We start from the raw sequence: 228,864 nt of genomic DNA, 5'->3' as shown, positions 1-228,864 counted from the left end.
AAAATGAGCTGGCTAGATAGCCTATTCCGACGCTGATCATCAAGATCAAAAAACGGATTTTAACCGCATTTTCAGCACTTACTTTTAAAAACTTTTCCCATTGAACCAGGTTCAACAATAGGTAATAGGCAAAAAAGATAAACAATAGATGGCTTGAAAGATTAAAAATCATTTGAATCATACAGCTATTATACCATATTTGGTCCGTACTTTCTTCTTTTGATTCTCTCCCAACAAAAATAAGGTGAGGACAAAACCTCCACCTTATTTTGAATATCTTATAAACGATTTCCGACATTAATCCGGTTAATGGCGCGTTGAAGAGCAATTTTAGCACGACGTTCCATATCAACCGAATGCTGATCTTTGGCTTCTTCAATCGCTTTTTCAGCTCGCAGTTTGGCACGTTCTGCACGACTAATGTCGATATCTCGAGCACGTTCGGCAGAATCGGCAACAATGGTAATGACATTATCAGCTACTTCGATAATCCCACCATTGACTGCAATCCAATCAATATGTTTGTCATCGTCGACACGACGAACCTTTACTTGGTCTACAGCCAAAACCGCAATGGTATTGATATGATGAGGTAAAATCCCTAATTCACCATCAATTGTCTTGACAGATACAAATGCGGCATGATGATCATAAACCAGTCCATCCGGTGTAACGATTTGGACGTTCATTTGACTCATCTTTCACCTCTTCTTAGAATCCCATTTTTTCAGCTTTGGCGATCACATCTTCGATCGATCCAACACCACGGAAGGCATCTTCAGGAAGATGGTCATATTTCCCATCCAAAATTTCTTTAAAGCCACGAACAGTTTCTCCAACTGGTACATAAGAACCAGGTTGACCTGTAAATTGTTCCGCAACGTTGAAGTTTTGTGACAAGAAGAATTGGATCCGGCGAGCACGAGCAACCAAGGTCTTTTCTTCGTCAGACAATTCATCCATCCCCAAGATAGCAATGATATCTTGCAATTCATGGTAACGTTGAAGGACGCGTTTGACTTCAGAAGCTACTGCATAGTGTTCTTCTCCTACGATTTCTGGAGAAAGGGCACGTGAGCTTGATGCCAATGGATCCACCGCAGGGTAGATCCCCAATTGTACCAATTTACGTTCCAAGTTGGTGGTTGAATCCAAGTGAGCAAAAGCGGTTGCTGGCGCTGGGTCTGTATAGTCATCGGCTGGCACATAGATGGCTTGGATCGATGTAACAGAACCTTTCTTCGTTGACGTAATCCGTTCTTGCAATTGACCCATTTCAGTTGCCAAAGTAGGTTGGTAACCAACGGCTGATGGCATCCGTCCCAAAAGGGCTGATACTTCAGATCCGGCTTGGGTGAAACGGAAGATATTGTCGATAAACAAGAGAACGTCCTGACCTTCGACATCACGGAAGTATTCCGCAATGGTCAAACCAGTCAAGGCAACACGCATCCGTGCTCCAGGTGGCTCATTCATTTGTCCAAAGACCATGGCTGTTTTTTCAATAACGCCAGATTCTTTCATTTCCCAGTAAAGGTCATTCCCTTCACGTGTCCGTTCCCCAACACCGGTAAATACAGAAATCCCACCGTGTTCTTGGGCAATATTATGGATTAATTCTTGAATCAAGACGGTTTTCCCAACTCCGGCACCACCGAAGAGTCCGACCTTCCCACCTTTCAAATAAGGGGCTAAGAGGTCAATAACCTTGATCCCTGTTTCAAGAATTTCTTCTGAAGTAGAGAGCTCGTCAAAGGATGGAGCTTTTTTGTGGATGGAGTCACGAGGAGCATCCTCAGGAAAAGGTTGATCCAAGTCAATGGTATCTCCAAGAACATTGAAGACACGTCCCAAGGTTTCTTTTCCGACAGGAACAGAGATTGGACGACCTGTGTCCAAGACTTCCATTCCACGTGTTAAACCATCAGTTGATTCCATGGCGATGGTCCGTACGACCCCATCACCAAGTTCCAAAGCTACTTCAAGAACGACTTTTGATTTTTGTTGGTCATTTTTATAGACTACAAGCGCATTATTGATCTCAGGAAGTTTATCTCCAACGGAAAAGGCAACGTCTACGACGGGACCTACGACCTGAGAAATTTTGCCTAAACTCATGTCATTCTCCTATTCTAAGTAATTTCTACTGCTCAAAAGTTCTCTTTCGAGCATCTGTTTTTGTATATAAAATTGTATCCGACAACTATTCAAGGGCGCTAGCACCAGCAACGATTTCAGTAATTTCTTGTGTAATCGCTGCTTGACGAGCACGGTTGTATTGAATCGTTAATTCATCAATGACTTTCTTGGCATTGTCTGTTGCAGTTTGCATGGCCATCATCCCAGCAGCATTTTCAGCTGTTTTAGCATCAATAATGGCACCATAGATCATGCTTTCAGCAAATTGAGGAAGCAATTGATCCAAAATGGCATCTCGACTAGATTCCAATTCTAGATTCAATACATAGTCCTCATCCGCTTCATTTGGGTCCAAATCAATAATTGGAAGCATTTGTTCCACCCGCATTTGACTCGTCAAACTGTTGACGTGGTGGTTGTAACAGACGTACAACTCATCAAACAAGCCTTCCTGATACATTTGGACTGTTTTCGAAATGATCTTGCGAACTTCCTTAAAGCTAGGATGATCAGGCAAACCACGCAATTCATAAACCGGCTGAATCCCACGGGCACGGAAGAAATCCGCACCGACGCTTCCAATACAGATCACTTCAAAGTCATCTCCAGTTGGATGGTATTCTGCCTTCATTTCCATCATGGTTTTAAGGATGGAGGCATTGTAACCTCCAACCAAACCACGATCGGATGTAATCACGATATAAGCTGTCTTTTTTACCGGGCGACTCACCAACATCGGATGGGACTTGGTATTTTCTGTTTCATGTCCATGGAGCAAGTCTGTTAAGAGCTTACGAACCTTAGCAGCATAAACCTGAAAATCCTTGGCTGCCTGCTCAGATTTACCAAGTTTGGCAGCGGACACCATCTGCATGGCATTGGTGATTTGACTGGTGTTTTTTGTGGATGCAATTTTATTTTTAATATCATTTAATGAAACTGCCATCTTCCACTCCTATTTCTATTTGAAATTTGACTGGTTGACAAATTCAGTAAGGGCTGCATCCAGTTCTTCTTCTGCTGGAAGATCATGTGTCGAACGAATCGTCTCAAAGATTTGATGATAATGTGCTTCAAAGTAATCAAACAACTCTTCTTGGAAACGAAGAATGTCGTCTACTGGAACACTATCTAAGAAACCATGAGTCAAGGCATACAAGATCACGACTTGTTTTTCAACTGTCAATGGTTCATGAACGGGTTGTTTCAAGACTTCAACTGTTCGGCGACCACGGTTCAATTTCGCTTGAGTCGCAGCATCCAAGTCACTACCAAATTTCGTGAAAGCTTCCAATTCACGGTAGGAAGCGAGGTCGATACGAAGGGTACCCGCAACTTTCTTCATAGCCTTGATTTGGGCAGATCCCCCTACACGGGATACAGAAGAACCTGCATCAATGGCTGGACGAATACCAGCATTGAACAAACTATCTTGCAAGAAGATTTGTCCGTCTGTGATCGAAATCACGTTGGTTGCGATATAAGCAGAAATATCTCCTGCTTGGGTTTCAATAATTGGAAGGGCAGTAATAGAGCCACCACCCAATTCATCTGAAACTTTAGCTGAACGTTCCAACAAACGGCTGTGGAGATAGAAGACATCCCCTGGGAAGGCTTCACGTCCTGGTGGACGACGAAGAAGAAGGGACAATTCACGGTAAGCTACGGCTTGTTTTGACAAATCATCATAGACGATCAAAACGTGTTTACCGTTATACATGAACTCTTCAGCCATAGCAACCCCGGCATAAGGTGCCAAGTAAAGCAATGGAGACGGTTGAGAAGCCGAAGCGGTTACCACAATCGTATAATCCATGGCTCCGTATTTACGAAGAGTTTCTACTTGCGTACGAACTGTTGATTCTTTTTGACCAATCGCCACATAGATACAGATCATGTCTTGACCCTTTTGGTTCAAGATGGTATCGATAGCAATCGAGGTTTTTCCTGTTTGACGGTCCCCGATAATCAATTCCCGTTGACCACGTCCGATTGGAACAAGGGCATCAATGGCTTTCAAACCAGTTTGTAGGGGTTCTGAGACAGATTTCCGTTGCATAACGCCAGGAGCTGGTGTTTCAACTGGACGGAATTTATCTGTCACAATCTCACCCAAACCATCTACTGGTTGGCCCAGTGGGTTGACAACCCGACCAATCAAGGCATCCCCTGCAGGGACCTCCATGATTTTACCTGTACGACGGACAGAGTCTCCTTCACGAATATCCGTGAAATCACCCAAAATGATGATCCCGACATCCGTTGTTTCTAAGTTTTGGGCCATCCCGTATGAGCCATTTTCAAAGATCAACAACTCACCACTCATGGCATTTTCAAGACCATGAGCACGGGCAATCCCGTCACCAATGTAGGTTACAACACCTGTCTCAGTGACGTCAAAGTTTGGCTTGAAATTTTCAATTTGTTGCTTAATTAAAGCGCTGATTTCTTGTGCGTTAATCGCCAAAATTCACACCACTTTCTATTTCAATTTAGATTTTATAACTTTCAATTGGTGTTTGAGACTGGTATCCAACGTTTTATGATTGGCTGTCACGACAAAGCCACCAATTAAATCTGGATCGATCTTTTGTTGGATCGAGCGAACTTGAATCCCAAATTTTCTTTCGATAATGGGGATTAGCTTTTGCTCTTGAACAGGATCCAAACCAGCAACCGTCGTAACAGTGACGACAAAAGCGTTGCTCAACAGTTGAATCTGATCCAAACAAATCGTTACAATGTCATAAAATAAGGCTTCACGATGATTGAGAATAACAACTTCAATCAAATGGTCGAGTAATTGTGAATCAGAGGGTTGAAAAAGTCTGAGACTTTTTGCTTTCTCTTCATCCTCTACACCGATATGAGCTAAGAAGTTAGCAAGTCCAGTCTCCTCAAAAATAGCCTTGATTTGGGTCAATTTTTCAAAGACTAGGTCTTGTTCTCCTTTTTCAAAGACCAATTGAACAAAAGGCTGGGTATATTTCTCAATCACCATCAGTTGCTTTTTGTCCATTAGGCTTCTCCTAATTCATCAAGATAGCGATCGATCAGTCGGCGTTGACCTTCAGCATCCAGCTGTTGGCTCAACAATTTGCTGGCAAGATTGACAGTGAGATCTGCCACATCGCCTTTGATACTGTTCAATGCTTCTTCTTTGTTATGCGCAATTTCTTGTTGCGCTTTTTCTTTCAAACGTACTGCTTCTTGAGTGGCTTCTGAAAGGATCTGAGATTTGTTCTTTTCTGCAGTTTCCTTTGCATTTTCGACGATAGACGCAGCTTCTTTGCGGCTACCAGCCAACTCTTCTTCACGTTTACTTGCTAGTTCCTCAGCTTTTTGACGAGCTGATTCTGCTCCATCAATATCATCTGTAATTTTTTTGGCACGCGCCTCTAAAATATCATTGATATTGTTCCAAGCAAATTTCTTTACTAAAAAGATTAATAATAGGAAGGAACCAGCAATGAGAATAAAGTTACCAATAATTTCACTCATTGATACATGCATTCTTTTACTCCTCCTCTACTTACTCTTCGCCATTAATTTTCTTACCAATGTAGAGAGATGACAACATGGTAAATACATAGGCTTGGATACATGAAATGAAAATTGAAAATGCAGTCCATGCCATGCTTCCAATAAAGGCAACTGGATACCAATAGAAAGCTTGATGTGATAGACTCACGAGCAAGCTTGCTAATACTTCACCGGCAAAGATATTCCCGAAGATCCGAAGGGCCAAGGAGGCAAAATTCGTGAATTCTTCCAAAATATTCATGGGTGTCATAAACCCTGGTGTTACAAAGGCCTTCAAATATTCCTTCACACCACGACGACGAATCCCTTCTACATGGGCGATCAAGGTGATCAAAAATGAGAAGGCAAAGTCATAACCGAGGTTAGCAGTCGGTGAAGTCCACAAATTGTAACCGTTGGTTGTTTCTAGTTTTGCCATCAATCCAATGTTATTGGCAACTAAAAGAAAGAGGAAAAGAACAAACAAGAACAAGGAGTAATCCTTCATGTAATGTTCACCAATATTTCCTTTTGTGAAGCCTACGACAAAATCATATGCATATTCCAGCACATTTTGTTTGCCTTTTGGTCGGATCGACATTTTTCGACTGGCCCAATAAATGAAGCCAAAAACGGCGAAAACAGAAATCAGGGTCATAGCAAGTAGGGTCAAATTAAAAGATACAGGTCCAAGAGTAATCGTTGGATTGATACTTTCTTCCAAGGTTTGACACCTCCTTTTCTAAAATAGAAGCGTCTATTTGATAATAAAGGCCATAACCAAGGTTACGAAGAAAGTACCTTCGACAAAGGCAACACCAAGGATCAAAAGACTACGTAATTGACCGATAATTTCTGGTTGGCGAGATGCAGATTTGAACAGGTTGCTCATCATCAAACCTTCCGCAAGTGACACACCAAAACAGGCTAAACAAAGACCTAAAAATGTTAAATTCATGATGAATTCTCCTTTTATAAATTTTACTACCTTAGTTTACTCCTAAAAGATATAATAGTCAAATATTTCCTAGAAAAGAAAGCGTTTTTGTTAAATTACGTTATTTTTTTAATATGATAATTTTTCCTATCTACGATTGATTTCTTTTAATTTTTAGACGCTTTGTCCACCTCTATTCATTTTTTCTTCTAAAAAACTCTCACCTGCTCAGCAGATGAGAGAATTCGATTATTTAAAGATAGACGTTTTGAAACTGTCTGTTTGTTGCAGTAATTTCTTAAAGATTTTTTCTTTCAAGGCAAGGGTATTGTCAAATTTGACAACACCATTCTTCAAGCTGGCCTGATCTTTTTCAACCGCAGTTGCAAAGGCTTGTTTTAAGTCATCATAAGTGCTATAAGTAGTCCCATCAACTTCAATAGCCTGAAGTCCATTTTTAGCACTGGTCACCACTTCGTTGAAGTATGCTTTCTTCCAGTCTTCAAGGGTACTGAATGTTCCATCAGAAATCTTTTGAATGATGTAATCATCCCCTAAAGTCGCATGACCTGCTTGTTTGGATTCTTGTTTATACTTGTTTGAAGCATAGCCTAAGAAGCCTTTTTCATAACCATAGTAGCCCCAGAGTCTAAAGGTATTGTGTTTGAAGGACATGGCTCCAGGAGCCCCTTCACTGGTGTTTCCACCATAGATCCCTGTCATCATCGGTACCGTCACATAGGCTGAACCAAAGTCCGATGGATTATAGACTCCATTTCCAGGACCACGATTGGTCATGAAGTTATTGGTGATGAGATCATCTACTGTATGTAAGGTAATGGCTTTTTCCTCATCACTCAAAGGACGCACCTTATCAAATTGATTTTTGGTATTAGCCCCTCGGTATTGCTTGTCAACCTTCTTGAACCAAGCATTGTTTAAGTCTTGACTGCCTTTATTGAGGACAGCTTCCCCTTCTAGGTAATCCAGAAGCATGAGCGTATCGTTATAACCTTTCATGTAACGATCAATTTCATCGCGTGATTGAAGATTGTTTGGATTGGTATTGTACCATTGGTTGCCATCGTTAGGACGTTCATAGGCCATATTGAGACCTAGGGCCTTGTATTCCCCATTTGGATTGGATACTGATGGTGTTTGGAGCATTCCTTGGGCAAAGGCTTCAATATCTGTCCCTTCGCGATGTCTCCAACCACCTAAGTAAACCATGCGGTCATTGACGTGCGTCGTTTCGTGGGTAAAGGCAGACACCCCAAAGTCACTGACCATATCGGTCACCATGAAGAAGACAGAGTCGTCTTTATATGGATTTCCGTAAATTCGAGCTACAGCCCCCATGCGCCAATCTGTCGCATGGTAACGATCGGTAGGTCCGTACAATTCACGGATTGGAGCGACATCTTTGCCACTATCTGTATGTCCATAACGATCTGTGCTAATACCTTTATAGTTTTGGTTATCGAGAACAGGGGTCGGCACCATATTGTTGCTCTTCAGGAGCTGATTACGAACCTTATCCGTTGCTAGACGTGACCAGAAATCTAGGTAATTTTGTTGCCCTTTAGCGACCTTATCAATTTCCGCCTTGAAGGCATTTCGTTCCGCTTCCGTGTTCTTACCATATTTCTCGAAGGAACTATAAGCCATTGTATTGTAGGTTGAAATCAAGAACATATGGGCATCTTTTAAGTTCAAGAGTGGCAAGATCATTTTACCATGCACATCGTTATTTAATCCTTCGTATGCTCGATGTTTCTTATCGACAAACTCAGGAGTTGTTGTTTTTGGCTCTACAATATAGACATTGTCTTTGGTTGCTTTGATAAACCAATCATTCAAGTCTGTATCACTTGTAAAGAGCTCCATATTGTACTTAAGGAAGTCATTAAGATTTCCAGAAAGAGTCGATTTAGCCACGACTTCACGGAAGGCATCGTGGGTCCGAGTCCCTTTGATATAGTCTTCTTTTGAACCAATTTCAATCAAGCGGTCTAAGACATCGACATTCTTACCATAGAAGTCTGGCTTGAACAACATGAGCTGTTTGAGATGGACATCATCAAACTTCACTCCGTAATAACGGTTGAGGTAAGAGAGACCCAAAAGAACTGCCGCCTTGTTGTCTTCAATTTTCTTGATGAGTGCCCGTTTGGCAGCCTCATCCGTGTTCAATTGATGGTCTTGGTTTTCAACCAACTGTTTCACAAAGTGAGTCAGATTGTCCTTGACTTCTTGGAAACTTTCTTCGAGGTAAAGGTTCTTAATAGCATTGACTTTGTTTGGTCCTGTTCTACCAAGATGTGTGTAGATTGGATCTGATTGTAATTCGACAGGACTTAATTTCCCTACGATGGCACTAATAAGATCGCTCCGGTCTTTGTCCACCATATTCGGCGTGTAGACTACTTCACCGAGCTCCGCCACACTGTACTCTTTCACTTGTTTGACTTTAGACTCTTTCGGCGTAATGCTAAAGATATCTTTGGTCTTATCACCATAATGAACCATAATATGGTCGGCATCAGCCAATTCTGTTACAAAATCATTGCCCTTCATGGCTGTCACAGACAAGACTTCCTTGGTCAAGAGAGGACTACCCGTAGCCAATTTATTTCCTTGATCCACAATCCACTCTTTATTGTAGAATGGTTGCAGTTTAGCAATATTGCGGTAAGCAAGTTCGCGAGCTGCGTCGTAGCCATCAATTGCCTTGTATTGATCGTCTTTGTTAACAAGGTTATTGAGTTTATCTTCAACAGGTTTCGTGCTTTCAAATTTATCAGCAGTAATCCCCATTGCTTCAATTTTCTGCTCAGCTTCTGCCAGCGAGATGCTAGGGATTTTACGAGAGTTGTTATAGGTTTTCTTACCTTCACTCACGTCCTCCACACTGTAATTGCGCTTGGTTCTTGAATAGGTAAAGTAGTCATCCGCATCAATATCCGAGTGACCAAAGACCATCTCACCTGTTTTGACTTTCATCATGGTGATGTTGTCTTCAATAGCCCCCAAGGCCCAGTTGGTTCCTAGTAATCCACCAGATTGGACCGCTTCTTTCAGTTCGATCGAACCTTTAGCAACGGAGTTTCTGAGAACCCCTTCTTTACCTAGCGTATTGTTATTCCCACCGTTTTGAGAAGAATAAACTAAACCTGCAGCTTTGGCTTTGTTACCAGTGATTTCAGCATCAACGTAAGCCTTTTCTACAATACCTTTCCAGTTCTCGCCAACAACACCTGCTAGATAGCCACCTTTATTGCCAGCAGCGTGCAGTTTCCCTATGAAGGCAACATTACTTACCTTCCCACTACCATCAATTTTATTGATAATACCAGCTACATCGTTGTTTCCAACAACGCTTCCTGTTACTTTAACATTTTCGACAGTCGCATTATTTTTGATGACACCTGCGATTGGTGCTACTCGATCAAATCCAGGCATGTCAATGTTAACATTTTCAAGCAAGAGATTCTTAACAGTACCACCTTCGATGTTACCAAATAACGGTCTCGTAATGTTATGGATAGCAAATTTATTGCCTTCTGTACTTTCCAATATTCCCTTGAAGGCATTGGTTACATAGGATTTTCCTGCAGCTTGTACGTTCGCCGCATTCATGTTGCTACCCAGCTTAAAGGTCGCAGTCGGATTGGCTTGCATAGCTTTTACAAGTTCGTTGAAATCGTAGTAGACATCTCCTTCATGAGCTTTTGGCTTCGCAATGTAGTGGACATAGTCCTCACTGAACTGGTTGTCTGCAGTCCGTTGGATGAGATCAGGTGCTTTAGCAGTCACCTTGTATAATGCTTTTCCATCAATTGTGACTTCTTCGATTTTATCAACGGCTAGTTTTGTGACTTTATTATCATGGGTGGTAACCTTTAAGTAGTAAGGTTTCACATCTGAAGGTGTTTCGGACAAGAGGCTACGATCGGTCTCAAGGCCTTGGTCATCCACACTAATCAGACTAGTTTCCTTGATGTTTTTGACTTCAACTTTTTTAAGATCAATTCTCAGTGGTTCTTCCTTGAGAACTTCTTCTTCATCCCCATTTCCACGGTCATAGACCATGGTCGTTGCGAGCGTATAATCCTTGTAGTAGTCCAAATCTGCTAAGGCTGCTGCTAAATCAGACTCTGAAAGGGCAAAAGTTTTCACCACTTGATTGCCCTTCTTCAACACCGCCTGGATGGACTTGATGGTCACACCCTCGGGTTTGTCTAAATGATAGAAAGCCCTAGCACTGCGCTTCAATTCTTCCTTATCGACCTGGGTCAAGGTCAAAGTTGGCTTGTCTAGTTCTTTGGTCCCTTTTTGAATGATCCGATTTTGGGCTTGTTCAACGACTTCCTCCGAAACCGTTGGAGCATCCGCAGTTTTTACACCTTTAATGGTCTTATAGACCTTGGTGATTTTCTTCTTCCCATTTCTTCCTGCTTGAGAAACCGTTTCTCTTCCTTTTAGCAAGGTAGCATCTTGTTCGGTAACCGTCTTAAATGGAATTTCCTCAAAAGCAACTTCCTCTGTTTGGCCTTCAATCGCCTTGGTCCCACGACTAATTTTTCCTGTCACAGGAGCTTTTACCGTTTCAGTTGTCGTGCTGAGAGGCTCTCCAACTTTCTCGCCATTGACCGTTTTATAGACACGACGAATTTCCTGGCTCCCTGCCTCTCCTTTTTGAAGGATACTTTCTTCATCAGTATAGCGGTCCGCATCTGGTACATATTCAGTTTCATACGGAAGGAGCACCGTTTCTGTTTCTGTAACTGTTCCTTCCGTTATTTGATAAACTGGGTTCTCTGGCTGAATTGGGGCTTCACCAACATGACCTTCCTCTTGCGTGCCCTTGGCTTCGATGACACCAGTATAGGCTGGGTTCTCTGGCTGAATTGGGGCTTCGCCTACATGGCCTTCTTCCTGCGTTCCCTTGGCTTCGATGACACCGGTATAGGCTGGATTCTCTGGCTGTATAGGAGCTTCGCCTACATGGCCTTCCTCTTGCGTGCCCTTGGCTTCAACGACACCGGTATAAGCTGGGTTCTCTGGCTGTACAAGAGCTCCACCCACATGACCTTCTTCCTGCGTCCCCTTAGCTTCCACCACGCCGGTATAGGCTGGAGCCTCTGCTTGAATCGGTGCCTCACCGACATGGCCTTCTTCCTGTGTTCCCTTGGCCGTTACAACTGGAGAAGGGCTGGGTTGAGGGGTTGGTTGGGCATCTTCTTTTGTCCCGATGGCAAGAACTTGTGAAACTGGTTCTTTAGTGACTTTGCTCTCAACTACTCTGCGAACTTCTTGTCCATCTACTATACTCACTTCTGTCAAAATGGTCCGCTCCCCATTTTGGCCAGCTGTCAGCACCTTGGTTTGCCCTTTGGCTAATGTAGGATCAGCTTGGTTGACGATTTCAAATGGTACAGGTTCAGTTGAGACTTCAAGCCTTGGTTTTTCAACTATTGGAAAGGCTGGAGCGACTTCTGGTGTCACACGCGCCTGAGGATTTACCTGTTGAATCCCTTTACGCGTTTCAGAACTTGTAACTACGGGAGATTGACTTTCCTGAATAGCTTTTGCTTTTTGAGAGCCAGTCTTTTGCACTGACGAATAGCGCAAATAGCCAACATAGTCATAACCGTCAATTTGAATCACACCATCTACAAGATCTTTGCTGGATGCGATCGAAAGATTCTGATTATAAGCACGTAAAATTTGGTTTTGCAAAGCTGCAACTTCAATTGGTAGAAGAAGACTTTGTCCCATAGCTCCAATTAAAAGGACAGCCATGACTTTCTTTCTGTGCTTTTTAGAAAGCAAGAGTACCGCAAACGAAGCAGTGGCTAAACTTAGACCTAACAGTGCCACTTCCTGACTTCCAGTTTGGGGAAGAACTGGCTGGGTAGACTCTTTCTTCTTATAGACTAGATAGAAAGTATCTTCATTTTGATATTCTTCAGGGATTGCATGAATCACCTGTGACTTTTCTTCAGCAGTTAACTCTTCTTCTGTCACATATCCTAAGTGCACATTAGCAGATAGAGTTACCTGATCGGCTTGGACAGGACGAGCTCCTAAGAGAGTTCCCCCTAATAAAAAGGCTCCAATGGCAACAGGACCAACACCGACAGATAATTTCCGAATCGAATATTTGGTCATTTTTTCAAAAGTTTGTTTCGCTTTTTTCATCCTAAAATTCCTATATAGTAATATTTGAACCTCATGTAGGGTCCTTATTGTTTGAAGAGGATGAGACCATCTCCAAAAACAAAGACCTTCCCGGGATTTTTTACCTTTACCTATCTTATCTTTTTTCTTCTATTTTAGCAAGCTCTATATCTCAAAAAATTAAAACGTTTTCTTTATAGGAAGAAAGCAACACAAAAAAACGCCTCGAAAGGCGTTTTTACAATAGATTCAGTTATAAGTATTGGTACAAATCGTTGTATCGTTGGCTAGCTGTATCCCAAGAGAAGTCACGCGTCATAGCTTGCTCTTGCAGACCATACCAAGCCTGTTTGTCATTGTAGTAGACAGCCAGGGCTTGATCAACTGCCCAGTTAAGCCAATAGCCAGATAAATTATTGAAGCTAAAGCCTGTTCCACTTCCATCCACAACATTAAATGGCTGAACCGTATCACGAAGTCCACCAACCTCATGTACCAGAGGAAGAGTTCCATAACGCATGGCCATCATTTGAGAAAGACCACATGGCTCAAAGCGGCTTGGCATCAAGAAGACATCTGACGCTGCATAAATTTCTTGAGCCAATTGGACATCAAAGGTGATATTAGCCGACAGTTTATCCGGAAAAGCATGACCAAACCAAGCAAAGGCATTTTCAAATGCAGGATCTCCTGTCCCCAGCAAGACAATCTGAATATCTTTTTGCAGAAGCTGATGCAACTCTTCTACCACAACATCAAAACCTTTTTGGCGTGTCAAACGAGAGACAATCCCAAACAAAGGCACATCATCGCGAACGGGTAGACCGACACGTTCTTGAAGAGCTCGTTTACTAGCTGCTTTACCTGAAAGATCTGAGAGACTGAAATGATGCGTCAAGAGGGGATCCGTTTCAGGATTATATAGATCTGCATCAATTCCGTTGACTATTCCGGTCACCTTGCCAGATTCCATCCGAAGGATCTGATCCAAGCCACAACCATACTCAGGAGTCATAATCTCATGCGCATAACTAGGAGATACGGTTGTCACACGGTCAGCATATAGAATGCCGGCTTTCATCCAATTCAGGCAATCATTCCAACGAAGTGTTCCGTCTGCATAGCGTTCAAATCCCACTCCGAATAAATCCCACAACATTCCTGGGTCAAACTGACCTTGGAATTCCAAATTATGGATGGTCAATACGGTTTTAATCCCATGGTAAGCTTGAATCCAACGGTATTTTTCCTTCAGCAAGAAAGGAATCATAGCCGTATGGTAATCATGGGCATGAAGAACATCTGGAATGAAGTCCACCCGTTCCATCGTTTCTAAGGCTGCGAGCTGGAAAAAGGCAAACCGTTCGCCATCATCAAAGTCACCATACACATGGCCTCTAAAGAAATAGTGTTGGTTATCAATAAAGTAAAAGGTGACCCCATCTCGCACAATCCGTTTCACACCCACATATTGACTTCTCCAGCCAACCTTGGTTTCAAAATGCAAGACATCTTCGATTTGATCTCCAAACTTTGCTTCTACCATATCATAGTATGGAAGTATCACGCGCACATCATGGCCACTTTTAGCTAAGGACTTAGGAAGAGCACCAATAACGTCTCCCAAACCACCAGTCTTTGAAAATGGAGCACCTTCTGCGGCAACAAATAATAGTTTCATTAGACAATATCCTCTGTAACAGTCGTTCCTTTTTTAATCACTACCGGTGTTCCTTCACTTCCACGAATCGTCACACCAGCAGTCACTTCGACACCTTTATCCAGAATCGCGTTTTCAACGATTGCATTTTCATGAACCACAACACCTGGGAAGAGAAGACTATTTCGAACCACTGATCCTTCATGCAGATGAACCCTACGAGAAACAACAGAACCTTCTACCGTTCCTTCTACAATACTACCCGAAGCAAATTGAGACGCTTTAATGTTTGAAGTCTTGGAATAATACGTTGGCTCTTCATTCTTCACTTTCGTATACACTTTTTGATTTGGTGAGAAGAGTTTCATGAATTTTTGATTTTCCAACATATCCAGGTTTGCTTGATAGTAGGATTCAACTGAGTGAATATTTGCTAGATAGCCTGTATACTCAAAGGCAAATGCATTGTATTCTACAGCCAATTCACGCAAGATATAGCGAAGTTTTTGTGGATATTCTTTCTTGGCTTCTTCTTCTAATTTTTCAATCAACCAAGGAGTATCCACAATAAAGACATCTGTTGACATGTTGTAAGCTTCATCAGGTGACTTGCTGTCAAACAGTTTTTGTTCCGTAATATGGTCTGTCTCATCAATCTGTAGAATAGCATTCACTTCAGAGATATTTTGAGGATGCAACTTTTTATAAACAACTGTAATCGGACGGTCAATGGTATTATGCAGGTGGAAAACTTGATTGAGGTCGATATTCATCAAAATATCACAGTTCAAAGCAACCGTTTGGTTTGAGCCAGACCGTTTCAAATAAGTCAATAATTGTTGGTAGTATTCTGGTCCTACGTTTGTATTTTCCACTGGAGTATTATAGATTCCAAGGTAATAGTGGCTCAATAAAGTAGACAAGCCCCACTCACGACCTGAACGAATATGGTCAAAAACCGAACTAATATTTTCTTGTTGGAAAATACCAAATACACTACGAATACCAGCATTCGCAAGACTAGACAATGGGAAGTCAATCAAGCGGTATTTCCCATCAAACGGTAGGGATGCTACCGGACGATGGCTAGTCAAAGTGGACATATCATGATACCCAACTGTATTTCCTAAAATGGCTGAATATTTATCAATCTTCATCTGTTGCTACCCCCACTTTTTCATTGTAACCGACAACTTGTACTTCCTCTGTTCCATCAATCACGACACCTTCTGCAATAACTGCGCCTTCTCCGATAATGGCGCGTTTCACAACAGCTCCTTTACCGATAATGGCATTGCTCATCACGACAGCATCTTCGACAACTGCTCCTTCACGAACTTGAGCTTCTGTTGATAAGATGGAGTGTTTGACTGTACCGTCTACCGAACAACCGTCGACGACAAGAGAATCTTCGATGTGGCCATGTTCCCCAAAGAAGTTCGGTGGAGAAATGAGGTTGCGTGAATAGATTTTCCAGTGACGATCGCGACTATCCAAAGCATTATTGGGATCGATATATTCCATATTGGCTTCCCAAAGAGACTCTATCGTACCAACGTCTTTCCAATAACCATTGAATTCATAAGCATAAACACTTTCGCCTGATTCTAGATAAGTTGGAATGACATTTTTACCGAAGTCTGACATATCGATATCACTCTTTTCAGCAGCAACCAACATATTGCGCAGACGAGCCCAGTCAAAGATGTAAATCCCCATGGAAGCCTTAGTTGATTTTGGTTCAGCTGGTTTTTCTTCAAATTCAACAATCCGATTATTAGCATCGGTATTCATGATTCCAAAACGACTCGCTTCCTTCAAAGGTACATCTAGGACGGCAACGGTCAAGCTCGCATTATTATCCTTATGAGATTGAAGCATATCATCATAGTCCATCTTGTAGATATGGTCACCAGAAAGAATCAAGACATATTCAGGATTGATGCTGTCGATATAGTCGATATTTTGGAGAATGGCATGGCTAGTTCCTTCAAACCAACGATTTCCTTCACTAGCTGAATAAGGTTGCAAAATGGAAACCCCTGTGTTGATTCCATCCAAGCCCCAGCTAGAACCATTACCAATATGACTATTGAGGGCCAGTGGTTGGTACTGTGTAATCACGCCAACATTGTGAATTCCTGAGTTGGCACAGTTTGATAGGGCAAAATCGATAATCCGATAGCGCCCACCAAATTGAACCGCAGGTTTTGCGATGTTTTTGGTTAATTTTCCAAGACGAGTTCCTTGCCCACCAGCAAGGATTAAAGCGAGCATTTCATTCTTCATTGACTACTTCCTCTTTTCAAAGCCTGGACTCCCATAGAGTCAACCGATCATCATTTTTTATCTACTGTTTTAGATTTTGTTTTGCGCACCTTACGCTTCACCTTCCAAATGCTAGCTCCTAAAGCCGGCAAGGTAAAGGTCAAGGTTTGTTCATAATCCTTCCACAGTCCATCTTGAGACTGAACTGTCGGATTATGCTCTTTCCAGACACCTCCCCATTCTTCTAATTCTGTATTCCAAATTTCTTCATAGACTGCTGATACAGGTACACCGATCGTAAAGTCCTTGCGTTCCACTGGTGCCATATTGAAGATACACACCAGAAGATCGCCTTTACGATTTTTCCGAACCATGGACAAGACGCTCTGATCCCGGTTATCTGCATCAATAATCTCTAAGCCATCAAAGCTATCATCAATCTCCCACAATTCCTTGTGTTCCTTGTAGAAATGATTGAGCTGAGAAGTGAAACGACTCATCTTAGCATTCATTTCATCCTCTAGATTGCCCCATTCCAGTTGCTCCTCTGACTTCCATTCCAAAAATTGACCAAATTCCGAACCCATAAAGAGTAATTTTTTTCCTGGATGGCAAATCTGATAGGTTAAGAGATTCCGAAGCCCAGCAAATTGATTGTAACGATCTCCCCACATCTTGTGCATCAAACTCTTCTTGCCATGCACTACTTCATCATGTGAAAACGGAAGAAGGAAATTTTCAGAAAATGCATACATATAACTAAAGGTTACCAGATTAAAGTCAAATTTCCTGTAGACCGGGTCTTCCTCATAAAATCGGAGAATATCATTCATCCAACCCATATTCCATTTATAGTCAAAACCAAGACCACCTTCTTCTTCAGGGCCTGTGATCTTTTGACCAGCAGAACTTTCTTCTGCAATCATCATAACATCTGGGTGTTCGTTCTTGATAATCGCATTCAAACGTCTGAGGAAATGAACGCCCTCATAATTGAGGTTTCCTCCATCAATATTCGGAGTCCATGGACCACTATCATAATCGAGATAGAGCATATTGCTCACAGCATCGACCCGAATTCCATCTAAATGATAGGTTTCAATCCAAAACTTCAAACTAGAAATCAAGAAAGACTGTACTTGATTCTTTCCTAAATCAAAGTTCAGAGCCCCCCAACCATAGTTATGAGCCCGATGTTCATCCTGGTATTCAAAGGTTGGTGTTCCATCATAATATGCCAAAGCATCATCATTGATAATGAAATGTCCAGGTACCCAATCCACAATCACTCCGATATTGTTAAGGTGACATTCTTCTACAAAGTCTTGAAATTCTTCTGGGCTACCATAAGTCTGCTCGAGGGCAAAATAGCCCATGAGCTGATACCCCCAACTCAATCCCAATGGATGGGCCATCACTGGCATAAATTCTACGTGGGTGTAGTTCATCTCTACCAGATATGGAATGAGTTCATCTTTTAGTTGTTTAAAGGTATAGGAACTGTGATCGTCATTTCGTTTCCAAGATCCTGCGTGAACCTCATAGATATTAACAGGTCGTTCCTTAAAACCAAGTTTTTTACGGCGTGCTCTCCAAAGACCGTCTTTCCAGTTCTTTTCCGGAATGGTCTTAATGATAGACCCTGTATTAGGTCGTTTTTCCATCCATAACGCTAGAGGATCAATTTTTTGAACCTGATGACCATTATTTCGTGTCACCAAATATTTGTATATATCTCCCTCTTTTGCATCTGAACAGAAGACTTCCCAGACGCCTCCTTCATTACGAACCATTGGAATTTTCCGTGCTTCCCAATCAGTAAAGTCACCAATCAGATCGACCGCCTGGGCATTGGGAGCCCAAACACGGAAGGCATACCCTTCTTGTTCTCCCCTTGTTTCCTTGTGAGCACCTAAATACTCTTGAAGCTGGAAATTATCCCCTCTTCCAAATGTCCATAAGTCTGTGCTTCTATCCATATACTCACCTCTTTTATTTTTTGAAAGCGTTTTCTAATTGTTTTTATTTTACTATAAAATCACTTAATTTTCAAGTTGATTCCAGGAAAATCATGTAAATTTATCAAGAAAAGTTCTTTCATTTTCTTTTCCGAACCTTTTACTTCATTCCTTCGCTTTCCTCCTACTCTTACTTACGATTATACTACATATCCAAGGAATAATAAACAAAAAACCGAACATTTAAGTTAATATTTTTATTACTAACTAGTTTATTACGAATAAAATGCACATTTTTATAAACAAAGTAAAAAAATCATAAAAAAAGACTAAGACAGATATGTCTTAGTCTTGATTTATTCTTAGCCGACGTTCACGTATTCTTTAGAAAGTTCAAGCACTTCTTCCATGGTTGAACATTCTGTAAGAGCACGGTTAGCGTATTCTTGCATTTTAGCTGTGTCCAATTTCTTCATTAAGCTACGTGTACGAAGTACAGATGTAGCTGACATAGAGAACTCATCCAAGCCCATTCCGACAAGAAGTGGAACAGCTGTTTGGTCACCAGCCATCTCACCACACATACCAGCCCATTTACCTTCAGCGTGAGCTGCTTTGATAACGTTGTTAATCAAGCGAAGGATTGATGGGTTATATGGTTGGTAAAGGTATGAAACTTGTTCATTCATACGGTCAGCAGCCATTGTGTATTGGATCAAGTCGTTTGTACCGATTGAGAAGAAATCAACTTCTTTGGCAAATTGATCAGCCAACATTGCTGCAGCAGGGATTTCAATCATGATACCAACTTGGATATCGTCTGCAACGGCAACACCTTCAGCAATCAATTTCGCTTTTTCTTCTTCCAGAATACCTTTAGCGGTACGGAACTCCGTCAACAAAGCAACCATTGGGAACATGATCCGCAATTTACCGTGAACAGATGCACGAAGCAAAGCACGCAATTGTGTACGGAACATTTGGTTCCCCGTTTCAGAGATTGAAATACGCAAAGCACGGTAACCTAAGAATGGGTTCATTTCTTTAGGAAGATCGAAGTAAGGAAGTTCTTTATCCCCACCGATATCCATTGTACGAACGACAACAGGTTTACCGTTCATACCTTCAAGAACTGCTTTGTATGCTTCGTATTGATCATCTTCAGTTGGGAAGTCTTGAGAATCCATGTACAAGAATTCTGTACGATAGAGACCAACAGCTTCTGCACCGTTATCATTCACCCCTTCAACGTCTTTAGGGGTACCGATATTAGCCGCCAATTCGAAGTGTTTGCCATCTGCAGTCACTGTTTTGGCATCTTTAAGGAGAGCCCATTCAGCTTTTTGTTTGGCATAAGCTTCACCAGCTGATTTGAAAGCTGCAATTTGTTCTTCACTTGGATTGATGACTACTTCACCAGTGATTCCAGATACAGCCAACACATCACCATCTTTTACAAGATCTGTAATGTTATTTGTACCAAGGACCGCTGCGATTTCAAGTGTACGCGCCATGATGGCTGAGTGACTTGTACGTCCACCAATGTTTGTAACAAAAGCTTTAACAAACTGTTTGTTCAATTGTGCTGTATCTGATGGAGTCAAATCATGCGCAACCACGATTGCTTCTTCGTTAATGGTTGCCGGGTTTGGTAATTTCTTACCAAGTAAGTTTGCAAGTACACGTTTGGTCACGTCACGGATGTCTGCTGCACGTTCTTGCATGTAAGGATTGTCTTCCATTCCTTCAAAGATCGCAATAAACATGTCCGTGACTTCTTTCAAGCCAGCTTCTGCATTGATTTTTTTCGTACGAATCGTTTCTTTGATCTGACCAACCATTTCTGGGTCAGAAAGCACCATCATGTGAGCATCAAATACTTGTGCTGCTTCTTCACCAAGGCTCGCTACTGCATTCTCCCGAATAAGAGAAAGCTCGTTTTGTGAAGCTTCAAGAGCTGCATCCAAACGAGCTTCTTCTGCATTTGTATCTTCAACTGAGATTGTTTCAAATGACAAGTCGGGTTGAACAAGTAGATATGCCTTAGCAACGGCAACACCATCAGATGCTGCAATTCCTTTAAGCATTTCTGTCATGTTTAAGCCAATCCTTCTTTTTCCATTGTTTCAGCAATTGCTGCAAGAGCGTCATCAGCGTCAGCACCTTCAGCTGAGATTACAACGTCAGCTCCTTGACCAACACCAAGGCTCATAACACCCATGATTGATTTCAAGTTAACGGATTTACCTTTGTATTCAAGAGTAATATCTGAAGCAAATTTGCTAGCAGTTTGAACCAACAAAGTTGCTGGACGCGCGTGGATACCTGTTTCTGCCACGATGTGGAAATCTTTAGAAGCCATAGTTTGACTCTCCTTTTAAAATTAGTTTTGAGTTATCTGTGATAACCCTTACAATTTGGTATTATATCATCTTTTGAAATTTTTTTCAAGATTTTTATTACTGCCTTACAGAAAAAAAACTGCGAGAAATCCCTATCTAGATACATTTTAAAGAGCGATCCAGAAAGAAATAACAGGTTTCTTTCAATTTTTCTACTATATTATAAGTAAAATTTTCTTCCGCTTTCAATGAAAAGATGCAGCTAAAACCACAGGATATTGATTCACCCAAAAATTATAACTAATTAAAGATGCTTAAAAGCCTATCCCTATCCCATTTCTTAGAATGTCATACTTTCCACCTACCACAATATATTGTGCTTTAAAAACCCCATTTCATATCTTTGCACAATATTTAGTTTTATTTTGTTGACAAGTTGGTGGATTTTGTTTATACTGTTTACAGATTTATATTTCGATAGGAGAACGAAAAAGAAATGGTAACCATTTATTCAAAAAATAATTGTGTTCAGTGTAAAATGACCAAGCGATTCCTCGATAGCAATCACGTGGAATACCGCGAAATTAACTTAGATGAACAGCCAGAATTTGTAGATCACGTTAAGAATCTCGGATTCAATGCTGCTCCAGTTATTCAAACACCAGATGAAGTATTTTCTGGTTTTCAACCAGCTAAGTTGAAGAAACTTTCTTAATAAACACAGTATTTTGCTTAAATAGGGTCTAGCGTTAGCAACCTAACACTAGACTTTTTACTTGTAAAGAGAGGACTTCTTCTCTTCATTTTTTGAACTAGAAAAGGATTATTATGGGATTAAAATCTCTTGAAGACGTAACCTACTTCCGTCTTAATAATGAAATCAACCGTCCAGTTAACGGTCAAATCATGCTTCATAAAGATAAAGAAGCCTTGGATGCTTTCTTCAAAGAAAATGTTGGACCAAATACCATGGCCTTTGATTCAATAACGGATAAAATCAACTACCTTATTGAACACAACTATATCGAAACAGCCTTCATTCAGAAGTATCGTCCTGAATTTTTGGAAGAATTGGCCCAATTCATCAAAGATCAAAACTTCCAATTCAAGTCCTTTATGGCTGCCTATAAATTCTATAACCAATATGCTCTGAAAACAAATGATGGAGAATACTATCTCGAAAGCATGGAAGACCGCGTCTTCTTCAATGCTCTCTATTTTGCGGATGGAAATGAAGACATTGCCAAAGACATCGCAAATGAAATCATCCACCAACGCTACCAACCAGCTACTCCTTCTTTCTTGAATGCTGGACGTGCCCGCCGTGGGGAATTGGTCTCCTGTTTCTTGATCCAAGTAACCGATGACATGAATGCGATCGGACGCTCTATCAACTCTGCCCTTCAACTTTCACGTATTGGTGGTGGGGTTGGGATCTCCCTCAGCAACCTTCGTGAAGCTGGAGCACCGATCAAGGGCTATGAAGGAGCTGCCTCTGGGGTCGTTCCTGTTATGAAACTCTTTGAAGATAGCTTCTCTTACTCAAACCAATTGGGTCAACGCCAAGGAGCTGGGGTGGTTTACCTCAACGTCTTCCACCCAGACATCATCGCCTTCCTTTCTACTAAGAAAGAAAATGCCGATGAAAAAGTCCGGGTCAAAACCCTCTCACTTGGTGTCGTCGTACCTGACAAGTTCTATGAGTTGGCTCGTAAGAATGAAGAAATGTATCTCTTCAGCCCATACTCTGTAGAACGTGAATACGGAGTGCCATTTAACTACATCGACATCACTGAAAAATACGATGAGTTGGTCGCTAATCCAAACATCCGCAAGACAAAAATCAAGGCGCGTGATTTGGAAACTGAAATTTCTAAATTGCAACAGGAATCTGGTTACCCTTATGTAGTCAACATCGATACTGCTAACCGCGCAAACCCTGTCGATGGAAAGATCATCATGAGTAACTTGTGTTCAGAGATCCTCCAGGTTCAAGAGCCAAGCTTGATCAACGATGCCCAAGAATTCATTAAAATGGGGACTGACGTCTCCTGTAACCTTGGTTCAACCAACGTGGTTAATATGATGACTTCCCCTGACTTTGGTCGTTCGATTAGAGCTATGGTTCGTGCCTTGACCTTCGTCACAGATAGTTCTCATATCGTCGCTGTTCCTACTATCGACCACGGAAATAGCCAAGCGCATACCTTTGGTCTTGGTGCTATGGGACTTCACAGCTATCTTGCCCAACAATTGATTGAATACGGATCACCTGAGTCTGTTGAGTTTACGAGCATCTACTTCATGCTCATGAACTACTGGACTCTCGTGGAATCAAACAACATCGCGCGTGAACGTGGCGTTACCTTCCACAACTTTGAAAAATCAGACTATGCCAACGGTAGCTACTTTGAAAAGTACACGACCGGAGAGTTTGTTCCAAAATCTGATCGCGTCAAAGAACTCTTTAAAGATATCTTCATCCCTAGTGCAGAGGATTGGGCAGAACTGCGTGCTAAAGTTCAAGCAGATGGTCTTTACCACCAAAACCGCTTGGCTGTCGCACCAAATGGTTCTATCAGCTACATCAATGACGTATCTGCTTCTATCCACCCAATCACACAACGGATTGAAGAACGCCAAGAGAAGAAAATCGGGAAGATCTACTACCCTGCTGCTGGTTTGTCAACAGAAACCATTCCTTACTACACTTCTGCCTACGACATGGATATGCGCAAAGTCATCGATGTCTATGCTGCCGCAACTGAGCACGTAGACCAAGGACTTTCACTCACTCTCTTCATGCGCAGTGACATTCCAAAAGGGCTTTACGAATGGAAAACTGAAAACAAACAAACCACTCGTGACTTGTCTATCCTTCGCAACTACGCCTTTAACAAGGGAATCAAGTCTATCTACTACGTCCGTACCTTTACAGATGATGGTGGGGAAGTCGGTGCTAACCAATGTGAAAGCTGTGTCATCTAAGACGGCCCCAAGGTTCGCCCTTAAAAGTCGGTTCGCCGACTTTTTGTGCGTATTCTATCCATTTATGGTAGAATAGTAACGATTGAATGAATAGAAAAAGAAAGTGATGAAAATGGAAACTTACTACAAAGCCATTAACTGGAATGCTATCGAAGATGTCATCGATAAATCGACCTGGGAAAAACTGACCGAGCAATTCTGGTTGGATACACGTATCCCTTTGTCAAACGACCTAGATGACTGGAGAAAGTTGTCTAATAAAGAAAAAGACCTCGTTGGTAAAGTCTTTGGTGGATTGACCCTGTTAGATACCATGCAGTCTGAAACTGGTGTGCAAGCTCTTCGTGCAGATATCCGTACTCCCCACGAAGAAGCTGTCTTTAACAACATCCAATTTATGGAATCTGTCCATGCTAAATCCTACTCTTCCATCTTTTCTACCTTGAATACCAAGTCAGAAATCGAAGAGATTTTCGAATGGACCAATACCAATCCTTATCTTCAAAAGAAGGCAGAGATCATCAATGAAATCTACCTCAATGGAACCCCTCTTGAAAAGAAAGTCGCCAGCGTCTTCCTTGAAACCTTCCTCTTCTACTCTGGTTTCTTCACACCACTCTACTATCTTGGAAACAACAAGTTGGCTAATGTGGCCGAAATCATTAAGTTGATCATTCGGGACGAATCTGTTCACGGAACCTATATCGGCTACAAGTTCCAACTTGGATTTAACGAATTACCAGAAGACGAGCAGGAAAAACTCAAAGAATGGATGTATGACCTGCTCTACACCCTCTATGAAAACGAAGAAGGCTACACAGAGAGCCTCTATGATGGTGTGGGCTGGACAGATGAAGTTAAGACCTTCCTTCGTTACAACGCCAATAAAGCCCTCATGAACTTGGGACAAGATCCCCTTTTCCCAGACTCAGCGGATGACGTCAACCCAATCGTTATGAACGGAATCTCAACCGGTACATCCAACCACGACTTCTTCTCTCAAGTCGGAAATGGTTATCTTCTCGGTGAAGTAGAAGCCATGCAAGATGACGATTATAATTATGGTCTATAAGACAAAAACCTTTCCAGACGGAAAGGTTTTTTTGTTGCAATCTTTTTCTGATTGGAGCTACTTCTTTTTTGAAAAAAGAGGTCGGACAACCATCCAACCTCTTCTCTTTATTACAATTTACCTGATACGGCATCCAACAATTCTTGGATTTTCGCTTGGTTGCTTCCTCCTGCCATGGCCATGTCTGGTTTACCACCACCACGTCCATCAACGATTGGAGCCAATTCTTTAATCACATTACCTGCGTGTACATCTTTTGTCTTGCTGGCTACAAGGACATTCACTTTGTCACCGATGGCTGCGACAAGCACAAGGACATCAGAGTAATCTTTTTGTTTCCAATTATCCGCAAAGGTACGAAGAGCACCTGCATCTGATACTGAAACTTGGCTGGCAATGTAACGGTATCCGTTTGCTTCTTGAACATGTTTGAAGACATCACCTGCTGCCGCTGCTGCTGCTTTTTCCTTCAATTCTGCATTTTCTTTTTGTAACTGACGGAGTTGTTCCTGAAGTCCTTCCACCTTGTGAGGGACTTCTTTGAGTTGAGGAGCTTTCAAGGTTGCTGCGACTGCTTTCAGAGCATCTTCTTGTTCACGATAAGCTTCAAAGGCTTCCTTACCAGTCACTGCCAAGATACGACGAGTTCCTGATCCGATACCTTCTTCTTTGACAATCTTGAAGAGACCAATTTCAGAAGTGTTGCCTACGTGGGTACCACCACAGAGTTCCACTGAGTAGTCCCCGATGGTCACAACGCGGACTTCCTTACCATATTTCTCACCAAAGAGGGCCATAGCTCCCATTTCTTTAGCGGTGTCAATGTCTGTCTCAACAGTCTTGACTGCAATAGCTTCCCAAATCTTCTCATTGACTTCTTGCTCAATAGCGCGTAATTCTTCAGGAGTGACAGCTTGGAAGTGAGTGAAGTCAAAGCGAAGGAATTCTACTTCATTAAGTGAACCTGCTTGAGTTGCATGGTGGCCAAGGATATTATGAAGAGCTGCATGGAGCAAGTGAGTAGCTGTGTGGTTTTTCATGACACGGTGACGACGATTGCTATCAATCGCCAAAGTGTATTCTTGGTTCAAAGCAAGCGGTGCAAGAACTTCAACTGTGTGCAATGCTTGTCCGATTGGTGCTTTTTGAACGTCTGTCACAGTCGCTACCACGTTTCCTGCAGCATCTAAGATTTGACCGTGGTCCGCAACTTGTCCACCCATTTCAGCGTAGAAAGGTGTTTCTGCAAAGATCAGTGATGCAGTCCCTTCAGATACGCCTTCTACTTCTGCATTATCCGCTACGATAGCCACCAACTTAGAAGGCAATTGGCTAGCATTGTAGTTGAAGACACTTTCTACAGTGATGTTTTGAAGGGTTTCATTTTGCATCCCCATGGATCCACCTTTGACAGCAGATGCACGCGCACGTTCTTGTTGCTCTTTCATGGCTGCTTCAAAACCTTCACGGTCAACCGTCATTCCAGCTTCTTCAGCAATCTCTTCTGTCAATTCCACTGGGAATCCATAAGTATCGTAGAGTTTGAAGACATCTTGACCAGCGATAACCGTTTGGCCTTTTTCTTTCAAGTCTGCTACGATGCCTTGGGCAAAGTGTTGACCTGAGTGAAGAGTGCGGGCAAATGACTCTTCTTCGCTCTTAACGATTTTCTCAATAAAGTCACGTTTTTCAAGCACTTCTGGGTAGTAGCTTTCCATGATTTTTCCAACAGTTGGAACGAGTTTGTAGAGGAAAGGCTCATTGATACCCAATTTTTGACCATGCATAGAGGCACGGCGGAGAAGACGACGGAGGACATAACCACGACCTTCATTTCCAGGAAGGGCACCATCACCGATCGCAAATGAAAGCGAACGGATGTGGTCTGCAATCACCTTGAAGCTCATGTTGTCGCCATCTTGGTCGTAGACCTTACCAGACAATTTCTCTACTTCACGAATAATCGGCATAAAAAGGTCTGTTTCAAAGTTTGTCTTAGCCCCTTGGATCACTGCTACCAAACGCTCTAGACCAGCGCCCGTATCAATGTTCTTGTGAGGCAATTCCTTGTATTCGCTACGAGGAACAGCAGGGTCTGCGTTAAATTGTGACAAGACGATGTTCCAGATTTCGATGTAACGGTCGTTTTCGATATCTTCTGCAAGCAAGCGAATTCCAATATTTTCTGGGTCAAAGGCTTCTCCACGGTCAAAGAAGATTTCTGTATCTGGTCCAGAGGGTCCCGCACCGATTTCCCAGAAGTTGTCTTCGATTGGGATCAAATGACTTGGATCCACGCCCACTTCGATCCAGCGATTGTATGAATCTGTGTCATCTGGATAGTAAGTCATGTAAAGTTTGTCTTTCGGGAAGTCAAACCATTCAGGACTTGTCAAGAGTTCATAAGCCCAAGTAATGGCTTCATCACGGAAGTAATCCCCGATGGAGAAGTTCCCCAACATTTCAAACATGGTGTGGTGACGAGCCGTCTTCCCTACGTTTTCGATATCGTTGGTACGGATAGCCTTTTGCGCATTGGTAATCCGTGGGTTTTCAGGGATGATGGTTCCGTCAAAGTATTTCTTAAGGGTTGCAACCCCTGAGTTAATCCACAATAGGGTTGGATCGTTTACTGGAACCAAACTTACTGATGGTTCTACTGAGTGGCCTTTTGTAGCCCAGAAATCAAGCCACATTTGGCGGACTTGTGCACTAGATAATTGTTTCATATTTTCTCCTAATTCTTATTTAATTAATTGGCGCCAGTTTCCAACATTTCGACGTAATCGATGGCGACACAAAGCGAGATGACTAAATCCGCATACTCATCCTCATAGACCGATACTTGATAGGTCGAGGTGAGATGAAAGAGTTCTTTGCTAATCTCAGCGACGATTTGATCCCGATCATCGAATAGTTTAAAATCTAGATCCCAGATATTTCCTTGTACCCGAAGGCCCAAATCTTCAATATCATATTTGTCTCTAAAGACCGTCAACTTTTTATGGATAAAAAAGCGATCTCCTTTTTTCAACTCAACCACAAACTTTGGAAGAAGACTGACTGGTTTTTTAGTGATCTGACTGACTACTTCTCCATTTTTATCATAAATGGTAAAAGTCTTAGGAATTTTAAGAAAGGATCCCTCGACCTGGTAATCGACATTTCCTAACTCATCCTTAATATCGAACCGTTCACCGCCCAATCGAAATTTTTGTTTTACTTGATAGGTTCTCATCCTTCAATCTCCTTTGAAAAGCTCCAGGTAACTGCCCATAAACAAAAGACAAGCCACTAAACGAAGGGCGAAAAACCGCGGTACCACCTTCATTCAATGAACTTGTCATTCTTCATTTTGTATGCAATTGTCTCAGCCGAGTAGCAAAAATCATTTCTCTTCCATGGCTCGCACCCCCGCCACTTCTCTGACTCCGATATACAATGATTTATTCTCAACTATTTCATTATACAAGTTCCATAGGGAACCGTCAACTATTTTTTAGATGATGAGCTACTACCACTTGTTTCAACACCAATATTTTGTAAATATTGGTTAAAGGTTGATTTAAATGCATCATCTTTAACCTTGATATTGGCATTGGTCATCGCTTTGGCAATGATACTTCGGATGTAGTTGGTATCTTGCTTACGACCTTCGACAATGATCTCTTTCAGACGTTTTTCGTAGGTCTTCCAATCAGAAGCTTTTTCTGTCTTCTTATTTAACTTGACAATATAGTAGCTAGCAGAATAGTTTTGACCTGCTGAAACTGTAATCACGTCTGAAATCCCATTTTCATCCAACTTAAAGGCAGCTTCTTTGACTTGAGATGGAATATCTGCTGTTCCTGAATCGAACTTGACTTCGCCACCTTTGTCTTTTGTAGCAGTATCTGTCGAATTATCTTTAGCGATTTGGGCAAAGTCTGCTCCTTCAGCTTTAGCAGCTTCCAACACTTCTTTTGCTTTATCTTCAGAATCCAACTTAATAATTTGTGCTGTTACTTCTGGTGTGTAAGATTCAAAAGCCGCCTTGTAGTCTGACTCTTTGATATCTTTCTTAGCAGCTTGATTAACTGCATATTCCAACAACATATTGCTACGGATTTGTTTCTTCGCTGTTTCTTCCGTCAAGCCTTGTTGCGCCAAGTAAGCATCGAATTGGTTCCCCAATTGTTTCTTTTGTTTAGCCAATTCTTTATCGACTTCTTTATCAGAAACTTTTGATCCATATTCTTTTTCAAAGACTTTATTGATGGTCATTTGGAAAAGAACTTGTTGAGCACCTTGGTTTGTTTTGATTTCATCATAGAAATCAGAAACTGTAATCGTGTCCCCTTTCATGGTCACGACGTCTTTGTTTGTGCCATTGGCACATGCTGCTAGCGTTACGACTGATAGCAAGGTCACAGCACCTGCTACAAGTTTTTTCTTCATGAAAATTATTCTCCGTTCCTTTTTAAACTTCTTCTATTTTACCACAAATTAGAGAGAATACCTTAAAATTGCCTAAAATGAGCTAGGATCTGGCAAGGTTACCGTCTCTGCATTTTTACGAATCATCAAAATACCATCTCCAAGTGGCACCAAACTAGCGGTCAAATCTGGATGATTGAGAGTCGCATTAAAGAGATTTTGAAGCCCCCGGTAAATGGTTCGTTGCCCACGACGCACTTCCATGATGTCTTTGGCAACATCTCCCCCTTGGAAAATATCATCCAGTACCACAATTCCTCCAACTTCTAAGAGTTCGAGGATCCGTGGCAAAAAGACAATGTATTTAGACTTGGCTGAGTCCATAAAGACAAAGTCATAGGTCTCTGTTAAATCCTGTAAGACATCTACAGCATCTCCTTCAAGCAAGGTGATTTGCTTTCTCTGATCGTATTTAGCCAGATTTTCCTTAGCAAAACCAATCATTTCTTCATTTCGATCAATAGTGGTAATTTGTGCATTGGGAGCATGTTCAGCCATTAAGAGAGCTGAAAAACCAATTGCTGTCCCAATTTCAAGGATTTTCTTTGGTTGTAAAGCTTGCAAGAGTAGTCTAAAGTATGCTACCGTTTCATGCGGGATGATGGGAATATTTTCCTTGCGGGCGAATGCTTCTAATTCCTTCAGGGCACCAGCTACCGGCTTTTGACGGGTCCGCATAAAGTCAACGATCTCGTCTTTAACGACTGGCCGACGCATATTGTGGTTGGCATTTTTACTATAAGACTCTACCATTTTATGCGAGTCCTAATTTTTCTACTAGGGCTTCAAATTCATTCAAACGACGTTCAAAGACTGCAAAGGCTGCGTCCAAATAGTCTTCTTTTTCCATATCCACACCTGCTTTGCGGATGACATTTAGTGGATAATCAGAGTTTCCAGCCTTCAAGTAGTCGATATATTTGTCACGATCTTCTTGGGTTCCATGAACGATTTTTTCAGCTAGAGCTGAAGCTGCTGCAAAACCTGTTGAATATTGGAAAACGTAGTAGTTATAGTAGAAGTGAGGAATACGAGCCCATTCATATTGGATTTCAGGGTTGTCTTCTTTTGAAAGACCGTAGTATTTCTCATTGAGTTCTGCATAGAGGTTGTTCAAGAATTCACTAGTCAAAACGGTACCTTCTTGGTCTGCTTTATGGATAGCATGCTCAAATTCGGCAAACTGAGTTTGACGGAAGACGGTTCCACGGAAGCCATCCAAGAAGTGATTCAAAATAGCAAAACGAGTTGCATCGTCTTCTACTTCTTCTAGGAGACGTTCTGTCAAGATATTTTCATTGGTTGTAGAGGCAATTTCAGCAAGGAAAATAGAGTAGTCTCCATAGACATACGGCTGGGTTTCACGGGTGTAGCTAGAATGCATACTGTGACCAGTTTCATGTACCAAGGTGAAGAGGTTATCCAATGTATCTTGCCAGTTCAACAACATAAAGGCATTGGTATCATAAGAACCACCTGAATAGGCACCTGAGCGTTTTCCTTGGTTGACATGCACGTCGATCCACCGTTCGCTAAAGGCACGTTTCACACGAGAAAGATAATCCTCACCCAAAACAGCCAAGACTTCTTCTGCTTTGGCCAATGATTCTTCATAAGTAAACTTGTAGTCTGTATCGGATAATGGCGTATACATATCGTACATCTTCAAGTCTGAGATTCCTAGAATTTTTGAGCGCAATTGCACATAACGTTGCAAGAGTGGCAAGTGTTTGTTCACAGCTGCTACCAAGCTATCATAAACACTTTCTGGTACAAAGTTATCAGAAAGGGCTGCTTCACGGGCAGATGAGAATTTGCGAACTTTGGCATTGAAGTTGTGAACTTTTACATTGGTCTGCAAGGTTTTTGCATAGGTATGTTGGTACTGTTCATAGACCTTGTAGAGACCTTCATAAGCTTCTTTACGAACGGCACGATCTTTTGACTCTACCAAAGAAATATAGTTCCCATGTGTTAATTGAACTTCTTCACCCTTGTCATCATGCACAGTTGGAAAGACAATATCTGCATTGTCCAAAATTTCAAATGTTTCCCCACCAGCAGCAAAGATCTCACCAGCTCCTGCAAGTAATTCTTCCTCTTTTTGGGACAAGACATGTTCTTTTTTCTCTAGCAAACGATCAAAATAATGACCATATTGTTCCAAGGCTGGAACCTCACTCACAAAAGCCTTGTACTGCTCATCTGTAATGGCCATGAATTCAGGCTCATAGAAGGCAAAGGTTTCACCCAACAAGCTATAAAGCGACATCCCTTTTGATTGGTACTCTTGGTATTTAGCCACTCGTGTGTCTTGGTCATTTTTCATATGAGCATAGACGTAGACCTTTTCTAAACGACGGCTCAATTCCAAATATGCATTGGTTGTCTCCAAAAGCGTTTGCGCTGAATCCAACAAATGGCCAGCATAGTGGCTAGCTGCTTTAATATCTGCAGCTAAGCTAGCTGCTTCTTCTTCCCAAGCTTGATCTGTCGCAAAAATTGTCGACAAATCCCATTGGTATTTTTCATCAATTTCATTACGTTGTTTTACCATTTCGATTAATCCTCCAATGGTACTATTTTAGCATATTTCAAAAACTGTTTCCATTATTGCGCCATACGTTCTCAAACGTTTAAAAAACGCGTATTTTAGAAAATTATCGTTTTCGTCATTTTTCAATAATTGAAAAAAGTCGTATTCAAAATCGTATTCATTGCCCGCACAATCTAGAGAACGAGCCCGAGGGCTTTTTTTATTTTGTCCGTTATAATAGACAATCTAAAAAAATTGCCGTTATAACAGACAAAATGGAAAATTTATTTTATTTCTAATTCTTCCGCAAAATCATATAATTTTTCAGCTGTAAGCAAGGCCATTTTATCCATACTAGTTTTTCCTTTTCTAAGGTCAGATACTGTAGACCAAGGGACGTCTGCACCTTTAGCAATTGCGGTTGTACTTATTTCGCTATTTAATAACTTTTCTATTTGTTCTCTCATTTAACCACTCTCTTTACTTCCGTCTGCCTTTTAAAATCATAAGAAATACAAAAAATACGATTATGAAAATTGGTAAATATTTCATTCTTTTGCTCGATATGATATAATCATGGTAGGTCTAAGGGGCTTTCGCCCCAGCCTACCAGAGCCTTACTTGAACCGCTTTGCTTTGCGTGGCTTGCGTTCTTTTGGCTCTTTTTTTATTGCTATGATAACACTTGCGATCCCTGTTAATAAGGTTCCAGTTGCTACCATTAGTTCAGCAATCTCTGATAAAAATGAACATTTCGGGAGGATTTCTATCTTAGAAAGTTAGCTTTTCTGCTGAGCATAAAAACGTGGGGGATAAAGGATCTGAACAGGTTGGATCCCTTGCGACTGATAATAGGTCATAAACTGCTGGTAGTAATCTTCTACATCCTCTTCAATTTGAAGCAAGTTCTGTGAAAGGATAGGACGACAAAGAGGATAAAAGAAATCCAGCCCCAATTCCATTAGATGGTGTCCCTGCAAATAGAGTTCTTCTTGAAGTCTCATCCACTTTGGGTGACGGTAAAAGAGCTGCTGCTGCACATAGGTTAAAAATGTGCGATCCAGCACGACCGCCATTTGCTGCATGGGTTGCGAAAGATAAGGGGTACGCAAAACTTCAAGTAAGGACTTTTGACCAAAAGGGAAAATTTCTGTTTGATAATGCAATCGCCCTCGTAAATCCTCATGGATGAGGTATTGCAAACGTAGCTCTTTCTTTGAAAGATCCAATTCCCAAAGATGAAACCCACGATTCTGACTAAAATATAGAAAACCAGCCTGTAGTTTAGTCAGTCTTTCCTTGAGCCATAACTTTTTACCAAGTAACCAATAGACCTGATAACCATGGGATCGATAAGCATCACTTCTCTCCTTCAAACGCTCCAAAGATAAAGAGCTACACTGTACTTCCAAAGCTAACTTCTTATCTACTACTAAGAGATCTGCAATTTGTTGAAAATCTGCTAAATAACTTTCGACTTCTGTTCTAGATTCCTTAGAGGCCCAGTTATAAAGACTAGCTTTTAATTCCAGGTGTTCCAAACTCTCCGCTTCGTGATGGTAGGGACAATGCTGTAACTCTACATGGGCAAAATGAGCCCGTAGCACCGTGCCATTTTTAAGACGCACTGGACTGTTACAAGCTAAGCAATAGAAGGGTCCTTTACTGACGTCTGGGATCTCCTCCAGACAATTCCACCGCTTTTGATTCTTATCCATGGCAATAAACATAGCCCCACCTCCTCATCTATATCATTCGAAAAAAAAATAAGAAAAAGGCTGGAAATTTCCAACCTTTTCTTGCTATTATTCGTCAGAATCTGAATCATCACTGTCATCATCTGCAACAGGAGATTTACTCAATTCTTTCTGCATATCTTTCATTTCTTTACGAGTACTTTCCAACTCTTCTCGAGCATCTTTCAAGCTTTCGATCAAAGCTTCACGATCTTCTTTAGGAACAACAGTGCTATCTGAACCGATGCTTTCCAATCCTTCATTAAAGATATCTTTTTGGTTTTCCAATCCTTGCTTCAAGGCACTAATCGTTGCATCGTATTGCTCTTTTGCAGAACCCGTCACAGAAGCACCTGCTTCTTCAGTAATAGATACAGATTGATCCATTAATTTTGCAAACAACTTTTTGAAGTCTCCAACTGTTTTTGCTTTACTGATTTCAGCATCTGTTAAGAGACTAGAAGATGAAGTATCTTCTGAATCTGTTGAAGTATCCTTACTTTTTGAAGTGTTGGCAGATTTGCTCGTCACTTTAGTAGTTGATTGACTATTTGAAGTTTCCTTCTTTGTTTCTTGCTTATTTGAACAAGCAGCTAGGGAAACAATCGTCAAAAGAGCAGCTGTCGATAAGATCATTTTTTTCATAAAATGGTCTCCTTTATTTTTATTTTACCTCATTCTATCATCGAATACTTTGATTGTCAAATTAATTACTAGTTCTTGATAATATCAAAAAAATTGGACAGAACACGATGAAATCAGTATTTCTGTCCAATTCCTCTGTAGCTAGTCGTACAATTCTAGCAAATAAATTATTCTACATTGCCACCAAAAAGGCTGTGAGATCTTCCTTGGGGCATTTTTAAAGCAAAGGTCATTACAAAAACGATTCCTACTACTCCTGCTAAAAAGAGGCTCATAAGTTGATAGCCGCCGTATTCAATAAAGTGTGCAGCCAGTGGTTGTAATAGAATCGTACCTAGGTAGCGTGCCCCCTGTACAATAGCCATAGCAAGAACCAAGTCTTTCCCCTTCACCTGTTGGGCAATAAACCGTAAGGAAACCATAACCAAAACCATGCCTGTCGTATGCTTGGCTAAGAGTGTCAGGAGCACTTTTAAGAAGACAGAACTTGGAAGAGCATAGACGGCATATTGAGCGAAAATAATCCCGATTGGAAGAGCGATCAAAACCCGTAAAGGCCAGTGGTCCATGAATCGATCGGAGAAAAAGATCAAAGGAGCTTCTACTACAACTGAGATAGCCACAACCGTTGAGGCAATATGAACCGGTAGACCACTATCCATCAGCAACTCAGGAATATAGGTGTGACCGATATTACCAACCCCTGAAGCCAAGCCAATCAGAATAATAAAGAAGAGATAAGGACCGTTGTGAAGAAGAGGGCAAATAGAAACGGTCTCTTTTTCCTTCTCTATAACTGTCTCTTTTTCCTTCATTCGAACGGCACTCAGACAGAAAATACTTAGGACAATCGTGATTAAGACCGTATAATAGACTGCTTGGGGACTAAACTGATGATAGACCCAGCCGGCTATTTGTACTCCAACTGAGTAGCCAATCGTTCCCCAAACGCGAATCTTCCCAAAAGCGTAAGGACTTTGCGTTGCAAAAACTTCCATCATGGGAGCTGTTCCATTCAAACAGACTAGAACGATTCCATAAAAAACTGTCAGCCAAAAGAGATTGGGAGCCCAAAGAAAACCTAAGACTCCACCTATGATAATGCTCAGACTGAGGGTTGTCATTTTTACGATTCCAAATCGTTCATTGATATACCCAAAGAAGGGTTGGGCTACCATGGATAAGAAAAAGGCAACAGATACCAGGGTCGATACTTGGGTGGCACTATAGTGTTTCCCCATCAAATAGACAGAAATTAAGGTCGTAAAGAGGGAGGTAGACATAAAATAAAAACTATAGAGTAGCATATAAGCTGCATAAGAATTACGGAATTTTTTCATTTACATCCTTTCTAAAAGTATCCTAATGGAACAATGACAAAACCCAACCGACAATCAGTTAGGTTTTATTCTTAATCTTTATAATAGCGCTTTTGGGCGTCTCTTTTGCGTCGATCTCGACTTTGTTTTTCAATCGAGAGAATGATGACAAGAATGAGAATCGGAATCAAAATCAGGAAGTGATCTAGCGAAAGCCATTTACTTTGCTTGGCAGTCGTCTTTTTTCCACTTTCTGTTTCTTTGACAAGCTCTGGCTTGGCCCCTTCTTCCACCTTCATATCATCTCGGATTCCTTCAGACAGAGTATAGAGACCATTATCCACTGTCAAATACCCATCTTTTACTGCAAGTGTGGGCTCTTTAGCTCCCTTTTTCACCGTTGCATAGAATGGTTTTTCGAGTGTATAGGTCTTGCCATCAATCTGCTGGACACCAGAATCCAATAATTTCTTATAGCCAAAATCTTTATAGGCTTTTTCGATCAAGGCATTCCCAAATGGGTGACGGTAATATTCCCCATCTTGGTCTGCCCAATCTCCAACCCCCATGATCACAGCAATTAAGCGCTGATTGCCCCGTTTGATGGTCGCGATATAGTTGAAAGCTCCACGAGGACTTGATCCAGTTTTTAAACCATCCACACCTTTCAAAGCATACTTGGCTCCTGGCAATGAATAATTGTAGGTATCAAAGGTTTCCTCATACGGAGTTCCTTTTTTGACCGTGACTTGAGCTTGATTGGTATAGTTTAAAATATCTGGGTATTGATTGATAAAATGATAGACCAAAATCCCTAAATCACGCGCAGTTGTCTGGTTGGCCGCATCATTTGGATAATTGTTTACCTGATAATAGCCTTGCAAGGTGGAGATGGCCGCCCCACTCGGGTTATTCCAGACCGTATTGGTCATCCCCAATTCCTTAGCCTTGGCATTCATGCGCTCAACAAAAGCATCTGGATCATTGTTGGACATGAGATTGGCCAACATAAGGGTCGATACATTTGAGGATGGAACCACTGTCATGGTAATCAACTCAGGAATGGTATAGTCTACTCCAGCAACAATATTATTATTTGAGATCTCATAGATCTTACCGATCGCTTGATCTGAAGCGGTCGCCTTGATCACTGTATCTTTACTGATCTTGCCATTTGCCATATCTTCAAACAAGAGATAGAGCGTCATGAGCTTACTCATGCTGGCCGGATCTCTGACTTCATCGATATTGTCTTTCCAAAGAACATTTCCCGTATTGCCGTCAATAATGAGCGAAGAATGTGGACGGTTAATGGCTTGGACATTGTCATTTGGATACATCTTTTGCGCCATATCCACCAACTCATCCGCACTAGCTAGAATTGGCTGGCATAAGAGACTCAGAAGGAGGCAAATAGACATCAAATATTTTTTTATCATAAACTTTTCCTTTATAACAGACTAATCAGCTGGAGGTTGAAACAAGCTTCTAGCCCTCATGCTCTTTTCTCTTGTCTCCCAGTAGATGAAAAGAGCTAATCCCAGCAGATAATTACTTGTATTGTACCATACTTTGAAGCAGAAAAAAACCTATCTGGCCCGAATAAATCGGCGATAGGTCCTGTTTTTTATCGACTTAACAAGCTCAAAGCTTCCTTATCCGCAATAATGGTCACATTTGGATGGCCTTGAAGGGCACTAGCTGGCACTTTTTCTGTCCTTTCACCCTCTACCGTACCTTTGATCGCTTGGGCTTTCGATTCCCCATAGGCAAACAAGACAATTGATTTCGCAGCTAAGATATTGGCAATCCCCATCGAAATGGCTTGAGTTGGTACATCTTCGATCTTATCAAAGAAACGAGAATTGGCCTCAATGGTAGAGTCATCCAACTGAACTAAGTGGGTCTGACTATCAAAGGATGTTCCTGGCTCATTAAAACCGATATGCCCATTTCGTCCGATTCCCAATATTTGAAGGTCTACTGGATGGTCTTCGAGTATTTTGTTATAACGGATCACTTCTTGATCGGCAGATTCTTCTACACCAGATGGGAGATAGCTTTCTTTGAATGGTTTGGCATCAAAGAGATGTTTCTCCATGAAATACCGATAAGATTGAGGATCATCTCCTGTCAAGCCTACGTATTCATCTAAGTTCACACTGATTAGATTAGAAAGATCCAAATTACTTTCACGAATTTGTTTATAAAACTCAAGGGGACTGCTTCCAGTCGCAAGACCTAAGGTTTGCGCACCTTCCTGTAAAGTTTCTTTCAATATATCAAAGGCAACTTTTCCACCCTCAATTTGGTCCTTTACTTCAATAATTTTCATTGGATAGACCTCCTATTTCTCTATGCTTTTATTATATGGTATAGACCAATTTTTGTCAAGTGACACCGCTATCTTTTTCTGGCATTTTTTTCATTTTCAAGTCGATTCGTGATATAATGAAAGGTATGATTGTATCAATATTATTCATCATTTTTTTGATCGGACTCCTTGTCTTTCTCTTATCTTTCTTGATTCACCAAAGAAAGATTCTCAAGGTCCTGATCTTTTTGATGGGAACTGTCCTGATGCTTTTAGCTATCGGGACAACCATCTATCTACTCACAAATTTATTATAAAAGGAGCGCAAATGAATACCAACGACTTTGACTTTGATTTGCCTGAAGAACTGATTGCCCAAACCCCTCTTGAAAAACGAGATGCCTCTAAACTCTTGATCCTGGATCGAAAAACAGGGCAATTCCAAGATCGTCATTTTGATGCAATTTTGGATGAATTGGAGCCAGGAGATGCTCTTGTCATGAACAATACGCGCGTACTGCCTGCCCGTCTTCACGGCGTCAAGCCAGAAACCGGAGGTCACGTCGAATTCCTTCTCCTCAAAAATACGCAAGATGACTGTTGGGAAGTCTTAGCAAAGCCTGCTAAACGATTAAAAGTAGGCGCTTCCGTAAGCTTCGGAGATGGTCGATTGACTGCCACCGTCGAGGAAGAATTGGAACACGGAGGCCGTATCGTTCGCTTCCACTATCAAGGCATCTTTTTAGAGGTCTTGGAAAGTCTTGGTGAAATGCCACTTCCTCCCTATATCCATGAAAAGCTGGCTGACCGCGAACGCTACCAAACCGTTTATGCTAAAGAAAACGGTTCTGCTGCAGCCCCAACGGCAGGTCTTCATTTCACCCAAGAATTACTCCAAAAGATCGAAGCCAAAGGGGTTCACCTGGTCTATTTGACCCTTCATGTGGGCCTAGGAACCTTCCGTCCAGTATCTGTGGACAATCTTGAAGACCATGAGATGCACTCTGAATTTTACCAACTTTCTGAAGAGGCTGCTGCGACCCTTCGTCAGGTAAAAGCTGCAGGGAAACGCATCATAGCTGTTGGAACGACTTCTATTCGAACCCTTGAAACGATTGGCAATAAATTTGCAGGTGATATCCAAGCCGATTCCGGCTGGACCAATATTTTCATTAAACCAGGTTATGAATGGAAAATTGTCGATGCCTTTTCGACCAACTTCCACCTTCCAAAATCAACTTTGGTCATGTTGGTTTCTGCCTTTGCTGGCCGTGAATTAACCCTTGAGGCATACCACCATGCTATTCAAGAACGCTACCGCTTCTTCAGTTTTGGGGATGCTATGTTCATCAAGTAAAGGAGGCCCTCATGAATAAAATCGAAAGTCGCCACCGCTTGATCCGTTCCATCATTTCTGAGCGTCGCATTCACACTCAGCAGGAACTCCAAGAGGCCCTAGAGGCCAATGGAGTTCTTGTAACCCAGTCGACTCTCTCAAGGGATGTCAAATCCTTGAACCTAGTAAAGATAAACGAAGGAGATAGTTCTTACTATGCTATGAACACTATCGCTCCTTCCCGCTGGGAAAAGCGCCTGCGGATGTATATGGAAGATGCCTTAGTCATGTTGCGGCCCGTTCAAAACCAGGTCGTCGTAAAAACTCTTCCAGGACTCGCTCAATCCTTTGGAGCTATCTTAGATGCACTGGAACTGGATCAAATCGTAGCCACCATCTGTGGGGATGATGTCTGTTTGGTCATCTGCGAAGACAACCAAGGAGCTTTGGATTGCTTTGAAAAATTAAAAGAATTCACCCCACCCTTCTTCTTTAGTAAATAAAAAGTTTGGAAAGCAAGTTTCCAAACTTTTTTATCTTGTCGCTAAGCGCTGAATCGCTTCTCGATAGATTTCCATTGCAGCATAGAGATCTTCAATCTTTGCTCGTTCATTGGCCTGGTGCTCGGTCTGTTCTGCACCTGGGAAAAGAGCGCCAAAAGCGACACAGTTTTCCATGGTCCGCGCAAATGTCGCACCACCCGAAGACATGGCTGGCGTCCTGTCCCCAGTTTCTTCCTGATATACAGCCATCAAAGAGCTGACTAAAGGACTATCTAACGGCACATATAACGGAGCCAAATAGTCAAATTCTTCATACTCCAACTGATAGCTAGCCGCAATTTCTTGCAGACGAGCCACTAAAGCTTCCTTGTCTGCTAAAACTGGAATTCGAATATCAATCCCGATTTCGGATTGCTCTTGATCGATCACAAGGGTCGCAAGGTTGAAGGATAGAGCCCCACTTGGTTCATCTTTGATTTCACCGAAGAGAGCTGCTCCTGTCGCGTCTTCTCCAACGGCATCTGCGATGAAAAGCAAGGCTGGATGAGGCTGAATCAGAGAAAGACTTTCCGCTAAGCCGACAATGGCATTGACTCCTTCAGCTGCATCTTTAGAATGCTTGGACACACCCATAACCGTTACAGAATTTTCTGTTTGGCTATACTGAACCCCACTTTGATCCAAAACAGGGAGCAATTCTTCCAAACGATGACCAGCATAAGTTGCTTTATCTGGAACTACGTTGAGAGCTTGACCAGCCTGTAAGGGAAGATCATCCCAACCTGGACCATGCAATTTCACTTGTAACAAACCTTTTTCAGCATAAGTTAAAGGGAAAGAGGAATCCGGTGCAAAGCCAAGTTCTGCTTGTTCTTCCATTTGATTGTAGCGGTTCATGCAGCGCCACAAGGTTTCCTCATCTGTTCCAAAGATAAAACGAATCCGTTTGGTAAACTGGATGCCGTCATCCAACAAACTCTTGACAGCATAGAGGGCAGCAAGGGATGGCCCCTTATCATCCTGTATCCCTCGGCCTACTAAATAATCACCGACAATGGTCGCTTCAAAAGGTGGCGTTTGCCAATCTTCTAAATCACCGGCTGGAACAACATCCAAGTGACAAAGAACGGCCAGGAGTTCTTCCCCCTGACCGATCTCTGCATATCCATAGTATCCTTCAGGATCTATATAGGTTTGAAAACCTAATTCTCGAGCAAGCTCTAAGGTTTTTTCTAGGACATCTTGGATAGCTTGTCCAAACGGTGTTCCATTTTCCCCTTCATTTAATACAGAAGGATAAGAAATGATGGTTTGAAGCGAGTTTAAAAACTGCTCTTTTACATCGTCATTTATTCTATTTTTCATGAAACACCTACATTATTCTATTGCAAGAATGGAACCACAGTTCCGAGTAGAAGAAGGGCAATGGTGATCACAACAATCGCTACGACCAATTTACCCATGAATTTCCACCATGCACTCAAGTCAACACGTCCAAGAGCAAGAGCTCCCATTACGATACCTGAAGTTGGTGCGATCAAGTTCAAGACACCAGATGCAGATTGGTAAGCTGTAACAATCAAGCTACCTGGTACATTGACGAATTTACCAAGAGGTGCCATGATACCCATTGTCGCGCTGGCAAGACCAGATGATGATGGGATCAAGAATGACATTGGCAAGTAGAAAATGTAAGTCAAAACAATAAACAATTGAGATGAAAGACCTTTCAGTCCTTCTTCACCCCAGTGAAGAATTGTCGCAGTGATCATACCGTCATTCATGATGACTTGGATACCACGTGCTACTGCTACGATAAGCGCAACACTCAAGAGGTCAGCTGCACCATTCATAAAGGATGAAATAATTTTATCTTCTTTCAAGCCATAAATGATACCAACAAGGATTCCCATGAAGGCAAAGAGCATAGCTGTTTGAGGGAAGTACCAAGTACCAAGAGCATCTGTATTACCGATCAATTGACCAAGGTAAGGAACTTTATGGAGAGATTCGTTAAAGCTGTCAAAGAATGTAATACCCAAATCTTTGAATGGGATAAATCCTGCAACCATGATGACGAACGTTGAAATGAAGACGATCAAGACACGTTTTTGTTTCTTGTTCATTTGTGAAGGAATTTCTTCGCCACTATCAACGTTGAAGTGTTTCAAATCTTCTTCACGAGTTGCATAGGTGAGAGATTTGGTTGGGTCTTTTTGAACCTTATCTGCATAACGGTACACGTAATATGTGCTAAGTCCTGTCAAAACGATCCAGAAGATCACACGAAGTAAGAGACCAGAGGCACTTGAGATACCTGCAGTATCAGAAGCGATAACTGTCGCAAATGGGTTCAAGGTTGAGGCCAAACATCCGATTTGTGATCCTAAGAGGATAATAGCTACCCCTGTCAAACTGTCAAAACCAACGGACATCATAACAGGTACAAGAAGTGGATAGAAGGCCATGGTTTCTTCACCCATACCATAAGTTGTCCCACCAAGGGCAAACAATGGCATCAAGATCAAGATCAACATTTTTTCGCGGCCTTTGTATTTACGAACGATAGAAGCAATCCCTACATCAAGGGTACCTGTTTCGTTCACAACACCAAGGAAACCACCGACCATCAAGATAAAGAAGGCTACGTCAATCGCTGCACTGGTTGGTGCTTTACCAAGCATGGCATTGATTGGGGCCATCAAGACGTCCCAAATCCCTTGAGGATTTTGTTTCACAGCTTCATAACTACCTGCGATGATGGCACCACCATCGTCAACCTTGTATTGACCAGCTGGAATAATCCAAGTTAACACTGCCATAATGGCAATGATGATTAACAACACGGAAAAAGATGAAGGCATCTTAAATGCTTTTTTCTTTTTTTCACTCATTTGTCTTCCTCCTAACGCAACAAAGTGTGAGTGATATCTTACAAGGTTTCCCTTGTAAAACGCTTACCTATAGGTTTATTCTATCACAATAAGCTTTAAAATACTAGTTTTTTCCTAATCTTTCATTAGTCTTTTTGGATGATTGTTCCACTTTCAGACTCAATCAAAGCGCCAAGGTTTTCAAGTGAAGTGATGACTGCTTTTCCTTCTGGACGACCATTTACAAAGGCGATCGCAGCTTCTACTTTAGGAAGCATGCTTCCTGGTGCAAATTGATCTTGTTTGATGTACTCTTCCAATTGAGCGACATTGACATGTTCCAATTTTTCTTGGTCTGGTTTGTTGTAGTTTACAAAGACATAGTCCACTCCTGTCAAAACGATGAAGAGGTCTGCTTCTACCAATTCAGCCAAACGTTGAGATGCAAAGTCTTTATCGATAACGGCTTCAACACCAGTCAAGCTACCATTTGCTTCTTTCACAACTGGGATACCGCCACCTCCAGCAGCGACAACGACTTGACCGTCGTTCAACAAGGTACGGATAGTATTAATTTCTTTGATATCCACTGGTTTTGGTGAAGCCACAACTTTACGCCAGCCACGACCAGCATCTTCTTTGAAGGTTGCTCCAGATTTTTCAGCTTCTGCTTTCGCTTCTTCTTCTGAGTAGAATGGACCGATTGGTTTGCTGAGGTTAACGAAGGCTGGGTCGTTCTTATCCACAACGACTTGTGTTACAACTGAAGCCACGTCTTTTTCAATTCCTTCTTCAAGAAGAGCATTTTGAAGAGCATTTTGAAGCCAGTAGCCAATGCTTCCTTCGGTCATAGCAACTAATGAATCCAATGGGAAAGCTGGGTTCTTTTCAGAGTTTGCTGCCAAGTGTTGGAGCAAGAGGTTTCCTACTTGAGGACCATTTCCGTGAGTGATGATCAAGTCATCCCCATTTTTGATTAATTTTACTAAGTGTTTTGCTGTTTCTACAAGTGCTTCTTGTTGAGCTTTTGCAGAAGGATCAGATGAAAGGATGGCGTTTCCTCCCAAAGCAACGACGATTTTTCTTGACATAGGTTTTCCCTTTCTATAAAAAATAGGGGCAGGACTAAAGCTAGCAGTCCAGCCCCTATAGCTGTTGGTATACGGTTATAAAAGTCTTAAACTTTTGGAATGTACAAGTTACCAAGAGTAGCTGCCATCACCGCTTTGATGGTGTGCATACGGTTTTCAGCTTGGTCAAAGTGGCGAGCATATTTGCTACGGAACACTTCGTCAGTAACTTCCATTTCTTTTACGCCGAATTTTTCAGCAACATCTTTACCATAAACAGTGTTTGTGTCGTGGAAAGCTGGCAAGCAGTGCAAGAAGATCAAGTCTTCGTTATCAGCTTTCTTAACCAATTCCATGTTTACTTGGTAAGGTTTCAAAAGGGCAACGCGTTCTGCAAATTTGTCTTCTTCACCCATAGATACCCAAACGTCAGTGTAAAGTACATCTGCACCTTTCACAGCTTCGTCAGCATCTTCAGTGATCAAGATATGAGCACCACTTTCTTTTGCGAATCCTTCTGCCAATTTAACAATTTCTTGTTCTGGGAAGAGTTCTTTTGGTGAGAAGATATGTACGTTCACACCAAGGATAGCACCTGTTACAAGAAGGCTGTTTGCAACGTTGTTACGTCCGTCACCACAGTATACAAGTGTCAAACCTTCCAAACGTCCAAAGTTTTCTTGAACAGTCAAGTAGTCAGCAAGCATTTGTGTTGGGTGCCATTCGTCAGTCAAACCATTCCATACTGGAACACCTGAGAATTCAGCCAATTCTTCAACCATACGTTGGCTGAATCCACGGAATTCAATACCGTCAAACATACGTCCAAGAACTTTTGCAGTATCTTCTGTAGATTCTTTTTTACCAAGTTGGATGTCGTTTGCACCAAGGTATTCTGGGTGAGCACCAAGGTCGATGGCTGCAGTAGTGAAGGCAGCACGAGTACGAGTTGAAGTTTTTTCAAACAAAAGCGCAATGTTTTTACCAGCTAGGTAGTGGTGTTGGATGTTGCGTTTTTTAAGGTCTTTCAAGTGAGCTGAAAGTCCGATAAGGTATTCTAACTCAGCACGTGTAAAGTCTTTTTCTGCCAAGAAGCTACGTCCTTGGAACACTGAATTTGTCATTCTAATTGTCTCCTATTTTCTTTCTAGTATTGATGAGTAAGAAGGCTGAGCTGATACACTAAGACCAGCTCGCGATCTCCTACATTAGATTTCTTCACGTTCAAACGGCATTGACATACAACGAGGTCCACCACGACCGCGAACCAATTCACTTCCGCGGATCTTGATTAAACGAAGTCCGTATTCTTCTAATTTCTTGTTGGTAACAGTGTTACGGTCGTATACGACTACCACACCTGGTGCGATTGTAAGAGTATTTGATCCGTCGTTCCATTGTTCACGCGCAGCAGCAACGATGTTGCCATCTCCACATGGAATTAATGTAACTTTTTCAACACCAAGGTTTTCAGCAAGCAATTCAGCCAAATCACCTTTTTCTTCAACGATCTTCAATTGTTCGTTTTCATAAGTTACAGAGAAGACGCGAAGGTTACCTTGGATTTCTGGGTGGATTGTGAATTTATCGTAGTCCACCATTGTAAATACTGTATCCAAGTGCATGAATTTACGGTTGTTAGCAAATTCGAAGGCCAATACTTTCTTGAAGCCAACGTTCTTCTTGAAGATGTTTACCAACAATTTTTCGATTGATGCAGCATCAGTACGTTGTGAGATACCAACTGCCAATACATCTTTAGAAAGGACCAACTCATCTCCACCTTCGATACGAGTATCTTCTTCACGGTTGTAGACAAGTTCAACTTTTCCACCGTAAACTGGGTGGTATTTGAAGATGTATTTACCATACAAAGTTTCACGGTTACGTGTATCTGCGTACATGTGGTTCAATGATACTGCATTACCAATTGTCGCAAATGGGTCACGTGTGAAGTACAAGTTTGGCATTGGGTCGATTGCAAATGGATAGTCAGATTCAACAAGGTCTGTCAATCCTTTTGCTTCTTCAGGAATTTCTGGAAGTTCAGCTTTTTGAACCCCTGCCATTGTTTTTTCAACCAATTCTTGGTTGTCTTCAATGCTGTGAAGCAATTCACGAATCGCAACTTTTGTTTGGCGTCCACGAATGTTCGCTTCTTCAAGGTATTCTTCGATGAACTGATCGCGAATTTCTGGAGAAGTCAATGACTCAGCAGCTAACTGTTCAAGATAAAGTACTTCGATACCTTCGTTACGAAGTGCTTCAGCAAATGCATCGTGTTCTTTTTGAGCATCTTCCAAGAATGGAATATCATCAAAAAGAAGACGTTCAAGATAGTCAGGCATCAAGTTTTCCAACTCTTTACCTGGACGGTGCAAACAAACTTTTTTCAGTTTTCCAATTTCTGAGAAAACATGAATTGGGTGTGTAGACATCTATAGTCCTCCTTTTTCTTGCGGTTTAGTGTTACCTAATCCCGTTTACAGGTTTTATTTTATCACCAGTTGGTACCGTTTTCACAAAGGATTCTACTTTCCAAAAGCTAAGAATTTGGCATTTTTTTGAATGATTCTTATATTTTAGTTAATATGAAGCGTTTTCTTTGCATATTTTATCCTTAATATTATTTTTATGAATATATATTTTTTTGTAAAATTAAAAAAAGATCAACTATTAGTCGATCTCTTCAAAACTCTTTAAAAAGTAGCTGCTGTCTATAAATCTTAATTGCTTTCTCTCATACTGTATCTTTTGAGAATCCATTAATTTCTTTAAAACTTGATTAACCGTTTCTCGTGTTGTTGCGGCCAACTTGGCCATTTCCTTCATGCTGATTGGAAATGGGAGCTGATTCCCAAGGGCTTCATAATCCTTGCAAAGAATCGCTAACGATTGAATGACACGCTCACTGGCACTGGCTGTTACAACATTGCGCAGCCGTAACTCCTGAAATTTTAAAATAGAGGAGAGCTTTCTCGTAATAAAGAGCAACTGCTCCTTGCTCTCTTGGGCATACAATTCATAGAGATTAACAGGGATGACGAAACAACGCAAGTCTGTTACTGCACTGGCTGTATAGTGATAGCGCTCATCCTGGAACATCCCACCATAAGGGAACATGGCCCCCTTCTTTATATAATCCATATAGGAGAATTGATCCGCTGAATCGAATTGCTCAATGCGAGCAAAGCCTTTTTCAAGAAGAAAAATACGATCTCGCTTATCTCCTGCAAAAAATAGAATTTGTCCTTTTGGGATATCCCTGGCATGAATTTCAACAGCTAATTTATCAAATAGCTCCACTGGTATCGCAGAAAAAGCTGGATGCGAGCGAAGCAACTGGTAATCATCCTTTGTAATCATGTCTATACTCCCTCTTATTTCTAATATTAGTATAACATACTTTTTGATAGATAGGTAGAAGAAGCCCACTGTTATCAGAAAACTAGTAAGAAATACCAAGTTAATTTACTCTTTTTTATATAAACTAAAAGAGGCTGGGACAAAAGTCCTAGCCTCTCAATTATTTTTGGATTGTCGAGCAAGACGCAGTGGTTGAGTGGGCTCTATTACACTGATTTCATCAGCTTTTACAGCCCTACTCAACTGTGCGGAGGTGGGACGACGAAATCGAATTCTAACGAATTACCGATTTCTGTCCCACTCTCTCTCAATGATTTTATTCATTCATATTGACACGATGCCATTCATTGATGACATAGGCCAATTGACCTAGTTGATAGAGACCGTAACCACTGATCTCAGAACTTTCCGGAGTTGTTCCTCCGAGACCTGCAGTATAGATGGCAATCAAATAAGGAGTCGACTCATGGACAATAGCATCCACATTTAAAGCTTCAGCGACATAACCTGGTTTTTGCTGAATAACCAAATCCGGTAAGAACTTCTTATAGTACTCATCTGGGAAAGACTCCCCAATCAATTCTAGCAAATCTGCATATCTTTCTTGATGGTTCCATAGATATTCCAATACATGAATATAGTAGTCCGTTGTTGTTTTGTTATTTTCACTAAAAGTCTTCACTTCCGGTGAACGGGATTGACCATAGCGACTGAATAACTTACGTACTTGCTCCATACCACCCAAACGATCAGCTAAGGCATAAGCTGGGGTATTTTCTGAATAAACCAATGAATACCGCTGCATATCAGGGATAGACATAGCACCATCAAAGGCGGCTACATAATTGTCATGTTCCCCTACATATTCATAGTAGGTATTGGTGATGTCAAACCGATCCGTTAAATTAAGCTTGCCTTTTGCAACCTCATCTACCACTAGCATATTTAATGGTAACTTATAGGTACTCCCTGCCGTCATCGGTTGGAGATCATTCATGGCAAACTGCTCTCCTGTAATGGCATTGCGATAGGTGAAAGCGATTTGTGACGGGTCAATTCCGCTTTCTGCTAGGAAATCTTGAACAACCTCTACCAAACCTTTATTGGCATAATCATAAACCAGTCCAAATGCAGTCATCGTTTCCATATCTGCATCCACTACCGCTTGCTTAGCTTCTGGAGATTTGACACGCGGTTTCTTGGTCTGAGGAGTTGACTTTTCTATATCTGTTTTTTTTGTTTTCTTTGCTTTTTTTTCAATAGCTGATGCTGTTGGTTGCGTAAGATGCAAGTAGCCTAGTGCACTGGTTCCCCCTATACACAAAAGGATACCGATCGCAATCATGATCGAGCGTAGATTAAAATATTTTTTCATACGAAATTAATTATAAAAGATTCTATTGAAAATAACAAGAATTATCAGAAGGAGAAAACGGTTTCTTCTTGAAAAGTTTTTTTCTTCTGATAAAAGGGGTTATTTCCTTTTAAAGGAGCCCATAATCAGTTTGGCAATCTCACGCGCAATTGTCCGGAATAAAGAACTCAGGAAGGAATCCTTTGCTTTTTCAAGACTCGATTTTCGTGGACGACCTGGACTACTTTTTTGAGCTGCCTTCTCCGCCGCAGCCTGTTCTTTTGCGGCTTCTTTTCTTTCTTCTTCTTGAGTTTCCTTGTTTTCTTTCTCTGCTAATTTTTCATAAGCGGATTCTCGATCAATCGGTGTTGCATATTTCTGATGGAAAGGCGACGTTGTAATCAAGGCCAACTGCTCACTTTCATTCAAGAGATCAAAACTCGATTGAGGAGAGAGTATATAGGACCGTTCCACAACACTTGGTTGCCCCTTTTCATTTAAGAAAGAAACTAAAGCTTCCCCTGTCCCTAATTCTGTAATCACCGTTTCCGTATCAAAGTTTGGATTGGGACGAAAACTTTGAGCAGCTACTTTAATGGCCTTCATTTCTTTCGGAGTATAGGCCCGAAGAGCATGCTGAACCCGATTCCCTAGTTGTGCTAAAACAGACTCTGGCAGGTCTTGAGGATTTTGGGTAATGAAGTAGATTCCTACCCCTTTTGAACGAATCAAGCGAACCACTTGCTCAACCTTCTCAAGAAAAAGCTTGCTAGCATCCTTAAAGAGAAGATGTGCCTCGTCAAAGAAGAAAACCAATTTAGGTTTTTCTGGATCACCGACCTCAGGAAGGGTTTCAAAGAGGCGTGATAGCATCCAAATTAAAAAGGTCGAATACAATTTTGGTGAGTGAAAGAGCTTGGTAGCTGATAAAATATTGATATAACCACGCCCAGAAGTATCTAGTTGCATGAAGTCACTTAAATCTAGAGCCGGCTCACCGAAAAACTGATCTGCTCCTTCTTCTTCCAGTACCAACAAACTTCTTTGAATGGCTCCAACAGACTGTTTGGTAATATTGCCGTACTGGGCAGAGTATTCCGAGCTGTGTTCATAGACTTCCTTTAACAGGCTCTGTAGATCTTTCAAATCAATCAAGGGCCAATTTTTCTCTTGAGCCAATTTAAAGACAATGGCTAGAATTCCTGTCTGGGTTTCATTCAAATCAAGTAGGCGAGAAAGCAACAAGGAACCCATCCCCTCAACTGTCGCACGAACTGGGTGACCTGCTTGACCAAAGACATCCCACAATCGAACAGGGAAAGCTTGTGGATCAAAAGGATCTGTCATTCCTAAAAGTTTGTAGCGTTCTTCCAGCTTGGGAGTCCATTGACCTGCTTTTGCTAAGCCAGATAAATCTCCCTTGATATCTGCAAGAAAGACCGGAATGCCTTCCTTGCTTAATTTTTCCGTTAAGACTTTAAGGGTAACTGTTTTTCCTGTCCCTGTCGCTCCTGCAATCAAACCATGGCGATTCAACATCCGTAAATAGATGGGGGTATCAACTGCTCCTTTGGTAATGGTGATACTAGTCATTTCACTTCTCCCTGAACTTTCAATTTCTTATTCCTTTTGTTTGCCTTGTCTCACCTATTTCTAACAAGCCTCAGACAAGCAAAACACACTCCCTCTAGTGTATCATTTTCCTGTTCAAACGCAAGAAATTATACTTCAATTTTCGGATGAGATCACAAAAAAATCTATAAGAGCCATTGCGCGCTCTTATAGATTCCATCGTTCTATTATTTTGCTGCTGCAAACAATTCATCTACCTTGTTCCAGTTGATGACTGAGAAGAAAGCTTTGATGTAGTCAGGACGTACGTTACGGTATTTTACATAATATGCATGTTCCCAAACGTCCAAGCCCAAGATTGGTTTTTTGCCTTCTGAAATTGGGTTATCTTGGTTTGCAGTTGAAGTCACTTCAAGTTTCCCTTCTTTGTTGACAACCAACCATGCCCAGCCTGAACCAAAGCGTGTCGTTGCAGCTGCAGTGAAAGCTGATTTAAAGTCATCGAATGAACCAAAGGCTGCATCAATCGCTGCAGCAAGTTCTGCTGAAGGAGCTGTTTGTTCTGGAGTCATCAATTCCCAGAATAGAGCGTGGTTCAAGTGACCACCACCATTGTTGATCACCGCTTGACGGATATCAGCTGGGATGGATTCAACATTTGTCAACAAAGCTTCCAAATCTTCTCCAATTTCAGGGTGTTTTTCAAGAGCCGCATTGACGTTGTTCACATATGTTTGATGGTGTTTATCATGGTGCAAATGCATGGTTTCTTCATCGATATATGGTTCCAATGCATCGTAAGCATATGGTAATTCTGGTAAAATGATTGCCATTTTATGGTCCTCTTTTCTTTATTACTGACTTGATAATAACGCAAACAGCTAAATTATTCAACTAATCTGCTTACTCTATTATACGTTTTTAGACAGCATTGGCTACTTTCAAAAGTGCCAAATCGAATAAGTAGTCCTTATCATAAGACCCATTTTTAATAGCATAATCAGTCTCAATGAGGATCATCATAGCTTGCTTCAGGAAGGCCAGGGAAATCCTACGGCTATCCCGCAAGGCAAACTTCACCTGGTAAGGATTGATCTTGCGCCCTGACAACTCTGATAAGCTCGTCACAATTTGGCTTTCGGATTGGCCTTCTTCTGAAAAAATTTTTACCTGGCTAAACATCCGGAATTGGCTCAATAGAATAGCGATCAATTTTATTTCATCTTCTCCTTGCAAGCGGAGGTCTTTGACGAGGGCCCGCGCTTGATCAATACGACGCTGAAGAATCATTTGGGTCAGATCAAAAATATTATCTTGCAGGGTCTTGGGGACAGCCTCCTCAATATCTTCCAGACGAATCTGCCCATCCTCTTTATAGGCCTTTAAAAAGGCGAGATTCTTCTGTAAATCACCAAAGTCATAGCCTGATTTTAAGAGTAATTGATCGAGTGCATCGCCGACAAACTGCAAGCCCATTTCTTGGGCCTGACTTGAAAAATAGCGCTTTAAGTCTTGTTCCTTAGGAGTTGCTGCCTCAATGATTTGAGCATCCCGTTTTAGTAGTTTAACTAGTCGTCGCTTACTATCTAACTTTCCTTCCGCAAAAATCACCAATCGGGTCGATTCAGAAGGCCTTTCCAGATAACTTTCAAATTGCTTTAGTTCTTCATCGGTTAAATAGCGTTTTTTAGCAGTCGTCAGATCCAACAAGTGATCCAAGATCACGATTTTTTCATCCGCAAAAAAAGGGAGACTAACCAAATCCAGCTCTACATCAACGTAGGAGGCTTCCTTCATGTCAAAATAAGAATAATTCAAGTCTGAGGGATCATAGCCTATATTTTTTGAAATTTCTTTTTTTAGCCATTCAAATTGACCAACATCCTCACCTGTTAAGACAAGAATAGGAGGTAGAGATTGAACCGTCAGATTTTTGATATCGGTAATTGTTTGCATGAAACTCTCTTCTCTTTATCAGCTTAGCGCACTTGGTGTTCAGTAGCCATTTTTTGTTCCAATGGAGGTTTATTATCAGACAAGTCTGGGGCTGCTACAAAACTAGGAATTCTCTCAAATGGGTCAGCAACGAAGCTATCCACTGCCTCTATTACAGTTGGACTTGCAGTTCCTTCCATTGAATTTCCTTCTGATTGCAGGGTAGCCGATTTCCCTGGAAGCATCATGAGAAGCAATAGGGAAACAACTGCAATCAGCCAGACAAATAGAAAAATATCCAATCCCGTCAATAAATAGAGCAGGACGGGCCCAAGGTTTAAAAAGATCCAAGCCCAATGGATTCCTGCATCTCGCAAACGACGCACACAGATGGCTTGACTGGGTACTAAAATGAGAAAATAAAAGAAGGCTAACAAAGTGATCGCCCATAAAACTGGTACAGAATGAAGATTTGAAAAATTGAGTGGTTCCTTAGGATTTTGTTGGTCTAAGGAGATAACGATGTAAAAGACCCAGAGGGGCAAAGAAAGGAGAAAATTCCAGAAAAAAGCTAGCCAAAAATGGGCCCGACTGGTCTTACTTGAAAAATCTGCATAGTGTGTCCAAAATTGCTTAAATGCGTTCATACGATTCTACCTTTACATTGATTTCAACTTCTATCATAGCAATTTTCAGCATAGAAAGCAAACCTCTCCTCGTCTCTAGCGGACCGTTTCCACCCTCCAATAGTCCCATCCGATCAAGCGAATCGCTCCCCTTTCATCGGTACGAAGGTAAGCAATGGACCGTTTCTCTAAACGATCGAGCAATTCTTTATGAGGATGGCGGTAGCGATTATTTTTTCCAACGGAGATCAAGGCCAATTGGGGATGCAACTGATCTAAAAATAGGTCACTAGAGGAACCTTTAGATCCATGGTGACCTACTTTTAAGACGTCCACTTGCAGTTGCGGATAGTGGCTTAAGAGTTTTTTCTCCCCAGCTTCTTCTAAATCACCTGTAAACAAAAACCGTTTCTGATAGAACTGCCCATAAAGAACAATAGAGTCATCATTTTTACCATCTCCAATACCATCAGGGGCCAAGACCTCTAGGTTGCTGTCAAAAATGGGAAGCCGTTCCCCTCTCTTGACTACTTGAATCGGACTATGAAGCTGTTTTAACTGTTCCCGAAATTTAGCTTGGGTGAGACTTCCTGAGCTAACATAGACTTTTTTAGCAGGGATCTGTCGAGTGACCTCTACCATATCTCCCATATGATCCTGATCGGTATGGGTCAAAACCAAAGCATCCAGTTTTCCAACACCTCGACTCTTGAGATAGGGAATCAGAGTTTTTTCTGCATTAACAGACCTACTTCGCTCCTGCCACTTGTTCTCCTTTTCAAAGTCGACGTGTCCTCCGACATCAATCAAAATGGTCCTTCCCCTCCAATCACGTAAAAAGATGCTGTCCCCTTGGCCAATGTCCACCACGGTGATTTCATTTTCTAAAGGGTGTTTGGTCCAACAAAAGAGGAACAGAATCAAACCGGACAACAAAATATGAAGGCCTTTTTGTTTCCGAGTATCGTAGAAGATTCCCAAAAGAAGCAAGAGCACAACTAAAGCTAGTCCTGACGGCTGACCAAATACCAAAGGTAAAGATGTAATCTTTGCAATCCAGCGAATACACTCTTCAATGAGAAGAAAGAAATTGTTAAAGATCGTTAAAGGCTTCAGGATGGACAAAAGAAACAGGAGCGTTAATCCAGGAAGCAAGACAAGGTCAAAAAGGAAAGAGAAAAGAAAGGTTAAAAGGATTGACCAAGGTTGGAAAACACTAAAATAATAGGTTAAAAGTGGTAAAATCCCTAAACTAATCCAGAAACTTTCTACCAACACCTTTTTGATCCCTGAAGAGGAACTGGAATCTACCAAAGTTAAAATAAAGGCGTATGCGCAACTTAAAACGCCGCCAGCTGTCAGAAGAAACTTGGGCATGAAAATCATTAAGAGGATCAGGGTCACAGCCAGATTGTCCATTCCTCGGATGCTCTTTTGAGAAAGTAACTTTTGCACGAGACTACGAACAACTGAAATAGAAAAACCTGTTAAGCCGGCATACACCAAGGAAATCGGAAGCATCAGGAAATCGACGGTCTCTTGCAAGATTCCTAGACGTAAGAGCATTTTTCGAATGCCATTGATAAAAAAGCCAACCTGCATTCCTGATAGGGCAAACAAATGGATAATCCCTAAACTCGAGTAAAGCTGATCCATCTCTTCAAAATCCGTATCCAAATAACCGAAAAGAAGGCCAGTCATATACTGATTCATCGGAAGAGGAAAATGCTCTTTGCTCCAAACAATAGCTTGTCGCCTCCACTGGGATAACCAATCAAAAAGATTCCAAGTCTTGACTGGGATGGCAGATTGAATTGCCTCCATCTTCATTTGGTAATAAATCCCCTGTGTTTTCAAATAAGCCTGATAGTCAAATCCTCTAAAATTCCGCTGTCCTTCTGGCTCTTCTATGCCCCCCTTATAAGTCAGCTCTATCACCTGAGTTTGTCCTTGCCATTGCTTCTTTTCTTTTTCTGATTTCAAGGTGTAAAAGACTTGGTAGGTCTTTCCCTGATTTTTAGCGCGAAAAGATAGGGCATCCCCATTGATCTTGATAGTATCTGGGATCAGACGTAAGTGGGCTGGGGCTTGCCTTTCCACTTGTATTGAACGATCCTGTACTCTCTGAAAGACAAAGAAGGCAAAAAAACAAAAGGTTGCTAAACCAAGACCTAGCAAACTTGAGCGATCCTCTTTATAGTGATGAAGAACTAAAACTACCACCACCACTAGACCACCGATAGAAAGCCAAGATGGTTGATACACACTAAAATACAACCAAAGAAGTAAAAAAGCGAGGTGGGCAAGTGAAAAAGGAGGGTCTTTAATCCACCGTAAAAGCATCTTTAAGTTTCTCCAGTGTTTTTTCACCAATCCCTGAAACATTTTTGAGATCCTCTACCGATCGGAAAGGGCCATTTGCTTCCCGATAGGCAATAATGTCCTGGGCACGTTTTTGTCCAATTCCAGAGACCGTCTGGAGCTCTGCTTCGGTCGCTCGATTTAAATGGACCTTGCCCGTTTTTTCTGCTGGCGCTGACGAAGTTGCAGGACTTTCTGAACTCCCAAGTGCTGGAACATCCTCTCCTTCTTTAGCAACATAGATCACGGCTTCATCGGAGAGTTTTTGCGCCAAGTTGACCGATTGGCTATTGGCATCTGCTGTCATCCCGCCCGCCTTATGAATGGCATCGTGGACTCTGCTATTGGAACGCAACTCATAGACACCTGGTTGTTTGACGGCTCCTTTGACATCGACCGTAATGATCTCGGGTGTATCAGACACAGAAGGAGCCGGCTTTTCTTCTTTTGAACTAGAAGCTGGCACTTTTTCCGAACTCGCAGTTGAAGTGGAAGCCGGGTAAAGATCCGGTACGGTCGATGCACTTAAGTTGGAACGATGAAAAAGAAAATACCCTCCCAGTAAGAGTCCAATCGCTGCAATCGCAAAAAATAGCTTATATTCTTTGATTTTTTCAATCATATCTTCCATAAGAAGCCTCCTCTCACTTTTAATATTCGTAAAAATAAAAAAAAACTGAGAAATTTCTCAGTTTTTTATTTATTTTTCCGATGTTTGTCCGGATCCCATACAAAGCTTGCTAGGTAACTAAAGAACAAGGTCAAGATGCCAACGACTAAAACGGCAGGAAGCAAAAGGATTTTTAACAAACGAATCAAGATAAACGGTTTCGTTGGGGTATTGATCGCTTGTGCTTCCGCATCCAAGCGATCAAACTCCTCTTGGATCCGGTGAGCAACTTCTGCCACGCCTTCGTCATTCATCTTTTTGATATCCGAAATATCAATCGGGTGTCCAAAGTTCATATCAATTCGCTCACCTGTTGCCAACCCTTTCAAGTCTCTTGGCCCAGTATACGTCACAGGCATGATACGGACCTTGGCCATTTTGGCAATAATGGCAACACCGCCCTTGACATCTTGCGAATGCCGGCTTCCACTTGGAAACATAATCAAGGATCGGTTGCTCTTCTTCAACATATTGATGGGATACTTAATGGCTTCGGCTCCCGGATTTTCACGGTCGATCGGAAATGCCCCACACATACGAATCCACCAGCCAAAAATACGATTGGTGAAGAGTTCTTTTTTTGCCATAAAGATAAATTGCTTTGGCTTGGTCGCAAAGGCCATATAGACTGGGTCCCACCATGTCCTATGTGGGGACACCAAGATGTAATTTTCTTCTTGATCTGGAATATTGTCCGTATGATGGTAATGGGCATTGCCATTTAAAACCCAAAGAATAAAGGCAACAAGGCCCCGTAAGTAGGTGTAAAACATAGTTGTTCCTCAAATCCATTTCATAAGTCTCTCAACATGATAGCAAATCATATTGAACCTTCTTTTTCATTATACCGTAACCTTTTTTTGACCGCAAACTTTTTCTGTATAAAAAATGTCTCAGCGGGCCGATTCTATATAGTCTTTTTCTCAAAAAAATGATATCATATTGTCTATGGAAACGAATGAATTAAAGGGGTTATCCCTCAGTGAAGTCCGCAAGAAAATGGATCGTGGACAAACCAATGATTTTACAACGAATACTAGTACCAGTACCTGGCAAATTATCAAGCGCAACGTCTTCACCTTGTTTAATACCTTAAACTTTGTGATTGCGGTAGCCTTGGCTGCTGTACAGGCCTGGAGCAATATGATCTTTTTCGCGGTCATTTGCTTCAATGCCATTACAGGTATTATGACTGAAATGCGCGCCAAGCGGATGATTGATAAGCTCAATCTCATGAGTCGTGAGCTAGTGACTGTTATTCGAGACGGGGAAAAAGATGCGATTCCACCAGAAAAACTTGTTCTGGGTGATCTAATGCTCCTGTCTTCGGGTGAGCAGATTCCAAGTGATGCAGAAGTCATGTCTGGAATTGCTGAAGCCAATGAAGCCATGCTAACAGGTGAGAGTGATCTTGTCTTAAAAGAAGTCGGAGATGAGCTCCTGTCTGGAAGTTATATCGCCAGTGGTCAGGTGTATGCGCGGATTAAGCGCGTTGGAGCAAACAACTATGCCAACAAGCTAATGATGGAAGCTAAAACCTTGAAGCCCATCAATTCACGCATTCTCTATAACTTAGCGAAAATTTCTAACTTCACTGGGAAAATTATCATCCCATTTGGTCTTGCCCTTTTCTTTGAAGCACTGTTGATCAAGATGCTACCGATCAAGGATTCTGTCGTGAATTCTTCCACAGCTCTCTTGGGAATGTTGCCAAAAGGAATTGCCCTACTGACGGTTACGTCTCTTTTGACGGCGGTTATTAAGCTCGGCATGCGCAAGGTACTTGTTCAAGAAATGTATTCCGTGGAAACTCTCGCACGTGTGGATACTTTGTGTCTAGATAAGACAGGTACCATCACTCAAGGGAAGATGACAGTTGAAGCTCTCCATAGCTTATCCGATCATTTTTCTGAGGAAACGATCAAGGTCATCCTTTCTGCCTATATGCAATATAGTGAGGATACCAATCCTACTGCTCAAGCCATTCGTAAGGCTTATGGGGAGTTGGAGCATGCTTATACTGCAGAAAACATCATACCTTTCTCAAGCGATCGGAAATGGGGAGCCATGCACCTCTCCAACCTTGGCACCGTCTTTCTCGGTGCTCCTGAAATGCTCCTTCAAGAAAATCCAGCAGCTGTCCTTGAAGCACAAGGCCGTGGATCGCGCGTTCTCGTCTTAGCCCACAGTTCAGAACGGATCAGCATGCAGGAATTGAAACTACCTGAAAATCTTGAAGGGATTGCCGTTATTGAGATTACGGACCCCATTCGTGAAGGGGCTTCTGATACTCTTGAGTATTTGCGCTCTGAAGGCGTGGATCTTAAGATCATCTCTGGTGACAACCCTGTAACAGTCTCTTATATTGCTCAACAAGCGGGCTTCAAAAACTACGAAAACTACATCGATTGTTCTACTATCTCGGATGATCGATTAGTCGATCAAGCAGAGGAAACCGCTATCTTTGGACGCGTATCCCCTCACCAAAAGAAACTGCTCATTCAAACCTTGAAAGCGGCTGGTCGTACAACGGCTATGACTGGAGACGGGGTCAATGATATCCTCGCTCTTCGTGAAGCTGACTGCTCCATCGTAATGGCTGAAGGAGATCCTGCAACCCGTCAAATTGCAAATATTGTTCTTTTGAACTCTGACTTTAATGATGTTCCAGAAATTCTATTCGAAGGTCGTCGTGTGGTCAATAACATTGGACGAATCGCTCCGATCTTCTTCATCAAAACAATTTATTCCTTCCTCTTGGCTATTATCTGTATCGCCAGTGCCCTTTTCTTCAACGCCAATTATTTGCTGATTTTTCCATTCATCCCTATTCAAATCACCTTGATTGACCAATTCGTCGAAGGATTCCCACCATTTGTGTTGACTTTTGAACGCAATATCAAACCGGTTGAAAAACACTTCTTAAGACGTTCTCTTCTGTTAGCCTTACCAAGCGCCTTGATGGTCGTCTTTAGCGTCTTGTTCATTCGCCTTTGGGGAGTAAGCCATGGTTGGTCTGCAGCCGATATGTCTACTGTATCCTATTACTTACTTGGATCCATCGGTTTCCTATCCGTTATCCGGGCCTGCCTACCACTAAACATCTGGCGCGCCCTTCTCATTCTCTTTTCTGTTGTAGGATTTTATGCATCTGCGGTCGTATTGAAAAACTTGATCGAGATTTCACTCCTTACAGCCACTACTTTCCCAGTTTATCTAGCATTGATGGCTGTCTTTACAGGAGTCTTTATCCTCAGCACGATTCTACAAAAATATGAATTTGACTAAAAAAGAGGCTGGGACAAAAGTCCTAGCCTCTCAATTGTCTTTGGATTGTCGAGCAAGACACAGTGGTTGAGTGGGCTCTACTACGCTGATTTCATCAGCTTTTACAGCCCTACTCAACTGTGCGGAGGTGGGACGACGAAATCGAATTCTAACGAATTAACGATTTCTATCCCACTCTCTTTTTCTGTTCTGCCCACCTTTTCCCAAGACTCTTTTCATGCTATAATAGAGCCATGACAGATATCGAATTAAAAGATGGCGAGCGCGTCAATCAACTTTTTTCAAGTGATGTGAAAATCATACAAAATCGAGAAGTTTTTAGTTACTCCGTGGATAGCGTCCTGCTCTCGCGCTTTCCAAAATTACCTAAGCGAGGTTTGATTGTTGATCTCTGCGCTGGAAATGGAGCTGTGGGACTATTTGCAAGTACCCGAACAGAGGCTCAGATCATTGGTGTCGAAATTCAGGAACGTTTAGCAGATATGGCTACCCGTTCAATTACACTCAATGGCTTGGACCAGCAAATGTCCATGATCACTGATGACCTCAAGCATCTCCCCCAACATATCAAGGGGAGTAAGGTGGATATTATCCTTTGCAATCCCCCTTATTTCAAGGTTGATGAGCATTCCAATCTCAATGAGAGTGAACACTACCTCTTAGCCCGGCATGAAATTACCACCAATTTAGATGAGATTTGCCATGTGGCCCAGCGGGTTCTCAAATCAAATGGTCGCTTAGCGATGGTCCATCGTCCAGATCGCTTTTTAGATATCATCGAAACCATGAAGCGTTACAATCTTGCACCTAAGCGGATCCAGTTTGTCTATCCAAAAGTGACCAAAGAGGCGAATATGGTATTGATTGAGGCGATCAAGGATGGCTCACTGGACGGTTTAAAAATTCTGCCTCCCCTCTTTATTCACAATGAAGACGGCAGCTATACAGACGAGATTCATGAGATCTACTATGGAAACTAAGGCCTACATGTATGTTCTAGAGTGTGCAGATGGCTCCCTCTACACTGGCTATACCACGGATATCGAAAAACGCCTGAAGACCCACAATGCTGGAAAAGGCGCCAAATACACACGGGCTCGTCTCCCCGTTACACTTCTTTACCAAGAATCCTATCCAGATAAGCCTTCTGCTATGTCTGCCGAGGCTCTCTTTAAGAAGAAATCTCGCCAAGCAAAGCTCAACTATATCAAAAAGAACCGTCGGACTCCATAGTCCAACGGTTTTTCATTTACAAAATGGTGATACGGTATTGGTGACTCCGTGTCTCTTGAGGGGCCAACTGGATCACACCTTTTTTATCTTCAAAAAAGTCGCCCTCTTCTGCAGATGTGGAAATACCTGTCCAAGGCTCTAAGGCAATGAAGGGGCCCTTGTTATTAGTAGACCAAAGGACCAGATTTTCAAAATCTGCAAAGTCAAATTTCAAACCATTACCTGATTTTGTCGAGATCAGCTTCACAGATTTAGAGGCTAACTGATCTAAAATAATGGCGTCTTTCTCGAAAAGATCGTGTTTCAACTGTAAGCTAGATATATGATCTAAAAATGGCGTCCGCTGCAGGCGATCGACCAAACCGGTTTCTGTAAACAAGAGAGGGACGCTACAAGTTTCTTCTTTTTCAAAAATCAACTCGTAGTCTTCATAGACTTCATCTGCTAAAAGGGGGCAATGAAAGGCTGGATGCCCTCCAATGAAATAAGGCATGACTTGATCTAACTCTAGATTTTGCACGCGATAGGTGATGGTGATCTCTTTCCCTTTCAATTCATAAGCGATTTCCACTCGAAAATGGTAGGGGTAATTTTGCAAGCTCTCGTCATTTGATGTGATTTCAAAGACAAGACGATTATCTGTTTGTTCTTTGAGTTCAAACTCTCTCTTGCGAATGAGACCGTGTCTTGGAAGCTGACCTGTCTTCACACCATCTTTTAGATGATACTGTACTTGGCCATTACGGACACTTCCACAAATCGGAAACAGAACGGGTGCTTGTCCTGACCAATACTCTGGATCCCCTTGCCAGAGATATTCAATACCTTCCTTGCTTCGAATAGAACTCAATTCTCCTCCAAAGGTCTTAAAGTGCACTTCTAGATCATTATTTTTTAATGCAATCACCACGGATGATACCTCTTTATAGTTGTTATAGTTACTATATCCATTATAACCTTTTAGCAAAGATTGTCAATTTTAATTTTTGGTGAAATTTTTTTAAAAATAAGAAAAAATTCTTGACAAAACTTAGAAATAATTGTAGACTTAATATGTTAACAGAAATATCTTTTTAAATACTTCCTTATTTCTGTTGTCTGACTTTTTTAGAAGGCTCCTTATCCTGAAATATTTTTCTAGAAGAGTCAGTCATCATTTTGGTCTCCTTATAAATATACAAGGGTTAACAGCTAGTTAACCCTTGTATTTTTGATTTTCATTAAAAAGACGGCCTATTGCTAGACCGTCTTTAGAATTTATTTATCCCCTTTATTGCGGATGACAAAGCCATTTTTCTTTTCGTTGGATGTACGATGAGGACGTTTGTTGCCTTTACCTTCGAAGTCTCGGCTGTTTTTATTGGACTTGCGTTTGAAATCACGGCGACCACCTTCACGGTCATCTCTGCGATTCCGATCTCGGCGTTGGTCTCCACGACGGCTATTTCCACGACCACCTTTGGACTTACCACCAAAGCCACCACCAGATGGTTTAAATGGTAATGGTTTTTCACGCGCAATTTCGACTTCTGGAAGACTGTCTGGATCTTGAACAGTCAAGCTCAAAATGTACATTGCCAATTCTTCAGGAGTAAATTCTGCTGCTAATTTACGAGCATCTTTGCCAAACTTCTCAAAGTTGATCCGGATGGTTTCATCCTCAAAGTCTCTCTCAATTTTCTTCAGCGCCACTTGTTTTTTCGCTTGGAAGGCTTCTGCAGCTGTTGCAGGTTTCATTCCCTTCATCCGCTTTTTAGTCAAGTTCTCAATGATTTGCAGGTAACCCATTTCATTTGGCGATACAAAGGTAATAGATTGCCCTGTTTTCCCAGCACGACCTGTCCGTCCGATCCGGTGAACATAGCTTTCTGGATCTTGTGGAATATCGTAGTTGTAGACATGGGTCACACCTGAAATGTCCAACCCACGTGCCGCAACGTCCGTTGCCACCAAGACGTCCAAGTTCCCATTTTTGAAATCACGAAGGACACGAAGACGTTTGTTTTGATCCAAATCTCCGTGAATCCCTTCTGCTCGGAAACCACGAATCTTCAGGCCACGAGTCAATTCATCGACCCGACGTTTAGTCCGACCAAAGACAATGGCAAGTTCAGGCTGCTCAACATCCATCAATCGGGTCATAGTATCAAATTTTTCGCCTTCTTTGACACGAATATAGTATTGATCGACCAAATCGGTTGTCAATTCTTTGGCCGCAATCTTAACGTGTTCTGGCTCCTTCATAAACTGAACACCGATGCGTTTGATGGCTTCTGGCATCGTTGCTGAAAAGAGCAAGGTTTGGCGTGTTTCCGGAACACGGCTAATGATGGCTTCGATATCTTCCAAGAAGCCCATATTGAGCATTTCATCTGCTTCATCCAGGATCAAGGTTTCAATATGATCGAGTTTCAAGGCCTTGCGCTTGATCAAATCTAGCAAACGTCCAGGTGTTCCCACAACGATGTGAGCGCCTGACTTCAAAGCTTTAATTTGCTTTTCAATGCTTGATCCACCATAGACAGAGCGAACTTTGACACCCTTACTGCGTCCAAAGCGGAAGAGTTCTTCCTGACTTTGAACCGCCAATTCACGCGTTGGGGCAATGACAAGTGCTTGAATCACTGTGTTATCGACATCGATCTTCTCCAACGTTGGAAGACCGAAAGCGGCTGTTTTACCAGTCCCTGTTTGCGCCTGACCGATAACATCTTTTCCTTCAAGAGCCAACGGAATGGTTTGTTCTTGGATGGGGCTTGCTTCTACAAAGCCAGCTTTTTCAATTTCTGCTAATAATTCAGCAGATAAGTTAAATTCGTTGAATTTCAATTCTTTCTTCTTTCTAAAAAGTGGTGCGAAGCCACTTTATCAAACTTCTTTCAATGCGAAAACGCACTGATTGCATAGGAAGTCTCCTTCCCGGTTACCTGTCGCAAGACTCATCTAAAGAAAAACTCAGTCCGTCTGTTATGGACTACATTTTCTTTAGAGAAAAATGTTTTGCGTCCTAACGGATGTTGCTGACTGGAATTGTTTTTCAAACAAACAGGCAACAAGATCCTTTTTGCGGGAGTCTTCTTTCGAACAGAATCCTTCCATCTGCTCCGTCTCCCCAGCATTTCTCTCATACAAGTTTGCAACTTATCTAGTATAACACAATGAAGAGGCAAATGATAGTCAAAGGAGAATAATTTTATTTTTTAGGAAAACATCCTTGGTAGCTTGAAATCTTAAAAGTGATGTAAAACCAAGCCAGGACTGCTTTTCTTCTTGCGACCATCTCATATACTTCATCATAGGAGTATAAAAACTTCGGAAAAACTTTTATTTTTTGGTAACTCTTATCTTGCGTTTTTACAAATAAATATGTATAATACAGGTAGTATCTAAAATATTTCTGTATAAAGAAATAGGATCATTTTATCTGATTCAACGATTTATTCTAAGTTCTGATTTATTTAGAACCACTCAGTACTATTAAATCTACTCCTACTATTTCCAAGAAGATTTTGTACAGTCGATGAACTATTCACACTGCCCCTTCTTTGGAGAGGAGGGCAGGTGTCTAGATGGTTCCTATTTCTCAGATTATTCTAGATACGAAGAGGCTCGGATTTCTCCAAGCCTCTTTTTTTATCTTTTTTTCACAATCCAACGCATGACCTTTGCCAAAAGGAGCCATAATATAAAGCTACATACGGATACATAAATCCAAGCATTAGGATCCTCTGTCATCGGAAGAGGGATATTCATTCCAAAGAAACCGGTGATAACGGCTAAAACAGCCAACAAGGCTTCAAAGATGGTTAGGGTGGTCAAGTTGTCATTCAAGTTGTTGTTTAGGATATTGTTGTATGATCCAGACAACTGCTGCAAGACATTCGAAATCAACTCGGTCATTGAAACCAACTGACGCGCTTCGATCATGGCATCATCAAACTGCTCTTTTTCAACATCATTCATCCTGCGATAAATGGCATGCGCTTTGATATGTTCTAGCAACATCCGATTTTGCTTTGCTGCCGCGACCAGATACACCATACCGGTCTCAAGGTCAGAGAGGGCATAAAGATTCTTGGTCGTCGTTGTCTTTCGAAGCAAGCGATTGAGTTCATCCTTGTGCTTATCCAGGCGATCAATAATCGGATAATAAGCATTACTGATCATTTCAAGACCTGCAAAAAGCAACTTATAGATCGACAGCTCCTCATGGCTTTCCAAATAGCGAACCATTTGTTCAATGATATAGGCATTGACCTGGTTACTGATGGTCACGAGTCGCGTATCTTGAACGATAAAGGTCATAGGAATGGTTTCGTAGTATTCCTTGTCCTTTTCTAAATCCAATACATTGTAGATAAAGGTGATCGTACCGTTTTCTCGATTGTAATCCATATGGGCACGTTCGTTCTTATCCATCGCGTACTCAATGGTTTCTTTGTCAATCTCGTATTTTTTATAAAGATATGAGTTTTCAGCAATCATATCCGAGTCGATATTGATCCATTTCCGATCTTGACCCAATTGTTTATCGATAAACATTCCGTCTCCTTTCTCAACTGTTCTCTATCAAATTGATTTTTTATTTAAAGACCGCACTGGCTAATGCTTGCTGAATTTCAATAACACTGTTGTCACTCTTAAATTGTAAAACTTCTGAAGGTTCCACTGCTGAAGATACCCAGATTTTTAATTCGGCATCCAAATCAAAATGACCGGAAGTTTCAACTGAAAATCGAGAGATAGAGCGATAAGGAAGGGATTTGTAGGAAGTTTTCTTCCCTGTTACTCCTTGTTTATCTACCAAGATCAAACGAAACTCAGTAAAGACGATTAAATCACGAATCAAGCTAAAAGCAAGCGTCACTTGCTCTCCCGGCACCAAGATATCTTCCAGATCTCTTTCTACCTTATCGACATTTTTTTGAGAGGCATTGCCCATCAAACCACTTAATAATCCCATAGTTTCTCCTTTATAAGCGAAAACGGATAGGTTTCCATTTTCGTCTTTCTATTTTCTAAGATAGATTTAGAATTGTTTCTTAACCCATTTTTTCTTCCAGCTCAACCTCTGGATACTTATCTGCAAACCAACGGAGGGCAAAGTCGTTTTCAAAGAGGAAAACAGGCTGGTCAAAGCGATCTTTGGCCAGGATGTTTCGGCTTGAAGACATACGCTCATCCAGATCTTCAGGTTTGATCCAGCGAACCGTCTTTTTGCCCATTGGGCTCATCACCACTTCGGCATTGTACTCATTTTCCATCCGGTGCTTAAAGACTTCAAACTGCAATTGACCAACGGCACCCAACATGTATTCACCTGTTTGGTAGTTGGTATAGAGCTGGATGGCTCCTTCTTGCACCAATTGCTCGATTCCCTTATGGAAGGACTTTTGCTTCATGACATTCTTGGCAGATACCTTCATGAAGATTTCAGGTGTAAAGGTTGGCAGTGGTTCAAATTCAAACTTGTTTTTGCCCACTGTCAAAGTATCTCCAACCTGATAAGTTCCGGTATCGTAAACCCCGATAATATCTCCTGCTACAGCATTGCTAACATTCTCACGGCTCTCCGCCATAAACTGGGTGACATTAGATAACTTAGCCCCCTTACCGGTACGAGGCAGATTGACACTCATCCCACGTTCAAATTCACCAGATACGATCCGCACAAAGGCAATCCTGTCACGATGACGAGGATCCATGTTGGCCTGAATCTTAAAGACAAATCCTGAGAAATCCTTGTCATAAGGATCGACCAGTTCTCCATCTGTCTTCTTGTGACCATGTGGCTCCGGAGCAAACTTGAGGAAGGTTTCCAAGAAAGTCTGTACTCCAAAGTTCGTCAAAGCTGATCCGAAGAAAACTGGTGTCAATTCACCTGCAAGGATGGCTTCTTCTGAGAATTCATTTCCAGCCTCTTGCAAGAGTTCGATATCGTCTTTGACTTGCTCGTAGAAAGGGTTGTTGGCAAAAAGCTTGTCTCCGTCTTCTAGACTAGCAAAACGCTCGTCTCCTTTATAGAGTTCCAAACGTTGGTTATAAAGGTCATAGAGTCCCTCAAAGGCTTTCCCCATCCCAATCGGCCAGTTCATTGGGTAACTGGCGATTCCCAAGATTTCTTCCAATTCTTGTAAGAGGTCCAGTGGCTCACGACCGTCACGGTCCAGCTTATTCATAAAGGTAAAGACGGGAATGCCACGGTGTTTCACAACCTCAAACAATTTCTTGGTTTGGGCCTCAATCCCCTTGGCAGAGTCCACCACCATGACGGCAGCGTCCACCGCCATCAAAGTCCGATAAGTATCTTCAGAGAAGTCCTCGTGCCCTGGGGTATCCAGGATATTGACGCGTTTGCCATCATAGTCAAACTGCATGACAGATGAGGTTACTGAAATCCCACGTTGCTTCTCGATATCCATCCAGTCAGACTTGGCAAAGTTTCCTGTTTTCTTTCCTTTTACAGTACCAGCTTCCCGAATCTCTCCCCCAAAGTAGAGCAACTGCTCTGTAATCGTCGTTTTACCAGCATCCGGGTGGGAGATGATGGCAAAGGTACGGCGTTTTTTAATTTCTTCTTGTACGTTCATATTCCTAGTTCTTTCTCTTTTTATTTTCTGATAAATTTACAAATTCATCTCTACATCGGATCTCTCCTCAATTTCTCTATCTTTTCTATTATAGCGAAAAGAGGCACTTTTTTCAATGATGGATCTTTTTGGGGACGCAAAAAAAGACCAAAATCCGTAGATTCTAGTCTGCTTTTCACGGCTATCAAAAGGCACCAAATCCTCCACCACCTCCACCATCAGAGAAGCCACCGCCGTCAAAGCCGCCACTGCCATCTGAAGAGTTAATAGAGAAGCTTGAAACACTATAGGAATCATCAGCATAACTCATCAAGGTAGAGCCGTCTAGGAAGGTATTTGGGGAGGTTGTTAGCCAAAGAACAGTGTCCCAGTCTTCATATGGTAAGGAAATCTGATGATTTTTGAGTACCTGGCTCACTTTTTTTGCTTGGCCATACAGGGTTGCATAGACTAAGATGCGATTCCATAGGATGACACTCTCAAGTTCTGCTTGGTTGAAATTTGGAATACTTTCGATCATATTTCGAAAGGCCATCCATTTAAATTGTGCATCCAAGTTTTCTAAAGATTGTAGATGATCTTCACGAAGTTTTACAACAATATAAAATGGAATGAAGAAGACGACCAACAATACAATCATCCAAAAATAGAAGGAAGATAGATATGAACCAAATCCAAAAGATAAGAAACACATACTCACGAATAAGATCAGTAAGAGCCAAAAGTGTAGGGCACAACCTGTTTTTGAAAGGGCTTCTTCTTTCTCAGTTAAGTCTCTAAAATAAGAGGGCAATCCTAATTTCGCAATCTCCTTGTCGACACCTTTTGACAATTGCTGGGCATCCTTTTTTAAAAGCGATTGAACGGCACTTCCGACTTTTCGAATACGGTCTCGTTGTGTGTCTGATTTAGCAGCTCGAAAATCTTTTTTTAAGGCTGCTTTGTCGATTTTATACCTTGAAAATACTTCACTGATATTGATTTCAGTTTCTTGATCAAAGATCATTTCAATAAACTTCAATTCAAAATCAGCCAAGCCTTCATGGTGAAGGCAAGTCAGGGTTTCCCCATTTTCATCTCTCGTCAAACGAAGATTTCCTCGATCAATAAGATCTAACATGGTTGCTTGAATGAGATGATTAAATTTTAGTTGGCCCTTCTCTCTAGACATCACCATCCGTTCAAAATCAAGTTGATACAGTGCCTTAGCTAGGACAAGAGGAGGTAAATTCTGTGGTGGTTCGTATAATCGTACTCCTTTTGCAATCCGACGAGTTCTGGTACTGATAAAATACCGGATCCATGGAATGAAAGCGAGAATAAATAAAAGAATCGATACAATTGGTACAACCTTGAGTAGAAGAGTCCGATAGAGGAACGTTTTTTGTTCAATGGATTTCTCTTTTTTGAGAAATTTCTCTTTTCCATTTCCTTTTTTAATCTCATTTGCTTGGTCTCGACGCAGGGCTTCTGTCATTGGCCAATAGGCATGCAGTTCGAGCTTTCCATTTTTTGGAAAATCCTTTGTCCAAATATGATAACCAGTTTCAGTCCGTTCGACTTGGGCTGGTGGATTAAAGTAACCAGTATGGGCATACAGTTTTCCCTGCTTAGCATCCAAGCCATCCACATAAAAATCTAATTTCGCGACTTTCTCATCTCCATCTGAAATAGGAAACCAGTTCAATTCTGCAATATCCTTGTAGAAAGTCAAGAGATGATCAATCTTCCATTTCACTTTGATCTTGACCGTGCCACCGACGATACGGGCATTGTATATTTTTAATTGACGTCCATCTTCCAGGTCTGTTTCCTCTACACGAATCTCTCGTTTTTCCCCATCCACATAGGCTTCCACCTCAGGATTACGATGAATCTTAAACCCTTTTGGAAGAGGATCTGCGCTTCCTAGAGTCACATATTGACCATGATAGCCTGTCTGAAACTGATAGGTGATCTCTTGTGTAAATGTTGCCTGGCTATCTTCCTGCAATTGGAGGTGACCCACATAGGATTCAATCGAATAGCGAACTTCTTCATCCGCATGTGCTGTCGTTATTGTACAAAACAAACTCCAAACGAGGGAGATCATTAGCAAGAAACGCTTCATATATTCTCCTTTGATATAAAACAGGGTTGAGACAGAGATGCCCCAACCTTTATACTGGTTATTTTCTCACTTTCACCCGCTCACTTCTACGATTGAAGATCTGATTAAAGAGTAATAAAGCAAGGGCTAAAATACTAGATACAACCAGGTAGTTGAGCCACACCTTATCCCCTCTCATAATCGGAGGGCGGGCCATCAAACCATAATTACCTCCCGTCAATTGATTGACTCCAACCAGGAATAAATCTAAGGCAAAGGTATAGAGAACAATCTGCCTATTTTTTAAGAGGTTTCGATCATACCATCTCAAGAGATAAATCAAGGAATTGATCAGGAGACAGTAATGTCCGAGGAGGAAAGAAAAGCTCGTAATATGAGGGAAAGTGTAGGGGTCAAAGACTGGATAGCCCAAAGCAAAGATGGCTCCACTCACTCCCATCAAGGCAAAGAACTGTTTGCTTTTCCATCTGTCTGGTAAAAACAAGACCGCAAACATGGCCAAGCGGCAATGATAAAATGGTAAACTGTTGGACCAAGGAATGTGGTAGGCAAAATACCAAAGATACAAGCAAATTAACTGGAAGCCCTGTAAGTATTGAAAGCATTTGCGAAATTGCTCATTCTGATAATAGCGAAGTGACATCATGATCGTTGTCACAATTAACAAGACCATCACACTATACCAAAGCGCTGAGATTGCTGGTGGTGCTGTTGATTCTGTAGTGAAAAAATGATGCATAAAGTCTCCTTATTTAAACAGATTCAGGTATTCTTCTTTTCTTACTGTACTGAACGATAGTATTGATGAGGATCAGTGTCCCCGTCATTAGGACTGTCACGATGAAATAGTTGAGCACAAGGCCATGATCACCTATGACAGGAGGACGACGCATAAAGCCGTAGTTTCCACCTGTTGCGAGATTCGCGAGCTGAATAATGGCATTGACCCCAAACGTCATCTGACAGATCTTCCAAACAGCCCCTTCTTCCACCTGGTAGGATTGAACCAGATAGATCAAGCAGTTGGCCAAGAGGGCCCAATGACCAAAGACATTGTTGATCGAGGATACATGAGGGAAGGGATAGGGATAAAAAACGGGATGAACCAAGGCCATAATAGAGCCAAAGACTCCCACGAGGGCAAAATATTGCTTGAAGCTTCCCTTGGGGGCCAAAAGGATAATCCACATGGCCATCCGGCTATGATAGAAGGGAAGACTCTCTGAAAAAGGCAAGCGAGCTACTAAATACCAAGAGTTGATGATGAGCAACTGGATCAACTGTCCCCAATACCAAAAGGTTTGGTAGCTTTTGGAGTGAGCAAATCGAACGGACAGAACTCCCACCACCACCAAAGAAGTCGGCAAAAAGAAATACCAAGCCCCCAATTGAGGAGGGGCTGTTGGTTGACTGGTAAAAAATAAATCCCAAAGAGTCATGATTTCCTAACCTCAGCTAAGCTATTTTCTATTCTGAACGCGAAACGACAGTCTCTTCAACCATCTTGTATTTGTACTTATACCGTTGGTTGACCAAGCAAATTCCAGCTACCATCACAAAGCTAACCAAAAGGTAGTTCAAGAGTGCACCGTGGTCCCCAATAATTGGTGGACGCCGTAAGAAGCCGTAATCCCCTTTCGTCAAAAGGTTGACCAAGAAAATCAAGGCATTCATGCCAAAGGTGATCTTGAAAATTCTCAAGCCATCTTGTTTTTCAGATTGATAATGATCCTGTAGGTAAATCAAACTATTGGCAAGCAAGGCCCAGTGGCTAAAAATTAGATTCAGAACTGTGATATGAGGGAAAGGGAAGGGATCAAAGGCTGGATACACCAAGGCCGCAATCGATCCTAGAACTCCCAAGAGAGCAAAATATTGCTTGATATAGGTCCCTCTAGGTGCAAAAAGAATCACCAACATGGCCAAGCGGCAATGATAGAAAGGCAAATTATCCGTCAAAGGCATGTGGGCGAGAATATACCAAGCATTAATGGTCAAAACTTGGATCAACTGCGCCCAATACCAAAAGCGTTGGTAGATTTTGGACTGTGCATATCTGATGGAAAAGTAACCAACCACCAACAAAGAAGCTGGCAGAATGAAATACCAGAGCCCAAATTCAGGCGGGGCTGATTTTTGGTTCGTAAACAATAAATCCCAAAGTGTCATTTTCATATTCCTTTAGTTTATTTAAGCCTATCTTTGGAGAGAATTTCCTTCTCTTTTTGCTAGGCCTTTTCCAATTCCTCTACCAATTTGGCTAAATTCATGGAATTGCTTCCCTTGATAAGGATTTGGTCCTGCTCTTTTAAGCTTTCCTTGACTTGTTTGACCAGGTCCTCGAACTGGTCTTCTTCAGCGGTCTTTTTGAAATAGTAGACATGTCCGAGTGGAAACATCTGACTCGCTAACTGAGCCAAGGCCGCAATGTCCTGGCCATAGAAAATAACTGTATCCAAGACATCAGGTGACAGGCTGAGAATCATTTGGTTGTGCAGATCAATGGATTGCTCCCCTAGTTCTTTCATATCTGCAAGTACGGCTAATTTTCGGCCATTTGGATTGGCAGGAATAGTCGAGAAGGTTTCTAAAATCAAGCGCATAGCCGTCGGATTAGCATTGTAGACATCGGATAAGATATCTGCTCCGTTACTGGCCTTTTTCCATTCCGTGCGGTTGCGCGTCAATTGCAAGGTAGCAAAACTATCACGAATCGCCGCTTCGCTCACTCCTTCTTGCAGGGCAACATAAGCTGCAATCATGGCATTAGTCGCATTGTATTTGCCTGTTACAGGCAGGTCAATAGCATCTGATAAGAAGTTCGCTTCAAAAGTCAGGCTATCCTTGCGTTCCTCCAACTTGGTAATGCTGATGTCAGCTCCTTCACCAAAGCGCACAAGCTCTTGTTGGTTGGGTAAAAAATCCTCTACAATCGGATCGGCCGGTACTAGAAGCAAGCCACCAGTTGGCATGCCATCCGCAATTTGCAATTTCCCTTTAGCGATTTCTTTGCGATCTTTGAAAAACTCCAGGTGAGCTTCCCCAATGAGGGTCACGATTGCTGCCTTTGGATGGGCAATTTCTGAGAGGAGATGAATATCTCCCAGATGGTCCTGTCCCATTTCAAGGACAAGCTTCTCTGTTCCTTCTGGCATATGGAGAACCGTGTAAGGAAGGCCAATCTCGTTATTGTAGTTCCCTTGTGTTTTATAGGTTTTATAAGTAGTAGATAATAACTGAGCTAACATATCTTTGGTCGTTGTCTTACCGTTTGAACCGGTGACCGCCAAGACATCTACTTGACTCTTCTCCAAAACATATTGGGCTAATTTTTGAAAGGCCCCTAGAACATCATCTACCAACAAATACGGGTGGCCTTCTACTTCTTTTTCAGACAAGGTCGCTACAGCGCCATTTTCAAAAGCAGTCTCAATAAAATCGTGCCCATCACGCGCTCCCTTTAAGGGAACAAAAAGGTCTCCAGGCCCAATCAAACGGCTGTCAAATTCAGGTTTGACGAGGGCCACATCTTCAAATTGGCTGATATCATTTTTTGCATGTACTAGATGAGCAACTTCATGTAATGTGAGATTCATATCCGACTCCTCAGTTCTCCGTAGCGTCTTCCCCAAAGGTCTAAACGCTCGTTTCAAATTCTTCTCATTATACCATATTCTAGATCACAAAAAAAGCCACCAAGTGGTGGCCTCTTTCTTACAACAAATGCGCTTCGTGTTTTTGGAAGACTTCTTTTCCAAGCTCTACTAACTTGGTGATCAAATCTGTATAGTTGAGACCCATATTGTCCCAAAGCAAGGGATACATAGACCATTGGGTAAAGCCTGGCATAGTATTGAGCTCATTTAAGAAGATCTCTCCTTTATCCGTATAGAAGAAATCACAGCGAGCTAAGCCCAAACCACCGATCGCACGAAAGGCTTTTTCTGCGTTGGTCCGCATGGTTTTCACAACCTCAGGGTCCAATTGAGCTGGAATGGCCATGGTAATTTTGTTGTCGATGTATTTGGCATCATAATCATAGAAGGCAACATCTTTGACAACTTCACCTGGCAAGGTACTTTTCACATCATAGTTTCCAAGGAGCCCAACTTCGATCTCACGCGCATTGACCCCTTGTTCTACTAAGACACGGCTATCGTATTTGAAGGCCAATTCGAGAGCAGTCCGAAGTTCAGTTTGGTCTTCAGATTTTGAAATCCCAACACTAGAACCCATATTGGATGGTTTGGTAAAGACAGGATAAGAGAGAGTAGCTTCAATTGCAGCAATTTTCTCCTCCAGGTCATCGCCTTCCACTACAGCTACATAAGGAACTTGTGGAATCCCTGCAGATTCCAAGACCCGTTTGGTCGTAATCTTATCCATGGCCACACTGGAAGCTAGGATACCACAGCCGACATAAGGCATTTTCAAGACTTCTAAGAATCCTTGAATAGAGCCATCTTCTCCCATCGGTCCATGAAGAACTGGAAAGACCACCGCTCCTTCCTTGTAAATTGCAGATGGAGCCACTTTCTTAGACCAGTCCACTGTATCATTGGTCATCAATTTCTCATCATCCGCTGGTTTCTCTTCAAAAGCTTGCGTCTGGATGAAATCTCCTGACTGCGTAATAAAATAGGTCTGAACAGAAAATGCTTGGTAATCAATCGCGCGCATCACACTTTCAGCTGAAAGAACAGATACTTCACGTTCTGCACTACGTCCACCATACAACAGGATTAAGTCTTGTTTACTCATAGTTTCTCCCTAATTGTTCCCTTGATTTCTTACTTGATAGTATACCATAATGATAGCCCTTTCGAAAGAACTTCTCTTATAATTCTGTCCGATTTTCAATCGCACGAAGAAGGGTCACTTCGTCCGCATACTCGATATCGGCTCCAACTGCTAGACCACGTGCCAAACGTGTCACTTTGATGCCTGCTGGTTTGAGCACGCGTGAGATATACATGGAAGTTGCCTCCCCATCTGCCGTCGCATTGGTCGCAACGATCACCTCTGTGACGGTTCCATCCATCAAGCGACTAATCAAGCTCTTGAGATTGATATCATCAGGTCCCACGCCATTCATGGGCGAAATTAAGCCATGCAAGACATGGTAGCGACCGTGGTATTCCTGGATATTTTCCATAGCAGAGACATCCCGACTATCTTCTACAACAAGAAGAAGAGATGGATCTCGCGTTTCATCTCGACAAATCTCACAGTTTTCTTCATCGGTTAAATTACCACAAATACTGCAATAACCTAGTTCACGCTTGGCATTGAGTAAGTTCTTGGCAAATTCATTCACATCATCATCTGACATGCCAATGGTGTAAAAAGCCAGACGGGTCGCTGTTTTGATCCCAATCCCTGGCAACTTGGAATAGCTGTCAATTAATTTTGCAATAGGTGCTGGATAAAGCATAGTTTCCTTTCTAATTCATGGGGTGTTTCTGGTTGTATAAGTTAATAATATCGCGCGTAATCGAATGACTGACCGTCGCTTGCAGATTGGTATTGTGCGGAAAGACCACCGCTACTGCAATCTTCGGATTAGTTGATGGTGCATAAGCCACAACATTGGTATTAATAGCTTCTTTGCCTCCCTCGACGGTGGTTTCAGCTGTACCGGTCTTGGCACTAATAGGCACACTCGCACCTTGACCAAGGGTTTTCCCTGTCGTCAACCCACTTGTACCATTGGCCACTTGGTAAAACCCTTGCTTGATCAAGGCCATGTCCTCAGCAGAGATCGAAACTTGATTGAGCTCCTTGGCTTCGATCGCTTTTTTCAACTGACCAAGACCCCCTTGGTCGTTATTTTCATAGATCCCCTCGACGACATGAGGACTCACCCGCTTGCCATCGTTTGCGACGGTTGCCGCATACTGAGCCAATTGCATAGGGGTGTAGTTGTCAAACTGGCCAAAGGCATTGGTCAAATAATTACCGACTGTATACTCTTTCGGGATAAAACCGGTCGATTCATTGGGAAGGTCAATACCTGTCGCCGTTCCAAGACCGTACTCTGCAAAAGTAGAACGCAGTTTTTTCATAGCAGGGTCCACTTGATCCACTTGTAAGGTCATATTTGGAGTGTAGGGTTGCCCCATCATCTTAAGGGCAATCTGGACCATGTAGGTATTGGAAGAATATTCCAAAGCTTCTACTGCATTGATGGAGCGACTACCGTATTGGGTAAACCAAGAGTTAATCGGCGTTGATCCTGCAAAAACAATGGGCTGATCGGTCAGTACCTGATTGCCGGAAATGGCACCATTTTCCCATCCTGAAGTCAAGGTTGCTCCTTTAACGACCGATCCTGGGACGAAAACATTGGTGACTGTTCCCAAAGCATCGGTTGATAAATCTTGACTACCAGACTGGTGTTTGATCCCTGCCATGGCAAGGACTTTCCCTGTATCAGGCTCAAGAGCTACAGCATAGACACCTTCGGAGTAGGTCGCATTTCCAGCTTGCAACTCTGCGCTAAAGGCAGAGCGGAGAATATCTTCCACCCCTTTTTGGAAATCCAAGTCAATCGAGAGCTTGAGGTTTTCCCCCTTAGCTCCTTTTGAAACGTCGACCACTTTTTCTATATTGCCATTCTTATCCAGAAGAATTTCTTTTTCACTGCGTTTCCCTTGGAGAACGTTTTCGTATTCCTTTTCGAGATAAGACGTTCCAACCCGGTCATTCAAAGCGTAGCCTTTTTTGACATAGTCCTCGACTTCTTCTGCTGGAAGGCCCGCCTGCTCAGTCGAAACCGTTCCGATAATAGAAGCTAAAGGAGTATCCAAAACCTTGCGGTCCCAGCTAGTCGTAATCGCAATTCCAGGAAGGTCCTGACTGTCCGCAGCAATGGTCGCGATTTGCTCAGCTCCTAGTGCTTGTGTCGTAATGATTCCGGTGGCAAAATTCTCCACAGCATTCATCTGGCTATAAAGATAGATAATCTTTTTCTCATCATCCGTGTAACCGAGTTTTGAAGGGTCAATGCTGTCCACTGCCGCTTGATAGATTTTAGCTTCTGGTAGACGATTGCCATCAGTATCAAATTTCTTTTTCTCAGGCAGGTGCTCTACGACCTCTTGGTAGACTTTGGTATTGGCTAGATAGTAATCCACTTCTTGCCGTTCGGTCACTTGAGGATTTTCTACATCGACATACTGCAAGAGTTTTCCAGCTGTCCCTCGCATTTCTTGGGCCGTCATTTTGCGATCCCGCGTAAAGGTCAAGACTTGTTTTCCCACATTTTCCACCAAGGGCTTACCAGTGGCATCATAGATTTGCCCTCGCACACTCCCTTGTTTGACCGTCTTTTTCGTCGCTTTGGCCAACTTATCTGTATAGTAGGCTTGGTGAGTAATCTGCATATAGCCAAGTCGGGCAATCAGAGCCAAAAAAAGAAGGCAAATCAAACTAAACATCAAATAGAGTCTGCGTGTTATCGAATGATTCTCAAACTTCCGTATTTTCTTCTTCATGAAATGTTCTATCCTTCTTTTCTAATCAACACTTATCTTCCATTTTACTATTTTTCCAAGAGTATCTCAAGAAAAGGAAGGGACCTTTCCTGGAATTTTATGAAGAAAAAAGATTGGACATGCTCGCCCAATCTTTTTTTCTAATAAGTCACAACATTGATTTTTCCTTTGTCATACTCAGCAATGAAAATATCCAAAACGTTGTCATAGCCTTCTTTTTCCAATTCAGCTAGCAACCACTCTTCACTTTTCCCAATTGTTTCCAAAATTTCAAGCTGAACCACACCATCCGTAATGATTGGGTATTTAGGATTTTCATCCCCCGCACGGACAACGATCATTTGACCGTTTTGTTCAATGACAGCTCGTTTCACTCCCTTTAATTGGAAAATTCCTTGTGAACGCAATTTCAAGGCAACGTCTGAAGCAGAAAGTCCCTTGGATCGACAAGCTTCCGGATCAAGCTTCCCATTTTTGATAATGACAGTTGGTTTGCCATCGATCAAGTGCTTCATAAAACGGACATTGGTATTGAGCCATTTTAAGAGTAAGATCAAAATAGTCCACATCAAGAGAATCACAATGTATTGAAGAATGGTAATGGAGCTATTGTAGATGACCCCACCAATAATTCCCCCAAGAACAAAGTTCTGTATCTGGTCTACTGCAGAACTTGGTGCTAAGTTTCCTTTCCCGGTCACATTGATTACAAATACCAAGGAAATCAAGCCGAGAGCTAATTTAATCAAAATGGCTAAAAAATCTACTGTCATTTGTTCACCTCCACAAGTTCCACGTCTGTTTTATACAGATCCATCTTTTCTAATAGGTAGCTATCTGGGTCAGATCCTGCGATAGCTCGGTAATAAACCTCTCCAACCTTCAGGATCGCCCCATCTGTGGCTGCTGAAGTATTGACATAGACATCTTCTTTTTTGACATCCAACTCCTTTGAGATGACCTCAATAAAATGGAGTGAGCGTTGGAACTGATCATTATTACTTTGGCTATTTTGGAAATTGCTGATACTGATCAAGACCACTGCCACCAGAGTTAAAATGGAGATAATAGATAATTCGCGGAATTTGCTATCGTGCTTCTCCCGATAGGCTTTCACCGCAAAAAAACCAGTCAGAAGAACAAGCAAGCCAGATATCCCAATGGTCACCCAGTTTTGCTGGCTGATCTGACCCAACACATAGTTATAAGAGTAAAATTTCATAAACAACTCCCTTTTTCCAAATGAATTCAAGCTATTATAATAGATTTCACAAGAGATTTCAAGGCATTGTGATCAGAAAATCATTAAAATTTTGTTATAATAAAACTATCAATTATGTCAAGAAAAGGAAACACAATGAAACTCATTTCATGGAATATCGACTCGCTTAATGCTGCATTGACCAGTGATTCAGCACGCGCTAAACTCTCTCAAGAAGTCCTTCAAACCTTAGTCGCTGAGGATGCAGATATCATTGCCATTCAAGAAACCAAGTTATCCGCTAAAGGACCTATTAAAAAACACCTCGAAATTCTTGAGGAACTCTTCCCTGGCTACGAAAATACCTGGCGCTCTTCTCAAGAGCCAGCTCGCAAAGGCTATGCTGGAACCATGTTCCTCTATAAAAAAGAACTCTCCCCTATTGTGACTTTCCCAGAGATCGGTGCTCCTTCGACCATGGACTTGGAAGGCCGGATCATTACCCTGGAATTTGATGGCTTCTTTGTAACACAAGTCTATACTCCTAATGCCGGTGATGGCCTCAAACGCCTAGCAGAACGCCAAGTATGGGATGTCAAATATGCTGAATATTTGGCTAACCTAGACAAAGAAAAACCTGTCCTTGCTACTGGAGACTACAACGTGGCCCACAAGGAAATCGACCTTGCTAATCCAGCCAGCAACCGTCGTTCACCAGGTTTCACAGACGAAGAACGTGCAGGATTTACCAACCTTCTAGCAGCAGGCTTTACAGATACCTTCCGTCACCTTCACGGCGATGTCCCTGAGCGCTATACCTGGTGGGCACAGCGCAGTAAAACCTCAAAAATCAACAATACAGGCTGGAGAATCGACTATTGGTTAACCTCAAACCGCATTGCAGATAAGGTTACCAAGTCAGACATGATTGACTCAGGCGCACGCCAAGACCACACCCCCATTGTCTTGGAGATTGAATTATAAGGATTTTTTTATGAACTACAATGCAGTCATTCCCGAGTTTATGGTTTCAAATATAGAACAGTCCCGTTCCTTCTACTGTGATTTGCTCGGTTTCACCATCGAATACGCGCGACCAGAAGAAAACTTTCTCTTCCTTTCTCTTGAAGATTGCCAACTCATGCTAGAGGAGGGGACAGATGAAGAATTAGCTGAACTGAGCTACCCATTTGGCCAAGGAATTAACATCTCCTTTGGTATAGAGGATGTCCCTAGGCTCTATCAGAAATTGTTAGAAGCCAACTATCCTATTCATCGCCCATTAATTAAAAGAAAATTTCGTGTTGGTGATCATTATATCTATCCTCATGAATTTGCAATTCTAGATCCAGATGGCTATTTTTTAAGATTTAGCGAATAGAATAATCATCACCCGTCTATGAGCTATACCCCAAAATCTATTTTTTGAGTCCAGTTCAATAGCGGGTGATTGATTTATCTTTCATCTTAAAGAATGAGACAAACTAACATTCGAGACCTAAAAAAACCGGAGCCCTCAGATGAAGGCTCCGACTTTTTTTTATCCTCATTGATGGAACAATGATTGTTTTTTTATTTTTTCTTCTCAATATGATCTTTGAGATCTTCTTGAGCTTTTTTATTGGATTCTGCTTTTTTCTTCAACCATTCTTCTTTGGCCTTGTTAAAGTCTTTTGCAGTGACAACATCTTTGGACATTTCAAGGTATTTGTAGAAGGTTCCTGTTCCTTTTGTACCAACCCATGAAGCAGCACGGCTGTATGGCACGGTACGTTGGAGCATTGGAGCACCACCGTTTGAAACAGTTGGAAGCGTAATAGCGCTATCTGTCAGCCAAGCTTGCGCCGCTGCATATTTTTCATAGCGTTTTGCTTGATCCAACAACTCAGCATCTGCGTCTTTCAACATGTTGGCGTATTGATCCAAACCAACTGCTGCAATCGCAGGGTTGTTTGAACCAGCATCAATACCAAGGTAGTAGAAGACAGAACCATTTACAGGGCTGATACTTTCGAGGTAAGTCGATGGGTCTTGGTAGTCAGGGGCCCAACCACCGCCTGAGATATCGTAATCTCTCGCAGCAGCTGTATCACTGAAGTAGGTAATATTTTGGAAATCGTCATCCGATACCTTTTGAAGATCTACAACGACATTATCTGCACCAAGCGCTGACTCTACAGATTGTTTGAAGGAGCTTGCTTGTTGGACCATACTATTGTCCACTTGGCTGACAATGTAGTCCAAATGAATTGGGAATTGAACCCCTTGTTTTTGCAATTCAACTTTGGCTTTCGCAAATGAAGCTTTAGCTTTTTCAGGATTGTAGAGGCTTGTTTGACCGTCGTCCAAGCTTACATCCTTCCATTGATCGCCATAAGTGACCAATTGTTTTTCAACGACTTTACCAAAATCTTCTCCATTGACTTGGACATAAGTTGGTGGCACCAAGGTACTCCGAAGGGTCTTCTCAGCCGCATCAGAACCTGAGACTTGTGCCGCATAGGATTTGCGGTCAAAGGCGAAGTTCACTGCTTGACGGAAGTCCTTGTTCAAGATTGCTTTCTTGGTAGAGGCCTTTTGCTCGTCTGTTGTTTTAGCTGAATGATCATACTTCTGACGGTCCAAGTTGAATCCTAGGTAGTAAGATGTTCCCAATTGCAACCCGTAGACAATGTTGTCGCCAAAGTTTTTCTTGACACTCTTATACGTTGAGCTATTTGGCATAACAGATGCAAAGGAATATTGACCTTTTTCAAAGTTCTTAATGATTGCATCTGGGTTTGATCCGTCATTAAAGGTCAATTTGACATTATCGATATGGACATTTTCCGCATCATAATAATCTTTGTTCTTGACCAATTCAATTTCAGATTTTGAAGTCAAAGATTTCAAGTAGAATGGACCATTGTATAAGATGCTGCTAGGTTTCAAAGAACCAAAGTCTTTTCCTTGAGATTTCAAGAAATCAGCGTTGACCGGGAAAAGAACACCCGAGGTTGTTTTTGAGTTCCAGAAGCTTTCTGGACGGACCAAAGTATATTGGATGGTGTAGTCATCTAAGGCTTTGACCCCAACTGTATTAAAGTCTTTAGTTTCCCCTTTTACATAGGCATCCAAACCTTTGATCGAATTTTGAATCAAGAAGAGACCTTCTGATTTCGATTCAACAGCATGTTTGATACCTGTCACAAAGTCTTGAGCCGTAACAGCCCCATATTCTTCTCCTTCGCTCGTATACCATTTGGCATCCTTACGAAGTTTGTAAGTATAGGTTAATCCATCTTCAGAGACAGTCCAATCTTCTGCTAGACTTGGTACAAAGTTTCCGTATCGGTCATTTTCAAGAAGACCATCGACTAGGTTACTTGTGATATCTGAAGTTGTTGTACGAGTTGCAGCGATATAATCCAAGGTATTTGGATCGGCTGAATAGACAAATGAGTAAGTTGCTTGATTGCTACTACCACCGCTACATGCTGCTAAAAGAAAGGCACCTGCAACAGAAACTCCTGCAAGAGCTAACAGTTTTTTTGCTTTCATCACTATCTCCTTATGTTAGATTTTCTATCATTATACACTATTTCTTAAAAAAAACCAAATCTATTTTAAAAAAGTTCGCTATTTCTGAATGAATATAATAAGATGTCAAGAAAAAGCATCTTGAAATCGATCTCAAAGAAGCTAGATAGTCGAGTCTAGGTGCCTACCACTACAGATTTGCAAAATTTCATCTTTCAATCCTTTTAATAAATATACGTTTACGTAAAAAAAGACCCCCGCTGGTCTGTGCGGAGGATCTCCTCTTTAATCAAAATGATAGAGCTGTGGGTACTGATCACATTCTGGATTTTTAGGATGGCAAATAGCCCGTCCAAAATAGATCATGGCCTGATGAGCTGGTAACCAGCATTCAGGAGGCAGTACGTCCATGACCCGTTTTTCCACTTCTAATGGGGTTGCGGATTTCTTGACGATGTCATGGTGCTTGCAGATGCGCTCCACATGCGTATCGACAGCAAAGGCTGGAATCCCAAATCCTACACTCATGACGACATTTGCTGTCTTACGTCCTACTCCTGCTAAGCTCTCTAATTCCTCCCGTGTCTGAGGGACTTGGCCTTCAAAGTTGTCTAGCAATTGTTGGGCACATTTTTTGAGAAATTTGGCCTTATTTCGATAGAGGCCTAATTTAGAAATATGCTTAGCGATAGCTGCTTCACTAGCTGCTGCCATGGCTTGTGGGGTTGGAAAAGCCGCAAACAAAGCTGGTGTCGCTTTATTAACAGCTGCATCAGTCGTCTGAGCAGAGAGCATGACTGCCACTAATAATTCAAAATGGTTGCGAAAATCCAGACTTGGCTTGGCATCTGGAAAAAGGGCGATAATTTCTTCAATCACATGACGTGCTCGTTTTTTTGATAAGACCATAACTTCTCCTTTACGTTACTAGAATCTATTATAGCATGAAGGACCGATAGAGGTTAAAGAAATGGCTTCACAAAAAGGACTCGTCCTTGGACAAGTCCTTTTCGATTAGTCTATAAAATGAGTATGTTTGGTAACCCATTGGGTAACCTTGATATTTAACCAGAACACATAGATTCCAAATGTAATGATGGTAAAGAACCACCATTTGATCCAATTTCCAAACAATTGCATAGCTGTTCCATCAAAGTACTGACGATGACCATCAATAACAGTATGTTTGACTTTCCATTCAATCATAATACACATTCCCCAAGGTGTACAAATACCTAAGGTCAGTACAGTAATAAGAGTTGCTAATAAAACATGGCCAATATATGAAAACAGGCCTCCATCAAAATATGATTCACGATACATTTTCAATCTCCCTATCTTTTTCTATACTAATCTCTTCAAGAAAGTAATCAAGGTTTGAGCAGAGCGCTCGCCAGCCTGAATGATAAATTCATCAAAAAAGATATTGGCTTCGTGATCGGCCGTATCACTCATAGCCCGAATAACCATGAAGGGACGGCCAGCTGCATGAGCGGCCTGAGCAATGGCTGCCCCTTCCATCTCAACTGCCAAAACTTCTGGGAAATGCTCCCGAATCCTTGCGACTTTTTCCTCACTAGCAATAAAGCTATCTCCAGTCGTAATGAGACCCACGTGCGTTGCAGTAGCTTCTTCTTCCAGTACTTTTTTCATTTCCGATACAAAATAGCGACTAGATTCAAAATAAAGCGGTTGGCTGGCCATCTGGCCATACTGGTAGCCAAAAGCAGTCACATCCACGTCGTGATAAGCCAATTTATCCGCAAGAACAATATCGCCAACAGCTATTCCTGGGGCCAGAGCACCTGCAGAACCCGTATTGATAATGGCTTCCACTTTGAAATCATTGGCTAGGACCGCTACACTCATAGCAGACATAACTTTTCCGATGCCACTTTCAACTAAAACGACTTCATGGTGACCGATTGATCCCGTATAGTATACTTTTCCAAGACGCAGATGTTTTTCCCCATTTTTAAGAGCTTCGACAAGGATCTTTAACTCCTGTGGCATGGCTGCAATAATTCCAATTTTCATATCATTTTTCTCCTTGTGACGATCTTACAGACGCCAAATAGCAATAATCAAGACAATGAGGAGCACGATGATCCAGAACAAAATCTTATTGAGTTTGGATTGGAGAACACTTTGTTTTTGTTCCTCAATTCGACGACTCTTTGTTACCGTTGGCTCCACTTGGATCTGCAAGGTATCCTGCGAATAACGCTCTTGTGGGCCTTGGCTTCGACTTTCTCTGACGGGACGTTCATAGCCAAATCCTCTGTGGTCTGTTCGAAGGATCTTCGTCTCTTCGTTATCTAGCATCTTAGGGCCCGAGATCTCCTCGCCACGCCTCGCTCGTTCAATCATTTCATCTGTTAATAAAGGTTTTCCCATTGGATCCTCCTCTATTTATTGGATAATTCCCAGTACTGAATCGCCATAATGGTCTTGGCATCACAGATTTCTCCAGCTTGGATCAAGTCTTTAGCCTCCGTCAAGGTCACTTCTAGCAGCTCTAAGGTCTCATCTTCATCTTGAGGGCGAGGATTTTCCACTTTTTTCAAATTGGTCGCAAGATAGAGTTTGATTCGCTCGTTGCAAAAACCAATGGCAGAATAAAAATCATACAACAACTCTAGATCCGCTGTGTAACCAATTTCTTCTTCCAATTCACGCAAAGCAGCTGCTTGGGGATCCGCATTTTCACCCTTTTCCAACTTGCCTGCTGGGATCTCTACAGAAGTTCTCTCGATCGCCTTGCGGTACTGCTTGACCAAAATGGTCTTGCCCTCATCTGTGATCGGTAAAACCGCTACTGCTCCATTATGAAAAATCAAATCACGCTGCGCTTGACCTTTTCCATCGGGCAGTTCCACTTGATCTGTAACTACTTGGAAAATCGGTCCTTGGTAAATCTCCTTGCGATCAATGGTTTTTTCTTCAAATTGCATGAAAATCTCCTATTTATTTTTAGGATGGTGAGGAAGGCGAGTCGCGTACTCATCCTTATTGACTTGACGGCCACGACCAATCGCAATCGCGTCAGCTGGTACATCCTTGGTAATGGTGGATCCAGCACCGACTAGGGAATTGTCGCCTAACTCAACTGGTGCAATGATGGTCGAATTTGAGCCAACAAAGACATTGTCGCCAATAAGGGTCTTGTATTTATTCTTCCCATCATAGTTGACGGTGATAGTCCCCGCACCAAAGTTAACGTTGTTGCCGACTTGGCAGTTACCAATATAGGTCAAATGACCGGCTTTGGTATTTTCGCCAATAGACGAACCTTTGACTTCGACAAAGTTTCCAATATGGACATCTTTTGACAAGCTAGAACCAGGACGAATATGTGCGTATGGCCCTACTGTCACACCATCGGCTACTGTGCTTTCTTCAATCATAGAGTTAGTAATAACGGCACCCGCACCGATTTCACTATCCACAATATAGGTTCCATTGGTTAAGACGGTTTCAGCCCCAATTTTTGTGTGCCCTTTTAGGGTAACATTGGCTTCAATTTGCACTTCTGGTGCGATCTCAACATCGATATCGATATAGGCCGCATCAGGATTAACAAGGCTCACTCCATTAACCATGTGGACTTTGTTAATGCGACGACGCATGATGCCTTCTGCTGTCGCAAGGGCTACGCGGTCGTTAACCCCAAGACTTTCATCAAAGTCTTTGAGCGTATAAGCTCCGACTTTTTCACCAGCTTCACGGAAAATCCCAATCACATCTGTGATATAGTATTCACCTTGGGCATTGTTGGTGTTGATATTCTTCAAAGCTTCAAAGAGGCGGGCATTGTCAAAGACATAAGTTCCCGTATTGATTTCTTTGATTTGCTTTTCAAAATCTGTCGCATCTTTTTGCTCGACGATGCGAAGCACTTCCGCATTGTCATTACGGACAATCCGGCCATAACCAAATGGATTCGCTGCTTCGGCTGTTAAAATCGTTGCCACATTTTTGTGGTTGATATGAAAATCGATCAAGTGTTTGAGGCTTTCACCCGTAATCAAAGGTGTATCTCCTGCAATGACGAGGGTGTGACCTTCAAGACCTTCCAAAACTGGCTCCGCCATCATAACCGCATGACCAGTTCCCAATTGTTCGGTTTGTTTGACAAACTCTGTTTGTCCCGCTAAGACTTGCTCCACCAATTCCGCCTTGTGGCCGACCACTGTAACTGTTTTTTCAGGCTCAATCGCTCCTACACTACGGTAAACATGTTCCAACATAGAGATCCCAGCAACCTTGTGAAGAACCTTGGGCAAATCTGACTTCATGCGAGTTCCCTTACCCGCTGCTAAAATAATGGCATAATTTGGCATATACATTCTCTTTTCTGTACAATATCGCTTACATTATACCATTTTTTAACCCTTTTGGAAAATAAGATCCAGATCAAAAAACTCTCCTAAAAGGAGAGCGTGTTCTATAACGGATAAACCTTGCGAAATTCTTCTAAAACAACCTTGCTGTCAGGTGTAAACGTCAGACCTGCTTCCTCCAGCCACTCCGTGAAAAACTCCTCATGAACCTGACGCCAATAGGCCAGAGATTTGTCTCCTTCACCTTCCTTGAAGGCATGGTCAACAGACACTTGATGGAAGGGCTGAACAGAAACCTTGGTAATTTCGACAATGCAAACAGCCTGATTTTGACTGTCTAAAATGACATCAAAGGTCCCTTCTTGTGGAAGGGGTTCATCTTCTACTGTATAGAGGTCGTAGGCTGAGGCTGTTGCCGTTTTTTCGCCTCTTAGAACCAAGTCAGCTAAGAGATCGGCTTCTACTCCAAAAGCCCAAGCATCGATTTCATCTCCGATAGAGGGGTTGATTTGTTTGTAGATATTCCACATTTCTTGCGGTGTCATTTGTTTAGCTTCCTTTCTTTTACCTTCCAATTCTTATAGCTTGTCAATTCTAATTCTGGAAATCCTAATAACTCTGCCTTCACCTTTAATACTAAAGGCGAGGCATTTTCTTCGGTAATCTGCTCAATAGGGACCCAAACTGCATTGGCTGAATCATTAGTCCCATCAAGAACTTCATGAGGAAGGGATTTTTGAGAGTTTTCGAAATCGAGTACGATATCATAAAAGGCCATGATATGATGCACAGCGAAGTCTTGGTCCTCTTCTTGAACCAGCACATCATACATCCTAGGATTTGAATAACGGCTAAGCGTATAGCCTGTCTCTTCCAGAACTTCTCTCTTGAGGGTTTCTGTCAGCCCCTCACCTGGTTCTTGACTACCACCCGGTAAATCAAAACGATGCTGATAAGGTCCTCTCGTTTTCTCAATGCAAAGCAATTTTCCGTCTTGAAGACAGATTCCATATACACCAAAGTGATTTTTGATTTCCATATTCTACTCTTTTCTAAAAGTCCAAGATTGTCAGCTCACCTTATCCCTTAAAAGGAAAAAGGCTATAGATTTCATGCTCCTTAATATACTTCTTCAGTATCTCTATATTCTCTTCGATTTTTGCCTGAATATCTGTCTCTTCACACGTTGACTCAGTAATAAAGAGGTAAATTTTCAGTAGATCTGTTAAGTATAGCAGACGGCGTTCCATTTCTGATTCGGAACTTGAAGCTTGGTCGATTTTTACAAGCTTTTGCTCCAAGCTATCTCCATTCAAAAATCTCTGATGAACTCTCCTTCTTATGTTTTGAGTGGATTCCTCCCCTTGTTCTAACGGAGACAAAAGGAGTTTTTTATAGACGAGCACCTGATTTTCTGCCTCTCTTTCCAGATAGGCCAATAAAACCAGAGAGCTAGCAACAAAGGTCCAAATGTTATAATTCCCTTCAAATGGAACTTGTATGATCCTATCTAATAATTTTTTAGTCATTTCCTCTTGACCATCCAGATAAAGTAAATAGGCCAGATGATTCAGCGATTCGAGATAGCTAGCTTTGGTTTTCTTATTCTTTTTGGGAACCTGGTTTAAATACGAGACGAACTCAGCATCATTTTCAATCTCTTTGATTAGTTCTTTCACATTCATTTCTTTTCTCCTATCCAATTCACTTTTTGTTACTGAGAAAGGCTTTTCTCAGGTCAATCTTACCGAAGTAGATATTCTTTCGCTGTCGCTTGGACGTTTGGGGAAAGGTAGCGCTCTATCAAGTCACCTGTCCCTACAATATATTCCTCCTGTGGGACATCTTCTCTTTGTTTCCAAAAATTTGAAAAAGCGAAATAGAACTCCAAAAACTCCGTCAAACTTTCGCTGAGTTTGTAGAAATTAGGATCTCCAGGACTGCCCGCGTAAACTGGAGAACTGTCATCTTTCATATCACAGAAAAGAATATCATCTGTATCTGTAGTAGCGAATATCTGGTATTGCCCTTCACTAAACTGAAGAATATCTTGTAAGGCCCAACATTCGACTGTCCTTGCAGGAGAATCTAATGCCAACAAAATGATATTAAAAGTTTGATTAGCAAAAAATAAATCCTCATTGAACACTATATGTTGATAATAATTAAGTAATTCTCCTGTCAAATCTGAGGACTGGATCCTTAATTTTTCGTTTGAAAAACTCACTGGTTGGGGAATAAACGTTGTTTCCTCATAGAGTCTAATGATCTTTTTTAATACAGTCACTACTGCCATTATTCTCTCCTTGGTCATTCCTCTTATATCTCCTTTAAGAATTCAAGCCATATCTTCAGATCTGGATTTATGTCATGCGCTATCTCAGCATGCTTCCTATAATCCATATCCAAGTAGCCTTGTTCATTCCGGAAAATAATGCCTTGTTCATAACATGCTTTAAGGGTTGCAAGCATAGATTTCAATGACCAGTATTCGACCTGGGCCTCTTCTTCAAATACATAAAAACCAAGGATTTGCCCCTGACCTTCTGAAGTTAGGTTCATGGCATAAAAATCTCCCCCTCCGCTGGCAAAAATTGGGAACCAAGATTTGTCCCAACCATTCCTTGCTCTTAGTTCCAAGTAGGTCTGGATACTCTCTTCCAGAGACATCAAATAGAAACCAGGAAAAAATGCCAGCTCACCGAGTGTGATTCCCTCACTATCTTCTGAACCGTTTCTCCAAGTATAAAGAGCACGCAAGTCCTGAGTTGGCTGCAATGGGATTTTCTCAAACAATTCTTGAATCTGTTGAGAAGATATTCCCGGATTTAGATGGACTAAACAAGAATGATCTAGCTGTTGGAGACTTTTTTCAATCTCATTTAATAATTGGGTGATCGTTTCCATTTGTTCTCCTTGCCTTGTAAATCATTAGAGACGAGTTCCTTCGTCCCTAGAAAAGAGCTTGCGATTATTCAATCCCATCTTCTTTATTGTACTCTATCATGCATTTGACTGCATATTCTACCCATTCCCAAAAATCATTAAACTCTTTTCGTTGCTCCCAGCCTTCTGTAGCAAAATCATGAATGAGTTGGACCTTATTGCCCTTTCCTATTTCAAAACAAGCTGTATCATCACAATCACCTCTTTTAGCAAATGGAATTAACTTTCGGGTTGGGTACCTTTCCTGCAATCCCTCATACAAAGACAGGGCCCATTCTGAATCCAACAGATACCAACAATCAAAATCAACTAAATTAAGTTCGATCAATTTTTTAAATGATTCAGGATACTGAAATAGCCCTTCATCCAGTAAATAGTTTTTCATTTCTTATTTCCTTTTTTGTTACTATTGAAATATCACTCCCTCAAGAGGATGTTTCTTATACATTGATACTACTATAAATCGATTGCTCATCATTTCACACTGCTACTCTATGATTGTGCCAAGTATCATCTTATTTTGCTCGGATATCTGAAAGTCATCCAAGAAATAGGGTAAAAAGTCATCAAGCAAGGGATGGCTAATCCCGTCGATTGGGAATTCTCTTTTCTGACGTTCTTTTAGTAAAACTAAGATTTCAATTGGGAAATACTGCCATAGTAAGGTATTGAAGTCTACTAAATGACTGTCTTTGACGTTCGCTAAATGATAATCACACATGGATAAAATTGTTTCTCTAAAAATAGCCACATCCTCTGAAAAAATAGTTTCCATAACCTGTTTATAGGCATCATTCACATTATGATAAGGGTTCGAGTCCAAGGGTTTATATTTAGCATCACAGGCATTTTCGAGCAAGCTAGCTAACCGGTCTCCCTGTCCATTTCCATAAAGAAAAACGACTAAAGGCAATAAACTCTTGGCTGAAAAGAAAATAACTTTTTTCCCTTTTTCAGCTTGAGCCTCTTTAAAATAGGCTAATTTATCAATTAAAAATTCTACATAAGTATCATCTAAATAGGCAAGGGCAAATAAGATATTCAAACAAATATCTGTATCAAAGTTTGAGCCACCTTTCTCTAAATATTTAGCAGAGGTCATGTCTGCCATTACAGAACAAAAACAGCCGTTTAGCAAAGATTGATAGGTTTCAGATGTCTTGTTTTCGATGAACTCAGAAACCAAAGTATATGGTTGAATAGCATGAACCATCCGTACATGTTTATAGGAGTAGGTTTCTGTTTTCCCGTTTTCCTCCCAATTGATCTCAAGGCTTTTTTTGCCTGCTTTTAATGCTTCTAAAATTGCTTTAGTAGTAAAAAGCTGTGCTTTTTCAAGATCAAAATCTCTCGCCTTTAGTACTTGATTTTTAATGGTTGTTAATTTCCTTTTTTGATTTGAAAGTGTTTTATTCATATTGACCTCTAAAATTTCATTTCTTACACTTAACTACCACTGTTTTTTGAAGTACATCTCTTCCTGCATTCCTATACTATCCAGTATTTCACAAGGAAGAATTGATCCAATTCCCATCATCGAGCCATTCTTTCTTATCAATCCACCATTTCCCCTTTTGAAACACCATTTGAAAACGATAGAGGGTTTCTATACCAGAACGATTCTCCTTGATGTAGAAATAAGCTTGATTCCCGTCATGCTCTTCATCAACGATAGGATGCGTCTCAAATTTGTATTCAAATGGAAAGCGGACTGATAAGGACTCTTCCCTTGCTCTGAGTGTTTTTTAGATGTACAAAACTGATCAAAAATCGTAGCTAATTCATCCTTCAACATCTCTTTATCAGCTTTGTTTCTTAGGCTCCTAGTGGCCTTTTTCTCCCAAGAATACATAGCCTGCATAAACTGGAGTAAGGTTTCTTTTGCTAGATTCGTATGGCTCATATTTCCTCCTACTTAAACAACGGGACTAAAGGTTCGTTTATTATGAAGACATCGGTCATAAAAAGCTGTATTAAAGGCATTTTTTACTCCTCACGCATGCAAACATGTGGTAACTCTCTTCTAAGAAGTTCCCTTTGCTTTTGATTTGTTCTTCCCGTTGTTAAAAATCGGAGATGTTTCAGACTCTTCAGGTAGCTAACTGTTGATGCGTAATTAAAAATAGACGTGTCAACAAAATCTAAAAAACGAAGCTCACTAGATGGCTGGATAAAATCCAATTCTGGTAAATTTTTATTTGCTGTAAATGAAAGATAGAGCAACTGATTTAAATCCCTTATAAAATCAAAGTCCGGCAACTTTACACCATAATCAACGTGCAGATAACGCATGCCTTTATGAAAAGAAATGTTCTCTATCGTTTCCAAATTTGTCATAGAAGAAATCCCTAGAGCTTTCACACAATCATTTTGGGGTAAGATGATCTTTCTTACTCTTCTAGCCCCAACTAATAAAATTTTTTCTACTTGTTCGTATGTTGAAAAGTCTAGCACATCAGATTTACTTCCCATCAAGTAAATCACTCTCGTATTGCTAGGTAACGAAAGCTGATTAAAATCCACATCCTTCAGCATCTCCTCTGGCTTTTCGACAATGTACTTTTGTCTTAATAAGCGATTGATATTGATGAATTCTTTATAAGTCAATGTTTCATCCAATAATGGTGCAATCTCTTCGATAGAATGCAGAGGCTCCATTGCCATTAGATTCTCTCTTTCGGAAAATCCTTTTTTAATGATCTCTAAATATTTATCTAAACTGGTCATCATTCACCTCTTTTTATGAATATCATGCTTCGTTTTCTTTGTTCAACCTATCTATTTTTACAATGACACTTTTACAAGAAGAATAAGCCATTGCTTGTCTCAAAAACTAAAATCATGAATCTCAAGAGTATTCTTTTCTATATAAACTTTATCCTGCTTTCTCAATCTCGATCAAAGATAACCTTGACTCTAGCTCTACCCAAAGCGTCTAGATATTGCTCCAGTTTCGTAATCGACTCCTCTGAATCAGATAATTGAACAAGCAAATCCCCATTGATAGTCATGACATCCTTTGTCGGTAAAAGCATGAGATTCTCAACGCTTGGATCATTCACAATCATTAAGGAAGGGGAATAAATACAGCTTGTGGAGAGGTCTAGATTTCCAAATCGCTCCCTAGCAGACACAAAAATAGATTCCATCCCACCTTGGGCTTTCAGAACAAATTCCCTCTCGAAAAATGCTTCAAAACTGTCGTAAATCTCGATGACATCCATAGTAATCCCATCTAAATAATAAACTTGATGACTTTGAATGTTCCCATCCTTAAATCTATAAGCGAATTGATCTCCAATAGCAGACATACCAAAAAAATAGTAGTCTGATGCATAATCTCTCCAGACATCTTTCCATAGCTCATCCGAATTCCAAGAGTCCAGCGTGATGGCTTGAGTAGAATCCGTCCCAAACAAACGATAATAGCCACCATAAAATTCCAAGCCGTTGGTTATGGAGAGCAAATCCAGGTGAGCTTGCGGAAACTGTCTGGCTTTGAGTTTTTCTAGTTCAAGAGCTGAGGCCCCACCTTCTTGTATGACCATATCCTCACAACATTTTAAAAAATTCTTCATTTCCATTTGCTTCTCATCTCTCTCTATTTGGCTTTAACCCAGCATAAATTCAATAAAGTCTTTTCGATAGTCTTCAGGAAGTTGCTCCTCGATAATATCCATAATTCCCTCCAAGAATCCCTCTTTGTAGTCCAATAAATCCTCATCAATGTAGATGTCATTCTCAAACTTGGTGATTTCTAGCTTTTTCATCTGACTATAGGTAGACAAGAAAGTAGATAAAGAGGGGCTTAAGCTATAGAGCTTAGAATTTCCAGGAATCTTGCCAAATACAGGACTAAGCTCGCTAGTTAGATCACAAAAGATTGGCTCATCGCCCATCATGTGAGCAAAAACCATATAACTCTCTTTCCAGCTAGGATCCTGCCATCCTTCTGATGCAGCTTCACATAGAGGGAGAGGAATTAGAGCAAGATCATAGGGAGCTCCTCTAAAATAAGCTTCCTCATCAAAGTCTAAATGCTGGTAGAACTCTTTCAATTGACCAGACAAATCTGGCTTTTCGACATGGAGACAGTCACTAGTAAATACAAGCTCTCCTAAGCCCTTGTTTCTATGATAGACTTCTACGAATTCCTTCAACAAATTAAGCATCATTATTGGATTCCTCTCACATTTTTTGGATTATATTTGGCTATTTTCAACTGACAATTACGCATCATTCTGACCGCTAGCGACAGCCTGAGTCCAAATTCGTTCAAATTCCTCTTGACTAATCTTGATGGAGTCTGATAGATCCAACTCATCTTTTCGACCATCATAGAGTAGAAACCCTACTTCTGGAACATAATCCTGTAGGCAAGAGGAAGCATAAGAGTGCCCATTCAAAACGTTAATTTGTCGACTTGCACGCTGACCAGTAAACTCTGTATAAATAACTCCTAGGCCTGTCATAAACTCACTATTGCCATAATAATAATATTCTTTTTCACACATTAGAACCACCTTTACCATTTGTCTCTACAAGAATGGCATTCTTTCCTCTTTGCCTCTTTCATCGACTAATTCTATGTTCATTTTCAATTTATAGAATCTACGGGTTCTTAGCCTTATTCTCCAAGACTCTCACTTCTACTTTATCCTCCGCTAAATGGAGATCCAGTACTTTTTCCTGGTCTTGAAAGAAAAGTGTCAGGTCTCTGGTAGAAAATTCAGTAGAATAAGAGGACAAAAAATTATCCAAAGACTCCATTTGAAACAAGACGTAAACTGGTGAAAACTCCCAAAAAACTAGGATAAACTGCCTTCTATTTCCAACTAGACTTTGAATTGATCTACTTAGATCTTTAGTAGTAAGATTGGCAGAAAACTCATAAAGGCAAGGAATCGGAGAATCGATAGGATTCAACTCCCCAGCATACCAAGCAATTTCTCTCGGTTTAGTGGTCAGAAAATAGACATCCTTTATCCCCTTCAAATTCTTGATTCGTCTTTCAACTTTTAATAAGGATAATTTCTTTTTTAAGTCACTCATTGTTCTTGCTCCATCATTTTAAAACAGAAATTCTGCTCACAACCTCATTCTGTTTATCCAACAGATAAAGGAAGTCCCCTTTTGTTTCCAGTTTACCAAGCTTAGCCCCATAGTCCATCTCGTGAGCAGGGCAGGATTGAATCAACTGACGGATGCTCTTGTCCTTGTGCTCTATCTTCCAAAACAAATCCACTTTATCAAGCTGATGCTCCACTTGAATGGAATAGATCGTGGATTGGATCTTCTTCCTTTTCCACTCCCAGCTATTTTCATAATCGTTTTTCTCTATTTCATTGACTACATCCTCTATCAAGGAGCAGGGAATGGAGAGCTCCTTAAACACGCGCTTTAATCCTTTTAACAAGGCCTCTAAGAGCAGCTTTTTCTGTTCCAATGGACTCAAGGTTTTATAGCTAGAAAAATCAAATAAGACCTGAACAGTATAGACACCAAGTAGGTTCATGATAGCTGGATTGCTAATCGTATCTACACATTCTACGATGATTTTCCAACAATCCTTGGTCACAACTGGTTTGAAGAGGCGCTCTACCATAGAGGTCATACATTTGGATTCATATACGAACGCTCTTCGGAGGTCTTTCCAATTCTGTCGATAGTCCTTAATTCTAGCTTCCTCGTAAGTTAGCGCAGCTGAGTACATTAGCTCCTCAATCCTCTGTTGATTTTCCACATAGGGCTTATCTAATTCAAAATACTGTAACTTCATATTCGTGGTCTCGTAGTTTTTTTCTTGTAGAAAGGTTTAGCCTTAGGTCAAGGTCTAATGTTTGTGATTTTCCTTCACTTTTTTCTTCCAATTCTTTGAGAAGCAACTGAATCCCCTTGGAATAAAAGTCTTGTTTTTAAGAGTTATTGCTTCGCTCTTTAAGGAGATGGCGACTTCTCTCTTTAAGTAGGTCTTAGAATAGCCTAATCCTCCTGCCGTCCTTTCCTTTTGTAACGTCATTGATTAAGTCCTTGACGATAGATATATCGAACTGACGAGAAAAGTCAACAATTTTCTGGCGATTCTCTTCAGGATATAAATAAGATGCAGCTAAGATAAATAAAAATGGATTTGTGACTTTGCCAATATGCTCAAGATATTTAGGCTGAGTTACATAAAACATAATTTTGTTAAAATCATCATCTTTAAGTACTATCTTTTTCATATAAATAGCAGCACAAGCACCTGCAACTTGCGAGAAGTTATTAGATTCTAAGGACTCATAAACAAAAGACAAGTTCTCTGTTTCTAAATTTTCTAGATAAGCAATCGCTACTGCTAGAGAGCGATAGGTTACAGGGGTTGGAATATCTCTCAGCAGCAATGACTTGAGATAGGGGACTTCTTCTGTGCAATCCGTTGCGGCTATGGCGTAGAGTAAGTACATTTGTGATTCCCATGATTTAGGTTTTTCCATCTCGCCTTCCAAGGCTTGATGCAGAAATGGTCCATATCCTTTTAGTTTACCCTTTAAAATTTTTTTCGCAGCTTTTTTTACCAAGGGCGTACGTCCTGAAGTTAACTCATCTACATAGTCCATCTAAAACTCCTTTATTTCATTTGCTTGTCCAGTTCTTCTTCCAATATTCTGTTATAAACTATACTTCCGACACAGGCTTCCCAGTCTAGGTCCTCAACTTCTTCCCTAGAAAAAATCTTAGGTTCTGTCCTACCATCTAGCCAGACCTTCCCAAAGTGAAGACCATTTGGGTCTCCCCACTTAAAGGCTAAATCCTTAAAAGGGCTTGGATCAAAATCCACTTGGTGACCAATTATCTGCCAAGACCATACTGGACTTCGATCAAACAAGGTGTAGGAGTCTACAATGATGGGCTTACCTATAAATTGAGCACGACTTAGCTCCTCAACTGTTATAGTAAGTCTTGCTTGAAAGATATCGAAAAATTGGATGACATGACCAACATTCACTTTTCCAAGGATTTGACCAAATACAAACATTTCCTCCGAAAATTGATAGCAAAAAATATCACCAATTTTAATAAATCGAAGTTTTGTTCTTTGCTTTTCATTCCACTCACGAATCTTTATCTGGGGCAATTTTTTCTCCATAATTAATTTAATTCTATTCCTACTGCTCTTTATTTAAGATATGAAAGAGATCATCTCTTAGAACGATTCCATCGTCTTCTATCAAATAGGCCATGTGCTCCCAGAAAGGCAATTCTTGTTCAAGGGGCTTTTCCAAGGCAAGTACTTGGTTCTTCAAATTTGCTGCAATCTCTTCGACTTCATCTTGCTCAATCTCATAAAACTTTGCTTTCAAAAGAAAGATGCCTGATAGAAAAAGTGAATAAGAGGAAACAAAAGCTTGCAAGGAAGAGTTGACATAAATCCTCGCTTCTTGAAAAACTTCCCTTCCTTCTTGATTGCAAAGTAAAAAGATTTGCTCCTCTTCTCCAATCACAAATAATCCTAAAAAACACTGGCCAACAAGCCTATAACTCTCCTGATTTTTCCTTAGTTCGACTAGTTCGTCACCTGCTTTAACAAAAGAAAATCCCATTTTAGAATAATCCTCTAAATATGCCAAAAGGTTGAAACGGACCTCATCCAGACTAAATGGTTTCTCCTTTGTAGGCACCACACAAAAACCAAGCTCCTTCACTAATTCATCAATAGTAACTGTCATTTTTCTATCCGATCTCCTAGGTTATTTTCACCCAATTTTTTTAACTTCCAAAGTTTGATAGCCGCATCTTTTCTGAGTCCCATAAAGAGGCTTGCTAAGGTTACTGCTTCCTCTTTTTTATAGACTTGAGAACTAATACTGGCCCATCCATCTTGCAGGCATTCAATTTTTAAATAGAAATCTCGCTCTTGTCCAAGTTTCCCTGTTACATCGTCTATCTCATAAGAAGCGGACAGCAAAGACACTGAGATAAAGTCCCCCGGTCTTCGATACATTCGCATGACGGATTCTTTCTGATTAACAGAGTGGATATCCTCTTTTGTTTCAGCTCTATCACGATCTGATAAAATCACCCACTCCCTATCATCCTCTGATGAATAAAAACGCCACTCTTTCTCTACCATATCCTGCTCCATCTTCTAGTGCTTCTCATATCATCGAATACACCTAGTAATAAGCGACTTCCCCTAAACCATATTCTAAAATTTCAAAACTATCGAGGGAGAATTTAAGTCCTCTACCATGCTCCGAGTCCTCTTTCAGTCCAAATTCCAAGCCGAAAATTAGGTCTACATCCCTTTGTTCAGACAAGATAAAAATTGAAAGGAGTCTAGCATGTGCTAGTCCTGTAAATTCCTCCTGAATTTTTTCCAAAGCTTTTGGATACCATACTGATGATTGATCCAGTAGATTATCGAGTTTTGCTTTATAGGACGGAGTCAACTCCTCATTGATAACTTCTAAAGAATCACTTAAAGCAAGGCAGACCTTTTCTCTTTCCTCTGGAATTGCTACATACATCTCGTTATGAACATCAAATTTATATTCTCTCATCATTTTCTCTCCTTATGCTATCAGTCATCAGATACCATTTCTCTAATCAACCTAGCTAATCATTAAAGGGCATAAAGTTATCGTGCTGCTGATAATATTTCAAAGCCTCGACCAAGTCTTGGTGACTAGCATCTGGCTTTTCTTCAAGCGCTACGGTGAGGACATCAATCAACTGTTCTCCATAGTAGACTAGCTGAAGATCTTGCTCCGCAACATCTGTCGGGTAGACATCACGGTCATCTACGACATCTGGATAATCCGATATCCAATAGAGCCTATCTAGTGCTAGTTCTCCATACTCCTTACCATAGAGGCAAAAATCATCTGAAGAAGACTCGTCCACACGCATCTGCTCGATGATCTGCTCTAGTGAAAGTTCTTGGTGTTTCCGCATCTCTTCTCCTTTTTGAGTCTCTCTTTCCATAGTTTGACCTCCATATTACAGGTCCCTTTTAGGCTATCATACCATAAGATTCCCTTTCCATAAAGCTAAAACAGAAAATGAGCCTAGCGGTTTTACTAGACTCATTTTATCCTTATTATTTCACTTTATTATTTTCCCTTTTCAACCCATACTGATCGCTCAATCAACCGTCTTAGACAGAAGTCTTGTCCTGGATCTGTGGGAAAGTCACACGAAAGAGACTTCCTTTTCCTTCTTCAGAGATGATTTTCACCTCTGCTCGATGGAGGTCTGCAATGTCCTTAATAAAGGACAACCCAAGTCCGATACCACTATTGAGGCCCTTGTTCCGAGAATCCTCCACCTGATAGAAGCGATCCCAAATCTTGCTCAAATGGTCTGGCGCTATCCCAATACCATCATCCGCTATCTTGAGAACAGCACCAGCTGGACTAGCCACCAAGTGGATGGCAACCTTGGTCTTGGTAAATTTCACTGCATTGCTCAATAGATTATCCAGCATCCGAGTGACCAAAACAGCATCCCCCTGAATCCAGAGGTCCGGCTGAATGCTCACTTCAAAGGCTATGGGGCTTTCGCCCCACTTTCTTTCCTGTCCCTGACAATAATCTGACACCAGGGTTGATAGACAAACGGGTTTTAAATCCGACCACTGCAGGTGTTGGGTCTTGGATATTTCCAAGATCTGCTCGGTCATCGATTTCATTAATTTAGCCTGCCGATGAATGACCGTCAAAGATTCCTTGGTCTCCTCTAGGTTATCTGCATATTTGGAGCCAAACTCACTCTCCGAAACGATGACTGACAGAGGGGTCCGCAACTCATGGGATACATTTTGGTTGAATTGCTTTTCTTTCTCAAAAGTCGACTGAACAGAAGAAATCAAATTATTAAAGACCTTGGTAAGACGAGACGTTTCTACATAATCCTTCTGATGCTCGGTCGACACGCGCTTGCCGTAATCTCCGCTCTCTGTAATTTCCTCTGCCATTTGGGTCACATCTCTGATCGGCAGGAAGGCCTTACGGAGGATCCGACGTCCCCCCCAGGCCATGCCAAGGATGGACAGAGGAGCTAGAATGGCTAAGGACAGCAAGAAGAGAGTCATTTCTTTTCCTAGGCCTGAAGCTAGACGCACACCCCGGACCCACTTTCCCTCGCTCTCATTATAGACATCGAGATAATAATAGGACGCTTGAGAAGTGCTGTAGGTCGATAAGGTCCCTGATGACAGGCTCGCATTGGCATCAAAGCCACTCGGTAGAGCCCCCTGCTCCAATTCCCTATTTTGATTATAGAGCGCAAAATAATTCCCATCATCAAAAGACTCAAACTCTTCCAAATCAGCAGCCATCTCCATGGTCTCCCGCTCTAGCTCTCCACGAGCGCTATAACTCGACCAGGTCCCGGAAATGATAAAGGAAGCTCCAAACATGAGGACAAAGAGGAAGGAAACAAAGAGCGTGTACCAGAGCGTCACTTTGGAGACAATTGAGGGAGACTTAGAGTCCTTCTTCATTTTTGAAAACATAGCCCATCCCCCTTTTTGTCTGAATAATCGATGGATTACCTAATTTTTTGCGGATATTCTTGACTAAAACATCGATGATATTGGACTCCCCAACATAGTCAAAATCCCAAATATGCTCGCGAATCTGTTCCCGACTTAAAACGACATTGGGATGGCGAACCAAGCACTCTAGTAACTCATACTCCTTGGAAGTCAGGTCAACCAAAACACCCTTGTGTTGGATGGTCTTTTTTGCCAGGTCTAAGGAATAGTCACCAAATTGGACCAGGTTGGTCAAGTTTTCTCGATTATTTCGTCTCAGCATGACGCGAATCCGAGCCAGTAATTCATCAAATTCAAAGGGTTTGACCAAGTAGTCGTCTGCACCAGCATCCAGTCCTGTTACCTTGTCTTCTAGGCTATCTTTAGCCGTTAGCATCAGAACTGGGGTCTTAATCTGATGATTTCTCAAGTAGCTCAATACCCCCAAACCATCTAGCTGCGGCATCATAATATCTGAAATAATCACGTCATACTGGGACACACGAATGTAGTCCAAGGCCTCCTGACCATCATAGGCCGCATCAACACTATACTGCTGGGTTTTCAGTAATTTAACGATGCTACGATTCAAATCTACTTCGTCTTCAATCACTAATACTTTCATAGCCACTTACTCCAAATTTCTTCCCTTATTATACCATGCTTCCATAAAAAATCTCGGCTAGGAAAAGCCTAGTCGAGATCTTACTCTAGTTAATCGTGATCCAGCTCCACATCTTCTTCCAATACGGTACCTGTATTGGCATCTAACTCTAACTCAATTTTTTGATTGCCTTCTCGCAAGCTAACGCTATAGACAAGTTTACCATCTTCTACATCTAACTCTACTTTTTCGATACTAGCATTCGAGTATTTTGATTTCAGCTGGCTCTCTACCTTAGCCAAGTCCAACTGAACACTTGCTCCGATTAATTGCTGATCTTCACGATCCTGACTCAGATCCTTAGTTTTTGACTTCAAGATAGCACCAGACTGGCCATCGATCTTATATTCTTTTTCATTTTTTCCATCCAAGATGGTCACTTCATACACTGCTTTTCCATGTTTTTCTTCTTGCTCGTAGCCAATCACTTTTCCACCCTTAGCTTCTTTCAGAGCTTTTTCTTGAGCTTGTGCAAGGGTGACAGATGCAGTCACTGTTGAAGAAGTAGTCTTTTTACTTGTTCCAGTATCGGCAAAGGCTACTACAGAGCCTAGAGCGGCAGTTGATAGAGAGAAGATTGCGAGACTTGCAACGGCTTTTTGTTTAATTGATTTTTTCATGTTAGTTACCAACTTTCTTTTTTTCTTATCAAGTTCTTCTTGATGATTCTATTTTATCTAAGAAAGATGAATCCAAAATGAATGAGAAAAGATTTTTTAAAAAATTTTTTAAAAAAGACTGAGTAAATCGACGAGCTTTTTGCAGCTATCTTTCTCAGTCCCCTTTCTATTTCTATCTTACTCCTCCTGCAAGATCTGATTAATAAAGTCTGCAATTGATTCAGCTACCTTTTGCATTTCGAGAGAACCTAGCGCACCTAGATCATTTTCATAAATGCTATCGTCCCCATTCTTTTTGAGGAAATAGGCCATATCCCCATCTTGACCGATCATAAAGAAATCTGGTTCATCCTCATCAATCTGGTAGGTTTGATTGCGTTCGGTAAGATCTTCTTTAGCATAGAGACAAATACCCGTCTCACCAATGTCATAACCTGGCTGATCCCCTAAGTCATCAAGAAATACCTGATATCCTTTCGGTAAGGAAAAACCAAAATCATATTCGTGCATGCATTAACCTCCTGCTTTCTCAGTTCTCTACTTCAAACTCCAGCCACCATCAATGGTCAGGATTTGCCCCTGCATGGCAGAGGCCTTCCCACTGGCCAAAAAGAGACTGACTTCTGCCACTTCTTCTGGCTCTATCCAGCGTTTAATAGGGGTCTCGCTAGCCACCCAGTCTGCTAGACCGCCTGGTTCAAAGTCCGCTGCAGTCATGCCTGTTTTGACGGCTCCAGGAGCAATGCCAAAGACTTGAATGCCAGATTCTGCATAATCCAGAGCCAGCTGTTTGGTAAAGCCTGCTAGAGCATGCTTGGAGGAAGTATAAGCGTGACCGCCACCTCCTGCTAGGCTAGAAGCAATGGAGCACATATTGATGATGATCCCTTGCTTCTTCTCCAACATTTGAGTCAGATAATGCCGTGTTAGCTCTACCGGAGTCACATAGTTGATCTCAAAGATCTCCTGAATCTCCTGAGCGCTTTGCTCAAGAAGTGGTTTGTAGTCATCCAATACCCCAGCCGTATTGCACAAGACGTCGACCTCAGGACACCAGTCAAAAATCGGCGTCAAATCTAGGGTCAAGTCCCGCTGCAAGAAGTGAAACTCACCTGGCAACTGGGGATCAGCTCCCTGGTCCACCCCATAGACCTGGTAGCCCTTTTCTAGAAAGAGACGGGCTTGAGCCAGACCAATTCCGGAACTCACGCCCGTAATCAAGACCCCTTTAGTCATGAACTTCCACCCAATCTGTCGCTAAGACATCACAAGGGGTTGGACTCCACATGGAAAAGCCTTCGCCTTCACCAGACACGTTAATGAGGAAATAAGGTGTCACTTCCAGAGCCACTCCATTTTGCTCGATGGTATCAAACAATTGGACATAGTTTTCTGCTCCACCCCATCCTGTTCGTACATATTTTTTCTTGGCCTTTAAGCCTGGTAAAATCTCTTCAAATGTCATGGTGTTCTCCTTTGATTTTTTTCTATTTTTATATAATCGTAGTATATTAACTATTTTGATTTCTATACTAATCACACTTATCCCTGCACGGTTCTTTGGAATGTCAATCATTTTTTATAAACAACAATTATTTTATTCATACTGATAGTATTAAAAGTCTTGGACTTCACATTTAATTTGCACTCATCTAGCCCTATACTAGAACGGTTTACCGTACTACTATCTCTTTTTATTACTTCTGTAATTTTCATGATATCACTTCCTAAAAACATCAGCAGGGAAGCTATTATTAAAAGCGTTTTAGATCGTGATTCATATCATATTATGAGTTTCGAGATTTCCTTATTTTCGTTTTTCAGTTGGAAGTTAAATTTTACTAGAATAGAACACAAGGTTAATATGGGACTTATAGAGGTGTTATATTTGGTTAAATAATAATTCTAATCAAAATACTTAGCTATTTTGTCCTTTATATACTCTAATGGCATACCTGATTCTATCGTAAACATAACATCATCATCAGGGAATTTCTTAAGATGCTCTTTGAGAGAATAGAATAAAGCAAATTCGGCATGAAATGATGCATCTTCATTTTTAAACCATGTAAGAGAGTTGAAAAGGGTGTATAAATCGTTTTTTCCTGCGCCTTTTCTATAGCCAGCTTCAGATATCCCCATACGTTTGTGGAAAAATTCTCTATAGCTGATATAATATTTTTCAGAATGATAATTAAACAGTCTACCGCTATGGGCTGCACGGTTTCTAAATGCCAAAACTAGGTATAGAATTTCTGAAAAGGTTGCTTTTACTTCCTCGGTTATAAATTCTTTAGGAATTGTTAGGCAGGTTGCAATGACTTGCTCTTTTTGAGCAGGTTTTAGTAGCTTACACATGGTTACTAGGTTTCCTAGAGTAGTACCTTTTAAAAGAATCCAAGGCGGAATGTGTCCGTGAGTTTCTCTGTAGTGTTTATAAGGTTCAGAGTTATCATCGTAAATTTTATTTAATTTATGAATAAGCTGATCAATCTCATAACCTCTTTTATTCTTCTTACCTTGATTATAATTTTTTCTATCCAGGTAATTCTCTTTTTCAACTCCGATATCTTTTGCGACAACGTAACCGATTGCTGTCCGTAGTGACAATTCAATCTCCATAGTCGCTTCTATAATTCCTTTTCGGATATCCTTATCAAGTTCGTAGAGGGCGAGCATATGTTCAAACGTTTCACCATCTTTATAGATTTCCTCCTCAGAGTCTAACTCAATAGTGAAATACTTATATCCGTTGACTATTTCATAGTATCCATAATTGGTTAGAGATTGTCTTGCTAAACTTTCATTTATAAATGTTAGATTTCTGGATTTTAGCAGCTCTATCTGTTCATCAATATTTGTAAAAGGTTTCATTGATTGTACCTCATAATAATGCACAAAAGGAGCTTCGTTAGAAGCCCCTTTCGGTAGGTCGCTACTGCAACCATTCATTAAGATTAAATAAATTATAATCCATTTGGAGCCATATGTCAACAAGTTAGCAAACTTGTTCGACCTCTATTTATTTTCGATTTCTGTCTTCTATTTACACTATTTTTGTTAGAATAACACTTAAAAAAAAGGTTATTACTGGCAAATATGAGGAATAAAGAGGGATTATACAATCTTCTCAAAAACCATAGTTGCTTGAATACGATCTCCTCCACCTAATCCTTTACTTCCACCATTTGCTGTACTGATTGTATGAAGTCTATATCCCTTAGACGCTTGGCGATTGATTACATCTTCTAATTCTGTAAGGTTCCCTGAACCAGTGCCAAAAAATTTTTCTTTCAATGTCACTTGAAGAACAACATAATGTAATCCATTTGCTCCAGAAGCATTTGAAAAGGTACCTTCTTGTTTTACATTATCAAAAAATCCCATAAGTTTCTTCCTTCTTCTAAAACTGTGTCTTTTTATTGAACAATAAATCTAAAACAGGCTGTCATTTAGATAGTAACATCCCTCATATTCATTTGTTATTTAAAATATCCTGTACCATTAATCAAACTAAATTTGTTATATTTTTTAAACTAATTATTTATTTCGTAACCTTCATTGAACCCGAGAACTTTTCTTTTGCGATTGTCGTCCCATCTTCTGTCTTAATGTGTAGATGAATACTGACATCTTGAGCAGAATAACCATTTTCAACGAGCCAAACGGGGAAAGTTTCATTCTTAACCTGTAAAACTTTGTCAGCAAATTCTTGAATATTATCTTTTGAATTATATTTAAAATCTTGTGGAACAGTCAGATACAGTATAAGCCCTCTCCCTGTAGCACTATAAACTTGCCCAGTCTCTTTTACCAACTCATTCAATTTATTCTGAAATTGAATAGCATATTTTTGAAACTCTTCATCATTAAATTGTTTTGATGTCGAAACTGATTCGCTTGATGAACTAATTTCTGAAGTCGAGGAGGACGTCTGAATTATTGTTGATACACTAGAAGACGAGTTACTTGAACTAACAACAGGCTCTACCGAAGCTTGTTGAGTTTTTTCTTCTTGAAAGAATAAACCAAAAATAATAAAACCAATTATAGAAACCAAAGCTGAAATGTTTCGATATTTTATATTTGGTTGTTTTTTTATAAAATACCAAACACCAACTAGACCACAAAATGTGATAAAAGAAATAATGAATCTCATAGAAACCTCCTATTCATTTTTCAATCTTTTTTAACTTTTTCATACTTTATAACTCTCTAAAACTACCCCAAACTTTCGAATATATAAATCTACTATGAACGTGTAAGTTACTAATCAAGTTCTAAAAAATGAATTATTCATAATCCCTTTCTCAAATAAACCTAGAATGAACCAAGAGATATAGTAGATAAACACTCTAAAACCTCCTTTTAGGAGTGCCCAAACTGCCAATTTTAAAATGTTGACAAATGAGAACGATACTAATACATATTGCTATTTTTTAAAGATTTCTTCAAATGTCATGATCTTCTCCTTTGATTTATACTCCCTTTCATTATAACAAAAATCAAGTTTACTTGTTGCTTACTATCTGGCATTTCTTCTTCACCTGCTCAAAAGAAAAAGCCAGAGTAGTTCTCTGACTTTTCGTTAATCTTCTTGCTTATTTTCTTCAGAATGTTGATAGCCATAGCTGAAATAAAGGACCGTCCCAATCAAGAGAGCAAGGCCAAAGGCCATCCAAGTTCCTAGAGAATACTGGGTCATGAAAGAGACGCAGATGATAATGGATAAAATAGGCAGGAATGGAACCAAAGGAGTCTTGAACTCCCCTTCCTTTGGTAGCCCTTGTTCTTTACGAAGTTTAAGAATAGCTAAGGCCATCATGATCAAATAGGCTAGGGTACAGATATTTAAAAAGGAGGCAATGCTCGCTAATGGGAAAACCCCACCTGCAATCGCTGCAGCAATCCCAGCTAGTATCGTTGCCTTTTTAGGCACCTTGGTCTTAGGATCCAACTCCCGCATCATACTGGGAAGAAGACCATCACGCGCTAAACTATAGATCATTCGAGAAAGAGCAAAGGTCATGGAAATGCAGACGGTGATGAGGGTAAAAATCGCAACGAGGGAAACATAGGTCCCTGCCCAAGAGGCTCCTACCTGACGGAGAGCATAGGCAACCGCATCATCCACATTCAACTGACTAAAAGGTACCATCCCCGTTAGCACCAAGGTTACCAAGATATAGAGCACCGTCGTAATCATCAAACTGAGAACAATCCCCCGAGGAATATTCTTTTGAGGCTCTTGAATTTCATCAACCGCCATGGAAATAGACTCGAATCCTAGGAAAGCGAAAAACATGAGCGAAGCCCCCGCCATAATCCCTGTCTGACCACCGTAGATTTCCCCAAATCCGTAAGGAGCAAAATTTGCCCAGTTGGCAGGATTGAGATGAAACATTCCTACCAGAACAAACAAAGCCAGGGCAGAGAATTTCAAAATTACCAGGATCGAATTAAAGCGCAGGACAAATTTAGCATTGTGGAGAACTAGAGCCGTCACCAGAACCATGACTAAAATGGGTAACAGATCCACATAGTTCCCTGCAGTAGGATTAAAGGTCCCATTTAAAGCAGCTGGGAGATGGATACCTCCATTCGCTAACAAGCCCTTGAAATAGGCTGCCCAACCCGAAGCGACCCCGGATACAGCTGTCATAAATTCCATAACCGTTAGCCAGCCTGCAAGCCAAGCTGGAAACTCACCAAAGATAGCATAGAGGTAACTATAGGCTCCCCCAGTCGCAGGGATCCGCGAAGCAAACTCTGCAAAAAAGAGAGCAGACAATCCTACGCAAAAAGCTGCAATCACAATGGAAACAATCAAGGCTGGTCCAGCTAAAGTAGCAGCAGCAGTTCCCGTAATGGTGAAAATCCCCGTTCCCACCATAGCACCGATACCTAAAACAATCAAATCCCACATTCGCAAATGGCGGTTCAGACCAGCATGAGATTTGCCAACATCTTTTTTTCGAAATAGATTCATCCCTTTCCCCCCTTTTATTGTCATCATTCTATCATACTTAGATTGAAAATGGTAGCCTATCTCTGACAGTAACTTCTCCAACTAATAAAGGAGGGGCACCCCTCCTTAACTGTATTTTAACCTTCTTCAGCCTTCATCTTTCTCAAGGCCCGAATGGTAAACCAATAGTATATAACTAGCCCAAAAACAATGACGGCTGTTGGCAGGAGGACAGTCATACTAGGATTCTGAATTCCTTGTGCCAAAGTCCAGCGATGCAAGAATCCCACTACTAAGAAGGACAGAATAGGAAAGATGAAGGCACGAACAAACTCTTCTTTCCATTGCCAGAGGATAAGACCTGCAGAAGCCCCTGTCATCAGGAAAGTATCCCATGGATTCGGTACCGTCAACCAGGCAAAAGCTGGCAAGAATCGGACCCCAACTATTTCACTGATAAAATAGATCCCCAGAACGAGAACGACTGCTACATAGATTACTTTTTTTGACTTCTCTTCTGCAAAAATGAGGCGACGAAGGAGATAGAATAGTAACCCAACGGCCAAAAGTCCTAAAATACTATCCGTTAGATAGATGAGGGGCTTGAGAACCAGGACTACTTGCGAAGCAAAATCACTTAAGAGGCGATAGAAAATCACAATTCCCGAGATGATCGCCCCATATTTCAGAACAGACCGTGTCGATTCTTTGGGCATATTTTCGATGATTTGGTCTGCCATTTCCTTTGGATTGAGACCAAAATAGTCCTTTGCTGTCAATCCATCCGCTCCTGCTTGCGAAAAATCTAGTGCTAAATTATAGACCTGCTCTCTCAAAGCCTTCTCCTCATATAAGAAACCGGCGAAATTGAAATAATCCCAGAGATCTTGGAAATAAGCTTGGTCCTCCTGGCTAAAGGTTTGAACCAAAGCCTGAGTTTCTTCATAATAAATAACTGCTGTCATCTTTCTTCCCCCTTTCTTTGGAGACGAAATACAACGAAGGTCAGGACTAGTCCTATGAGAGGAAGTAGCCAGCCTAATAAGTGAGCAGTTTCCTGATTCACAAGACGAATCCAGCATCCAGTAACTAGGAAAGTCAGGCCCATAACTAGTAGACTCGTCATTAAACGCTCCCTGCTTCTATAAGCCATAACCGCAAACCCAAGTAGGACTAGGATAGCAAGAACAACCGCCCAACCATCTGATAAGAAGAGACTCCCAATGTGGCCAAAATAAATCGAAAATAGTCGTATGATGTTCAGAAATACCATCAGGCAGATCACACTGATAAAAATAGCCCAAGACCTCTTCATTTCACCATAGCTCTGTTTGGACCAAAGCCACGTGATGAACTGGCTAAACACCAAGAAATTGAATAAAATAACAACATAGGTCAGGGGTTCAATTTTCAATGGCGTCATCCAGGTAAAATCCATTAAATAACGCATGCCAACTAAGATCACTCCAAGTAGGAAGACGAGTCCCACATAAGATCCTAAAGAGCGTTTAGGCAAATCTGAAAGAACTTGGTCCACCATAGCCCGTGGATCCTTTCCAAAATAATCCACTGCCCGAATGTCTTCTTTTTCAGCAACTTTTAGGTCGCAAACCATATTGTAGAGTTGTTCACCGAGTGCTTCATCATCATAAAAATAGGACTTAGCCCCAATATAGGCCACCATTTTTTTCACATAGGCTTGATCCTCTTTATTTAAATGAATCAATTCATCTGACATTTTTTCTGTATAACTTTCTACCATTCTTTCCCCTCCTTCTTGATACGTTCTACTTTTGTGACTAGCTCCTGCCACTGGTCCCAAAATTCCCCTAAACGCTCTTTTCCAGCATCACTGAGTGAAAAATACTTACGATCAGGACCATCTGGAGACGGCCTCATTTCCCCATAAATAATTCCTTGTTTTTCTAATTTTTGAAGCAGGGGATAAATGGTCCCGGCGACAATCTTATCAAATCCCATCTCTTTGAGACTTTGGATCAATTCATAGCCATAGATAGCCTTTTTGGAAATAATCTCCAGCACACAGCCCTCCAAGACTCCCTTTAGTAATTGGGACTCTTTCATCCTTCTCACCTCTCTCTTTATCCACTAGTTTGTTTTACATACTAGTTTCTTCACTATCAGTATACTCTTTCTCAACTAGTATGTAAAGCATAATAGTAATCTTTTTAAAAAAATTTTTATTCCTTAAAAACCCCTTAAAATCAAGGCTTTCACTGTATACTGGTGTGTAAATATGCAAAAAAAGTTCAAAAAACACTTTATTTTATGGATTGAATGGAGTATAATAATTAAAATTATACAAAAGGAGACACGAATATGAAAAAATCGAAGCTTGCTCTTTTAGCAGGTGTAGCCGCTGCTTCAACGCTTTTCCTTGCTGCATGTGGTTCATCTTCTAATTCATCAAAGGGAACAACCTACAACTACGTGTATGGTACAGACCCTGATTCCTTGAACTATTTGACTTCAAATCGTTCAACTACAAGCGACATTACAAGTAACTTGGTCGATGGTTTGTTTGAAAACGATCAATACGGTAACTTAGTGCCTGCTCTTGCAGAAGACTGGTCTGTTTCAAAAGACGGGCTCACTTATACCTACAAGCTTCGAAAAGACGCGAAGTGGTATGATTCAGAAGGAAATGAATACGCTGACGTCACTGCAAATGATTTCGTGACATCTCTGAAATATGTAGCCGATAAAAAGTCCGATGCTCTTTACTTGGTTCAAAACTCAGTCAAAGGCTTGGATGATTATGTGAACGGAAAAACTAAAGACTTCTCAACTGTTGGGGTCAAAGCTGTTGATGATCATACTCTTCAATATACTTTGAACCAACCTGAATCTTTCTGGAATTCTAAATTGACTACTTCTACTATGATGCCGGTCAATGACAAATTCTTAGAATCAGCTGGGAAAGACTTCGGTAGCGTGAAACCAAATGGGATCCTCTACAATGGTCCATACATTTTGAAATCCTTCACTTCAAAATCACAAATCGAGTTGGAAAAGAACCCTGATTACTACGATAAGAAAAATGTTCACATCGATACGGTTAAATTAACTTACTTCGATGGATCCGACCAAGACTACCTTGCTCGTAACTTCTCAGATGGTAACCTATCTACTGCTCGTCTCTTCCCAACAAGCTCAACCTACAGTACGATTGAGAAGAAATTCAAGGATAACATCGTTTATTCCCCACAAGATTCTACTGTTTACTACGCTTACTTCAACGTCAACCGTCAAAATTACGGCCATACGAAGAAGACATCTGATGAGCAAAAGAATAACACCAAAACAGCTCTTCAAAACAAAAACTTCCGTCAAGCTTTGAACTTTGCTTTAGACAGAACTTCCTACAGTGCTCAAGTGAATGGGAAAGACGGAGCATCAAAAACTCTTCGTACCCTTCTAGTTCCACCGACATTTGTGCAAGCAGATGGGAAAGACTTCGGTACTCTCGTTGAAGAAAAACTTGCCGCAACAGGAGATGAGTGGAAAGGTGTTAGCTTCGCAGATGCTCAAGATAGCTTGCATAATGCGGATAAAGCCAAAGCGGAACTTGAAAAAGCGAAGGCTGAATTGCAATCACAAGGTGTTCAATTCCCAATCCATATCGACTATGTTGTGGACCAATCTTCTAATGCTCTTGTCCAACAAGCAGACTCTTTGAAGAGCTCAATCGAAGCAGCCCTTGGTACAGACAATGTCGTGATCGATGTACAAAAATTGTCTACAGACGATGCAGATAACGCTACTTATTTTGCCCAATCACCAGAGCAAAAAGACTTTGATATGGATATCACTGGTTGGGGACCTGACTTCCAAGACCCATCTACTTACTTGGATATCTTAAACTCAACAGATGGTTCAACCTTGACTGGTATGGGACTTGATCCTAAGAAAGACCAAGCACTCATCGAGAAAATTGGTTTGAACGAATACCAAGCATTGCTAGATGCTGCCAATGCTGAAAAATTGGATACCAATGCACGTTATGAAAAATACGCTGCTGCCCAAGCTTGGTTGACAGAAAATGCCATGGTTCTTCCAATCTACTCTAAGGGTGGAGTTCCATCTATCACTAAGGTAACACCATTCTCAAGAGCAAATTCTGCAATTGGTATTAAAGGTGAAACAACCTTCTTCAAATACCAAAAGGTTCAAGACAAGACAGTCACAACTGCTGACTACGAAAAAGCTTATAAGAATTGGTTGAAGGAAAAAGAAGAATCAAACAAAAAAGCACAAGAAGAACTTGCAAAACACGTGAAATAATCACGATAAAAACACCGAGGATCAAATCCTCGGTGTTTTTGATTAAGGAAAAACCTATCCTTGAAACTTTCCTTAGGTGAGTACGGACGTTAGCGAACTTCTTCGAAGTTCCATAACTTAGTTTTGGACCTAAGGTTCCAAAACTCCCGAGTGATAGAAATACTAGTATTTCTATCACTTTTCTCACGGCGGAAAGTTTCGGTATTTGTTTAAATAAGCTTAATAATTTAGATTATTATAATTCTTTCCGCAACACTTGGCTTGTCCTATGTAAAAAACAGTTTGTCTATTTATTGGATTTTTCATTTCTCAATCTTTTATAGACTCAGCGCTACCTCACGACAATCTTCCGATAACTTCTAGAAGTCAGAAGAAAGACGAGAACATAGGAGATAAAAAAGACAGCACAGATTGCTAAGGTTGTTTGAAGGACCAAGCCTGCATTGGTCGCTCCTAAGATGGCAACGATTTTTGCAATCATCTTGTAGGCTACTCCTAGGTAAAGGAAGGAGAAGAATAGAGGAAGGAAAAAGACGGTGAGAATCTGTTTGCGAATGGTGGTGCCGGTTTGCTTTTGGTCCAATCCTACTTGTTGCAAAATCACAAAATTTTCCCGGTCCTCATAGCCTTCTGAAATCTGTTTGTAGTAAATGACGAGAACCGTAGCCAATAGAAAGATCACAGATAGGAAAACTCCAATAAAGAGGAGAGTCCCTGCTGTTTCACGCCACTCCTTCTCTATACTGTATCGTTCATATCCACCAAAATAAGTCGCACCATATTGACTCATTTTGTCTGTCGAATACAGCTCTTTGGTCACGCTACCGATGAAATCTTGGTTCTCTTTATCTTTTGCAGTAATAGAGAATTCCAAATTTTTATCAACTTTTAGTCCCAGTTGGTTCAAGTCAGGAAGAACAAGGTACAAGCCCATTTGATGTTGAAACAAGCTGCCTTGAGAAAGTTCTCCTTGGATAAAATTGGAGTTTAGTTTTTCTTTAATCGTGAAGGTCTTCCCATTGATTTTTAACTGCGCGTCTAATCTTCCAGGATAGTGATAACCATAGGCTAGGATCTCATTTTCCCCAAGCTCAACTTTTTTACCCGTCAGTTGCTCATAAGTCGCCTGATCAAAAAAGTTGACCACTCCTTCTGTCTTCATCTCCTGACCAGCTTCTTGATAGGACTGCTCATACACCTCTAAGCTCCTTCCATCAATCTTTCGAATTTCAGCCGACCAGTATGTTGTCTGTGCCACCTGATAATCTGATAGATTTGTCGAATCGGCTGTTTTCTTAATTTGAGCTTGAACATCCTTGATAACCGGTTCTGTCTCAGCATCTGAAGGCATATGCCCCACACTAATCATGTAATCAGAAGGGTAAACAGTATCTAGGTAGTTCTGCCCTCCAATAAAGATATTGAGTGACCCGGTTAAGGTTACCAAAACCATGGTGGAAAGAATACTAATGGTCGCAAGGCCCGCTGCATTTTTTCGCATCCGAGCTATTAAGTTAGAGACGGATATAAAATTCTCTGGCTTGTAATAGTAGGATTTCCTACCTTTGAGAAATCTTAAGAAGGTAATAGATCCTGCGTTGAATAAGAGATAAGTCGCTAGAATGACCAAAATGACAGCAATAAAGAATCCTTGAACCGCCGCAACCGGACGCTCAACGGTTAGCGCTATATAAAATGCAATTCCTAAGAGCCCAAGTCCTAAAAAAGTTTGGACCAGCAAGAAGCATCCCTTCTTCTCTCCTGCTTTTTTCTGTTGCATGAGGTGGAGGGAACTGTAGCGCAAGAGGCGGAAAGAATTCAACAAGAGAATGAGGCCAAAAGCTAAGGCTAACCCAAGTAAAGTGTCTAGAACAGCCCCTAGCTGGAAGGTCGATTGAATGACGACTGGTAGCCCCATACATTTTAGGAGCAAGGCAAAAATCAGGCGATCAAATAAGAGCCCCAAACCCAGTCCTACTCCAACTGTGAGAACATAGAAGAAGAGCAATTCCCATAAGGTCATGATGAGGAGATGCTTCTTCTCCATTCCCAGAACACTGTACAAGCCCAGTTCTTTGGAACGATTTTTCATGACAAAGCCATTGGCATAAGCCACCAAAATGATGACGACCAGCTGGACGACGAAACTACCAAAACCAAGTACAGTTCTCGCCGCCCCCCCTCCGTAAGAATCCTCTAAATGAGGGGTTGATGCCAAAGCGATAAAGCTATAGAGGATCATGGTCGTTAATATGACAGCTATAGCAAAAGGGTAATAGAGCTTACGATTTTGTTTGAGGTTGGAAAGAGCTAATTTACTCGATAATTTAAACATCGCTATCCTCCTTACCCGCCATGACTGTCAGAGTATCTGAGATTTCTTGGAACATCTGACGCTCTGTCTTTCCCCCTCGAAAGATCTGGTTGTAGAGAATCCCATCCTTGATAAAGAGCACGCGCTTGGCCCGAGCTGCCGCTGCGGTTGAGTGGGTCACCATGAGGATGGTTTGCCCCATGCTATTGATATCTTCAAAGACATCTAGCAACGCAGCCGAAGACTTGGAATCCAGCGCCCCTGTTGGCTCATCCGCCAGGAGAATTTCAGGTGAGGTGATGATGGCCCGTGCTACGGCTACCCTTTGCTTTTGCCCACCAGAGATTTCGTAAGGGTATTTTTCTAAGAGCTGGTGAATACCCAATTCCCGACTCACGCTCTCCACCTTAGTCATCATTTCCTTGACTGGTCTGCGAGAAAGGACGAGAGGCAAGAGGATATTGTCCTTGACCGATAAGGTATCGAGAAGGTTGAAATCTTGAAAGACAAAACCTAATTTTTCCCGACGGAAACTGGAGGCATCCTTGTTCTTGATGGTTGAGGTGTCGGTGCCATTGAGGTAGACCCGTCCTTCCGTCGGCTGGTCCAGCATGGCCAGGATATTGAGGAGGGTCGATTTCCCGGATCCTGATTCCCCCATGATGGCGACATATTCACCCTCTTCCACAGTGAAGTGAATATCTTTCAAGGCTTCGACTTGCGTTCCTTGAAAGCGGGTTTTGTAGATTTTTTTGATATGTTGAACGTCTAGTAGGGTCATGGTCCGTTCCTTTCTAGCTCGAAAAAGCTTCAATTGTTTTTTACAAATCAATTGTACTAAAATAAGAACGCTTTCACCATAACATAACCTTACATTTTACCCTTTATTTCTTACATTTTTGTAAGAAACCAAAAAAACAGGCTAGGACAAAAGTCCTAGCCTCTTAATTGTTTTTTGATTGTCGAGCAAGACGCAGTGGTTGAGTGGGCTCTACTACGCTGATTTCATCAGCTTTTACAGCCCTACTCAACTGTGCGGAGGTGGGACGACAAAATCGAATTCTAACGAATGACCGATTTCTGTCCCACTCTCATTTTCATTTATGAATTAATCAGCTGATGAAGAGGTAGCTTCCTCAATAGATTTGTAAACACCTTCAAGAATATTTTCCATTGAGTCACGAGCTGTTCTAATTTGTGTCAAGAAAGGTGTACGCCCTTGCTCAGGAACAAGCGTATCATCTGAACCTGCACTTGACAGCATGTTATTGAATTGAACTTTTGAGTCGTCCATAGCCTTGATAGCTGGTTCTACTTGTTGAGTATAAGTAGCTCTCTGTAGTTCTGGAATTTGTTGACCGATATCTTGTGCATATTTTTTGTAGTTATCTACTAATTTGCCATAAAGATTTTTAAAGTCACCAATTGTTTTGGCATTATCGATTTCTTCATCCGTTAACAAGATGACTTCTTTGGAAGCAACCGAAGTTGTTGACGATTTTGATGTTTTTTCTGAACTGCTTGACTTGCTTTCTGAAGTAGATGATTTTTCTACTTTGCTAGAAGAAGCCTTTGCTTCTTTGTTAGATGATTCTGAAGCAGTCTTACCTGAACAGGCTGCCAATGTTGCAACTGACAAGAGAGCCACACCGGCTGTAAGAAGTTTTTTCATCATTATTCTCCTATAAATAAAGTTTGAATATATTTTAAATGATTTCCCTTTTATTGTCAAATATTTTCTGTTTTCAAGTGCTTTTATAACCTTATTTATCACTATATTTTAACATATTTTCTTTCCTAAACAATACTGCATATTTTGATTTTTTATGCATAAAACGAATAAATTAAAACCAGAAAATACCAATTTTCTGGTTTATTCTTCTTTTTATTGATGAAGCAACTGTGTAAATGCTTCTTGAAGTTCCTTGTTGTCCGTTGGTTTTAGATACATCTTTCCACCATTGGTCGTTGGGGAATGAAAGACAATGCCTTCTCCTGTATCTGTAATAGCAAAGAAATAACTATGCACATCTGGATACTTGTCCCAATTGCTATAGCGTTCCACTATGCGGTATTTTGCATTTCCCTGACCAGTATCTGTATAAATAGCATCCATCTTGCTATTGTCCCCTAGAGTATAGAGGTTGTCTGGTCCTACATCACCGCCAGCAATGCCTTTTTGGTAGTTGGGTTGCCCCATCTTTTCGCCCCAGGTCTTCATAAATTCTGCTAATTTTGCTGATTTTTCAGCATTCCATGGCGTTTTCTCCTGGCTTTGGGTATCGCCTCCTGATGGTGTGCTTTCAAAGGTTTGCCAGTCAAAACTCTTGAGGTCCAGTTTATCCTCATCCGATTTTCCAAAAAGGGCATTCAGATCTGAACCAGGTACCTGAACTTCTTCTTCCTGGACTTTTGTCGCGGCTTGAGGTGTCTTTTCTATTCGTGAAAGCACGGCTACACCACGGCCAGTTCCCGACAACCAGCTGACTTCCAGGACATCTCCTCCCTTATAGAGGGTTGTCGCATTGCGCGCTCCTCCGTGTCCAGCGACGAAACCTTCTGCAAGCAAGGTCGGCTTTTGGTCCTTGAGGTAGTAGATTCCTATCGCAAAGTAGCTCCCATCGGTTTGCTGGTTGGCGATGATCATCTCATCTACCCCATCGCTATTTAAGTCCTTAAAGGCATAGCGAACAGCTGCTGGCTGATTGATGACAGTCTCGATCACCCAGCTATTGATCATCCGATCTTCTTTGGCTAATGCATCATTCAATTTGGAAATGGCATCCAAATCCTTTGAAGTGGCAAAAATCTTTTGGTAGTCTGAAAAAACAGACTGGTATAATTGTTTGTTGTCTGCTTTTTTCGCTTGTTTTTTAGCTGCTGTCTGGCTGGTTGCAACCTCTTTTTTAGGACTGGACTGGCGCTGGTATCTTTGGTAACATCCTGTTAACAAGACCATACTTGAAGCCACTAATCCCAACTGGATCCAATGTTTTCTTTTCATCTGACTCCTTTAGTCTCCCGTGTTTTCATACTGAACTTTATTATACTAAAAAAAGAGTGAGGAAGGAATCCCTTCTTCACACTTAGTTTTCTTTATTTGGTTTGGTTCTACGATCCATTTGACTTTCAATATGCTCTTTCACCAAGGCAACCACCTCATCATTGGTTGGAAGGTCCGAGTGCTGGGCATCTTCCCCCGTCACTGTGATCTCCGTATAACTAGCAGCTTGGTTTTGGTAGATATATTTCCCAGCAGAAACACTGGCGTCCGGGACCAACTCATCGGAATCATAGGTGATGGTTCCTGCTACTGAATACATATAAAGCGTATTAGGGATGGCTTCTTTTCCCTTAATAAAATCGGCCAACATCTCAGATTTGTTTTGAATATTGGTTTCCGTGAAATTATAGGGAGTTCCGATGGTCATGAGGGTCTTGAGATCCACATCATAATCTTCTAGATAATTTTCGATAAAGGCTGTATAAATCAAGCCCCCGTTAGAATGACCCAAGCCCTTGAAATTATTAAAATTGTATTTTTCTTGAAGGGCTTCAAAGGCTTGATTGAATAGTTTAGCCTGCTTTTTAATATTGCTATAGCCATCTTTGTTGTTTTCAAAACCAACCACAATCACTGGTTCATTGTCCTTGGCATCAATACTACCGCTATAGGTGATATTCCCATCATTCCATACCTTGACCTTGAGAAGACTGTGCTTGGTGCCTTGGCGGCCTTGGTTGAGCTTGGTCACTAAGCCATCAAAGCGGTTCTCTGTTGCTGAGCTTCCTGGAATCATGATGATGGGCGACAGTTTGGAATTATAAAATTTCTCGATTTTTGAAACATTGGTTCGAGTCCAGCTATAAGAAGGAATGGCTAAACCGATCAAGAAAAGACAGACCAAAGTGAGGACGATGGCTGTTTTTTTAGAGACTTTCATCGCTTTCTCCTTTCACTTTTAAATCTTTTCGAATACGATTTCCCATACGGACAAATGGTAGATAAAGGAGCACATCTATTACAAAACAAAGTATACTCACAGCTAAGGCTCTCAGACTTCCTCCCGTTCCAATGAAAGCATAGAGAAGGCTAGGAGTCCCATCCGGCACTGGATAGACGGCTGCTGGCATAAGTTTAAAGCACAAAGCCACAGCAGCGATGGCCATATTGACCAAGGGGATCAATAAGAAGGGAATCACATATAGAAGATTGAGCAGGACCGGAATCCCTACCATGAAGGGGGCACCGTTATTAAAGAGGCCTGGAAAAATACTGAGGAGACTAACTTTCTTGTCCTTTCGACTGTGGGAGACCAGTAAGATCACTACCAAAAGTGCTAGGACAGCGCCAATTCCAGCTACCATGCCAAAACTCCGATACAAATTGGTCAAAGTATAGAGATGAGGAATCCCCGTCGTTGTATGATGGGTCACAGCATAATTCAGATTTTCTAAAGCAAAACTGTCATCCGCAATTGAGTTTAGGGCAAAAGCCTGACTGTTGCCGACCCAAGCTGATAAGCCACTGAAGAGTCCCATGACAAAGGTGGACAGGAGATGATGACTGCTTATAGTCAGAGAACTAAAGAATTGACCGATCATTTGAAAAATACGGTACTGATTGCCAAGAAGGAGGAGAATATTCAGGCTAACCCCTAGAACCAAGGACAAGAAAATGGGACGCACAGTCTTGGGCTGATAGATAAAGTCTTTGTCCACAATCTGGTCGTCACTAGCCTTGGATAGTCGAAAGATCTGTCCGATTAGATAGCCTAAAACAATGGCTAAGAGGATATTGGTCGTCGCAGGTAAGTTGATTCGCGTCAGTTGTCCATCATTGAGTGGGCTCACCAATAATTCCTGAGACCCTACAATCAAGCTGACCAAAAGAGCAGTGACACCAGCTGTCCCCGTACTTCTACCATAGTGCCCAGCTGTATATTTCCCAGCAAAGTAAGTCGCTAAAGGCCCCGCTAGACCTCCTAGAAAGTTGGAAAAATTAATAAGAACTTGACTGACCACTTGATCCCATGGCAACCAACTATCCATCGAAAAGAGTTGATGAATATAGCCTGGACCAGAGAAGACCGATAAGGCGATCACCCGAACGATTCCTGAAAATAAGAAAAAAGGAAATAAGGAAACGAGTGTTTTCTGGGATATTTGAATTAAACTATTTTCTCGTAACCAAAAAAACTTCTGGACTAAATACTTGGCCATGGCGCCCCCTATTGGTGTGTTCACGTTGCTTGCTTTCTTCTTATTATATCATAGTGGTGAGCAATCCCTTTCATTTTTAGAAGCAGCATCTTTTGAGAATACTTTTAAAATTTTCACAATTTTTCAAAAACTCTTTGACAGGGTTCTTCATTTCCTCTATACTATTTGTTAGCTAACAAAACGATGAATCAGGTTAACGTCGGTCCTGCTATGCTCATAGCAATTGGATTTGACAGGAAATGAGATCGCTACAATGGATTTTCAGACCATTTTTACAACATTATAGGAAGATTTAGGAGGAATCAGACGTCTATGTCACAAGAAAAAATTTCAGCCAAGGTCTTGTTCGCGATCTTTGCGACAGGGATCCTGTCCTTTTGCGGGGTGGCTGGAGAAACTGCCATGAACATCACCTTTCCAATATTGATGAAGGAATTTGAGATCAACACCGCAACAGTCCAGTGGGTTACCACCATCTATCTTCTAGTGGTTGCCTGTGTGGTCCCCTTATCTGCTTATCTCAAGCGTTCCTTTAAAATGAAGTCCATCTTTTTAGTTGGAAATCTCCTATCTGTTTTAGGTGTTCTTATCGACTTCTTAGCTCCAAATTTTGGCTTTGTGGTCCTGGGGCGATTGGTCCAAGGAATGGGGGTTGGTTTTGCCCTCCCTCTGATGTTTAATATCATTTTAGAACAAGTCCCAAAACGTAAGATCGGTCTCATGATGGGAGTGGGGACCTTGATTACAGCCATTGCACCCGCTATTGGGCCTACTGTCGGGGGACTCTTAACCGCTAGCTTCGGCTGGCGGTCCATCTTTTTAGTTCAATTCCCGATCCTTTTGGCCTCACTAGTTGCAGGACTTCGCTCCATTGAGCAAATCAGTAAAGTCAAGAGGGAAACCTTTGATATCGGGAGCCTTCTTGCCATCATTGCCCTTTTCATAGGGTTGATTCTAGGTATTCATGGCCTAGCGGATCATGCGTTCTTCAGTTTTTCTGTGCTTGGTTGGCTGGTGATCGGAACCTTGGGACTGGTCCTTTTGGTCTGGCGGTCCAATCAGTTAGAGACTCCCATTATCAATCTTTCTATTTTGAAAAATCATCGTCTCACTGGCCATATTCTAGCCTTCTTCACCTTTCAATTAGGTTCTCTTGCCATGAGTTTTCTTCTTCCTAATTATGTCCAATTGGTCAACCACTCAAGCACGACGCTTGCAGCCTTGATGCTGCTTCCAGGAGCCATCATTGGAGCTGGTTTTGCTCCCTTCTCCGGTCTGATTCTAGATAAACTGGGGGCCCGCAAACCGATCCTCCTTGGAGCTGCTTTCATCCTTCTGGCCCATTTTCACTTTACCCTCTTGGGCCTGAAGCTGACAAATGGCTTGATTCTCATCTTTTACATGATCTTCATGACCGGTATGGGACTTGCCTTTGGCAATATCATGACAAACGGACAGAAACAACTCTCTCTGGAAGAGCAACCCGATGCGAACGCAATCTTTAATACCTTGCAACAATTTGCAGGTGCTGTTGGAACAACTCTGGCTTCCTTGATCGTTGCCATGAGCCAAGCCAATCAAAAGTTGGATTTCACCCAAGCCACAGCTAAAGGAAGTCGCAACGGTTTCATGGCCTTATTTGCCTTAGGTATTTTCCAACTCCTTCTCTTATTTTGGGTGGTGGGAAAAGATAATGAAACGAACTAATTTATCTCATTAAAAAGGGGTTGGGCAAAAAACTGTCCAACCTTCGATCTTTGATAGAAATAACTGTATGACGCAGTGGTTGATTGGCATCTTTGTTCGCTTGATTAAGCTCCAAAGAAGACCTAATCAACTTTGCGGGGGTGGGAAAACGAACTCTTCTAAATTAGTTGGAGTTCTTTCCCACTCCCTTTTTGTTATCCTTTTCTTACCCTCGTTACAATACCATCAGGATCTTCAAAAGAAAATTCACTAGATGTCACCCAGTTGATCGGAGCCCTTTGTGTTTTCGCTCTTTCTGCAATAACAACTAAGTCATCTTTGTTTGCCACTTCAACGACGTAATAGGCAAGTCCAGGAAATTCTGCTTTTCTCTTGTCCAAGTTTTTTCCACCCCACTCATTGACAGCTAGGTGATGGTGGTAATCTCCTGAGGCAATCCAGCTGGCCGATGGAATGGTGAACTTATTGGCTAGGCCCAAAACTGCTTGGTAGAAAGTTGTTGCTTGCTCGCTATCCTTGACCGATAAGTGGATATGCCCCATGCGGGTATCTGGCGCAATGACAAAAGGATCAACCTTGCGGCCCATGTCATAAATTTCTTGTGCTGAGAGTTCCTCTGTCACCCCAATGATGCGGCCATCATCCCGAATATCCCAGTCGGCAACAGGTTTATCTCTATAGAGTTCGATACCATTTCCTTCTGGATCTTCCAAATAAAGAGCTTCGCTATAGCCATGATCTGCTGCGCCAACAAAGGGATAGTTCAACTCCGCAATATGTTTAAACACATCTGCTAGATCCTCGCGAGACGGCAATAAAATCGCCATATGGTAAAGGCCATAAGACTCCTTAACATTCTCATCTCGTGGTGTTTGAAATAAGTGCACTAAGGGCTTTCCCCCAGCTCCCAAAAGTACATCTTGATCGGATTGCGACAGAATCATGAGGCCAAGGACTTGTGTATAAAAAGCGGTTTGTCGTGTCAAATCCTTAACATTTAGCACTGCTTCTGCGAGGTAAATCTTACTATTATATGTGTATGCCATATCTCCTCCTAGTTGTAAAATTGTTTGTTACATTGTATCTTTTTACGATGTACTGTCAACCGTTATATCATTTGTTTTATTAAATTGTCGAACTTTTATCATTTGAATGTAAGTACTTGCTTTCTTTCTGTTTTTTATTTATAATCATTCTAAATAAGATAAAGGAGACATTGTATGACTGAAATGAAACATGGAGTAGATGAATCATTTGGCGATCGCTTGAATATCTTAAGAGCTGCGGTTCTAGGGGCCAATGATGGAATCATTTCTATCGCTGGAGTGGTGATCGGGGTGGCCAGTGCCACGCATAACATCTGGATCATTTTCTTATCTGGCTTGTCTGCAATTCTGGCCGGTGCCTTTTCGATGGCGGGTGGTGAGTATGTTTCTGTTTCCACACAAAAAGACACGGAAGAAGCTGCTGTGAACCGCGAACAAGCCTTATTGGATCGCGATCCAAAGTTAGCTAGAGAATCTCTCTACCATGCTTATCTTGAAAATGGAGAATGCGAAACTTCAGCAAAAATTCTGACAGAGCGGGCCTTTCTGAAACACCCCCTCAAAGCCTTGGTCGAAGAGAAATACGGCATTGAATACGAAGAATTTACCAATCCTTGGCATGCAGCTGCATCTAGCTTCCTTGCTTTTTCTATTGGTTCCCTTCCTCCAATGCTCTCTATCATTCTCTTTCCAGCTAACTATCGCATTCCAGTGACAGTCTTCGTTGTTGGACTATCCTTGATCTTCACTGGCTATACCAGTGCGAAACTAGGAAAAGCACCAACCAAGCCAGCCATGCTTCGCAACCTGATCATTGGCCTCCTTACCATGGGAGTAACCTATTTCTTTGGACAACTCTTTAGTATCTAAAAAAGCTGAGACTTTTGTCTCAGTTTTCAGATCGTAGACAACCCCTACCAGCAATAGAAACATTGCCATTTTGTAGGTTGGACACCATAGAATGAAAACTCTTAGGAATGCTGATATAGCGCTATTCGTAAGAGTTTTTTACTTTCTCTATTTTTTAAAAAAACTGAAGAAAATTGTCCAAAATGGACTTTTTCTTATGCTTCTAACAGAGCTTGTGCTTGTTTTTTCAATCCTTCCACTGCTTCATCTGTCAAGATCAATTCACCTGTTGCCCAGGCTTCTGGGTTCACGGTTGTTCCTGTGAAGTCACCCACTACTTGAGTCCGAACGAATGGTAAGAGGGCTTGGTAAGCCGCAAACATTGGCTCGTGTCCTGCATTAGCGACTGAAGAGACGGTTACGATCTTGTCTTGGAGGGCAGATGGGCCACGAGTTTCTGACAGATCAAGGGCACGGCTAAGCCAGTCGATCAGGTTTTTCACTACACCTGGAATGGCAAAGTTATAAACTGGTGAGAAGATCCAAATCGCATCTGCCGCAAGGACCGCATCACGCGCTGCTTGTACCGCTGGCAAGGTTGGCGTTTCTAAATCTTGGTTAAACAAAGGGATGTCCTTGTAGTGCAAGTAAGTCACTGTTGCTTTTCCTTCAAGAAGGCTTTCTGCTTTCTGCGCCATTTGATGGTTGAAAGATCCTTGACGAAGGGATCCGACGATAAATAAAATGTTTTTCATAGTTATTACCTCTTTTGTTGTAAGATTATTTGTTACAAGTAATATTATACATACCATAGATGTAATGTCAAGAATTACAACTTGGAATTTACTAAGCTTTATTAAATTCACTAAGCAAGGGCTAAGACAATTGAGAGGCTAGGACTTTTGTCCCAGCCTCCTCTCTTTTATGCATGCTCCAGCCCTTTTTTTGTGTTTTCCTTGATGGTTTCGGCTGAATGGAGTAATTTTTCTTTTTCTTCTTCTGTCAAATGCAAGTCCAATCGTTCAATAATTCCTTTTCCACCTACAATCGCTGGATAGCCAAGATAGGTTCCATATTCTGGACGATAGTTAGAGACTGGCATTTCCTCGTGGCTATCATTGATCACAGCTTCTGCTAAGCGTTGGGCTGCTGCAGCAATCCCAAAATTGGTATAGAATTTGCCAAAAAAGACAGTATGACCACCACGCAAGGACTCGTAGTTGATGGCGTCCAGCTCTTCTTGAGAGAAGAGATCGGTGATAGCGTGTCCTTTGACACGGACCTGACTCCAAGCAACAAATTGAGAATTTCCATGCTCACCGAGGTTATAGCCAGATACACTAGCAGGAGATACCTGCAAACGATCGGCGACTGCGCGCTTCATCCGAGCTGTATCCAGCAAGGTTCCTGTCCCAATCACCTGCTCTTTTGGAAGGCCGGTATATTGTTGATAGAGTTGAGTAACCGCATCGACCGGATTGGTCACTACCAATAAGACCCCACTAAAGCCAGAAGCCTTCAAATCACGCGCTACTTGCACCACTTGCTTGCTAGTAAAAGGAAGCTCCGCAAAACGGTCATCCGTGTTATTGGCCTGCAACTCGATATTTCCAAGAGTCGACACCACGACATCCGCATCTACTAAGGCCGAATAGTCATTGACCGTGATATGAACCGGATACCCCGTATTGGCAACTGTATCACAGAAATCCAAGGCATCTGCCTTGACCTTTTTCTCATTGGTATCAATCAAGACCAAGTGATCACAGGTGTGTTTCAAAATCATGCTGTGGGCCAAGGTCGCACCCACATGCCCCAAACCAATAATACCAATTTTTCTTGTCATCAGAATCCTCTTTTCTAGTATCGATCACACTGTTGGTGAGGATAGCTCTTTGTTGACTCTATTCTACCACAATTCTAGAAAGGCGGATTGAAAAAACGGGAAAATTTTCAAGTTTTTTCAAAAAGAAAAGAGGCAGCGCCTCTTTTAACGACTCAAGAAAGAAGAGTCTCAATCTCTTCAAGCGACAAACCTGTCATATCTGAGATAAACTCAGGTGTCATTCCTCGTGAGATCATTTCGCACACTAACTGTTTACGACCTTGTTCCAGACCTTCTTCTCGCGCTTCATCAATCGCCGTCTCCAGGGTCATATCATAATTTTCTTGAATGCGAATACGCTCGTCTATCATGGTCTTTTCCTCCTTGGTCCAGCTAGATGAATCTAATAATGAATCTGCGTGAGCAACTGCCTGACTGGGAGCTTTTGTAAAGGGAAGATTCCCAAAAAACTCCAACCATTGTCTGCCTGCATCTGTCAGGTTCTCATCTTTATTATACTTGTCTAGCTCTAAAAAGGCAACCTGCAGAAGATTTTGGTGCTTGCCATTTTTATAATAGGCCTTGAGTTGCTTGCCAGAGCGGCTATTGGTCAGCCAGTATTTGTTGATAGCGGCCTCTTCGTCTAGTAAGAGCGACTTCTCCAAAATCGCAATCCCATAGACGGGCTCCATCTGCTCGTACATCTTATGTGTCTGTCCTTGCTGGCGCAGTTTTTGCACATTCTCCACCAGCTGATTGGCCAAATAGTAATGGAACCGATTCAAGAAATACTGCTGCTTGCGAATCTGGATCTCGATGATCACCTCGGTTCCATCATGGAGCTTGGCTCTCACATCCACCGCAGTGGAGAACAAGTCATCCTCCTCATAAGCCATATTGTGGGGCTGGCTTCCCTCCACAATCTGAGCGTCTGCTACATCCAGCTCTAAAATATCTCGAATAAATGCTGCCGTCACCTCTGGCAAACTAAAAATCTTCTTGGCCATAATGTCCAAGGTCGGCGATACATGCGCGTGTCTTTTCTGCATCCCTGCTCCTTTTCGATAAAAAATAGAGGGAAGATCCCTCTACTTCTATTATTCGAAAAAAATTTGGGAAATAAGAAGCATCTTATCTTGTCGCCTTTTTTAATGCTTGTTGAAGTTCTTCATCAACCGCATAGACGTATAGCCCGTTAACTCCACGGGTTAACAAAACATTTAACTCATTTCGCAATAATGTTTCTCCGTAATTAATCATTTCACCTGATTCAAGTTTTCTGTTTTGAACAGCACTTTTATTTTTGCTTTCACTTATATCAAAAATAATTTTCCCTTCTCTATATTTGACAGATGGGCCAATGATAACTCCCACATAATTTAGATCAAATCCCTGAACGGTAAACGTTGAGCCAATTTCATGAATCGTTTGAGACTGCTCTATCCAGGATAAATGTTTAGATTCTTTTTCTTTTGCAAGTTGTCTGTTCCACGGACAAGACCAGTCTCCGATACGGACACACCAATAGTCAGAATCCTTCGGTTTTGATTGACTACTATATTCCCAATCATAGGTTGCTGTTAAGCGTGAAATCCCTAAACTCTGATTATCATTTTTTTCCATGATTGCACTTTGAAGTTCCTCAGGAGAGTCAAAAACTCTAATATCATAATCATTATCAATTGGAACCTCATTTACAACTCCAGCATCAATCAGGTTTCTTATCCATTCAACTGTTTCTTTTGTTGCATGGATACGCATTTGGTTATGTAGTGTAATGAGATTTCCTTTTAAATTGGCTTCATGCTCCAATTTCAAGAAAGCATCATCTGTCCATATTTGGGATTTATTCATGATCTGATTTTCATCATAAACTAACACGACCACTTTAGATTTAGCGAGTAAATCATTTAAATGATTCCCGCCTAAATAGGCTTGATTTTTTGCAGTCAATAACAAGTGACCTTCATCAACCACTACAATTCCAGCATCAGTTTTTTCTTTTTTCAGAGCATTTAAAAATTGAGTTGGTTTCATCACAACATTAATATTTGATCCACTCTTCCATTCTAATTTTTTCTCAATTTCTTGGTAAACACTGAGTTGGTCATCATGATTCACAACTAGATTGATATCATTATTTTCACGAATCATCTGAATATCTTCAGAATTCAACAAATCATCAACGAGAGAACTCATCAAAACTGTTTTTCCTGCACCAGCATCACCCTTTACTAAAATTAAAACTCCTGTTTTATTTCTACTGATAACAGAGGTGATTTTTAGCAAAATTTCATTTTTGGCCTTTACTTGTTCATCCGTTAACTTGTGAAATGGAGAGGATTTAAATATCGCTGAATTTCGAATAAAGCTTTCTGCTGGAAATAAATAGTGGTTTTTCCGATTTAGGCTTCTCCAAATCTTTGAAAAAATCTCGTCCAATTCCTCAGAAGTATAGTATTGATTTTGAGGATTCCCTCTTCTATTTTGAACACGTTCAACCTGTTCAACACTTGAAAGATAGAGCATTAATTTATTCTCAATATCCAATGTCAATGATTTATTAAAATGGTTATGCCCAATGACAAACATTTTAGAAGTTTTAGATTGTTCAAATTGTCGCCAATCTTCTCTATCCTTCTTTATATCATCTGACAAATGCTGATTTGTTCTTCGAATAATATCTGTTGTTTCTCCAACATATACGCTATACTTATTTTTAGTTTCATCATTTACGATATATACAGTTGGGTAATCAAAAATGAGCTTAGAATGTTTTGGTGCAATTGTTTCTTTTAATTGATCAAATGTTCGACTTGAATAGTCGATTTCTATGACTACAGGTGACTGAATGTTGCTCATTTTTTCTCCAAGTCCGTATATTTTTTATTGCTACCCTTACTCAATTCTACAGGATATTTTTTTGAATTTATATCCATTTTCTCTTTTATAATTTCTTCTACATCCAGATTCAAATTATCTGCCAACATTAAAGAATACATAAAAACATCCGCAAGCTCTTCTTTGATATCTTGCAATGATTTTTCAACTACCTCCTCTGATTGTTTCCATTGAAAAAGTTCCAACAATTCGCTTGCTTCTAATGAAATCGAAATGGCTAGATCTTTTTCATTATGAAACTTTCTCCAGTCACGTTCATCTCTAAATTGATTAATTAAGTCGATTAATTCCTTCATCCGTCTATCCTTTTCCTGTGCATAATCTCCTATTATTATAGCATGTTTGAGAAAGAAATTAACGCTTTCAAAGCATTTTGTTGGTTTTTCGCGCAAAAAAACGAACCTGGTCTGGTCCGTTCTTTCTTAATCTAAATAAATCCCTTTTTCTGCTAGATTGTCTAGACATTCTTGTAGGTAAGTTTCCTGATGCTCGGGATAGATGGGTGTGCTCAATGCTTCCTCTTCCAGCTCTGGATAGGCTGGACAGTTCTTGCCTCGGTAGGTCGACTCCCACCACTCTGGGCTGACCTTATAGCCACGAGCGGTCATCTCCTCCATGATTAGTCGGTGATAGGCATAGAGACGATAGGGAGAGTAGTCAAAGACATAGTTGACCGTCGCGTGCTTCTTGCCCCAGCCATTGCCTCGAAGAGCGCAGCATTCCCGGTGTTGGCCCAGGAGCTGGGGACGAGGAAGTTTGGGAATCAAGTCTTGGTGCCAGAGTCTCATCTATTGACCTCCTAGTAGCGTCGAGTCTTGTAAGTAGCGATTCGGGTAGCGCTCTAGGAGCGTCTGGATCCCCTTGATGAGATCCTCTTGACTAGCTTGTCCATGCTGATATTTCTCAAGTAGCAGCATGAAGTCAGCCTTTTCCTCAGGAGTCGCCTGCTTTTTAAAATAACCCCAGATATGCTGGAAGGCATTGGAGACCTGACCACGATTTTCCGGCAAGGCCAGCGCTTGCTGGATCAGGTCCTCGACGTGGCTGACCTCCACCTGGTCTTGCTTGAGGTATTCTCGAATCTCCTTGTAAATGTTGCTGGAATGACTGAGCACCAGGTATTTATTTTTCGCCCATAGGACTTGGCAGTGATGTTTTTGATCCACTCTTGTCTCCTTTTGATCTTCTCTATGAATAGTCCTCCCATTATACCATGGAAATGATTCATTCCACCAAAAAGAGGCTGGGACAAAAGTCCTGGCCTCTCAATTGTCTTTGGATTGTCAAGCAAAGACGCAGTGGTTGAGTGGGCTCTACTACGCTGATTTCATCAGCTTTTAAGCCCTACTCAACTGTGCGGAGGTGGGACGACGAAATCGAATTCTAACGAATTACCGATTTCTGTCCCACTCTCTCTTTCATTAATTACAAGGCTGTGATCGCTGTGATCAAACCAAAGATGATACCTGGAGCATTGGCTGCAGCAAGTGGGATATCGCGTTCTTTTTTGAAGAGTCCGTAGTAAACCCAAAGACTACAGTTGATGGCTGCGACAAGGGGTTGAACAAAGTTTCCTTTGTGACCTGCGAGGTTATCCATGATTTGTGGGAAGTAAGACACATACATCATAACAGACATAAAGGTCGCAACCCAACCAAGAATTTTCATTTGTTTTTCATTCATTTTCAAAATACCTTTCATTTTTTGAGTACGCACTATTCTACCTTTTGTCTTTTACAAATTCAAGTGCTTTTTTCAAATGTTACCAAACTGTAAAGTGTCACAATCTTGTGATTTTGCAGGAAGATGGATTTCTTTTCGAGGGAATATTCTCTCTAATTGTTGTTTTTAGATATATTGTCTAATTTTGTGGAAATGTAATCATTTTCATCTCGAATAACATGCAAATTAATTGCATTTTCTTCCTACTTATGCTATTTTGATACACAGAGGTAAAATTTTATGAATAAACAAAAAATCAACCAAATCGTTGGCTCGATCGGTGCCTTTATTGGGATTATCGTTTTCATTGCCTACATCCCACAAATTATTGCTAATTTACAGGGAAATAAGGCCCAACCTTTCCAACCCTTGTCAGCTGCTATTTCTTGCTTGATCTGGGTCATTTATGGTTGGACAAAGGAACCTAAAAAAGACTGGATTTTGATCATTCCGAATTCGGCAGGTGTCATCCTAGGGGGATTGACTTTCCTTACATCACTTTAATAGAAAGTGAACAAAGACTGAACTCTACGGGTTCAGTCTTTTTTGTGTATCCCTTTGAAAAACAAAAACAATCGCAGTCGGTTTTCGTACAAAAAAGCCCGCTATGAGCAAGCTAAAAAAATTGACAATTCTTTTCTTTGAATAACCTATGCTGGATTATTGTGCAAAAATATCCAAATAATATCTGATTATTATTAGAGTATATTGAAACTTTCCGCTGTGAGAAAAGTGCCTGAAATAATTATGTTTCAGGCACTCGGAATTATTGAGACCTTAGGCTCAATAATTAGTCATGGAACTTCTTCGAAGTTCGCTGACGTCCGTACTCACCTAAGGAAAGTTTCTAATTTAATTTGAGTTTCTTTTCCTAAATCTGCACAATCTTACGATAACTCCGAGAGGTGATCCAAAAGACGATCAGGTAGGTGATAAGAAAGACAGCACAGACACTGAGGGTGACGACGAGGACTTGGCCACTATTAATCACGCCAAGGGCTTTGAGGATCAGGCGGATCATATGGTAGGCAAAGGCCAGGTGGACAAAGGCAAAGATGAGGGGAAGGAAGAAGACGGTCCGCACTTGACGGTTGATGGTCCGTTTGACCTCATCTTCATCAAGTCCCACCTGTTGGAGGATGACAAAGCGGTCACGGTCTTCATAGCCTTCTGAAATTTGCTTGTAGTAGATAACGATGACTGTTCCGACCATAAAGATCAATGACAAGAAAATACCGATAAAGAAGATGCCACCAAAGAGGCTATTCATTTCTCTCACATTATATGCTCGATTGCCTCCATAGACAAATGTTCCTTGGCCCTGTTGGCTGCTCAATTCATCGATCATCTTGTCATAGCTGGCTGCCAGCTTGAGTTGCTGGTCTTCGTCAACATTGACATTGAAACCACCATAGATTTGGGTAACGACAGCAAGGTTCGGAAACTTGGCAACAAAGGCTGAAAGGTCAGGTACGATCAGGTAATTGAAATCCTCCGTCAGCATGTTAAAGATGTTTGGGACATGATCCGTGATAAAATCCTTGGTCACTTCTTCCTTGATTTGGAAGTCTTGCCCATTGATGGTGAACTGTTTCTGCCCTGTCAGAGCCTGGTTATGGGCAAAGAGAACGACTTGGTTGCCGGCCAGATCAACGTGTTCTCCGGTCATTTGCTCATAGCTAGCTGCATCAAAGACCAGAAAGACTGTCCGCGGTCTGACATCGCGTTCATCATCAGGATAGACCGTGAAGTCTGTGCCCTTTTGTGATTCGACCCCAAAGGTGGCATAGTTCACCAGGTCACGATTTTTGATCTCAAGATGATGCTCAGAAGCAAATTCATCAAACTTCTGGTTGATTTGCTCCAGGTCCACCCCTTTTCCTTGAATGGAGAAATCATGTGGATTCATGATTTTCTTGATCATTTCGCCACCGACATAGATGTTGGTGGCAGCAGAGATCGTCACCAGCACCATGGTCGAGAGGATGGCAATGGTCGCAAGGCCCACCGCATTTTTCTTCATGCGATAGATAAGGTTAGAGACCGAGATCATGTTGTTGGGTTGGTAATAATAGTTCTTCTTTTTCTTAAGAAGATGCAAGAAGACGGTGATCCCCGCATTAAAGAGTAAGTAGGTCCCGATCATAACCAAGACAACGGCTAGAAAGAAGATCAAAATCGCAGACATGGGGTCTTTGACTGACAAAGCCAGGTAGTAGCCAAAACCGAGAGAGGCTAAGCCCAGGATGGTTTGGGGCCACAAGAAGCGGGCTTTCTTTTCACCACTAGCCTTCTCACGCGTCAATTGCAGGGCATTCAAACGGAGAATGCGCCAAGCATTGAGAAAAACTAAGAGGCCAAAGATGAGACCAAAGGTGACAAAGACCAAGATGACAATCCCAGGTTGGAAGGTAGATACCAGCTGAACCTTCATCTTCATCAGTTTCAAGAGAAAGGCAAAGATCAGCTTGTCAAAGAGAGCCCCGATCAAGACACCGGCTGAGATAGTCACAAAGCCAAAGATCAAGAGTTCCTTGAAGATCATGCTGATGAGATGGCGTTTCTCAAGGCCTAGCATACTGTAAATTCCCAACTCCTTGGAGCGGTTTTTCATGACAAAGCTATTGGCATAGAGCACGATGATAGCCCCCGCAACATTTACCACGAACAGTCCCAATCCAAGGGTGAAGAGGATGGGAGATCCCCCTCGAAGCTCGTGAATATGGGGATTAAAGGTCAGGGAGTCAAAGAGGTAGGCGATGGTCACTGCGAGAATGATTGCAATCGCAAAGGGATAATAGAGCTTGCGGTTCTTGATCAGATTGGAGCAAGCTAATTTAGTGGTTAATCGAAACATCTACCCCACCTCACTTGCCATGACTGTCAGAGTATCTGAGATTTCTTGGAACATCTGACGCTCTGTCTTTTCCCCGCGGAAGATCTGGTTGTAGAGGATCCCGTCCTTGATAAAGAGCACGCGCTTGGCCCTCGCTGCTGCGGCGGTCGAATGGGTCACCATGAGAATGGTTTGCCCCATGCTATTGATGTCTTCAAAGACATCGAGCAACGCAGCCGAGGACTTAGAATCCAGCGCCCCTGTTGGTTCATCGGCAAGGAGGATTTCAGGTGAGGTGATGATGGCCCGTGCTACAGCCACCCGTTGTTTTTGCCCACCAGAGATTTCGTAGGGATATTTCTCAAGAAGCTGGTGAATGCCCAGTTCCCGACTCACGCTATCCACCTTACTCATCATTTCCTTGACGGGTCTGCGTGAGAGGACGAGAGGGAGAAGGATATTGTCCTTGACGGACAAGGTATCGAGCAGATTAAAGTCTTGAAAGACAAATCCTAGTTTTTCCCGACGGAAGCTCGAGGCATCCTTGTTCTTGATAGTTGAAGTATCGGTACCGTTGAGATAGACCCGCCCTTCGGTCGGCTGGTCCAGCATGGCTAGGATATTGAGGAGGGTCGATTTCCCGGACCCTGATTCCCCCATGATGGCAACGTATTCGCCATTTTCCACGGTAAAATGAATGTCCTTTAGGGCTTCAACCTGCGTCCCTTGAAAGCGGGTTTTGTAGATTTTTTTGATGTGTTGAACGTCTAGCAATGACATACTTTTCTCCTTTTACTAGTAGATCAAGAAAAATTCTTGGGTTTGTTGCAGGACTTGGAGACCAAATTCCGTCTTTTCCAGATCGGTTTGCTCATTTGGTTTCTTAATCTTTTTGGGTTCTTTCATCCATTTCAAGAGTTTCATTTTCTTGACCTCCTTCATTTGATGAGACTATTGTATAAAAAATAAAAGGCGGCTACCATAACCTAACCTTTCATTTTACCGTTTATTTCTTACATTTTTGTAAGATGGAAAAAACTAATCCATGACCAACTTCTTCTCTTCAAAGCGAATAGCGACGGTTGTGCCTTGGCCAACCTCTGAGTGGAGGCTAATTTTGTGGCCCAATTGCTCTGCAATTTTCTTAGACAGATAGAGCCCCAGCCCTGAGGATTGCTGGGTCATGTGGCCATTGTAACCGGAGAAGCCCCGCTCAAATACGCGGAGGACATCGCTATTTTTGATTCCAATCCCGCTGTCCTTTATATAGAGGGTCTGGTCTTTGAAATAGATCTCAATTCCACCTGTACTGGTATACTTGAGGCTATTGGACAGCAATTGCTCTATGATGACCAAGAGCCACTTGCGATCGGTAATGACGGCGACATCCAAATCATGCAGGTCCACTGTCAAGTTCTTTTGGATAAAAAAGAGGGCATATTTGCGGACCACTTCTTTGACCAAGTCCTCTAGCGACACGCGCTTTAAGACCAGATCGTCATGAAAACTCTCCAATCGCAGGTACTGCAGAACCAGATTGGCATAGGAGTCAATTTTGAAAAGCTCCTGCTCCATCTGCTGCTTGACAATAGGTGTCTCGACATCTTGGACCAAGAGCTGGCTAGCTGCAATGGGCGTCTTAATCTGGTGAACCCAGAGGGTGTAGTAATCCATCAGGTCATTGAACTTGGCCTGGGCTACTTTGCCTTGCTCCAGGCGCGCCTGTTGTTCTTCTGTATATTTTTCATAAAGGAGATGTTCCAGTGGTGAGGCAAGCTCTATTTCCTCATACAGCAAGGCTTTGCGGTACTCTTGAAAGGTCATAGCGAAATCCCAGATCAAGATACAGAGGGTAAAAAATCCTAGCATCAGAGTTGCATAGAGGAAAACTGTCCCCGTCTCTGGAAAGAGAAAGGCAAAGACCAAATCGACCATCAAAAAGATGACCACTAGATAGAGCAGGCGCCTGCGGGATACCACATACTGCCAAAAGATGTTCCCATATTTATTCATGGATTAACCCATAACCGATGCCTTTCTTGGTTTCGATGAAGTTTGACAAGCCAGCCTCTTCTAATTTCTTGCGAAGGCGGGCCACATTGACAGACAAGGTATTATCATCAATAAAGAAGTCGCTATTCCAGAGTTCTTTCATCATATCATCGCGCGCCACAATACTGCCCGCATGCTCAAACAGGACGCGCAGGATCTGAAATTCATTCTTGGTCAACTTGATGACTTCCCCTTCATACACCAAGTCCGTGGACTTGAGATTGAGGATGGCTCCCCGGTGCTCCAGCAGATATTGATCTGTGCCAAATTCGTAAGAGCGACGCAAGAGCCCTTGGACTTTGGCAAGGAGCACATTTTGATCAAAAGGCTTGGTGACAAAATCGTCTCCACCCATATTGATGGCCATGACAATATCCATGGCTTGATCCCGTGAAGAAAGAAACATAATCGGAACCTTTGAAACCTTGCGAATCTCCTGGCACCAGTGGTACCCATTGTAGAGAGGAAGGCCAATATCCATGAGGATCAAGTGGGGGTCGGTTTCGACAAAGATCCCGAGGACGTCCATAAAATCCTCGACTGCGACCACTTCATAGCCCCATTGTTCCAATAATTGTTTGACCTGTTGGCGGATAATGTCATCATCTTCGACTAAGAGAATTTTATGCATGGTTTTCTTTCCTTCTTTTTTCTTCTTCCTATTATAACAGATTAAGAAGCAGAGAAAAAGGCTGTTTCAGAGGGAAAGAAGATCTCACTCCTACTTTCTTGATGGAAGGCGCTTTTTCTCCATCCATTTTTGTGCTATACTGAAAGAAATAAGACACGGGAGGCACAGATGTCAACTATTTTTGATTACCTAAAAGAAGTGACCTACGATTCCATATACGACCGTCCTTTCAATGAACTGGATGTCCTGGCACTGACAGAGCTGACCTATCTTCCTTTTGATCGGATCGTGCCCCAAGGGGATACGACCAATATTGAAGTCCGCTTATCTGATGCAGCAGAACTTATCGACCGGACCACCGATTTCATCGTGACAGACCAACACCTGCAATTAGTCGATGACTTAGCTAGTTCAAAGCGTTTTAAAAACATCAAACTCCTCAACTATGTCAACGAATATGACCCTGATGTTCAGAAGCAGTTTGCGGCTATGACCTATCGTCTTACCATGGATGTTTATTTAGTTGTCTTCAGAGGGACGGATGACACCTTGATCGGCTGGAAGGAAGACTTCCACATGACCTATATGGATCATGTCCCAGCTCAGAGGCGCGCAGCCTGCTACCTGCAAAACGTCATGAAGGAATTTCCTAAAGGGCGCTTCTTAGTAGCCGGTCACTCCAAAGGGGGCAATCTCGCAACCTATGCCTGCACTTACCTGCCGGATTCCTTATTTGAACGAGTCGATGCCATCTACAGCTACGATGCTCCTGGCCTCAACAGGGCCATTATCGAGACCGAAGGCTACCAGCGGACGTCCCCAAACATTCTTCGCTTTGTCCCCCAAGGATCCATCGTCGGCATGATGCTAGAAGTCCCTGAGCCTGCTACGATTGTCAAAAGCCGAGCTTTTGGTGGCTTTGTCCAGCATGACGCTTTTACTTGGATGATTGAGAAGGATAAATTTGTGACCCTGGATCAAACCAGTCCTGACAGCCAGCAAACCGACGAGACCCTGAAGCAGTGGGTTCGCGAAACATCGGCGGATGAGCGCAAGAAGTTCTTTGATACCTTTTTTGGCATTTTTCTGGATGCAGGCATTACTTCAATCAATGATTTGAGGAACTTGAAAAATTTCTCCAAGATCAAAGAGATCTTTCAAAATGCTCAAGACCTAGATCCTACAGAAAGGGAAATGCTGGAACGTCTAGCCAAACAACTCCTCGATACCCGTGTCCAAGCTTGGAAAAAATGGCAGACGGTTCCCCGCATTCTGGTTCAAATGACTGCATTTTTCAAGCGAAAAAAAGCAGTCGAGTCCTCCTCACAACTGCTTCTTGAGCACAAGGAATGAGACTCAACAACTGAAAAAAGAAACCACCTCTTCTATTCACTAGAACGCAAAAATCATCTGAAATGTCTTTCAGATGATTTTCTATTTTCTATTGGTCCTGAGAAGATGAAGCATCTGGCGTGCCTTCTTCTATGGAAGCTGGGCTTGCAGGCTCTGTTTCTGTCTCAGTTGTGGCAGGCTTGCTTCCTGCTGAAGCTGCTGCTTCTTTTTCTACCGGAGTTTCTGTAGCTACAGGCTTTTCGACCGTGCTAGCAGGTTTCCCCGCTTCGCTTGCAGATGGCACCGCTACTAACTCTGCCTGAAAGGCTTGGATAGCCTGTAGTAAGGCCGCCTTGTCACTCTTTGGATTAGCCAATTGGTCAAAGAGAGCTTCTAAGCGATCAAATACAGCATCACTAGCCCCATTTTCCTGCAATTGTTGGTGAAGCGCCATCAATTGGTTATAGAGCTGTTGATAAAGGGCGACATCCCCAATCTGAGGCTCTTCTGTTTGCTTTTGTTTTTGCTTTTCAATGGTGTCACTGATTTCGCGTAACAGAGCTTGTCCACTTGCAATAGCCTTGTCTGGATCCGTCTCATTTCCAAGTTGAGCCAAACTTGCTTCAAAGGCAGTTCGTTTAGCCTGGTCTTCGACTTGTGGCAAGAGCGACTGGATTTGCTCTGAGAGCCCTGTCAGGATGCTGGTTCGTTGACGGGATTCTGTCGCCTTATCCAACTCTCCATATAAGCCCTTGAGGAAATCATAGACCGCTAAGTTATAAGATGGTGCTTGACTTCCTTTTTGATCCAAAACTGTTTTTTCAATAGGATAGGTTTGGCCTTTTTCTTGAGAGAAGAGCTGGTCAATTGCCTGCTTGGTTTGGTAGAGTTCCATAAAGTGAGCCTTAGCATCCCAGGCCTCTTCAAAGGCTTGGGCCCGATAGAGTTTCAAAGCTAGATCTGCCGCCTTGGTGCGCAGTTCTGGTGTCAAGCGCGCGTCGCTCAAGCTTTGGTAGAAGTACTTGAGATAGTCGACCGAGGTCACACCCGTCCGATCTTGCATCTCCTGAACAGCTTCTAATAGCTTCCCTTCCTGCTCTAAACGCTTGCTGTCTTTGGCAGCATAGGCTTCCTGCAGTTGTGAGACCAACCCTTCCTTCTTCAGTTGGAAGGCTTCGGTGTCTAGCAAGCGCACTTGTTCCAGCAATTCCTGGTATCGACGATCGAGGGCTGTCTCTTCTTTTGGTTTGATCGCTTGAGTCGCATGGATGTATTGCTCATCAACCTGTTTGAGACTTGCTAGATAGCCCTCTGTTGAGTTACTTGGGAAGCTCTTGACATTTTCCAAGAAGTGGCCCAAGATGAGCTCAATCCGTCGTTGCTGCAATGGATCAGAAGCGTAAAGAGTTCGGCTTTCTGCTAAAAGTTGGTTGACTCTGTCCTCTACTGCTTTTTTATTCAAGTCTCCTTTTTTGTAAGGCGATTGGATGGTAGGAAGGCGATGAGCTAAGTAGTCTGCTAGTCCCGCTGATCGCACCTTGATGTAGTGGTTGTGATCGCCATGTGGGATGACAAATTGGCCATTTTCAATCTGGAGGCTATAAGGAGAAATCCCCGAGCGAAGCGCTGTTGCATAGAGTTCATTGATAAAGTCTAGTTCAGGATTACCCGTCTCAAGTGGAATCCGAACGTGTTCCTTCCGAACGGCATAAGGGTGGATGTGGGTCGGATCGTATTCTTGGTCTGGATTGTTAAAGACAAAGAAACCATTGGAAATCTTAATGGCCTCACGGGGGACACCGTAGGTCTTGCTGATGTACTGGATCTTTTCCTCATCTGAGGCATCACGAGAATAGCTAGCGACATCATCTGTCAGTGGCTGTCCCTTGGACTCTTCTTTCTTACCTGCCAGAGTTGCCTCTGCTGCTGCAATCTCTTGAGGAGAGAGGTCCTTTTTATAGAAATAATGGGCATGGTTGCCATGAGCGACCATGTAACCGTCCTCGTCCTTACTGATGACCATGTCTGCATGGAAACCATGATCGTGCTCCTCTTCGTGCTCGTGATCATGACTGTCCCCATGTTCATGCTCGTGACTATCCCCATGACTATCCCCATGTTCATGCTCGTGACTATCTCCATGTTCATGCTCGTGCTCATGGTCAATTGGTTTTGTACTTGGACTTGAAGGCCGGTTTGGACTTATTTCAGCAGGTGTAGTAGCACCTTGGGCCCGAAGCAGTTGGAATTGCCGCGCCAGCTCACGTTCTAAAGGAGATAGGGAGCTGTAAGGGATAAAGTGGAAATGATCCCCGTGAGGGTAGACAATTCCTTGATCGGTCCACTTGGTGATCTTACTTGGATCAAAGACAGAACCATCAGACTCCACATGACGAGAAGACAGAGGTGTTTTCTGCAATTCTTCCATCAGATTGCTGAGCGTTGAAGTCGGTTTGGAAGTAGCCGGTTTAGAATTCGTTGGGGTCGTCTGTGTATGGGTTGGACTAGCAGACGGCTGACTGTTAGCTTGTTTTCCTAAGCTTGGAGAGGCCTGATCTGGAGTTCCTTGATTTTTGCTTGCTTCTGCACTTGGGCTAGCTAAGTGTGAGCTTCCAGCCTGATGACCACTTTGACCGCCTAGGACAGAGAGGGCTGCTGCTAACTCGCCAGCAGATAAGGCACTCTTTGGAATATAATGGTAATGTCCGCCATGGGGCACAATGAAGCCATCCCCTGTATCTGAAATGACATCTCCAGGGCTAAAGACATAACCATCGTCCGTGCGATAGCCTCCTCCTGAATGGTTTTTAGCAGTCAGCGTTTCAAGGGTCTTCCCCTCTTTTAGCGCTTGACTTGGCTGACGAAAATCTCGAGTTTTAACCCCTTTGTGCGAGGAGCTCGCCTGTACCGATCCCGTTTCCCCTTCTTCTTTAGTGCCTCCTTTTTGTTGTTGAGCGATCTCTTCGATCGAGCGCACATTGACCGTATGCTGAGCATCCTTTAAGTAGAGATAGTATTTACCAGCGCGTTTAATGATATAGCCATCCTTGACCTTGCTGACAATATCAGCTTCTTGGAGCTGATAAGTTGGATCTCGCAAAATCAACTCCTCACTAAAGATGGCATCAAATGGGACCTTACCACTATAGTAATGAAAATGATCCCCATGAGAAGTGACAAAGCCTTCATCCGTAATTTTGATGACAATCTGCTCCGCCTGAGTCTTTTCCTTGGCATTGACTGCTTCGATGCTGTCTTCCTTTTTGCTGGAGGCAGTCGATGACGCTTTCTTTTCTGCCTGTAGATACTGAATCTGATTCTTTTTCTCTTCCTTAGCTTGTGGTTGCTGACTGAGCGCATAGGCACATAGCCCTATTCCCAAAGTTGCTACAATTCCAATCGTTCCCTTTTTCTTCATCCTTGATTTACTCCTCTAATTCCTTGGCTAAAGTCGCCATATTTTCTTCTAAATTTGCTAATAGATCCTTATCGTTTTGCGGATCAGCTTCCAGTGGATCCAAGACCTTGACACGCGCCCCTGTTGCCTTGGCGATACTATCTGCCACCTTTGACGACGTGTGCTTCTCTACGAAGATCGTTTTCACCTGATAATCTTTGACAAACTGCTGGATCTCCGCCAATTGCCGGGCGGTTGGTTCTTGCTCAGGGGAAATCCCTGCAATCCCCAACTGCTTGAGACCAAAGCGTTTGGCCAGATAAGAAAAGGCCGTATGCTGGGTCACAAAGGTCTTTTGCTTGGCCTTGTCAAAGAGAGGCTGGTAGCGGGCTACTAGTTCCTCACAGCGCTTTTCAAGCTTTTGGGCATTGGCTTGATAGAGCTCCTTGTTCTTTGGATCGATCTCGCCTAAGTGCTGAGCGATGATCTTTCCTTCTTCTGCAATTTTCGCAGGGTCCAACCAGGTATGCGGGTCATACAGGTGCTTGGCTTCTTTTCCCTGACCAGCCTCGACATCCTCTAATCCAGCCACCTTATCAAGTGTCATTCCTTGACTACCTTCGATCACCTGTAACTTGGAACCTTGTAGGTTAGGATCTAAGCGACCGGCCCAGGATTCCAGGGTCTGAGAATGATAGACAAATACATCCGCATCATAGATCTGAGCCACTTCCTTGGTTGAGGGCTCGTAATCATGGATCCCTGCACCTGACTGAACCATCCAGATGTCATTTTGATCCCCAGAGATTTCCTTGACCAGGGCATAGATGGGATAAAAACTCGTGACAATTTTAAGACCTTTTTTAGAAGGGGGCTTGCCTGCATTTCCTTGACTAGCACAAGCTACAAGCAGAAAGAAACTGAGGAACAAGATTCCCAGCACCTTCATTTTTCTCCTTATCATCCTTCACCTCTTTTTTATTTTTGTTAACCAGTTTATTAATCAGTTAATTAACTAGTTAATAATACTGCTAATCATTTGCTTTGTCAAGTCTTTTTTACATTTTTTTCCTTTTAATGCTAGGATCTAACCTTTTACTAGCCTCCGCGACCTTTCATTGCAGAAAAAAAGAGGCTGGGACAAAAGTCCTAGCCTCTCAATTGTCTTTGAATTGTCGAGCAAGACGCAGTGGTTGAGTGGGCTCTACTGTGCGGAGGTGGGACGACGAAATCGAATTCTAACGAATTAGCGATTTCTGTCCCACTCTCTTTTATTGACGGTAGAAATATTGATCAGCTGGGTAGTTGCCTGCAGATTGAGTGAGCACCAGACGTGGCTTGCTGGTGTCAGACTGGTCTCCATCTGGGTTTTGGAAGCCAATTTTCAGTAGTCCAATCGCCGCACCGGTCTCACCCATCTTCATCTCAACATAAGGGATCTTGCTCTTCTTATCCGAATCCGCAACAGCCTTGAGGCTACCTTGACCCTTGACTTTTCCATCTGCTTGGATGACGATCTCAGCACCCTTGCCATTGCGCCAGGTTCCTGCTAGGCTTGAGAAATCGCCTCCGTTTATGGCCGCAATATCTAAATCCTTCTCACTTTTCACTTGTGGATAGGCTTTCCACCACTCTAAATGGTAAGCCCGGAAGGCCACATCTCCAAAGATAATTCGACGCTCTTGCGAAGCCACTCCATCAGGACCTGTCACACCCGGCGGGATCAAGTACAAGATTTGCTCCTGCCCTTGGATCACAGTTCCATTGGCCCCTGTGAAATAAACTTCATAATAGCCTTTGCGTTTCTTAGGCTCCTTTTCCCTATTGAAAAGGTAACTAGCCCGAGTTCCCCCACTCCAGAAGGTCCATCCTGTCTCACCATTTACAATACTTGGAAAGGCGCTGGCCTTGTTTTGGTAATATTCTTCTGGAGTATAGCCATAGAGTTTAAAACCTGAAGCTGCGATTTCTTTTTCATAGGAATCATTGGAATAGGCACCTTCAAATGCTGAGAGATTGCCATCAAGGATAACGTCGTTAGGATCTGTCGATTTGAAAAAATCCTCCCGATTGGCAAAGACCATCTCGTGATCGGGATTTTGATCAGACATGGTGACCGTGATCAATGGTTTCTTGTCTGTCTTGTATTTGAAGACACGAACCGTAACGGTAAAATCAGTATTGCCATCAGATTTTTTCATCTTGTCCGTCGCAACTTTATTAGCCCCTTCGATCTTCCAATCGGTGCTAAATTCAGCGGACACCTTGCCATCAGCCGTTTTGTAAGCGATCTTCCAGGCTTTGCCATTTTTCTCGATTTTAGCTTCATCCCGTTCATTGGAAATATAATCCCCACTCAAGTCAATGGGTTTTTCTTTTAACTTGATGACCTTCTTGCTGGTCTGGCTAAATTCTTTTTGATGGTCCGGTTGGATGTTAGAGCTAGAATAAAGATAGACTCCTCCAATCAGGACAACAGCTCCGACCAGTCCCAAAATCGGGCCCAGGTATTTTTTCTTCCATTTTAGATTCATTTTACTACCTCCATGGAATAAGATCTTTACACTAGTATACCCTAAATCGAAAGTATAGTAAAATTCCCCTCTATGTAGTGGTTTTCTAGGTTTAAACTGACTAGTTGTGGTAAATAATACCTGTTTCTCAAAAATAATATTATGTTTAACATTATTTTTTTATCGTTTTTCGATACTTTTTTATTGACTTATTTTTTATAAGGAGTATACTATAAGTGAAAAATAAATAAACTTCAAGGAGGCTTGCGATGAAAAACTCAAAAACCTTAAAAAATGTCATTGAAGTCTTAACGGCTTTCATTTACTTCTGTGGCTTTATGACCGTGGCTGCACTGGTCGTCCACCTGCTTTCCCGGATGGGAGTGTTTAAAGATCTCATTCAATCAGGTCGCTTGTCCTTTGATGCGAATGGCATCCAGCTCTTTCCCCAACATCCGCAACCCCTCTGGCAGTTGCTCTTCCCACTAGCCTCAAGCGCTATCTATATTTACCTTCTCATCACCATTCGCAGCTTCCTCCAAAATCTCTACCAAGAAAAGATCTTTTCTCACTCCAACATTGATCTTTGCAACCGAGCTTGGAAGATTCTCTTGGTCTTGTCCTTTATGTCTGGCACACTTGAAACCAGTGGAAATGCTTATCTCCTTCCCTTCACCTTCCAATTTACCTTTAACACAGGGCTTCTCCTTGCCGTTCCAATCGTCTGGGTCTCTGGCAAGATTTTAGAGAGAGGGATTGAGATTGCTGAAGAAAATGAGCTAACCATTTAAGGAGGTTGCCATGATTATCGTCAATCTAGATGTCATGCTAGCCAAGCGAAAGATGAAATCCAACGAGCTAGCCGACAAAATCGGCATCACCACAGCCAACCTCTCCATCCTCAAAACCGGCAAGGCCAAAGCCATCCGCTTCACTACCCTTGAAGCCATCTGCAAAGAACTCAACTGCCAGCCAGGAGATATCCTGGAATACCAGCCAGATGAATAGAACATGTATCGTCATAAGAAAAGCACTCCCGCAGGAGTGCTTTTCTTCTATAGTGGTCTGTTAAATAATACTAAATCTTATTGATTAATTAAGTTATATTATTCATTTGAACTTAAGAAGTTTTATAAATTTACTCCTCTATAACTTCAGCTTCTTTACGAATCGATTCAAGATCTTGTTCATATTGTTTTGTATCATAATTAATCATCTTAGAAAGTTCTTTTTGCAAGTTCTCTCCCATAGGTTTCATAGTAGCAAATGTCATTCCGCCTGAAATTACACCTGAAACAACCGGCAATACTTTAGAAACTCCTTTTGCAAAAGTTCCTTTAGTAAGACTAATTCCAAAGATTTTTAGAACTTTTTTCAAAATTGGATAATACATTGTTTTAGTTAAAGCTTTTTGAGGAATTGATTTTAAAGCCTGTTTTCCAATCGCTACTCCACCTGCACGTAAGATTGCAGCAGCTCCTGATACACCCAACATAATGCCCAAGTAAAGTAACAATGTATCTTGTGCCTCTTCTGTTAGCTTATCTTTTTCAGACCATAAATATTGGAAACCATAGATATAACCCAGCTCTTGAGCTAATTTTAAAGACATTGCATAATATTGTGCAACATCAGCAGGGATTGTAATTGCCATAGCGACTCCTCCTGGTAATCCCGCTAATACAGATGCTCCGCTTGCCATCAATACATTATCCATAATACATGTTTTTGCAACTTTATCCAATCGTTCTTTGTCAACCATGTTTACTGGACCGTCTAATAATAGTTGATTTACCTGATCTCTGCTCAATCCTTTTCCAAACTTATCCATAAGAAATTGATTTCTATCAACTTTAACAACTGGTATTTTAGCAACTTGCTCTAATACCTTAATAGCCATATCTTCCGGTCTATCGTTAATTTTCTCTTTTGCACCATTAAATGCTTTACCAATTTCTTTTGAAGTACTATTTGCGATATCACCTACAACTTTAGTCGTTGTGTTAAATCCATCTCCAACAATTTTCGTTGTAGCATTCACTCCATCTCCAACAACTTTTAAAGTCCCATTTGCAATATCGCCTGCTCCCTTGACAATATCATCCCAAAAAGCCATAACAAATCTCCTAAACTTTTCTTCAAATAATTCTATAGATGAAACAAAATCTATATCTAAATTATCCTACATGGAGATAATTTTGTCAATGGATATATAAATATTTTAAATTGTAGATAAGTAGAATTTACTAGAAAAAATATGAGCTCATAAATCTTCTAATACCGGCCAGATGAATAGGACATGTATCGTCACAACAAAAGCACTCCCGAGGGAGTGCTTGAGAGCGTAGACGACATGTTCTTCCTTACAAATCAAATTAATCCTATAAAATCTAAAAATTTATTCGTAAGAATTATTCAATCATTTACTGAAACTTTCCGCCGTGAGAAAAGTGCTAGAAACACTTTTGTTTCTAGCACTCGGGAGTTTTGGAACCTTAGGTCCAAAACTAAGTCATGGAACTTCTTCGAAGTTCGCTGACGTCCGTACTCACCTAAGGAAAGTTTTTTAGATGATTTTTTCTTTGTCTATCGTTTAACCGATGATGCTTCCATTTGGTACAGATGAATCTACGGTTAGGACCGTTAATTGATCTCCGTGTTCTGCGGAAAGAATCATGCCTTGGCTGACATATTTCTTCATCATCTTACGTGGTTTGAGGTTGGCCACGATTTGGAGTTTCTTGCCAACCAATTCTTGTTCATTTGGATAGAATTTCGCGATACCAGAGAGGATTTGACGATCTTCACCGTCACCAGCGTCAAGGCGGAAGCGAAGCAGTTTGTCTGATCCTTCGACGCGTTCCACTTCTTTGACCTCTGCTACACGGATTTCAACCTTGTCAAAGTCTTCAAATTTGATCTCATCTTTTTCCGACTTGAGTTCCACTTCTTCTGGAATCCATTCTTTTTCTTGTGGTTTTCCAGCAGTCATTTGAGATTGGATGTAGGCAATTTCTTCTTCCATGTCGAGACGTGGGAAGATTGGAGTTCCTTTGGCCACCACTGTGACATTTTCAGGGAAGCCTGCTAGAGTCAAGTTTTCAAGATCGAAGTCCAAGCCCAAGCCAAGTTGCTCCATGATGGCATTTGAGGTGTTCATCATGAATGGTTGGATCAAATGAGCCACGACACGAAGGCTAGCTGCCAAGTGCGCCATGACCGCTGCCAATTGTTCCTTGTCACCATCTTCTTTGGCAAGGACCCAAGGAGCTGTCTCGTCGATGTATTTGTTGGTACGAGAGATGATGTTCCATACGGCTTCTAAAGCGCGTGGGTAATCAACCGCGTTCATTTGCTTGTGGTATTCAGCGATGTTTTCTTCAACCACCTTAGCCAAATCTGCATCAAATGTATTGATGTTTTCGACATAAGCTGGAACTTGACCACCAAAGTACTTGTTGATCATGGCTACCGTCCGGTTGAGGAGGTTTCCAAGGTCATTGGCCAATTCATAGTTGATGCGGCCTACATAGTCTTCTGGAGTGAAGGTCCCGTCTGAACCAACAGGAAGGCTACGCATGAGGTAGTAGCGAAGTGGATCTAAACCATAGCGCTCAACCAACATCTCTGGGTAGATGACATTTCCTTTAGACTTAGACATCTTACCGTCTTTCATGACAAACCAACCATGGGCAATCAAACGTTCTGGCAACTTGATATCGAGCATCATGAGAAGGATTGGCCAGTAGATGGAGTGGAAACGAAGGATGTCTTTTCCGACCATGTGGAAGACTGTTCCGTTCCAGAACTTGTCAAAGTTGCCATGCTGCTCTTGATCATAACCAAGAGCTGTCACATAGTTGAGCAGGGCGTCAAACCAAACGTAGACCACGTGTTTTGGATTGGATGGTACTGGAACTCCCCAAGTAAAGGTGGTCCGAGATACCGCTAAATCTTCCAAACCGGGTTCGATAAAGTTTTTCAATATTTCATTGAGACGACCATCCGGCGTGATGAAATCCGGTTGGGATTTGAAAAATTCCACCAAGCGGTCTTGGTATTTGCTGAGGCGAAGGAAATAAGATTCTTCAGAAACCCATTCTACTTCATGGCCTGATGGGGCTACCCCACCGATGACCTTGCCATTCTCATCACGGTAAACCTCAGCCAATTGGCTTTCTGTAAAGAACTCTTCATCAGAGACTGAATACCAACCAGAGTATTCACCCAGGTAGATGTCATCTTGAGCCAGCAAGCGTTCGAAGACTTGGGCCACCACTTTTTCATGGTAGTCGTCTGTCGTACGGATGAATTTATCGTATGAGATATCGAGTAATTGCCAGAGTTCCTTCACTCCAACCGCCATCCCATCCACATAAGCTTGCGGCGTGATGCCAGCTTCTTCTGCTTTTTGCTGGATCTTTTGACCATGCTCGTCGAGACCAGTCAGGTAGAAAACATCGTAGTTCATCATGCGTTTGTAACGCGCCAAGACGTCACAGGCGATGGTTGTATAAGCTGAACCAATATGCAATTTACCAGATGGGTAATAGATAGGGGTTGTGATGTAGAATGATTTTGTCATTTTCTTTTCCTTTCAAGGCTAATGAAACCTTATGTAATAACACTTCATTATATCATTTTTAGGAGTCCCTGAAAACCAAAAAACAGCTAGGTCTGCGACGGACAAACAAAAAAGCTGACTGAAGTCAGCTTTTTTTATGGATAACAAATTATGTTATCTTACTTTCCAAGATAGTATTCTTTTACAACGTTCAATTTTTCGTCAAATTCAAATACCAATGGTGGGAAGTTAGGGATTTCCACATCCATGATTTCGTCGTCTGACAAACCTTTGATGTGTTTTACAAGGGCACGGATTGAGTTACCGTGTGCTCCTACGAATACGTTTTTACCATCTTTAAGAGCTGGAGCGATTTTATCTTCCCAGAATGGAAGAGCGCGTTCCAAAGTCACTTTCAAGTTTTCAGCATCTGGAATGACTGAGTCGTCAAGTGAAGCGTAACGACGGTCAGTGTGTGCTGAGTGCTCATCATCGCGATCCATAAATCAAATTTCATTTCAGATTCTAGATTAATTTACTGTCTAACCCCAGAAAGCATCTTCTACTGCTTGATCTGATGAAAAGAGCCAAACTTCCTTGATCTTTCCATCATCCATGCGAAAAAGATCAATACCATTCATGTTGAGTTCCTCGCCGTCTGGGCGAGTTCCGACAAAGGTCACATTGGCTGCTACAAGGTCAATATTTTCAGACACCCAGTTAGTCAATACTTTGAAGGTACCGTTTGTTTTTTCTGAAAATTGAGCCAAGTGTGCTCCAAGTGCTTCTTTTCCAACAACTGTACCGGAATTACTATGCTGACCTGGCTGGTGCCAGATGATATCATCTGCCATAGTCTCAAAAACAGCTGGAAAATCACCTGTTATAAGACCATTGTTATATGCATAAAAAATTTCTAAATTTACTGACATGAGTTACTCCTCGTTTCTCTTATTTATGATATAATTTTATCACTTACTAACAAAAAGACAAGTAGGCACTTTATTGTTATCTAGTATCAAATACGATACTATTATTGTCAAATAAGAGAATATTTTTAAAAAATTTGGAGGAATTATGGTAACCAAAGTCAGTGAATACGGAATTTGTCCTTTTGCAACGACACAGCGTGTACTAACAGGCAAATGGGCTCTAGTCATCATCTATCAACTCAGTACGGGGACTAAGCGTTTTAATGAACTACAACGTCTAATTCCTGGCATTACCCAAACCATTCTAACACGACACCTCAGACAGCTCGAGAATGATAAAATCGTGGAGCGTAAAGTCTATGCTGAAGTTCCCCCACGGGTCGAATACAGTCTAACTGAAATGGGTAGAAAATTTCAAGGTGTCCTAGATGCCATTGAAAATTGGGGACTGGAGTATATCGAAATTCTAAACTAATTATCTCCTTGGTTCATCTCACCTTACAAAGTGAGGCAAACCGAGAGTCACTTCTCAAAAAAAGGCGGAATAAATCCCGCCTTTTATCTTTTATAGTTATTTTCCAAGATAGTATTCAGAAACTACGTTCAATTTTTCGTCAAATTCGAATACCAATGGTGGGAAGTTAGGGATTTCCACATCCATGATTTCGTCGTCTGACAACTGTTTGATGTGTTTAACAAGGGCACGGATTGAGTTACCGTGTGCTCCTACGAATACGTTTTTACCATCTTTAAGAGCTGGAGCGATTTTATCTTCCCAGAATGGAAGGGCGCGTTCCAACGTCACTTTCAAGTTTTCAGCATCTGGAATCACTGAGTCATCAAGTGAAGCGTAACGACGGTCAGTGTGTGCTGAGTGTTCATCATCACGGTCCATTGCAGGAGGCAATACATCGTATGAACGACGCCAGATGTGAACTTGTTCATCACCAAATTGTTCAGCAGCTTCTGCTTTGTTTTTACCAGTCAAACCACCGTAGTGACGTTCGTTCAAGCGCCATGATTTTTCAACTGGAACCCACAATTGGTCAGAAGCTTCAAGAGCCAAGTTAGTAGTTTTGATCGCACGTTTCAATACTGAAGTGTAAGCTTGGTCAAATTCGATACCAGCTTCTTTGATCAATTTACCAGCGTCGATCGCTTGTTGTGTACCTTTTTCAGACAAATCAACATCAGCCCAACCAGTGAAAAGGTTAGCTTTGTTCCATTCAGACTCACCGTGGCGAGCAAAAACCAATTTTACCATTAGATGGATCTCCTTTTTATTCTCCGAGGTTTCCCCCCGTTTATCTATTTTATTCTACTAGATTTTCAGTAAAAAATCTAGTGGCGACCATAGAAAAGTGCAATTTCTCACAAAAAAGAGCCTGACGGCTCTGGTTTGAAAATGAGGAATGTTTATTTTTTCTCTGAAACAACTTTATTTTCTAATTGATTCTCTTCCCTCAAGGAATTTCGTTGTTCAATCATGTTTCTGATATCTTTTAAATCACTATACATATGAACCATATAAATAAGCAGACAGAGATAAACACCAAACCCCAAATTATAATATACTGTTTGAATGGTTAATGAAAATGCAGCATATATTAGAATAACACTACAAGATAGGTGAATCAAAAACGATTGTAGGCTAGCCAAAAATGGATACCCTTTTTTCTCAAAAGAATCATGAATAAAATAGGCTATAACAGGTAAAAGAATTAATAGTATGAGAGAAATAATAAAGTAAGAATTCACCAAACCTTTAAATTCTTGACCCCAAAATACTGAGTTGCTTTGCCGAAAGAGAAAAACCTGTGAAGCATCAGAATACGAATAATAATGACCATTCAAAAATGGAAGTCCAACAATTGAAAAAATTAGAATAATATACAATACAAGCTCCCAGATTAAACTAAGATTACTTTCTTGTTTTGTTTCTGACATCTTTAATCCCTTTCCTTAATCACTCTGTCTTCAATATCGACTTTATCAAAATCCGAATCTGTCATAGTCCCTAAGACATAAAGACCATTTGGCAAATTCGATTTTTTTACAATCGCTTTTAATTCATCCTTAAACCGGATATGATCCCTCTTCACACCTTTAGGTAATGTCACTTGAACATATAGGACATCGTGATCTAAAGCTTCTTTTACCGGAAAACCATACCATCCTCCAAGAACAGTCCGTCCGCTCTTCGCCGATTGTTTCTCGTAATCTTCAAGCCAATGTATCCCGCCGGTATAGTTAATATTACTTGAAATACCAAGTTTTAATGCTACCTTCGATCCTTTTAAGATAGAATTTTGATCTATTTTTTTCTTTAATTCCTGCTCCAACTTTTTTCTCTCAGGATTCAATTCTAGGGCTTTTTCAAGAATGGGTACATACGTGCTAGGAGGCTCACTATACATTCCTATTGAATCACCAAGCAATCCAAAACGCCCTTCTTTAGCTACAGGTGGATAATATGGCAAAATGACTTGTTCCAACATCATTTGTTTCTTCAATGGAATAGAGACGACTTCCCCATTAACCGTTTCAGAATAGCTATAATTAGCATTAATCACTAGTTTTGTTTCACTTGTAAGCGAAAGACTCGTGATCCGAACCTCTCCTGTATAATGATTATTCTTGTAGATTTCCTTGATATTTGATTCTAAATTTTTATAGAAACAAATACTTAAAAGGATAAAAAAAACAACAATGACCAGTAAACTTTTTAGTTTTTCACTCTTTATCTTCATTTTCTAAATCTTTCTATAAGTCCTTATCTCACAAACATTGTTACCCTATCCAACTATATGAGGGGCTGTTTTCAAGAAAAAGAAAAACCATATAGCACCAATCATAAAAATGGTCACTGCTGCTAAGGTATAGACCTGCCACATTTTCCAAGAAAAATTCTCCAGCTTTTTCATCTCGTTCTCCTATTGTTTGATTTCAAAAGTATATTATAACATGATTTCTCCTATTTTTCCTTCACTATCCTAGTCTGGTTTTACCATACAAAAAAGAGCCTAACGGCTCCTTTTTTATTTTTTCTACTGTTTCTTCTGGCATTCTGGACAAAGACCATAGACAGTGGTTTGGCACTTGGTAATGACGTAACCACTCTTTTCTCTCGCTTCTGCTCTCACATCTGGAACTTCGATGTCAACATCATCAATCTTTCCACATCGTTCACAAATCAAATTCAGATGATCATGTCCCATAAAATCAAAGTAGGTCGTGGTGTCATTGCGCACTTTTATTTCAGAGACAAAACCTTCTTCAATGAGGACCTTGAGATTATTATAAACCGTTGCCAGACTCATATTGGGAAAGGCCGGTCTTAAATCTTGGTAGATGGCATCTGCACTCGGATGTTCCTGGCTTTTGACAAGATAGGAAAGGACAGCCCGACGCGTCTCTGTAATCCGTACAGATTTTTCACGCAAGTGTTGCAATACATCTTCCACTTCTTGTTGTTGAACAGCATCAAGTGTTAAACAAGCTAGCATGGTCTTTCCCCTTTCTATCTTTTCTTTTAGACTATTATATCATGAATGCCAAAATTTGACTAATTAGAATGTTTGTAAATAAGAAAAGAGGCTGGGACAAAAGTCCTAGCCTCTCAATTGTTTTTGGATTGTCGAGCAAGACGCAGTGGTTGAGTGGGCTCTACTACGCTGATTTCATCAGCTTTTACAGCCCTACTCAACTGTGCGGAGGTGGGACGACGAAATCGAATTCCAACGAATGACCGATTTCTGTCCCACTCTCTTTTGTTTTCTATTCTTAACTTCCCCAATTAAGGATCCATCTCATGGTTCCTAGTAGGACTTTGACAAAGAGGAACATAAAGAAGAGTTCCACCAGAAACCAGAGGCCTTTAAACAGATAAAGAATTGGCTTTATCATGAGCAGAACAAAAATTCCAAAAATCCATCTCATGGTCCACCCTCCATTTCTCACTTTTTTCTATTATACTCCTATTTATAGGCCCTGTCTAGAAACTACTACAAAACAAAAAGTCCCTTCTAGCAAGCTAGAAGGAACTTTTGTAAATCACAATTATTTAACTGCTTCTTTAAGAGCTTTACCAGCTTTGAATGCTGGAACTTTAGAAGCTGCGATTTTGATTTCTTTACCAGTTTGTGGGTTGCGACCTTTACGAGCTGCACGTTCACGAACTTCAAAGTTACCGAAACCGATCAATTGAACTTTTTCACCTTTTGAAAGGTATTCTGAAACAGCTGCAAATACAGCGTCAACTGCTGCTGCTGAGTCTTTTTTAGTCAATTCTGTAGCTTCTGCCACTTTTGCGATCAAATCTTGTTTGTTAGCCATTTAACAAATCCTCCAAATTTTTTTAGGCTTCATGCCTTAACAGTACTATAATATCTAAAAAAAGCCTTTAGGTCAAGTACTAAACCTGTTTTTTCAAACTTTTATTAGGCCTATTCGTAACGCACCAAAACTGCAAATGCATTCTCACCCGTATGGGTTTGAATAATGGATCCTGTTTCAAGAACAGGGATGGCTGTTTCAACGAGTGATTGCAACTGAGCCTTCATTTCATTGGCCCATTCTGCTGTTCCTGCATAAGAAATCCCGATTTCAGCGACCTTGCTACGAGATAATTTCTCAGTCAATTCATCCAACCACTTCTTAAAGGTCTTGTTACCGCGCCCTTTGACGATTGGTTCTAACTGATGATCCTTCATTTCCATCACGACACGAATATTGAGAAGAGAGCTCAAAAGTCCGGTAACACGGCCAATCCGACCACCTTTAACTAGATTTTCCAAGGTAGATACGCCGATATACAACTCTGTCTTTTCTTTGACTTCTTCGATGCGAGCCAAGACAGTGTCTAAATCAGCTCCTTCTTTGGCCAACTTGGCTGCTTCAACGACTTGGAACTTCATGGCTTGGTCTGTAAAGCCACTATCAATCACGGTCACATCTGCCCCTGACAAGGTTGCCCCTTGACGAGCTGCCTCTACTGTTCCTGACAAGGCATGAGACATGTGAATTGAAACAATGTGGGCTCCATCTGCAGCTAAGTTTTCATAAATCTCTGCAAAGACACCAACAGGAGGTTGGCTGGTCTTGGGTAGATTTTTGCTAGACTGCATTAAGCGCAGGAAATCCCCTTGGCCCAACTCACTGTCTGAATAAAGGACTCCATCTACCATCACAGAAAGTGGTACGATGCTAATCCCGTATTCTTCAACCACTTCTGGCTCGATAGTAATAGATGAGTCTGTAACTATTTTAATATTTGCCATATATTTTTATACTCTTCCTAAGAATGTTCTGCTTTCATTATATCAAAAAACACGGGGTTTTGCAGTGAAAGATAACCAACTCTGCGCTCTCAGTCGTCTGCAGCGGAGAAGCCGGTATTGTGAAGGACATGATCTTCAACAATCCCCTTTTCATCTAGGAGCAGTCCATGGAGCACTCCGCCATAGACAGCGCCTCCATCGACGCCCATTTTTTGATCTGAAATCCAAAGATTTTCAGTGCCGACCGGCTCATGGAGCAGTCCATAGACTGGTGTATGGCCAAAGACGATCCATTTGCCTGTCTGATTCTCCGCTTCATGGAAGGGTTTGCGGATCCAGACCTTTTGGTAGTCACTGGTTTCCCGCCAATTTTCAAGGGTTAAGTCCACCCCGGCGTGGACAAAGTAATAGGTTTCTGTCTCATAATCAAAGGGCAAACTGCGGATGAAGGCCACCAAGTCAGGGACGGTGCTCTCTACTGTTTGCGCATCCGCAATCCCATCTACAGGAGCATCGAGCGGTCGTCCCAATAGAGAATTAATGGTCGTATCGCCACCATTTCTTCGGTAGTGGTCATAACGCTCTTCTGGATTGTCCAACCAAGCTAAAAACATGTACTCATGGTTGCCAGAAAGACAAATTGCCCCATGATGATCTACGTAGTCTTTCACCAGCTCGACGGATCGTTTCCCATCTTCTCCCCGGTCGATCAAATCTCCTAAGAAGACTAATTGGGCTTTCCCGTCCCACTCTTTCATAAGCTCTTCGAGCATATCTGCTTTCCCGTGAATATCTCCAACGACAAAGTATGTTGACATGGTTATAAACCTTCTTTCTCTCTTAACGCTTGAGAAGTTGCTCTGCTTGTTGACGGGCAGCTTCCGTTAGATCCTCTCCTGCCAGCATCTTGGCAATTTCTTCGATTCGTTCCTCTCTATTGAGCAAACGTACAGTGGATACAGTTGAATGTTCATCACTGATCTTTTCAATATAGAATTGATAATCTGCTGCAGCGATGACTTGAGGCAGGTGAGAAATGGCGAGCACTTGGCCATTTTGACCAATCTTATGAATTTTCGCTGCGATAGCTTGGGCCACGCGCCCAGAAACTCCTGTGTCCACCTCGTCAAAGACGATACTGGTTTTTCCTTCTTTTCGAGAAAAAGCCGACTTAATGGCCAACATCAAGCGTGACAATTCTCCACCAGATGCTACCTTAACGAGCGGTTTAAAGTCCTCACCTGGATTGGTCGAAATGTAAAATTCGACAGCTTCATTTCCCTCACGATTAAACTTAGCCTTGCTAAAGCGCACTTGGAAACGCGCCTTGTCCATGTAGAGGTCTGCCAATTCTTGTTGGATCTCATTTTCCAAAGCTTGGGCCAAGGCATGCCGCTGATCACTCAAATCTTGAGCCAAGGTGACCAAGCTCTTTTCTAGACATTTGAGTTCTTTTTCCAAGTCCTCAGACGAGAGATCACTGCCGGTGAGGAGGCCATATTCTTTCGTGATTTGCGCCAGGTATTCCAAGACATCCTTGACTTGACCACCATACTTGCGCGTGATGGAGTGGATCAAATCCAAACGCGACTCCACCTGCATGAGACGATTGCCATCAAACTCCAGACCATCGACCACATCTTCTAAGCGCTTGGTAATATCCTCAAGGGCATAGAAGGTTTCAGATAACTGGCTTGAGAGCTCTTTGTAGCTGGTATCATATTCTTCGATACTTTCCAAATCATTCATGGCTGAGCGAACATTGGCTAGACTCGAAAAATCTTCCGCATCCAGCATGGTATAAGCGTTGGTAAGGGTATCTGCGATCATTTTATGATTGAGCAGGCGTTGGCGTTCTTGCTCCAAACGCACATCCTCATCCACTTCCAAGGAAGCAGCCTCAATCTCCGCAATTTGAAACTCTAACATTTCAATACGGGCCTTGTTTTCCTGCTGGTTGCGCTGGAGTTCCACCACTTGTTTGCGCAGGCGTTTGTAGTCTTCAAAGGTCTGACGATACGCGTCTTTGGTTTGGAAAAAGGCTGCGTCTCCAAATTCATCTAGCATAGCGATATGCAATTGGGGTCGCATGAGTTCTTCCTGATCGTGTTGGCCGTGGATGTCCACCAAGTGTTGGCCAACTGCCTTTAAGACAGACAAATTCACCATTTGACCATTGATCCGACTGACACTTCGTCCATTTTGCAGGATCTCTCGGCGAATGATCAATTCATCGGTCCACTCTAGCCCTTGCTCTTCAAAGAGAGCCGTCAAGTGGCGATTGCTCTCAACAGCGAAGAGGCCTTCGATTTCAGCTTTTGGGGCTCCGTGGCGAATGACATCCGTCGTTGCGCGGCTTCCCAGCATCATATTCATGGCATCGATAATGATGGATTTCCCTGCACCTGTTTCCCCTGTCAGTACCGTCATTCCCTTCTCAAAATTTAAGGAAATCTCTTCGATAATGGCAAAGTTCTTAATCGAAATTTCTAATAGCATAGGCTCTTACCACCCAAAGATTGATTTAAGGATATTCTCTGCTTCTGGAGCGGAATAAGCCATCAGCAAGATCGTATCATCATCTGCGACAATACTAAAGATATGCTCCTTATAAATCTCCCGCAAGCGACGTTTGACCAAAGGAGCCGTCCCTGGAATCATGGTGAAATTGACATATTCTCCCATGCGGCGATGAGACAAGATATTGCTTTCGATCATCCCGATCCCTTGGTGGTGTTTACGTGGCAACTCATAAACATAGGTCATGTCTTTCAGAGGGCGTTTAACGATGCCCAATTCTTTGATATCCCGTGACACCGTCGCTTGAGTTGCTGAGATGCCTTCTTCTTTTAAATGTTCGACGATCTCTTCTTGCGTCCCCACTTCATGATCACGAATGAAGCGACGAATTTTTTCTAATCTGATATTCTTACTCTTCATGTTTAAATTCCTTGTGTGCCAGCTCCACAACAGCCTCCAGCTGCTCTGTCGTTGGCTTTGTTTTCTCTTCTTTTTTTTCTAGATACATCAAAAATTCGATGTTGCCATGGCCTCCTTGGATAGGGGAATAATCCACTCCCATCACGGAAAAGCCATGTGTCCCTGCAAATGTAGCGACCTTTTCAAGGACCGCTAAATGAATCTTAGGATCCTTAATGATCCCATTTTTTCCGATCTGCTCGCGTCCTGCTTCAAACTGGGGTTTAACTAGCGCAACCACTTGTCCATGATCTGCCAAAATCCGATAAAGGGCTGGCAGAATCAAGTCCAAGGAAATAAAGCTGACATCGATACTCGCAAAGCTCGGTGTCGCTTCAAAATCATCTGGCTCAGCATAGCGGAAATTGAACTGTTCCATTGAGACTACCCGAGGGTCATTGCGCAATTTCCAGGCCAACTGATTGGTCCCGACATCCACCGAAAAGACCTGGCTGGCTCCATTTTGCAGCATGACATCCGTAAAGCCACCTGTAGAAGCTCCAATATCAATCGCAATTTTATCCTCTACAGATAAACCGAATTGGTTCAGGGCTTTTTCTAATTTAAGACCGCCCCGGCTGACATATTTGAGCTTTTCGCCCTTTAGTTTCAACTCGATTGCTTCATCAATTTTTTCACCCGGTTTATCGAAGCGCTCACCATTGATAACGGCAACGACAAGACCTGCCATCACCCCTCTTTTGGCTTGTTCGCGGGTATCAAATAGGCCTTGTTTATAGGCTAATACATCCACTCTTTCCTTAGCCATCTATTCGTAATCCTTCTATTAATTTCTTGATCGCTTGCGGATCAAAGTCGCAAGTAGCTGTAATCTGATCCAACAAATCTTCGCAAGCATCTAATTCACTTGTCAGCAAAGCTTTTGATTCTTCCAATCCCAACAAGGCTGGATAGGTCGATTTTTCTGCTACTAAATCCTTTTGAGGGGTCTTGCCCAGAGCTTCAAAATCAGCGACCAAATCCAAAATATCATCCCGCACTTGAAAAGCCAGACCTAATTTTTTCCCGATTTTATCTAAGAGCTGACCAATGTCTGCTTGCAACTCTAACATCAAAACTGCTGCGATGAAAGGATAGGCAAGGAGGCGTCCTGTCTTATTGGCATGGATGGTCTGCAATTCTGCTAGCGTGAGCTGTTTGTGCTCCCCTTCCATATCAAGGACTTGGCCAGCTACCATTCCACGACTTCCGGATGCATCCGACAATTCAAGGATCAAAGAGACCTTGACCGCATCAGGAAGGGCACTGGCAGCTATCATCCCAAAGGGATCAAGAAAAAGCGCATCCCCTGCTAAAATTGCCAGGTCTTCTCCGAATTTCTTGTGGTTGGTCAATTGCCCCCGACGGTAATCGTCATTGTCCATAGCCGGTAGATCATCGTGAATGAGGCTTCCTGTGTGGATCATCTCCAAAGCCCCCGCTACTTGAAAATGATCCTCTGTCAATTCCTGTCCAAAGGCCTCTAATAATTCTAGAAGGAGCAATGGGCGCAGGCGTTTTCCACCTGCCTGGATGGAATAAAGGACCGACTCCACTAAATGGGGTGCGATGGATTTTTCCTCATAAAAAGAGCGAACCGCTTGCTCTACTCTATTTCGTTTTTCTTCTTGTCTCATGCTAGATCCGCTTCAGTACCATCTGCTTGCATGACCTTAACCAAGGTTTTCTCTGCTTGATCCAAGGTATCTTGCAATTCTTTTGACAACTTCATTCCTTTTTGGAATTCAGAGATCGCTTCTTCAAGAGCTACATCTCCACTCTCCAATTTCTGGACGATGGCTTCCAAATCTGCTAAATTTTCTTCAAATTTCTTTTCTTTCGACATGTTTTACCTCTACTTCTAACTGGCCATCTCTCATGATGAGGGACAGCAGGTCTCCTTCTTTTACTTTTGCAACCGAATCCAAGACCTGATCGTCTTGCTTGACCATGGCATAACCACGCGCAATAATCCGACTGGTATCCAGCATCAAGAGGGCTTCTGATAAACCTTGCACCTTGACATTTTGCTCTTTTAGGACTTGTTCCATGCGGCTGGTTAAGATCCTCTTATCTTGGAGAACACGGTCTTGATAACGCTCGATACGATGCAATGGAGACATAGCTTCTAAGCGATGACGCAGACCTTGTAGCTGATTGGCCCCTTGTCCATAAGCATCCCGCATCCCTTGTTTCAAGCGCAATTGCAACTGGTCAATTTTTTGCAGGTAGCCATCATAGAGTCTTTCAGGCTGTCTAAAAATAACCGATTGACTTAATTTGGCCAAACGTTCACGATTATAGGCCAAACGATTGGACATAGCTGTTGCCATGCGATTCTCCTGCTTTTGTAAATGGGACAAGAGATCTAATTTGGTTACCGGAGTGGCTAATTCAGCTGCTGCTGTCGGAGTAGCGGCTCGTCGGTCCGCTACAAAATCTGCTAGAGTCGTGTCTGTCTCATGTCCTACACTGGAAATAATGGGAATTCTAGACTCAAAAATAGCCCGCACAACCGGCTCTTCATTAAAGGCCCAGAGGTCTTCAATCGAACCACCCCCACGACCGATGATCAAGACATCTAGGTCCGTCCGAGCATTGGCCTTCTGGATATTAGCGACAATTTCTTGAGCCGCCCCCTCTCCTTGTACCTTGGTTGGAAAAAGGAGAATCTCCACGCCAGGAAAACGCCGAGTGACAGTCGTAATAATATCTCGAATAACAGCCCCACTCTGACTAGTGACCACCCCGATCTTTCTTGGGAATTGTGGTAGAGCTTGCTTCCACCGATCCTGAAAAAGCCCTTCTTCGGTCAGCTTTTTCTTGAGTTGCTCGAACTGAACGGCTAAGGCCCCTACCCCATCTGGTTCCGCCTTTTCGATGACAATGGAATAACTCCCACTTGGCTCATAGAGTTGGATCCGACCAATGACATTGATTTTCATGCCTTCTTCTAGCTCAAAACCAAAACTCTTATAGATCCCAGCCCAAACAGTCGCCTGAATCACAGCCTTTTCATCCTTTAGAGAGAAATACTGGTGATTGGGACGCTTCCGAAAATTCGAAACCTGACCCGTCAAATAGACCCGCTCCAGATAGGGGTCCTTATCAAATTTTAACTTGAGGTATTTGGTCAGACTGGATACCGATAAATAGTTGGACATAGGAACTCCTTTCTGCAGAATATGATCAAGTTTAATTATACCAAAAAACACCAAAAAAGGCTGGCAGACAAAGCGAAATCATGAATTTCCTTTCTCCACAATCCTCATTTTATTCAAGTCATTTTCTACTGGTCTATTTTAAACCAGCTTCCCTATTTGTCACACTTCTCTAATCGTTCAATAAAGGAGCTAAGAAGTGCTTGGGGCTCCCCTTCATTTGGATAGGCATAACTAATATAGAAGACTGTTTTTTCCTCTTCAACCAGGGGAATTGTGACAAGATTTGGATATTCTGGAAAAAGAGTCAGAACGGTCATGAGGCCAGTTCCTAAAATTTTCTTCGATGAAGCTCAAAACCTATTTAGGATACAACAAAAAGACAAGTCTAAGGACTTGTCTTTTCTTCTTTAGGAGATTTTTATATACCTATTTTTGATATGTTTTTACAACTAAATCGATCCCTTCATCTGCTTTGAAGGTATAGACAGGGTTCTCAGTCGTTTCATAAAAGGTCATTGATAGAGTTTTACCATCCACGAATACTTCAATTGAGTTGGCATCTCGAAGAATCGAGAAATGATGATCCTTTTCACCATCCAACTGAATCCATCTTGATTGAAATTCTGGGCTTTCTTTTCCAGAAATGAGGTGTCCAAATTGGTCTCGACTCAAGCTAAAGCGTTTATTGGAGGAATCGTAAATCAATTGCAAGGCACTATCAACATCGGATTCATCCCCATATTTTAGGATAAAGGAGCGACCTGATTTGGAATCTATCTCAAACAAGGTTTGTTTCCCTCTAGCCGGGATCATGATCTGATTGCCCTTAACAGTGGTTTCTGGTGCATTCTCTACAATAAAGTGACTTTTCACAGACTCAGGTAGCTCCTGAACCAATCTTCCGTCTTTCAAGCCTAATTTTCTAGGAACCGTCATGCTTCCTGCCCAACCATGACCTAAGTCATGACTAGGGATGGAACGTTGCCACATTTGCATCCAAGCAACCATGTATCGTTCGCCATTTGGTCCTTGACAAGTTTGAGGAGCATAGAAATCCAAGCCACCATCAATTTCATCATAGGAATCGACAAAAAACTGACCCGTTTCCCAATTCATGTCACCAATAAAGGCAACAGTCGAATTTAAATTCCAGTATTTTTCTTGCTGTCTTTCCATTTCAATGGGAGACAGAATCAAGACCCATTTACCATCTAAGGGAAAGAAATCCGGACATTCCCACATGATACCTTGCCCTTTTTCACCTTCCAGTAAGACTGATTTAAAGCTCCAGTCCTCTAGATTACTTGACGCAAACAAGAGAATTTGCCCTCGATCATCTACTGTTTTGGAAGCAACTACAGTATAATAGATTCCTTGGTATTCAAAGACTTTGGGATCACGAAAATCAGCAATATCTGCGATACCCTCAATATGCTGCACATGAATCACTGGGTTGGCTGGCAATTTTGCGAAAGTAACTCCATCCGTTGAAACTGCAAGACACTGGGTCTCTTCTCGCTTCTCCTCATCATCTATATGACCAGTATAAAGCAAATAGAGCTTGTCATCTTTCACAATAGCACTTCCTGAGAAACAACCATCCTTATCATAGTTTTCACTTGGTGCTAAAGCTACTGGTAATTCTTCCCAATGGAGGAGATCTTTTGACTTAGCATGCCCCCAATGCATAGGTCCCCAAACACTATCATAGGGATAGAATTGGTAAAACAAATGGTATTCCCCACGGAAATAAACAAAGCCATTAGGATCGTTCATCCAGCCAATTGGAGGTAGTAAGTGAAAGGATCCTCTATATTGCTGGTCAACCTTCTCCCTATTTTCATCGATATACTGATTTGCTTTTCGAATAGTTTCCTTCATCCTTATCACCTACTTAATACCTGTTCCAGACCCACCTAAACCTTGAATAATATATTTTTGTGCTACGATATATACTAGAATAAGTGGAATTGTAGAAATTGTCAAAACAGCCATTACTTGATTGATATAAACTGGTTGAGTTGTATTAATAGTTGTAATCGCTACCTGCATTGAAAATTTTGAAGAATCGGTTAACACCATCAATGGCCAGATATAATCATTCCAACTAGAAATAAAGGAAAGAACACCTACTGTTGCAACTGCCGGTTTCGACATCGGTAACATAATCTTGAAAAAGATCCGCAAGATACTTGCACCATCTATTTTTGCAGATTCGATAATTTCTTCTGGAATGGCAATAAAGAAGTTCCGGAAAAGATAGATATTAAAGACACTAGCTAATCCAGGGATAATAACCGCTAAACGATTATTGACTAAGCCAAGTGAATTAATAATTGTAAATTGAGGAATCAACACTGTTTCCATCGGAATGATTAACAAGGCCAATAAAAAGCCAAACAGAATTTTTTTACCTGTAAAATTTATTTTTGCAAATGCAAATCCCCCTAAGGCATTAACAATAATAGAGCCAAGTGCAAATGTTCCTGCATAAAAAATACTGTTCCCCAGGTATGTTAGAATACTAAAACGTGAAAGAACTTCTTGGTATGGTTTAAACCAATCAGCTGGATTTAAACTAGGTAAGAATGCTTTCCAACTTGTTAAATTCTTGTACACATCTGCTTCTGGTTTCATAGCTGAAACCACCATCCAGATCATAGGAAATAGAAAGAGGCCTGCTAATAGAATTAATAAAATATATTCTAAAATAGAAGTCGGTTTTAAACGTTTCATCCTAATCGTCCTCCTTCAAAACTCGCCGTTGTACAAGACTGATCATACCAATCAATGTTGTAAATACTAAGGCAATAGAACTTGAATAACCAACGAGACGGTCTGTGAAACCTTGTTGGTAAATATAATATACCATTGTAATTGTTGAGTTTAGTGGTCCACCTTGAGTCATGACCATTGGTTGCACAATCAATTTAAAGGCTGAAATCAACGTTGTCAATAGAACAAACAAGGCCGTTGGTTTCAATAAAGGCATTGTGATGTATCTGAATTGAGCCCATTTTGAAAATCCATCTAACTCAGCAGCTTCATAGATATCTTGTGGAATATTTTGCATTCCTCCAAGGAACAACAACATTTGATATCCTGCTCCTTGCCATGCAGAAACAAAGACAATCGCATACATGGCCTGCTTTGGACTTGTCAAAAATGGTTGGGATGAGATACCAATTTTATTCAGTAGGGCATTGAGCAAACCATTATTTGGATTTAACAAGTATAGCCAAAGGATAGAGATAACCACGAGAGACATCACAACAGGAGCAAAGAATGCTACCTTAAAGAACATGTTTCCTTTACGTTTCTTATTTACGATTAAAGCCATACCAAGGGCTGCCCCAAGTTGTACTGGAATAATCCAAACAACAAATTTCAAGGTATTCAAGAAGCTTTTTATAAAGATCGGATCTTGTGCTAAGCGCATGAAATTTTGTAGCCCTACAAATTTTCTGTCCTCTGGGGTCAATAGGTAATAATCTGTAAAGGCATAATAGATGACCATACCAACAGGTATCACCAAAAAGATAAAAAGTAATACTAAGGCTGGAGCTAAAAAGCTATAGCCCATAATATTTTCTTTAAGACGTTCTTTCTTTTTTGTTTCGACTTTCTTTGTTTCGCTCATTGTTCGTCTCCTAAGATGAAATCATTAAATAAAATAAGGTGGAAGGTACATTTCATAACTTTCCTTCCACCTTTTGAATATCAACTATTTATTTAAAGATTGGTCGATTGCTGTTTGCATTTCTTTAGTACGAGCATCTAATACTTTTTGTACATCTGGATTATCTTTATAATAGCTGATATCTTGCATCGCTTGTTGGAAAGCGCGTGAAACTTGTGGATAAGCTACTACAACAGGACGAGGATGGGCTGATACAGCATTTTGTTCCATCAAGAAGCGCAATGGTTCAGATACTTTATCCTTAATATTTTTAATTGTTGATTTTCTGATTGGAAGAACACTGTTCCCCAAGCTTATAATTTCACTAGATTCTGTATTTGTTGCAAACTTAACAAATTCAGCAGCAGCTTCTTTTTTATCAGATTTTGTTGTAACAGCTAATTGCCAACTACCTGAAGGTGAGACCAATTTCTTCGTTTTATCTGAAACTGGATAAGGAAGAATACCAAAATCAATATCTTTGTAATTTGTTTGTAGATCCCCAATCGTCCAAGACCCGCTTAGAACCATCGGATACTCACCTGTTTCAAATCCTTTTTCAACAGGACTAACTGTAGTGTAATCCTCTTTTACTAGATTTTGAATAAATTGAACAGCTTCAACACTTTCCTTACTATTGAAGTAACCTTCAGCTTTTGTTCCTTTAGAATTTACAACAGAACCACCATTTGACCAAATAAGAGGCATATAAGCATATGGTAACATCTCATCATTTGAATTCAAACGGAAATCGATTGCTGGTTTATTAAAATGATCTTTTAATTTCTTAGCAATGGCATTAAACTCAGACCAGGTCCATGGCTTTTCAAGGGTTGGCAAACTCGCTTCATCAATCCCAGCTTCCTTAAACATCTTCTTGTTATAGTATACACCTACATTTGATTCAGAAAAACCAAACGCATAGAATTTACCATCATAAGTTCCCTGTTGTTTAATACTGTCCAGTACATCATCCATGTCATTGTCCTTTAGATAATCATCCAAGGGAGCAATCACTTTTGATTTTGCATAGGCAGCAGTGTTTGGTCCATCTAGCGTAATAACATCTGGTAAACTATTTGTCGTAACAGCAGCGTTGACCTTATCTTCATATCCTCCACCGCTACCACTACGTGGAATATATTCTGTCACAACCTTGTATTTAGTTTTCTTTGACTTGTTGAAATTATCAACAACTTGTTGCCAAGCTTTTCCCTCAGCTGTTTCATCTGAGAATTGAACCCAGACTTTTATTTCGTCCGAAGAACTTGCTGTTTTGGATTTTGATCCCCCACCACATCCTGCAAGCAATCCTAATGATAGTGCTGCAACTACAGATAACTTAATACCTTTACGCATAGCGTCCTCCTTTTTTGAAACGTTTCATTTTTTATTGATTTTTTAACCCAAACTAAAATAGTTGAGTTTTTTTGAAACGTTTCATTTTATGACTAAATTATAACAGCGCTTTCATAATTTGTCAAGCGCTTTTTATAATTTTTTTGTTGTGTTTCCTTCAAAAAAATGTACCGGTAAACTAATTACATTCTGATCTATTTCTTCTTCACGAATTAATTTAAGCAATAGTTCAACTGCTGCTTGAGCCATCTGAGCTATTTGTTGAACAATCGTAGAAAGTAAGTAAGGTTGATCAAAAGCTGGTCTTAATCCATCAAAACCAATAATCTGATAATCTTCTACAGGAGTTTTTCCCATCTCCCCTAAAACTTTTATCACACGAAGGGCCATAAAATCATTTACTGTGAAAATCCCATCAATCTGAGGATGCTTTTCAAAAAAGGTTCTTATTTGCTCTTCTGCTTGATTCAGTGGTTCCGGCATTTCAAGACAATAAAGGTTCGTATTTTTCTGTTTAGCCTCCGCTTTGAAGCCTCTCCCCCGTTCCGTTGTTTCATTCAAATGTTTGTTCACACCACTAATGTAAGCTAGATTTTGACAATCGCGTTTGACTAATTCGCGACAAGCTAGTTGACCACCATGAAAATTTTCAGAAGTTACGCAATAGATATTTTCAGAAAAATGACGGTCAATACTGACAAAAGGTAAATTTGATGAGACATACTTATCAATATCTGAATAGGTGATCCCTATAATCCCATCTACCTTATTTTTTTCAAGTAATTTTATGTACTCTATCTCGTTTTGAGCATCTTTATCTGCATTACAAATCAATAATTTACATTGATTTTTCAATAATTCCTTTTCTACATGATAAGCAAACTCAGAAAAGAATGGATGCCAAATGGTTGGAATGAGTAAAGCAATAATATTACTACGATTTGTTTTTAATCCTCTCGCATATTCATCTGGGACATAAGAAAGTTTTTCAATTGCCTGTTGAACTTTTTTTAAGGTCACCTCTTTAATGCCTTTTTCATTATTGATGACACGAGAGACTGTCCCAACACTAACTCCAGCTTCTGCTGCAACATCTTTCATGGTAATCGATTTTTTTTTGCTCATTCATTTTTTCACCTCCTTTCATCCATACTATCATGAAAACGTTTCATTTTCAACATTTTCGTTTAAATTGTCACTCCACTTCTTCATCCATTTGGGAATTTCTTTGCTGATGGTTGTTGGTAAAACTACATAAGCCTCCTTGCTCAAGTCTTCAGCAATAGCTGAATGGAGGTAGGTCGCGACCACCACGCGCTCATAGAGACTGACCTGTGGAAATTGACCTGCAAACCCCGCGATCATCCCTGCCAAGGTATCTCCCATGCCACCTGTTGCCTGGTAAGGACCACCAACATCTAGCTGATAGCCCACATCTTGCCCACTTGTCCAAATTCTTGTGTGGGGCCCCTTTTCTACTATGACAGTCCCTTCACGAAAGTTCTGTACAGCTCTTTGGCTCTTCTCTTCTGTCTGGCTTGCTAGATCAAGTCCCGATAGTTTTTCCCATTCTTTTTGATGAGGGGTAAAGACCAACTGAGCTTCTGGCAAGTCAAATTGAGAAGTTGCAAAAAGACTAATAGCACCTCCATCTAAAATCAGAACCTGATGCCTAGAGACCTGCTCAAAAATCATTTGTAAGACTCCTTGGTTTTCATTAGATTCCTTTAAGCCCGGCCCTACTAAAATCACGCTAGCTTTTTGCAATTGCTCACAAAGGAGTTCATGATCCGCTAGATCAAAGCCCATGGATTCAGGAAGATGGCTATGAAGGGCCGTCAGATTGTCAGGATCTGTTGCGACAGTGACCAGCCCCGCTCCACTGTGAACCGCAGCGAGGGCTGCCATAATGATGGCTCCACCATAAGGATAAGTCCCCCCAATCAAGAGCAGACGGCCAAAATCACCCTTATAAGATCTTGACTCTCGCTGCACAATGACACGCTGAATCTCATCTTTCTGAACTGTTTTCATACTTTCCTCATTTCTAGCGAAAAAGGAGAAGCCACAACTCCCCCTCCTTCTTTTATTTTCCTCTGAATTCTGCGAAGACTTGCAAGATCTTAGCAGCAACAGCTTGTGGATGATTTTGCTTGGCCACTAATTGATCATCAGCGTAAGGCCGAAGGGATGGAAAATCGCCAATTTGAACTGCATAAATAGCTTTTTCAAAGAGCTCAATATCGTTTTGATCATTACCAAAAGCCACGAAATTTTCTCCACAGAGTTCTTCGACTGTTGTCGCTTTATGAGTGTTTACTGGATTGAGATAGATACATTTTTCATGAGCATGATAACGAATGTGGGCCTTATTGGTCTTTTCAATTCGCTCAATGATTTCATCTACCAATTCCTCATGGGCCCCCATATAGATCACAACCTTAATCGGGTCCGTCAGGTCCTCTAAAGAACGATACTGGGCTTTTTTGAGGGGATCCACATTCGCAATAAAAGGAATCTTTTCCAAAATCTGACCACTATAATCAAAGGTATCGTCCACAAAAAATGGTAGATTGAAATGGCGACAAAAACCAAGGACTTCTCGATAAACATCCTTGTCCAATTGATCCTCATAAACCAGTTGGCCCTGACGATAAGCTAGCCCGCCATTTAAGCCAATCACGAGTTGCTGACTCAGTTGATCCCCTAAAAGGCCTAAACAATCCCGATAAGAACGCGCAGAAGCAAAAGCGACTTCATGGCCAAATTCTTCTGCTCTCAATAAGACCTGTTTGATTTCATCATCGATGGTAAGACCATCGAATGACAAGGTTCCATCTAAATCAAAGACAAACTTCATCTCGTTCACACTTTCATTTTTTTAAGGTACGAACAGCTGCTTCGTAGGTTTGCTCCATCAACATGGTAACGGTCATAGGACCAACTCCTCCTGGTACTGGAGTAATGTGACTAGCTAGGGGTGCAACAGAGTCAAAATCGACATCCCCACATAATTTGCCATCTTCATCGCGATTCATCCCGACGTCAATGACCACTGCGCCTTCTTTCACGAAGTCTGCTGTTACAAATTTCGCACGACCAATCGCAACAACCAAGATATCCGCTCTTCTAGCAATTTTAGGCAAATGATGGGTCCGGGAATGGGTCAAGGTCACCGTCGCATTTTTTGCGAGGAGCAACTGCGCCATGGGTTTCCCAACAATATTGGAACGACCAATCACGACCGCTCGCTTCCCTTCCAGATCAATCCCGTACTCTTTGAACATCTCCATGATCCCAGCTGGGGTAGAAGGAACCATGAGGGGATTGCCAGCCCATAAGCGCCCCATATTCAATGGATGAAAGCCATCCACATCCTTTGTCGGATCTATGGCTAAAAGGACTTCATCCGCATCGATATGCTTAGGAAGGGGCAACTGCACCAAAATCCCATGCCATAGAGGATCTTGATTGTATTGTTCAATCACTTCTAATAATTCATCTTGGCGAATGCTTTCAGGAAGGCGTCTCACCTCACTGCGAAAACCTGCCGCAATAGCAGATCGTTCTTTATTTCTTACATAGATCTTACTGGCTGGATTATCTCCTACCACGATCACAACAAGACCAGGTACCAGGCCTGTCTCTTCTTTTAATCGTGCTGTTTTCTCAGCGATCTCACCCTGTAATTTTGAAGCGAGCGCCTTCCCATCAATGATTGTCGTCATGTCAATTCTCTTTCTAGTCAAGTAATGAAAATATTTCTCTCTATTATAGCAGATTTCATCTCTCAAACCTAACTGTTCCTATTTAGAATTTCCTATAGACGAAAACTATAGCCAGGTAGACAAAAAATGAGCTTGAGACCACCCCAAACTCATCCACTAACCTGCTTAGTAAAGCAATTCATAAATTTCCATTGCAATTAAATCAATGCTATCAAAGGTATAGGTTTCACGTGCTTCAACATCACGAAGGGTAAAGGTTGAACCTTCTTCTTCATTGTGATTGTATGCTACTTCCGCGACAACAACACCGTCACGTTCAAAATTACGTTTTAAGTTTCCACCGTCTTTTGTCATCGTCTCCAAACGGTTGATAATCCGTACTAAATGTGATTCCATTTTATTTCTCCTCTTTACTTTCTACTCCTCTATTTTATCATAAAAGAGAAAGCTCTTCCAATAAAAATTCACATTTTTCCATCGATTTACTTTCTTATCCATTCTTCAGCATCAATCCGTAGCAAATTCTTGCAAACTTCTAGAATACTGATATAATGAAACTATAAATCTTTGACTATTTTTGACCTTTTAAAAATAGGCTATTTTCTTGATGGAAGACCATCAAAACCCTACTGTGAGGTATGTATATGCTTTGTCAAAATTGTAAAATAAATGAATCAACCATCCATTTATATACAAATGTAAATGGACGTCAGCAACAAGTAGACCTCTGTCAAAATTGCTATAAAATTATGAAAACAGACCCAAATAACAGCTTCTTGAAAGGCATGACCCAACGGAGTCAACTGACTGGAGACCCTTTCGAAGATTTCTTTAATAACCTTGGAAACTTCCAAAGTCCGCAAGAACCCCAAACACCTCCAACTCAATCTGGAGGAAATTATGGAGGTGGCGGCTACGGCCAAAACAATAACCGTGGTGGCGGTCAAGACCCTCGTCAAGCCCGTCCTCAAAAGCCAAAAGGTCTTTTAGAAGAGTTCGGTATCAATGTCACAGAGATTGCCCGCAAAGGAGATATTGACCCTGTCATCGGCCGTGATGAAGAGATTATCCGTGTCATCGAAATTCTCAATCGTCGAACCAAGAATAACCCTGTTCTGATTGGGGAACCTGGGGTCGGAAAAACAGCCGTTGTGGAAGGACTGGCCCAAAAAATCGTCGATGGCGATGTTCCTCATAAATTGCAAGGTAAGGAAGTCATTCGCTTAGACGTTGTCAGCCTGGTTCAAGGAACTGGGATCCGAGGTCAATTTGAAGAGCGCATGCAACAATTAATGGAGGAAATCCGTCGCCGTGAAGATGTGATTTTGTTTATCGATGAGATTCATGAAATTGTCGGTGCTGGATCTGCTGGAGACGGCAATATGGATGCTGGAAATATCCTCAAACCAGCCCTCGCTCGTGGCGAATTGCAATTAGTCGGTGCGACTACCCTCAATGAATACCGAATTATCGAAAAGGATGCAGCCCTTGAACGCCGGATGCAACCCGTTAAGGTCGATGAACCAACGGTGGAAGAAACCATCACCATCCTCAAAGGCATCCAAAAGAAATACGAAGACTACCACCACGTCCACTACACCGATGGTGCAATCGAAGCTGCGGCGCTTCTTTCCAATCGCTATATCCAAGACCGCTTCTTGCCAGACAAGGCCATTGACCTCTTGGACGAAGCCGGCTCTAAGATGAATTTGACCCTGAATTTTATCGACCCTAAAGTCATCGACCAGCGCTTGGTTGAAGCAGAAAATCTTAAAGCCCAGGCGACGCGCGAAGAAGATTTTGAAAAAGCCGCTTACTTCCGTGACCAGATTGCAAAATACAAGGAAATGCAAGGACAACAGGTTACTGATCAGGAGACTCCTGTCATCAGCGAAAAAACCATTGAACATATCGTTGAACAAAAGACCAATATTCCTGTTGGTGATTTGAAAGAAAAAGAGCAGTCCCAATTGATCAATCTAGCTTCTGATTTAAAAGCCCATGTCATCGGCCAAGATGACGCAGTGGATAAAATCGCAAAAGCTATTCGACGCAATCGTGTCGGTCTTGGATCACCAAATCGTCCCATCGGAAGCTTCCTTTTTGTCGGACCAACCGGTGTCGGGAAGACCGAATTGTCAAAACAATTGGCGATTGAACTCTTTGGCACTGCAGATAATATGATCCGCTTTGATATGAGCGAATACATGGAAAAACACAGCGTGGCAAAACTAGTCGGAGCACCTCCAGGCTATGTTGGCTACGATGAAGCTGGACAACTGACTGAAAAAGTTCGTCGCAATCCATACTCTCTCGTTTTGCTAGATGAAGTTGAAAAAGCCCATCCAGATGTTATGCACATGTTCCTGCAAGTCTTGGATGATGGTCGTTTGACAGATGGTCAAGGCCGTACGGTTAGCTTTAAAGATACCATTATCATCATGACCTCTAATGCTGGAACCGGCAAGGCTGAAGCCAATGTTGGCTTTGGAGCAGCTCGCGAAGGGCGAACCAACTCTGTTCTTGGAGAACTCGGTAACTTCTTTAGCCCTGAATTCATGAACCGTTTTGATGGGATCATTGAATTCCAACCTCTATCAAAAGAAAATCTGCTTCAAATCGTTACCCTTATGCTGGATGAAGTCAACCAACGTCTTGCACAAAATGAGATCCATTTAGATGTAACAGATAAAGTCAAAGAAAAACTAGTCGATCTGGGTTACGATCCTAAAATGGGGGCGCGCCCACTCCGTCGCACCATTCAAGACCATATCGAAGATACTATTACTGATTTTTACTTGGAACATCCAAGTGAGAAACAACTCAAGGCCGTTATGACCAGCAATGGAAATATTAGTATTAAATCGGTTTCTAAGACAGTTGAAAAGACAGAAGAATAATCATCCAAATTATGAAAGAATGAGGCTGAAAAATCCAGTCTCATTCTTTTTTCTCTCCAGATTTTTGCTAAAAAATATGATATAATGATCAAAAAAACAAGAAAAGAGAAAACCATGACCATTCCAAGTTTTGGTGAAAAGAAAAATGATGTGACCTACGTCCATCGCTATGGTGTCTACGCTGTTATTCCTAATAAAGATAGAGATCAGATCATTCTCGTACAAGCTCCTAACGGGGCCTGGTTCTTACCAGGTGGCGAAATCGAAAAGGGAGAAGATCACCTGCAAGCTCTTAAACGGGAACTGATTGAAGAATTAGGCTTTACTGCTATCTTAGGTCAATACTATGGCCAAGCAGACGAGTACTTCTATTCTCGCCACCGCGATACCTACTACTATAATCCTGCCTATATTTATGAAGTCGTTGACTACACAGAAGCTCAAAAACCACTGGAAGATTTTAACAATCTCTCTTGGTTCCCAGTAGAGGAAGCTATTGAAAAACTTAAACGAGGAAGCCATAAATGGGGCATTGAACAGTGGAAAATTGCCCATAAAAACTAAAGGAATTCTTTCACAAAATAAAAAAAAGTGCTATAATAAATGAAGATAGAGGTCAGGAGGAACTCATATGAAGCTCATTAATACCACCAATAGTCATGCTACCTTGGTTAAAAATCAACTTGCTAGTACTGACGCCTTGCTTGTCGAGGTTTATTCCGCTGGCAATACTGATGTTATTTTTACACAAGCCCCAACCCACTACGAATTGTTGATCAGCAACAAACACCGAGCTATTCGTGAAAACGAAGTTGAAAAAATTCGTGAGTTCTTTTTAAAACGTAAGATCAATCTTCAACTCATTGACCAATCTGCTATTAAGACCCTCTATTCTGATAAACTGATCGAAATTTCTTTCCCAATTGCTAAGTAAGGTGCTTCTACCTTACTTTTTTCTTTAGTATCTTTTTCCAAAAAAACCTTTCACCTCAATCATGAGATGAAAGGATTCTTTATTTCTGATAGATCATTTTTACGTGAGGGGTAGAAGCCAAGATAAAGGGTTCGCTCACCGTTTGAAAACCTAACTTTTCATACAAGCCGACCACCTGCTCTTGAGCCTCAATTTCAATGGTCCGTCCAGGAAATCTCTGTTCACACAGGTCCAAAATCTGCTCTACCATAGCCTTTCCTAGTCCTTGGCCACGACGCTACAGCGACTCGACCAAAATGAATCGTAGCCCCTGTCTCAAAGATACGTGCATAGGCATCTACGCGTCCTTCCTCATCTTGATGAAAAAGGTGAATAGCTCTAAGATCAATAGCGTCAAGATCATTGTAGATTCTTGTCTGTTCCACGACAAAGGTCTCCAAACGCAATTGGACGATCTCGTAAAACTCTTTCAGTTCTAATTTTTTAAATTCTTTCTGGTCCCACATAACTTCCTCTTTATTGAAAAGTCGCAAGGAGACTTTCTCCCTGCGATTTTTCACATCTTATTATTTAGATTCAAATCCTTCTGCTACTGCATCCGCAAAGTTTTCTTCGACGATGCTTGCACAGTGATCGCAGATAGTTGCATGGTAGCTACGTTCTGCTGTACTTGGATCAATACGACGGCAACGATCACAAACTTCGCCAGTTGCACGTTCAACAGTGAAGGCAACATCTTCGAAGGCCACTGCACCTTCTGGAGCTGAACCTTCTGCAATGGTCAATTCTGAGACAATCAAGAGTTGAGCAACATTACTATCTACTGCTCCAAGAAGTGTTTTCACTACTTCATTAGGATAAACTGTCAAATGAGCTTCAAGAGATTTACCGATCACTTTTTCATTCCGTGCTTCTTCCAAAGCTTTTTGAGCTTGTCCACGGAAGTCCATAAAGGCTGACCAGGCATCCAAGATTTCATCTTGATTCGCAAATGTTTGTGCTTCTGGCAATTCTGACAATTGAACAAAGTCTTCTGCTTCAAACTCAAGATAGGACCAGATTTCTTCAGCAGTGTGAGGAAGAATTGGTGTCAAGAGTTTTGTGATTTTTACAAGGATATCATAGAAGACAGTTTGCATTTGACGGCGTTCTAGTGACTTAGCTCCTTCGATGTAAACAACATCTTTGGCAAAGTCAAGGTAGAAGGCTGACAGATCAACATTGATAAAGTTAACCAAAGCCTTATAAATCGTCAAGAATTCGAAGTTTGCATAAGCATCACGAATGGTCTTAACAAGTTGGTTAAAGCGGATGGTCATGTACTTATCAACAGAACGAAGTTCTTCGTAAGCGACTGCATCCTCAGCTGGGTTAAAGTCAGATGTGTTGGCGATCAAGAAACGAAGGGTGTTACGGATCTTACGGTAAGTTTCAGAAACTTGACTCAAGATATCCATAGAGATCCGTACGTCGTTACTTGAGTCTACACTGGTTACCCAGAGACGTAAGATTTCTGCACCAAATTGTTTTTCAACATCACTTGGAGCAATGGTGTTTCCAAGAGATTTCGACATCTTCTCACCTTTACCATCCAAAGCAAAACCTTGCGACAAGATTTGTTTGTATGGTGCAACCCCATGGTTAGCCACAGATGTGATGAGAGATGAGTTGAACCAACCACGGTATTGGTCAGAACCTTCTAGGTAGAGGTCTGCTGGATATTTAAGTTCAGGGCGATTAACCACGACACCATTCCATGATGAGCCGGAGTCGAACCATACATCCATGATGTCTGTTTCTTTCTTGAACTCACCGTTTGGTGAACCTGGATGGGTAAATCCTTCTGGCAAGAGGTCTTTGGCATCACGTTCCCACCAGATGATGGAACCATGTTCTTCAAAGAGTTGAGCTACATGCTCGATGGTTTCAGCTGTCATGATTGGTGTTCCGTCTTCTGCATAGAAGATTGGAAGTGGCACACCCCAAGCACGTTGACGAGAGATGACCCAGTCACCACGGTCACGAATCATGTTGTAAAGACGGACTTTACCCCATTCTGAATGAAACTTGACTTTTTCAATTTCGTCCAAGATTTCTTGGCGGAATTTAGATACAGAGGCAAACCATTGTGGCACGGCACGCCAGATGATTGGTTTTTTCGTACGCCAGTCAAATGGGTAAGAGTGAGAGATTTCTTCTTGAGCAAGAAGTAAATCACCAAGTTTTTCAATAACCGTTGGCACAACCTTGTCGTAGAATTGACCTTCGAACTCTGCACCTGCATTGGCCATCATGATCCCACGTTCGTTAACAGTGACTGCGACTTCAAGACCATTGGCAACACCGACATTGTAGTCATCCTCACCAAAACCAGGGGCCGTATGGACAATACCAGTACCGGAATCTGTTGTAACGTGGTCGCCAAGGATAACGAGTTCATCTACTGTTGTATCCCATGGGTGCTCTGTCACAATTTGGTTCAATTCTGAACCACGGTAAGTAGCTAAAACTTGAACGTCAGACCAACCGAATTTCTCAGACAAACTGTTCAACAATTCTGAAGCGACCACAAACTTACGAGCTTCGCCAGCTGGTTGCACCAAGACGTAATCAATATCCGCACCAACAGTCAAACCACGAGAAGCCGTGATGGTGAATGGAGTTGTTGTCCAAACAACGATGTAAGTATCAGTATCTAGAACACCTTTGCCATCTTTGACCTTATTGGCATAGTAAAGGGACGTTGAAACCAAGTCGTGGTATTCAATTTCCGCTTCAGCAAGCGCTGACTCAGATGACCAAGACCAGTAAACAGGCTTGGCTCCACGGTAGATATAGCCCTTGTTAGCCATTTCACCGAAGACGCGGATTTGCGCTGCTTCATAGTCAGGCGTCAAGGTTACATAAGGATTTTCCCAGTCACCTGAAACACCCAAACGTTTAAAGTCTTCGCGTTGTTTATCGACTTGAGAAAGAGCGTATTCACGGCAAAGCTTTAAGTACTCAACCAAGTCCATTTCTTTCCGTTTAACACCTTGTTTGGCCAAGACTTGCTCGATTGGCAAACCGTGTGTATCCCAACCTGGGATATAAGGTGCGTAGAATCCTGACATAGATTTAGAACGAACAATGATATCTTTTGAAATCTTGTTCATGGCATGTCCTACGTGGATATTTCCGTTGGCATACGGAGGGCCATCATGCAAGGTGAAATGAGGTTTTCCTTGGTTCAATTCTTGACGGCGTTGGTAAAGCTTTGCTTCATCCCATTCTTTTTGCCATACTGGTTCTTTTGTGGGAAGACCTGCCCGCATTGGGAATTCTGTCTTACCTAAATTCAGTGTTTCTTTGAGTTTCATGGAGTCTCCTATAAAAAATAATCATACAAAATAAAAGACCACGACCTCGCCAAAAAGGACGACAAGTCGTGGTACCACCTTCATTCAAGAAAGAGAATCCTCTCTTTCTCCTCTTTTGTCGCTAACGCTGACCAGCGTTAGTGGTTACTCGTTTCACCACTAAGATTTGTAAAAGGATCAATCCTATCAAAGGAAGTACAGGTCTTCCACCATCACCTGCTCGCTAAAACTATTTGATAAGACCACTGTTTTTACAGATTATAAAATTGAAACAGATTCCCGTTGTTCTTCAACTTCTGGATCATCGATATTAGCAACTTGAGGAGTTTCTACAACAAGATCATCAATAGAATCTTCTTCTACATGACTTTTTTCTGCTTCTTCTAAGGCAGATTGAACTTTTTCATTCAAACCTTCAAACGCTTGTGTAGCACCCAATTCTAAGTTAGCTGCTTCAATGCGTTTTTGTAATTCTTCGATTTCAGCCGGAGTAAATTGACGAGTCAAGTCAATGTTATCATCTTCTGCATGATGATGAACAGACTCACCCAATGCTTTTTCAACAATTTCACGGAAAGCTTCATCGCTAGTTTGAATATACATAGCTGTTGGACGAAGAATTTCATCCCATTCAGGTGTGTCAATAATGCTCAATTGACTCTCGATAGTTGATTTCAAACGTTGATGGAAGACGCGTGTCTTGTTCTTTAATTCTTCTGTTTCAACGGCAACTTTCTTAGCATTATCCGTTGCATGTCGAAGAATTTCATTTGCTTTTTGTTTTGCTTCATCAACTAGATGTTGTGCATCTTGTTCCGCTTGACGAACGATTGTTTCTGAGCGCTCATTTGCCGCATGTTTTACACGTTCAGCAGTATCTTGCGCAATCAAAACAGATTGGCTCAATGAATCTTTCATTTCATCGAAATAGTTTAGGCGTTCTTCAAGTGCTTGAATTTTTGCTTTTTGATCATGATTTAAACGAACAAGATCTTCATAATCGCTAACAACGATATTCAGAAATTCTTCAACTTCGTTCGCATCGTAACCTCTAAATTTAACGCCAAATTTTTTATCTTTAATTTCTAAAGCAGTAAGAGCCATAACTCCTCCTTATTTTTTACTTAAGAGTACTTCAACAGTTACTTTATATTTTCCACTCTTTGAAATACCATTTTCAGAAACCATTTTAAGACGCCCAAAGCGTCGGACACTGACTAAATCATTCAGATCTACAGCATAGCTACTATTGGTAGTTGTCGCATAGTTGACTTTCACTAGACCAGAACTAACCAGTTGACTGGCCTGAGAACGTGATAACTTAAAGGTTGCAGCAATCACTTTGTCTAGTCGAAAACTCGACACGAGAATATCTCGGTGCTGGCTGTCCTCTTCTATGACAAGTTGTTGAGATAGCGGAACTTCCTTTAGCTTAACAGGCACTCGCGAAATTTTCTGGATATGGTCCATAAAATAGGGAACAAAGCGCCGTTCTACAAATACTTGGATCTTCCCATCGCTCGTCAAAATGTCTCCAAAAGACTTGCGCTCCACTCCCAATTGATGAACAATGGTCCCCAACACTTGAGAATGCGTCAAGTGATGAAATTTTGACGCATAGACCATTTCTAATAAAGCCAGATCAAAATCATTAGGATCCAATTGGTAATAGTCCGGACCCACAATGACTTTGGCATATTCCATTTTTTGCTCATCGCTAGAAGCAAACACTTGTAACTGATAGCTACTAGCAACATTTCGTAAAATAGCCACCTGGTGAGGATTTAAAAATCCCGTGACCTCAACAGAATACCGCTCGATCACTCTTTCGGACAATTCAATACAACGATCAATAAATTCATGATCATCACGGTTGAAATGTTGGTAAATGTCTTTCTGTCCCATCTGTGTCTATCCAATCAGTTGTAGAAATAGTCGCCATAGCAACTGGTTTAATCCATTCAAAACCAAGAGGGCTACCAGAACCGTAAAATCAAGGCCACCAACCTGCAAAGGTAACTTTCTAAAAAGGCTCAAAAATGGTTCAACTAATCGGTGAACCATTTGTCCAAGTGTACTCTGAGGTGCACCCGGAAACCAAGAAAGCAGGGCATAGATGACAAGAATAAAAGAGTAGATTTGAATGATGTTTGATAGATATTGAAAAAAGATCATCTTAACGATTGCGTTTCATATCATAATCAAATTCTGTCACTTCCACATCATTTGGAAGGCGAATATCTTCAACATTAACGACCACGTTAATTGGAGTCAACAAGTACATGGTACTTGCAACACGACGAAGATTTCCTGCTAAAACATAACGAGCACCATCCAAATAATCCAAACAACGACGTGCTTGTACTTCTGTCATATATTGGAAATCAATCAAGATACTCTCATTAGATAGTAATAGATCAACAATTTCAGTCGCTTCCTCGTATTTGCGGGGATAGCGAACATCGATCGTAATCTTTTCATCAGTATTAGCACGCTTAGCAGCCAATTCACGTTGGCGTTCATGCAAGCGAGTAATATTTTCAGATGTATTTTTCGTTGTTGAAACAGGTTCCTTCACAGCTACTGTAGATACAGGAGTTGTAACAGGTGCAACAGGAGTTGATTTTGGTTTTACTGGTTCTTTTTGACTAATCTGTGGACGTGGAGAAGTCACTTGAGGAGTCGGTTGAGGCTGTGGAACTGGTTGCGTTTCCGCCCCAGCTGCTTTTGCCTCCCGAACTTCTACTTCTTCACCGTCTTCTGTGAAGTAGTCAATAAAGTTGTTAAATTTATCTTTTAATGACATAGTTCTTTCCTATTTAAAAAATGATGTCCCAATTCTAACAAAAGTCGCTCCGTTCGCAATGGCTACTTCAAAGTCACGACTCATACCCATACTTAGTTCTGAGAAAGGCATATTTTTTAATTGTTTCTTTTCTAGTTGTTTCTGAAGTTGGTGAGTTTTTGAAAAAATATCTTGCAACTCTTCTTGACTAGCCTCAAAAGGAGCCATCGTCATTAAACCAACAATTTCAATTTTGTCCAGCTGTGCGATTTCCGCTAAAACATCATCCAGTTCATCGGGTGCAAATCCATGTTTACTTTCTTCACCAGAAATATTCACCTGGAGGAAACACTTGATTGGGTGCTCTGCTCGTTTTTGTATTTCTTGAGCCAGCTTCACCGAATCCAAGGCATGAAAATAATCAACGAGATTAATCACATCTTTTACCTTCCGTCGTTGGAGGCTCCCAATCAAGTGCCAAGTGAGATTGTACTCTTTTAGTGCTTGATACTTTTCTAGGAATTTATCAACACGATTTTCACCGATATCTTGAATACCTGTTTTGACCAATGCTTCTGTTGTTGCAACATCCACATATTTGGTGACAGCTATCACATTGACTTGATCTTGGCGGTGTGCTTTGTTTCTTGCTGTTTCTACTTGTTGCCGTACAAGATCAGCATTCTGTTCCAGATTCATGATTAACGATTCCGGAAGAATGGAGGTGTTTCCAATTCATCATCATCTGAAGATGAGTCTACATAACGATCAACTTGATGTGTTGATGTTGGTTCAGTTTGGCGAACGATATTCTCACGACGAATATCCCAATCACCAAAGGCTGAACCACGGTTTGGTTCTACCGCTGGACGACTTGAAGTTGTTGGCAATTCAACATCTTGTTTCAGATCAAATTCACGGTCAAATGGTGCAGCTTGTGGACGTTGTTCACGAGGTCCTGTTTTATAAGGACGATGTGAAGAAGCAATACCGCTAACACGTTCTACTTTATCTTGACGGACACCTGTTGCAACAACGGTTACGCGGATTTCATCTTTAAGGGTTTCATCGATAGAGGTACCCAACCAGATGTTCACTCCGTGACCTGCAGCTTGGTTCACAATTTCTGAAGCTTCTTCAGCTTCGATCAAGGTCATATCCAAACCACCAGTAACGTTGACAATCACATCTTCTGCACCGTCGATGGTTGTTTCAAGAAGTGGAGAGTAAATAGCCTTACGAGCCGCTTCAATCACACGCTCTTCTCCGCTACCAACACCGATACCCATAAGGGCATTTCCTTTGTTTTCCATCACAGTCTTCACGTCTGCGAAGTCAAGGTTGATCAAGCCTGGGCTTGTGATCAAGTCAGTGATCCCTTGAACACCTTGACGAAGAACGTTATCTGCTTCACTCAAAGCTTCAAGAAGTGGCGTTTTCTTGTCCACAATTTCAAGCAAGTTGTTGTTAGAAATAATCAACAAAGTATCCACATGCTCGCGAAGTTCATTGATCCCTTCAATTGCGTAGTTTCCTCGTTTGGAACCTTCAAACCCAAATGGACGAGTCACAACGGCTACTGTCAAAGCACCAACTGCTTTAGCAATGCGAGCAATAACTGGTGCAGCACCTGTACCAGATCCTCCACCCATTCCTGCAGTGATGAAGACCATATCTGCACCTTGCAAAGCTTCCGTTAAAACTTCTTCGCTTTCTTCTGCTGCCTTACGACCAACTTCAGGTTGACCTCCGGCACCCAATCCACGAGTCAATTTTGGACCCAATTGGATAACTGTTTCAGCTTTTGCACTTGAAAGTGCTTGAACATCTGTATTGGCAGCGATGAATTCTACACCGGCTACCCCTTCGTCAATCATACGATTGATGGCGTTACCGCCACCACCACCGACACCGATTACTTTAATAATTGCACCTTGTGCCGCTGCTGTGTCAAATGAAAATGTCATAAATACTTACACTCCTTAATCAAACATATTACCGATCAAATTTTTCATTCGGTCTGTGAATGTAGTTTTGGGTTCTTGTTTCTGATCATTGCTTGCTACTGGAATTTCTTGAGCATCTACTGGAGATTCAATCTTCTCAGCATTGTACGCAGGTACTACCGGTTGTGCTGGAGCAGCAGGTTGTGGTTGTACTTGTGGTTGCACTGGACGATCAAATTGAATCGGTTGTTGACGCAAGACTTCATCTCCATGAACCGCAGCTTGAGCAATAATATCCACATCTGTCAAATTGCCTGCATATTCAGACAAGCTAATTACATGGGCAAAAGCTGGATTGCGAATTCCAATTTGATTTGGAACAAACAATTTCACATTTACACCAAAGACTTCTTGAGCCAATTCTTCAACACCTGGAAGGATCGCACCTCCACCGATAATGACAATACCACCAGGAAGATCTAATAAATGTCTTCTCTCAAGGTCTTGCTTGATTTGCTCAAAGATGTGTTTGATACGTGCTGAAATGATTTCAGCTAAGTACTTCTCAGTCACTTCAACTGGCTCTACTTCACCAATGACTTCTACATGGAATACTTCGTTTCCAGCAGATGGCACATAGGCTTCACCGTAGTTGAACTTCAATCCTTCTGCCAATTTTTGAGAAGTCTTCAATACTTTAGAAATATCTTTGGTAACGTAATCGCCACCTTCTTGGTAGATATTTGTAAATTGAAGTTCTTGGCTACGAACAGATGCTACTGTTGTTTGGCCACCACCCATATCAATCACAGTTGCTCCGAATTCACGTTCGCCTTCGTTCAAGACTGTTTTGATCATAGCAAGTGGGGAAATGATGATATTTTCAACTTGTAAACCTGCACGTTCAACCGTTTTACGCAAATTGTGCAAGATTGTACGAGGTCCTGTGTAAAGAAGACCACGCATTTCAAGTCGGATTCCCATCATTCCACGTGGATCGCGAATTCCTTGGAAACCATCTACTGTGAATTCTTCAGGAATAAAGGTGATCACTTCACGATCTGGTGTCATACTTTTTGTAAGAGCAGATTTGACAACATTTTCAACATCTGCATCTGTGATTTCTTTCGAATCACTTGTGACTGGAATCATTCCTTGAGTTGCTTCAATTTGTAGTAAGTTTGCAGGCAACCCAACATTGACTAGATTGATTGAAATCCCTGCTTTTTCTTCAGCTTGGCTGATTGCATTTTTAATTGCATTTGAAGCAGCTTCGATATCTACTATAATTCCATCTTTGACGCCAGCACTTTTTGCATTGCTGACTCCAATTACATTCATTTCTCCATTGACATGTTCTGCCACCAATACTTTTATTGAACTAGTACCGATATCTAAACCTGTAAAAAAGCCGTCTCTAGCCATTACACCAGTCCTCTCTCTTTTTTTGTTTTCACTTTACATCTATTTATAGCCCTTTTAGTTGGAACTATCCAAACTTCATTATAACACAAAGAAGCCTAAAATGGATATTTTTTCTACAATTATTTGAGATAATTTATGGGGTTTCCACATTTCCAGAAGAATTTTCTCCCTCTGTATTCTGTTCTACATTCTGCTCTTGGGTCGCTTCCTCAGAATGCTCAGCTTGATTTTCTGTACTTTCAGCCTTCTCTTTTTCAGCTTGCTCTTTGGCATCTGCAATGGATTGTTCACTATAGCTGAAAACTCCAGCTTCCATATCGATCGTTGAATCATCGTCCAATTGCTTACTGATTGTCTTGTAGTAAGGCAACTTACGGGTAATTTGGGAAACCGGAACCAAGATTTTATTATCATTTTTCATGGTAATGGTTATCAGGTCTTTCGTGACCTTGCTCGGTGTCAAATCAACCGATACAATTTTATCCTTAATCGAAGACGAAATGGATTTCATTTGTTGAACAAACTGTCTAACCAATTCCCGATCTGAAAATTTCAAACTGATATAAGAGGATGGTAATTCTGAAGCAGGTGTTACTGCCTCTACTACTTCCCCATTTTCCAATACTGGATAGTGATCTTCTCCCGTCACATAATAGGCCACCACTTTGTGTTCTGTCACATTGACTTTAAAGGTCACAGGGAATTGATAATGCATGTGAACCTCTTTGATCCATGGACTAGTTGTTTTCATATTCTGTTCATAGACCGACTTATGAAGGAAGGTCGTAAGAGTATAATCTTCTTCTTTGATGCGACTTTTTTCATACAATTTTTGCTGGTCAACAGCTTTGTTCCCTGAAAATTCAATCACTTTCTGTGTAGACAAGGGACTTAGAAAATAGATCGAGACTAGAGCTACGATTGAGCTGATCCCGATAACAGGAAGAGCACGATAGAGATGCCGTTTTGCAACCGTAGGTTCCTTCTTCGGTTTATTTCTTTTCAAACGATTGAAAAAGGAAGGCTTTTTCCCCTGCTTTTCTGGAATATCTAGGTCCTCTACAGCCGAATCAGGCATTTCAGCATCTGAACCTTCTGATACTGGCCCTGTTTCAGGCTCAGATTCAATTTCCACATCTGATTCTTCTAGATCATCCTCTGTCGCGGAATCCACATCTTGCTCTAAAAGTTCTGCAACTTCTTCGCTTTCCAGCTCTTCTGTTTCAGCCTCCTCGACTTTTTCTAGGGCTTTTTTTTCTAAATATTCTTTGTTTCTTTTTTGCCAGGCTGACAATTCTGTAATCTTGTCTTCCTTGGGTGTTTTTTTATTGTCCTCAGTCATTTTTTCCCTTACTGATATCCTTTTGAAGCAGGCCATAAAAATCGTCCAGTGACAAGAGTTCTGTCGATTTTTCCATTGCTTGATGGTAGACTTGACTCTGCTTCAACATTTCTTGAATGGTTTCGTTAAAGGTCTTAAGTGTTAATTGATCTTCTTGCAGTTGTTCTGCATAGCCTTTATTCACAAAATATTGGGCATTTTCAAGCTGATCTCCACGGCTGGCTCCTTTTCCTAGCGGTACAATCAAATGGAGTTTATTCATGGCCAAGAGTTCAAATAGGGTATTGGCTCCGCCTCTTGTCACCACTAAATCCGCCTTTTGGAGCATTGGTAAGTACTGATCGGTTACATAATCCACTCGATACAGACCCCCTTCTGCTTGATTCAAAGTAGGATCTCCCGTCAAATTAATGATATTGTAGTGCTGTAAAAGCTCTGCTTGATGTTCTGTCACAAATTCATTGAAGACACGCGCACCTGCTGATCCTCCAACAAATAGAAGGGTTGGTAACTCTTGCCGGAATCCTTTTGTTTTCTCATCCAGTAGATCCGAAGTTGCCGGCTTCTGATCTGTAACCTTAGTGACCGCACCGATATGCGCACTCTTTGTTAAACCATGAGCTTGCTCAAAAGTCGTATACATCTTGGTAGCGAATTTATAGGCTATTTTATTGGCCAATCCCATAGAAAGATCGGACTCATGGATATAGACAGGAACACGCGTGAGTCGGGCTGCGATCACTGGTGGAACCGAGACAAATCCCCCTTTGGAGAAGAGAACTTGTGGACGCACACGAAGCAGGATTGCTATGGACTGGAGCGTTCCCCAAGCCACCTTGAACACATCCATCATATTTTGGAAAGAGAAATAGCGGCGCAATTTCCCCGTTGCAATTGAATGGAAGCGCACGTCTAAGCCAGACTTCTTGATTTCTTGGTACTCAATTCCTTTTTTGTCGCCTATGTAATGGACTTCCCAACCATCTTCGATAAATTTTGGAATCAAGAGGAGATTAAGGGTCACATGGCCCACTGTTCCTCCGCCTGTAAACATTATTTTTTTCATCTTATTTAAACCCTTTTACTGTAGCAAGGAATTCATCCCCACGCACTTCAAAATTCGGATACATATCCCAGCTGGCGTTGGCAGGACTTAATAGGACAACATCTCCAGGACTGGCCAACTCGAAGGCCTTCTTTGTCGCATCTGCCACATCTGCTGCATCGACATAAGGGACGCCTGCTTTATCGGCTGCGCGTTTCACTCGAGGAGCTGATTCCCCTAGAATCACCATTTCTTTTAGACCAGCAATGTGAGGCACTAAGTCATCGAACTCATTGCCACGATCGAGCCCTCCTGCAATCAAGATAACCTTGCTGTTATCAAAACCAGAAAGAGCTTTTTGTGTGGCTAAACTATTGGTCGATTTACTATCATTGTAGAATTTAACACCTTGAATTTCATCCACATATTGAAGACGGTGTTTGACACCCCCAAAGGCTGACAAGGTTTCTTTAATGACTTCATTCTCCACTCCACGGACTTTTGCAACAGCAATCGTTGCCAAGGCATTCTCTACATTGTGACTACCTGGAACGCCGATCTCATCCGCGCGCATAACAACTTCTCCCTTAAACTTGAGAAGTCCATCTTCCAAATAGGCCCCATCCACTTTTTCGACCGTTGAAAATGGAAGGACCCTTGCCTTGGTTTTTGTAGCAAGTTCCTTGGCCAGGTCCTGGTTGAAGTTCAAGACAATGACATCTTTTTCTGTCATATTCTTTTGAAGATTCCATTTGGCAGCTACATAATGTTCGAAAGAACCATGATAGTCGATATGGGTTGGCATGAGGTTGGTAATCACTGCAATCTCCGGATGGAAAGCTTCAATCCCCATCAATTGGAAAGAAGACAATTCCATGACCAAGACTTCCTTTTCTGTCGCTGTTTGTGCAACTTGACTAGCTGGAAAACCAATATTTCCAGACAATAGACCGCCTTGGCCGGCAGCTGTCAAGACTTCACCGATCATGGTTGTCGTCGTCGTTTTTCCATTTGATCCTGTAATCCCAATGATCGGCGCATCTGAAACCAAGTAAGCTAATTCCACTTCAGTAAGGACTGGGATGCCTTTTTCCAGCGCTTTTTCAACCATCGGGTTTGAATAAGGAATTCCTGGATTCTTGACCATAAGCGCAAAGTCTTCATCCAACAACTCCAGAGGGTGGCCTCCTGTAACGACTTTAATTCCTTCTTCTAGTAAACTTTGAGCTGCTGGGTTTTCTTCAAAGGGTTTGCCATCATTGACGGTCACAATCGCTCCTAGCTGATCCAACAAACGGGCTGCTGACTCACCCGATTTGGCCAAACCTAATACAAGAACCTTTTTATTTTCAAATTGTTTCACAAATTTCATATTTTTGTCGCTCCATTTTTATCACCCTCTATTTTACCTTTTTTTAGCAAAATTAAAAAGCCCAAAGGGCTTTAAAAATCACGTCACTGTTTATTTTTTCTGTTTGGTTGTCATTCTGGAAATATCTACCAAAGCCAGATAGCCAACAAAGGCTAGAAAGGCGCCGACAAAAAACTCGGACGGTAGTTGGAAGATCTGAAAAATGGCCAGACAAGTTAAAACAATAATTGAGACGATCAAGACCACCATGGTGACACTGTTCAAGGTGCCACGAATACTTTTTGGGGTCATAAAAAGGTAAAAAAGGAGAATCAAAATCCCTAAGATAAAATAGACCATTTTGTTTCTCCTTTCTTTTCGTATTATTCAGCTGCAGCTGATTTTTTCTTTTTATTTGCTTTTTCGCGTTCTGCTTTATTCAAAATTTGTTTACGCAAACGGATGGATTCTGGTGTTACTTCCATATACTCATCGTCGTTCAAGAACTCAAGAGATTCTTCCAAAGTCAAGATACGAGGAGTCTTGATAACCGCTGTTTGGTCTTTGGTCGCTGAACGAACGTTGGTCATTTGTTTCGCTTTCGTGATGTTCACCGTCAAGTCATTCTCACGAGAGTTTTCCCCAATGATCATTCCTTCGTAAACTTCTGTACCTGGGTTGACAAAGATGGTACCACGTTCTTCGATGGACATGATAGAGTATGTGGTTGCTTTCCCGTTATCGATCGAAACAAGAGCACCACGGTGACGACCACCGATTTCACCTGGAATCACTGGCAAGTATTGGTCGAAGGTGTGGTTCATGATTCCGTAACCACGTGTCATTGACAAGAACTCTGTTGAGTAGCCAATCAAACCACGCGCTGGAACAAGGAAGACTAAACGAGTTTGACCATTTCCAGTAGCTACCATATCCAACATTTCACCTTTACGTTCAGAAAGGCTTTGGATAACAGATCCTTGGTATTCTTCTGGTGTATCGATTTGCACGCGCTCAAATGGTTCACATTTGACACCATCGATTTCCTTGATGATAACTTCTGGACGAGATACTTGCAATTCGTACCCTTCACGACGCATGGTTTCGATTAGGATAGACAAGTGCAATTCCCCACGTCCTGAAACCGTCCATTTATCTGGTGAATCTGTTGGGTCAACACGAAGAGATACGTCTGTTTGCAATTCCGCTTGCAAGCGTTCTTCAACTTTACGAGAGGTCACCCATTTTCCTTCACGACCAGCAAATGGTGAGTTATTCACCAAGAAGGTCATTTGAAGTGTTGGTTCATCAATGCGAAGGATTGGAAGAGCTTCAACTGCATCTGTCGGTGTGATCGTTTCTCCAACGAAGATATCTTCCATACCAGAAATAGCGATCAAGTCACCCGCTTTAGCTTCTTGAATTTCACGACGTTCCAAGCCAAAGAAACCAAAGAGTTTGGTAACACGGAAGTTCTTAGTCGTTCCATCCAATTTAGAAAGGGTTACTTGGTCCCCGACTTTTACAGTACCACGGAAGATACGTCCGATACCGATACGACCTACAAAGTCATTGTAGTCAAGAAGCGATACTTGGAATTGAAGAGGTTCATCTGAGTTATCAACTGGAGCAGGGATGTGGTCGATAATGGTATCAAAGATCGGTGCCATGGTTTTTTCTTGATCTGCTGGATCATCTGAAAGTGAAGAGGTTCCATTGATCGCAGATGCATAAACAACCGGGAAATCAAGCTGGTCATCATCCGCACCAAGCTCGATAAAGAGTTCCAAGACTTCATCCACTACTTCTGCTGGACGAGCAGATGGCTTGTCGATTTTATTCACCACAACGATTGGAACCAAATCTTGTTCCAAGGCTTTTTTCAATACGAAACGAGTCTGTGGCATGGTTCCTTCGTAGGCATCTACGACTAAAACAACACCATCGACCATTTTCATGATCCGTTCCACTTCTCCACCGAAGTCCGCGTGTCCTGGAGTATCCATGATATTGATGCGAGTTCCGTCATAAGCAACGGCGGTATTCTTCGCAAGGATCGTAATTCCGCGCTCTTTTTCAATATCGTTTGAGTCCATTGCACGTTCTTGCAATTCTTTGCGTTCATCCAAGGTATGCGATTGTTTCAACAATTCGTCTACCAAGGTTGTTTTTCCGTGGTCAACGTGGGCAATGATCGCAACGTTACGAATATCTTCTCTTAATTTTGTCATGATTTCCTCTATATAATTTTAAATAATATTTCTAACTGAACAATTATACCACAGTCCTGTTTAAAAAACACAGTTCAGCTAGTTGTAAATGTTTTCATCCTCATTTCTTTTCTCCGACTCGATTTCCTTTTCTTTTCATGATACACTGGTTACAAAACTTTCAGAAAAAGAGGTGCCCATGAGATTAGATCAATTGATGGCAAGTCACCAGTATGCTCGAAAAGACATCAAACAATTGCTTGCAAAAAGACAAATCTTGGTCGATCACCTACCTGCTAAAAAGCTATCACAAAATATTGATCCTGGACTCCAAGAGATTCAAATAGGACCAAAGACCATTCATGAACCGCGTCACCACTACTACATGCTCCATAAACCAATCGGAGCCGTGACTGCAAAAAGAGATGCCCAGCATCCAACAGTCATCGAGCTGGTGGATCCCCAACAAGAATATCCAGATCTCTATCCACTTGGGCGCCTCGATCGCGATACCAGTGGCTTGCTCCTGATCACAGATAATGGTCCTTTAGGTTTTCAACTGCTCCATCCTCAATACCATGTGGAGAAAGTCTATGAGGTAGAAGTCAACGGTCCACTCCTTACAACTCACATTGAGCAATTTCAGGACGGCATTACCTTCAAAGACGGCCCCATCTGCAAACCTGCCTCCTTAACTATCCTAGAGAGTCGTTTCAACTACAGCAAGGCCCAAGTCCAAATCTCAGAAGGAAAATACCACCAAGTGAAAAAAATGTTCTTAGCCATCGGGGTCAAAGTGATGACCTTAAAACGCTTGTCTTTTGGTCCTTTCACCTTGGATCCTCAGTTAGCTCCTGGTGAAAGTCGACTTCTGAATGACATTGAACTTGCTTGGATCAAAGACTACCTTGAAAAAACGAGATAAAAAGAGCTCTAACTACACACTTGGTGCAGTTAGAGCTCTTTTTATTAAGCGTCTTTTTTCACTTTTCCGTTCCAAGAGTCAAGACCATAAGACAAGACATAGATGTCTGTATAGCCCTGTTTCTTAAGATAGAGAGCTGCGTTGGTCACACGAGAACTCCGACTATTCTCATAAAGCAAAATTGGTTTGTCCTTGCGCAAGGCAGCAAGGCTCAACTTCAACTGAGTAGAAGGAATGTTACGCGCTCCTAAAATATGCTTAGCATGAAACTCAGCTGGCTCTCGCAGGTCAATCAACTGCCCTTGACGAATGAGCTCTTCAAACTCTGCATTGTCCACAAATTTGGCAGCTTTACGGATGCGGAAATAATTAAAGGCCATCCATCCAAACAATCCTAAAACAACCAACCAAAAAATGATATTTCCCATTACTCTACCTCACTCTTTTTCAAAAATTCTAATTCTTGCTTGTGCTCTCTTCTTAAAACAGTTTCAGCTTCTATATAATCGAGCCGTTCCATCAGGCCAGCATCATAAAGACGTTGAAGCTCAATTTTCATCAATTCGATGTCATAGAGGCGCTTCCCCACATAAATGATGATTCCAAAACGTTTTAAAAATTGTTGAACATCATACAGGTTTTTCATGTTCATTATTGTATCAAATTTAGAAAGGCTTTACAAGATTTTCAAGTAAATGAGGAAATTTTTCGATTGGTTTACGAATAAATAAGTATGATCAACTTTTATTTTTTTACCATTGGTACTTGCATCGCCTCTTTTTTGGGACTAGTTGTCGATCGCTTTCCCAACCAATCCATCCTCGTTCCTCGCAGTCATTGCGACCATTGTCAGCATGTCCTTGGAATTTGGGACCTCATCCCTATCATCTCACAACTCATCCACCGTTTTCGTTGTTGCTATTGTCATCAGACCTATCCTGTTTGGTACTGCCTTTTTGAGGTCTGGAGCGGTCTTCTCTTTTTAGCCTGTGCCAACAGCCACCTTTCTCTGTCTCAACTTCTAACACTACTGGGGGCTGCTATCTTAGGCATATACGACCTTCGTTTTCTGGAATACCCCGTGGTCATCTGGTGCTGCCTCCATGCCCTGGTTCTCCTTTTCTCAGGTGGCAATCTCCTCATGCTAGTCTTTTTACTCCTTGCGCTAGGGGCTCACTTTTTCTTTATCGGAATGGGGGCAGGGGATTTTCTCTTACTAGCCACCTTTTCGCTGACCTTTTCCCCAAGCAAGATCCTCTTTCTCATTCAGATCGCATCTATCTTAGGGATCCTCGTTTTTGCCCTCAAAAAAGAAAGAGACCGGATTCCCTTTGTTCCCTGTCTCTTTCTCAGTTATCATGCTTTACTGCTTTATACAATGTTTTGCTGATAGGTTCTTCTTATTTTGCAGCTTTCGCTTCTAGATAATCTGCAATAGCAGCTACGTCCTTATCCCCACGTCCTGAAACATTAATGATGATGATCTTGTCTTTATCCAGTTTTGGAGCACGTTTAACCGCTTCTGCAATCGCGTGTGAGCTTTCGATAGCTGGGAGGATCCCTTCTGTCTTACTGAGAAGAAGAAGGGCTTGAACTGCTTCATCATCTGTCGCTGCTACGTATTCAACACGACCAGAGTCTTTAAAGAAGGCATGCTCTGGACCAACCCCTGGGTAGTCCAAACCAGCAGAGATTGAGTACACTGGCGCTACTTTTCCATCTTCTCCAAAGACAGCATAGGTCTTCATGCCATCGACAACTCCAACTGTCCCCTTGGTCATGGTCGCTGCGTGCTGATCAGTATCCAAACCATGACCTGCCGCTTCAACACCGACCAATTTGACTTCTTCATCACCTACATATTGGGAGAAGGCACCGATGGCATTGGATCCCCCACCGACACAGGCAATGACATAGTCTGGCAAACGACCTTCTTTTTCCAAGATTTGACGTTTAGACTCTTCACTAATCACCTTTTGGAATTCATGCACAATGGTTGGGTAAGGGTGAGGGCCAACAGCAGAACCCAAAACGTAAAAGGCATCGAGGTCTGCCATCCATGCTCCAAAAGCAGCATCAACAGCGTCTTTCAAGGTCCTAGTACCTGTTTCAACCGCATGGACGGTTGCCCCCATCATTTCCATACGGAAGACATTGAGACGTTGGCGTTCCACATCTTCTGCTCCCATGTAAACATCACAGGCCATACCAAATTTAGCTGCTGCAGCTGCTGTAGCCACACCGTGTTGACCGGCTCCTGTTTCAGCAATCACGCGCGTTTTGCCCATACGTTTGGCCAAGAGGATTTGCCCCAAGACGTTATTCAATTTATGAGAACCTAGGTGATTCAAGTCTTCGCGCTTCAAATAAATTTTCGCCCCACCTAAATGATCTGTCAAACTTTCCGCAAAGTAGAGCGGTGTTTCCCGTCCAGAATAATCTTTCAGATAATGTTTGTATTCTGTGATAAATTCTGGGTCATTTTTATACTGTTCAAAGGTTGCCTCTAATTGATCGAGCAAGTTTTGAATAGGTTCTGGTACGAAAGATCCACCAAATTGTCCGAAATATCCTTTTGTGTCTGTCATGATTGTGTCCTCTTTTCTATCTCTTCAATTCTGTTTATGATCTTTTTTCTCTCTCGCTGGTCCTTGGAGCTGCAGTCTCACTGGATTCCTTTGAGATACAAAAAAACTCACACAGAAAAATCTGTGTGAGGACGATTCGATACCGCGGTGCCACCTCCATTGTAGGAAGATAGTCTTTCTCCTACATCTCTGACCTGTCTAACAACAGGGTGCACGATAAGGTGTGCTCACCGAATTTTTATTGTTTCAAATTCATCATCATAAACGCATCAGCCCATTTCAAGATTCACCACTGCTTGTTCACAATCACCACAAGCTCCCTGGAAGTGAGAAAAACCTCTACTTTTCTGATGTCTTGAAGCTATTATAGCTCCCGCTTCTGACTTTGTCAACAAAAATTTTAAAAAGCGGCTGAAATGTTCGGATTTTACATTTCCCCATTTTTTGCTAGCAATCGTGCTCGGTGATACTGAAAGCCTAAATAAGCCAGATAAGCCCCTAAGGTATTGGTCCACAAATCATCTAGCTCGAAGACACGATTGGCATCAAACAAGAGGTCTAACAGAACTTGGCTGCATTCAATCCATAGACTTAGACCAAAGCCAAAGAGTAAAACCCGGTTGCGACTCCTCAACCTGGGCCATAGCCAGAGGAGTTGAAAGACCAGCGGGCTTAACAAAAAGATATTGGCTACGTTTTGGAGAATGACCTTAATGAGTTGGATGAGACTGGTAATCTGGCCAAGATTCATCACCGAATTAAGAGGAACTAGCAAGACGACGATGCGACCGAAATGTTGAATCCCCGGTGTTTCCATACCTGGCTCTGGCTGTTGGGGCAAAAAACACATCAGACACAAGAGGATAAAATAGAAGAAGCTGCTACTCCGTAACAGCTTTCTTCCTCTTTTTGTTAGTTCTGTATGATCCATCAGCCCTTGTTTAAGGTTGCGCATGTTGAACAATTGCTTTCTCCCGATCCCGTTTCATGGTATTTGAACGCAATTGGCCACAGGCAGCATCAATATCTGTACCGTGCTCTTGACGGACTACACAATTGACACCATGTTTTTTCAAGGTATCATAGAATGCCATGACCCGTTCTTTTGGACTCCGGCTGTATTGGTCATGCTCACTGACAGGATTGTAAGGAATCAAGTTAACATAAGACAATTTCTTGATATTCTTGAGCAATTCTGCCAACTCTAAGGCTTGCTCAACCCCATCATTGACTTCATTCAACATGATGTACTCAAAGGTCACCCGACGGTTCGTAGTCTCAATATAGTATTCAATCGCCGCAAACAATTTTTCAATTGGAAAAGCCCGGTTGATTTTCATGATGCTAGAGCGCAAGTCGTTATTTGGAGCATGAAGAGACACTGCCAAATTGACCTGCACACCTTCATTTGCAAAGTCACGAATTTTATGGGCCAAACCAGAAGTTGATACGGTAATATGACGAGCACCAATCGCTAATCCCTTGTCATCGTTGACCGTCCGGATAAATTTCAAGACATTGTTATAGTTGTCAAATGGTTCTCCGATCCCCATGACAACGATATGGCTGACCCGCTCATCTTGGCCTCGTTCATCAAAGTATTTTTGAACCAACATGATTTGAGACACAATTTCCCCATTATTCAAATCTCGTTGTTTCTTGATCAAACCAGAAGCACAGAAGGTACAACCGATATTGCATCCTACTTGAGTCGTTACACAGACAGATAAACCATAGTGCTGACGCATCAAGACAGTCTCAATCAACATCCCGTCTGGCAATTCAAAGAGGTATTTGACTGTTCCGTCTGCTGACTCTTGCACGATTCGTTGCTTAAGTGGGTTGACGACGAACTGATCATTTAACTTCGCAATTAAGTCTTTGGATAGGTTGGTCATTTCTTCAAAGGACTGGACGCGTTTGCGATAGAGCCATTCCCAGATTTGTGTTGCACGGAATTTCTTTTCGCCATTTTCTTCCGCCCAATCAATCATATCTTGGCGTGTTAAACTATAAATGGATGGTTTCATTCTTTTTTACTCCTCTTTTTGTCGAATCACAAAATGACGTTTGTTGTCCGACTTCGTTGCCTTTTTAGTCTCAGCAGACGATCTTGTTTTTTTCGAGTTTTTCGCTGGCTGTCCCTTTTCGCGTTCTCGTTTTTGGAAACGATCTTTTTGTTTGCGATTGCGCGAACGCTTTTTAGGTTCTCTTGCTTCTGATTGAGCCTTTTTGACCGGTGATTTCTTATCAAAAGAAGCACGATGAGGCTCCTTATTTTCAAGGACAAAATAAGCACACCCATAGCTACAATACTCTAACAAATAATCGTCTAAGCGACTTAATTTGTCCATCGTTGCAACATCGCGCTCTTCCTTATAGAAGCCACGCAAGCGCAACTGCTCATTGCTCCAATCACCAACAATGTAATCAAACTTGGTTAAAATTTCAGAAAATCGCTGACCAAAAACAGTCGCATCAAAAGCTTCCTTCTCATTTTTCAAGAGCTCAAAGGAGAGGTTTTCTGAACGGATTTGGTCTCCTACCTGATGAAAGACAGGTCCAGGAAATTTATTGTAATTATATAATTCAGGGTCAATCTCTTTTCGCATAGTGTTCCTTCATCAAAATCTATTTACTGTAACACTTTATTTTATCATAAATTTGATGACTTGCGTTAGATTTGACTAGAAAAGAGTTGAAATTCAACATTGAGAGTTTCCAAAAGGAAAAAGAGACAAAGAAAGCAATCTTTGTCTCTATACATGTTCATCAGATGATGAAAGGGGCAAAAAAAGAGTAATTTTGGTATAGCTATTGGCCTTAGAATCAATCTCCATACGATAAGCTTCGCCAAATTGAAGATGCAATCGTTGGTCCACATTGTTCAAGCCAACACCTCCTAAATGAAGAAGGGTTTGGTCTGTTGAATCTGATCGGTCAAACCCTCGTCCATTGTCAAAAATCGATACGCAGGCGTAGTCTCCACTGACTTCAGTCGTCACTCGAATGAGACCTGGCCGATCGATCTCTTTAATGCCATGGTAAATCGCATTTTCCACTAAGGGCTGGAGCACCAATTTGGGGAGCTGATAGTCGCCCAACCGTTCATCTTCTAGAATTTCATAGTTGAGCTTTTCACCATAACGTTGCTTCTGAATGAAAAGATACTGGCGGACATGGTCAATTTCATCTCCCAGTAGGATTTGTTCCTGGCCTTGGTTGAGAGCCAGTCGAAAATATTGAGCCAGAGACTTAGTGATGTCGACCACGCGCCGACTATCATTAAACTCCGCCATCCAGACAATCGTATCCAAGGTATTGTAGAGAAAATGCGGATTAATCTGAGCCGAAAGTGCCCGTAACTCATAACGCCGCGCGTTTTGCTCCTCTTCCTTAACCTGTTGCATGAGGTTATCGATTTGGTCCAACATGGCATTAAAAGCTTGAGCGAGGTCCACCAATTCTGGAGATCCTTTGGCCGCAGCTCTCACGTGAGCATCTCCTGCTCCAATCCTCAAAATGATAGTCTGAAAGTCTCGTAAGGGTTTGATCCACAAACGCAGAACAAAGCCGATCCCTATTAAACACATGATCAAAGCTAGTAATCCTAGGCCAATAAAAGAGTACAGGAGCTGCGACTGAAGCATCTGAAGTCCTTCAAGTGAAGCCACTCCAATCAAGGTCCAATCACTATTTGGAATCGGAACTTGATAGATAAAATTCTGCCCTCCTTTTGCATAACCATCTGTCACAGCAATATAGGGCTGCATGGCCTGCATTTCTTGGCTGGAGGAATAGACCGCTTTTTTAGGATGGTAGACAAACTCATGCTTTTGATTAATGATAAAACTAAAGCCTTGTTTCCCTAGTTGCAGGTGATCCAAGTAAGCCTGAAGGCTATCGTAGCCAATATCCAAGCGTACTACTCCGAGATTTTGACCAGCCTGATCGACCACTTCTTGGGTAATAGAAACCACCCATTTTTCTTTTTCCGAAGTCAAGGATTCCTTTCGAGCCGGCGTCAAGACCGGCATGGCTCTTTCCTTAATCGCCTCTTGATACCAACTTTCATTCATCATATCTGAAGAAGTCTGCATGCTGATTTTGGAATCTGTCGCTACCAGACGTCCATCCTTGGTCACCAAGACCGCTGAGACCAGGTCCGGATCCGTTTCAATCATCGTTCGCATCAGGTGTTGAACCGTTTCTTGATCCGCACTCCTATCTTGAGCAAATTGGCGAACAGCCTGTTCCTTGCTCAGAACTGTTGTGGTCTGCTTTAACTTTTTTAGATAAGACGTAATAAACTGACTACTTTGATCGATACTATTTCTTGTCGTCCGCTCCGTTAGCTGGCGGATCGCCCCTGAACTCGTTTGATAGTAAAGGCTACCGATAAGACCAAAAAGTAGGAGAATGAAGAGGAAAAAGTAGAGGACCAGCTGGATCAGCAAGGGATATCGTTTCATTCATGCTCTCCTTTTTTGTACTGCCTTGGCGTCACCCCAACAACCTGCTTAAAGCGTTGAGAAAAATAGTTCATATCTTCAAAACCAACCTGATCGGCGATCTCATAAATCTTTAAATCTGTCGTGAGAAGCAAGAGGCGAGCCTTCTTCATTCGCTCTTGGATGAGGTATTCTTGGAAAGGAAGTCCCAATTTTTTCTTGATCAATACACTTAGATAAGAGGAACTGAAGCCAAGTTGATAGGCCAAATCCTTCAGGGTTAACTGCGAATCTGCTAAACGAGCATGAATGGCTTCTTCCAACTCTGTCGAATAACCATGGCTGACCAAATCTTCGACTTGCGCCTTCTTTCGCTCTTTGTCTAGCTTTCCTTTCACCTTGGCTAACATCTCTTCAATATCATCTTTTGAGAAAGGCTTTAGCAAATAATCATCCGCACCTAACTTGATGGCTTTCCTCGCAAACTCAAAGTCATCATAACCTGTCAAAAAAATGATATGGCAAGACGGTGATTGCTCTTTAACGAGATGGGCCAGATCCAAGCCATTCATTTGTGGCATGTTGATATCGGTTAGAAGGATATCGGCTGGTTGCTCTTGAAACTTCTCCCAAGCCTCACGCCCATTTTCTGCCTGATTGATGACGGTCATTCCAAACTGTTCATAATCCACTAAGGAAGTCAGTCCCTGCCGGATAAGCTCTTCATCTTCCACAATCATGATCGCATACATGTCTTTCACCTACTTGTTTTTGCTATATTTATTATAGCAAATTATAGATCGAATTGTCTCAGACATAGTCCAACAAATAGCCGTAGCCCTTTTCCACCATCTCTGCTTTAGGGATGAATTTGATTGACAAGCTATTGATGCAGTAACGAAGACCACCTTTTTCCTTAGGTCCATCAGTAAAGACGTGGCCTAGATGGGAATTTCCCACACGGCTCCGAACTTCTGTCCGAGTCATATTGAAACTCTTATCTTCCTTGTAGGTTGCCACATCCGGACTGATCGGTCGGCTAAAGCTTGGCCAACCACAACCAGAATCAAATTTATCTTTTGAGGAGAAGAGAGGCTCTCCTGTTACGACATCCACATAGATGCCCGCTTCAAACTTATCCCAATAGCGGTTAGAAAAAGCACGCTCTGTATCATTCTCTTGCGTCACTGCATATTCTTCGGGCGATAACTTCTTCTTGATCTCTTCATCGCTCGGTTTTGGATAGCGACTAGCGTCAATAACCGGATAAGAAGCTTGATTCACATCAATGTGACAATAGCCATTCGGATGTTTCTGTAGATAGTCCTGATGGTAGTCTTCAGCCTTGATGAAATTGGTCAGTGGCTCTTTTTCCACTGCTAACGGTTTGTCGTATTTTTTTGATACCTCTTCAAAGACTTGGTTAATAGTTGGAAGATCCCCTTGAGAGACATAATAGACACCTGTTCGGTATTGAGTCCCTTGATCGTTTCCTTGACGATTCTTCGACGTTGGGTCGATAATCCGGAAATAATGCAGGAGCAATTCTTTCAGAGATACCTGCTTGACATTGTAAGTGATGTGAACTGTTTCAGCATGGCCTGTTTGAGGGACTAATTCATACTTGGTCGTTTCTCCCTTTCCATTGGCATAGCCTGATACGGCATCAATCACACCTGGGACACGGGAGAAATATTCCTCTACGCCCCAGAAGCAACCACCAGCCAAATAAATTTCACGCTGATCCTTTGGATCAACCTTTTCATTTGTTTCCTTTTTGGCTACTGGAGTCTGACTCATCGATGCTTTTTTAATCATCTCAGTGCTTATTTCTGATTGATCCATTCCGTTTGCTCCCTTACTATAGAAAAAGAAACCAATAGATAATAAGCCAATGAGAAGGATAGCAAACACTTTCCATTTTGTTTCCATTGTCTATCTCCTTACTGCATGTTTTCTAGGGTCTTGAGGATATCCTCTTTATTCATATAGCCAATATGACTCTTCGATAACGTCCCATCACTATTGATAAAGAGTGCCGATGGATAAGACCGAATCCCATACTCTTTTAACAGCTCCCCTTTACTATCCAGCAAGACTGGGAAATCCTTGTAATCCAAAGACTGGTACCAGTTTTTGAAATCTGCTTCCGATTTTTCACCATTAAAAGTTGGAGCTACAACGGATAAAACCACATAATCCTTACCCGCCTCTTCTTTTGCCAACTCATTGGTATCCTCTAATGTCGACAGGCAAATAGAGCACCAGGAAGCCCAAAATTTGAGATAAATTTTCTTCCCTTTGTAATCAGATAAGCGGTAGGTCTTGCCATCCACTCCTTGCAGGCTAACATCCTTCACTTTCTTGCCAGATGGTTGCCTAGCCCCAGCCTTGGCTGTTTGTTGGCTCATGTCTTTATTGGAATTGGCCATTCCTTGGCTTGAACAAGCGCCCAGAAGTCCAGCGCATACGAACCCAGTAGTTACTAAAGCTAATTTTTTCATCATTATCGCCTCTTTAAACAAGGAGAAAGTCATCCTCAGATGACCTCTCCCTTCTTTCATTCTTTGTCTGATTTCATATCAGATGATTCACTCTTTTCATCTTTCATTTCTGAATCGCTGGATTTCATCTCATCCTTTTTCATATCATCCTTCATTTCAGAACTGCTGTCAGACATCATAGATGAATCTTTCATGTCTTCTTTTTTCATTTTATCATCGGACATGGACGAATCCTTCATGTCATCCTTCTTCATATCGTCCTTCTTCATCATACTACTATCGTCCGTTTTTTTCATGTCTGAATCTGATTTCTGTCCAGAACAAGCTGCTAAAGTGACGATGCTAAGTGTAGCAATGGTAAGTGTAAGAAATTTTTTCATGATTTTTCTCCTTTAATCATTCAAGATTAGTGAAACAGGGATGCGAGGCTATTAAGATTTCCTAGCATCAGCAAGATACCCATCAAGATGATGAGGGCACCACCAATTTTTTTCAAGGTTCCCATATGGGGCTTGAGTTTAGCAAAATGTTGTAGAACCCAGCTAGAAGCTAGAGCCAAGACTAAGAAGGGTAGCGCCAAGCCTAATGTATAGACCAGCATCAGGAGAGCGCCTTGTAAAGCCCCATCTCCTCCAGAAGCGGCAATGGCTAAAACAGAGCTCAAAACTGGTCCGACACAAGGGGTCCAACCAAAACTGAAGGTGACCCCTATCAGAAAAGCATTGAAGACTTCATTGCGATTTTCGTCCTTCTTCAGTTGGATACTCCTTTGTTTTTGGAGTTGCTGAAGATTGATGAGGCCCATCTGATGGATTCCCAATAAGATCACAATCCCTCCTAGCAGATAGCGAAACCATTGAGCATAAAGCACCTGGCCAAGGGCCCCTGCACCGTATCCTAGAATCAGGAAAACAGTTGATAGACCTGCGATAAAACAAAGAGTCTTCACCAGGCCATACCAAGAAATGTCTCTTCCAAAAATTCGAACCGTCTTCACACGTTCAGAATCCAATAGAATTCCTACATAGACTGGCATCAGTGGCAAAATACATGGGGAGAAAAAGGATAGAACTCCCGCTAAGAATACTGAAATGGAAAACAAACTGGTTTGAATCATTTCACTACCTCCCTTTCTTTCTGATACCAGTATAAAGAAAAAATCCCTCTAAAAATAGAGAGATTGATAAGCAAAAACTTGAATTTGATTAGAAGGTGAATCTTCCTATCTGCTAACTCTACCTCGTACTTTCAAGTATGAGACTGATCTAGCAAGATACTTCTAATTCTTTTTCAAATAATCAATGGCATCTTGAAGGGTTTTGACGGGCACAATTTTCATCTTCGAATGGATTTGTTTTGCTGCATCTTTAGCGGTTTCGTAGTTTGATTTAGCCTTGGGATTGGCTTTCTTTTCTTCTTTAGAAACTGGGTTATTAGGAGCAAAGAAGATTTCTGCTCCTTCTTTATCTGCTGCAACGACTTTCTTGTCAATCCCACCGATATCGCCAACCGTTCCATCTTGGTTAATGGTTCCTGTCCCAGCAATATGGCGTCCCTGACGAAGGTCTGGATCCGCTACTTGGGTATAGATGGACAAACTAAACATCATCCCGGCACTTGGACCACCGATGCCAGCTGTCGCAAACTCAATTGGCACGTCACTCTTCACTTCTGTCCGGTCAATCAAGCTAATTCCAATTCCATTCTTACCATTGACTAACTCAATAATCTTTCCTTCAGCCGTCTTGGTCTGTCCATCTTCTGTGTAGGTCACTGAGATCTTGTCCCCAACTTTTTGAGAACCAACATACTCGATGAGCTCTTTTGAGCTCTTGAAGGTTTTGTCATTCACAGCGATAACTGTATCCGTAACATTTAAAATACCTTTAAAAGTAGAATCCTCCATGACTTCCATGACGTAGACACCCAAGAATTCCATCTCTGTCTCTTTACCAGCAGTTTTCAACCCTTGGTATTTGGCCATATTTTGCGAGGTTTCCATATAGAATTGATTCATCCTGAAAAATTCCTCACTGGAACTGCCACCAGTCATTTCTTGTTTAGAGTGGATATCTGTAAAAGGTGTCACCCAAGCATAGATCAAATCAGCCGGAGTTGCTTCTTTCACTGCCACGGTTACAAAATCATAGGATCCTGACTTGGTATCCATTTTTCCATCCACTGTCATGACGGATCGAATATCTTCGGCCGTTCCCGGCATCTCAATATAATAGGGAAGGCGAATCACAAAAGCAGCTAGCAAGAGAAGCAAGAAAAGAACTCCTGCAATCGGCCATCGGTATTCTTTCAACCGTCCTTTTTTCTTTTTAGGGGTCAAGCTTGGTTTATTCGCTTGTGTCATCTTTGATTTCCTCCATTACACTCTCTGGGACATAAGGTGAGATATCCTGCTGAAAAGCCAGCAACTCTCGAATACGGGTTGAACTAATGGCCTGGTAAGGAGGCTGGGCATAGAGATAAACCGTCTCCAATTCAGGAGCCAACTGGTGATTAAAATAATCCATATTGGCTTCGTAAACCAGATCCTGTGCATTGCGCAAGCCTCGGATCAAGGTCACCGCACCAAGATTACGCGCCACTGTCACAGCCAACTCTTGAGTCGACGTCACAATTTCAACATTTTCCAAATGAGCCAAGGCCCCTTCTACCATGCGCACGCGCTGCTCAATAGAAAAGAGTCCGACTTTTTCCGGATTATAAAAAATTCCGACATAGACACGGTCAAACAAGCGGCTCGCCCGCTCGATCAATTGCACATGCCCAATGGTAATCGGATCAAACGATCCTGTAAACAATCCACTTCTATCTGACATATACTGTTACCTTACTAATTCCATAGATTTTTTCTTTCCAGATTCCCACTTGTCCGATTTCCTCAGGAAGTTCTACATGTTTATCGGTTTCGCACACAATCATGATGTTTTCTGATAAGAGATGGCGCTCGCACAAGGTTTCGATATCGCGGACAATCTCTTCCTTGGCATAAGGCGGGTCTAAAAAAACCAGATCAAAGGTGCCCGTTAGAAGCCCTAAGGCCTGCTTGGCCTCCATTTTTAGCAGTTGAAACCGTTCCTTTTCCTTGGTCATGGCAATATTGGCTGCTATAATCTCCTGCGCTCTGCGATCTCTTTCCACTAGAACGGCCTCTGACATGCCTCGAGAAACGGCTTCGATAGAGAGACCACCGCTTCCAGCATAGAGATCCAGCACTCTTCCACCGTCAAAGTAAGGACCAATCATATTGAACATGGCCCCTCTGACCTTATCAGAAGTCGGCCTGGTTGTTTTTCCTTCAAGTGTTTTGAGGGGACGTCCCCCATAGGTTCCAGATACTATTTTCATAGGGACCATTATACCAAAAAAAATCAGAAAATTGCGATTTGATATGGTCAAGCGACAATTAAAAGAGGCTGGGACAAAAGTCCTAGCCTCTTAATTGTTTTTGGATTGTCGAGCAAGACGCAGTGGTTGAGTGGGCTCTACTACGCTGATTTCATCAGCTTTTACAGCCCTACTCAACTGTGCGGAGGTGGGACGACGAAATCGAATTCTAACGAATGACCGATTTCTGTCCCACTCTCTTTCTTTCCTTATAGGATATTTTCATATTCATCACGGACAGATTGAGGCCAGACACTGGTTTGGACTTCACCGATATGTTTCTTACGAAGCAAGAACATAGCCAAACGAGATTGCCCGATCCCTCCACCAATTGTGAGTGGGAAAAGACCGTTTAATAAGGCCTTGTGCCACTCTAATTGGAGACGATCTTGGTCCCCTGTAATCGCAATTTGACGGCGAAGCGTTTCCTCATCGACACGGATTCCCATTGAAGACAACTCAAAGGCTGAACCTAGGACATCATTCCATACAAGGATATCACCATTCAATCCCTTGTAGCCATTTTCAGATTCTGTTGTCCAGTCATCGTAGTCAGGTGCGCGTCCATCGTGTGGTTTGCCATCTGCCAGCTCTCCACCAATCCCAATCAAGAAAACAGCTCCGAATTCTTTGGCAATGGCATTTTCACGCTCTTTTGGAGTTAAGTCTGGATAGCGTTCCACCAATTCTTCAGTGTGAATGAAGGTGATTTGTTTTGGAAGGACAGACTCAATATCATAACGCGCTTCTACTGCTAGTTCTGTTAACCGAATCGCCTTGTAAATTTTTTCAACTGTTTCTTTAAGGTAGGCGATGTTGCGTTGACCATTTGGAATGACTTTTTCCCAGTCCCATTGGTCCACATAAACAGAGTGGATGGCGTCTAGCGAATCTTCATCTGGACGAAGAGCCTTCATATGGACGAAGAGGCCTTCGCCTTCGCCAAACCCAAAACGTGCCAAGGTATGGCGTTTCCATTTCGCAAGTGAATGCACGACTTCATAAGTCTCATCAGGAATTTGAAGGACCTTTACAGATACCGGATGTTCAATCCCAGAAAGGTTATCTTGCATCCCGTCTCCGACCTTGCTCAAAATTGGCCCTTGGACTTCAATGATGTCCAATTTATCTTTTAAATATTGTGTGAAAGTCGTTTTAACAAACGAAATTTCTTTTTGTTGGTGTATAAAACTTTTTTTCATATAATCCCTCGTTGATAGAAGTTGTAAAACTGATTATACTCTTTTTTCACTTAAAATCCAAGTCTTTCCATCCCCTTATAACGGAATTTTTCTCTTGCAAAAGGATTTTATTTTTGATAAACTATATGTAACCTTTAAAACGTTACATAGGAGAAGCGACATGTTTGATGCAAAAAAACTAAAAGAAAGACGCCTGGAAAAAGGCTTGACCCAAGCAGATGTCTACGAGGATCTCAAAATTTCTCGCAAGACTTACTCCAGTTGGGAGAATGGCTTAGCGGAGCCACACGAAAAAAATCTCAGGAGGTTGGCCAAGCGCCTCTCCGTTAAAGAGGACTACTTTATTAACAAAGAGTCTGCACTCTACACCTACCCTTTATTAACCCCACCTCATCAAAAGAAAGTCGACCAATTGGCCAGCCAGTTATTAGAGCAGCAGCAAAAAGTTGTTTCCTTGACGGCTTATAAGGTTCTTTCAATTGAGCTGGCAGCTGGTTTAGGACATACCTTTTATGATAACGAAACAGACTATGAAACCGTCTATTTTGACAAAGAGATCCAGCATGACTTCTCATCTTGGGTATCCGGAAATTCCATGGAACCTCTCTACCCCAATGGCTCTGTTGCCCTCATGAAGCAGACCGGATTTGACTATGATGGAGCTGTCTACGCCCTCATCTGGAATGGAAAAACTTACATCAAGAAAGTCTATCGGGAAGCGGAAGGCTTGCGCTTAGAATCCATCAACCCTGATTATGACGATTTATTTGCTCCTTATGAAGACGAGCCCAAAATCGTCGGTATTGTAGTCGGGCATTTTCTTCCTCTTGAGGTGTAAGTATGCTATTTGATTATTCACGTGAGCCTCATTCTGATATTGCTTTTGTGGATATGAAAAGTTTTTATGCTAGCTGTGAGTGTGTCCGTCTGGGCCTAAATCCCCTGACTACTTCTCTTTGCGTCATGAGCCGGAGCGACAATTCTGCTGGTCTAATTTTGGCCAGCTCCCCCGTTTTCAAACAAGTCTTTGGCAAGAAAAATGTCAGCCGGAGCTACGACCTGCCTTTTGATCTCAAGACCAGAAAATTCAATAGCTACGTCGCAAAAAAACAAGGATTGCCGACGGATCCATCCTTTATTGCATCCATTGAATCCTGGGCCAAGAGGACTCTGATTGTGCCTCCACGGATGAATGCCTACATTCAGGTCAATATGGAGATTCAGAAGGTCTTTCAGGAATTTGCGGCACCAGATGATATTTTCCCTTACTCGATTGACGAAGGCTTTATCGATCTGACTTCTTCCTTAAATTATTTTATTCCAGATTCCTCCCTCTCTCGAAAGGAAAAACTGGATCTCCTTTCTGCCAGAATCCAAAAAAGGATCTGGCAGGAAACTGGAATCTACTCTACCATCGGCCTCAGCAACGCCAATCCCCTTCTTGCCAAGCTAGCCTTGGACAATGAAGCCAAGCATTGTCGAAATATGCGCTGCAATTGGTCTTATGAAGATGTAGAAAGGAAGGTCTGGAAACTGCCCCAGCTCACTGATTTTTGGGGCATTGGACGTCGCACTGAAAAACGATTGCAAGGGATCGGGATCACATCAATTAAAGAACTGGCTCAGGCTCATCCCGATCTCTTAAAGAAAGAATTCGGAGTCATGGGTCTTCAACTGTGGTTCCATGCTCATGGCATTGATGAAAGCAATGTCCACAAGCCTTATCGTCCGAAATCACGAGGCATTGGTAACTCTCAAATCTTGCCCTATGACTACTATCTACAAGCCGACATTGAACTGGTATTTCGGGAGATGGCTGAACAGGTGGCTATTCGCTTGCGACGGAAAAAAAAGAAGACCCAGCTGGTCTCCATTCATGCCTCCTACTCCAAAATCGAGGGGCTTCCGTCCATTCACTGCCAGCAAAAGATTGAACCCACCCAATCTACCAAGGTTTTATCCGATACGGTTCTGCGGCTTTTTCGCTCCAAGTACAAAGGCGGAGCCATTCGGCAGATTGGTGTTTTTTATGGAGAACTTGTCGAGGAGTCCCTCCAATTCTTTTCTCTCTTTGATGATCCAGTAGCTCTGGAAAAAGAGGAAAAACTCCAGCAGACCATTGACCGCATTCGGGATCAATTTGGCTTTACCTCTCTTCAGAAAGGCTCCTCACTACTAGAAAACTCACGCGCCATTGCACGCAGTAAACTAACAGGCGGACATTCCGCAGGAGGCTTAGATGGATTAACATGATCGACCGTTCTTATCTCCCTTATCAATCCGCACGCGAATTTCAAGACCGTGGCATGGCCAAATGGGCCGGCTTCTTTTTATCTGAGCACACAACTGCCCTGGATACAAAAGAAATTGACCGCAGTCAGCTCAACGTTCTTCCTCTTTCTGAACAGATCCAGCTCTTGGAGCAGGCCTTCCAACAACAAACGACGATCTCGATTACGACTCTAGAGGGGAATCAATTTGCAACCTACACAGGTTCGATTCACACCTTATCTGCTTCTGAGCTTCTTCTCAAAAGCAATGGCCACTACCACCGGCTTCTTCTGACCTCTATCATTTTTATTGAAGCTGAGGAAACACCCTATGAAACCTATTCAGACTAAACACGAATTACAATTTGATTATTTTTCAGAGAATTACCACCAATTTGAGACAGACTTTTACAAGTGGGCGGCTACTTCTACGCCACTCGTCTTTTTAGAAGACGATATTCTCCACTCTATGGCAGCAGGCCAGCGAAACTACTTTCGTCTTCACCATACCAAAAGTCGGGATCATCGAGACCATTATTTCTATTTTAAGGTTTCCACACTCTCCCAATCACCCCTGACCCGTATTTACGCTTATACAGGCCATCACTTACAAAAGATAGATCCTCATCAGACAGAGAAAAAGGATAGCTTGATCTGAGAAGCTATCCTTTTTCTTAATTTATGGGATTCACTATAGTCCGTAAGAGTGATTAGAATCCATCTACGTTTGTGTAGATTTTTTGTACGTCCTCATCGTCTTCAAGAACGCTGTAAAGTTTTTCAAATGTTTCCAAATCTTCACCTGACAACTCAACTTCTGATTGAGGAATCATTTCCAATTCTGTTACTTGGAATTCTTCGATACCAGATTCCCGCAAAGCAACGATCGCTTTGTGAAGATCAGTTGGAGCAGTGTAGACTGTGATCGTTCCTTCTTCTGCTTCTACATCATCTACATCCACATCTGCTTCAAGCAAAAGCTCAAAGATGGCATCCGCATCATCACCTGCAAAGACAATGACACCCTTGTTGTCAAAGAGGTAAGATACAGAACCAGAAGCTCCCATGTTACCGCCGTTTTTACCAAAAGCCGCACGGACATTGGCAGCTGTACGGTTAACGTTTGACGTCAAGGTATCAACGATCAACATTGAACCATTTGGTCCGAACCCTTCGTAACGCCCTTCTGTAAAGGTTTCGTCAGTGTTTCCTTTTGCCTTGTCGATCGCTTTATCAATCACGTGTTTTGGCACTTGCGCTTGTTTAGCACGGTCGATAACGAATTTCAAAGCAGTATTCAATTCTGGATCTGGTTCACCCTTTTTAGCGGCTACATAGATCTCCACACCAAATTTGGCATATACTTTTGAGTTAGCACCATCTTTGGCAGTTTTCTTGGCTACAATATTGGCCCATTTACGTCCCATGAGGATTCTCCTTAATTTTTTTCAAATTATTTTCAATCTTTTATATTATATCACAAATCATAAGACTTGGAAGAGTTTTTTGCGCATCATCCAGGATGGAACTACTCTACCAACCATCCATTATTCATCTCTTAGTCTCACTGGCACCCGACCCCAGATCTGTTCTGGCAATTGGGGATGGCCTAGCTGATACACCTGATCCGCTTGTTGGGTCAAACTGTCCCAAGGTTCCTTACCAATCCGCGTCACCAAGTCCACTTGACCTTTTAGTGACTTGAGGTGGGCCTGTCCCTTTGCGGAAAATCCTAAGACATGAATGGCATCTGGAAGAGCTTGATCCATCGCCCCTACCAATATGTAGATCAAGATGCGGCGGACACGAGCTTTGGTATAGCGCTTGGTTGCGACTTTCTCCACCAGGTCTTCCACAGAGCTCGCACCTCGAACCGCATCCTTTAACCGATTGGCCAGTTCTTCATTGACCTGAAATATCTGTGTCAGATCCGGATGAGTTAGGATTTGATAACGGAGCAGTTGGTCATAATCCTCCCAAGACACCTGTGGAGCCGACTGAAAGAGTTGGCTATTGGGCATGAATCTAGCGACAAAGTCCTGATCTTCCTTGTGTAGACGTAGACTAGTCGCAGAAGCATAAGCTACCTCTTTTTCCTCCGAATGGTAGCCCGCACCCTGACGTTGGATAGCCTTGAGCGCAATCCCCTTTCCAGCACAAGCCTTGACATAAGCCAACCCTAAGATATGATTGGGAGTATCTCCTGTGAACTCCACTCCAGCAAAGCTTTCCCACATTTTTTGGGTCTTCTGTGGATAGGATAAATCGTCAGGAAGGCTTCGCAAGAAAGCTTCCATTTCCACTTCTTTCTCAGAGTAAACAGTTGCAATCGCTTGGTAATCTAAGACCTCTTCTGTCCCAAAGGTCAATTGGTCGATTCCCAGACGGAACAAGATCTCCACCGCTCCCTTGGCAAAATGATCCGCCGACTGAACAGACACGAGAAAGGGGAGCTCGACCACCAGGTCTGCTCCATCTTCTAAAGCCATCTGCGCGCGAATCCACTTGTCTACAATGGCAGGCTCGCCACGTTGGACAAAATTCCCAGACATGGCAACGATTTTCAGCCCTTCTGCCTGTTCCAGCAGGTACTTGTGCCCATTGTGAAAGGGATTAAATTCTGCAATAATTCCTGTAACTGTCATGCTAGCCTACTTCTGTGCTACGAAGAACCAACGTTTGCTGGTCTTTGTCGGCTCCTTATCTTCAAAGTCCGCGTACAATTTGAAAGATTTAAAGCCAGCCTGCTCCAGCAAAATATCATAGGTTAAAACTTCATAGGTACGCTCCTCATGGACTTCGTCGTGCCGACTAAAGCTGTCATCCTCTTCTTGGACAAAGAAGGTCAGCTCATGGACGATCGAGTGAGGGGCTTCATCCTCATAGGTATCCCAGAGCATGGCAAAATCTTCCGCATTTTCATGGTAAGAATAGCCCGGGAAAACCTCATCCGTCTGGTAGGTCGAATGGACATCAAAAATAAAGATACCATCTTCATTAAGAGCGTTATAGACTTCTTTGAAGACATCTCCCACTTCCACCTCGTCCTGCATGTAGCAGATAGAATCCGAATAGCAAGTCACGAAATCATAAGTACCTGCTTGTGACAGGTCCAGCATATTGCCCTCGATAAAATCAATCTTTTGCTTGGCTGAAGCCGCTCTTTTTTCAGCAATCTTCAGCATATCAGCACTCAAGTCTAATCCTGTTACGTCAAAGCCAGCTTGGGAGAAACGGACAGACTGAATCCCTGTCCCACAAGCCAATTCCAGTAATTTTTTCTTATCTTTTGTCTTTGGGAGATGGCGGAGGGAAAAATCCGTCCACAAATCATACAGACTGTCATCCATGACCGCATCATAGACCGCCGCAAACGTTTCATAAGTCGCCATATTCATGATACCAAGTCCGCCCGTAATCCGATAGAAAATTAGGGGAGTGAGACAGAACGAGTTTTCTTAGAAAATTCGTTCGTTGTCTCACCCCCGCAAGGCTGATTAGGTACTCTTCCGAGCTTAAAAAGCGAATGAAAAGTCCAATCAGCTACTGCGTCAAACAATAAATTTTTTAGTTAATAATTTGACATAGCCCTATCTATTTTCCGAGGATTACAGGACGGGTTCAAATCCTTTCTAAGATACAAAGAGCGTTAAAAGCAAAGAGAAAATAGGAAACTTTCTGCCGTATCGTCAGATACAAAGGAAGTTACTCTTTTTCTCACAGCTTTTAGCTCGTGTTCCGTTACCAAACTAACTTAACACGAGGCCCCATCCTTTCTTTCCATAGAATTTCAATTTAACCAACAAAACTCAGTTGCTACCAACTGAGTTTACCTGCTTATGCTAGGGCTGCTGAAAGATCGACAGCATTTGCTTCGTGCCATAGTTTTTCTAGGTTATAGTGAGCACGCATTTCTTCTGAGAAGACATGGACCACCACACCACCTAAGTCAAGAAGGACCCAACCTCCTGCTGAGTCACCTTCGACGTGGCTGGCATTGCCACCAGCTTCAACGACTTTCTCGCGGATATTTTCTGCGATCGCTTCCAACTGACGGCTGTTCATAGAGCTTGCGATAACAAAGTAATCCGTCACGCTGGTCAAGCTTTGAACATCCAAAGCCACAATATCTTCTGCACGTTTTTCATCGGCAGCTTTAACAACAAGTTCAAGTAATTCTTTTTCTTTCATTTAGTCCTCTTTCTTTAAAAAATTGTTTTGTAGTCTAAGACATCCGCAAAACGTTCTTCCCAAATATTTTCATAAAATTCATTGAGGGTTTCTGCTGGGATATCCTCTCCATCAAAGGTTGTGACAGCTCCTTCTGGAATGACCAGCTTATAGCCGTATTCAAATCCCACTTTGATGGATGTATCGACACAATATTCTGTCTGCATGCCACACAGGACCAGTTGTTCAATCCCTTGTTGATCCAAGTATTCTTTTAATCCTGTCTCTTTAAACATGCTATTGTATCGCTTCTTAAACACCTTTTCATTCTCCTGTCTATTCAACAGGGGCGATAACTGCCAATCTTCTGAAGTTAAAGCCTCTGGCGTTTCAATATGCTGTATGTAGATGATTTCAATCTGCTGTTTTCTAGCCCGATCTTGCAAATAAGCAATCTTCTCTAAGAGTTTTTCTGTCTCAAAACCTGTTTCCACGAGAATATTTTGAACATCAATAATGATTAAAGCTGTTTTCACTCACTGCTCCTCTTTCAAATACTTCACAAAGGCATTGTAGGTTTCAAGGGTTTGGGGATAAATGGGCAATCCTTGGTGGGCCAGGTGTTCGACTGTGCGTGCCGTCTCATAGGCCACGGCACGATCCAAGGAGACTTGGGCGATGTCACGTGCTTGCTCTACCCCCGGAAAGACCCGATTGTGTTCAATATAATCTGCCACATAGACAATCTTGTCTAAGGTTGACATCTGTCCACTCCCCACTGTGTGAATCTCAATACTGCGAAGAATAGCTGGTTCTGTCAATCCGAGATCTTCTTGGATCTTGTAAATCCCGACCATCCCATGCCAGACATTGTTGCCCCAGTTTTTTAAAGCTGGATCTAGCTCATAGCGATCAATCAAGTCCAAAAATTCCTGATCCGATAATTTCTTGGCATAGTCATGTAACAAACCTGCTAGACCAGCCTGCTCTTCATCAGCCCCATAGCGTTTAGCCAAGTCACGCGCAGCCTTCTCAACCCCTAAACAGTGGGTTAGCCGTTTTTCTGGCAGGATTTGACGCATTTTTTCGAGCAAGACCTCACGAGAAAAGCCTAGGTAGTTTTCATAGGTCATTGATACAATCCTTCTTTCTTGATGTAGTCCAAGACTGGTTTTGGCAACATAAAATTCGGCGTCCGACCTTTGGCTACAAAATCACGCACCATACTAGAGGAGATATCCATTAGGGGAACATCCACCCATATCACCGGATAAGAAGTCCCTGCCTTATAGCGTGGTCGCTGTACCCCGACAAATTGCACAATCTCCACCAATTCATCGATGCGGTGCCATTTGGGTAAATAATCCACCATATCTGCACCAATAATGAAGTAATAGTCTGTGTCTGGATCGCGTTCATTGAGCAAGATCATGGTATCGTAGGTATAGGAAATCCCTTTGCGCTCGAGCTCAATCGTCTCGATTTCAAGACCTTCAATGCCTTCAATGGCTAATTCCAGCATCTTGAGACGATGGTGCTCTGCAATCGTCCCCTTAGCATCGACATGCGGCGGCTCATACTCAGGCATCAAGAGCACCTTATCTAACCCTAATTGTTGGCGCACTTGATCCGCAACGACTAAATGGGCATTGTGGACCGGATTGAAATTCCCACCCAAAATACCAACTTGTTTGCGTTTCTTGTCTTTGATCTCTGGCTCTAACTCTACCTTGGTAAAGGGAGTCAATAGTTCAATTGCCATAGGTTTGCTCTCCTCAATGTCTTAGATTTCTTTTACTTTGACTGAAATCTTCCGGTTTTCTTTTTTGCTTGATTGTTTATACAAGATGAGGATGCGTCCAATTTTTTGAACCGTATCCACACCGATTTCTTCTTCCAAGATTTCCGCTACTTCATGGATATTCTCGTCCGTATTTTGAAGAAGGGTGACCTTGATCAGTTCGCGAGCATCTAGCGCTTGACGAACACTGGTTTTGATTTGGTCATTAAGCCCGTTTTTCCCGATTTGGATAATCGGTTTGAGGCTGTGGGCTTGGCTATTGAGGAAAGCCCGTTGTTTAGATGTTAATGTCATGCTTTACTTCCTTTTTTTTGATCGTTATTTTAAGTGGTGGGGACGGTCGGAACTAATTTTTCAAAGATCTCATCTTTGAAAAATGGATTTCCTCACCTCAAAATGGAGCCTTGGTCTCCATTTTGCCCTTGCCAATCTTACGATTGGCAACTACACCACGGCAATAACGATCGCTTTATGAGCTCACTTTGTTCGCTCTTCAGATATATTTTTTCCTGTTTTTTTAAATAATAGCTTTTCGAGTGACGACGGTGACGCCTTCTGGTGCCCACACAGCTACTTTTGCTTTCCCATTGACGCGGATCCAGCCGAGTCCTGAGATGACGAGGTCTGTCTTGTCCTTGATGGTAAACTCATGGGAAACCAAGGGTGGAAATTCTTCTTTTTCCTTGCTGTTAGGGGGTGTTAGTAAGCCACCGACATGCTTGTCATAAAAGGCGGTTGCTCCTTCGAGTTTGGTCCGATGAAGCTTGAGTTCGTTATCAAAGAAGGCGGTGAAACCTTGCTTTTCTCCCTTGATAAAGTCAAAGCGTCCCAGACCACCCAAAAAGAGGGTTTGCTCGGGATTGAGCTGATAAGTCTTGGGCTTGATTTCTTTTTTAGGGCTGACATACTTGAGGTTTTTTGCCGTTAAATAATGAGCCATCTGGTGGCGATGGATAATCCCTGGTGTATCGTAGATATAGGAACCATCGTCCAGTGGGATTTCGATCTTGTCCAGTGTCGTTCCTGGGAAGCGAGAGGTTGTAATGATATCCTTGTCTCCAGTGATTTCTTGGATGATCGCATTGATGAGGGTCGATTTCCCAACGTTGGTCACACCTACCACATAGACATCACGGCCTTTGCGGTACTGCTCGATCTTTTCCATCAAGTCCTTGATAGCACTCTTGTTTTGAGCAGAAGTGAGGACCACATCGACAGGACGCATCCCTTCTTCGTGGGCCCGCTCCATCAACCAATGGGTCACCTTGCTATCCTTGACAGACTTGGGCAAGATGTCTTTTTTGTTTCCGACCAAGAGGACATCATTTCCTGCTACAAAGCGTGGTAGGCCAGGAATGACGGATCCATTAAAGTCAAAAATATCGACTACATTGACCACGAGTGCATCACTATCTCCTACTTCGTGAAGGAGTTTTAGGAAATCATCATCTGTCAGATGCACATCAGTGATTTCATTGTAGTGACGCAGACGGAAACAGCGTTGGCAATAGACTTCACCTGTTTCCAAGCCCTTTTCAAGAGCTGATTGGGGAGTATAGCCTAGCCCCTCTTTGTTTTCTGTCTGAATGGGGGCCCCACAGCCAATACAGAATAATTCTTCCATTCTTAAATTCCTTTTTTATATTCAATCGGACCATATTTCTCGGCCATTTGCTTCATGACACGGCGTTCACGCGCTCGGTTGATCTGCGTCTTGATGGAGTCATGCTCGACCAAAGGCTTGACCAAAATCGAACGAATGCCTGCACGATGGGCTGCCCGAATATCGGTCATCAGTTGATCCCCGACCATGACCACTTCATTTTTCTCATAGTGGAAACGTTTGAGGGCACGATCAATCCCAAAAGTAAAGGGCTTGAGCGACCAGGCTTCATAGTCAATATCAAATTTCTCGACAGCGCGCTTGACACGTTTGGGACTATTATTAGACACCACGATAACCCGAATCCCTCCATCACGAAGGTCATGCAACCACTGGCGCATCTCAGGGGTACCATCCGGATTATTCCAAGCAATCAAGGTATTATCCAAATCCACAAGGACCGCCTTGATGCCCTGTTTTTTCAAGTCTGCAACGGTGAGATCATAGGCTGCTTCCACCGCAAAATCTGGTTTGTAATTTTCGATTGACACGTTTTTCTCCATTTTTTATACTCCTTTCATTGTAGCATAAAAAGACCCATTTTGCACTCGCTTCACGACTAAAACAACGACAGACTCCTATCAGGTCAATTTCACTGCTCAAAAAATAGACAAAATCCTTACAAAGTTCCAAAAACATGGTATAGTAGAAGAAAAAGAACTCGGAATTTTTTATGAAACAAACAAGCTTAAAAGAGGTCTCTCCTCTTCTCCAGCGCATCATTAATTGGTCGTCCATCATTGGAGCTCTTGGGACCTTGGCCTTTTGTATCTGGGCCTACTTTGCTGGCATCCTTCAATCCAAGGAAACTTTGTCAGCTTTTATTCTCCAAGCAGGCATCTTTGGACCACCTCTCTTTATCTTTCTTCAGATCCTTCAGACAGTGGTCCCTATTATTCCCGGTGCCCTGACATCTGTAGCAGGTGTTTTCATCTACGGCCACATCATTGGGACTATCTACAATTACATCGGCATCGTAATCGGCTGTGCCATTATTTTCCACCTTGCGAGAATGTACGGGCCTAAATTCGTCCAATCCATGGTCAGTCAGAAGACCTATGACAAGTACATTGGCTGGCTGAATGAAGGCAAGCGGTTCGATCGCTTCTTTATCTTCATGATGATCTGGCCAGTTAGTCCTGCCGACTTCATCTGTATGCTGGCAGGTCTGACCAATATGACCTTCAAACGCTACATGACCATCATCATCCTCTGCAAACCCATCACCCTGGTCATCTACACCTACGGCCTGACCTATATCATCGATTATTTCTGGAAAATGGTCTAAAGCATGACACCACCCCCTAAAGACTAGGAGGTGGTGTTTTTGTAAAAAAGAGAAACTTAACCAATTTTTTTAAATTACTCTATATATGGTTATCCCATTCCATCTATGAGCTCATATCAGTAAGTGTAGTAAGCACTGATACGTTTACATTCATTAATATAAATCTTCCAAGCTTCTATATTCAACGACTTCATTTTTAATAACATTTTTTTCAAATTCAAAATGGTTAAGTGGGTTATCAATCAATACCAATTTTGGAATATCGTCGAGATTAGTGACTAGAGATAGAATAAAATCTGATTGATATTCCTTAGCTTTCTCAAATTCTTTGGCGGTCAAACGAATACGTCCTTTAGGTTTTCGGATACCTTTAACCTCAGCAAGGTATGAATGTTCTTGAACATCTACTTGGAAATCATATCCATCACCATAAAGACGGGCATCAGTCAATTGACCACCTTGAAATTTTTCTTCCTTATCAAAATGGTGTATGAAATAGTTCTCTGCTTCCATTCCCGTTTCTTGTAGGCGTTTGAATTTCGTCCGAACAATTGGCTTTTCAATGGTGGTTATACCTATTTTCTTCCCTTCGCTTGCAAGTAACATTTTAACGATTTCTGCAAAACTGTGAACATCCTCATTTCCAAACATCGTGTCAATTAAATCTTTTCGAAAACGGTAGACTTCAGCTTTTTGCCACCAACCTTTTCGATTGTTATCAAAATAGGGGTCGAATAAATCCATTCTATTTTTGACGACACCAGTTGTTTCTGCAACACCTAAAGAAACTATGTAACGATAAAACTCGGATTTACTAGAGCATTGAAATTCCTTTATAAAAGTATCATCAAACTTAGCTAGACCATAGCCAATCAAGTTTAACAATTCATAGTGAGGGTGTTTAGACATAACTTTCTCCGTCAATAGATATTGATTTCATTATACCAAAAAAACACGGCATTCCGCCGTGTTTCTATGTTTATTTCACCAACTTCTTCATCTCATCAATACGTGCTACAGTCGCGTCGTATTTGGCTTGGTAGTCGGCTTGTTTGTCGCGCTCTTTTTGGACGACTTCTGGTTTGGCATTGGCTACGAAGCTTTCGTTAGAGAGCTTCTTACCGACCAGATCCAGTTCTTTTTGCCATTTAGCCAGTTCCTTATCGAGACGAGCGAGTTCTTCTTCGACATTGAGGAGGTCAGCCAGTGGCAAGTAGATTTCTGCTCCTGTGATGACGCTTGACATAGCCAGTTCAGGTGCAGGGATGTTTGATGCAATTTCCAGGTGTTCTGGATTTGTGAAACGTTTGATATAGTTGACATTACTATTAAAGAAGGCTTCCAAGTCGCTATCGCTTGTCTTGACAAGAATGGTGATAGGCTTGCTTGGAGCAACGTTTACTTCTGCACGCGCATTACGAACAGCACGGATCAAGTCTTTGAGGCTTTCGACACCAGTGTGGGCAGCGAGGTCTTCAAAGGCTGGGTTGACAGTTGGGTATTCTGCTGTAACGATAGAACCTTCTGAGATTTGTCCAAAGATTTCCTCTGTCACGAATGGCATGATTGGGTGGAGGAGACGAAGGATCTTGTCCAAAGTGTAAAGGAGAACAGAACGTGTGATAACTTTCTCTTCTTCGTTGTCGCTATAAAGGACTTCCTTGGTCAACTCAACGTACCAGTCCGCAAACTCATCCCAGATGAAGTTGTAGAGGATGTGACCAGCCACACCAAATTCAAACTTGTCAAAGTTTTCAGTGACCTTGCCGATGGTTTCATTGAGGTTGTGGAGAATCCAGCGGTCTGTGACATTTCCAGATTCCTTGTTGACCACTTTTTCGACATTGGCAGTTGCTTGCTCAAGGGTCAAACCTTCATTGTTCATGAGGATGTAGCGAGAAATATTCCAAATTTTGTTAATGAAGTTCCAAGAAGCATCCATTTTCTCGTAAGAAAAGCGCACGTCTTGACCTGGTGCAGAACCGTTTGAAAGGAACCAGCGAAGGGCATCGGCACCGTATTTCTCGATAACATCCATTGGGTCAATCCCGTTTCCGAGAGATTTAGACATCTTGCGACCTTGCTCGTCACGAATGAGACCGTGGATCAGAACGTTTTGGAATGGCTGACGACCAGTGAATTCCAATGATTGGAAGATCATACGAGACACCCAGAAGAAGATGATGTCGTATCCTGTTACCAAGGTTGAAGTTGGGAAGTAACGTTTGAAGTCTTCTGAGTCGACATCAGGCCAGCCCATAGTTGAGAATGGCCAAAGGGCAGAACTGAACCAAGTGTCCAAGACGTCTTCGTCCTGAGTCCATCCGTCACCCTCAGGAGCTTCTTCACCGACGTACATTTCACCCTCGGCATTGTACCAAGCAGGGATTTGGTGTCCCCACCAGAGCTGACGAGAGATGACCCAGTCGTGGACATTTTCCATCCATTGGAGGAAGGTATCGTTGAAACGAGGTGGGTAGAATTCTACCTTGTCGTCTGTGTCTTGATTGGCAATAGCGTTCTTAGCCAATTGATCCATCTTGACGAACCATTGCGTTGACAAGCGTGGCTCAACCACTACACCTGTACGCTCTGAGTGACCAACACTGTGGACACGTTTTTCGATTTTAACAAGGGCACCGATTTCTTCCAACTTAGCAACGACTGCCTTACGAGCTTCAAAACGGTCCATGCCTGCAAATTCGAAGGCCAAGTCGTTCATAGTTCCGTCGTCGTTCATGACGTTGACTTGTGGCAAATTGTGGCGTTGACCGACCAAGAAGTCGTTTGGATCATGGGCAGGTGTGATTTTTACGACACCAGTTCCAAACTCAGGGTCTGCGTGCTCATCCCCAACGATTGGGATGAGTTTATTAGCGATTGGAAGAACGACATGTTTACCAATCAAGTCCTTGTAGCGTGGGTCTTCTGGGTTGACCGCAACAGCTACATCCCCAAACATGGTCTCAGGACGAGTTGTCGCCACTTCAAGGGCGCGTGAACCATCTTCTAGCATGTAGTTCATGTGGTAGAAGGCACCTTCGACGTCCTTGTGGATCACCTCGATATCAGAAAGGGCTGTGCGAGCTGCTGGGTCCCAGTTGATGATAAATTCACCACGGTAGATCCAACCTTTTTTGTAAAGGTCCACAAAGACCTTGCGAACCGCTTTTGACAAACCTTCGTCAAGCGTGAAACGCTCGCGAGAGTAGTCTACAGAGAGCCCCATCTTGCCCCATTGTTCCTTGATGGTAGTGGCATATTCGTCTTTCCATTCCCAGACTTTCTCTAGGAATTTTTCACGACCCAGGTCGTAACGCGTAATGCCCTCACCACGCAAGCGCTCCTCAACCTTAGCCTGAGTGGCAATCCCAGCGTGGTCCATCCCTGGAAGCCAAAGGGTGTCAAAACCTTGCATGCGTTTTTGACGGATGATGATATCTTGCAAAGTCGTATCCCAAGCGTGACCAAGGTGAAGTTTCCCAGTTACGTTTGGTGGTGGAATCACGATAGAGTATGGCTTAGCCTTTTGATCGCCTGAAGGCTTGAAAACATCAGCGTCAAGCCATTTTTGGTAACGGCCAGCCTCAACCTCGGCTGGATTGTATTTAGGTGAAAGTTCTTTAGACATGTGTGTTCTCCTTTAATTTCTTTTTTTAAAATTTTTATATACTAATCTTCTAGCTTCCCTAGTTTGATGTTTATTTAAAGTCTCATTATACAAATCTACAAATTTATCTAGTTTATATAGACAGATGAAATCTCCTATTTTGATAAATAATTTTCCTATCAAATTGTGACTTAAAGAATTATTTCTTGAAAAGTAAAATCTAAAAAAGACATATAATAAAATAATTACAACAGTTGTACCAAAAAATGTATAAAACCTCATCGTTCCTCTCTCAAAAAACGTTGAGTTAGATTTTTCAATTAAAACACTAGAAAAAAGAAGTGAAAAATATATGATAAAGGTTACGATATAAGAAATTATTCTATTTACTTGCCATATATATTCCAACTTAGCAGGAATATTTATCTTTGTATCCCCCTTATTCAAGAATATTAGAAACTCCCTAGAGTTTATATAATTCCATAATACCAAAAGACTTGTAGCTAACGCCCACCATTTAATATCAAAAATCCCTATTATAAATAAACTCAAATAAATTGTAACAAATAATAACATTAGTGATATAAAGCTTAGCTCGGTAAGAATCATCGTTATAGAAATCATCAAACGTAATAATCCTAACGTTGTAGTTATGCTAATAATTTCTCTATTTGTTTTAGTATCAAAAAATAGACCTAGTAAAATCAAACTAAATATGATTAAACTAATTGAGAAAATTATTTCTCTGAAAAAAGAAACATATTGTTTATAAATACTACTTTTAGCTAAATCATTAATTCTTTTATCCCTTGGTCTATAACAAACAAGGTAAAATAATAATATTATTGAAAAAATCCAAGCATAAATATTTAAACCTAGTAATTTTATGCTCTTTACTAATGTAGTCTTATCCATCATAACTATTATCACAAGTATCATGAGAGACAATAACGGTTTGATTCCAATATCGTTTAAAAAATCAATTACGTTCTTTTTGGCAGTCTTGATTATTTTATACTCTCCTTTCAAAAATTACATCTCCAAATCAAATTGATAAATATTAACTATTGGTAAATTCTGAACAGCGTAACTAATAGTTTCGTTCTTCCCACTCACTCTTCAGCAAGCCATATCTCAAATCATCACAGCGACTGCCTTGAGCATCTTTGCGGTCTCGGATACGAGCTTCGAGGGTAAATCCAAGTTTCTCAGCAACTCGTTGACTTTGAAGGTTGTAACCAAAGCAAGATAATTCTATCTTGTGTAGGTTTAGTTCTGTAAAAGCTAAATCAATCAAGGCACGCGCAGCTTCGGGAACATAGCCTCGACCCCAATAGTCTGGGTGCAAGGTATAGCCAATCTCCAGCACATCGTCTTCGTGGCGATGGTTGAAATCAACAGAGCCAATAACCTTATCGGTCCCTTTGACCACAATTCCATAGCCAGCTGGGAGATTTTCCTTTTCATTACGATCGGGAAGGATATGTTCTAGGTAGTAAATTTCATCTTCCAAGGTCTGGACGGGTGGAAAGCCTGCTGGGTAAGAAACTTCTGGGAGACTAGCGTAGGCATGGATATCCTCGGCATCCGCCACTGTACGGACTCGTAAGGCCAGACGCTCCGTTTCGATTCGTTCTGGTAACTCTGCTCTTGTCATCTTCCTCCCTCGCTTTCTACAAAAAATCGCCCCTGCCATCTACATGACAGGGACGAATATGTTTATCCGCGGTACCACCCAATTTCGGGCTGTTGCCCGCAACTTTCATCTTCTTGTTTCTCTTTTATGATGCCGTTAGCTCGCTTTGGCGTACTTAAGTACAGCCTGCAACTCGCTGCCTAGCCCTAAAAGGAAACAAAAAGATTTATATTTCATTTTTTAATTTCATCCATTAGCAACTAGTTTTGACACATTTGTGGACTTCTCAGCACTGCCACTTTCTGTAAAATGTGGTATTCAAAACACCTCTAACAGCTTCATTTTATCAAGTTTTACTGGAAATAGCAAGAAATCACAAAAGCGATTATTTAAACTTAACACCAAGTTCTTGCAATTTTTTGATCGTAGCTGGGCCGATTCCTTTAAGGGCCAACAACTCTTTTTCTGTCCAGTTTGCGAAGTCCGCAACAGAGCGAATACCTTCATCATAGAATGTTTGCGCACGATCAAGGGCTACACCTTCCAAGCTTGCAGCGAATTCTTCCACTGAAGAAGCCACTTGTTTCACTTCTTTCGCCACTGCTTTTGTAGCTTTCTCAACTTTCTTTGGTGCTTCTTTCACAGCTGCAGTTACGGTCTCAACAGCTTTTTTCAAAAGATGTCTATTTTGATGTTTGTATTGTTTCGCACGGTTTACGTTCTTCTTTGCCATTTTTCCTCCTAAATTCAGTGATCAATTCCTAAGGCAACAAGGTTTCATCACCATCATTCCATTCAATAATCCGTTGATGTCATTTCAACTTTTTTATTGTATCACAATCCCTTAAAAAATCAAGTCATTGCTCAATTTTCAGGCAAATCTGATCAGTAAAACGCCTTCAATAGGGCCATTTTAGTATTTTCTTTCACCAAAGATGCCATCTGGCAAATCATGAAATCCTTTTCCAGCATGGAAATTTTCAAACTTCCCTTGCAAGAACTGATAAGCATCCAAACGACTTTCATAGCGGATCATAGCGATTTTAGCTCGTTCATCCTGGTCTTCATCAAAAACCTTCTTACTCTCTTCTAGAGCCATTTCATTGATCATGACTTGGGTCTTGATCCACTCCTCAAACTCCTTCATAAACTCTGTTTCGTAACTCATCTTTACTCCATTTCTTTATAAAAATCCGTATCGATCTCTCGATAAGGTTGAATATCTTGAACATATTCCAAGACCCCTTGAAATTCTCCAGCTTCATCATGCACTGCTGCATAGGTGACATGGACAAATTTCCCACGCGATTCGGATTTGAACCACATTTCATACTTGTCTTTTTTCCCTTCTCGAAGCCGCTGCATAATCGCTTTGACCTTCTCCAAGTATTTTGGTGGGTGACACAGCTCAACATTGCGTCCTACCTGCGACGGCGTCCGTTTGAAAATCATCTCTTCAAAAGGCGCCACATCGTTGTAATATTGGAAAATATCATCCTTATTGACAAAGGTGATCTCCATCGGCAGATGGTTCAAAATCAAATTTGCTTGCTCCACAGATAAAAATCCATTTCCAAAAGCTTGTGGTTGCTGGCGGTCGAAGCTCTCTTCTTTTTTCTTAGGCGTGAAGGTAATGGTCAACTGTCCCTCAGGGGTCTCAATGACCTGACGGTGCTCGCTTCCATTTGAAGAAGGAAGTACTTCACCTAAATCTTCTGTCTCTCTTGTTCCTTCTTCCTTGAAGTCCACGCGTTTTGGCACCCACTTTTCACTGGGGAGAATAATGGCATAACCATAAGCATCACTTTCTTCTGCAATGGAAAGCCAATCGTCCTGGGTAAAGGCCTCCAGCAAAATCATCAAGAGGATCGACTCTTCCTTGAAGATCATGCCCTCAAACTCTTGCGCAAAGGCTTCAAAGCGCTCTTTGACTTCAGAAATACCAGAATCCGGTAGTTCCTTGGCCACCTCCAAAGATTTCGCAAAGAGGTCTCGAATCTGGTCATCTACTCCCCACATGACTTTAGGAGGAGAATCATGCCCATAGCGTTCCATAATCGGAAACATCAACTCTTCCTTGCGGCGGTAATGCCGATCAAATTGACTCACCAAGCCCAGCTGACGCAAGAGGCCTTTGTGAATCTCCTGGATCATCTCAGGATCCTCTGTCGTCTCATAATTATCCAGCAAGCGACGGACCCGCATCATAGCGGCCCGAAGGGCCAGGTTCTCCTGTTTAAAGATCTGAACCGGGTGACCTGGATGGTCTGTATCTGCCACTTCGACCCCTTGTACAGCGTTCTTAAAGAGATTGGCATGGACATCGCACAGCTCCATGACATCCTCAAAAGTGATACCTGCATCGGAGTTCATCAGCTCATGCTCCATGAGGGAAATCTCAATCGCAGACACCCCGCTAAAGGTCGCATCAAAGCGCTCTTGGACCGACTCAGGAGATGCTCCATGATGCAGGTCTAATAAGATGTCTCTCAAGACATGAATTCGTTCATCGCTCATTAGTCTAGCCCCACTACTTCATAGCCATTAGCTTCTAGCGTTCGCACAATCTTCTCCATGGGGGTACCTTCTAATTTTGATCCTTGTTTCAAGGAAACCTTGCGCCCAACTGTATTGCGCATGATCGGATTGGCTAAGGGTTTAAAACCCAACTCCACCAACAAGTCCAATACTTCCGGATGTTGATCAATGACTTGAGCCACTGGAATCGATACATCAATAACATTGTCCATTTTCCTATTTCCTTCACTCATTCTGTTCATTTTCACTTCTTCACTAACTTCACGACAGCCTCTGTCCTTGCCGTATGTGGAAACATGTCCACTGATTGAATGTATTCAACCTGATAAACCTTTGTCAAAGCTACCAAATCCCGTGCCAAAGTCGATACATTACAAGAGATATAGACCATCTTTTCAGGTGCATAGTGCAATAAGGTCTCGATCAATTTCGTCCCTAAACCCGTACGGGGTGGATCCACAATGACTGCATCTGCCCGATAACCTTCCTGGTACCAGCGAGGAATGATCTCTTCTGCTGTCCCAGCCTCATAGTGGGTATTCTCAAATCCCATCCGTTTGGCATTGTATTTAGCGTCTTCAATCGCTTCAGGAATGATATCCATCCCCCGCACACTTTTTACTCTATTCGCAAAAGCAAACCCAATGGTTCCAACACCACAGTAGGCATCAATTAGATGATCCTCTGACGATACATCCAAAGCCTTGACCGCTTCACTATACAAGACTTCAGTCTGCTCCGGATTCAACTGATAAAAGGCTCGAGGTGAAAGAGAGAATTCATAATCCAAAACACCTTCAAGTATAGCCTTTTCACCCCAAATAATCTGCGTTTGTTCGCCATAGATCTCGCTTGATTGAGACGTATTTTTATTAACAGCAACGGTGATAATCTCAGGGTGTTTCTTGACCAAGTCCTCTACTAAATTGTTTACATTAATCTGGCGACTAGTAACCACAATAAGCTGAACCTGACCAGTCTTCCGAGCCCGTCGAACCATCATGGTTCTAACACCCAGTTCTTTTCTCTCATCAGCAATCGGAATCTGATAGTAGGTCAATAAATCCGCAAGATCATTGGCAATCGCTTGAATAACCGGATCTTGAACCAAACAATCCTTTAATTCCACCAAATAATGCGAATTTTGAGCATAAAGACCCGCCTTAACCTGGCCTTTGAATTTCCTTGTTTGAAATTGCAATTTTGCCCGATAGTAAAGTGGCTCCTGCATTCCGATTGTCGGCCGAATAGCATACTGTTCAAAGCCTTCAGGTGAGAATTTCTTCAAGGCCTGTTGCAATAAATCTTTCTTAAACTCCAGCTGCTTGTCATACTTTAAATGCATGATTTGACAACCACCACAGGTCTCATAGATATCACACATGGGCGTCACCCGATACTTAGATGCCTTATTCACAGATAGGAGTTTGGCTTCCGCAAAATTTTTCTTGACACTTGTAATTTGACAGAAAATATCCTCGCCCTTTAAAGCCCCAGGCACAAAGACAAGTGTTTTTTTATAAAAGCCAATCCCTTCTCCGTTAATTCCCATTCGTTTAATTTTCAAAGGAATTTTTTGTTTTACTTTAACGTTCATATCCCTATCTTAACACATTTTTCGGTATAATAAAAACATGAAAATTACAAAACTAGAAAAGAAAAAAAGACTCTACCTCCTTGAGTTAGACAACGATCAAAAACTATATATTACGGAAGACACCATCGTCAAATATTTCCTTTCCAAAGAGAAAGAAATCAGTGAAGAAGAGCTAAAAGAAATCCAAGAGTTTGCACAATACTCCTATGGTAAAAACCTGGCCCTTTACCATCTTTCTTTTAAAGCTCGGACAACAAAAGAAGTCCGAGACTACCTTACAAAATATGAGATTGATGCTGCCATTATTGATAAAGTGGTTCAACACCTCACAGAAGAAAAGTGGTTAGATGATCGTCAATATGCAAGAAACTTGATAGAGGCCAACCTTCTCAGTGGCGATAAGGGCCCTGTCTTATTACAACAAAAGATTCAACAAAAAGGGATCCCAAAATCAATCCTTCAAGAAATGCTTGCAGACTATGATTTTACTGAAGTTATCAACCGGACTTCAAAAAAACTTCTAAAAAAATACCAGGGAAAATATCCATTAAAAGCCATAGAAACGAAGATCATCCAAGCACTTATCTCAAAAGGATTTCCATATAACCAAGCACAAATAGCTTTGCAAAATCTCGAACTCGAAGCAGATGAAGAAACAACCAATGAACTCATCCTAAAAGAGTTAGAAAAACAGTATCGTAAATACAGTAAAAAATATGAAGGGTATGATTTACAGCAACGTCTAACACAATCACTTGCAAGAAAAGGATATGATTATACAGATATTAAATCAGCTATCAGAGAATTTTTAGATTAAAAACCTCTTTCAATCAGATCAATTGAAAATTTCGTAGAAAAAAACAAAAAAAATTGAAAAAATATGATACAATATAGAAGATGTACTTAGATTGTAGAAAGTTGGTAAGTTATGAAACTACCTAAAGAAGGCGACTTTATTACAATTCAAAGTTATAAACATGATGGCAGTTTACACCGAACATGGCGTGACACCATGGTATTAAAGATAACCGAAAATGCAATTATTGGAGTAAATGATCATACACTTGTAACTGAAAGTGATGGCAGACGTTGGATTACACGTGAACCAGCAATTGTTTATTTCCATAAAAAATATTGGTTTAACATCATCGCCATGATCCGTGACAATGGTGTGTCCTACTACTGTAATTTAGCAAGTCCATTTCTTATCGACCAGGAAGCCTTAAAATACATCGACTACGATCTCGATGTCAAGGTCTTTACCAATGGTGAAAAAAAATTATTAGATGTTGAAGAATATGAGCAACATAAAGAAAAAATGGGCTATTCAGATGACATTGACTACATTTTAAAGGAAAATGTTAAAGTACTAGTTGATTGGATAAACCAAAACAAAGGTCCTTTTTCTGAGGAATACATCAAAATTTGGTATAACCGTTATGTTGAACTGCGAAACAAATAAAGTTGGAAAGAGCGAAAGCTCTTTTTTTCATATAACAAACTACAAAAAAAGCCTAATGATAACATTAGACTTTTTTAAAATACTATCGGGAAGACAGGATTCGAACCTGCGACACCTTGGTCCCAAACCAAGTACTCTACCAAGCTGAGCTACTTCCCGAACTAAAGCTTACGCTTTATGCACCCTAGAGGAGTCGAACCTCTAACCGCCTGATTCGTAGTCAGGTACTCTATCCAGTTGAGCTAAGGGTGCTTCTTCTCTAACCTAAGTCTATGCCGAGGACCGGAATCGAACCGGTACGATCGTTACCAATCGCAGGATTTTAAGTCCTGTGCGTCTGCCAGTTCCGCCACCCCGGCTGCCTCAAGCGAACGACGGGATTCGAACCCGCGACCCCCACCTTGGCAAGGTGGTGTTCTACCACTGAACTACGTTCGCATCTGTTTCTTTATATAAAAAAATGCCGGCTACATGACTTGAACACGCGACCCTCTGATTACAAATCAGATGCTCTACCAACTGAGCTAAGCCGGCTCATTATTATTCTTCTATGCGGGTTAAGGGACTTGAACCCCCACGCCGTAAAGCGCCAGATCCTAAATCTGGTGCGTCTGCCAATTCCGCCAAACCCGCTATAATGACCCGTACTGGGCTCGAACCAGTGACCCATTGATTAAAAGTCAATTGCTCTACCAACTGAGCTAACGAGTCGTATCATTATCTGCTAGAAACTAAGTTTCTACGGTCCCGACGGGAATCGAACCCGCGATCTTCGCCGTGACAGGGCGACGTGATAACCGCTACACTACGGGACCTATGGGAGTTAACGGGATCGAACCGCTGACCCTCTGCTTGTAAGGCAGATGCTCTCCCAGCTGAGCTAAACTCCCAAAAAAGGAAGTCTTCTAACTTCCTATCTTGCTAAGCGACTACCTTATCTCACAGGGGGCAACCCCCAACTACTTCCGGCGTTCTAGGGCTTAACTGCTGTGTTCGGCATGGGTACAGGTGTATCTCCTAGGCTATCGTCACTTAACTCTGAATGCTTAAACATTCAAAATTGAATATCTATATTCTAACAAGCTAACCTTACATTGTCAATATCTTTTGACTCTTTGGATAAGTCCTCGAGCTATTAGTATTAGTCCGCTCCATTGCTCACACAACTTCCACTCCTAACCTATCTACCTGATCTTCTCTCAGGGCTCTTACTGATATAAAATCATGGGAAATCTCATCTTGAGGTGGGTTTCACACTTAGATGCTTTCAGCGTTTATCCCTTCCCTACATAGCTACCCAGCGATGCCTCTGGCGAGACAACTGGTACACCAGCGGTAAGTCCACTCTGGTCCTCTCGTACTAGGAGCAGATCCTCTCAAATTTCCTACGCCCGCGACGGATAGGGACCGAACTGTCTCACGACGTTCTGAACCCAGCTCGCGTGCCGCTTTAATGGGCGAACAGCCCAACCCTTGGGACCGACTACAGCCCCAGGATGCGACGAGCCGACATCGAGGTGCCAAACCTCCCCGTCGATGTGAACTCTTGGGGGAGATAAGCCTGTTATCCCCAGGGTAGCTTTTATCCGTTGAGCGATGGCCCTTCCATACGGAACCACCGGATCACTAAGCCCGACTTTCGTCCCTGCTCGAGTTGTAGCTCTCGCAGTCAAGCTCCCTTATACCTTTACACTCTGCGAATGATTTCCAACCATTCTGAGGGAACCTTTGGGCGCCTCCGTTACCTTTTAGGAGGCGACCGCCCCAGTCAAACTGCCCGTCAGACACTGTCTCCGATAGGGATCACCTATCCGGGTTAGAGTGGCCATAACACAAGGGTAGTATCCCAACAGCGCCTCCATCGAAACTGGCGTCCCGATCTCTATGGCTCCTACCTATCCTGTACATGTGGCACAGACACTCAATATCAAACTGCAGTAAAGCTCCATGGGGTCTTTCCGTCCTGTCGCGGGTAACCTGCATCTTCACAGGTACTAAAATTTCACCGAGTCTCTCGTTGAGACAGTGCCCAAATCATTACGCCTTTCGTGCGGGTCGGAACTTACCCGACAAGGAATTTCGCTACCTTAGGACCGTTATAGTTACGGCCGCCGTTTACTGGGGCTTCAATTCATACCTTCGGATTACTCCTAAGCACTCCTCTTAACCTTCCAGCACCGGGCAGGCGTCACCCCCTATACATCATCTTACGATTTAGCAGAGAGCTGTGTTTTTGATAAACAGTTGCTTGGGCCTATTCACTGCGGCTGACATAAAGCCAGCACCCCTTCTCCCGAAGTTACGGGGTCATTTTGCCGAGTTCCTTAACGAGAGTTCTCTCGCTCACCTGAGGCTACTCGCCTCGACTACCTGTGTCGGTTTGCGGTACGGGTAGAGTATGATTAACGCTAGAAGCTTTTCTTGGCAGTGTGACGTCACTAACTTCGCTACTAAACTTCGCTCCCCATCACAGCTCAATGTTATAGAATTAAGCATTTAACTCAATTCACACCTCACTGCTTAGACGTGCACTTCCAGTCGCACGCTTTAGTTAGCCTACTGCGTCCCTCCTTCACTACATACTCTAGTACAGGAATATCAACCTGTTGTCCATCGGATACACCTTTCGGTCTCTCCTTAGGTCCCGACTAACCCAGGGCGGACGAGCCTTCCCCTGGAAACCTTAGTCTTACGGTGGACAGGATTCTCACCTGTCTTTCGCTACTCATACCGGCATTCTCACTTCTATGCGTTCCAGCACTCCTCACGGTATACCTTCTCCACACATAGAACGCTCTCCTACCATACCTATAAAGGTATCCACAGCTTCGGTAAATTGTTTTAGCCCCGGTACATTTTCGGCGCAGGGTCACTCGACTAGTGAGCTATTACGCACTCTTTGAATGAATAGCTGCTTCTAAGCTAACATCCTAGTTGTCTGTGCAACCCCACATCCTTTTCCACTTAACAATTATTTTGGGACCTTAGCTGGTGGTCTGGGCTGTTTCCCTTTCGACTACGGATCTTAGCACTCGCAGTCTGACTGCCGACCATAATTCATTGGCATTCGGAGTTTATCTGAGATTGGTAATCCGGGATGGACCCCTCACCCAAACAGTGCTCTACCTCCAAGAATCTTAATGTCGACGCTAGCCCTAAAGCTATTTCGGAGAGAACCAGCTATCTCCAAGTTCGTTTGGAATTTCTCCGCTACCCACAAGTCATCCAAGCACTTTTCAACGTGCCCTGGTTCGGTCCTCCAGTGAGTTTTACCTCACCTTCAACCTGCTCATGGGTAGGTCACATGGTTTCGGGTCTACGACATAATACTATTGCGCCCTGTTCAGACTCGGTTTCCCTACGGCTCCGTCTCTTCAACTTAACCTCGCATCATATCGTAACTCGCCGGTTCATTCTACAAAAGGCACGCTCTCACCCATTAACGGGCTCGAACTTGTTGTAGGCACACGGTTTCAGGTTCTATTTCACTCCCCTCCCGGGGTGCTTTTCACCTTTCCCTCACGGTACTGGTTCACTATCGGTCACTAGAGAGTATTTAGGGTTGGGAGATGGTCCTCCCAGATTCCGACGAGATTCCACGTGTCTCGCCGTACTCAGGATACTGCTAGGTATAAAGACTATTTCGAATACGAGGCTCTTACTCTCTTTGGCTGACCTTCCCATGTCATTCTTCTATAATCTTTAAGTCCACATTGCAGTCCTACAACCCCGAAGAGTAAACTCTTCGGTTTGCCCTCCTGCCGTTTCGCTCGCCGCTACTAAGGCAATCGCTTTTGCTTTCTCTTCCTGCAGCTACTTAGATGTTTCAGTTCACTGCGTCTTCCTCCTCATATCCTTAACAGATATGGGTAACAGGCATTACCTGTTGGGTTCCCCCATTCGGACATCTCTGGATCGTCGCTTACTTACAGCTCCCCAAAGCATTTCGTCGTTTGTCACGTCCTTCTTCGGCTTCTAGTGCCAAGGCATCCACCGTGCGCCCTTATTAACTTAACCTTATTTTTGGTCTTGCGACCTAAACTCTTTAAATATTTACAGCGTTTCGGTTTATTTTCTTGTTACTATTTGATATAGATATTCAATTTTCAATGTTCAATCTTAACACTATAAAGTGTTAATGGAGCCTAGCGGGATCGAACCGCTGACCTCCTGCGTGCAAAGCAGGCGCTCTCCCAGCTGAGCTAAGGCCCCACAAGACCTCTCAAAACTAAACAAGACCAACGTACAGGTTTCCTTTTCCTTAGAAAGGAGGTGATCCAGCCGCACCTTCCGATACGGCTACCTTGTTACGACTTCACCCCAATCATCTATCCCACCTTAGGCGGCTGGCTCCTAAAAGGTTACCTCACCGACTTCGGGTGTTACAAACTCTCGTGGTGTGACGGGCGGTGTGTACAAGGCCCGGGAACGTATTCACCGCGGCGTGCTGATCCGCGATTACTAGCGATTCCGACTTCATGTAGGCGAGTTGCAGCCTACAATCCGAACTGAGACTGGCTTTAAGAGATTAGCTTGCCGTCACCGACTTGCGACTCGTTGTCCCAGCCATTGTAGCACGTGTGTAGCCCAGGTCATAAGGGGCATGATGATTTGACGTCATCCCCACCTTCCTCCGGTTTATTACCGGCAGTCTCGCTAGAGTGCCCAACTCAATGATGGCAACTAACAATAGGGGTTGCGCTCGTTGCGGGACTTAACCCAACATCTCACGACACGAGCTGACGACAACCATGCACCACCTGTCACCTCTGTCCCGAAGGAAAACTCTATCTCTAGAGCGGTCAGAGGGATGTCAAGACCTGGTAAGGTTCTTCGCGTTGCTTCGAATTAAACCACATGCTCCACCGCTTGTGCGGGCCCCCGTCAATTCCTTTGAGTTTCAACCTTGCGGTCGTACTCCCCAGGCGGAGTGCTTAATGCGTTAGCTGCGGCACTGAGTCCCGGAAAGGACCCAACACCTAGCACTCATCGTTTACGGCGTGGACTACCAGGGTATCTAATCCTGTTTGCTCCCCACGCTTTCGAGCCTCAGCGTCAGTTACAGACCAGAGAGCCGCTTTCGCCACCGGTGTTCCTCCATATATCTACGCATTTCACCGCTACACATGGAATTCCACTCTCCCCTTCTGCACTCAAGTTAAACAGTTTCCAAAGCGTACTATGGTTAAGCCACAGCCTTTAACTTCAGACTTATCTAACCGCCTGCGCTCGCTTTACGCCCAATAAATCCGGATAACGCTCGGGACCTACGTATTACCGCGGCTGCTGGCACGTAGTTAGCCGTCCCTTTCTGGTAAGTTACCGTCACAGTGTGAACTTTCCACTCTCACACTCGTTCTTCTCTTACAACAGAGCTTTACGATCCGAAAACCTTCTTCACTCACGCGGCGTTGCTCGGTCAGACTTCCGTCCATTGCCGAAGATTCCCTACTGCTGCCTCCCGTAGGAGTCTGGGCCGTGTCTCAGTCCCAGTGTGGCCGATCACCCTCTCAGGTCGGCTATGTATCGTCGCCTTGGTGAGCCGTTACCTCACCAACTAGCTAATACAACGCAGGTCCATCTGGTAGTGGAGCAATTGCCCCTTTCAAGCAGATATCATGCAATATCTACTGTTATGCGGTATTAGCTATCGTTTCCAATAGTTATCCCCCGCTACCAGGCAGGTTACCTACGCGTTACTCACCCGTTCGCAACTCATCCGCTCGGTGCAAGCACCAAGCTTCAGCGTTCTACTTGCATGTATTAGGCACGCCGCCAGCGTTCATCCTGAGCCAGGATCAAACTCTCATTAAAATAATTGTTTGTCTTAAACTCATTCTGTCACTGACAGATTTATTGTTTTTT

At 42.0% G+C, this 228,864-nt stretch carries 224 protein-coding genes, 10 tRNA genes, 3 rRNA genes, 3 pseudogenes and 2 other annotated features (1 of these 242 only partly in view); of the genes and pseudogenes, 30 read left to right on the top strand and 210 right to left on the bottom strand.

The features are described 5' to 3' along the window. The 16 genes from HMPREF9186_RS10080 to HMPREF9186_RS10005 form a co-directional block, all read right to left on the bottom strand. Positions 1-181: the 5' portion of a DUF1146 family protein gene (locus tag HMPREF9186_RS10080; RefSeq protein WP_009732557.1), read on the bottom strand. It extends 50 nt beyond the left edge of the window; only the first 181 of its 231 coding nucleotides appear in the window; its start codon is at positions 179-181; the stop codon falls past the left edge of the window. 97 nt (positions 182-278) lie between these two features. Beyond that, entirely contained in the window at positions 279-698 is a 420-nt protein-coding gene (locus tag HMPREF9186_RS10075) for a F0F1 ATP synthase subunit epsilon (protein ID WP_003002471.1), read from the bottom strand. A 13-nt stretch (positions 699-711) separates the two neighbouring features. Continuing rightward, complete coding sequence (atpD, locus tag HMPREF9186_RS10070) at positions 712-2,118, bottom strand: F0F1 ATP synthase subunit beta (protein ID WP_003011794.1); 1,407 nt, start codon at positions 2,116-2,118, stop codon at positions 712-714. A gap of 85 nt (positions 2,119-2,203) precedes the next feature. Next, positions 2,204-3,085, bottom strand: a complete 882-nt coding sequence (locus HMPREF9186_RS10065; protein ID WP_009732556.1) for a F0F1 ATP synthase subunit gamma — start codon at positions 3,083-3,085, stop codon at positions 2,204-2,206. A 15-nt stretch (positions 3,086-3,100) separates the two neighbouring features. Continuing rightward, complete coding sequence (gene atpA / locus HMPREF9186_RS10060; protein ID WP_009732555.1) at positions 3,101-4,606, bottom strand: F0F1 ATP synthase subunit alpha; 1,506 nt, start codon at positions 4,604-4,606, stop codon at positions 3,101-3,103. A 15-nt stretch (positions 4,607-4,621) separates the two neighbouring features. Further along, the gene (locus HMPREF9186_RS10055; protein WP_009732554.1) at positions 4,622-5,158 is read right to left on the bottom strand and encodes a F0F1 ATP synthase subunit delta; all 537 of its coding nucleotides are present in this window, start codon (positions 5,156-5,158) and stop codon (positions 4,622-4,624) included. Next, complete coding sequence (atpF, locus tag HMPREF9186_RS10050; protein WP_003011817.1) at positions 5,158-5,652, bottom strand: F0F1 ATP synthase subunit B; 495 nt, start codon at positions 5,650-5,652, stop codon at positions 5,158-5,160. Before atpF ends, HMPREF9186_RS10055 begins: the two co-directional genes overlap by 1 nt. Before the next feature lie 19 nt (positions 5,653-5,671). After that, a complete protein-coding gene (gene atpB, locus HMPREF9186_RS10045) occupies positions 5,672-6,385 on the bottom strand; it encodes a F0F1 ATP synthase subunit A (protein ID WP_003011581.1) in 714 nt (237 codons plus the stop codon). 33 nt (positions 6,386-6,418) lie between these two features. Beyond that, positions 6,419-6,619 (bottom strand): F0F1 ATP synthase subunit C, encoded by a 201-nt coding sequence (locus HMPREF9186_RS10040; RefSeq protein WP_003011669.1) that lies wholly within the window; start codon positions 6,617-6,619, stop codon positions 6,419-6,421. Positions 6,620-6,847: 228 nt separating this feature from the next. Further along, positions 6,848-12,802 (bottom strand): ZmpA/ZmpB/ZmpC family metallo-endopeptidase, encoded by a 5,955-nt coding sequence (locus HMPREF9186_RS10035; protein WP_009732553.1) that lies wholly within the window; start codon positions 12,800-12,802, stop codon positions 6,848-6,850. Positions 12,803-13,034: 232 nt separating this feature from the next. Next, entirely contained in the window at positions 13,035-14,462 is a 1,428-nt protein-coding gene (gene glgA, locus HMPREF9186_RS10030; RefSeq protein WP_009732552.1) for a glycogen synthase GlgA, read from the bottom strand. Further along, complete coding sequence (gene glgD, locus HMPREF9186_RS10025; protein WP_009732551.1) at positions 14,462-15,598, bottom strand: glucose-1-phosphate adenylyltransferase subunit GlgD; 1,137 nt, start codon at positions 15,596-15,598, stop codon at positions 14,462-14,464. Before glgD ends, glgA begins: the two co-directional genes overlap by 1 nt. Beyond that, positions 15,588-16,730 carry a glucose-1-phosphate adenylyltransferase gene (locus tag HMPREF9186_RS10020; RefSeq protein WP_009732550.1) on the bottom strand — a complete coding sequence of 381 codons (1,143 nt, stop codon included), beginning with the start codon at positions 16,728-16,730 and terminating at the stop codon, positions 15,588-15,590. The genes glgD and HMPREF9186_RS10020 overlap by 11 nt, the downstream gene beginning before the upstream one ends. Positions 16,731-16,780: 50 nt before the next feature. Beyond that, positions 16,781-18,688, bottom strand: a complete 1,908-nt coding sequence (gene glgB / locus HMPREF9186_RS10015; RefSeq protein WP_009732549.1) for a 1,4-alpha-glucan branching protein GlgB — start codon at positions 18,686-18,688, stop codon at positions 16,781-16,783. A gap of 341 nt (positions 18,689-19,029) precedes the next feature. Next, on the bottom strand, positions 19,030-20,763 hold the full coding sequence (gene ptsP / locus HMPREF9186_RS10010) for a phosphoenolpyruvate--protein phosphotransferase (protein WP_009732548.1): 1,734 nt from the start codon (positions 20,761-20,763) through the stop codon (positions 19,030-19,032). Positions 20,764-20,765: 2 nt separating this feature from the next. Further along, positions 20,766-21,029 (bottom strand): phosphocarrier protein HPr, encoded by a 264-nt coding sequence (locus HMPREF9186_RS10005; RefSeq protein ID WP_006596636.1) that lies wholly within the window; start codon positions 21,027-21,029, stop codon positions 20,766-20,768. 476 nt (positions 21,030-21,505) lie between these two features. On the opposite strand from HMPREF9186_RS10005, the gene nrdH reads away from it, so the two are divergent. From nrdH to nrdF, 3 genes are all read left to right on the top strand, one after another. Further along, the gene (nrdH, locus tag HMPREF9186_RS10000; protein ID WP_009732547.1) at positions 21,506-21,724 is read left to right on the top strand and encodes a glutaredoxin-like protein NrdH; all 219 of its coding nucleotides are present in this window, start codon (positions 21,506-21,508) and stop codon (positions 21,722-21,724) included. 113 nt (positions 21,725-21,837) lie between these two features. Then, positions 21,838-23,997: a class 1b ribonucleoside-diphosphate reductase subunit alpha gene (gene nrdE, locus HMPREF9186_RS09995; RefSeq protein ID WP_009732546.1), complete on the top strand. Its 2,160-nt coding sequence runs from the start codon at positions 21,838-21,840 to the stop codon at positions 23,995-23,997. A 112-nt stretch (positions 23,998-24,109) separates the two neighbouring features. Beyond that, positions 24,110-25,069 carry a class 1b ribonucleoside-diphosphate reductase subunit beta gene (nrdF, locus tag HMPREF9186_RS09990; protein ID WP_009732545.1) on the top strand — a complete coding sequence of 320 codons (960 nt, stop codon included), beginning with the start codon at positions 24,110-24,112 and terminating at the stop codon, positions 25,067-25,069. 110 nt (positions 25,070-25,179) lie between these two features. On the opposite strand, the gene alaS is transcribed toward nrdF, so the two are convergent. The 11 genes from alaS to HMPREF9186_RS09935 form a co-directional block, all read right to left on the bottom strand. Further along, the gene (gene alaS / locus HMPREF9186_RS09985) at positions 25,180-27,798 is read right to left on the bottom strand and encodes an alanine--tRNA ligase (RefSeq protein ID WP_009732544.1); all 2,619 of its coding nucleotides are present in this window, start codon (positions 27,796-27,798) and stop codon (positions 25,180-25,182) included. A 23-nt stretch (positions 27,799-27,821) separates the two neighbouring features. Continuing rightward, positions 27,822-28,307, bottom strand: a complete 486-nt coding sequence (locus HMPREF9186_RS09980; protein WP_009732543.1) for an LURP-one-related/scramblase family protein — start codon at positions 28,305-28,307, stop codon at positions 27,822-27,824. Between the two features lie 254 nt (positions 28,308-28,561). Continuing rightward, the gene (gene prsA / locus HMPREF9186_RS09975; RefSeq protein WP_009732542.1) at positions 28,562-29,506 is read right to left on the bottom strand and encodes a peptidylprolyl isomerase PrsA; all 945 of its coding nucleotides are present in this window, start codon (positions 29,504-29,506) and stop codon (positions 28,562-28,564) included. A gap of 72 nt (positions 29,507-29,578) precedes the next feature. Beyond that, positions 29,579-30,298, bottom strand: a complete 720-nt coding sequence (locus tag HMPREF9186_RS09970) for an O-methyltransferase (RefSeq protein ID WP_009732541.1) — start codon at positions 30,296-30,298, stop codon at positions 29,579-29,581. Position 30,299: 1 nt separating this feature from the next. Next, positions 30,300-32,102: an oligoendopeptidase F gene (gene pepF, locus HMPREF9186_RS09965; protein WP_009732540.1), complete on the bottom strand. Its 1,803-nt coding sequence runs from the start codon at positions 32,100-32,102 to the stop codon at positions 30,300-30,302. Between the two features lie 263 nt (positions 32,103-32,365). Further along, positions 32,366-32,548 (bottom strand): hypothetical protein, encoded by a 183-nt coding sequence (locus tag HMPREF9186_RS09960; RefSeq protein ID WP_009732539.1) that lies wholly within the window; start codon positions 32,546-32,548, stop codon positions 32,366-32,368. Positions 32,549-32,860: 312 nt separating this feature from the next. Then, complete coding sequence (locus HMPREF9186_RS09955) at positions 32,861-33,811, bottom strand: competence protein CoiA family protein (RefSeq protein WP_009732538.1); 951 nt, start codon at positions 33,809-33,811, stop codon at positions 32,861-32,863. A gap of 75 nt (positions 33,812-33,886) precedes the next feature. Next, positions 33,887-34,462 carry a hypothetical protein gene (locus HMPREF9186_RS09950; protein ID WP_009732537.1) on the bottom strand — a complete coding sequence of 192 codons (576 nt, stop codon included), beginning with the start codon at positions 34,460-34,462 and terminating at the stop codon, positions 33,887-33,889. A 167-nt stretch (positions 34,463-34,629) separates the two neighbouring features. Continuing rightward, positions 34,630-35,802, bottom strand: a complete 1,173-nt coding sequence (locus tag HMPREF9186_RS09945; protein ID WP_009732536.1) for an MFS transporter — start codon at positions 35,800-35,802, stop codon at positions 34,630-34,632. 71 nt (positions 35,803-35,873) lie between these two features. After that, positions 35,874-37,220 carry a DUF1958 domain-containing protein gene (locus HMPREF9186_RS09940; protein WP_009732535.1) on the bottom strand — a complete coding sequence of 449 codons (1,347 nt, stop codon included), beginning with the start codon at positions 37,218-37,220 and terminating at the stop codon, positions 35,874-35,876. Between the two features lie 188 nt (positions 37,221-37,408). After that, on the bottom strand, positions 37,409-38,116 hold the full coding sequence (locus tag HMPREF9186_RS09935; protein ID WP_009732534.1) for a glucosamine-6-phosphate deaminase: 708 nt from the start codon (positions 38,114-38,116) through the stop codon (positions 37,409-37,411). Between the two features lie 307 nt (positions 38,117-38,423). Here HMPREF9186_RS09935 and queA point away from each other — a divergent pair, with 307 nt between their 5' ends. Together queA and HMPREF9186_RS09920 are read left to right on the top strand one after the other, a co-directional pair. Further along, the gene (queA, locus tag HMPREF9186_RS09925) at positions 38,424-39,452 is read left to right on the top strand and encodes a tRNA preQ1(34) S-adenosylmethionine ribosyltransferase-isomerase QueA (protein WP_009732533.1); all 1,029 of its coding nucleotides are present in this window, start codon (positions 38,424-38,426) and stop codon (positions 39,450-39,452) included. A gap of 11 nt (positions 39,453-39,463) precedes the next feature. Next, entirely contained in the window at positions 39,464-39,934 is a 471-nt protein-coding gene (locus HMPREF9186_RS09920; RefSeq protein ID WP_009732532.1) for an arginine repressor, read from the top strand. A gap of 30 nt (positions 39,935-39,964) precedes the next feature. On the opposite strand, the gene HMPREF9186_RS09915 is transcribed toward HMPREF9186_RS09920, so the two are convergent. From HMPREF9186_RS09915 to HMPREF9186_RS09850, 14 genes are all read right to left on the bottom strand, one after another. Continuing rightward, positions 39,965-41,299: a dipeptidase gene (locus HMPREF9186_RS09915; protein WP_009732531.1), complete on the bottom strand. Its 1,335-nt coding sequence runs from the start codon at positions 41,297-41,299 to the stop codon at positions 39,965-39,967. A gap of 17 nt (positions 41,300-41,316) precedes the next feature. Beyond that, complete coding sequence (locus HMPREF9186_RS09910) at positions 41,317-42,828, bottom strand: YfcC family protein (protein ID WP_009732530.1); 1,512 nt, start codon at positions 42,826-42,828, stop codon at positions 41,317-41,319. 125 nt (positions 42,829-42,953) lie between these two features. Continuing rightward, complete coding sequence (gene arcC / locus HMPREF9186_RS09905) at positions 42,954-43,898, bottom strand: carbamate kinase (protein WP_009732529.1); 945 nt, start codon at positions 43,896-43,898, stop codon at positions 42,954-42,956. Positions 43,899-43,984: 86 nt separating this feature from the next. Then, positions 43,985-45,001 carry an ornithine carbamoyltransferase gene (gene argF, locus HMPREF9186_RS09900; RefSeq protein WP_009732528.1) on the bottom strand — a complete coding sequence of 339 codons (1,017 nt, stop codon included), beginning with the start codon at positions 44,999-45,001 and terminating at the stop codon, positions 43,985-43,987. A gap of 84 nt (positions 45,002-45,085) precedes the next feature. Further along, positions 45,086-46,315, bottom strand: a complete 1,230-nt coding sequence (gene arcA, locus HMPREF9186_RS09895) for an arginine deiminase (RefSeq protein WP_009732527.1) — start codon at positions 46,313-46,315, stop codon at positions 45,086-45,088. A gap of 238 nt (positions 46,316-46,553) precedes the next feature. Then, complete coding sequence (locus HMPREF9186_RS09890; protein WP_009732526.1) at positions 46,554-47,243, bottom strand: Crp/Fnr family transcriptional regulator; 690 nt, start codon at positions 47,241-47,243, stop codon at positions 46,554-46,556. Between the two features lie 316 nt (positions 47,244-47,559). After that, a complete protein-coding gene (locus tag HMPREF9186_RS09885) occupies positions 47,560-48,618 on the bottom strand; it encodes a serine hydrolase (RefSeq protein ID WP_009732525.1) in 1,059 nt (352 codons plus the stop codon). A gap of 99 nt (positions 48,619-48,717) precedes the next feature. Then, positions 48,718-50,190, bottom strand: a complete 1,473-nt coding sequence (locus HMPREF9186_RS09880) for a helicase HerA-like domain-containing protein (protein WP_009732524.1) — start codon at positions 50,188-50,190, stop codon at positions 48,718-48,720. A gap of 206 nt (positions 50,191-50,396) precedes the next feature. After that, positions 50,397-51,002 carry a superoxide dismutase SodA gene (gene sodA / locus HMPREF9186_RS09875; protein WP_009732523.1) on the bottom strand — a complete coding sequence of 202 codons (606 nt, stop codon included), beginning with the start codon at positions 51,000-51,002 and terminating at the stop codon, positions 50,397-50,399. A gap of 88 nt (positions 51,003-51,090) precedes the next feature. Beyond that, complete coding sequence (gene holA / locus HMPREF9186_RS09870; protein WP_009732522.1) at positions 51,091-52,125, bottom strand: DNA polymerase III subunit delta; 1,035 nt, start codon at positions 52,123-52,125, stop codon at positions 51,091-51,093. A 23-nt stretch (positions 52,126-52,148) separates the two neighbouring features. After that, positions 52,149-52,751 (bottom strand): DUF805 domain-containing protein, encoded by a 603-nt coding sequence (locus tag HMPREF9186_RS09865; RefSeq protein ID WP_009732521.1) that lies wholly within the window; start codon positions 52,749-52,751, stop codon positions 52,149-52,151. A gap of 75 nt (positions 52,752-52,826) precedes the next feature. Further along, complete coding sequence (locus tag HMPREF9186_RS09860; protein ID WP_009732520.1) at positions 52,827-55,073, bottom strand: DNA internalization-related competence protein ComEC/Rec2; 2,247 nt, start codon at positions 55,071-55,073, stop codon at positions 52,827-52,829. Continuing rightward, the gene (locus HMPREF9186_RS09855) at positions 55,054-55,722 is read right to left on the bottom strand and encodes a helix-hairpin-helix domain-containing protein (protein WP_009732519.1); all 669 of its coding nucleotides are present in this window, start codon (positions 55,720-55,722) and stop codon (positions 55,054-55,056) included. The genes HMPREF9186_RS09860 and HMPREF9186_RS09855 overlap by 20 nt, the downstream gene beginning before the upstream one ends. A gap of 65 nt (positions 55,723-55,787) precedes the next feature. Beyond that, a complete protein-coding gene (locus HMPREF9186_RS09850; protein WP_009732518.1) occupies positions 55,788-56,534 on the bottom strand; it encodes a lysophospholipid acyltransferase family protein in 747 nt (248 codons plus the stop codon). Positions 56,535-56,709: 175 nt separating this feature from the next. Here HMPREF9186_RS09850 and HMPREF9186_RS09845 point away from each other — a divergent pair, with 175 nt between their 5' ends. From HMPREF9186_RS09845 to HMPREF9186_RS09835, 3 genes are all read left to right on the top strand, one after another. Further along, a complete protein-coding gene (locus tag HMPREF9186_RS09845; protein WP_009732517.1) occupies positions 56,710-59,049 on the top strand; it encodes a cation-translocating P-type ATPase in 2,340 nt (779 codons plus the stop codon). Between the two features lie 233 nt (positions 59,050-59,282). Further along, positions 59,283-60,029 carry a tRNA1(Val) (adenine(37)-N6)-methyltransferase gene (locus tag HMPREF9186_RS09840; protein WP_009732516.1) on the top strand — a complete coding sequence of 249 codons (747 nt, stop codon included), beginning with the start codon at positions 59,283-59,285 and terminating at the stop codon, positions 60,027-60,029. Then, the gene (locus HMPREF9186_RS09835) at positions 60,019-60,282 is read left to right on the top strand and encodes a GIY-YIG nuclease family protein (protein WP_009732515.1); all 264 of its coding nucleotides are present in this window, start codon (positions 60,019-60,021) and stop codon (positions 60,280-60,282) included. Before HMPREF9186_RS09840 ends, HMPREF9186_RS09835 begins: the two co-directional genes overlap by 11 nt. A gap of 16 nt (positions 60,283-60,298) precedes the next feature. Here the strand turns inward: HMPREF9186_RS09835 and HMPREF9186_RS09830 are convergent, their stop codons facing one another. The 15 genes from HMPREF9186_RS09830 to HMPREF9186_RS09760 all read right to left on the bottom strand — a co-directional run bounded on the left by HMPREF9186_RS09830 (position 60,299) and on the right by HMPREF9186_RS09760 (position 77,700). Continuing rightward, positions 60,299-61,192: an aldose 1-epimerase family protein gene (locus tag HMPREF9186_RS09830; protein ID WP_009732514.1), complete on the bottom strand. Its 894-nt coding sequence runs from the start codon at positions 61,190-61,192 to the stop codon at positions 60,299-60,301. Between the two features lie 347 nt (positions 61,193-61,539). Next, the gene (locus tag HMPREF9186_RS09825) at positions 61,540-63,111 is read right to left on the bottom strand and encodes a DEAD/DEAH box helicase (RefSeq protein ID WP_009732513.1); all 1,572 of its coding nucleotides are present in this window, start codon (positions 63,109-63,111) and stop codon (positions 61,540-61,542) included. Positions 63,112-63,915: 804 nt separating this feature from the next. Then, positions 63,916-64,824: a magnesium transporter CorA family protein gene (locus HMPREF9186_RS09820; protein WP_009732512.1), complete on the bottom strand. Its 909-nt coding sequence runs from the start codon at positions 64,822-64,824 to the stop codon at positions 63,916-63,918. A 40-nt stretch (positions 64,825-64,864) separates the two neighbouring features. Continuing rightward, on the bottom strand, positions 64,865-65,245 hold the full coding sequence (locus HMPREF9186_RS09815; RefSeq protein WP_003015210.1) for a PH domain-containing protein: 381 nt from the start codon (positions 65,243-65,245) through the stop codon (positions 64,865-64,867). A 79-nt stretch (positions 65,246-65,324) separates the two neighbouring features. After that, positions 65,325-66,872 carry a peptide chain release factor 3 gene (locus tag HMPREF9186_RS09810; protein ID WP_009732511.1) on the bottom strand — a complete coding sequence of 516 codons (1,548 nt, stop codon included), beginning with the start codon at positions 66,870-66,872 and terminating at the stop codon, positions 65,325-65,327. Between the two features lie 184 nt (positions 66,873-67,056). Beyond that, on the bottom strand, positions 67,057-68,982 hold the full coding sequence (locus HMPREF9186_RS09805; RefSeq protein ID WP_009732510.1) for a DUF2207 domain-containing protein: 1,926 nt from the start codon (positions 68,980-68,982) through the stop codon (positions 67,057-67,059). 58 nt (positions 68,983-69,040) lie between these two features. Then, on the bottom strand, positions 69,041-69,721 hold the full coding sequence (locus HMPREF9186_RS09800; RefSeq protein WP_009732509.1) for a YwaF family protein: 681 nt from the start codon (positions 69,719-69,721) through the stop codon (positions 69,041-69,043). A 13-nt stretch (positions 69,722-69,734) separates the two neighbouring features. Beyond that, positions 69,735-70,421 carry a YwaF family protein gene (locus HMPREF9186_RS09795; RefSeq protein ID WP_009732508.1) on the bottom strand — a complete coding sequence of 229 codons (687 nt, stop codon included), beginning with the start codon at positions 70,419-70,421 and terminating at the stop codon, positions 69,735-69,737. Positions 70,422-70,449: 28 nt separating this feature from the next. Further along, entirely contained in the window at positions 70,450-71,151 is a 702-nt protein-coding gene (locus HMPREF9186_RS09790) for a YwaF family protein (protein WP_009732507.1), read from the bottom strand. Positions 71,152-71,210: 59 nt separating this feature from the next. Next, positions 71,211-72,578 carry a UDP-N-acetylmuramoyl-tripeptide--D-alanyl-D-alanine ligase gene (locus tag HMPREF9186_RS09785; RefSeq protein ID WP_009732506.1) on the bottom strand — a complete coding sequence of 456 codons (1,368 nt, stop codon included), beginning with the start codon at positions 72,576-72,578 and terminating at the stop codon, positions 71,211-71,213. A 118-nt stretch (positions 72,579-72,696) separates the two neighbouring features. Next, complete coding sequence (locus tag HMPREF9186_RS09780; protein WP_009732505.1) at positions 72,697-73,743, bottom strand: D-alanine--D-alanine ligase; 1,047 nt, start codon at positions 73,741-73,743, stop codon at positions 72,697-72,699. A 76-nt stretch (positions 73,744-73,819) separates the two neighbouring features. Next, positions 73,820-74,416 (bottom strand): recombination mediator RecR, encoded by a 597-nt coding sequence (gene recR, locus HMPREF9186_RS09775; RefSeq protein ID WP_009732504.1) that lies wholly within the window; start codon positions 74,414-74,416, stop codon positions 73,820-73,822. A gap of 10 nt (positions 74,417-74,426) precedes the next feature. Then, the gene (pbp2b, locus tag HMPREF9186_RS09770) at positions 74,427-76,478 is read right to left on the bottom strand and encodes a penicillin-binding protein PBP2B (RefSeq protein ID WP_009732503.1); all 2,052 of its coding nucleotides are present in this window, start codon (positions 76,476-76,478) and stop codon (positions 74,427-74,429) included. Positions 76,479-76,618: 140 nt separating this feature from the next. Beyond that, positions 76,619-77,251 carry a DUF421 domain-containing protein gene (locus tag HMPREF9186_RS09765; protein WP_009732502.1) on the bottom strand — a complete coding sequence of 211 codons (633 nt, stop codon included), beginning with the start codon at positions 77,249-77,251 and terminating at the stop codon, positions 76,619-76,621. Beyond that, the gene (locus HMPREF9186_RS09760) at positions 77,248-77,700 is read right to left on the bottom strand and encodes a DUF3290 family protein (RefSeq protein WP_009732501.1); all 453 of its coding nucleotides are present in this window, start codon (positions 77,698-77,700) and stop codon (positions 77,248-77,250) included. Before HMPREF9186_RS09760 ends, HMPREF9186_RS09765 begins: the two co-directional genes overlap by 4 nt. Positions 77,701-77,835: 135 nt before the next feature. Here HMPREF9186_RS09760 and HMPREF9186_RS09755 point away from each other — a divergent pair, with 135 nt between their 5' ends. Continuing rightward, positions 77,836-78,663 (top strand): exodeoxyribonuclease III, encoded by an 828-nt coding sequence (locus tag HMPREF9186_RS09755; RefSeq protein WP_009732500.1) that lies wholly within the window; start codon positions 77,836-77,838, stop codon positions 78,661-78,663. Positions 78,664-78,673: 10 nt separating this feature from the next. Continuing rightward, positions 78,674-79,060 carry a bleomycin resistance protein gene (locus HMPREF9186_RS09750; RefSeq protein ID WP_009732499.1) on the top strand — a complete coding sequence of 129 codons (387 nt, stop codon included), beginning with the start codon at positions 78,674-78,676 and terminating at the stop codon, positions 79,058-79,060. Positions 79,061-79,251: 191 nt separating this feature from the next. Here HMPREF9186_RS09750 and HMPREF9186_RS09745 read toward each other — a convergent pair whose 3' ends face one another. From HMPREF9186_RS09745 to HMPREF9186_RS09550, 41 genes are all read right to left on the bottom strand, one after another. Next, on the bottom strand, positions 79,252-81,219 hold the full coding sequence (locus tag HMPREF9186_RS09745) for a peptide ABC transporter substrate-binding protein (RefSeq protein ID WP_009732498.1): 1,968 nt from the start codon (positions 81,217-81,219) through the stop codon (positions 79,252-79,254). Between the two features lie 264 nt (positions 81,220-81,483). Continuing rightward, positions 81,484-82,107 (bottom strand): endonuclease III, encoded by a 624-nt coding sequence (nth, locus tag HMPREF9186_RS09740; protein WP_009732497.1) that lies wholly within the window; start codon positions 82,105-82,107, stop codon positions 81,484-81,486. A 105-nt stretch (positions 82,108-82,212) separates the two neighbouring features. Then, positions 82,213-82,521, bottom strand: coding sequence for a hypothetical protein (locus tag HMPREF9186_RS09735; RefSeq protein WP_009732496.1), 309 nt, complete (start codon positions 82,519-82,521; stop codon positions 82,213-82,215). Between the two features lie 21 nt (positions 82,522-82,542). After that, entirely contained in the window at positions 82,543-83,235 is a 693-nt protein-coding gene (locus tag HMPREF9186_RS09730; RefSeq protein ID WP_009732495.1) for a 5'-methylthioadenosine/adenosylhomocysteine nucleosidase, read from the bottom strand. 24 nt (positions 83,236-83,259) lie between these two features. Beyond that, positions 83,260-83,595, bottom strand: coding sequence for a cell wall synthase accessory phosphoprotein MacP (macP, locus tag HMPREF9186_RS09725; protein WP_009732494.1), 336 nt, complete (start codon positions 83,593-83,595; stop codon positions 83,260-83,262). 11 nt (positions 83,596-83,606) lie between these two features. Continuing rightward, complete coding sequence (locus tag HMPREF9186_RS09720) at positions 83,607-84,152, bottom strand: NUDIX hydrolase (RefSeq protein ID WP_009732493.1); 546 nt, start codon at positions 84,150-84,152, stop codon at positions 83,607-83,609. Positions 84,153-84,161: 9 nt separating this feature from the next. Next, complete coding sequence (gene glmU / locus HMPREF9186_RS09715) at positions 84,162-85,541, bottom strand: bifunctional UDP-N-acetylglucosamine diphosphorylase/glucosamine-1-phosphate N-acetyltransferase GlmU (RefSeq protein WP_009732492.1); 1,380 nt, start codon at positions 85,539-85,541, stop codon at positions 84,162-84,164. A gap of 104 nt (positions 85,542-85,645) precedes the next feature. Next, entirely contained in the window at positions 85,646-86,086 is a 441-nt protein-coding gene (locus HMPREF9186_RS09710) for an ASCH domain-containing protein (protein ID WP_009732491.1), read from the bottom strand. Next, positions 86,083-86,580 (bottom strand): NUDIX hydrolase, encoded by a 498-nt coding sequence (locus HMPREF9186_RS09705; RefSeq protein ID WP_009732490.1) that lies wholly within the window; start codon positions 86,578-86,580, stop codon positions 86,083-86,085. Before HMPREF9186_RS09705 ends, HMPREF9186_RS09710 begins: the two co-directional genes overlap by 4 nt. Before the next feature lie 40 nt (positions 86,581-86,620). Next, positions 86,621-87,226, bottom strand: coding sequence for a DUF6707 family protein (locus HMPREF9186_RS09700; RefSeq protein ID WP_009732489.1), 606 nt, complete (start codon positions 87,224-87,226; stop codon positions 86,621-86,623). 59 nt (positions 87,227-87,285) lie between these two features. Beyond that, positions 87,286-87,837: a hypothetical protein gene (locus tag HMPREF9186_RS09695; RefSeq protein ID WP_009732488.1), complete on the bottom strand. Its 552-nt coding sequence runs from the start codon at positions 87,835-87,837 to the stop codon at positions 87,286-87,288. 23 nt (positions 87,838-87,860) lie between these two features. Then, positions 87,861-88,448, bottom strand: coding sequence for an SMI1/KNR4 family protein (locus HMPREF9186_RS09690; RefSeq protein WP_009732487.1), 588 nt, complete (start codon positions 88,446-88,448; stop codon positions 87,861-87,863). A gap of 64 nt (positions 88,449-88,512) precedes the next feature. After that, positions 88,513-88,872 (bottom strand): hypothetical protein, encoded by a 360-nt coding sequence (locus HMPREF9186_RS09685; protein WP_009732486.1) that lies wholly within the window; start codon positions 88,870-88,872, stop codon positions 88,513-88,515. A gap of 102 nt (positions 88,873-88,974) precedes the next feature. Continuing rightward, complete coding sequence (locus HMPREF9186_RS09680; RefSeq protein WP_009732485.1) at positions 88,975-89,904, bottom strand: hypothetical protein; 930 nt, start codon at positions 89,902-89,904, stop codon at positions 88,975-88,977. Positions 89,905-89,992: 88 nt separating this feature from the next. Further along, on the bottom strand, positions 89,993-90,160 hold the full coding sequence (locus HMPREF9186_RS11710; RefSeq protein WP_269596424.1) for an NTF2 fold immunity protein: 168 nt from the start codon (positions 90,158-90,160) through the stop codon (positions 89,993-89,995). After that, positions 90,094-90,339 (bottom strand): NTF2 fold immunity protein, encoded by a 246-nt coding sequence (locus tag HMPREF9186_RS09675; protein WP_269596422.1) that lies wholly within the window; start codon positions 90,337-90,339, stop codon positions 90,094-90,096. The genes HMPREF9186_RS11710 and HMPREF9186_RS09675 overlap by 67 nt, the downstream gene beginning before the upstream one ends. 134 nt (positions 90,340-90,473) lie before the next feature. Continuing rightward, the gene (locus HMPREF9186_RS09670; protein ID WP_009732483.1) at positions 90,474-91,214 is read right to left on the bottom strand and encodes a hypothetical protein; all 741 of its coding nucleotides are present in this window, start codon (positions 91,212-91,214) and stop codon (positions 90,474-90,476) included. Positions 91,215-91,375: 161 nt separating this feature from the next. Further along, the gene (locus HMPREF9186_RS09665; protein ID WP_232198446.1) at positions 91,376-92,065 is read right to left on the bottom strand and encodes an SMI1/KNR4 family protein; all 690 of its coding nucleotides are present in this window, start codon (positions 92,063-92,065) and stop codon (positions 91,376-91,378) included. Between the two features lie 33 nt (positions 92,066-92,098). Next, complete coding sequence (locus tag HMPREF9186_RS09660) at positions 92,099-92,662, bottom strand: hypothetical protein (protein WP_009732481.1); 564 nt, start codon at positions 92,660-92,662, stop codon at positions 92,099-92,101. A 54-nt stretch (positions 92,663-92,716) separates the two neighbouring features. Then, a complete protein-coding gene (locus tag HMPREF9186_RS09655) occupies positions 92,717-93,001 on the bottom strand; it encodes a hypothetical protein (RefSeq protein ID WP_009732480.1) in 285 nt (94 codons plus the stop codon). Between the two features lie 551 nt (positions 93,002-93,552). Then, entirely contained in the window at positions 93,553-94,101 is a 549-nt protein-coding gene (locus tag HMPREF9186_RS09645; protein WP_232198445.1) for a hypothetical protein, read from the bottom strand. Between the two features lie 358 nt (positions 94,102-94,459). Next, positions 94,460-95,086 carry a hypothetical protein gene (locus HMPREF9186_RS09640; RefSeq protein WP_009732477.1) on the bottom strand — a complete coding sequence of 209 codons (627 nt, stop codon included), beginning with the start codon at positions 95,084-95,086 and terminating at the stop codon, positions 94,460-94,462. An 11-nt stretch (positions 95,087-95,097) separates the two neighbouring features. Next, positions 95,098-95,616 carry an Imm26 family immunity protein gene (locus HMPREF9186_RS09635; RefSeq protein WP_232198444.1) on the bottom strand — a complete coding sequence of 173 codons (519 nt, stop codon included), beginning with the start codon at positions 95,614-95,616 and terminating at the stop codon, positions 95,098-95,100. A gap of 19 nt (positions 95,617-95,635) precedes the next feature. Beyond that, entirely contained in the window at positions 95,636-96,196 is a 561-nt protein-coding gene (locus HMPREF9186_RS09630) for a hypothetical protein (RefSeq protein ID WP_009732475.1), read from the bottom strand. After that, the gene (locus tag HMPREF9186_RS09625) at positions 96,193-96,600 is read right to left on the bottom strand and encodes a hypothetical protein (protein WP_009732474.1); all 408 of its coding nucleotides are present in this window, start codon (positions 96,598-96,600) and stop codon (positions 96,193-96,195) included. Before HMPREF9186_RS09625 ends, HMPREF9186_RS09630 begins: the two co-directional genes overlap by 4 nt. Before the next feature lie 43 nt (positions 96,601-96,643). Then, positions 96,644-97,033 carry a hypothetical protein gene (locus tag HMPREF9186_RS09620; protein ID WP_009732473.1) on the bottom strand — a complete coding sequence of 130 codons (390 nt, stop codon included), beginning with the start codon at positions 97,031-97,033 and terminating at the stop codon, positions 96,644-96,646. Positions 97,034-97,085: 52 nt separating this feature from the next. Beyond that, positions 97,086-97,424, bottom strand: a complete 339-nt coding sequence (locus HMPREF9186_RS09615; RefSeq protein WP_037599420.1) for a DUF7716 domain-containing protein — start codon at positions 97,422-97,424, stop codon at positions 97,086-97,088. Between the two features lie 202 nt (positions 97,425-97,626). Continuing rightward, positions 97,627-98,985 carry a sensor histidine kinase gene (locus tag HMPREF9186_RS09610; RefSeq protein WP_009732471.1) on the bottom strand — a complete coding sequence of 453 codons (1,359 nt, stop codon included), beginning with the start codon at positions 98,983-98,985 and terminating at the stop codon, positions 97,627-97,629. Then, on the bottom strand, positions 98,957-99,631 hold the full coding sequence (locus HMPREF9186_RS09605) for a response regulator transcription factor (protein WP_003006182.1): 675 nt from the start codon (positions 99,629-99,631) through the stop codon (positions 98,957-98,959). The genes HMPREF9186_RS09610 and HMPREF9186_RS09605 overlap by 29 nt, the downstream gene beginning before the upstream one ends. Positions 99,632-99,720: 89 nt before the next feature. Next, entirely contained in the window at positions 99,721-100,290 is a 570-nt protein-coding gene (locus HMPREF9186_RS09600) for a PepSY domain-containing protein (protein ID WP_006596735.1), read from the bottom strand. A gap of 177 nt (positions 100,291-100,467) precedes the next feature. Continuing rightward, positions 100,468-100,800: a hypothetical protein gene (locus tag HMPREF9186_RS09595; protein WP_009732470.1), complete on the bottom strand. Its 333-nt coding sequence runs from the start codon at positions 100,798-100,800 to the stop codon at positions 100,468-100,470. Between the two features lie 27 nt (positions 100,801-100,827). Next, complete coding sequence (locus tag HMPREF9186_RS09590; RefSeq protein WP_009732469.1) at positions 100,828-101,526, bottom strand: 3-oxoacyl-ACP reductase; 699 nt, start codon at positions 101,524-101,526, stop codon at positions 100,828-100,830. After that, positions 101,519-101,755, bottom strand: coding sequence for a DUF2829 domain-containing protein (locus HMPREF9186_RS09585; protein WP_000141913.1), 237 nt, complete (start codon positions 101,753-101,755; stop codon positions 101,519-101,521). The genes HMPREF9186_RS09590 and HMPREF9186_RS09585 overlap by 8 nt, the downstream gene beginning before the upstream one ends. Positions 101,756-101,862: 107 nt before the next feature. After that, entirely contained in the window at positions 101,863-102,006 is a 144-nt protein-coding gene (locus HMPREF9186_RS11480) for a hypothetical protein (RefSeq protein WP_156801324.1), read from the bottom strand. Between the two features lie 189 nt (positions 102,007-102,195). Further along, entirely contained in the window at positions 102,196-103,164 is a 969-nt protein-coding gene (locus HMPREF9186_RS09580; protein ID WP_009732468.1) for an Abi family protein, read from the bottom strand. Positions 103,165-103,407: 243 nt separating this feature from the next. After that, positions 103,408-103,677: a DUF4177 domain-containing protein gene (locus tag HMPREF9186_RS09575; RefSeq protein ID WP_009732467.1), complete on the bottom strand. Its 270-nt coding sequence runs from the start codon at positions 103,675-103,677 to the stop codon at positions 103,408-103,410. Positions 103,678-103,834: 157 nt separating this feature from the next. Next, on the bottom strand, positions 103,835-104,449 hold the full coding sequence (locus HMPREF9186_RS09570; protein ID WP_009732466.1) for a hypothetical protein: 615 nt from the start codon (positions 104,447-104,449) through the stop codon (positions 103,835-103,837). A 429-nt stretch (positions 104,450-104,878) separates the two neighbouring features. Continuing rightward, positions 104,879-106,279 carry an APC family permease gene (locus tag HMPREF9186_RS09565; protein WP_009732465.1) on the bottom strand — a complete coding sequence of 467 codons (1,401 nt, stop codon included), beginning with the start codon at positions 106,277-106,279 and terminating at the stop codon, positions 104,879-104,881. A gap of 116 nt (positions 106,280-106,395) precedes the next feature. Beyond that, on the bottom strand, positions 106,396-107,223 hold the full coding sequence (locus tag HMPREF9186_RS09560; RefSeq protein ID WP_009732464.1) for a hypothetical protein: 828 nt from the start codon (positions 107,221-107,223) through the stop codon (positions 106,396-106,398). Next, a complete protein-coding gene (locus HMPREF9186_RS09555; RefSeq protein ID WP_009732463.1) occupies positions 107,220-108,020 on the bottom strand; it encodes a hypothetical protein in 801 nt (266 codons plus the stop codon). The genes HMPREF9186_RS09560 and HMPREF9186_RS09555 overlap by 4 nt, the downstream gene beginning before the upstream one ends. Continuing rightward, positions 108,014-108,343, bottom strand: coding sequence for a PadR family transcriptional regulator (locus HMPREF9186_RS09550; protein ID WP_009732462.1), 330 nt, complete (start codon positions 108,341-108,343; stop codon positions 108,014-108,016). The genes HMPREF9186_RS09555 and HMPREF9186_RS09550 overlap by 7 nt, the downstream gene beginning before the upstream one ends. Before the next feature lie 255 nt (positions 108,344-108,598). Here HMPREF9186_RS09550 and HMPREF9186_RS09545 point away from each other — a divergent pair, with 255 nt between their 5' ends. Then, positions 108,599-110,563 (top strand): peptide ABC transporter substrate-binding protein, encoded by a 1,965-nt coding sequence (locus tag HMPREF9186_RS09545; RefSeq protein ID WP_009732461.1) that lies wholly within the window; start codon positions 108,599-108,601, stop codon positions 110,561-110,563. A 331-nt stretch (positions 110,564-110,894) separates the two neighbouring features. Here the strand turns inward: HMPREF9186_RS09545 and HMPREF9186_RS09540 are convergent, their stop codons facing one another. From HMPREF9186_RS09540 to HMPREF9186_RS09515, 6 genes are all read right to left on the bottom strand, one after another. Next, positions 110,895-112,898 (bottom strand): FtsX-like permease family protein, encoded by a 2,004-nt coding sequence (locus tag HMPREF9186_RS09540; protein ID WP_009732460.1) that lies wholly within the window; start codon positions 112,896-112,898, stop codon positions 110,895-110,897. Continuing rightward, positions 112,891-113,658: an ABC transporter ATP-binding protein gene (locus HMPREF9186_RS09535; protein WP_009732459.1), complete on the bottom strand. Its 768-nt coding sequence runs from the start codon at positions 113,656-113,658 to the stop codon at positions 112,891-112,893. Before HMPREF9186_RS09535 ends, HMPREF9186_RS09540 begins: the two co-directional genes overlap by 8 nt. Positions 113,659-113,985: 327 nt before the next feature. After that, positions 113,986-114,549 (bottom strand): hypothetical protein, encoded by a 564-nt coding sequence (locus HMPREF9186_RS09530; protein ID WP_009732458.1) that lies wholly within the window; start codon positions 114,547-114,549, stop codon positions 113,986-113,988. Between the two features lie 213 nt (positions 114,550-114,762). Then, positions 114,763-115,881 carry a DUF4767 domain-containing protein gene (locus HMPREF9186_RS09525; RefSeq protein WP_009732457.1) on the bottom strand — a complete coding sequence of 373 codons (1,119 nt, stop codon included), beginning with the start codon at positions 115,879-115,881 and terminating at the stop codon, positions 114,763-114,765. Between the two features lie 82 nt (positions 115,882-115,963). Next, complete coding sequence (locus HMPREF9186_RS09520) at positions 115,964-116,821, bottom strand: alpha/beta hydrolase (RefSeq protein WP_009732456.1); 858 nt, start codon at positions 116,819-116,821, stop codon at positions 115,964-115,966. Further along, a complete protein-coding gene (locus tag HMPREF9186_RS09515) occupies positions 116,808-118,100 on the bottom strand; it encodes a PTS transporter subunit EIIC (protein WP_009732455.1) in 1,293 nt (430 codons plus the stop codon). The genes HMPREF9186_RS09520 and HMPREF9186_RS09515 overlap by 14 nt, the downstream gene beginning before the upstream one ends. Before the next feature lie 312 nt (positions 118,101-118,412). On the opposite strand from HMPREF9186_RS09515, the gene HMPREF9186_RS09510 reads away from it, so the two are divergent. After that, a complete protein-coding gene (locus HMPREF9186_RS09510) occupies positions 118,413-119,807 on the top strand; it encodes an MFS transporter (protein ID WP_009732454.1) in 1,395 nt (464 codons plus the stop codon). Between the two features lie 194 nt (positions 119,808-120,001). On the opposite strand, the gene HMPREF9186_RS09505 is transcribed toward HMPREF9186_RS09510, so the two are convergent. Further along, positions 120,002-120,853: a VOC family protein gene (locus tag HMPREF9186_RS09505; protein WP_009732453.1), complete on the bottom strand. Its 852-nt coding sequence runs from the start codon at positions 120,851-120,853 to the stop codon at positions 120,002-120,004. A 174-nt stretch (positions 120,854-121,027) separates the two neighbouring features. Between HMPREF9186_RS09505 and HMPREF9186_RS09500 the strand changes: the two genes are divergently transcribed. Then, positions 121,028-121,723, top strand: a complete 696-nt coding sequence (locus HMPREF9186_RS09500; RefSeq protein ID WP_009732452.1) for a VIT1/CCC1 transporter family protein — start codon at positions 121,028-121,030, stop codon at positions 121,721-121,723. 194 nt (positions 121,724-121,917) lie between these two features. Here the strand turns inward: HMPREF9186_RS09500 and HMPREF9186_RS09495 are convergent, their stop codons facing one another. The 8 genes from HMPREF9186_RS09495 to HMPREF9186_RS09460 all read right to left on the bottom strand — a co-directional run bounded on the left by HMPREF9186_RS09495 (position 121,918) and on the right by HMPREF9186_RS09460 (position 128,111). Further along, positions 121,918-122,457 (bottom strand): NADPH-dependent FMN reductase, encoded by a 540-nt coding sequence (locus tag HMPREF9186_RS09495; RefSeq protein WP_009732451.1) that lies wholly within the window; start codon positions 122,455-122,457, stop codon positions 121,918-121,920. Between the two features lie 167 nt (positions 122,458-122,624). Next, a complete protein-coding gene (locus HMPREF9186_RS09490) occupies positions 122,625-123,548 on the bottom strand; it encodes an L-lactate dehydrogenase (protein ID WP_009732450.1) in 924 nt (307 codons plus the stop codon). 152 nt (positions 123,549-123,700) lie between these two features. Beyond that, positions 123,701-124,576 (bottom strand): Rpn family recombination-promoting nuclease/putative transposase, encoded by an 876-nt coding sequence (locus HMPREF9186_RS09485; protein WP_009732449.1) that lies wholly within the window; start codon positions 124,574-124,576, stop codon positions 123,701-123,703. Positions 124,577-124,658: 82 nt separating this feature from the next. After that, positions 124,659-126,389 carry a DUF2075 domain-containing protein gene (locus tag HMPREF9186_RS09480; RefSeq protein WP_009732448.1) on the bottom strand — a complete coding sequence of 577 codons (1,731 nt, stop codon included), beginning with the start codon at positions 126,387-126,389 and terminating at the stop codon, positions 124,659-124,661. Beyond that, complete coding sequence (locus HMPREF9186_RS09475) at positions 126,386-126,724, bottom strand: nucleotide pyrophosphohydrolase (protein ID WP_009732447.1); 339 nt, start codon at positions 126,722-126,724, stop codon at positions 126,386-126,388. Before HMPREF9186_RS09475 ends, HMPREF9186_RS09480 begins: the two co-directional genes overlap by 4 nt. Positions 126,725-126,850: 126 nt before the next feature. Then, the gene (locus HMPREF9186_RS09470; RefSeq protein ID WP_009732446.1) at positions 126,851-127,216 is read right to left on the bottom strand and encodes a TIGR02328 family protein; all 366 of its coding nucleotides are present in this window, start codon (positions 127,214-127,216) and stop codon (positions 126,851-126,853) included. After that, a complete protein-coding gene (locus tag HMPREF9186_RS09465; protein ID WP_003017122.1) occupies positions 127,217-127,594 on the bottom strand; it encodes a YbgA family protein in 378 nt (125 codons plus the stop codon). It lies immediately after the preceding gene. Between the two features lie 259 nt (positions 127,595-127,853). Next, on the bottom strand, positions 127,854-128,111 hold the full coding sequence (locus tag HMPREF9186_RS09460) for a SemiSWEET family transporter (RefSeq protein WP_003006102.1): 258 nt from the start codon (positions 128,109-128,111) through the stop codon (positions 127,854-127,856). A gap of 279 nt (positions 128,112-128,390) precedes the next feature. Between HMPREF9186_RS09460 and HMPREF9186_RS09455 the strand changes: the two genes are divergently transcribed. Further along, entirely contained in the window at positions 128,391-128,654 is a 264-nt protein-coding gene (locus HMPREF9186_RS09455) for a SemiSWEET family transporter (RefSeq protein ID WP_003012241.1), read from the top strand. A 367-nt stretch (positions 128,655-129,021) separates the two neighbouring features. Here the strand turns inward: HMPREF9186_RS09455 and HMPREF9186_RS09450 are convergent, their stop codons facing one another. The 5 genes from HMPREF9186_RS09450 to HMPREF9186_RS09435 all read right to left on the bottom strand — a co-directional run bounded on the left by HMPREF9186_RS09450 (position 129,022) and on the right by HMPREF9186_RS09435 (position 133,669). Next, positions 129,022-131,007, bottom strand: coding sequence for an ABC transporter permease (locus HMPREF9186_RS09450; RefSeq protein WP_009732445.1), 1,986 nt, complete (start codon positions 131,005-131,007; stop codon positions 129,022-129,024). Continuing rightward, the gene (locus HMPREF9186_RS09445; protein WP_009732444.1) at positions 131,008-131,766 is read right to left on the bottom strand and encodes an ABC transporter ATP-binding protein; all 759 of its coding nucleotides are present in this window, start codon (positions 131,764-131,766) and stop codon (positions 131,008-131,010) included. Positions 131,767-131,781: 15 nt separating this feature from the next. Beyond that, complete coding sequence (locus tag HMPREF9186_RS11705; RefSeq protein WP_009732443.1) at positions 131,782-131,910, bottom strand: hypothetical protein; 129 nt, start codon at positions 131,908-131,910, stop codon at positions 131,782-131,784. Between the two features lie 114 nt (positions 131,911-132,024). Beyond that, a complete protein-coding gene (locus tag HMPREF9186_RS09440; RefSeq protein ID WP_009732442.1) occupies positions 132,025-132,999 on the bottom strand; it encodes a sensor histidine kinase in 975 nt (324 codons plus the stop codon). After that, positions 132,992-133,669: a response regulator transcription factor gene (locus HMPREF9186_RS09435; protein WP_009732441.1), complete on the bottom strand. Its 678-nt coding sequence runs from the start codon at positions 133,667-133,669 to the stop codon at positions 132,992-132,994. Before HMPREF9186_RS09435 ends, HMPREF9186_RS09440 begins: the two co-directional genes overlap by 8 nt. A gap of 168 nt (positions 133,670-133,837) precedes the next feature. Between HMPREF9186_RS09435 and HMPREF9186_RS09430 the strand changes: the two genes are divergently transcribed. Further along, positions 133,838-135,022, top strand: a complete 1,185-nt coding sequence (locus HMPREF9186_RS09430; RefSeq protein ID WP_009732440.1) for a DUF2974 domain-containing protein — start codon at positions 133,838-133,840, stop codon at positions 135,020-135,022. 88 nt (positions 135,023-135,110) lie between these two features. Here HMPREF9186_RS09430 and HMPREF9186_RS09425 read toward each other — a convergent pair whose 3' ends face one another. The 3 genes from HMPREF9186_RS09425 to HMPREF9186_RS09415 all read right to left on the bottom strand — a co-directional run bounded on the left by HMPREF9186_RS09425 (position 135,111) and on the right by HMPREF9186_RS09415 (position 140,932). Further along, positions 135,111-138,419, bottom strand: coding sequence for a pneumococcal-type histidine triad protein (locus HMPREF9186_RS09425; protein WP_009732439.1), 3,309 nt, complete (start codon positions 138,417-138,419; stop codon positions 135,111-135,113). Between the two features lie 7 nt (positions 138,420-138,426). Then, the gene (locus HMPREF9186_RS09420; protein WP_156801323.1) at positions 138,427-139,362 is read right to left on the bottom strand and encodes a metal ABC transporter solute-binding protein, Zn/Mn family; all 936 of its coding nucleotides are present in this window, start codon (positions 139,360-139,362) and stop codon (positions 138,427-138,429) included. 307 nt (positions 139,363-139,669) lie between these two features. Beyond that, on the bottom strand, positions 139,670-140,932 hold the full coding sequence (locus HMPREF9186_RS09415; protein WP_009732437.1) for a DUF6287 domain-containing protein: 1,263 nt from the start codon (positions 140,930-140,932) through the stop codon (positions 139,670-139,672). 248 nt (positions 140,933-141,180) lie between these two features. Here HMPREF9186_RS09415 and HMPREF9186_RS09410 point away from each other — a divergent pair, with 248 nt between their 5' ends. Together HMPREF9186_RS09410 and HMPREF9186_RS09405 are read left to right on the top strand one after the other, a co-directional pair. Further along, the gene (locus HMPREF9186_RS09410) at positions 141,181-141,702 is read left to right on the top strand and encodes a DUF2975 domain-containing protein (protein WP_009732436.1); all 522 of its coding nucleotides are present in this window, start codon (positions 141,181-141,183) and stop codon (positions 141,700-141,702) included. A gap of 10 nt (positions 141,703-141,712) precedes the next feature. Then, entirely contained in the window at positions 141,713-141,919 is a 207-nt protein-coding gene (locus HMPREF9186_RS09405; RefSeq protein ID WP_009732435.1) for a helix-turn-helix domain-containing protein, read from the top strand. A gap of 130 nt (positions 141,920-142,049) precedes the next feature. Here HMPREF9186_RS09405 and HMPREF9186_RS09400 read toward each other — a convergent pair whose 3' ends face one another. The 4 genes and pseudogenes from HMPREF9186_RS09400 to HMPREF9186_RS09385 all read right to left on the bottom strand — a co-directional run bounded on the left by HMPREF9186_RS09400 (position 142,050) and on the right by HMPREF9186_RS09385 (position 146,407). Further along, positions 142,050-143,027: a hypothetical protein gene (locus HMPREF9186_RS09400; protein ID WP_009732434.1), complete on the bottom strand. Its 978-nt coding sequence runs from the start codon at positions 143,025-143,027 to the stop codon at positions 142,050-142,052. A gap of 477 nt (positions 143,028-143,504) precedes the next feature. Next, entirely contained in the window at positions 143,505-145,496 is a 1,992-nt protein-coding gene (metG, locus tag HMPREF9186_RS09395; protein ID WP_009732433.1) for a methionine--tRNA ligase, read from the bottom strand. A 158-nt stretch (positions 145,497-145,654) separates the two neighbouring features. Next, positions 145,655-145,978: pseudogene (locus tag HMPREF9186_RS09390) on the bottom strand (2,3-bisphosphoglycerate-dependent phosphoglycerate mutase); the annotation flags it as partial. Positions 145,979-146,017: 39 nt separating this feature from the next. Next, positions 146,018-146,407 carry a nuclear transport factor 2 family protein gene (locus HMPREF9186_RS09385; RefSeq protein WP_009732431.1) on the bottom strand — a complete coding sequence of 130 codons (390 nt, stop codon included), beginning with the start codon at positions 146,405-146,407 and terminating at the stop codon, positions 146,018-146,020. A gap of 145 nt (positions 146,408-146,552) precedes the next feature. On the opposite strand from HMPREF9186_RS09385, the gene HMPREF9186_RS09380 reads away from it, so the two are divergent. Then, positions 146,553-146,882: a winged helix-turn-helix transcriptional regulator gene (locus HMPREF9186_RS09380; RefSeq protein WP_009732430.1), complete on the top strand. Its 330-nt coding sequence runs from the start codon at positions 146,553-146,555 to the stop codon at positions 146,880-146,882. Positions 146,883-146,978: 96 nt separating this feature from the next. Here the strand turns inward: HMPREF9186_RS09380 and HMPREF9186_RS09375 are convergent, their stop codons facing one another. The 24 genes from HMPREF9186_RS09375 to HMPREF9186_RS09270 form a co-directional block, all read right to left on the bottom strand. Beyond that, complete coding sequence (locus tag HMPREF9186_RS09375; protein ID WP_000240128.1) at positions 146,979-147,671, bottom strand: phosphoglycerate mutase; 693 nt, start codon at positions 147,669-147,671, stop codon at positions 146,979-146,981. Between the two features lie 152 nt (positions 147,672-147,823). Next, complete coding sequence (locus HMPREF9186_RS09370; RefSeq protein WP_009732429.1) at positions 147,824-148,354, bottom strand: hypothetical protein; 531 nt, start codon at positions 148,352-148,354, stop codon at positions 147,824-147,826. 2 nt (positions 148,355-148,356) lie between these two features. Further along, entirely contained in the window at positions 148,357-149,157 is an 801-nt protein-coding gene (locus HMPREF9186_RS09365; protein ID WP_009732428.1) for a hypothetical protein, read from the bottom strand. Positions 149,158-149,202: 45 nt separating this feature from the next. Further along, the gene (locus tag HMPREF9186_RS11700) at positions 149,203-149,331 is read right to left on the bottom strand and encodes a hypothetical protein (RefSeq protein ID WP_009732427.1); all 129 of its coding nucleotides are present in this window, start codon (positions 149,329-149,331) and stop codon (positions 149,203-149,205) included. A 123-nt stretch (positions 149,332-149,454) separates the two neighbouring features. Continuing rightward, positions 149,455-149,913, bottom strand: coding sequence for a Fur family transcriptional regulator (locus HMPREF9186_RS09360; protein WP_009732426.1), 459 nt, complete (start codon positions 149,911-149,913; stop codon positions 149,455-149,457). Positions 149,914-150,190: 277 nt separating this feature from the next. Then, positions 150,191-150,346 carry a hypothetical protein gene (locus tag HMPREF9186_RS11575; RefSeq protein WP_009732425.1) on the bottom strand — a complete coding sequence of 52 codons (156 nt, stop codon included), beginning with the start codon at positions 150,344-150,346 and terminating at the stop codon, positions 150,191-150,193. A gap of 120 nt (positions 150,347-150,466) precedes the next feature. Beyond that, positions 150,467-150,742: an HU family DNA-binding protein gene (locus HMPREF9186_RS09355; protein WP_003006038.1), complete on the bottom strand. Its 276-nt coding sequence runs from the start codon at positions 150,740-150,742 to the stop codon at positions 150,467-150,469. Positions 150,743-150,852: 110 nt separating this feature from the next. Beyond that, positions 150,853-151,686: a DegV family protein gene (locus tag HMPREF9186_RS09350; protein WP_009732424.1), complete on the bottom strand. Its 834-nt coding sequence runs from the start codon at positions 151,684-151,686 to the stop codon at positions 150,853-150,855. Between the two features lie 89 nt (positions 151,687-151,775). Then, positions 151,776-152,504, bottom strand: coding sequence for a metallophosphoesterase (locus HMPREF9186_RS09345; protein WP_009732423.1), 729 nt, complete (start codon positions 152,502-152,504; stop codon positions 151,776-151,778). 22 nt (positions 152,505-152,526) lie between these two features. After that, positions 152,527-154,185: a DNA repair protein RecN gene (gene recN, locus HMPREF9186_RS09340; protein WP_009732422.1), complete on the bottom strand. Its 1,659-nt coding sequence runs from the start codon at positions 154,183-154,185 to the stop codon at positions 152,527-152,529. Positions 154,186-154,191: 6 nt separating this feature from the next. Continuing rightward, on the bottom strand, positions 154,192-154,626 hold the full coding sequence (locus HMPREF9186_RS09335) for an arginine repressor (protein ID WP_009732421.1): 435 nt from the start codon (positions 154,624-154,626) through the stop codon (positions 154,192-154,194). After that, on the bottom strand, positions 154,616-155,434 hold the full coding sequence (locus HMPREF9186_RS09330) for a TlyA family RNA methyltransferase (RefSeq protein ID WP_009732420.1): 819 nt from the start codon (positions 155,432-155,434) through the stop codon (positions 154,616-154,618). Before HMPREF9186_RS09330 ends, HMPREF9186_RS09335 begins: the two co-directional genes overlap by 11 nt. After that, on the bottom strand, positions 155,427-156,302 hold the full coding sequence (locus tag HMPREF9186_RS09325) for a polyprenyl synthetase family protein (protein WP_009732419.1): 876 nt from the start codon (positions 156,300-156,302) through the stop codon (positions 155,427-155,429). Before HMPREF9186_RS09325 ends, HMPREF9186_RS09330 begins: the two co-directional genes overlap by 8 nt. Then, the gene (locus HMPREF9186_RS09320; protein ID WP_009732418.1) at positions 156,299-156,511 is read right to left on the bottom strand and encodes an exodeoxyribonuclease VII small subunit; all 213 of its coding nucleotides are present in this window, start codon (positions 156,509-156,511) and stop codon (positions 156,299-156,301) included. Before HMPREF9186_RS09320 ends, HMPREF9186_RS09325 begins: the two co-directional genes overlap by 4 nt. After that, the gene (xseA, locus tag HMPREF9186_RS09315; RefSeq protein WP_009732417.1) at positions 156,489-157,829 is read right to left on the bottom strand and encodes an exodeoxyribonuclease VII large subunit; all 1,341 of its coding nucleotides are present in this window, start codon (positions 157,827-157,829) and stop codon (positions 156,489-156,491) included. The genes HMPREF9186_RS09320 and xseA overlap by 23 nt, the downstream gene beginning before the upstream one ends. Positions 157,830-158,255: 426 nt before the next feature. Continuing rightward, positions 158,256-159,710, bottom strand: coding sequence for a glycoside hydrolase family 32 protein (locus HMPREF9186_RS09310; RefSeq protein ID WP_009732415.1), 1,455 nt, complete (start codon positions 159,708-159,710; stop codon positions 158,256-158,258). Positions 159,711-159,719: 9 nt separating this feature from the next. Continuing rightward, a complete protein-coding gene (locus tag HMPREF9186_RS09305; protein WP_009732414.1) occupies positions 159,720-160,565 on the bottom strand; it encodes a carbohydrate ABC transporter permease in 846 nt (281 codons plus the stop codon). Between the two features lies 1 nt (position 160,566). Beyond that, positions 160,567-161,469: a carbohydrate ABC transporter permease gene (locus tag HMPREF9186_RS09300; RefSeq protein ID WP_009732413.1), complete on the bottom strand. Its 903-nt coding sequence runs from the start codon at positions 161,467-161,469 to the stop codon at positions 160,567-160,569. A gap of 84 nt (positions 161,470-161,553) precedes the next feature. Next, positions 161,554-162,867, bottom strand: a complete 1,314-nt coding sequence (locus tag HMPREF9186_RS09295; RefSeq protein ID WP_009732412.1) for an ABC transporter substrate-binding protein — start codon at positions 162,865-162,867, stop codon at positions 161,554-161,556. Between the two features lie 132 nt (positions 162,868-162,999). Beyond that, positions 163,000-163,992, bottom strand: a complete 993-nt coding sequence (locus HMPREF9186_RS09290; RefSeq protein WP_009732411.1) for a LacI family DNA-binding transcriptional regulator — start codon at positions 163,990-163,992, stop codon at positions 163,000-163,002. A 30-nt stretch (positions 163,993-164,022) separates the two neighbouring features. Next, positions 164,023-164,901, bottom strand: a complete 879-nt coding sequence (locus HMPREF9186_RS09285; RefSeq protein ID WP_009732410.1) for an NAD(P)H-hydrate dehydratase — start codon at positions 164,899-164,901, stop codon at positions 164,023-164,025. A 52-nt stretch (positions 164,902-164,953) separates the two neighbouring features. After that, the gene (locus tag HMPREF9186_RS09280) at positions 164,954-165,727 is read right to left on the bottom strand and encodes an HAD-IIB family hydrolase (protein WP_009732409.1); all 774 of its coding nucleotides are present in this window, start codon (positions 165,725-165,727) and stop codon (positions 164,954-164,956) included. Positions 165,728-165,740: 13 nt separating this feature from the next. Further along, complete coding sequence (locus HMPREF9186_RS09275; protein WP_009732408.1) at positions 165,741-166,595, bottom strand: bifunctional methylenetetrahydrofolate dehydrogenase/methenyltetrahydrofolate cyclohydrolase; 855 nt, start codon at positions 166,593-166,595, stop codon at positions 165,741-165,743. Positions 166,596-166,760: 165 nt separating this feature from the next. Beyond that, entirely contained in the window at positions 166,761-166,991 is a 231-nt protein-coding gene (locus HMPREF9186_RS09270; RefSeq protein ID WP_003005989.1) for a DUF1797 family protein, read from the bottom strand. Positions 166,992-167,239: 248 nt separating this feature from the next. Between HMPREF9186_RS09270 and HMPREF9186_RS09265 the strand changes: the two genes are divergently transcribed. From HMPREF9186_RS09265 to HMPREF9186_RS09255, 3 genes are all read left to right on the top strand, one after another. Next, positions 167,240-169,495: an ATP-dependent Clp protease ATP-binding subunit gene (locus HMPREF9186_RS09265; RefSeq protein ID WP_009732407.1), complete on the top strand. Its 2,256-nt coding sequence runs from the start codon at positions 167,240-167,242 to the stop codon at positions 169,493-169,495. A gap of 114 nt (positions 169,496-169,609) precedes the next feature. Continuing rightward, complete coding sequence (locus HMPREF9186_RS09260; protein WP_009732406.1) at positions 169,610-170,059, top strand: NUDIX hydrolase; 450 nt, start codon at positions 169,610-169,612, stop codon at positions 170,057-170,059. Between the two features lie 67 nt (positions 170,060-170,126). After that, entirely contained in the window at positions 170,127-170,429 is a 303-nt protein-coding gene (locus HMPREF9186_RS09255) for a DUF1827 family protein (protein WP_009732405.1), read from the top strand. 79 nt (positions 170,430-170,508) lie between these two features. Here HMPREF9186_RS09255 and HMPREF9186_RS09250 read toward each other — a convergent pair. The 14 genes and pseudogenes from HMPREF9186_RS09250 to typA all read right to left on the bottom strand — a co-directional run bounded on the left by HMPREF9186_RS09250 (position 170,509) and on the right by typA (position 185,913). After that, positions 170,509-170,935, bottom strand: a pseudogene (locus tag HMPREF9186_RS09250) (GNAT family N-acetyltransferase). A gap of 60 nt (positions 170,936-170,995) precedes the next feature. Next, the gene (ileS, locus tag HMPREF9186_RS09245; RefSeq protein WP_009732402.1) at positions 170,996-173,788 is read right to left on the bottom strand and encodes an isoleucine--tRNA ligase; all 2,793 of its coding nucleotides are present in this window, start codon (positions 173,786-173,788) and stop codon (positions 170,996-170,998) included. Positions 173,789-173,839: 51 nt separating this feature from the next. Continuing rightward, positions 173,840-174,056 (bottom strand) — a binding site (T-box leader). Beyond that, positions 174,047-174,892: a DivIVA domain-containing protein gene (locus tag HMPREF9186_RS09240; RefSeq protein WP_009732401.1), complete on the bottom strand. Its 846-nt coding sequence runs from the start codon at positions 174,890-174,892 to the stop codon at positions 174,047-174,049. It overlaps the preceding feature by 10 nt. A gap of 9 nt (positions 174,893-174,901) precedes the next feature. Then, a complete protein-coding gene (locus tag HMPREF9186_RS09235; RefSeq protein ID WP_009732400.1) occupies positions 174,902-175,693 on the bottom strand; it encodes a YlmH family RNA-binding protein in 792 nt (263 codons plus the stop codon). A 6-nt stretch (positions 175,694-175,699) separates the two neighbouring features. Continuing rightward, a complete protein-coding gene (locus tag HMPREF9186_RS09230) occupies positions 175,700-175,963 on the bottom strand; it encodes a YggT family protein (RefSeq protein ID WP_037614209.1) in 264 nt (87 codons plus the stop codon). Between the two features lies 1 nt (position 175,964). Then, positions 175,965-176,336: pseudogene (locus HMPREF9186_RS11765) on the bottom strand (cell division protein SepF); the annotation flags it as partial. Between the two features lie 267 nt (positions 176,337-176,603). Continuing rightward, entirely contained in the window at positions 176,604-177,272 is a 669-nt protein-coding gene (locus HMPREF9186_RS09220) for a YggS family pyridoxal phosphate-dependent enzyme (RefSeq protein ID WP_009732398.1), read from the bottom strand. 2 nt (positions 177,273-177,274) lie between these two features. Beyond that, the gene (ftsZ, locus tag HMPREF9186_RS09215; RefSeq protein ID WP_009732397.1) at positions 177,275-178,540 is read right to left on the bottom strand and encodes a cell division protein FtsZ; all 1,266 of its coding nucleotides are present in this window, start codon (positions 178,538-178,540) and stop codon (positions 177,275-177,277) included. Between the two features lie 15 nt (positions 178,541-178,555). Then, on the bottom strand, positions 178,556-179,944 hold the full coding sequence (gene ftsA, locus HMPREF9186_RS09210) for a cell division protein FtsA (RefSeq protein WP_009732396.1): 1,389 nt from the start codon (positions 179,942-179,944) through the stop codon (positions 178,556-178,558). A 133-nt stretch (positions 179,945-180,077) separates the two neighbouring features. Continuing rightward, positions 180,078-181,286, bottom strand: coding sequence for a cell division protein FtsQ/DivIB (locus HMPREF9186_RS09205; protein WP_009732395.1), 1,209 nt, complete (start codon positions 181,284-181,286; stop codon positions 180,078-180,080). Then, positions 181,279-182,352, bottom strand: a complete 1,074-nt coding sequence (locus HMPREF9186_RS09200; RefSeq protein ID WP_037614206.1) for a UDP-N-acetylglucosamine--N-acetylmuramyl-(pentapeptide) pyrophosphoryl-undecaprenol N-acetylglucosamine transferase — start codon at positions 182,350-182,352, stop codon at positions 181,279-181,281. Before HMPREF9186_RS09200 ends, HMPREF9186_RS09205 begins: the two co-directional genes overlap by 8 nt. Before the next feature lies 1 nt (position 182,353). Continuing rightward, positions 182,354-183,703, bottom strand: a complete 1,350-nt coding sequence (gene murD / locus HMPREF9186_RS09195) for a UDP-N-acetylmuramoyl-L-alanine--D-glutamate ligase (RefSeq protein ID WP_009732393.1) — start codon at positions 183,701-183,703, stop codon at positions 182,354-182,356. A 90-nt stretch (positions 183,704-183,793) separates the two neighbouring features. Then, positions 183,794-184,042, bottom strand: a complete 249-nt coding sequence (locus HMPREF9186_RS09190) for a DUF3165 family protein (RefSeq protein WP_009732392.1) — start codon at positions 184,040-184,042, stop codon at positions 183,794-183,796. A gap of 23 nt (positions 184,043-184,065) precedes the next feature. Further along, positions 184,066-185,913: a translational GTPase TypA gene (gene typA, locus HMPREF9186_RS09185; RefSeq protein WP_009732391.1), complete on the bottom strand. Its 1,848-nt coding sequence runs from the start codon at positions 185,911-185,913 to the stop codon at positions 184,066-184,068. A 178-nt stretch (positions 185,914-186,091) separates the two neighbouring features. On the opposite strand from typA, the gene HMPREF9186_RS09180 reads away from it, so the two are divergent. After that, a complete protein-coding gene (locus HMPREF9186_RS09180; protein ID WP_009732390.1) occupies positions 186,092-186,817 on the top strand; it encodes a 16S rRNA pseudouridine(516) synthase in 726 nt (241 codons plus the stop codon). A 44-nt stretch (positions 186,818-186,861) separates the two neighbouring features. Here HMPREF9186_RS09180 and HMPREF9186_RS09175 read toward each other — a convergent pair whose 3' ends face one another. After that, positions 186,862-187,245, bottom strand: coding sequence for a rhodanese-like domain-containing protein (locus HMPREF9186_RS09175; RefSeq protein WP_009732389.1), 384 nt, complete (start codon positions 187,243-187,245; stop codon positions 186,862-186,864). Further along, positions 187,245-187,463 carry a YqgQ family protein gene (locus HMPREF9186_RS09170; protein WP_037614205.1) on the bottom strand — a complete coding sequence of 73 codons (219 nt, stop codon included), beginning with the start codon at positions 187,461-187,463 and terminating at the stop codon, positions 187,245-187,247. Before HMPREF9186_RS09170 ends, HMPREF9186_RS09175 begins: the two co-directional genes overlap by 1 nt. 87 nt (positions 187,464-187,550) lie before the next feature. Between HMPREF9186_RS09170 and HMPREF9186_RS09165 the strand changes: the two genes are divergently transcribed. Further along, entirely contained in the window at positions 187,551-188,207 is a 657-nt protein-coding gene (locus HMPREF9186_RS09165) for a prepilin peptidase (RefSeq protein ID WP_037614204.1), read from the top strand. Between the two features lie 10 nt (positions 188,208-188,217). Here the strand turns inward: HMPREF9186_RS09165 and trpB are convergent, their stop codons facing one another. The 14 genes from trpB to asnA form a co-directional block, all read right to left on the bottom strand. Continuing rightward, the gene (trpB, locus tag HMPREF9186_RS09160; protein ID WP_009732386.1) at positions 188,218-189,405 is read right to left on the bottom strand and encodes a tryptophan synthase subunit beta; all 1,188 of its coding nucleotides are present in this window, start codon (positions 189,403-189,405) and stop codon (positions 188,218-188,220) included. 124 nt (positions 189,406-189,529) lie between these two features. Then, positions 189,530-189,765, bottom strand: a binding site (T-box leader). A gap of 67 nt (positions 189,766-189,832) precedes the next feature. Beyond that, positions 189,833-190,360 carry a VanZ family protein gene (locus HMPREF9186_RS09155; RefSeq protein ID WP_051035318.1) on the bottom strand — a complete coding sequence of 176 codons (528 nt, stop codon included), beginning with the start codon at positions 190,358-190,360 and terminating at the stop codon, positions 189,833-189,835. After that, entirely contained in the window at positions 190,347-191,435 is a 1,089-nt protein-coding gene (gene rlmN, locus HMPREF9186_RS09150; RefSeq protein WP_009732384.1) for a 23S rRNA (adenine(2503)-C(2))-methyltransferase RlmN, read from the bottom strand. The genes HMPREF9186_RS09155 and rlmN overlap by 14 nt, the downstream gene beginning before the upstream one ends. A 6-nt stretch (positions 191,436-191,441) precedes the next feature. Further along, entirely contained in the window at positions 191,442-192,017 is a 576-nt protein-coding gene (locus tag HMPREF9186_RS09145) for a YutD family protein (RefSeq protein ID WP_009732383.1), read from the bottom strand. Positions 192,018-192,164: 147 nt separating this feature from the next. Then, the gene (locus HMPREF9186_RS09140) at positions 192,165-193,877 is read right to left on the bottom strand and encodes a cache domain-containing sensor histidine kinase (protein ID WP_009732382.1); all 1,713 of its coding nucleotides are present in this window, start codon (positions 193,875-193,877) and stop codon (positions 192,165-192,167) included. Beyond that, positions 193,874-194,608 carry a response regulator transcription factor gene (locus tag HMPREF9186_RS09135; RefSeq protein WP_009732381.1) on the bottom strand — a complete coding sequence of 245 codons (735 nt, stop codon included), beginning with the start codon at positions 194,606-194,608 and terminating at the stop codon, positions 193,874-193,876. Before HMPREF9186_RS09135 ends, HMPREF9186_RS09140 begins: the two co-directional genes overlap by 4 nt. 58 nt (positions 194,609-194,666) lie before the next feature. Beyond that, positions 194,667-195,788 carry a peptide-methionine (R)-S-oxide reductase MsrB gene (gene msrB / locus HMPREF9186_RS09130; RefSeq protein ID WP_009732380.1) on the bottom strand — a complete coding sequence of 374 codons (1,122 nt, stop codon included), beginning with the start codon at positions 195,786-195,788 and terminating at the stop codon, positions 194,667-194,669. An 11-nt stretch (positions 195,789-195,799) separates the two neighbouring features. Then, the gene (locus tag HMPREF9186_RS09125) at positions 195,800-196,360 is read right to left on the bottom strand and encodes a redoxin family protein (RefSeq protein ID WP_037614227.1); all 561 of its coding nucleotides are present in this window, start codon (positions 196,358-196,360) and stop codon (positions 195,800-195,802) included. A gap of 56 nt (positions 196,361-196,416) precedes the next feature. After that, positions 196,417-196,740, bottom strand: a complete 324-nt coding sequence (locus HMPREF9186_RS09120) for a hypothetical protein (protein ID WP_009732378.1) — start codon at positions 196,738-196,740, stop codon at positions 196,417-196,419. Positions 196,741-196,766: 26 nt separating this feature from the next. Then, positions 196,767-197,477, bottom strand: coding sequence for a thiol-disulfide oxidoreductase-associated membrane protein CcdA2 (gene ccdA2, locus HMPREF9186_RS09115; RefSeq protein ID WP_009732377.1), 711 nt, complete (start codon positions 197,475-197,477; stop codon positions 196,767-196,769). Between the two features lie 162 nt (positions 197,478-197,639). Continuing rightward, a complete protein-coding gene (locus HMPREF9186_RS09110) occupies positions 197,640-198,722 on the bottom strand; it encodes a SepM family pheromone-processing serine protease (protein ID WP_009732376.1) in 1,083 nt (360 codons plus the stop codon). Beyond that, entirely contained in the window at positions 198,706-199,194 is a 489-nt protein-coding gene (gene coaD, locus HMPREF9186_RS09105; protein ID WP_009732375.1) for a pantetheine-phosphate adenylyltransferase, read from the bottom strand. Before coaD ends, HMPREF9186_RS09110 begins: the two co-directional genes overlap by 17 nt. Beyond that, a complete protein-coding gene (gene rsmD, locus HMPREF9186_RS09100; RefSeq protein WP_009732374.1) occupies positions 199,184-199,723 on the bottom strand; it encodes a 16S rRNA (guanine(966)-N(2))-methyltransferase RsmD in 540 nt (179 codons plus the stop codon). Before rsmD ends, coaD begins: the two co-directional genes overlap by 11 nt. 248 nt (positions 199,724-199,971) lie before the next feature. Beyond that, on the bottom strand, positions 199,972-200,964 hold the full coding sequence (gene asnA / locus HMPREF9186_RS09095; protein WP_009732373.1) for an aspartate--ammonia ligase: 993 nt from the start codon (positions 200,962-200,964) through the stop codon (positions 199,972-199,974). 160 nt (positions 200,965-201,124) lie between these two features. On the opposite strand from asnA, the gene HMPREF9186_RS09090 reads away from it, so the two are divergent. From HMPREF9186_RS09090 to HMPREF9186_RS09075, 4 genes are read left to right on the top strand one after another with little or no spacing between them, the layout of a single operon-like run. Further along, positions 201,125-201,802: a helix-turn-helix domain-containing protein gene (locus HMPREF9186_RS09090; RefSeq protein WP_009732372.1), complete on the top strand. Its 678-nt coding sequence runs from the start codon at positions 201,125-201,127 to the stop codon at positions 201,800-201,802. Between the two features lie 2 nt (positions 201,803-201,804). Next, positions 201,805-203,217, top strand: a complete 1,413-nt coding sequence (locus HMPREF9186_RS09085) for a Y-family DNA polymerase (RefSeq protein WP_009732371.1) — start codon at positions 201,805-201,807, stop codon at positions 203,215-203,217. Continuing rightward, entirely contained in the window at positions 203,214-203,585 is a 372-nt protein-coding gene (locus tag HMPREF9186_RS09080) for a hypothetical protein (RefSeq protein ID WP_009732370.1), read from the top strand. Before HMPREF9186_RS09085 ends, HMPREF9186_RS09080 begins: the two co-directional genes overlap by 4 nt. Then, complete coding sequence (locus HMPREF9186_RS09075) at positions 203,566-203,892, top strand: DUF5960 family protein (RefSeq protein WP_009732369.1); 327 nt, start codon at positions 203,566-203,568, stop codon at positions 203,890-203,892. The genes HMPREF9186_RS09080 and HMPREF9186_RS09075 overlap by 20 nt, the downstream gene beginning before the upstream one ends. Before the next feature lie 52 nt (positions 203,893-203,944). Here the strand turns inward: HMPREF9186_RS09075 and HMPREF9186_RS09070 are convergent, their stop codons facing one another. From HMPREF9186_RS09070 to HMPREF9186_RS09025, 10 genes are all read right to left on the bottom strand, one after another. Then, positions 203,945-204,661 (bottom strand): YebC/PmpR family DNA-binding transcriptional regulator, encoded by a 717-nt coding sequence (locus HMPREF9186_RS09070; RefSeq protein WP_006146163.1) that lies wholly within the window; start codon positions 204,659-204,661, stop codon positions 203,945-203,947. A gap of 120 nt (positions 204,662-204,781) precedes the next feature. Further along, complete coding sequence (locus HMPREF9186_RS09065; RefSeq protein ID WP_009732368.1) at positions 204,782-205,879, bottom strand: nucleotidyltransferase; 1,098 nt, start codon at positions 205,877-205,879, stop codon at positions 204,782-204,784. Positions 205,880-205,885: 6 nt separating this feature from the next. Further along, on the bottom strand, positions 205,886-206,626 hold the full coding sequence (locus tag HMPREF9186_RS09060) for a class I SAM-dependent DNA methyltransferase (protein WP_037614203.1): 741 nt from the start codon (positions 206,624-206,626) through the stop codon (positions 205,886-205,888). 445 nt (positions 206,627-207,071) lie between these two features. Then, complete coding sequence (rsfS, locus tag HMPREF9186_RS09055; protein WP_009732366.1) at positions 207,072-207,425, bottom strand: ribosome silencing factor; 354 nt, start codon at positions 207,423-207,425, stop codon at positions 207,072-207,074. 14 nt (positions 207,426-207,439) lie between these two features. Beyond that, positions 207,440-207,940, bottom strand: coding sequence for a cysteine hydrolase family protein (locus tag HMPREF9186_RS09050; RefSeq protein ID WP_009732365.1), 501 nt, complete (start codon positions 207,938-207,940; stop codon positions 207,440-207,442). Further along, positions 207,941-208,537, bottom strand: a complete 597-nt coding sequence (gene yqeK / locus HMPREF9186_RS09045; RefSeq protein ID WP_009732364.1) for a bis(5'-nucleosyl)-tetraphosphatase (symmetrical) YqeK — start codon at positions 208,535-208,537, stop codon at positions 207,941-207,943. It abuts the gene before it with no gap. Next, entirely contained in the window at positions 208,534-209,166 is a 633-nt protein-coding gene (locus tag HMPREF9186_RS09040) for a nicotinate-nucleotide adenylyltransferase (protein WP_009732363.1), read from the bottom strand. Before HMPREF9186_RS09040 ends, yqeK begins: the two co-directional genes overlap by 4 nt. Before the next feature lie 21 nt (positions 209,167-209,187). Beyond that, the gene (gene yhbY, locus HMPREF9186_RS09035; RefSeq protein ID WP_006595720.1) at positions 209,188-209,499 is read right to left on the bottom strand and encodes a ribosome assembly RNA-binding protein YhbY; all 312 of its coding nucleotides are present in this window, start codon (positions 209,497-209,499) and stop codon (positions 209,188-209,190) included. A 223-nt stretch (positions 209,500-209,722) separates the two neighbouring features. Next, on the bottom strand, positions 209,723-210,829 hold the full coding sequence (gene yqeH / locus HMPREF9186_RS09030) for a ribosome biogenesis GTPase YqeH (protein ID WP_009732362.1): 1,107 nt from the start codon (positions 210,827-210,829) through the stop codon (positions 209,723-209,725). A 2-nt stretch (positions 210,830-210,831) separates the two neighbouring features. Beyond that, on the bottom strand, positions 210,832-211,359 hold the full coding sequence (locus tag HMPREF9186_RS09025; RefSeq protein WP_049485516.1) for a YqeG family HAD IIIA-type phosphatase: 528 nt from the start codon (positions 211,357-211,359) through the stop codon (positions 210,832-210,834). Between the two features lie 182 nt (positions 211,360-211,541). Here HMPREF9186_RS09025 and HMPREF9186_RS09020 point away from each other — a divergent pair, with 182 nt between their 5' ends. Beyond that, complete coding sequence (locus tag HMPREF9186_RS09020) at positions 211,542-212,156, top strand: TVP38/TMEM64 family protein (protein WP_009732361.1); 615 nt, start codon at positions 211,542-211,544, stop codon at positions 212,154-212,156. Between the two features lie 153 nt (positions 212,157-212,309). Here HMPREF9186_RS09020 and HMPREF9186_RS09015 read toward each other — a convergent pair whose 3' ends face one another. The 9 genes from HMPREF9186_RS09015 to rlmD form a co-directional block, all read right to left on the bottom strand. Further along, complete coding sequence (locus HMPREF9186_RS09015; RefSeq protein ID WP_009732360.1) at positions 212,310-213,065, bottom strand: DUF3883 domain-containing protein; 756 nt, start codon at positions 213,063-213,065, stop codon at positions 212,310-212,312. Positions 213,066-213,135: 70 nt separating this feature from the next. Then, on the bottom strand, positions 213,136-215,787 hold the full coding sequence (locus HMPREF9186_RS09010; RefSeq protein ID WP_009732359.1) for a valine--tRNA ligase: 2,652 nt from the start codon (positions 215,785-215,787) through the stop codon (positions 213,136-213,138). A 12-nt stretch (positions 215,788-215,799) separates the two neighbouring features. Further along, positions 215,800-216,795: a hypothetical protein gene (locus HMPREF9186_RS09005; RefSeq protein WP_009732358.1), complete on the bottom strand. Its 996-nt coding sequence runs from the start codon at positions 216,793-216,795 to the stop codon at positions 215,800-215,802. Positions 216,796-216,856: 61 nt separating this feature from the next. Continuing rightward, positions 216,857-217,423: a GNAT family N-acetyltransferase gene (locus tag HMPREF9186_RS09000; protein ID WP_009732357.1), complete on the bottom strand. Its 567-nt coding sequence runs from the start codon at positions 217,421-217,423 to the stop codon at positions 216,857-216,859. 364 nt (positions 217,424-217,787) lie between these two features. After that, positions 217,788-218,135 (bottom strand): helix-hairpin-helix domain-containing protein, encoded by a 348-nt coding sequence (locus tag HMPREF9186_RS08995; protein ID WP_009732356.1) that lies wholly within the window; start codon positions 218,133-218,135, stop codon positions 217,788-217,790. Between the two features lie 180 nt (positions 218,136-218,315). After that, positions 218,316-218,570 carry a DUF1912 family protein gene (locus tag HMPREF9186_RS08990; protein WP_009732355.1) on the bottom strand — a complete coding sequence of 85 codons (255 nt, stop codon included), beginning with the start codon at positions 218,568-218,570 and terminating at the stop codon, positions 218,316-218,318. Positions 218,571-218,572: 2 nt separating this feature from the next. Next, the gene (locus HMPREF9186_RS08985; RefSeq protein ID WP_009732354.1) at positions 218,573-219,919 is read right to left on the bottom strand and encodes a DUF438 domain-containing protein; all 1,347 of its coding nucleotides are present in this window, start codon (positions 219,917-219,919) and stop codon (positions 218,573-218,575) included. Further along, positions 219,919-220,152 (bottom strand): DUF1858 domain-containing protein, encoded by a 234-nt coding sequence (locus HMPREF9186_RS08980; protein WP_003005810.1) that lies wholly within the window; start codon positions 220,150-220,152, stop codon positions 219,919-219,921. The genes HMPREF9186_RS08985 and HMPREF9186_RS08980 overlap by 1 nt, the downstream gene beginning before the upstream one ends. A gap of 32 nt (positions 220,153-220,184) precedes the next feature. Then, the gene (rlmD, locus tag HMPREF9186_RS08975; protein WP_009732353.1) at positions 220,185-221,537 is read right to left on the bottom strand and encodes a 23S rRNA (uracil(1939)-C(5))-methyltransferase RlmD; all 1,353 of its coding nucleotides are present in this window, start codon (positions 221,535-221,537) and stop codon (positions 220,185-220,187) included. 37 nt (positions 221,538-221,574) lie between these two features. On the opposite strand from rlmD, the gene recX reads away from it, so the two are divergent. Both recX and ntdP read left to right on the top strand, forming a co-directional pair. Continuing rightward, a complete protein-coding gene (recX, locus tag HMPREF9186_RS08970) occupies positions 221,575-222,354 on the top strand; it encodes a recombination regulator RecX (protein WP_009732352.1) in 780 nt (259 codons plus the stop codon). A 111-nt stretch (positions 222,355-222,465) separates the two neighbouring features. After that, complete coding sequence (ntdP, locus tag HMPREF9186_RS08965) at positions 222,466-222,999, top strand: nucleoside tri-diphosphate phosphatase (protein ID WP_009732351.1); 534 nt, start codon at positions 222,466-222,468, stop codon at positions 222,997-222,999. 85 nt (positions 223,000-223,084) lie between these two features. Here the strand turns inward: ntdP and HMPREF9186_RS08960 are convergent. The 13 genes from HMPREF9186_RS08960 to HMPREF9186_RS08900 all read right to left on the bottom strand — a co-directional run bounded on the left by HMPREF9186_RS08960 (position 223,085) and on the right by HMPREF9186_RS08900 (position 228,813). Then, positions 223,085-223,158: transfer RNA gene (locus HMPREF9186_RS08960), tRNA-Pro, on the bottom strand. A 19-nt stretch (positions 223,159-223,177) separates the two neighbouring features. Continuing rightward, positions 223,178-223,251, bottom strand: a tRNA-Arg gene (locus HMPREF9186_RS08955). 21 nt (positions 223,252-223,272) lie between these two features. Then, positions 223,273-223,358, bottom strand: a tRNA-Leu gene (locus HMPREF9186_RS08950). Between the two features lie 7 nt (positions 223,359-223,365). Then, positions 223,366-223,437, bottom strand: a tRNA-Gly gene (locus HMPREF9186_RS08945). 23 nt (positions 223,438-223,460) lie between these two features. Then, positions 223,461-223,533, bottom strand: a tRNA-Thr gene (locus tag HMPREF9186_RS08940). A gap of 17 nt (positions 223,534-223,550) precedes the next feature. Further along, positions 223,551-223,632: transfer RNA gene (locus tag HMPREF9186_RS08935), tRNA-Leu, on the bottom strand. A 5-nt stretch (positions 223,633-223,637) separates the two neighbouring features. Beyond that, positions 223,638-223,710, bottom strand: a tRNA-Lys gene (locus HMPREF9186_RS08930). Positions 223,711-223,741: 31 nt separating this feature from the next. Next, positions 223,742-223,814 (bottom strand) — tRNA-Asp (locus tag HMPREF9186_RS08925). 2 nt (positions 223,815-223,816) lie between these two features. Beyond that, a tRNA-Val gene (locus HMPREF9186_RS08920) sits at positions 223,817-223,889 on the bottom strand. A gap of 30 nt (positions 223,890-223,919) precedes the next feature. After that, positions 223,920-224,035: ribosomal RNA gene (rrf, locus tag HMPREF9186_RS08915) — 5S ribosomal RNA — on the bottom strand. Positions 224,036-224,114: 79 nt separating this feature from the next. After that, positions 224,115-227,016 (bottom strand): 23S ribosomal RNA (locus tag HMPREF9186_RS08910). A 122-nt stretch (positions 227,017-227,138) separates the two neighbouring features. After that, positions 227,139-227,211: transfer RNA gene (locus HMPREF9186_RS08905), tRNA-Ala, on the bottom strand. Positions 227,212-227,264: 53 nt separating this feature from the next. Further along, a 16S ribosomal RNA gene (locus HMPREF9186_RS08900) occupies positions 227,265-228,813 on the bottom strand. Together the 16S, 23S and 5S rRNA genes with 10 tRNA genes alongside form the textbook arrangement of a ribosomal RNA operon. Positions 228,814-228,864: the final 51 nt, after the last annotated feature.

Origin of the sequence: Streptococcus sp. F0442 (genome assembly GCF_000314795.2) — a bacterium.
In the GTDB taxonomy this organism is placed as follows: domain Bacteria; phylum Bacillota; class Bacilli; order Lactobacillales; family Streptococcaceae; genus Streptococcus.
Note: the sequence above shows the minus strand (reverse complement) of the source record. Positions and strands in the feature narration are given on the sequence as shown.

What these genes read in the sequence shown, in the direction of transcription:
- HMPREF9186_RS10065 (WP_009732556.1), bottom strand. Translation starts at nt 3,085, where the DNA reads ATGGCAGTTTCATTAAATGATATTAAAAATAAAATTGCATCCACAAAA.
- HMPREF9186_RS09305 (WP_009732414.1), bottom strand. Translation starts at nt 160,565, where the DNA reads ATGAAACGTTTAAAACCGACTTCTATTTTAGAATATATTTTATTAATT.
- HMPREF9186_RS09865 (WP_009732521.1), bottom strand. Translation starts at nt 52,751, where the DNA reads ATGAACGCATTTAAGCAATTTTGGACACACTATGCAGATTTTTCAAGT.
- HMPREF9186_RS09885 (WP_009732525.1), bottom strand. Translation starts at nt 48,618, where the DNA reads ATGAAAAAATATTTTAATCTACGCTCGATCATGATTGCGATCGGTATC.
- recR (WP_009732504.1), bottom strand. Translation starts at nt 74,416, where the DNA reads ATGCTTTATCCAGCACCTATTGCAAAATTAATTGACAGCTATTCCAAG.
- HMPREF9186_RS09505 (WP_009732453.1), bottom strand. Translation starts at nt 120,853, where the DNA reads ATGGCATACACATATAATAGTAAGATTTACCTCGCAGAAGCAGTGCTA.
- metG (WP_009732433.1), bottom strand. Translation starts at nt 145,496, where the DNA reads ATGACAAAATCATTCTACATCACAACCCCTATCTATTACCCATCTGGT.
- HMPREF9186_RS09335 (WP_009732421.1), bottom strand. Translation starts at nt 154,626, where the DNA reads ATGAAGAGTAAGAATATCAGATTAGAAAAAATTCGTCGCTTCATTCGT.
- HMPREF9186_RS09120 (WP_009732378.1), bottom strand. Translation starts at nt 196,740, where the DNA reads ATGAAAAAATTTCTTACACTTACCATTGCTACACTTAGCATCGTCACT.
- HMPREF9186_RS09170 (WP_037614205.1), bottom strand. Translation starts at nt 187,463, where the DNA reads ATGAAAAACCTGTATGATGTTCAACAATTTTTAAAACGTTTTGGAATC.
- HMPREF9186_RS09040 (WP_009732363.1), bottom strand. Translation starts at nt 209,166, where the DNA reads ATGGCAATTGAACTATTGACTCCCTTTACCAAGGTAGAGTTAGAGCCA.
- nrdF (WP_009732545.1), top strand. Translation starts at nt 24,110, where the DNA reads ATGGAAACTTACTACAAAGCCATTAACTGGAATGCTATCGAAGATGTC.
- HMPREF9186_RS09010 (WP_009732359.1), bottom strand. Translation starts at nt 215,787, where the DNA reads ATGTCTAAAGAACTTTCACCTAAATACAATCCAGCCGAGGTTGAGGCT.
- HMPREF9186_RS09065 (WP_009732368.1), bottom strand. Translation starts at nt 205,879, where the DNA reads ATGACAGTTACAGGAATTATTGCAGAATTTAATCCCTTTCACAATGGG.
- HMPREF9186_RS09165 (WP_037614204.1), top strand. Translation starts at nt 187,551, where the DNA reads ATGATCAACTTTTATTTTTTTACCATTGGTACTTGCATCGCCTCTTTT.
- HMPREF9186_RS09510 (WP_009732454.1), top strand. Translation starts at nt 118,413, where the DNA reads ATGTCACAAGAAAAAATTTCAGCCAAGGTCTTGTTCGCGATCTTTGCG.
- HMPREF9186_RS09380 (WP_009732430.1), top strand. Translation starts at nt 146,553, where the DNA reads ATGGTAACCAAAGTCAGTGAATACGGAATTTGTCCTTTTGCAACGACA.
- HMPREF9186_RS09470 (WP_009732446.1), bottom strand. Translation starts at nt 127,216, where the DNA reads ATGAGACTCTGGCACCAAGACTTGATTCCCAAACTTCCTCGTCCCCAG.
- HMPREF9186_RS09260 (WP_009732406.1), top strand. Translation starts at nt 169,610, where the DNA reads ATGACCATTCCAAGTTTTGGTGAAAAGAAAAATGATGTGACCTACGTC.
- HMPREF9186_RS09520 (WP_009732456.1), bottom strand. Translation starts at nt 116,821, where the DNA reads ATGAAAGTCTCTAAAAAAACAGCCATCGTCCTCACTTTGGTCTGTCTT.
- HMPREF9186_RS11705 (WP_009732443.1), bottom strand. Translation starts at nt 131,910, where the DNA reads ATGAAACTCTTGAAATGGATGAAAGAACCCAAAAAGATTAAGAAACCA.
- ccdA2 (WP_009732377.1), bottom strand. Translation starts at nt 197,477, where the DNA reads ATGATTCAAACCAGTTTGTTTTCCATTTCAGTATTCTTAGCGGGAGTT.
- HMPREF9186_RS09815 (WP_003015210.1), bottom strand. Translation starts at nt 65,245, where the DNA reads ATGGGATTATTAAGTGGTTTGATGGGCAATGCCTCTCAAAAAAATGTC.
- HMPREF9186_RS09455 (WP_003012241.1), top strand. Translation starts at nt 128,391, where the DNA reads ATGAATAAACAAAAAATCAACCAAATCGTTGGCTCGATCGGTGCCTTT.
- HMPREF9186_RS09155 (WP_051035318.1), bottom strand. Translation starts at nt 190,360, where the DNA reads ATGCGCAACCTTAAACAAGGGCTGATGGATCATACAGAACTAACAAAA.
- yhbY (WP_006595720.1), bottom strand. Translation starts at nt 209,499, where the DNA reads ATGACATTAACATCTAAACAACGGGCTTTCCTCAATAGCCAAGCCCAC.
- HMPREF9186_RS10040 (WP_003011669.1), bottom strand. Translation starts at nt 6,619, where the DNA reads ATGAATTTAACATTTTTAGGTCTTTGTTTAGCCTGTTTTGGTGTGTCA.
- HMPREF9186_RS09205 (WP_009732395.1), bottom strand. Translation starts at nt 181,286, where the DNA reads ATGACTGAGGACAATAAAAAAACACCCAAGGAAGACAAGATTACAGAA.
- HMPREF9186_RS09630 (WP_009732475.1), bottom strand. Translation starts at nt 96,196, where the DNA reads ATGACAGTTACTATTGATGAATTAGTGAAGGAGCTTGGTTTTTGTGTG.
- HMPREF9186_RS09605 (WP_003006182.1), bottom strand. Translation starts at nt 99,631, where the DNA reads ATGAAAGTATTAGTGATTGAAGACGAAGTAGATTTGAATCGTAGCATC.
- nrdE (WP_009732546.1), top strand. Translation starts at nt 21,838, where the DNA reads ATGGGATTAAAATCTCTTGAAGACGTAACCTACTTCCGTCTTAATAAT.
- HMPREF9186_RS09565 (WP_009732465.1), bottom strand. Translation starts at nt 106,279, where the DNA reads ATGAATCTATTTCGAAAAAAAGATGTTGGCAAATCTCATGCTGGTCTG.
- HMPREF9186_RS09375 (WP_000240128.1), bottom strand. Translation starts at nt 147,671, where the DNA reads ATGGTAAAATTGGTTTTTGCTCGCCACGGTGAGTCTGAATGGAACAAA.
- HMPREF9186_RS09595 (WP_009732470.1), bottom strand. Translation starts at nt 100,800, where the DNA reads ATGCACGAATATGATTTTGGTTTTTCCTTACCGAAAGGATATCAGGTA.
- ftsA (WP_009732396.1), bottom strand. Translation starts at nt 179,944, where the DNA reads ATGGCTAGAGACGGCTTTTTTACAGGTTTAGATATCGGTACTAGTTCA.
- HMPREF9186_RS09580 (WP_009732468.1), bottom strand. Translation starts at nt 103,164, where the DNA reads ATGAAACCTTTTACAAATATTGATGAACAGATAGAGCTGCTAAAATCC.
- HMPREF9186_RS09780 (WP_009732505.1), bottom strand. Translation starts at nt 73,743, where the DNA reads ATGAGTAAACAAGACTTAATCCTGTTGTATGGTGGACGTAGTGCAGAA.
- HMPREF9186_RS09795 (WP_009732508.1), bottom strand. Translation starts at nt 70,421, where the DNA reads ATGACTCTTTGGGATTTATTTTTTACCAGTCAACCAACAGCCCCTCCT.
- HMPREF9186_RS09125 (WP_037614227.1), bottom strand. Translation starts at nt 196,360, where the DNA reads ATGAAAAAATTAGCTTTAGTAACTACTGGGTTCGTATGCGCTGGACTT.
- yqeH (WP_009732362.1), bottom strand. Translation starts at nt 210,829, where the DNA reads ATGGAAGAATTATTCTGTATTGGCTGTGGGGCCCCCATTCAGACAGAA.
- HMPREF9186_RS09310 (WP_009732415.1), bottom strand. Translation starts at nt 159,710, where the DNA reads ATGAAGGAAACTATTCGAAAAGCAAATCAGTATATCGATGAAAATAGG.
- HMPREF9186_RS09145 (WP_009732383.1), bottom strand. Translation starts at nt 192,017, where the DNA reads ATGCGAAAAGAGATTGACCCTGAATTATATAATTACAATAAATTTCCT.
- typA (WP_009732391.1), bottom strand. Translation starts at nt 185,913, where the DNA reads ATGACAAAATTAAGAGAAGATATTCGTAACGTTGCGATCATTGCCCAC.
- ileS (WP_009732402.1), bottom strand. Translation starts at nt 173,788, where the DNA reads ATGAAACTCAAAGAAACACTGAATTTAGGTAAGACAGAATTCCCAATG.
- HMPREF9186_RS09345 (WP_009732423.1), bottom strand. Translation starts at nt 152,504, where the DNA reads ATGTCAACATACTTTGTCGTTGGAGATATTCACGGGAAAGCAGATATG.
- HMPREF9186_RS09800 (WP_009732509.1), bottom strand. Translation starts at nt 69,721, where the DNA reads ATGCATCATTTTTTCACTACAGAATCAACAGCACCACCAGCAATCTCA.
- HMPREF9186_RS09535 (WP_009732459.1), bottom strand. Translation starts at nt 113,658, where the DNA reads ATGACCCTACTAGACGTTCAACATATCAAAAAAATCTACAAAACCCGC.
- HMPREF9186_RS09240 (WP_009732401.1), bottom strand. Translation starts at nt 174,892, where the DNA reads ATGGCTCTTACTGCTTTAGAAATTAAAGATAAAAAATTTGGCGTTAAA.
- queA (WP_009732533.1), top strand. Translation starts at nt 38,424, where the DNA reads ATGAATACCAACGACTTTGACTTTGATTTGCCTGAAGAACTGATTGCC.
- HMPREF9186_RS09370 (WP_009732429.1), bottom strand. Translation starts at nt 148,354, where the DNA reads ATGTCAGAAACAAAACAAGAAAGTAATCTTAGTTTAATCTGGGAGCTT.
- HMPREF9186_RS11700 (WP_009732427.1), bottom strand. Translation starts at nt 149,331, where the DNA reads ATGAAAAAGCTGGAGAATTTTTCTTGGAAAATGTGGCAGGTCTATACC.
- HMPREF9186_RS09450 (WP_009732445.1), bottom strand. Translation starts at nt 131,007, where the DNA reads ATGTTTCGATTAACCACTAAATTAGCTTGCTCCAATCTGATCAAGAAC.
- HMPREF9186_RS09490 (WP_009732450.1), bottom strand. Translation starts at nt 123,548, where the DNA reads ATGACAAGAAAAATTGGTATTATTGGTTTGGGGCATGTGGGTGCGACC.
- HMPREF9186_RS09235 (WP_009732400.1), bottom strand. Translation starts at nt 175,693, where the DNA reads ATGGGACAGAAAGACATTTACCAACATTTCAACCGTGATGATCATGAA.
- HMPREF9186_RS09360 (WP_009732426.1), bottom strand. Translation starts at nt 149,913, where the DNA reads ATGCTAGCTTGTTTAACACTTGATGCTGTTCAACAACAAGAAGTGGAA.
- rlmN (WP_009732384.1), bottom strand. Translation starts at nt 191,435, where the DNA reads ATGAAACCATCCATTTATAGTTTAACACGCCAAGATATGATTGATTGG.
- HMPREF9186_RS10005 (WP_006596636.1), bottom strand. Translation starts at nt 21,029, where the DNA reads ATGGCTTCTAAAGATTTCCACATCGTGGCAGAAACAGGTATCCACGCG.
- HMPREF9186_RS09540 (WP_009732460.1), bottom strand. Translation starts at nt 112,898, where the DNA reads ATGTTTAAATTATCGAGTAAATTAGCTCTTTCCAACCTCAAACAAAAT.
- HMPREF9186_RS09880 (WP_009732524.1), bottom strand. Translation starts at nt 50,190, where the DNA reads ATGACTAGTATCACCATTACCAAAGGAGCAGTTGATACCCCCATCTAT.
- atpD (WP_003011794.1), bottom strand. Translation starts at nt 2,118, where the DNA reads ATGAGTTTAGGCAAAATTTCTCAGGTCGTAGGTCCCGTCGTAGACGTT.
- HMPREF9186_RS09920 (WP_009732532.1), top strand. Translation starts at nt 39,464, where the DNA reads ATGAATAAAATCGAAAGTCGCCACCGCTTGATCCGTTCCATCATTTCT.
- HMPREF9186_RS09845 (WP_009732517.1), top strand. Translation starts at nt 56,710, where the DNA reads ATGGAAACGAATGAATTAAAGGGGTTATCCCTCAGTGAAGTCCGCAAG.
- HMPREF9186_RS09860 (WP_009732520.1), bottom strand. Translation starts at nt 55,073, where the DNA reads ATGCTTTTACGGTGGATTAAAGACCCTCCTTTTTCACTTGCCCACCTC.
- HMPREF9186_RS09090 (WP_009732372.1), top strand. Translation starts at nt 201,125, where the DNA reads ATGTTTGATGCAAAAAAACTAAAAGAAAGACGCCTGGAAAAAGGCTTG.
- HMPREF9186_RS09060 (WP_037614203.1), bottom strand. Translation starts at nt 206,626, where the DNA reads ATGGCGACTTATGAAACGTTTGCGGCGGTCTATGATGCGGTCATGGAT.
- HMPREF9186_RS09730 (WP_009732495.1), bottom strand. Translation starts at nt 83,235, where the DNA reads ATGAAAATTGGAATTATTGCAGCCATGCCACAGGAGTTAAAGATCCTT.
- HMPREF9186_RS09425 (WP_009732439.1), bottom strand. Translation starts at nt 138,419, where the DNA reads ATGAAGAAAAAGGGAACGATTGGAATTGTAGCAACTTTGGGAATAGGG.
- HMPREF9186_RS09960 (WP_009732539.1), bottom strand. Translation starts at nt 32,548, where the DNA reads ATGAGAGAACAAATAGAAAAGTTATTAAATAGCGAAATAAGTACAACC.
- HMPREF9186_RS09480 (WP_009732448.1), bottom strand. Translation starts at nt 126,389, where the DNA reads ATGAGCAACATTCAGTCACCTGTAGTCATAGAAATCGACTATTCAAGT.
- HMPREF9186_RS09180 (WP_009732390.1), top strand. Translation starts at nt 186,092, where the DNA reads ATGAGATTAGATCAATTGATGGCAAGTCACCAGTATGCTCGAAAAGAC.
- HMPREF9186_RS09750 (WP_009732499.1), top strand. Translation starts at nt 78,674, where the DNA reads ATGAACTACAATGCAGTCATTCCCGAGTTTATGGTTTCAAATATAGAA.
- HMPREF9186_RS09085 (WP_009732371.1), top strand. Translation starts at nt 201,805, where the DNA reads ATGCTATTTGATTATTCACGTGAGCCTCATTCTGATATTGCTTTTGTG.
- nth (WP_009732497.1), bottom strand. Translation starts at nt 82,107, where the DNA reads ATGGTCTTATCAAAAAAACGAGCACGTCATGTGATTGAAGAAATTATC.
- HMPREF9186_RS09855 (WP_009732519.1), bottom strand. Translation starts at nt 55,722, where the DNA reads ATGGAAGATATGATTGAAAAAATCAAAGAATATAAGCTATTTTTTGCG.
- HMPREF9186_RS09435 (WP_009732441.1), bottom strand. Translation starts at nt 133,669, where the DNA reads ATGCATAAAATTCTCTTAGTCGAAGATGATGACATTATCCGCCAACAG.
- coaD (WP_009732375.1), bottom strand. Translation starts at nt 199,194, where the DNA reads ATGTCAGATAGAAGTGGATTGTTTACAGGATCGTTTGATCCGATTACC.
- HMPREF9186_RS09430 (WP_009732440.1), top strand. Translation starts at nt 133,838, where the DNA reads ATGTCAACTATTTTTGATTACCTAAAAGAAGTGACCTACGATTCCATA.
- holA (WP_009732522.1), bottom strand. Translation starts at nt 52,125, where the DNA reads ATGCAAACAATTACCGATATCAAAAATCTGACGGTTCAATCTCTACCT.
- HMPREF9186_RS09645 (WP_232198445.1), bottom strand. Translation starts at nt 94,101, where the DNA reads ATGACCTCTATGGTAGAGCGCCTCTTCAAACCAGTTGTGACCAAGGAT.
- HMPREF9186_RS09285 (WP_009732410.1), bottom strand. Translation starts at nt 164,901, where the DNA reads ATGAAAACAGTTCAGAAAGATGAGATTCAGCGTGTCATTGTGCAGCGA.
- HMPREF9186_RS09270 (WP_003005989.1), bottom strand. Translation starts at nt 166,991, where the DNA reads ATGGAATCACATTTAGTACGGATTATCAACCGTTTGGAGACGATGACA.
- HMPREF9186_RS09420 (WP_156801323.1), bottom strand. Translation starts at nt 139,362, where the DNA reads ATGATAAGGAGAAAAATGAAGGTGCTGGGAATCTTGTTCCTCAGTTTC.
- HMPREF9186_RS09640 (WP_009732477.1), bottom strand. Translation starts at nt 95,086, where the DNA reads ATGGACTATGTAGATGAGTTAACTTCAGGACGTACGCCCTTGGTAAAA.
- HMPREF9186_RS09560 (WP_009732464.1), bottom strand. Translation starts at nt 107,223, where the DNA reads ATGACAGCAGTTATTTATTATGAAGAAACTCAGGCTTTGGTTCAAACC.
- HMPREF9186_RS08995 (WP_009732356.1), bottom strand. Translation starts at nt 218,135, where the DNA reads ATGGCAAAGAAGAACGTAAACCGTGCGAAACAATACAAACATCAAAAT.
- pbp2b (WP_009732503.1), bottom strand. Translation starts at nt 76,478, where the DNA reads ATGAAGAAGAAAATACGGAAGTTTGAGAATCATTCGATAACACGCAGA.
- HMPREF9186_RS09220 (WP_009732398.1), bottom strand. Translation starts at nt 177,272, where the DNA reads ATGAATCTGGAACAGAATGCTGATCTTGTACGGCAACAAGTAGAAACA.
- HMPREF9186_RS09525 (WP_009732457.1), bottom strand. Translation starts at nt 115,881, where the DNA reads ATGAAAAGAAAACATTGGATCCAGTTGGGATTAGTGGCTTCAAGTATG.
- HMPREF9186_RS09570 (WP_009732466.1), bottom strand. Translation starts at nt 104,449, where the DNA reads ATGAGATTCATTATTTCTTTTATCACATTTTGTGGTCTAGTTGGTGTT.
- rlmD (WP_009732353.1), bottom strand. Translation starts at nt 221,537, where the DNA reads ATGAACGTTAAAGTAAAACAAAAAATTCCTTTGAAAATTAAACGAATG.
- nrdH (WP_009732547.1), top strand. Translation starts at nt 21,506, where the DNA reads ATGGTAACCATTTATTCAAAAAATAATTGTGTTCAGTGTAAAATGACC.
- arcC (WP_009732529.1), bottom strand. Translation starts at nt 43,898, where the DNA reads ATGTCAAGAAAAATCGTCGTTGCTTTGGGAGGAAACGCCATCCTTTCA.
- HMPREF9186_RS09530 (WP_009732458.1), bottom strand. Translation starts at nt 114,549, where the DNA reads ATGAAAAAACTTCTTACAGCCGGTGTGGCTCTCTTGTCAGTTGCAACA.
- HMPREF9186_RS09805 (WP_009732510.1), bottom strand. Translation starts at nt 68,982, where the DNA reads ATGAAGCGTTTCTTGCTAATGATCTCCCTCGTTTGGAGTTTGTTTTGT.
- HMPREF9186_RS09330 (WP_009732420.1), bottom strand. Translation starts at nt 155,434, where the DNA reads ATGGCTAAGGAAAGAGTGGATGTATTAGCCTATAAACAAGGCCTATTT.
- sodA (WP_009732523.1), bottom strand. Translation starts at nt 51,002, where the DNA reads ATGGCAATCATTTTACCAGAATTACCATATGCTTACGATGCATTGGAA.
- HMPREF9186_RS09625 (WP_009732474.1), bottom strand. Translation starts at nt 96,600, where the DNA reads ATGGTAGAGAAAGAGTGGCGTTTTTATTCATCAGAGGATGATAGGGAG.
- HMPREF9186_RS09980 (WP_009732543.1), bottom strand. Translation starts at nt 28,307, where the DNA reads ATGAGAACCTATCAAGTAAAACAAAAATTTCGATTGGGCGGTGAACGG.
- HMPREF9186_RS09020 (WP_009732361.1), top strand. Translation starts at nt 211,542, where the DNA reads ATGAAACAAACAAGCTTAAAAGAGGTCTCTCCTCTTCTCCAGCGCATC.
- HMPREF9186_RS09000 (WP_009732357.1), bottom strand. Translation starts at nt 217,423, where the DNA reads ATGACAAGAGCAGAGTTACCAGAACGAATCGAAACGGAGCGTCTGGCC.
- HMPREF9186_RS09735 (WP_009732496.1), bottom strand. Translation starts at nt 82,521, where the DNA reads ATGTATCGTGAATCATATTTTGATGGAGGCCTGTTTTCATATATTGGC.
- HMPREF9186_RS09445 (WP_009732444.1), bottom strand. Translation starts at nt 131,766, where the DNA reads ATGTCATTGCTAGACGTTCAACACATCAAAAAAATCTACAAAACCCGC.
- HMPREF9186_RS09950 (WP_009732537.1), bottom strand. Translation starts at nt 34,462, where the DNA reads ATGAAAAAAATGATCTTATCGACAGCTGCTCTTTTGACGATTGTTTCC.
- HMPREF9186_RS09290 (WP_009732411.1), bottom strand. Translation starts at nt 163,992, where the DNA reads ATGAGCAAAAAAAAATCGATTACCATGAAAGATGTTGCAGCAGAAGCT.
- rsmD (WP_009732374.1), bottom strand. Translation starts at nt 199,723, where the DNA reads ATGAAAATAGTATCTGGAACCTATGGGGGACGTCCCCTCAAAACACTT.
- HMPREF9186_RS09410 (WP_009732436.1), top strand. Translation starts at nt 141,181, where the DNA reads ATGAAAAACTCAAAAACCTTAAAAAATGTCATTGAAGTCTTAACGGCT.
- HMPREF9186_RS11575 (WP_009732425.1), bottom strand. Translation starts at nt 150,346, where the DNA reads ATGAGATGGATTTTTGGAATTTTTGTTCTGCTCATGATAAAGCCAATT.
- HMPREF9186_RS09275 (WP_009732408.1), bottom strand. Translation starts at nt 166,595, where the DNA reads ATGACGACAATCATTGATGGGAAGGCGCTCGCTTCAAAATTACAGGGT.
- HMPREF9186_RS10035 (WP_009732553.1), bottom strand. Translation starts at nt 12,802, where the DNA reads ATGAAAAAAGCGAAACAAACTTTTGAAAAAATGACCAAATATTCGATT.
- HMPREF9186_RS09440 (WP_009732442.1), bottom strand. Translation starts at nt 132,999, where the DNA reads ATGAATAAATATGGGAACATCTTTTGGCAGTATGTGGTATCCCGCAGG.
- HMPREF9186_RS09910 (WP_009732530.1), bottom strand. Translation starts at nt 42,828, where the DNA reads ATGAGTGAAAAAAAGAAAAAAGCATTTAAGATGCCTTCATCTTTTTCC.
- HMPREF9186_RS09495 (WP_009732451.1), bottom strand. Translation starts at nt 122,457, where the DNA reads ATGAAAAACATTTTATTTATCGTCGGATCCCTTCGTCAAGGATCTTTC.
- alaS (WP_009732544.1), bottom strand. Translation starts at nt 27,798, where the DNA reads ATGAAACAATTATCTAGTGCACAAGTCCGCCAAATGTGGCTTGATTTC.
- rsfS (WP_009732366.1), bottom strand. Translation starts at nt 207,425, where the DNA reads ATGAAAGAAAAAGAATTACTTGAACTTGTTGTTAAAGCTGCCGATGAA.
- HMPREF9186_RS09350 (WP_009732424.1), bottom strand. Translation starts at nt 151,686, where the DNA reads ATGGCAAATATTAAAATAGTTACAGACTCATCTATTACTATCGAGCCA.
- glmU (WP_009732492.1), bottom strand. Translation starts at nt 85,541, where the DNA reads ATGCCAAATTATGCCATTATTTTAGCAGCGGGTAAGGGAACTCGCATG.
- HMPREF9186_RS09685 (WP_009732486.1), bottom strand. Translation starts at nt 88,872, where the DNA reads ATGAAAAACTATTTACTGGATGAAGGGCTATTTCAGTATCCTGAATCA.
- HMPREF9186_RS09670 (WP_009732483.1), bottom strand. Translation starts at nt 91,214, where the DNA reads ATGACCAGTTTAGATAAATATTTAGAGATCATTAAAAAAGGATTTTCC.
- arcA (WP_009732527.1), bottom strand. Translation starts at nt 46,315, where the DNA reads ATGTCTACACACCCAATTCATGTTTTCTCAGAAATTGGAAAACTGAAA.
- HMPREF9186_RS09790 (WP_009732507.1), bottom strand. Translation starts at nt 71,151, where the DNA reads ATGACACTTTGGGATTTATTGTTTACGAACCAAAAATCAGCCCCGCCT.
- HMPREF9186_RS09555 (WP_009732463.1), bottom strand. Translation starts at nt 108,020, where the DNA reads ATGGTAGAAAGTTATACAGAAAAAATGTCAGATGAATTGATTCATTTA.
- HMPREF9186_RS09385 (WP_009732431.1), bottom strand. Translation starts at nt 146,407, where the DNA reads ATGTCAGTAAATTTAGAAATTTTTTATGCATATAACAATGGTCTTATA.
- HMPREF9186_RS09140 (WP_009732382.1), bottom strand. Translation starts at nt 193,877, where the DNA reads ATGAAACGATATCCCTTGCTGATCCAGCTGGTCCTCTACTTTTTCCTC.
- msrB (WP_009732380.1), bottom strand. Translation starts at nt 195,788, where the DNA reads ATGGAAACAAAATGGAAAGTGTTTGCTATCCTTCTCATTGGCTTATTA.
- HMPREF9186_RS08980 (WP_003005810.1), bottom strand. Translation starts at nt 220,152, where the DNA reads ATGGACAATGTTATTGATGTATCGATTCCAGTGGCTCAAGTCATTGAT.
- HMPREF9186_RS09890 (WP_009732526.1), bottom strand. Translation starts at nt 47,243, where the DNA reads ATGATTACAAAGGATGATTACCAGTTGCTTCGCTCGCATCCAGCTTTT.
- glgA (WP_009732552.1), bottom strand. Translation starts at nt 14,462, where the DNA reads ATGAAACTATTATTTGTTGCCGCAGAAGGTGCTCCATTTTCAAAGACT.
- ftsZ (WP_009732397.1), bottom strand. Translation starts at nt 178,540, where the DNA reads ATGACATTTTCATTTGACACAGCAGCGGCACAAGGTGCAATTATTAAA.
- HMPREF9186_RS09110 (WP_009732376.1), bottom strand. Translation starts at nt 198,722, where the DNA reads ATGACACAAGCGAATAAACCAAGCTTGACCCCTAAAAAGAAAAAAGGA.
- HMPREF9186_RS09460 (WP_003006102.1), bottom strand. Translation starts at nt 128,111, where the DNA reads ATGAATGAAAAACAAATGAAAATTCTTGGTTGGGTTGCGACCTTTATG.
- HMPREF9186_RS10055 (WP_009732554.1), bottom strand. Translation starts at nt 5,158, where the DNA reads ATGGACAAAAAGCAACTGATGGTGATTGAGAAATATACCCAGCCTTTT.
- HMPREF9186_RS09755 (WP_009732500.1), top strand. Translation starts at nt 77,836, where the DNA reads ATGAAACTCATTTCATGGAATATCGACTCGCTTAATGCTGCATTGACC.
- HMPREF9186_RS09665 (WP_232198446.1), bottom strand. Translation starts at nt 92,065, where the DNA reads ATGAAGAATTTTTTAAAATGTTGTGAGGATATGGTCATACAAGAAGGT.
- HMPREF9186_RS09660 (WP_009732481.1), bottom strand. Translation starts at nt 92,662, where the DNA reads ATGATGCTTAATTTGTTGAAGGAATTCGTAGAAGTCTATCATAGAAAC.
- HMPREF9186_RS09850 (WP_009732518.1), bottom strand. Translation starts at nt 56,534, where the DNA reads ATGTTTTACACCTACTTACGGGGCCTTGTTGCCTTTATTCTTTGGGTT.
- HMPREF9186_RS09680 (WP_009732485.1), bottom strand. Translation starts at nt 89,904, where the DNA reads ATGAATAAAACACTTTCAAATCAAAAAAGGAAATTAACAACCATTAAA.
- HMPREF9186_RS09915 (WP_009732531.1), bottom strand. Translation starts at nt 41,299, where the DNA reads ATGAAAAATAGAATAAATGACGATGTAAAAGAGCAGTTTTTAAACTCG.
- HMPREF9186_RS09700 (WP_009732489.1), bottom strand. Translation starts at nt 87,226, where the DNA reads ATGAATGTGAAAGAACTAATCAAAGAGATTGAAAATGATGCTGAGTTC.
- HMPREF9186_RS09635 (WP_232198444.1), bottom strand. Translation starts at nt 95,616, where the DNA reads ATGGAGAAAAAATTGCCCCAGATAAAGATTCGTGAGTGGAATGAAAAG.
- HMPREF9186_RS09545 (WP_009732461.1), top strand. Translation starts at nt 108,599, where the DNA reads ATGAAAAAATCGAAGCTTGCTCTTTTAGCAGGTGTAGCCGCTGCTTCA.
- HMPREF9186_RS08990 (WP_009732355.1), bottom strand. Translation starts at nt 218,570, where the DNA reads ATGAGTTACGAAACAGAGTTTATGAAGGAGTTTGAGGAGTGGATCAAG.
- HMPREF9186_RS09175 (WP_009732389.1), bottom strand. Translation starts at nt 187,245, where the DNA reads ATGGGAAATATCATTTTTTGGTTGGTTGTTTTAGGATTGTTTGGATGG.
- HMPREF9186_RS11480 (WP_156801324.1), bottom strand. Translation starts at nt 102,006, where the DNA reads ATGAAAATTACAGAAGTAATAAAAAGAGATAGTAGTACGGTAAACCGT.
- HMPREF9186_RS09230 (WP_037614209.1), bottom strand. Translation starts at nt 175,963, where the DNA reads ATGATCTTTTTTCAATATCTATCAAACATCATTCAAATCTACTCTTTT.
- HMPREF9186_RS09500 (WP_009732452.1), top strand. Translation starts at nt 121,028, where the DNA reads ATGACTGAAATGAAACATGGAGTAGATGAATCATTTGGCGATCGCTTG.
- HMPREF9186_RS09515 (WP_009732455.1), bottom strand. Translation starts at nt 118,100, where the DNA reads ATGGCCAAGTATTTAGTCCAGAAGTTTTTTTGGTTACGAGAAAATAGT.
- asnA (WP_009732373.1), bottom strand. Translation starts at nt 200,964, where the DNA reads ATGAAAAAAAGTTTTATACACCAACAAAAAGAAATTTCGTTTGTTAAA.
- HMPREF9186_RS09710 (WP_009732491.1), bottom strand. Translation starts at nt 86,086, where the DNA reads ATGACACCGCAAGAAATGTGGAATATCTACAAACAAATCAACCCCTCT.
- HMPREF9186_RS09940 (WP_009732535.1), bottom strand. Translation starts at nt 37,220, where the DNA reads ATGATAAAAAAATATTTGATGTCTATTTGCCTCCTTCTGAGTCTCTTA.
- HMPREF9186_RS09620 (WP_009732473.1), bottom strand. Translation starts at nt 97,033, where the DNA reads ATGATGAGAGAATATAAATTTGATGTTCATAACGAGATGTATGTAGCA.
- HMPREF9186_RS09355 (WP_003006038.1), bottom strand. Translation starts at nt 150,742, where the DNA reads ATGGCTAACAAACAAGATTTGATCGCAAAAGTGGCAGAAGCTACAGAA.
- recX (WP_009732352.1), top strand. Translation starts at nt 221,575, where the DNA reads ATGAAAATTACAAAACTAGAAAAGAAAAAAAGACTCTACCTCCTTGAG.
- HMPREF9186_RS09600 (WP_006596735.1), bottom strand. Translation starts at nt 100,290, where the DNA reads ATGAAAAAATCAATTAAACAAAAAGCCGTTGCAAGTCTCGCAATCTTC.
- ntdP (WP_009732351.1), top strand. Translation starts at nt 222,466, where the DNA reads ATGAAACTACCTAAAGAAGGCGACTTTATTACAATTCAAAGTTATAAA.
- HMPREF9186_RS09945 (WP_009732536.1), bottom strand. Translation starts at nt 35,802, where the DNA reads ATGAAAAAATTCCGTAATTCTTATGCAGCTTATATGCTACTCTATAGT.
- HMPREF9186_RS09760 (WP_009732501.1), bottom strand. Translation starts at nt 77,700, where the DNA reads ATGAAATTTTACTCTTATAACTATGTGTTGGGTCAGATCAGCCAGCAA.
- HMPREF9186_RS09835 (WP_009732515.1), top strand. Translation starts at nt 60,019, where the DNA reads ATGGAAACTAAGGCCTACATGTATGTTCTAGAGTGTGCAGATGGCTCC.
- HMPREF9186_RS09295 (WP_009732412.1), bottom strand. Translation starts at nt 162,867, where the DNA reads ATGCGTAAAGGTATTAAGTTATCTGTAGTTGCAGCACTATCATTAGGA.
- HMPREF9186_RS09590 (WP_009732469.1), bottom strand. Translation starts at nt 101,526, where the DNA reads ATGACTAAAGGGGTCTTGATTACGGGCGTGAGTTCCGGAATTGGTCTG.
- HMPREF9186_RS10020 (WP_009732550.1), bottom strand. Translation starts at nt 16,730, where the DNA reads ATGAAGAATGAAATGCTCGCTTTAATCCTTGCTGGTGGGCAAGGAACT.
- HMPREF9186_RS09015 (WP_009732360.1), bottom strand. Translation starts at nt 213,065, where the DNA reads ATGTCTAAACACCCTCACTATGAATTGTTAAACTTGATTGGCTATGGT.
- HMPREF9186_RS09550 (WP_009732462.1), bottom strand. Translation starts at nt 108,343, where the DNA reads ATGAAAGAGTCCCAATTACTAAAGGGAGTCTTGGAGGGCTGTGTGCTG.
- atpF (WP_003011817.1), bottom strand. Translation starts at nt 5,652, where the DNA reads ATGCATGTATCAATGAGTGAAATTATTGGTAACTTTATTCTCATTGCT.
- HMPREF9186_RS09675 (WP_269596422.1), bottom strand. Translation starts at nt 90,339, where the DNA reads ATGTATTCTTGGGAGAAAAAGGCCACTAGGAGCCTAAGAAACAAAGCT.
- HMPREF9186_RS09415 (WP_009732437.1), bottom strand. Translation starts at nt 140,932, where the DNA reads ATGAATCTAAAATGGAAGAAAAAATACCTGGGCCCGATTTTGGGACTG.
- HMPREF9186_RS09255 (WP_009732405.1), top strand. Translation starts at nt 170,127, where the DNA reads ATGAAGCTCATTAATACCACCAATAGTCATGCTACCTTGGTTAAAAAT.
- HMPREF9186_RS09745 (WP_009732498.1), bottom strand. Translation starts at nt 81,219, where the DNA reads ATGAAAGCAAAAAAACTGTTAGCTCTTGCAGGAGTTTCTGTTGCAGGT.
- glgD (WP_009732551.1), bottom strand. Translation starts at nt 15,598, where the DNA reads ATGAAGATTGATAAATATTCAGCCATTTTAGGAAATACAGTTGGGTAT.
- yqeK (WP_009732364.1), bottom strand. Translation starts at nt 208,537, where the DNA reads ATGACCTATGAAAACTACCTAGGCTTTTCTCGTGAGGTCTTGCTCGAA.
- HMPREF9186_RS09765 (WP_009732502.1), bottom strand. Translation starts at nt 77,251, where the DNA reads ATGACAGTAGATTTTTTAGCCATTTTGATTAAATTAGCTCTCGGCTTG.
- HMPREF9186_RS09695 (WP_009732488.1), bottom strand. Translation starts at nt 87,837, where the DNA reads ATGGCAGTAGTGACTGTATTAAAAAAGATCATTAGACTCTATGAGGAA.
- HMPREF9186_RS09655 (WP_009732480.1), bottom strand. Translation starts at nt 93,001, where the DNA reads ATGTGTGAAAAAGAATATTATTATTATGGCAATAGTGAGTTTATGACA.
- HMPREF9186_RS09820 (WP_009732512.1), bottom strand. Translation starts at nt 64,824, where the DNA reads ATGTTTATCGATAAACAATTGGGTCAAGATCGGAAATGGATCAATATC.
- HMPREF9186_RS09190 (WP_009732392.1), bottom strand. Translation starts at nt 184,042, where the DNA reads ATGGTCTATTTTATCTTAGGGATTTTGATTCTCCTTTTTTACCTTTTT.
- murD (WP_009732393.1), bottom strand. Translation starts at nt 183,703, where the DNA reads ATGAAATTTGTGAAACAATTTGAAAATAAAAAGGTTCTTGTATTAGGT.
- recN (WP_009732422.1), bottom strand. Translation starts at nt 154,185, where the DNA reads ATGCTATTAGAAATTTCGATTAAGAACTTTGCCATTATCGAAGAGATT.
- HMPREF9186_RS09840 (WP_009732516.1), top strand. Translation starts at nt 59,283, where the DNA reads ATGACAGATATCGAATTAAAAGATGGCGAGCGCGTCAATCAACTTTTT.
- HMPREF9186_RS09610 (WP_009732471.1), bottom strand. Translation starts at nt 98,985, where the DNA reads ATGTTTTCAAAAATGAAGAAGGACTCTAAGTCTCCCTCAATTGTCTCC.
- HMPREF9186_RS09705 (WP_009732490.1), bottom strand. Translation starts at nt 86,580, where the DNA reads ATGGAAATCAAAAATCACTTTGGTGTATATGGAATCTGTCTTCAAGAC.
- prsA (WP_009732542.1), bottom strand. Translation starts at nt 29,506, where the DNA reads ATGAAGAAAAAACTTGTAGCAGGTGCTGTGACCTTGCTATCAGTCGTA.
- macP (WP_009732494.1), bottom strand. Translation starts at nt 83,595, where the DNA reads ATGGGAAAACCTTTATTAACAGATGAAATGATTGAACGAGCGAGGCGT.
- HMPREF9186_RS09280 (WP_009732409.1), bottom strand. Translation starts at nt 165,727, where the DNA reads ATGAAGTTTGTCTTTGATTTAGATGGAACCTTGTCATTCGATGGTCTT.
- HMPREF9186_RS09070 (WP_006146163.1), bottom strand. Translation starts at nt 204,661, where the DNA reads ATGGGACGTAAATGGGCCAATATTGTAGCCAAGAAAACTGCCAAAGAT.
- HMPREF9186_RS09400 (WP_009732434.1), bottom strand. Translation starts at nt 143,027, where the DNA reads ATGGCTTTTTGGGATGATATTGTCAAGGGAGCAGGCGATATTGCAAAT.
- HMPREF9186_RS09615 (WP_037599420.1), bottom strand. Translation starts at nt 97,424, where the DNA reads ATGCGGAAACACCAAGAACTTTCACTAGAGCAGATCATCGAGCAGATG.
- HMPREF9186_RS09575 (WP_009732467.1), bottom strand. Translation starts at nt 103,677, where the DNA reads ATGGGATTTTTTGATAATGTAAAACAAGAAGGTACCTTTTCAAATGCT.
- HMPREF9186_RS09485 (WP_009732449.1), bottom strand. Translation starts at nt 124,576, where the DNA reads ATGCAGAAAAGACACGCGCATGTATCGCCGACCTTGGACATTATGGCC.
- HMPREF9186_RS09585 (WP_000141913.1), bottom strand. Translation starts at nt 101,755, where the DNA reads ATGACATTTGAAGAGATTTTACCAGGCTTAAAGGCCAAGAAAAAATAT.
- HMPREF9186_RS09970 (WP_009732541.1), bottom strand. Translation starts at nt 30,298, where the DNA reads ATGGTAGAGTCTTATAGTAAAAATGCCAACCACAATATGCGTCGGCCA.
- HMPREF9186_RS10075 (WP_003002471.1), bottom strand. Translation starts at nt 698, where the DNA reads ATGAGTCAAATGAACGTCCAAATCGTTACACCGGATGGACTGGTTTAT.
- ptsP (WP_009732548.1), bottom strand. Translation starts at nt 20,763, where the DNA reads ATGACAGAAATGCTTAAAGGAATTGCAGCATCTGATGGTGTTGCCGTT.
- HMPREF9186_RS09720 (WP_009732493.1), bottom strand. Translation starts at nt 84,152, where the DNA reads ATGCAATTTGAAGAAAAAACCATTGATCGCAAGGAGATTTACCAAGGA.
- HMPREF9186_RS09690 (WP_009732487.1), bottom strand. Translation starts at nt 88,448, where the DNA reads ATGGAAACGATCACCCAATTATTAAATGAGATTGAAAAAAGTCTCCAA.
- HMPREF9186_RS09785 (WP_009732506.1), bottom strand. Translation starts at nt 72,578, where the DNA reads ATGAATCTCACATTACATGAAGTTGCTCATCTAGTACATGCAAAAAAT.
- HMPREF9186_RS09300 (WP_009732413.1), bottom strand. Translation starts at nt 161,469, where the DNA reads ATGAGCGAAACAAAGAAAGTCGAAACAAAAAAGAAAGAACGTCTTAAA.
- pepF (WP_009732540.1), bottom strand. Translation starts at nt 32,102, where the DNA reads ATGGTAAAACAACGTAATGAAATTGATGAAAAATACCAATGGGATTTG.
- HMPREF9186_RS09200 (WP_037614206.1), bottom strand. Translation starts at nt 182,352, where the DNA reads ATGAAAAAAATAATGTTTACAGGCGGAGGAACAGTGGGCCATGTGACC.
- HMPREF9186_RS09935 (WP_009732534.1), bottom strand. Translation starts at nt 38,116, where the DNA reads ATGAAAATTATTGAAGTAAAGGACCAAATTGAGGGTGGAAAAGTTGCC.
- HMPREF9186_RS09955 (WP_009732538.1), bottom strand. Translation starts at nt 33,811, where the DNA reads ATGTTTATTGCCATGGATAAGAATCAAAAGCGGTGGAATTGTCTGGAG.
- trpB (WP_009732386.1), bottom strand. Translation starts at nt 189,405, where the DNA reads ATGACAGACACAAAAGGATATTTCGGACAATTTGGTGGATCTTTCGTA.
- xseA (WP_009732417.1), bottom strand. Translation starts at nt 157,829, where the DNA reads ATGTCCAACTATTTATCGGTATCCAGTCTGACCAAATACCTCAAGTTA.
- argF (WP_009732528.1), bottom strand. Translation starts at nt 45,001, where the DNA reads ATGACAAATTCAGTGTTCCAAGGACGTAGCTTCTTGGCAGAAAAAGAC.
- HMPREF9186_RS09365 (WP_009732428.1), bottom strand. Translation starts at nt 149,157, where the DNA reads ATGAAGATAAAGAGTGAAAAACTAAAAAGTTTACTGGTCATTGTTGTT.
- HMPREF9186_RS09475 (WP_009732447.1), bottom strand. Translation starts at nt 126,724, where the DNA reads ATGAAGGAATTAATCGACTTAATTAATCAATTTAGAGATGAACGTGAC.
- HMPREF9186_RS09405 (WP_009732435.1), top strand. Translation starts at nt 141,713, where the DNA reads ATGATTATCGTCAATCTAGATGTCATGCTAGCCAAGCGAAAGATGAAA.
- glgB (WP_009732549.1), bottom strand. Translation starts at nt 18,688, where the DNA reads ATGGATAGAAGCACAGACTTATGGACATTTGGAAGAGGGGATAATTTC.
- HMPREF9186_RS09810 (WP_009732511.1), bottom strand. Translation starts at nt 66,872, where the DNA reads ATGAACGTACAAGAAGAAATTAAAAAACGCCGTACCTTTGCCATCATC.
- HMPREF9186_RS09075 (WP_009732369.1), top strand. Translation starts at nt 203,566, where the DNA reads ATGAAACCTATTCAGACTAAACACGAATTACAATTTGATTATTTTTCA.
- HMPREF9186_RS09135 (WP_009732381.1), bottom strand. Translation starts at nt 194,608, where the DNA reads ATGTATGCGATCATGATTGTGGAAGATGAAGAGCTTATCCGGCAGGGA.
- HMPREF9186_RS09080 (WP_009732370.1), top strand. Translation starts at nt 203,214, where the DNA reads ATGATCGACCGTTCTTATCTCCCTTATCAATCCGCACGCGAATTTCAA.
- HMPREF9186_RS08985 (WP_009732354.1), bottom strand. Translation starts at nt 219,919, where the DNA reads ATGAGCGATGAACGAATTCATGTCTTGAGAGACATCTTATTAGACCTG.
- HMPREF9186_RS09320 (WP_009732418.1), bottom strand. Translation starts at nt 156,511, where the DNA reads ATGTCGAAAGAAAAGAAATTTGAAGAAAATTTAGCAGATTTGGAAGCC.
- HMPREF9186_RS09325 (WP_009732419.1), bottom strand. Translation starts at nt 156,302, where the DNA reads ATGAGACAAGAAGAAAAACGAAATAGAGTAGAGCAAGCGGTTCGCTCT.
- HMPREF9186_RS09265 (WP_009732407.1), top strand. Translation starts at nt 167,240, where the DNA reads ATGCTTTGTCAAAATTGTAAAATAAATGAATCAACCATCCATTTATAT.